General features: G+C 66.1%; 227 protein-coding genes, 6 tRNA genes, 1 pseudogene and 1 riboswitch (2 of these 235 only partly in view). Of the genes and pseudogenes, 92 read left to right on the top strand and 142 right to left on the bottom strand.

What is annotated here, in order from left to right:
* The 5 genes from prpB to ACP15H_RS09200 all read right to left on the bottom strand — a co-directional run.
* Positions 1-104, bottom strand: the 5' portion of a protein-coding gene (prpB, locus tag ACP15H_RS09220; protein WP_425065898.1) for a methylisocitrate lyase. 820 nt of this gene lie to the left of the window's left edge; the window shows 104 of its 924 coding nt (coding positions 1-104); it begins with the start codon at positions 102-104; its stop codon lies beyond the left edge, outside the window.
* Between the two features lie 11 nt (positions 105-115).
* Positions 116-1006, bottom strand: coding sequence for a DMT family transporter (locus ACP15H_RS09215; RefSeq protein WP_425065897.1), 891 nt, complete (start codon positions 1004-1006; stop codon positions 116-118).
* A gap of 9 nt (positions 1007-1015) precedes the next feature.
* The gene (locus ACP15H_RS09210; protein WP_425065896.1) at positions 1016-1912 is read right to left on the bottom strand and encodes a hypothetical protein; all 897 of its coding nucleotides are present in this window, start codon (positions 1910-1912) and stop codon (positions 1016-1018) included.
* 71 nt (positions 1913-1983) lie between these two features.
* A complete protein-coding gene (locus ACP15H_RS09205; protein WP_425065895.1) occupies positions 1984-2658 on the bottom strand; it encodes a DUF1007 family protein in 675 nt (224 codons plus the stop codon).
* Positions 2655-3041: an acyl-CoA thioesterase gene (locus ACP15H_RS09200; protein ID WP_298317830.1), complete on the bottom strand. Its 387-nt coding sequence runs from the start codon at positions 3039-3041 to the stop codon at positions 2655-2657. The genes ACP15H_RS09205 and ACP15H_RS09200 overlap by 4 nt, the downstream gene beginning before the upstream one ends.
* A gap of 109 nt (positions 3042-3150) precedes the next feature.
* Between ACP15H_RS09200 and parE the strand changes: the two genes are divergently transcribed.
* From parE to ACP15H_RS09160, 8 genes are all read left to right on the top strand, one after another.
* Positions 3151-5163, top strand: a complete 2013-nt coding sequence (parE, locus tag ACP15H_RS09195; protein WP_425065894.1) for a DNA topoisomerase IV subunit B — start codon at positions 3151-3153, stop codon at positions 5161-5163.
* A 103-nt stretch (positions 5164-5266) separates the two neighbouring features.
* A complete protein-coding gene (locus ACP15H_RS09190) occupies positions 5267-5836 on the top strand; it encodes a hypothetical protein (RefSeq protein WP_425065893.1) in 570 nt (189 codons plus the stop codon).
* Between the two features lie 54 nt (positions 5837-5890).
* Complete coding sequence (locus ACP15H_RS09185) at positions 5891-6940, top strand: quinone-dependent dihydroorotate dehydrogenase (protein ID WP_425065892.1); 1050 nt, start codon at positions 5891-5893, stop codon at positions 6938-6940.
* Positions 6941-7181: 241 nt separating this feature from the next.
* Positions 7182-8087: a DMT family transporter gene (locus ACP15H_RS09180; protein ID WP_425065891.1), complete on the top strand. Its 906-nt coding sequence runs from the start codon at positions 7182-7184 to the stop codon at positions 8085-8087.
* Positions 8088-8091: 4 nt separating this feature from the next.
* Positions 8092-9252 carry a CaiB/BaiF CoA transferase family protein gene (locus ACP15H_RS09175; protein WP_425065890.1) on the top strand — a complete coding sequence of 387 codons (1161 nt, stop codon included), beginning with the start codon at positions 8092-8094 and terminating at the stop codon, positions 9250-9252.
* Positions 9249-10796 (top strand): acetyl-CoA acetyltransferase, encoded by a 1548-nt coding sequence (locus ACP15H_RS09170; RefSeq protein WP_425065889.1) that lies wholly within the window; start codon positions 9249-9251, stop codon positions 10794-10796. The genes ACP15H_RS09175 and ACP15H_RS09170 overlap by 4 nt, the downstream gene beginning before the upstream one ends.
* Before the next feature lie 139 nt (positions 10797-10935).
* Entirely contained in the window at positions 10936-11769 is an 834-nt protein-coding gene (locus ACP15H_RS09165; RefSeq protein ID WP_425065888.1) for a phytanoyl-CoA dioxygenase family protein, read from the top strand.
* A gap of 3 nt (positions 11770-11772) precedes the next feature.
* The gene (locus ACP15H_RS09160; protein ID WP_425065887.1) at positions 11773-13200 is read left to right on the top strand and encodes a coniferyl aldehyde dehydrogenase; all 1428 of its coding nucleotides are present in this window, start codon (positions 11773-11775) and stop codon (positions 13198-13200) included.
* Positions 13201-13331: 131 nt separating this feature from the next.
* Here the strand turns inward: ACP15H_RS09160 and ACP15H_RS09155 are convergent, their stop codons facing one another.
* The 5 genes from ACP15H_RS09155 to ACP15H_RS09135 form a co-directional block, all read right to left on the bottom strand.
* A complete protein-coding gene (locus ACP15H_RS09155; protein ID WP_425065886.1) occupies positions 13332-13835 on the bottom strand; it encodes a hypothetical protein in 504 nt (167 codons plus the stop codon).
* Between the two features lie 89 nt (positions 13836-13924).
* Positions 13925-16606 (bottom strand): valine--tRNA ligase, encoded by a 2682-nt coding sequence (locus ACP15H_RS09150; RefSeq protein WP_425065885.1) that lies wholly within the window; start codon positions 16604-16606, stop codon positions 13925-13927.
* Positions 16607-16674: 68 nt separating this feature from the next.
* A complete protein-coding gene (locus tag ACP15H_RS09145; RefSeq protein ID WP_425065884.1) occupies positions 16675-17286 on the bottom strand; it encodes a DUF2497 domain-containing protein in 612 nt (203 codons plus the stop codon).
* On the bottom strand, positions 17283-18761 hold the full coding sequence (locus ACP15H_RS09140) for a TolC family outer membrane protein (RefSeq protein ID WP_425065883.1): 1479 nt from the start codon (positions 18759-18761) through the stop codon (positions 17283-17285). Before ACP15H_RS09140 ends, ACP15H_RS09145 begins: the two co-directional genes overlap by 4 nt.
* An 84-nt stretch (positions 18762-18845) precedes the next feature.
* Positions 18846-19505 carry a protein-L-isoaspartate O-methyltransferase family protein gene (locus ACP15H_RS09135; RefSeq protein WP_425065882.1) on the bottom strand — a complete coding sequence of 220 codons (660 nt, stop codon included), beginning with the start codon at positions 19503-19505 and terminating at the stop codon, positions 18846-18848.
* Positions 19506-19630: 125 nt separating this feature from the next.
* Between ACP15H_RS09135 and ACP15H_RS09130 the strand changes: the two genes are divergently transcribed.
* The 3 genes from ACP15H_RS09130 (at position 19631) to ACP15H_RS09120 (ending at position 20544) form a co-directional block, all read left to right on the top strand.
* Positions 19631-19704: transfer RNA gene (locus ACP15H_RS09130), tRNA-Cys, on the top strand.
* A 95-nt stretch (positions 19705-19799) separates the two neighbouring features.
* Positions 19800-19874: transfer RNA gene (locus ACP15H_RS09125), tRNA-Asn, on the top strand.
* Between the two features lie 55 nt (positions 19875-19929).
* Entirely contained in the window at positions 19930-20544 is a 615-nt protein-coding gene (locus ACP15H_RS09120) for an NUDIX domain-containing protein (RefSeq protein WP_425065881.1), read from the top strand.
* A gap of 10 nt (positions 20545-20554) precedes the next feature.
* Here ACP15H_RS09120 and ACP15H_RS09115 read toward each other — a convergent pair whose 3' ends face one another.
* A complete protein-coding gene (locus tag ACP15H_RS09115) occupies positions 20555-21694 on the bottom strand; it encodes a hypothetical protein (protein ID WP_425065880.1) in 1140 nt (379 codons plus the stop codon).
* A gap of 164 nt (positions 21695-21858) precedes the next feature.
* Here ACP15H_RS09115 and ACP15H_RS09110 point away from each other — a divergent pair, with 164 nt between their 5' ends.
* The 6 genes from ACP15H_RS09110 (at position 21859) to ACP15H_RS09085 (ending at position 27507) form a co-directional block, all read left to right on the top strand.
* Complete coding sequence (locus tag ACP15H_RS09110) at positions 21859-22860, top strand: cysteine synthase A (RefSeq protein ID WP_425065879.1); 1002 nt, start codon at positions 21859-21861, stop codon at positions 22858-22860.
* Positions 22861-22870: 10 nt separating this feature from the next.
* Positions 22871-23785 (top strand): ribokinase, encoded by a 915-nt coding sequence (locus ACP15H_RS09105; RefSeq protein WP_425065878.1) that lies wholly within the window; start codon positions 22871-22873, stop codon positions 23783-23785.
* Positions 23786-23794: 9 nt separating this feature from the next.
* Positions 23795-24499: an alanyl-tRNA editing protein gene (locus ACP15H_RS09100; protein WP_425065877.1), complete on the top strand. Its 705-nt coding sequence runs from the start codon at positions 23795-23797 to the stop codon at positions 24497-24499.
* 59 nt (positions 24500-24558) lie between these two features.
* The gene (gene sseA, locus ACP15H_RS09095; protein ID WP_425065876.1) at positions 24559-25416 is read left to right on the top strand and encodes a 3-mercaptopyruvate sulfurtransferase; all 858 of its coding nucleotides are present in this window, start codon (positions 24559-24561) and stop codon (positions 25414-25416) included.
* Between the two features lie 87 nt (positions 25417-25503).
* Complete coding sequence (gene metC / locus ACP15H_RS09090; RefSeq protein WP_425065875.1) at positions 25504-26700, top strand: cystathionine beta-lyase; 1197 nt, start codon at positions 25504-25506, stop codon at positions 26698-26700.
* A gap of 219 nt (positions 26701-26919) precedes the next feature.
* Positions 26920-27507 carry a cupin domain-containing protein gene (locus tag ACP15H_RS09085; RefSeq protein ID WP_425065874.1) on the top strand — a complete coding sequence of 196 codons (588 nt, stop codon included), beginning with the start codon at positions 26920-26922 and terminating at the stop codon, positions 27505-27507.
* A gap of 9 nt (positions 27508-27516) precedes the next feature.
* On the opposite strand, the gene ACP15H_RS09080 is transcribed toward ACP15H_RS09085, so the two are convergent.
* Positions 27517-28005 (bottom strand): Fur family transcriptional regulator, encoded by a 489-nt coding sequence (locus ACP15H_RS09080; RefSeq protein ID WP_425065873.1) that lies wholly within the window; start codon positions 28003-28005, stop codon positions 27517-27519.
* Positions 28006-28090: 85 nt separating this feature from the next.
* Here ACP15H_RS09080 and hisI point away from each other — a divergent pair, with 85 nt between their 5' ends.
* Genes hisI through ACP15H_RS09065 form a run of 3 tightly spaced genes read left to right on the top strand, consistent with a single transcriptional unit; the run spans position 28091 to position 30159 of the window.
* Complete coding sequence (hisI, locus tag ACP15H_RS09075; protein WP_425065872.1) at positions 28091-28501, top strand: phosphoribosyl-AMP cyclohydrolase; 411 nt, start codon at positions 28091-28093, stop codon at positions 28499-28501.
* Positions 28498-28971: a hypothetical protein gene (locus tag ACP15H_RS09070; protein ID WP_425065871.1), complete on the top strand. Its 474-nt coding sequence runs from the start codon at positions 28498-28500 to the stop codon at positions 28969-28971. The genes hisI and ACP15H_RS09070 overlap by 4 nt, the downstream gene beginning before the upstream one ends.
* A 15-nt stretch (positions 28972-28986) precedes the next feature.
* Positions 28987-30159 carry an MFS transporter gene (locus ACP15H_RS09065; RefSeq protein ID WP_425065870.1) on the top strand — a complete coding sequence of 391 codons (1173 nt, stop codon included), beginning with the start codon at positions 28987-28989 and terminating at the stop codon, positions 30157-30159.
* Positions 30160-30163: 4 nt separating this feature from the next.
* Here ACP15H_RS09065 and ACP15H_RS09060 read toward each other — a convergent pair whose 3' ends face one another.
* Positions 30164-31690 (bottom strand): M81 family metallopeptidase, encoded by a 1527-nt coding sequence (locus ACP15H_RS09060; protein ID WP_425065869.1) that lies wholly within the window; start codon positions 31688-31690, stop codon positions 30164-30166.
* 90 nt (positions 31691-31780) lie between these two features.
* On the opposite strand from ACP15H_RS09060, the gene ACP15H_RS09055 reads away from it, so the two are divergent.
* From ACP15H_RS09055 to ACP15H_RS09040, 4 genes are all read left to right on the top strand, one after another.
* Entirely contained in the window at positions 31781-32161 is a 381-nt protein-coding gene (locus tag ACP15H_RS09055; protein WP_425065868.1) for a hypothetical protein, read from the top strand.
* 98 nt (positions 32162-32259) lie between these two features.
* A complete protein-coding gene (locus ACP15H_RS09050) occupies positions 32260-33738 on the top strand; it encodes a sensor histidine kinase (protein ID WP_425065867.1) in 1479 nt (492 codons plus the stop codon).
* Positions 33739-33747: 9 nt separating this feature from the next.
* The gene (locus ACP15H_RS09045) at positions 33748-34188 is read left to right on the top strand and encodes a response regulator (RefSeq protein ID WP_425065866.1); all 441 of its coding nucleotides are present in this window, start codon (positions 33748-33750) and stop codon (positions 34186-34188) included.
* A 2-nt stretch (positions 34189-34190) separates the two neighbouring features.
* Positions 34191-35225 (top strand): sensor histidine kinase, encoded by a 1035-nt coding sequence (locus tag ACP15H_RS09040; RefSeq protein ID WP_425065865.1) that lies wholly within the window; start codon positions 34191-34193, stop codon positions 35223-35225.
* Positions 35226-35252: 27 nt separating this feature from the next.
* Here the strand turns inward: ACP15H_RS09040 and ACP15H_RS09035 are convergent, their stop codons facing one another.
* Positions 35253-36146 carry an NAD(P)-dependent oxidoreductase gene (locus ACP15H_RS09035; RefSeq protein WP_425065864.1) on the bottom strand — a complete coding sequence of 298 codons (894 nt, stop codon included), beginning with the start codon at positions 36144-36146 and terminating at the stop codon, positions 35253-35255.
* Between the two features lies 1 nt (position 36147).
* Complete coding sequence (locus ACP15H_RS09030) at positions 36148-36477, bottom strand: DHCW motif cupin fold protein (RefSeq protein ID WP_425065863.1); 330 nt, start codon at positions 36475-36477, stop codon at positions 36148-36150.
* Between the two features lie 51 nt (positions 36478-36528).
* Here ACP15H_RS09030 and mdcA point away from each other — a divergent pair, with 51 nt between their 5' ends.
* Genes mdcA through mdcB form a run of 6 tightly spaced genes read left to right on the top strand, consistent with a single transcriptional unit; the run spans position 36529 to position 41588 of the window.
* A complete protein-coding gene (mdcA, locus tag ACP15H_RS09025; protein ID WP_425065862.1) occupies positions 36529-38178 on the top strand; it encodes a malonate decarboxylase subunit alpha in 1650 nt (549 codons plus the stop codon).
* A gap of 11 nt (positions 38179-38189) precedes the next feature.
* Entirely contained in the window at positions 38190-38513 is a 324-nt protein-coding gene (gene mdcC / locus ACP15H_RS09020) for a malonate decarboxylase acyl carrier protein (RefSeq protein WP_425065861.1), read from the top strand.
* Positions 38510-39385 carry a biotin-independent malonate decarboxylase subunit beta gene (locus ACP15H_RS09015; RefSeq protein WP_425065860.1) on the top strand — a complete coding sequence of 292 codons (876 nt, stop codon included), beginning with the start codon at positions 38510-38512 and terminating at the stop codon, positions 39383-39385. Before mdcC ends, ACP15H_RS09015 begins: the two co-directional genes overlap by 4 nt.
* A gap of 3 nt (positions 39386-39388) precedes the next feature.
* Complete coding sequence (locus tag ACP15H_RS09010) at positions 39389-40129, top strand: biotin-independent malonate decarboxylase subunit gamma (protein ID WP_425065859.1); 741 nt, start codon at positions 39389-39391, stop codon at positions 40127-40129.
* Positions 40126-40761 carry a malonate decarboxylase holo-[acyl-carrier-protein] synthase gene (mdcG, locus tag ACP15H_RS09005; RefSeq protein WP_425065858.1) on the top strand — a complete coding sequence of 212 codons (636 nt, stop codon included), beginning with the start codon at positions 40126-40128 and terminating at the stop codon, positions 40759-40761. The genes ACP15H_RS09010 and mdcG overlap by 4 nt, the downstream gene beginning before the upstream one ends.
* Positions 40758-41588, top strand: a complete 831-nt coding sequence (gene mdcB / locus ACP15H_RS09000; protein ID WP_425065857.1) for a triphosphoribosyl-dephospho-CoA synthase MdcB — start codon at positions 40758-40760, stop codon at positions 41586-41588. Before mdcG ends, mdcB begins: the two co-directional genes overlap by 4 nt.
* A gap of 843 nt (positions 41589-42431) precedes the next feature.
* Here mdcB and ACP15H_RS08995 read toward each other — a convergent pair.
* Entirely contained in the window at positions 42432-43055 is a 624-nt protein-coding gene (locus tag ACP15H_RS08995) for an HAD-IA family hydrolase (RefSeq protein ID WP_425065856.1), read from the bottom strand.
* 44 nt (positions 43056-43099) lie between these two features.
* On the opposite strand from ACP15H_RS08995, the gene ACP15H_RS08990 reads away from it, so the two are divergent.
* Positions 43100-43654, top strand: coding sequence for a GNAT family N-acetyltransferase (locus ACP15H_RS08990; protein WP_425065855.1), 555 nt, complete (start codon positions 43100-43102; stop codon positions 43652-43654).
* A gap of 12 nt (positions 43655-43666) precedes the next feature.
* On the opposite strand, the gene ACP15H_RS08985 is transcribed toward ACP15H_RS08990, so the two are convergent.
* Entirely contained in the window at positions 43667-44287 is a 621-nt protein-coding gene (locus tag ACP15H_RS08985; RefSeq protein WP_425065854.1) for a TetR/AcrR family transcriptional regulator, read from the bottom strand.
* A gap of 111 nt (positions 44288-44398) precedes the next feature.
* On the opposite strand from ACP15H_RS08985, the gene ACP15H_RS08980 reads away from it, so the two are divergent.
* Entirely contained in the window at positions 44399-45025 is a 627-nt protein-coding gene (locus ACP15H_RS08980) for a LysE family translocator (protein ID WP_425065853.1), read from the top strand.
* A gap of 3 nt (positions 45026-45028) precedes the next feature.
* Here ACP15H_RS08980 and ACP15H_RS08975 read toward each other — a convergent pair whose 3' ends face one another.
* The 7 genes from ACP15H_RS08975 to ACP15H_RS08945 all read right to left on the bottom strand — a co-directional run bounded on the left by ACP15H_RS08975 (position 45029) and on the right by ACP15H_RS08945 (position 52055).
* Positions 45029-45445 carry an ExbD/TolR family protein gene (locus ACP15H_RS08975; protein ID WP_422012007.1) on the bottom strand — a complete coding sequence of 139 codons (417 nt, stop codon included), beginning with the start codon at positions 45443-45445 and terminating at the stop codon, positions 45029-45031.
* Positions 45446-45457: 12 nt separating this feature from the next.
* Positions 45458-46189, bottom strand: a complete 732-nt coding sequence (locus ACP15H_RS08970; protein ID WP_425065852.1) for a MotA/TolQ/ExbB proton channel family protein — start codon at positions 46187-46189, stop codon at positions 45458-45460.
* Between the two features lie 11 nt (positions 46190-46200).
* Complete coding sequence (locus ACP15H_RS08965) at positions 46201-46977, bottom strand: energy transducer TonB (RefSeq protein WP_425065851.1); 777 nt, start codon at positions 46975-46977, stop codon at positions 46201-46203.
* 43 nt (positions 46978-47020) lie between these two features.
* Positions 47021-47707, bottom strand: a complete 687-nt coding sequence (locus ACP15H_RS08960) for a PepSY-associated TM helix domain-containing protein (RefSeq protein ID WP_425065850.1) — start codon at positions 47705-47707, stop codon at positions 47021-47023.
* Positions 47707-48390, bottom strand: coding sequence for a Fe2+-dependent dioxygenase (locus ACP15H_RS08955; RefSeq protein ID WP_425065849.1), 684 nt, complete (start codon positions 48388-48390; stop codon positions 47707-47709). Before ACP15H_RS08955 ends, ACP15H_RS08960 begins: the two co-directional genes overlap by 1 nt.
* Before the next feature lie 21 nt (positions 48391-48411).
* Positions 48412-50703, bottom strand: coding sequence for a TonB-dependent receptor (locus ACP15H_RS08950; protein WP_425065848.1), 2292 nt, complete (start codon positions 50701-50703; stop codon positions 48412-48414).
* 362 nt (positions 50704-51065) lie between these two features.
* Positions 51066-52055, bottom strand: coding sequence for an NAD-dependent epimerase/dehydratase family protein (locus ACP15H_RS08945; protein WP_425065847.1), 990 nt, complete (start codon positions 52053-52055; stop codon positions 51066-51068).
* Between the two features lie 90 nt (positions 52056-52145).
* On the opposite strand from ACP15H_RS08945, the gene ACP15H_RS08940 reads away from it, so the two are divergent.
* The gene (locus ACP15H_RS08940) at positions 52146-53042 is read left to right on the top strand and encodes a LysR family transcriptional regulator (RefSeq protein WP_425065846.1); all 897 of its coding nucleotides are present in this window, start codon (positions 52146-52148) and stop codon (positions 53040-53042) included.
* 46 nt (positions 53043-53088) lie between these two features.
* Here the strand turns inward: ACP15H_RS08940 and ACP15H_RS08935 are convergent.
* From ACP15H_RS08935 to ACP15H_RS08895, 9 genes are all read right to left on the bottom strand, one after another.
* Positions 53089-53164: transfer RNA gene (locus tag ACP15H_RS08935), tRNA-Arg, on the bottom strand.
* 208 nt (positions 53165-53372) lie between these two features.
* Positions 53373-53780, bottom strand: coding sequence for a hypothetical protein (locus ACP15H_RS08930; RefSeq protein ID WP_425065845.1), 408 nt, complete (start codon positions 53778-53780; stop codon positions 53373-53375).
* Positions 53781-54293: 513 nt separating this feature from the next.
* The gene (locus ACP15H_RS08925) at positions 54294-55364 is read right to left on the bottom strand and encodes a hypothetical protein (protein ID WP_425065844.1); all 1071 of its coding nucleotides are present in this window, start codon (positions 55362-55364) and stop codon (positions 54294-54296) included.
* Between the two features lie 241 nt (positions 55365-55605).
* Positions 55606-57144 (bottom strand): PepSY-associated TM helix domain-containing protein, encoded by a 1539-nt coding sequence (locus tag ACP15H_RS08920; protein WP_425065843.1) that lies wholly within the window; start codon positions 57142-57144, stop codon positions 55606-55608.
* Positions 57145-57181: 37 nt separating this feature from the next.
* Complete coding sequence (locus tag ACP15H_RS08915) at positions 57182-59653, bottom strand: TonB-dependent siderophore receptor (RefSeq protein ID WP_425065842.1); 2472 nt, start codon at positions 59651-59653, stop codon at positions 57182-57184.
* Between the two features lie 141 nt (positions 59654-59794).
* Positions 59795-60766, bottom strand: a complete 972-nt coding sequence (locus tag ACP15H_RS08910) for a FecR family protein (protein ID WP_425065841.1) — start codon at positions 60764-60766, stop codon at positions 59795-59797.
* A 92-nt stretch (positions 60767-60858) separates the two neighbouring features.
* On the bottom strand, positions 60859-61392 hold the full coding sequence (locus ACP15H_RS08905; RefSeq protein WP_425065840.1) for a sigma-70 family RNA polymerase sigma factor: 534 nt from the start codon (positions 61390-61392) through the stop codon (positions 60859-60861).
* A 279-nt stretch (positions 61393-61671) separates the two neighbouring features.
* Positions 61672-61974 carry an ETC complex I subunit gene (locus tag ACP15H_RS08900; RefSeq protein ID WP_425065839.1) on the bottom strand — a complete coding sequence of 101 codons (303 nt, stop codon included), beginning with the start codon at positions 61972-61974 and terminating at the stop codon, positions 61672-61674.
* A 26-nt stretch (positions 61975-62000) separates the two neighbouring features.
* A tRNA-Pro gene (locus ACP15H_RS08895) sits at positions 62001-62077 on the bottom strand.
* A gap of 83 nt (positions 62078-62160) precedes the next feature.
* Between ACP15H_RS08895 and ACP15H_RS08890 the strand changes: the two genes are divergently transcribed.
* Complete coding sequence (locus ACP15H_RS08890; RefSeq protein WP_425065838.1) at positions 62161-62571, top strand: DUF2237 family protein; 411 nt, start codon at positions 62161-62163, stop codon at positions 62569-62571.
* 1 nt (position 62572) lies between these two features.
* On the opposite strand, the gene ACP15H_RS08885 is transcribed toward ACP15H_RS08890, so the two are convergent.
* A complete protein-coding gene (locus ACP15H_RS08885; protein ID WP_425065837.1) occupies positions 62573-63463 on the bottom strand; it encodes a PhzF family phenazine biosynthesis protein in 891 nt (296 codons plus the stop codon).
* 3 nt (positions 63464-63466) lie between these two features.
* Entirely contained in the window at positions 63467-65134 is a 1668-nt protein-coding gene (locus ACP15H_RS08880; RefSeq protein WP_425065836.1) for a formate--tetrahydrofolate ligase, read from the bottom strand.
* A 73-nt stretch (positions 65135-65207) separates the two neighbouring features.
* On the opposite strand from ACP15H_RS08880, the gene ACP15H_RS08875 reads away from it, so the two are divergent.
* Positions 65208-65867, top strand: coding sequence for an O-methyltransferase (locus ACP15H_RS08875; protein ID WP_425065835.1), 660 nt, complete (start codon positions 65208-65210; stop codon positions 65865-65867).
* Positions 65868-65879: 12 nt separating this feature from the next.
* Here ACP15H_RS08875 and ACP15H_RS08870 read toward each other — a convergent pair whose 3' ends face one another.
* On the bottom strand, positions 65880-66374 hold the full coding sequence (locus ACP15H_RS08870; RefSeq protein WP_425065834.1) for a DUF192 domain-containing protein: 495 nt from the start codon (positions 66372-66374) through the stop codon (positions 65880-65882).
* 80 nt (positions 66375-66454) lie between these two features.
* Positions 66455-66556, top strand: a riboswitch (TPP riboswitch).
* An 18-nt stretch (positions 66557-66574) separates the two neighbouring features.
* On the opposite strand from ACP15H_RS08870, the gene ACP15H_RS08865 reads away from it, so the two are divergent.
* From ACP15H_RS08865 to ACP15H_RS08855, 3 genes are read left to right on the top strand one after another with little or no spacing between them, the layout of a single operon-like run.
* Complete coding sequence (locus ACP15H_RS08865; protein WP_425065833.1) at positions 66575-67261, top strand: ABC transporter ATP-binding protein; 687 nt, start codon at positions 66575-66577, stop codon at positions 67259-67261.
* A complete protein-coding gene (locus ACP15H_RS08860) occupies positions 67258-67995 on the top strand; it encodes an ABC transporter permease (protein WP_425065832.1) in 738 nt (245 codons plus the stop codon). Before ACP15H_RS08865 ends, ACP15H_RS08860 begins: the two co-directional genes overlap by 4 nt.
* Before the next feature lies 1 nt (position 67996).
* Positions 67997-68938, top strand: a complete 942-nt coding sequence (locus ACP15H_RS08855) for an ABC transporter substrate-binding protein (RefSeq protein WP_425065831.1) — start codon at positions 67997-67999, stop codon at positions 68936-68938.
* Between the two features lie 8 nt (positions 68939-68946).
* On the opposite strand, the gene ACP15H_RS08850 is transcribed toward ACP15H_RS08855, so the two are convergent.
* Positions 68947-69465 carry a cold-shock protein gene (locus tag ACP15H_RS08850; protein ID WP_425065830.1) on the bottom strand — a complete coding sequence of 173 codons (519 nt, stop codon included), beginning with the start codon at positions 69463-69465 and terminating at the stop codon, positions 68947-68949.
* A gap of 126 nt (positions 69466-69591) precedes the next feature.
* On the opposite strand from ACP15H_RS08850, the gene ACP15H_RS08845 reads away from it, so the two are divergent.
* Both ACP15H_RS08845 and ACP15H_RS08840 read left to right on the top strand, forming a co-directional pair.
* On the top strand, positions 69592-70470 hold the full coding sequence (locus tag ACP15H_RS08845; RefSeq protein ID WP_425065829.1) for an SDR family oxidoreductase: 879 nt from the start codon (positions 69592-69594) through the stop codon (positions 70468-70470).
* Between the two features lie 192 nt (positions 70471-70662).
* The gene (locus ACP15H_RS08840; protein WP_425065828.1) at positions 70663-71292 is read left to right on the top strand and encodes a hypothetical protein; all 630 of its coding nucleotides are present in this window, start codon (positions 70663-70665) and stop codon (positions 71290-71292) included.
* A 13-nt stretch (positions 71293-71305) separates the two neighbouring features.
* Here the strand turns inward: ACP15H_RS08840 and ACP15H_RS08835 are convergent, their stop codons facing one another.
* Entirely contained in the window at positions 71306-73105 is a 1800-nt protein-coding gene (locus tag ACP15H_RS08835) for an IlvD/Edd family dehydratase (protein WP_425065827.1), read from the bottom strand.
* Between the two features lie 98 nt (positions 73106-73203).
* Here ACP15H_RS08835 and ACP15H_RS08830 point away from each other — a divergent pair, with 98 nt between their 5' ends.
* Entirely contained in the window at positions 73204-74136 is a 933-nt protein-coding gene (locus tag ACP15H_RS08830) for a sugar kinase (RefSeq protein WP_425065826.1), read from the top strand.
* Here the strand turns inward: ACP15H_RS08830 and ACP15H_RS08825 are convergent.
* The 6 genes from ACP15H_RS08825 to ACP15H_RS08800 form a co-directional block, all read right to left on the bottom strand.
* Complete coding sequence (locus ACP15H_RS08825) at positions 74111-75088, bottom strand: sterol desaturase family protein (RefSeq protein WP_425065825.1); 978 nt, start codon at positions 75086-75088, stop codon at positions 74111-74113. The genes ACP15H_RS08830 and ACP15H_RS08825 overlap by 26 nt on opposite strands.
* Positions 75089-75095: 7 nt before the next feature.
* A complete protein-coding gene (locus ACP15H_RS08820) occupies positions 75096-76103 on the bottom strand; it encodes a PQQ-binding-like beta-propeller repeat protein (RefSeq protein WP_425065824.1) in 1008 nt (335 codons plus the stop codon).
* Positions 76104-76158: 55 nt separating this feature from the next.
* A complete protein-coding gene (gene eda, locus ACP15H_RS08815; RefSeq protein ID WP_425065823.1) occupies positions 76159-76797 on the bottom strand; it encodes a bifunctional 4-hydroxy-2-oxoglutarate aldolase/2-dehydro-3-deoxy-phosphogluconate aldolase in 639 nt (212 codons plus the stop codon).
* Between the two features lie 2 nt (positions 76798-76799).
* Positions 76800-77534 (bottom strand): SDR family oxidoreductase, encoded by a 735-nt coding sequence (locus ACP15H_RS08810; RefSeq protein ID WP_425065822.1) that lies wholly within the window; start codon positions 77532-77534, stop codon positions 76800-76802.
* Between the two features lie 37 nt (positions 77535-77571).
* Positions 77572-78579, bottom strand: a complete 1008-nt coding sequence (locus ACP15H_RS08805) for a TAXI family TRAP transporter solute-binding subunit (RefSeq protein ID WP_425065821.1) — start codon at positions 78577-78579, stop codon at positions 77572-77574.
* Between the two features lie 62 nt (positions 78580-78641).
* Positions 78642-79388, bottom strand: coding sequence for an SIR2 family NAD-dependent protein deacylase (locus ACP15H_RS08800; RefSeq protein ID WP_425065820.1), 747 nt, complete (start codon positions 79386-79388; stop codon positions 78642-78644).
* A gap of 95 nt (positions 79389-79483) precedes the next feature.
* Between ACP15H_RS08800 and ACP15H_RS08795 the strand changes: the two genes are divergently transcribed.
* On the top strand, positions 79484-80341 hold the full coding sequence (locus ACP15H_RS08795) for a polysaccharide deacetylase family protein (RefSeq protein WP_425065819.1): 858 nt from the start codon (positions 79484-79486) through the stop codon (positions 80339-80341).
* A 36-nt stretch (positions 80342-80377) separates the two neighbouring features.
* Positions 80378-80977, top strand: a complete 600-nt coding sequence (locus ACP15H_RS08790; RefSeq protein WP_425065818.1) for an acyltransferase — start codon at positions 80378-80380, stop codon at positions 80975-80977.
* Between the two features lie 13 nt (positions 80978-80990).
* Here the strand turns inward: ACP15H_RS08790 and ACP15H_RS08785 are convergent, their stop codons facing one another.
* The 7 genes from ACP15H_RS08785 to ACP15H_RS08755 are packed head-to-tail and all read right to left on the bottom strand — an operon-like array spanning position 80991 to position 88474.
* The gene (locus ACP15H_RS08785) at positions 80991-81785 is read right to left on the bottom strand and encodes a hypothetical protein (RefSeq protein WP_425065817.1); all 795 of its coding nucleotides are present in this window, start codon (positions 81783-81785) and stop codon (positions 80991-80993) included.
* Positions 81782-82663 carry a phytanoyl-CoA dioxygenase family protein gene (locus ACP15H_RS08780; RefSeq protein ID WP_425065816.1) on the bottom strand — a complete coding sequence of 294 codons (882 nt, stop codon included), beginning with the start codon at positions 82661-82663 and terminating at the stop codon, positions 81782-81784. Before ACP15H_RS08780 ends, ACP15H_RS08785 begins: the two co-directional genes overlap by 4 nt.
* Positions 82664-82676: 13 nt before the next feature.
* On the bottom strand, positions 82677-83471 hold the full coding sequence (locus ACP15H_RS08775) for an enoyl-CoA hydratase (RefSeq protein ID WP_296329319.1): 795 nt from the start codon (positions 83469-83471) through the stop codon (positions 82677-82679).
* A gap of 2 nt (positions 83472-83473) precedes the next feature.
* Positions 83474-84652 carry a CaiB/BaiF CoA transferase family protein gene (locus ACP15H_RS08770; protein ID WP_425065815.1) on the bottom strand — a complete coding sequence of 393 codons (1179 nt, stop codon included), beginning with the start codon at positions 84650-84652 and terminating at the stop codon, positions 83474-83476.
* 21 nt (positions 84653-84673) lie between these two features.
* Positions 84674-85735, bottom strand: coding sequence for an ABC transporter ATP-binding protein (locus ACP15H_RS08765; RefSeq protein WP_425065814.1), 1062 nt, complete (start codon positions 85733-85735; stop codon positions 84674-84676).
* On the bottom strand, positions 85732-87465 hold the full coding sequence (locus ACP15H_RS08760) for an ABC transporter permease (RefSeq protein WP_425065813.1): 1734 nt from the start codon (positions 87463-87465) through the stop codon (positions 85732-85734). Before ACP15H_RS08760 ends, ACP15H_RS08765 begins: the two co-directional genes overlap by 4 nt.
* 13 nt (positions 87466-87478) lie before the next feature.
* Positions 87479-88474 (bottom strand): ABC transporter substrate-binding protein, encoded by a 996-nt coding sequence (locus ACP15H_RS08755; protein ID WP_425065812.1) that lies wholly within the window; start codon positions 88472-88474, stop codon positions 87479-87481.
* Between the two features lie 126 nt (positions 88475-88600).
* On the opposite strand from ACP15H_RS08755, the gene ACP15H_RS08750 reads away from it, so the two are divergent.
* The 8 genes from ACP15H_RS08750 to ACP15H_RS08715 all read left to right on the top strand — a co-directional run bounded on the left by ACP15H_RS08750 (position 88601) and on the right by ACP15H_RS08715 (position 96510).
* On the top strand, positions 88601-89206 hold the full coding sequence (locus ACP15H_RS08750; protein ID WP_425065811.1) for a class I SAM-dependent methyltransferase: 606 nt from the start codon (positions 88601-88603) through the stop codon (positions 89204-89206).
* Positions 89207-89498: 292 nt separating this feature from the next.
* Complete coding sequence (locus ACP15H_RS08745) at positions 89499-90851, top strand: MmgE/PrpD family protein (protein WP_425065810.1); 1353 nt, start codon at positions 89499-89501, stop codon at positions 90849-90851.
* Positions 90852-90898: 47 nt separating this feature from the next.
* On the top strand, positions 90899-91387 hold the full coding sequence (locus tag ACP15H_RS08740; protein WP_298305426.1) for a MaoC family dehydratase: 489 nt from the start codon (positions 90899-90901) through the stop codon (positions 91385-91387).
* The gene (locus tag ACP15H_RS08735) at positions 91387-92547 is read left to right on the top strand and encodes an acyl-CoA dehydrogenase family protein (RefSeq protein ID WP_298305424.1); all 1161 of its coding nucleotides are present in this window, start codon (positions 91387-91389) and stop codon (positions 92545-92547) included. Before ACP15H_RS08740 ends, ACP15H_RS08735 begins: the two co-directional genes overlap by 1 nt.
* Positions 92547-93041 (top strand): MaoC family dehydratase, encoded by a 495-nt coding sequence (locus tag ACP15H_RS08730; RefSeq protein WP_425065809.1) that lies wholly within the window; start codon positions 92547-92549, stop codon positions 93039-93041. Before ACP15H_RS08735 ends, ACP15H_RS08730 begins: the two co-directional genes overlap by 1 nt.
* Before the next feature lie 82 nt (positions 93042-93123).
* The gene (locus ACP15H_RS08725) at positions 93124-94350 is read left to right on the top strand and encodes a CaiB/BaiF CoA transferase family protein (protein WP_425065808.1); all 1227 of its coding nucleotides are present in this window, start codon (positions 93124-93126) and stop codon (positions 94348-94350) included.
* Between the two features lie 11 nt (positions 94351-94361).
* Positions 94362-95276, top strand: coding sequence for an HpcH/HpaI aldolase/citrate lyase family protein (locus ACP15H_RS08720; RefSeq protein WP_422014219.1), 915 nt, complete (start codon positions 94362-94364; stop codon positions 95274-95276).
* 1 nt (position 95277) lies between these two features.
* Positions 95278-96510 (top strand): MFS transporter, encoded by a 1233-nt coding sequence (locus ACP15H_RS08715; RefSeq protein WP_425065807.1) that lies wholly within the window; start codon positions 95278-95280, stop codon positions 96508-96510.
* A gap of 7 nt (positions 96511-96517) precedes the next feature.
* Here the strand turns inward: ACP15H_RS08715 and ACP15H_RS08710 are convergent, their stop codons facing one another.
* Positions 96518-97468: a Bug family tripartite tricarboxylate transporter substrate binding protein gene (locus tag ACP15H_RS08710; protein ID WP_425065806.1), complete on the bottom strand. Its 951-nt coding sequence runs from the start codon at positions 97466-97468 to the stop codon at positions 96518-96520.
* Between the two features lie 62 nt (positions 97469-97530).
* Between ACP15H_RS08710 and ACP15H_RS08705 the strand changes: the two genes are divergently transcribed.
* A complete protein-coding gene (locus tag ACP15H_RS08705; protein WP_425065805.1) occupies positions 97531-99117 on the top strand; it encodes an ABC transporter substrate-binding protein in 1587 nt (528 codons plus the stop codon).
* 42 nt (positions 99118-99159) lie between these two features.
* Positions 99160-99663, top strand: a complete 504-nt coding sequence (locus ACP15H_RS08700) for a VOC family protein (RefSeq protein ID WP_425065804.1) — start codon at positions 99160-99162, stop codon at positions 99661-99663.
* A gap of 17 nt (positions 99664-99680) precedes the next feature.
* Here the strand turns inward: ACP15H_RS08700 and ACP15H_RS08695 are convergent, their stop codons facing one another.
* On the bottom strand, positions 99681-100421 hold the full coding sequence (locus ACP15H_RS08695) for a dienelactone hydrolase family protein (protein ID WP_425065803.1): 741 nt from the start codon (positions 100419-100421) through the stop codon (positions 99681-99683).
* Between the two features lie 77 nt (positions 100422-100498).
* Here ACP15H_RS08695 and ACP15H_RS08690 point away from each other — a divergent pair, with 77 nt between their 5' ends.
* The 3 genes from ACP15H_RS08690 (at position 100499) to ACP15H_RS08680 (ending at position 104241) form a co-directional block, all read left to right on the top strand.
* Positions 100499-101713 (top strand): ABC transporter substrate-binding protein, encoded by a 1215-nt coding sequence (locus ACP15H_RS08690; protein ID WP_425065802.1) that lies wholly within the window; start codon positions 100499-100501, stop codon positions 101711-101713.
* Between the two features lie 14 nt (positions 101714-101727).
* Entirely contained in the window at positions 101728-102780 is a 1053-nt protein-coding gene (locus ACP15H_RS08685; RefSeq protein WP_425065801.1) for a WD40/YVTN/BNR-like repeat-containing protein, read from the top strand.
* A 429-nt stretch (positions 102781-103209) separates the two neighbouring features.
* Entirely contained in the window at positions 103210-104241 is a 1032-nt protein-coding gene (locus tag ACP15H_RS08680) for an OmpA family protein (protein WP_425065800.1), read from the top strand.
* A gap of 412 nt (positions 104242-104653) precedes the next feature.
* Here ACP15H_RS08680 and ACP15H_RS08675 read toward each other — a convergent pair whose 3' ends face one another.
* Both ACP15H_RS08675 and ACP15H_RS08670 read right to left on the bottom strand, forming a co-directional pair.
* On the bottom strand, positions 104654-105754 hold the full coding sequence (locus tag ACP15H_RS08675) for an HlyD family secretion protein (RefSeq protein WP_425065799.1): 1101 nt from the start codon (positions 105752-105754) through the stop codon (positions 104654-104656).
* Positions 105751-106200 carry a MarR family winged helix-turn-helix transcriptional regulator gene (locus ACP15H_RS08670; RefSeq protein WP_425065798.1) on the bottom strand — a complete coding sequence of 150 codons (450 nt, stop codon included), beginning with the start codon at positions 106198-106200 and terminating at the stop codon, positions 105751-105753. The genes ACP15H_RS08675 and ACP15H_RS08670 overlap by 4 nt, the downstream gene beginning before the upstream one ends.
* A gap of 45 nt (positions 106201-106245) precedes the next feature.
* Here ACP15H_RS08670 and ACP15H_RS08665 point away from each other — a divergent pair, with 45 nt between their 5' ends.
* The gene (locus tag ACP15H_RS08665) at positions 106246-107787 is read left to right on the top strand and encodes a DHA2 family efflux MFS transporter permease subunit (RefSeq protein ID WP_425065797.1); all 1542 of its coding nucleotides are present in this window, start codon (positions 106246-106248) and stop codon (positions 107785-107787) included.
* 175 nt (positions 107788-107962) lie between these two features.
* Here the strand turns inward: ACP15H_RS08665 and ACP15H_RS08660 are convergent, their stop codons facing one another.
* Together ACP15H_RS08660 and ACP15H_RS08655 are read right to left on the bottom strand one after the other, a co-directional pair.
* Positions 107963-108292 carry a hypothetical protein gene (locus ACP15H_RS08660; RefSeq protein WP_425065796.1) on the bottom strand — a complete coding sequence of 110 codons (330 nt, stop codon included), beginning with the start codon at positions 108290-108292 and terminating at the stop codon, positions 107963-107965.
* The gene (locus tag ACP15H_RS08655; RefSeq protein WP_425065795.1) at positions 108282-109559 is read right to left on the bottom strand and encodes an NAD(P)-binding protein; all 1278 of its coding nucleotides are present in this window, start codon (positions 109557-109559) and stop codon (positions 108282-108284) included. The genes ACP15H_RS08660 and ACP15H_RS08655 overlap by 11 nt, the downstream gene beginning before the upstream one ends.
* Positions 109560-109595: 36 nt before the next feature.
* On the opposite strand from ACP15H_RS08655, the gene ACP15H_RS08650 reads away from it, so the two are divergent.
* On the top strand, positions 109596-110573 hold the full coding sequence (locus ACP15H_RS08650) for a Bug family tripartite tricarboxylate transporter substrate binding protein (RefSeq protein ID WP_425065794.1): 978 nt from the start codon (positions 109596-109598) through the stop codon (positions 110571-110573).
* A 3-nt stretch (positions 110574-110576) separates the two neighbouring features.
* On the opposite strand, the gene oxlT is transcribed toward ACP15H_RS08650, so the two are convergent.
* Positions 110577-111812, bottom strand: a complete 1236-nt coding sequence (gene oxlT / locus ACP15H_RS08645; protein WP_425065793.1) for an oxalate/formate MFS antiporter — start codon at positions 111810-111812, stop codon at positions 110577-110579.
* Between the two features lie 124 nt (positions 111813-111936).
* Here oxlT and ACP15H_RS08640 point away from each other — a divergent pair, with 124 nt between their 5' ends.
* From ACP15H_RS08640 to msrA, 3 genes are all read left to right on the top strand, one after another.
* The gene (locus ACP15H_RS08640) at positions 111937-112347 is read left to right on the top strand and encodes an avidin/streptavidin family protein (RefSeq protein ID WP_425065792.1); all 411 of its coding nucleotides are present in this window, start codon (positions 111937-111939) and stop codon (positions 112345-112347) included.
* 77 nt (positions 112348-112424) lie between these two features.
* Positions 112425-112940 (top strand): peptide-methionine (R)-S-oxide reductase MsrB, encoded by a 516-nt coding sequence (gene msrB, locus ACP15H_RS08635; protein WP_425065791.1) that lies wholly within the window; start codon positions 112425-112427, stop codon positions 112938-112940.
* A 14-nt stretch (positions 112941-112954) separates the two neighbouring features.
* Entirely contained in the window at positions 112955-113683 is a 729-nt protein-coding gene (msrA, locus tag ACP15H_RS08630; RefSeq protein WP_425065790.1) for a peptide-methionine (S)-S-oxide reductase MsrA, read from the top strand.
* Positions 113684-113951: 268 nt separating this feature from the next.
* Here msrA and ACP15H_RS08625 read toward each other — a convergent pair.
* From ACP15H_RS08625 to ACP15H_RS08600, 6 genes are all read right to left on the bottom strand, one after another.
* Positions 113952-114027 (bottom strand) — tRNA-Glu (locus ACP15H_RS08625).
* Between the two features lie 42 nt (positions 114028-114069).
* Positions 114070-115890 (bottom strand): single-stranded-DNA-specific exonuclease RecJ, encoded by a 1821-nt coding sequence (gene recJ, locus ACP15H_RS08620; RefSeq protein WP_425065789.1) that lies wholly within the window; start codon positions 115888-115890, stop codon positions 114070-114072.
* 62 nt (positions 115891-115952) lie between these two features.
* Positions 115953-116951, bottom strand: a complete 999-nt coding sequence (glpX, locus tag ACP15H_RS08615) for a class II fructose-bisphosphatase (RefSeq protein WP_425065788.1) — start codon at positions 116949-116951, stop codon at positions 115953-115955.
* Between the two features lie 30 nt (positions 116952-116981).
* Entirely contained in the window at positions 116982-118274 is a 1293-nt protein-coding gene (locus ACP15H_RS08610; protein WP_425065787.1) for a homoserine dehydrogenase, read from the bottom strand.
* A 25-nt stretch (positions 118275-118299) separates the two neighbouring features.
* The gene (locus tag ACP15H_RS08605; RefSeq protein WP_425065786.1) at positions 118300-119556 is read right to left on the bottom strand and encodes an LL-diaminopimelate aminotransferase; all 1257 of its coding nucleotides are present in this window, start codon (positions 119554-119556) and stop codon (positions 118300-118302) included.
* A gap of 19 nt (positions 119557-119575) precedes the next feature.
* Complete coding sequence (locus ACP15H_RS08600; protein WP_425065785.1) at positions 119576-120343, bottom strand: hypothetical protein; 768 nt, start codon at positions 120341-120343, stop codon at positions 119576-119578.
* 195 nt (positions 120344-120538) lie between these two features.
* Between ACP15H_RS08600 and ACP15H_RS08595 the strand changes: the two genes are divergently transcribed.
* The gene (locus ACP15H_RS08595; RefSeq protein WP_425065784.1) at positions 120539-122353 is read left to right on the top strand and encodes a PHA/PHB synthase family protein; all 1815 of its coding nucleotides are present in this window, start codon (positions 120539-120541) and stop codon (positions 122351-122353) included.
* Here the strand turns inward: ACP15H_RS08595 and ACP15H_RS08590 are convergent.
* The 5 genes from ACP15H_RS08590 to ACP15H_RS08570 all read right to left on the bottom strand — a co-directional run bounded on the left by ACP15H_RS08590 (position 122350) and on the right by ACP15H_RS08570 (position 124818).
* Complete coding sequence (locus ACP15H_RS08590) at positions 122350-122646, bottom strand: hypothetical protein (protein ID WP_425065783.1); 297 nt, start codon at positions 122644-122646, stop codon at positions 122350-122352. The two genes, ACP15H_RS08595 and ACP15H_RS08590, sit on opposite strands and share 4 nt — an antisense overlap.
* 56 nt (positions 122647-122702) lie before the next feature.
* On the bottom strand, positions 122703-123239 hold the full coding sequence (locus tag ACP15H_RS08585; protein ID WP_425065782.1) for a gamma carbonic anhydrase family protein: 537 nt from the start codon (positions 123237-123239) through the stop codon (positions 122703-122705).
* 82 nt (positions 123240-123321) lie between these two features.
* Positions 123322-123801, bottom strand: coding sequence for a 30S ribosomal protein S9 (gene rpsI, locus ACP15H_RS08580; protein WP_425065781.1), 480 nt, complete (start codon positions 123799-123801; stop codon positions 123322-123324).
* Position 123802: 1 nt separating this feature from the next.
* Entirely contained in the window at positions 123803-124282 is a 480-nt protein-coding gene (rplM, locus tag ACP15H_RS08575) for a 50S ribosomal protein L13 (protein ID WP_425065780.1), read from the bottom strand.
* Positions 124283-124398: 116 nt separating this feature from the next.
* The gene (locus ACP15H_RS08570; RefSeq protein WP_425065779.1) at positions 124399-124818 is read right to left on the bottom strand and encodes a PaaI family thioesterase; all 420 of its coding nucleotides are present in this window, start codon (positions 124816-124818) and stop codon (positions 124399-124401) included.
* A 33-nt stretch (positions 124819-124851) separates the two neighbouring features.
* On the opposite strand from ACP15H_RS08570, the gene ACP15H_RS08565 reads away from it, so the two are divergent.
* Positions 124852-125649 (top strand): enoyl-CoA hydratase, encoded by a 798-nt coding sequence (locus ACP15H_RS08565; RefSeq protein ID WP_425065778.1) that lies wholly within the window; start codon positions 124852-124854, stop codon positions 125647-125649.
* Positions 125650-125722: 73 nt separating this feature from the next.
* Entirely contained in the window at positions 125723-126700 is a 978-nt protein-coding gene (locus tag ACP15H_RS08560; RefSeq protein ID WP_425065777.1) for a Bug family tripartite tricarboxylate transporter substrate binding protein, read from the top strand.
* Between the two features lie 79 nt (positions 126701-126779).
* On the opposite strand, the gene ACP15H_RS08555 is transcribed toward ACP15H_RS08560, so the two are convergent.
* Complete coding sequence (locus ACP15H_RS08555) at positions 126780-127568, bottom strand: class II aldolase/adducin family protein (RefSeq protein ID WP_425065776.1); 789 nt, start codon at positions 127566-127568, stop codon at positions 126780-126782.
* A 169-nt stretch (positions 127569-127737) separates the two neighbouring features.
* On the opposite strand from ACP15H_RS08555, the gene ACP15H_RS08550 reads away from it, so the two are divergent.
* The 5 genes from ACP15H_RS08550 to ACP15H_RS08530 are packed head-to-tail and all read left to right on the top strand — an operon-like array spanning position 127738 to position 132997.
* Complete coding sequence (locus tag ACP15H_RS08550) at positions 127738-129021, top strand: NtaA/DmoA family FMN-dependent monooxygenase (protein ID WP_425065775.1); 1284 nt, start codon at positions 127738-127740, stop codon at positions 129019-129021.
* A gap of 26 nt (positions 129022-129047) precedes the next feature.
* A complete protein-coding gene (locus ACP15H_RS08545) occupies positions 129048-130151 on the top strand; it encodes an ABC transporter substrate-binding protein (protein ID WP_425065774.1) in 1104 nt (367 codons plus the stop codon).
* Positions 130152-130170: 19 nt separating this feature from the next.
* Positions 130171-131286, top strand: coding sequence for an ABC transporter ATP-binding protein (locus ACP15H_RS08540; RefSeq protein ID WP_425069874.1), 1116 nt, complete (start codon positions 130171-130173; stop codon positions 131284-131286).
* Between the two features lie 8 nt (positions 131287-131294).
* Positions 131295-132191: an ABC transporter permease gene (locus ACP15H_RS08535; RefSeq protein WP_425065773.1), complete on the top strand. Its 897-nt coding sequence runs from the start codon at positions 131295-131297 to the stop codon at positions 132189-132191.
* Positions 132188-132997, top strand: a complete 810-nt coding sequence (locus ACP15H_RS08530; protein ID WP_425065772.1) for an ABC transporter permease — start codon at positions 132188-132190, stop codon at positions 132995-132997. The genes ACP15H_RS08535 and ACP15H_RS08530 overlap by 4 nt, the downstream gene beginning before the upstream one ends.
* Here ACP15H_RS08530 and ACP15H_RS08525 read toward each other — a convergent pair.
* Both ACP15H_RS08525 and ACP15H_RS08520 read right to left on the bottom strand, forming a co-directional pair.
* Complete coding sequence (locus ACP15H_RS08525) at positions 132975-133517, bottom strand: peroxiredoxin (RefSeq protein ID WP_425065771.1); 543 nt, start codon at positions 133515-133517, stop codon at positions 132975-132977. The genes ACP15H_RS08530 and ACP15H_RS08525 overlap by 23 nt on opposite strands.
* Positions 133518-133598: 81 nt before the next feature.
* The gene (locus ACP15H_RS08520) at positions 133599-134759 is read right to left on the bottom strand and encodes an NADH:flavin oxidoreductase/NADH oxidase (protein WP_425065770.1); all 1161 of its coding nucleotides are present in this window, start codon (positions 134757-134759) and stop codon (positions 133599-133601) included.
* 13 nt (positions 134760-134772) lie between these two features.
* Here ACP15H_RS08520 and ACP15H_RS08515 point away from each other — a divergent pair, with 13 nt between their 5' ends.
* Entirely contained in the window at positions 134773-135261 is a 489-nt protein-coding gene (locus ACP15H_RS08515) for a CoA-binding protein (RefSeq protein ID WP_425065769.1), read from the top strand.
* Positions 135262-135604: 343 nt separating this feature from the next.
* Here the strand turns inward: ACP15H_RS08515 and ACP15H_RS08510 are convergent, their stop codons facing one another.
* Positions 135605-137125 (bottom strand): DegQ family serine endoprotease, encoded by a 1521-nt coding sequence (locus ACP15H_RS08510; RefSeq protein WP_425065768.1) that lies wholly within the window; start codon positions 137123-137125, stop codon positions 135605-135607.
* Positions 137126-137258: 133 nt separating this feature from the next.
* On the opposite strand from ACP15H_RS08510, the gene ACP15H_RS08505 reads away from it, so the two are divergent.
* Entirely contained in the window at positions 137259-137933 is a 675-nt protein-coding gene (locus ACP15H_RS08505; protein WP_298313053.1) for a response regulator transcription factor, read from the top strand.
* Positions 137911-139293, top strand: coding sequence for a sensor histidine kinase (locus ACP15H_RS08500; RefSeq protein ID WP_425065767.1), 1383 nt, complete (start codon positions 137911-137913; stop codon positions 139291-139293). Before ACP15H_RS08505 ends, ACP15H_RS08500 begins: the two co-directional genes overlap by 23 nt.
* Here the strand turns inward: ACP15H_RS08500 and ACP15H_RS08495 are convergent.
* From ACP15H_RS08495 to ACP15H_RS08475, 5 genes are read right to left on the bottom strand one after another with little or no spacing between them, the layout of a single operon-like run.
* Positions 139278-139994, bottom strand: a complete 717-nt coding sequence (locus ACP15H_RS08495) for an ABC transporter ATP-binding protein (RefSeq protein ID WP_425065766.1) — start codon at positions 139992-139994, stop codon at positions 139278-139280. The genes ACP15H_RS08500 and ACP15H_RS08495 overlap by 16 nt on opposite strands.
* Positions 139991-140761: an ABC transporter ATP-binding protein gene (locus tag ACP15H_RS08490; RefSeq protein WP_425065765.1), complete on the bottom strand. Its 771-nt coding sequence runs from the start codon at positions 140759-140761 to the stop codon at positions 139991-139993. Before ACP15H_RS08490 ends, ACP15H_RS08495 begins: the two co-directional genes overlap by 4 nt.
* 1 nt (position 140762) lies before the next feature.
* Positions 140763-141770 (bottom strand): branched-chain amino acid ABC transporter permease, encoded by a 1008-nt coding sequence (locus tag ACP15H_RS08485; RefSeq protein ID WP_425065764.1) that lies wholly within the window; start codon positions 141768-141770, stop codon positions 140763-140765.
* Between the two features lie 6 nt (positions 141771-141776).
* Positions 141777-142679, bottom strand: a complete 903-nt coding sequence (locus ACP15H_RS08480; RefSeq protein WP_425065763.1) for a branched-chain amino acid ABC transporter permease — start codon at positions 142677-142679, stop codon at positions 141777-141779.
* Positions 142680-142708: 29 nt separating this feature from the next.
* The gene (locus tag ACP15H_RS08475) at positions 142709-143980 is read right to left on the bottom strand and encodes an ABC transporter substrate-binding protein (RefSeq protein WP_425065762.1); all 1272 of its coding nucleotides are present in this window, start codon (positions 143978-143980) and stop codon (positions 142709-142711) included.
* Between the two features lie 105 nt (positions 143981-144085).
* Between ACP15H_RS08475 and ACP15H_RS08470 the strand changes: the two genes are divergently transcribed.
* Positions 144086-145000: a DMT family transporter gene (locus tag ACP15H_RS08470; RefSeq protein WP_425065761.1), complete on the top strand. Its 915-nt coding sequence runs from the start codon at positions 144086-144088 to the stop codon at positions 144998-145000.
* A gap of 1 nt (position 145001) precedes the next feature.
* Here the strand turns inward: ACP15H_RS08470 and ACP15H_RS08465 are convergent, their stop codons facing one another.
* On the bottom strand, positions 145002-145850 hold the full coding sequence (locus ACP15H_RS08465) for an SDR family NAD(P)-dependent oxidoreductase (RefSeq protein ID WP_425065760.1): 849 nt from the start codon (positions 145848-145850) through the stop codon (positions 145002-145004).
* A 38-nt stretch (positions 145851-145888) separates the two neighbouring features.
* Here ACP15H_RS08465 and ACP15H_RS08460 point away from each other — a divergent pair, with 38 nt between their 5' ends.
* Positions 145889-146953 (top strand): lactonase family protein, encoded by a 1065-nt coding sequence (locus ACP15H_RS08460; RefSeq protein WP_425065759.1) that lies wholly within the window; start codon positions 145889-145891, stop codon positions 146951-146953.
* Positions 146954-146957: 4 nt separating this feature from the next.
* Here the strand turns inward: ACP15H_RS08460 and ACP15H_RS08455 are convergent, their stop codons facing one another.
* A complete protein-coding gene (locus ACP15H_RS08455) occupies positions 146958-148460 on the bottom strand; it encodes a tripartite tricarboxylate transporter permease (RefSeq protein ID WP_425065758.1) in 1503 nt (500 codons plus the stop codon).
* 1 nt (position 148461) lies between these two features.
* On the bottom strand, positions 148462-148911 hold the full coding sequence (locus ACP15H_RS08450) for a tripartite tricarboxylate transporter TctB family protein (protein WP_425065757.1): 450 nt from the start codon (positions 148909-148911) through the stop codon (positions 148462-148464).
* 270 nt (positions 148912-149181) lie between these two features.
* Between ACP15H_RS08450 and ACP15H_RS08445 the strand changes: the two genes are divergently transcribed.
* The 4 genes from ACP15H_RS08445 (at position 149182) to ACP15H_RS08430 (ending at position 153864) form a co-directional block, all read left to right on the top strand.
* A complete protein-coding gene (locus tag ACP15H_RS08445; protein ID WP_425065756.1) occupies positions 149182-150474 on the top strand; it encodes an O-acetylhomoserine aminocarboxypropyltransferase in 1293 nt (430 codons plus the stop codon).
* 47 nt (positions 150475-150521) lie between these two features.
* Positions 150522-151856 carry a Rieske 2Fe-2S domain-containing protein gene (locus tag ACP15H_RS08440; RefSeq protein WP_425065755.1) on the top strand — a complete coding sequence of 445 codons (1335 nt, stop codon included), beginning with the start codon at positions 150522-150524 and terminating at the stop codon, positions 151854-151856.
* Entirely contained in the window at positions 151856-153190 is a 1335-nt protein-coding gene (locus ACP15H_RS08435; protein ID WP_425065754.1) for a Rieske 2Fe-2S domain-containing protein, read from the top strand. The genes ACP15H_RS08440 and ACP15H_RS08435 overlap by 1 nt, the downstream gene beginning before the upstream one ends.
* Before the next feature lie 65 nt (positions 153191-153255).
* Positions 153256-153864 (top strand): glutathione S-transferase family protein, encoded by a 609-nt coding sequence (locus tag ACP15H_RS08430; protein ID WP_425065753.1) that lies wholly within the window; start codon positions 153256-153258, stop codon positions 153862-153864.
* Positions 153865-153867: 3 nt separating this feature from the next.
* On the opposite strand, the gene ACP15H_RS08425 is transcribed toward ACP15H_RS08430, so the two are convergent.
* Positions 153868-155124: an MFS transporter gene (locus ACP15H_RS08425; RefSeq protein WP_425065752.1), complete on the bottom strand. Its 1257-nt coding sequence runs from the start codon at positions 155122-155124 to the stop codon at positions 153868-153870.
* 108 nt (positions 155125-155232) lie between these two features.
* On the opposite strand from ACP15H_RS08425, the gene ACP15H_RS08420 reads away from it, so the two are divergent.
* Positions 155233-155309: transfer RNA gene (locus tag ACP15H_RS08420), tRNA-Pro, on the top strand.
* 25 nt (positions 155310-155334) lie between these two features.
* Complete coding sequence (locus ACP15H_RS08415) at positions 155335-156543, top strand: TCR/Tet family MFS transporter (protein WP_425065751.1); 1209 nt, start codon at positions 155335-155337, stop codon at positions 156541-156543.
* 459 nt (positions 156544-157002) lie between these two features.
* Here ACP15H_RS08415 and ACP15H_RS08410 read toward each other — a convergent pair whose 3' ends face one another.
* The 7 genes from ACP15H_RS08410 to ACP15H_RS08380 all read right to left on the bottom strand — a co-directional run bounded on the left by ACP15H_RS08410 (position 157003) and on the right by ACP15H_RS08380 (position 161462).
* Positions 157003-157530, bottom strand: coding sequence for a MerR family transcriptional regulator (locus ACP15H_RS08410; RefSeq protein WP_425065750.1), 528 nt, complete (start codon positions 157528-157530; stop codon positions 157003-157005).
* A 24-nt stretch (positions 157531-157554) separates the two neighbouring features.
* A complete protein-coding gene (locus tag ACP15H_RS08405; protein ID WP_295136311.1) occupies positions 157555-157866 on the bottom strand; it encodes an integration host factor subunit alpha in 312 nt (103 codons plus the stop codon).
* A 123-nt stretch (positions 157867-157989) separates the two neighbouring features.
* A complete protein-coding gene (locus ACP15H_RS08400; protein ID WP_425065749.1) occupies positions 157990-158961 on the bottom strand; it encodes a beta-ketoacyl-ACP synthase III in 972 nt (323 codons plus the stop codon).
* Positions 158958-160034: a phosphate acyltransferase PlsX gene (gene plsX, locus ACP15H_RS08395; protein WP_425065748.1), complete on the bottom strand. Its 1077-nt coding sequence runs from the start codon at positions 160032-160034 to the stop codon at positions 158958-158960. Before plsX ends, ACP15H_RS08400 begins: the two co-directional genes overlap by 4 nt.
* 52 nt (positions 160035-160086) lie before the next feature.
* Positions 160087-160281, bottom strand: a complete 195-nt coding sequence (gene rpmF / locus ACP15H_RS08390) for a 50S ribosomal protein L32 (RefSeq protein ID WP_425065747.1) — start codon at positions 160279-160281, stop codon at positions 160087-160089.
* Positions 160282-160409: 128 nt separating this feature from the next.
* Complete coding sequence (locus ACP15H_RS08385) at positions 160410-160949, bottom strand: YceD family protein (protein WP_425065746.1); 540 nt, start codon at positions 160947-160949, stop codon at positions 160410-160412.
* A gap of 54 nt (positions 160950-161003) precedes the next feature.
* Positions 161004-161462: a ubiquinol-cytochrome C chaperone family protein gene (locus ACP15H_RS08380; protein ID WP_425065745.1), complete on the bottom strand. Its 459-nt coding sequence runs from the start codon at positions 161460-161462 to the stop codon at positions 161004-161006.
* A 134-nt stretch (positions 161463-161596) separates the two neighbouring features.
* Between ACP15H_RS08380 and ACP15H_RS08375 the strand changes: the two genes are divergently transcribed.
* Positions 161597-162091, top strand: a complete 495-nt coding sequence (locus ACP15H_RS08375; RefSeq protein ID WP_425065744.1) for an outer membrane protein assembly factor BamE — start codon at positions 161597-161599, stop codon at positions 162089-162091.
* Positions 162092-162188: 97 nt separating this feature from the next.
* Here ACP15H_RS08375 and ACP15H_RS08370 read toward each other — a convergent pair whose 3' ends face one another.
* From ACP15H_RS08370 to ACP15H_RS08285, 18 genes are all read right to left on the bottom strand, one after another.
* A complete protein-coding gene (locus ACP15H_RS08370) occupies positions 162189-164294 on the bottom strand; it encodes a sodium-translocating pyrophosphatase (RefSeq protein WP_425065743.1) in 2106 nt (701 codons plus the stop codon).
* A 157-nt stretch (positions 164295-164451) separates the two neighbouring features.
* Entirely contained in the window at positions 164452-165684 is a 1233-nt protein-coding gene (locus ACP15H_RS08365; protein ID WP_425065742.1) for an MFS transporter, read from the bottom strand.
* Between the two features lie 77 nt (positions 165685-165761).
* A complete protein-coding gene (gene thiL / locus ACP15H_RS08360) occupies positions 165762-166748 on the bottom strand; it encodes a thiamine-phosphate kinase (RefSeq protein WP_425065741.1) in 987 nt (328 codons plus the stop codon).
* 6 nt (positions 166749-166754) lie between these two features.
* A complete protein-coding gene (gene nusB, locus ACP15H_RS08355) occupies positions 166755-167225 on the bottom strand; it encodes a transcription antitermination factor NusB (RefSeq protein ID WP_425065740.1) in 471 nt (156 codons plus the stop codon).
* Positions 167222-167710, bottom strand: a complete 489-nt coding sequence (locus tag ACP15H_RS08350; RefSeq protein WP_425065739.1) for a 6,7-dimethyl-8-ribityllumazine synthase — start codon at positions 167708-167710, stop codon at positions 167222-167224. The genes nusB and ACP15H_RS08350 overlap by 4 nt, the downstream gene beginning before the upstream one ends.
* A gap of 2 nt (positions 167711-167712) precedes the next feature.
* Entirely contained in the window at positions 167713-168864 is a 1152-nt protein-coding gene (ribB, locus tag ACP15H_RS08345) for a 3,4-dihydroxy-2-butanone-4-phosphate synthase (RefSeq protein ID WP_425065738.1), read from the bottom strand.
* Complete coding sequence (locus tag ACP15H_RS08340) at positions 168861-169463, bottom strand: riboflavin synthase (protein ID WP_425065737.1); 603 nt, start codon at positions 169461-169463, stop codon at positions 168861-168863. Before ACP15H_RS08340 ends, ribB begins: the two co-directional genes overlap by 4 nt.
* Positions 169464-169472: 9 nt before the next feature.
* A complete protein-coding gene (gene ribD / locus ACP15H_RS08335; protein ID WP_425069873.1) occupies positions 169473-170561 on the bottom strand; it encodes a bifunctional diaminohydroxyphosphoribosylaminopyrimidine deaminase/5-amino-6-(5-phosphoribosylamino)uracil reductase RibD in 1089 nt (362 codons plus the stop codon).
* An 8-nt stretch (positions 170562-170569) separates the two neighbouring features.
* Positions 170570-171037, bottom strand: a complete 468-nt coding sequence (nrdR, locus tag ACP15H_RS08330; protein ID WP_304850666.1) for a transcriptional regulator NrdR — start codon at positions 171035-171037, stop codon at positions 170570-170572.
* 34 nt (positions 171038-171071) lie between these two features.
* Positions 171072-172379 carry a serine hydroxymethyltransferase gene (gene glyA, locus ACP15H_RS08325; RefSeq protein WP_425065736.1) on the bottom strand — a complete coding sequence of 436 codons (1308 nt, stop codon included), beginning with the start codon at positions 172377-172379 and terminating at the stop codon, positions 171072-171074.
* Between the two features lie 5 nt (positions 172380-172384).
* Positions 172385-172825, bottom strand: coding sequence for a ribose 5-phosphate isomerase B (gene rpiB, locus ACP15H_RS08320; protein ID WP_425065735.1), 441 nt, complete (start codon positions 172823-172825; stop codon positions 172385-172387).
* A gap of 251 nt (positions 172826-173076) precedes the next feature.
* Positions 173077-173754: a GNAT family N-acetyltransferase gene (locus tag ACP15H_RS08315; RefSeq protein ID WP_425065734.1), complete on the bottom strand. Its 678-nt coding sequence runs from the start codon at positions 173752-173754 to the stop codon at positions 173077-173079.
* 239 nt (positions 173755-173993) lie between these two features.
* Positions 173994-175106 (bottom strand): branched-chain amino acid ABC transporter substrate-binding protein, encoded by a 1113-nt coding sequence (locus ACP15H_RS08310; RefSeq protein WP_425065733.1) that lies wholly within the window; start codon positions 175104-175106, stop codon positions 173994-173996.
* A 55-nt stretch (positions 175107-175161) separates the two neighbouring features.
* Entirely contained in the window at positions 175162-175524 is a 363-nt protein-coding gene (locus tag ACP15H_RS08305) for a DUF6867 family protein (RefSeq protein ID WP_425065732.1), read from the bottom strand.
* Positions 175521-176249: an ABC transporter ATP-binding protein gene (locus ACP15H_RS08300; RefSeq protein ID WP_425065731.1), complete on the bottom strand. Its 729-nt coding sequence runs from the start codon at positions 176247-176249 to the stop codon at positions 175521-175523. The genes ACP15H_RS08305 and ACP15H_RS08300 overlap by 4 nt, the downstream gene beginning before the upstream one ends.
* Positions 176242-177051, bottom strand: a complete 810-nt coding sequence (locus tag ACP15H_RS08295; RefSeq protein WP_425065730.1) for an ABC transporter ATP-binding protein — start codon at positions 177049-177051, stop codon at positions 176242-176244. Before ACP15H_RS08295 ends, ACP15H_RS08300 begins: the two co-directional genes overlap by 8 nt.
* Positions 177048-178469 carry a high-affinity branched-chain amino acid ABC transporter permease LivM gene (livM, locus tag ACP15H_RS08290; RefSeq protein ID WP_425065729.1) on the bottom strand — a complete coding sequence of 474 codons (1422 nt, stop codon included), beginning with the start codon at positions 178467-178469 and terminating at the stop codon, positions 177048-177050. Before livM ends, ACP15H_RS08295 begins: the two co-directional genes overlap by 4 nt.
* Positions 178470-178473: 4 nt before the next feature.
* Positions 178474-179388: an ABC transporter permease subunit gene (locus ACP15H_RS08285; RefSeq protein ID WP_422013503.1), complete on the bottom strand. Its 915-nt coding sequence runs from the start codon at positions 179386-179388 to the stop codon at positions 178474-178476.
* Positions 179389-179574: 186 nt separating this feature from the next.
* Here ACP15H_RS08285 and ACP15H_RS08280 point away from each other — a divergent pair, with 186 nt between their 5' ends.
* Genes ACP15H_RS08280 through ACP15H_RS08265 form a run of 4 tightly spaced genes read left to right on the top strand, consistent with a single transcriptional unit; the run spans position 179575 to position 182979 of the window.
* Positions 179575-180444, top strand: a complete 870-nt coding sequence (locus tag ACP15H_RS08280) for an NAD(P)/FAD-dependent oxidoreductase (RefSeq protein WP_425065728.1) — start codon at positions 179575-179577, stop codon at positions 180442-180444.
* 17 nt (positions 180445-180461) lie between these two features.
* Positions 180462-180980, top strand: a complete 519-nt coding sequence (locus ACP15H_RS08275) for a UGSC family (seleno)protein (RefSeq protein ID WP_422036204.1) — start codon at positions 180462-180464, stop codon at positions 180978-180980.
* Complete coding sequence (locus ACP15H_RS08270; RefSeq protein WP_425065727.1) at positions 180977-182014, top strand: hypothetical protein; 1038 nt, start codon at positions 180977-180979, stop codon at positions 182012-182014. The genes ACP15H_RS08275 and ACP15H_RS08270 overlap by 4 nt, the downstream gene beginning before the upstream one ends.
* Positions 182011-182979, top strand: coding sequence for a hypothetical protein (locus tag ACP15H_RS08265; RefSeq protein ID WP_425065726.1), 969 nt, complete (start codon positions 182011-182013; stop codon positions 182977-182979). Before ACP15H_RS08270 ends, ACP15H_RS08265 begins: the two co-directional genes overlap by 4 nt.
* Positions 182980-183007: 28 nt before the next feature.
* On the opposite strand, the gene ACP15H_RS08260 is transcribed toward ACP15H_RS08265, so the two are convergent.
* The 7 genes from ACP15H_RS08260 to ACP15H_RS08230 are packed head-to-tail and all read right to left on the bottom strand — an operon-like array spanning position 183008 to position 190111.
* On the bottom strand, positions 183008-183424 hold the full coding sequence (locus ACP15H_RS08260; protein ID WP_425065725.1) for a hypothetical protein: 417 nt from the start codon (positions 183422-183424) through the stop codon (positions 183008-183010).
* A 27-nt stretch (positions 183425-183451) separates the two neighbouring features.
* Positions 183452-184864 (bottom strand): amidase, encoded by a 1413-nt coding sequence (locus ACP15H_RS08255; protein WP_425065724.1) that lies wholly within the window; start codon positions 184862-184864, stop codon positions 183452-183454.
* Positions 184865-184868: 4 nt separating this feature from the next.
* On the bottom strand, positions 184869-185942 hold the full coding sequence (locus ACP15H_RS08250) for a dihydrodipicolinate synthase family protein (RefSeq protein ID WP_425065723.1): 1074 nt from the start codon (positions 185940-185942) through the stop codon (positions 184869-184871).
* Between the two features lie 9 nt (positions 185943-185951).
* Positions 185952-186836: a hypothetical protein gene (locus ACP15H_RS08245; RefSeq protein WP_425065722.1), complete on the bottom strand. Its 885-nt coding sequence runs from the start codon at positions 186834-186836 to the stop codon at positions 185952-185954.
* On the bottom strand, positions 186823-187854 hold the full coding sequence (locus ACP15H_RS08240) for an NAD-dependent epimerase/dehydratase family protein (protein WP_425065721.1): 1032 nt from the start codon (positions 187852-187854) through the stop codon (positions 186823-186825). The genes ACP15H_RS08245 and ACP15H_RS08240 overlap by 14 nt, the downstream gene beginning before the upstream one ends.
* Entirely contained in the window at positions 187851-189296 is a 1446-nt protein-coding gene (locus ACP15H_RS08235) for a mandelate racemase (protein WP_425065720.1), read from the bottom strand. Before ACP15H_RS08235 ends, ACP15H_RS08240 begins: the two co-directional genes overlap by 4 nt.
* A complete protein-coding gene (locus ACP15H_RS08230; RefSeq protein ID WP_425065719.1) occupies positions 189293-190111 on the bottom strand; it encodes a sugar phosphate isomerase/epimerase family protein in 819 nt (272 codons plus the stop codon). The genes ACP15H_RS08235 and ACP15H_RS08230 overlap by 4 nt, the downstream gene beginning before the upstream one ends.
* Before the next feature lie 108 nt (positions 190112-190219).
* Here ACP15H_RS08230 and ACP15H_RS08225 point away from each other — a divergent pair, with 108 nt between their 5' ends.
* The 5 genes from ACP15H_RS08225 to ACP15H_RS08205 are packed head-to-tail and all read left to right on the top strand — an operon-like array spanning position 190220 to position 194865.
* Complete coding sequence (locus tag ACP15H_RS08225) at positions 190220-190987, top strand: ABC transporter permease (protein WP_425065718.1); 768 nt, start codon at positions 190220-190222, stop codon at positions 190985-190987.
* 29 nt (positions 190988-191016) lie between these two features.
* The gene (locus ACP15H_RS08220) at positions 191017-192003 is read left to right on the top strand and encodes an ABC transporter substrate-binding protein (RefSeq protein ID WP_425065717.1); all 987 of its coding nucleotides are present in this window, start codon (positions 191017-191019) and stop codon (positions 192001-192003) included.
* A gap of 18 nt (positions 192004-192021) precedes the next feature.
* Positions 192022-192822 (top strand): ABC transporter ATP-binding protein, encoded by an 801-nt coding sequence (locus ACP15H_RS08215; protein ID WP_425065716.1) that lies wholly within the window; start codon positions 192022-192024, stop codon positions 192820-192822.
* 57 nt (positions 192823-192879) lie between these two features.
* The gene (locus tag ACP15H_RS08210) at positions 192880-194115 is read left to right on the top strand and encodes an acyl-CoA dehydrogenase (protein WP_425065715.1); all 1236 of its coding nucleotides are present in this window, start codon (positions 192880-192882) and stop codon (positions 194113-194115) included.
* A gap of 3 nt (positions 194116-194118) precedes the next feature.
* Positions 194119-194865, top strand: coding sequence for a sulfite exporter TauE/SafE family protein (locus tag ACP15H_RS08205; protein ID WP_425065714.1), 747 nt, complete (start codon positions 194119-194121; stop codon positions 194863-194865).
* A gap of 197 nt (positions 194866-195062) precedes the next feature.
* Here ACP15H_RS08205 and ACP15H_RS08200 read toward each other — a convergent pair whose 3' ends face one another.
* The 24 genes and pseudogenes from ACP15H_RS08200 to ACP15H_RS08085 form a co-directional block, all read right to left on the bottom strand.
* Positions 195063-195188, bottom strand: a complete 126-nt coding sequence (locus ACP15H_RS08200) for a hypothetical protein (protein WP_425065713.1) — start codon at positions 195186-195188, stop codon at positions 195063-195065.
* Positions 195189-195328: 140 nt separating this feature from the next.
* Positions 195329-196057: a hypothetical protein gene (locus ACP15H_RS08195; RefSeq protein ID WP_425065712.1), complete on the bottom strand. Its 729-nt coding sequence runs from the start codon at positions 196055-196057 to the stop codon at positions 195329-195331.
* 203 nt (positions 196058-196260) lie between these two features.
* Positions 196261-196647 (bottom strand): hypothetical protein, encoded by a 387-nt coding sequence (locus ACP15H_RS08190; protein ID WP_425065711.1) that lies wholly within the window; start codon positions 196645-196647, stop codon positions 196261-196263.
* On the bottom strand, positions 196647-196877 hold the full coding sequence (locus ACP15H_RS08185; RefSeq protein WP_425065710.1) for a hypothetical protein: 231 nt from the start codon (positions 196875-196877) through the stop codon (positions 196647-196649). The genes ACP15H_RS08190 and ACP15H_RS08185 overlap by 1 nt, the downstream gene beginning before the upstream one ends.
* Before the next feature lie 73 nt (positions 196878-196950).
* Positions 196951-197568 (bottom strand): transposase, encoded by a 618-nt coding sequence (locus ACP15H_RS08180; RefSeq protein WP_425065709.1) that lies wholly within the window; start codon positions 197566-197568, stop codon positions 196951-196953.
* Complete coding sequence (locus ACP15H_RS08175; RefSeq protein WP_425065708.1) at positions 197526-197795, bottom strand: transposase; 270 nt, start codon at positions 197793-197795, stop codon at positions 197526-197528. The genes ACP15H_RS08180 and ACP15H_RS08175 overlap by 43 nt, the downstream gene beginning before the upstream one ends.
* Positions 197796-198099: 304 nt before the next feature.
* Positions 198100-198591: a hypothetical protein gene (locus ACP15H_RS08170; RefSeq protein WP_425065707.1), complete on the bottom strand. Its 492-nt coding sequence runs from the start codon at positions 198589-198591 to the stop codon at positions 198100-198102.
* Positions 198592-198594: 3 nt separating this feature from the next.
* Positions 198595-201192 (bottom strand): hypothetical protein, encoded by a 2598-nt coding sequence (locus tag ACP15H_RS08165; protein WP_425065706.1) that lies wholly within the window; start codon positions 201190-201192, stop codon positions 198595-198597.
* A 437-nt stretch (positions 201193-201629) separates the two neighbouring features.
* Positions 201630-202269 (bottom strand): annotated as a pseudogene (locus tag ACP15H_RS08160) (IS481 family transposase); the annotation flags it as partial.
* Between the two features lie 182 nt (positions 202270-202451).
* Positions 202452-204686 (bottom strand): N,N-dimethylformamidase beta subunit family domain-containing protein, encoded by a 2235-nt coding sequence (locus ACP15H_RS08155; RefSeq protein ID WP_425065705.1) that lies wholly within the window; start codon positions 204684-204686, stop codon positions 202452-202454.
* The gene (locus ACP15H_RS08150; protein ID WP_422013470.1) at positions 204683-205042 is read right to left on the bottom strand and encodes a hypothetical protein; all 360 of its coding nucleotides are present in this window, start codon (positions 205040-205042) and stop codon (positions 204683-204685) included. The genes ACP15H_RS08155 and ACP15H_RS08150 overlap by 4 nt, the downstream gene beginning before the upstream one ends.
* Positions 205043-205049: 7 nt before the next feature.
* Positions 205050-206096: an extracellular solute-binding protein gene (locus ACP15H_RS08145; RefSeq protein WP_425065704.1), complete on the bottom strand. Its 1047-nt coding sequence runs from the start codon at positions 206094-206096 to the stop codon at positions 205050-205052.
* A gap of 13 nt (positions 206097-206109) precedes the next feature.
* Positions 206110-206940 (bottom strand): ABC transporter permease, encoded by an 831-nt coding sequence (locus ACP15H_RS08140; protein WP_425065703.1) that lies wholly within the window; start codon positions 206938-206940, stop codon positions 206110-206112.
* On the bottom strand, positions 206937-207806 hold the full coding sequence (locus ACP15H_RS08135; RefSeq protein ID WP_425065702.1) for an ABC transporter permease: 870 nt from the start codon (positions 207804-207806) through the stop codon (positions 206937-206939). The genes ACP15H_RS08140 and ACP15H_RS08135 overlap by 4 nt, the downstream gene beginning before the upstream one ends.
* Complete coding sequence (locus tag ACP15H_RS08130; RefSeq protein ID WP_425065701.1) at positions 207803-208888, bottom strand: ABC transporter ATP-binding protein; 1086 nt, start codon at positions 208886-208888, stop codon at positions 207803-207805. The genes ACP15H_RS08135 and ACP15H_RS08130 overlap by 4 nt, the downstream gene beginning before the upstream one ends.
* A gap of 158 nt (positions 208889-209046) precedes the next feature.
* Positions 209047-209934 carry a hypothetical protein gene (locus tag ACP15H_RS08125; protein ID WP_425065700.1) on the bottom strand — a complete coding sequence of 296 codons (888 nt, stop codon included), beginning with the start codon at positions 209932-209934 and terminating at the stop codon, positions 209047-209049.
* Positions 209931-210920 (bottom strand): glutathione S-transferase family protein, encoded by a 990-nt coding sequence (locus ACP15H_RS08120; RefSeq protein WP_425065699.1) that lies wholly within the window; start codon positions 210918-210920, stop codon positions 209931-209933. The genes ACP15H_RS08125 and ACP15H_RS08120 overlap by 4 nt, the downstream gene beginning before the upstream one ends.
* A 7-nt stretch (positions 210921-210927) precedes the next feature.
* The gene (gene corA / locus ACP15H_RS08115) at positions 210928-211995 is read right to left on the bottom strand and encodes a magnesium/cobalt transporter CorA (RefSeq protein WP_425065698.1); all 1068 of its coding nucleotides are present in this window, start codon (positions 211993-211995) and stop codon (positions 210928-210930) included.
* A gap of 24 nt (positions 211996-212019) precedes the next feature.
* Positions 212020-212304, bottom strand: coding sequence for a putative quinol monooxygenase (locus tag ACP15H_RS08110; RefSeq protein ID WP_422013456.1), 285 nt, complete (start codon positions 212302-212304; stop codon positions 212020-212022).
* Between the two features lie 20 nt (positions 212305-212324).
* Positions 212325-212816, bottom strand: a complete 492-nt coding sequence (locus ACP15H_RS08105; RefSeq protein ID WP_425065697.1) for a MaoC family dehydratase — start codon at positions 212814-212816, stop codon at positions 212325-212327.
* Complete coding sequence (locus ACP15H_RS08100) at positions 212816-213502, bottom strand: glutathione S-transferase N-terminal domain-containing protein (protein WP_425065696.1); 687 nt, start codon at positions 213500-213502, stop codon at positions 212816-212818. Before ACP15H_RS08100 ends, ACP15H_RS08105 begins: the two co-directional genes overlap by 1 nt.
* A gap of 7 nt (positions 213503-213509) precedes the next feature.
* The gene (gene mmsB, locus ACP15H_RS08095) at positions 213510-214391 is read right to left on the bottom strand and encodes a 3-hydroxyisobutyrate dehydrogenase (protein ID WP_425065695.1); all 882 of its coding nucleotides are present in this window, start codon (positions 214389-214391) and stop codon (positions 213510-213512) included.
* Positions 214392-214419: 28 nt separating this feature from the next.
* Entirely contained in the window at positions 214420-215487 is a 1068-nt protein-coding gene (locus ACP15H_RS08090; protein ID WP_425065694.1) for an enoyl-CoA hydratase/isomerase family protein, read from the bottom strand.
* Between the two features lie 3 nt (positions 215488-215490).
* A complete protein-coding gene (locus ACP15H_RS08085) occupies positions 215491-216630 on the bottom strand; it encodes an isobutyryl-CoA dehydrogenase (RefSeq protein WP_425065693.1) in 1140 nt (379 codons plus the stop codon).
* A gap of 91 nt (positions 216631-216721) precedes the next feature.
* Between ACP15H_RS08085 and hemB the strand changes: the two genes are divergently transcribed.
* Together hemB and ACP15H_RS08075 are read left to right on the top strand one after the other, a co-directional pair.
* Entirely contained in the window at positions 216722-217732 is a 1011-nt protein-coding gene (gene hemB / locus ACP15H_RS08080) for a porphobilinogen synthase (RefSeq protein WP_425065692.1), read from the top strand.
* A complete protein-coding gene (locus ACP15H_RS08075) occupies positions 217729-218217 on the top strand; it encodes an NUDIX hydrolase (protein WP_425065691.1) in 489 nt (162 codons plus the stop codon). The genes hemB and ACP15H_RS08075 overlap by 4 nt, the downstream gene beginning before the upstream one ends.
* Here the strand turns inward: ACP15H_RS08075 and ACP15H_RS08070 are convergent.
* The 4 genes in view from ACP15H_RS08070 to ACP15H_RS08055 are tightly spaced (at most 12 nt apart) and all read right to left on the bottom strand, a layout consistent with a single transcriptional unit that may run on beyond the window.
* A complete protein-coding gene (locus ACP15H_RS08070; RefSeq protein WP_425065690.1) occupies positions 218214-218357 on the bottom strand; it encodes a hypothetical protein in 144 nt (47 codons plus the stop codon). The two genes, ACP15H_RS08075 and ACP15H_RS08070, sit on opposite strands and share 4 nt — an antisense overlap.
* Positions 218358-218369: 12 nt before the next feature.
* Positions 218370-219608: an MFS transporter gene (locus tag ACP15H_RS08065; RefSeq protein WP_425065689.1), complete on the bottom strand. Its 1239-nt coding sequence runs from the start codon at positions 219606-219608 to the stop codon at positions 218370-218372.
* Entirely contained in the window at positions 219605-220588 is a 984-nt protein-coding gene (locus ACP15H_RS08060; protein ID WP_425065688.1) for a YheT family hydrolase, read from the bottom strand. Before ACP15H_RS08060 ends, ACP15H_RS08065 begins: the two co-directional genes overlap by 4 nt.
* On the bottom strand, positions 220585-221541 hold the 3' portion of the coding sequence (locus ACP15H_RS08055; protein ID WP_425065687.1) for a YheT family hydrolase. Its footprint extends 54 nt past the window's final position; the window shows 957 of its 1011 coding nt (coding positions 55-1011); its start codon lies beyond the right edge, outside the window; its stop codon occupies positions 220585-220587. Before ACP15H_RS08055 ends, ACP15H_RS08060 begins: the two co-directional genes overlap by 4 nt.

The raw sequence follows: 221541 nt of genomic DNA, 5'->3' as shown, positions 1-221541 counted from the left end.
TTATAGGCGCCGGGCATGCGCAGGATCTGCGGCCGCTCGAGCAGTTTCCGGAATCGGGCGCCGGCCGGCTCCGTCGGAAGATCGGCGGCAACGAGATAGGGCATGTTCCCTCCCCTCAGCTCTTCTGCGGCTTGCGGCCCTGGAGGCCGACCATGAGGCCGGCGGCGATGATCACGCCGGTTCCGAGCCATGTATAGAAGTCGGGCACCTCGGCGAACATGAGGTAGCCCACGACGACCGAGCCGATCATCTGCGTATAGTTGAACGGCGCCACGAAATTCGCCGAGGCATAGGTCATGGCCTTGGCGACGCAATAGTGTCCGAGCGCGCCCAACGCCCCCAGCGAGCAGAGCAATGCCCAGTCCATGCCGCTCACCGGCGTCTTCCAGTGGAAAGGCAGCCAGACCGACATGAGGATGGCGCCCAGCAGCACGCTGTAGAAGATCGAGGTGGCGGGCGCATCGATGCCCGCGAGCCGCCGGATCAGGATCTGGTACAGCGCGTAGCAGGCCGCGCTGCACAGCAGCAGCAGCGACTGCCACTGGAACACCGCGCTGCCCGGCCGGATCACGATGAGCACGCCGGCAAAGCCCACGATGACCGCGGCCATCCGGAAGAAGGTGATGCGCTCGCCGAGCAGCGGCCAGGCCAGCAGCACGACCGCGAGCGGTGCCACGAAAGTGACGGCGATCGCTTCCGCGACCGGAATCGATTTGACCGCCGAAAAGAAGAACAGCGTGGACAGCAGCATCGTCACCGAGCTGACGAACTGCGTGCCGATGCGCCGCGTGCGCAGCAGGCCGAGCCCCATGCGCGGCATGAACACCGCGGCCACCAGCACCAGGTGCAGGATGATGCGGAACCAGACGATCTCCTGCGGGTCGTAGGTGGCGGCCAGCAGCTTCACCAGCCCGTTCATGATCGGGAACAGGGCGCAGGCCGTGCACATGAAGAGCACGCCCAGCAGGGGTCGCGACGACCGGCTGGGCGCCTGGATTTCGGCCATCCGCAAGCCTCAGCGCAGGAAGCGCTCGAGCGAGCCCAGCAGCAGCGTTCCGCCGGTCGCGATCACGATCAGCGAGGCGGCGATGGCGGTGAAGCGCCCGATCTCCTGCGAGCGCCCCTCGGCGATGATCAGCCGGTGCGCCACCATCGAGGCCATGCCGATGGCGGCCAGGGTGATCGCCATGCCGAGCGCGATGGCGATCACACCGACCACGCCCGCCCACAGCACGTCGAGCGCGATCGAGAGCAGGATGATGATCAGGGCGCCGGCGCAGGGTGCAATGCCGGCCGCCGTCAGCAGCAGCCAGCCGGCGATCGTGCGCTGCGGCGCCTCTCGGCCGTGGTCGTGATGGTGGTGGCCGTGGTCATGATCGTGGTGATGATGGTCGTGACCATGGGCGTGCCCATGACCATGCCCATGCCCATGACCATGATCGTGATGGTCGTGGTCGTCGCCATGCCAATGTTCGTGTAGGCGGCCGGTGATGCCGGCCCACAGACGCCAGAATCCCACCAGCACGATCAGCGTATAGGAGACGATCTCGACGTTGCGCACCTCGCGCAGCGCCCCCAGCAGGCCGACGGTCGAGGAGAGTTTCAGCGCGCCGGCCAGCAGCAGCGCCGCCAGCGTGTGGGTGAAGGCGATCCAGCCGCCGGCGAAAACGCCCTCGATCCAGGCGCGCGGCCGGCTGCTGTCGAGGAAGTAGGCCACCACGACGGCCTTGCCGTGACCCGGCCCCAGCGTGTGCACGACGCCATAGCCGAAACAGACCGTCACGAGCGTCCACAGGGCCAGCGATCCGGTCCCCGACTGCACGTCGCGCAGCGAGGTCGAGAGGACCTGGTTGATGCGGCGCTGGTACTCGGCCGAATAGCGCGCCAGTTCGGCGACACCGTCGCTGAACACCAGGGCGCCTCCCAGGGCAACGAGCAGGAGGAGGCCCACCCACAGGAAGGGCGAGCGGAGAGCGGAAGTTCTCAGGGAAGTTGGCATGTCACCACGTCGGCAAAGAAGGGATAGCCGCGCACAAATTCCGACTTGTGTGTCGGATGCTTGCCCAGCGTGCAGCCGGCCGGAACCGAACCCTTGTCGACCTCGATGCGGATGAAATCCTCGGGATCGTAGGTGGCGATCGACACCAGCTTGGACGGCTGAGGCAGCGCGAAGCGCATGACGTAGACGAGATTGCGCGCCCCCTGCTTGCGCGGCACGCCCGGCGCATCGGCACGCTTGTTGGCCGGCATCGGCATGCCGGCATTGTCGCCGGCGTTGCGGTCCCATTCCGGCGGAACGAAGCTCGCCGGATCGTCGATGCGTGCAGAAAACTGCGGCGCCTTGGGCGGCCGGAAGTCCTTTCCGCCGGTGTTGATCCAGCTCAGGTACCCGTCCTTGCCGAGCTCGGGCATCATCTCGTCGGCGAGCAGCTTGGCTTCGCGGGCGGAGACCTTGCCGTTCTTGTCCTCGTCGATCAGCGGAATCTCGACTTCGCTGGAAAACGGGTCGAAGCGCCATTCGATCTCGACATGCGTGTATTTTCCGTCCTTGGCAATCATGCGCACGACCTGCTGGACGACGATGTGCGGATGGGCCAAGGCAAGCGACGGCGCCAGCAGCGCCAGGGCGGCCACGACCGGGGCGAGAAGCCGCCTCACGCGCCGTCCTGGTGCGGAACGGGGCGCGGCTTGCCCTCCTCGTCGATCGCCACGAACACGAAGGTGCCGTGGGTGACGCGCAGGTCGGTTTCCTCGTGGCGGCGCTGGACCACGGTTTCGAGCCCGATGGTGATCGACGTACGGCCGACCTTCACGACTTCTCCGTAGATCGACACCATGTCTCCCACCTTGATCGGCTGGACGAAGGTCATGGCCGTGATCGCCACCGTGGCCACCCGCCCCTTCGCCACCCGGGCCGCGAGCGACCCGCCCGCGATGTCCATCTGGCTCAGCACCCAGCCGCCGAAAATGTCGCCATTTCCGTTCATGTCGGCGGGCTGCGGGACGGTCCTTACGATGGGATCGCGGCGACTTTCGGACATCAATTCCTCACCGGATGTGGTTGCTTTCACGCGTTTTTGCTACCATACCCATGCCGGACCGGCCACCCAGCGATCCCCTCGCGCGGCCGCGGAAAGACAAGAAGCAGGCATGGCACGAAACGGCGATCTCTTCGATCGGTCTGGCGGCGGCAAGCGTGCCGCGGGGCCGAAGGAAAATTCCTACACGGCGAGCGACATCGAGGTGCTGGAGGGGCTGGAACCCGTCCGCAAGCGCCCCGGCATGTATATCGGCGGCACCGATGAACGGGCCATGCATCATCTCGTGGCCGAGATCCTCGACAATTCGATGGACGAGGCCGTCGCCGGCCATGCCGACACGATCTGGCTGGAGATGCTCCCGGGCAACTACGTCGCGGTGCGCGACAACGGCCGCGGCATGCCGGTCGATCCGCATCCGAAGTTCAAGAACAAGTCGGCGCTGGAAGTGATTCTCACGACGCTGCACGCCGGCGGCAAGTTCAACAGCAAGGTCTACGCCACCTCCGGCGGGCTGCATGGCGTCGGCGCCTCGGTCGTCAATGCGCTGTCGGACGACCTCGTCGTGGAGGTCGCGCGCGATCGCCAGGCCTGGACCCAGAGCTTCTCGCGCGGCCTTCCGGTCTCGAAGCTCAAGTCGGCCGGCCCGGCGCCCAACCGGCGCGGCACGACGGTCACCTTCCATCCCGATCCCGAGATCTTCGGCAAGCAGCAGTTCGTGCCCGAGCGCCTGTACCGCATGGTGCGCTCCAAGGCCTACCTGTTCCGCGGCGTCGAAATCCGCTGGAAATGCGACAAGTCCCTGCTCCCCAAGAGCGGCGAGATTCCCGAGGAAGAGACGTTCCGCTTCCCCAACGGCCTGAAGGACTATGTCACGTCCGAGATCGGCCAGCGGCCGACCGTCGTGCCCCAGCCCTTCGCCGGTGAGGCCAAGAGCGAGAGCAACGGCAAGGTCGAGTGGGCGGTCTGGTGGCCGAACGACGAGGAAGGCTTCGTCCGCTCCTACTGCAACACCGTGCCGACCGCCGAGGGCGGCACGCACGAATCGGGTTTCCGCAGCGCGCTGGTGCGCGGCCTCAAGCGCTATGCCGAGCTGACCGGCAACCGCAAGGGCTCGGTCATCACCGCCGACGACGTGATCGACGGTTCGGCGGCCCTCGTCTCGGTGTTCATCGAGCAGCCGCAGTTCCAGGGGCAGACCAAGGAAAAGCTGGTCAGCGTCGAGGCGACCAAGATCGTCGAGACGATCGTCGGCGACAATTTCGAGCACTGGCTGATCGGCGACAAGGAAGCCGGCAACGTCCTGCTGGAGCATGTCGTCGCCAAGGCCGAGGAGCGGCTGCGCCGCCGTCAGGACCGCGAACAGCAGCGCAAGACCGCGACGCGCAAGCTGCGCCTGCCGGGCAAGCTCGCCGACTGTTCGAGCTCGGCCTCGATCGGCACCGAGATCTTCCTGGTGGAGGGCGATTCCGCCGGCGGCTCGGCCAAGGCCGCGCGCAACCGCGAGACCCAGGCCATCCTGCCGCTGCGCGGCAAGATCCTGAACGTGGCCAGCGCCACGTCCGAGAAGATGCGTGAGAACCAGGAGATCCAGGATCTCATCCAGGCGCTGGGCTGCGGCGCCGGCGCCCACTACAACGACGACCGCCTGCGCTACGAGCGGGTCATCATCATGACCGACGCCGACGTCGACGGCGCCCATATCGCCTCGCTGCTGATGACGTTCTTCTATCGCGAGATGCCGAAGCTGATCGAGAACGGGCATCTGTTCCTGGCGCAGCCGCCGCTCTTTCGCATCAGCAAGGGCGGCCGCACCGAGTACGCCCAGGACGACGCCCAGAAGGACGAGCTGGTGCGGACGGTGTTCAACGGCAAGGCCGACATCACCCGCTTCAAGGGCCTGGGCGAGATGCAGTCCGTGCATCTGCGGGAAACCACCATGGATCCGAGCAAGCGGGTGCTGCTGAAGGTCGACGTGCCGCTGATCACGGGCACCGAGCCGGAGGGCCGGATCGAGGACATGCGCACCCGAACGCTCGTCGAGGACCTGATGGGGCGCAAGCCCGAGAAGCGCTATGCCTTCATCCAGGAGAACGCCCGCTTCGCCCGCGACCTCGACGTGTGAGGCTGCTTACGCGGGGCTTACGCGCCGCACGCAAAATTGTGACATCCCGGGAGCTGTATTCCGGGCGTATGATAGCCGGATAATCCGCGGAGGAGTTTGCCCAATGCGTTTCAGGTCCAAGATCGCCGCCGCCCTTCTGGCGGTCGCCGCCCTTCCGGCCGCGGCCTATGCAGCCGTGATCGGTGGCACCTACTACGCGGTGCAATATGACTATCGCGAATTCTTCGCCGCCACCGACGGCAAGAACTTCCAGGTCGTGCTCCAGGGCAATCCCTTCCCCGGCACCGATCCGGCAGTGGTTGCGCGTGACCTGCTGCCGATGATGCAGGCGGCCAAGCCGATGCCGCGGCTCACCTTCACCTACGAGACGCCGGCGGAGAAGCCGCGGCCCGACTACCGCCTCATGCTGGTCTTCGACCCGGCGAACGATCTCAACAGCGATTCGGTCTGCAAGGGCACCGTGCGCTTCAAGCCCGGCAAGCCCGGCATCTTCAACGTCTATGCCATCTACTGCCGCAACGACATGACGATGTCCGAGACGACGGCCTGGACGCCCGCGAACGGCCCGAACGATCCGCGCATCGGCGAGCTCTTCCGCGAACTGTTCATGGTCGTCTTCTCGGACTCGCCGTCTCTCCGCCCCAACCAGGGCGGCGGCATGGGCCGCTTCTAGCGGTCCCCGGCACAGGCAAGCGCTCCACAGGGAACTTCTGCTAACCAGACGGCAATGGCCGTCTGGTATTCCCTCCTCGATCTCGCCCTTTCCCGCCTCGATGCGGAGGCCGCCCATGGCCTCGCCATCCGTGCCCTCAAGACTGGCCTGCTGCCAGGCGATGGACGCGCCGATGCCGCCTCGCTGGCGACCACGGTGTGGGGCCGTTCGCTGCCCAACCCGATCGGGCTTGCCGCCGGCTTCGACAAGAATGCCGAGGTCGCCGATGCCATGCTGGCCCAGGGCTTCGGCCTGGTGGAGATCGGCAGCGTCACGCCGCGTCCGCAGGAGGGCAATCCGCGCCCCCGCCTGTTCCGCCTGTCCCAGGATCGCGGCGTCATCAACCGCATGGGCTTCCCCGGGCACGGGCTGGAGGCCGCCCGCGCCCGCTTGGCCGCCCGGCCGCGCTGCGGCTTCGTCGGTGTCAATGTCGGCGCCAACAAGGACAGTGTCGATCGCGCCGCCGACTACGTGACCGGCTGCGTGGCACTGGCACCCTATGCCGATTACCTCGTCTGCAATGTCTCCTCGCCCAATACGCCGGGCCTGCGCAACCTGCAGGGCCGGACCGAACTCGCGGGATTGCTGAAGCGCGTGCAGGACGCGATCGCCGCCAAGCCGGTCCCGCTGGTGGTCAAGATCGCCCCCGACGCGACCGACGAGGATCTCGACGACATCGTCTTCGTCTGCCGAGACCTCAAGCTGGACGGCATCATCATCGGCAACACGACCCTCTCCCGGCCGGCTTCTCTGAAGTCCGAGCGGCGCGCCGAGACCGGCGGCCTGTCCGGCGCCCCGCTCACGACCCTGTCGACCGAGGTACTGCGCAAGACCGCCCAGCGCGTCGAGCGGCAGTTCCCGCTGATCGGCTGCGGCGGGGTCGGCTCGGGAGCAGACGCCTATGCGAAGATCCGCGCCGGCGCCACGCTGGTGCAGCTCTATTCGGCCATGGTCTACGAAGGCCCGCCGCTGATCCGCCGCATCAAGGACGAGCTGGCAGCCTTGCTGGCCCGCGACGGCTTTCCTTCGGTCGCGCACGCCGTCGGTGTGGACGTTCGGGCCTAGCAAGCTGTCGAAATGGGTTTTTGCAGGTTCCGGCAAGAAAGATTGCGTCGCCAACGGTACCAAAATACCTCAACCGGCGGGTGCGACTCTCATTTCGTTTGATTCGTTTATTTCGGTTATTTCGTTTATTTACCGAGATCTGATTTTTCCAACGGCCGACCGGGCCTCGTCGCATCGCGAAAATCTAAACCGCAGACGCCGGGCTATCGAGCCCATACACTCCCGCTCAGGGAGATAAACCGTGCCGCTCTGGATACCGATCACCGTCGCTGCCGCTCTGTGTCAGAACATCCGCACGACGATGCAGCAGAAGATCCGCGGCATCCTGAGCGTCGATGGCGCCAACTTCGTCCGCTACCTCTACGGTGCCCCGCTGGCGCTCGGCATGCTGGCCTTCCTGGTCTTCGCGACCGGCCGGCACGTGCCGTCGATCTCGCTGTATTTCCTCCTGCTGGTGACGATCGCGGGCGTGGCCCAGATCATCGCGACCTCGCTGATGATCCACGCCTTCTCGCTCCGCAACTTCGCGGTCGGCACGGTCTATTCCAAGACCGAGACGGTGTTCGTCGCCCTGTTCGCCACCTTCATCGCGGGCGAACCGCTGAAGCTCGGCGCATGGGCCGGCATCCTCGTCTGCCTGGGGGGCGTGGCCATCCTGAGCGTGCGCGGGAAGTTCTCCGACGTGCGCGGCGTGCTGGCCGACCTCACGCACAAGGGGGCGATGTACGGCATCCTGTCGGGCGCGATCTTCGCCATCGCCGCCGGCACGATCCGCGAGGCCTCCAAGCTCCTGCCCGAAGGCGACTTCATGGTGCGCGGTATCACCGTGCTGGCCTGCATGAACACCATCCAGGTCATCCTGATGGCGCTGTACCTGTCGCGGCGCGACCGGCCGCAGCTTTCCAAAGTCTGGTTCAACTGGCGATCCTCGATCTGGGTCGGCATCTTCAGCGTGCTGGGATCGGCCGGCTGGGCGCTGGCCATGACGCTGGAGAATGCCGCCCTGGTGCGCGCGGTCGGCCAGATCGAGCTGGTCTTCACCTTCATCTCCTCCCGCCTCATCCTCAAGGAGCGGCCGTCCCTCGGCGAGTGGATCGGCAGCCTCCTGGTGGTCGGCGGGGTCGTTCTCATCCTCGCAACACGGTGACCCGATGACAGACATGACGAGGCCGCTCGACGGCCTGCGCATCCTCGACTTCTCGACCACGATTGCCGGCCCGCATTGCAGCCGCCTGCTCGCCGACATGGGTGCCGACGTCGTGAAGGTCGAATCGCCGGAGGGTGACCTGATGCGCTCGCGACCGGTGCAGCGCGACGGGTTCAGCACGATGTTCGGCCAGCTCAATGCCGGCAAGAAGTCGATCGTGCTCGATCTCAAGAAGCCGGAAGCGGTGGCCGCCATCAAGAAGCTGGCCGCCACGGTCGACATCCTGGTCGAGAACTATCGTCCCGGCGTCATGAAGCGGCTGGGCCTCGACTATGCCGAGCTGTCCAAGGTCAATCCGCGGCTGATCTACTGCGCCATCTCGGGCTACGGCCAGACCGGACCCGGCGCCGGGCGCCCCGCCTACGCCCCCGTCATCCATGCCTCGACCGGCTACGACATGGCGCACCTGTTCTACCAGCAGGGCCGCCAGCGCCCCGACAATTGCGGGATCTTCGTCGCCGACTATGCCAGCGGCGCCTATGCCATGGGCGCGATCCTCGCGGCGGTCCACCAGCGCCATGCCACCGGCAAGGGCCAGATGGTCGACGTGTCGATGTTCGAGACACTGGTCGGCATGCTGCTGGGCGAGGTCAACCGGGCGCAGTTCGACTTCGAGATGCCGTCGCGGCCGATGTATGGCCCGATCGAGGCCAGCGACGGTTACGTGATGCTGGCGACCGCCAGCGAGAAGACCTTCCAGGACATGGCGACCGCGGCCGGCCGCCGCGACTGGCTGACCGATCCGCGCTTCGAGAAATATCATGAGCGGCGGATGAACTGGGGAGTGCTGGTCGACGAGCTGGAGGAGTGGTCGAAGAAGATGAGCGTAAAGGAGGTCGTCGCGGCGCTGGAGAAGCACGGCGTGCCCTGCTCGCCCTACGTCACGGTCACCGAGGCTTTGCAGGACCCGCAGGTCGAGCATCGCGGCTCGCTGTGCACCATCGAGGACGGCGGCGGCACCTACAAATCGCCCGCGCCGCCCTTCCGCTTCTCCGGCTCGCCGCTGCAGAGCGGCCCCAAGGTTGCCGCACTTGGCGAAGACACCACGACCGTGCTGGCGCAAGCCGGCCTGACGCCCTCCGAAATCGAGGCCCTGGTAAAATGATCGATCCGCGTACCCCCATCCTGGTCGGCGCCGGCCAGATCACCGACACGGTCGGCGCGCCCTCGAGCGAACGTTCGAGGGTGGCCTTCTGCGCCGAGGCGGCCAACCTGGCGCTCGAAGACACGCAGGCCGCCATCGGCGGGCACGCGCTCGGCCATCTGGTCGATGCCATCGCCGTCATGGAATTCTTCAGCGACATCAGCCCGCGCTTCGCCTCGCCCTTCGGACGGTCGAGCAACCCGCCACAGAGCGTCGCCAACCGGCTGCACGCCGACCCCAAGCAGCTGCTGTACACGCACTCGGGCGGCAACATGCCCCAGTATCTGGTGAATAAGTTCGCCGAGCAGATCGCCAGGGGCGAGACCGAGCTTGCCCTGATCTGCGGCGCCGAGCTGCTGCGCAGCACGCAGAACGCCCGCCGCGCCAACATGAAGATCGACTGGAACGAGGATCCGGGCGGCGGCGAGCCGACGCGCATCGGCGATCCGCGCTTTGGGTTCAGCGAAGAGGAGGCGCGCCACGACCTGCGCGCCGCCATCCACTTCTATCCGCTGCTGGAGAACGCCATTCGCGGCGGGCTGAAGCGCGACGTGGACAGCCACATGAAGGCAATGGGGCGCCTGTTCGAACGCCTCGCCGCGGTGGCCAAGGACAATCCCCTGGCGACCCGCCGCGAGGGCTATAGCGCCGAAGCCCTGTCGACGATCTCCCCCGACAATCGCTGGATCTGCTTCCCCTATCCGCGCCTGATGAACGCCAATGCCATCATCGACCAGGCGGCCGCCGTGCTCGTCACTTCGGTGGAGAAGGCTCGCGAATGGGGTATCCCGCAGGACCGCTGGGTGTTCCTGCACGGCTGCGCCGACGGCACCGACACCTGGGTCGTGTCGGAGCGCGACAAGCTCGACGCCTCCCCGGCGATCCGAGGCTGTGCCCGCATCGCCCTCGACATGGCCGGCAAGAAGGTCGCCGATGTCGACGCCTTCGACCTCTACAGCTGCTTCCCCTCGGCCGTCGAAGTCGCGATGACCGAGATCGGCATCGCCCAGGACGATCCGCGCCCGATCAGCGTGACCGGCGGCCTGCCGTTCTTCGGCGGCCCCGGCAACAACTACGTCACCCACTCGATCGCCGAGATGATGAACGTGGTGCGGGCCAAGCCCGGCTCCTTCGGCATGGTGACCGCCAACGGCAACTATCTCACCAAGCACTCGGCCGGCCTCTATTCGACCGAGCCCACCAAGGGAGCCTGGAAGCGAGAGGATCCGAAGAAGTTCCAGGCCGAACTCGACGCCCTTCCCAGGCGCCGGGTCGAAACCAAGCCCACGGGCACCGGCACCATCGAGACCTACTGCGTCACCTACGGCAAGGATGCGCCCGAACGCGGCTACATCCTGGGTCGCCTCGACAGCAGCGGCGACCGCTTCGTCGCCATGACCCCGGACGATCCTGCTCTGGTCGCCGACATGCTGACCCGCGAGCAGCTCGGGCGTAAGGTCTCGGTCTCCGAAGCGGGCGGCCGCAACCTCTTCCGCCCCGTCTGAGGCGGTCGCATATGACTCGAGGGTCCTTCCCTTCGCTCAGGATGACAGCATTTTCTTGGTCAGCGCACTGCGTCGATCCCGCAATATCGTCATCCTGAGCGAAGCGAAGGACCTTTCTCTTCCTTGAAGTGAGGAATCCATGCCGAACGTCCTGAGTGCGGCACAGACTGCCGAGTTCAACGAGAAAGGCTTCACCTATGCGCGCGGCCTGTTCGCGCCGGACGAGGTGAAGCTGCTGACCCGCGCCATGGAGGAAGACCCTGCCGTGCGTGACAGCATCCTCGATCGTCGCGACGGCGAGGGCCGCTCGACGCGCATCGCGCTCTGGAACCGGGCCGGCGATAGCGTCTACGGGCTCGCCGCCCGGGTGCGGCGCATGGTCGACACATCGGCTTCGCTGCTGGGCGGGCCGGTCTATCACTACCAGTCGAAGCTGACGGCCAAGGAACCGGAGGTCGGCGGCGCCTGGGAATGGCACCAGGATTACGGCTACTGGTACTACAATGGCTGCCTGCGCCCCGACATGCTCTCGATCATGATCGGTCTGGACCGAACCAACCGCGAGAATGGCTGCCTGCAGATCGCCACCGGCTCTCACAAGCTCGGCCGCATCGACCACACGCCGCTGTCGCCGACACAGAACGAGGTCGATCCCAAGCGCTTGCCGCACATCCTCAAGAAGTGCCCGGTCGAGTATTGCGAGCTGGAGGCCGGCGACGCGCTGATCTTCCATTGCAACGCGATCCATCGCTCTGACGCCAACCGCTCGCCCAACCGGCGCTGGACCCTGCTGATCTGCTACAATCGCGTCGACAACGACACCTTCACCAGGGTCGACGACCGCTACTACGTGCCGCTCGAACCGGTCGACGACGACGCGATCCGCCGCGCCGGCCTGCGCTTCGCCCGCGGCGACGGACAGGAGCATTTCGCCAGCAAGCCCTACGTCCCGGACCTGCGGAAGGCGTCGTAGATCATGGCAGGGCCCCGGTTGATCGAAATCCTGCTCAAGCAGCGCGAAGCACAGCTCAAGGACGGGGCACCAACCGCCGAGCAGCGCATCGACCGGCTCGATCGCTGCATCGGCCTCCTGATCGACCGCCGGCGCGATATCGAAGCAGCCCTCACCGCCGATTTCGGCGCGCGCTCCCCCACGGTGACCGCCTTTGCCGACGTCGCCAGCTCGATCGGCCCGCTGAAGCATGCGCGCGACCATCTCAGGCGCTGGATGAAGACCGAGCGGCGCCGCACGACGCCGCGCATCCTGGGCTTCCTGGGCGCGAAGGCCGAGATCCGCCACCAGCCCAAGGGCGTGGTCGGCGTGATCAGCCCGTGGAACTTCCCCGTGAACCTCACCTTCGCCCCGCTGGCCGGCGTTCTCGCCGCCGGCAACCGTGCGATGATCAAGCCGTCGGAGACGACGCCGGCCACGTCCGAACTCTTGAAGCAGATGTTCGCCAGCGCCTTCGACGAGAGCGAGATCGCCGTGGTCACCGGCGGCCCGGAGGTCGGGCAGGCCTTCTCGGCCCTGCCCTTCGATCATCTGGTCTTCACGGGCGCGACGTCGATCGGCCGCCACGTCATGCGCGCAGCCGCCGAAAACCTCGTGCCGTTGACACTGGAATTGGGCGGCAAGAGCCCCGTCGTCGTCGGCCGCTCGGCCGACATGGGCGTGGCCGCTGCGCGGATCATGAACGGCAAGACGCTCAACGCCGGCCAGATCTGCCTGGCGCCCGACTATGTGCTGGCGCCGGCCGACCGCCTCCCCGACTTCGTCGCCGCGGCAAAGGCGTCCGTCGGACAGATGTTCCCGAGCATCCGCGAGAGCCCGGACTACACCGCGATCGTCACCGACCGGCACTATGCGAGGCTGATGGACTATCTCGACGATGCGCGGGCCAAGGGCGCGGAGATCGTCGAGATCAATCCCGGCGCCGAGGACCTGCGCCAGCAACCGCACAGGCGCATCGCGCCGACGCTGATCCTCAATCCGACCGACGACATGAAGGTCATGCAGGAGGAGATCTTCGGGCCGCTGCTTCCGGTGAAGGCCTATGGCGACGTGCAGCAGGCCATCGACTACATCAACGCCCACGACCGACCGCTCGGCCTGTATTATTTCGGCAGCGACGCGGCGGAACGCGACCGCGTGCTCGACGGCACGACGTCAGGCGGCGTGACGGTGAACGACGTGGTGATGCATGTCGCCCAGGAGGAGCTGCCGTTCGGCGGCATCGGCCCGGCCGGCATGGGCGTCTATCACGGCTATGACGGATTCCGTGAGTTCAGTCACCGCAAGTCGATCTATCACCAGATCAAGTGGGATCTGGCCCCGCTTCGCATGCTGCGGCCGCCCTATGGCGCGGGGCTCGCGAAGTATCTGGGGATGCAGATCAAGCGGTAACTGCCAGAACGACGGCGACGCTCACTGTCATCCTGAGCGCAGCGAAGGATCTCACGTCAGCCACGGAGTCGTGTGGCCGCCCCGTCGGGTCCTTCGCTACGCTCAGAACGACATCATGCTTGCCTAAGTGCTTAGGCCGCCTTGATGTTCGAACGCTTGATGTGGTCGAGGTTGGCTCCCTCGATGCGCACCAGCCTGGTGAAACCGTCGCGCTTCGGCGAGTGGACGACGCCTACATCGTAGAAGTGACTGTCGCCCGGCTTCAGGACGTAGGTGTTGGCGGGCTCGACCAGGGTGGGTTCGTCGCCCTCGCCCTTCTTGACGATCCGCCAGTCGGTCATTTCCGTGTCGCCGGTGGCCAGGCCGTAGATCGCCCAGCTGGAGCCGTGGTCATGCGGGCCGCCATGCGCGGCCGTCTCGTACACATGGCCGCAGATGCAGAAGCCCAGTTCCGGATCCTCGTACAGGACCTTGCGCGGGCGGCACTGCTCGGCGGTCAGGTGGGTGGCGACGAATTCATCGTCGAGCAGCACCTTCGACACCAGCTTGCAGACTTCCTGCTTACCCGCGATTCCGGAATCGGCCTTGAGGGCCTTGCGAATATCGGCGCTCAACTGCTCGAGACTGTAGGTCATTCCTTGCCTCCATCTGAATATCCATAATCGCACAGTGGATACTGGAGATCATCCCCCGGCAGCCGCTGGCATTCGCTCTGCGAGCCGCGCTAAACGCCCAACCTCTCCAGCGCCGCGCTGAGCCGCGCACCGGTCTGTTCGGCCTGCGCACGGCGCTCGCGCTGCTCCTCGACGACCTCTTCCGGCGCGCGGGCGACGAAGGCGGCGTTGGCGAGCTTGGCGTCGATCTTGCCGACCTCGTCGGCGAGCTTCTTGATCTCCTTCTGGAGGCGCGCGCTTTCGGCCTTGAGGTCGATCACGTCGCCGACCGGCAGGGCATAGGTCGCCTCGCCGACGACGATCTGCAGCGACGCCTTGGGCGCCGATGAAGCCGCCTCGACGCCCTCGATGCGGGCCAGCCGTTCGATGGCCGGGCGATGCGTCTCGAGGCGCGCCGCGGTCGTGTCGTTGCCACCGATCACCAGCAGCCTGAGCTTGGCGCCGGCCGGCACGTTCAGTTCGGCGCGGGCCGAGCGGATGTCCTGGATCAGCTTCACCAGCCAGCCCATCTCGGCATCGGCGGCCGGGTCGACGGCGGTCGGCGCCGGCCAGGGCTGGCCGATCAGCGGGCCGTGCTCGGCGCGGTGGCCGAGCTTGTCCCACAGCTCCTCCGTGATGAACGGCATCACCGGGTGCATCAGCTTCACCGTCTCGCGCAGCACGAACGCCGTGACGGCCCGCGTCTCGTCCTTCTCGGGACCATCCGCGCCCTGCACGATCGGCTTGGTAAGCTCGACGTACCAGTCGCAGACCACGCCCCACACGAACTCGTAGAGCGTGTTGGCGGCCTCGTTCAGGCGGAAGTCGGTCAAGGCCTTGTCGATCGCCTGGTTGGCGCGGGCGAGCTCGCCCAGCATCCACTTGTTGACCGTGAGGACTGCCGACGCCGGATCGAAACCCTTCGGTAGCGCCGCGCCATTCATCTCGGCGAAGCGCGTCGCGTTCCACAGCTTGGTCGCGAAGTTGCGCGCGCCCTCGACGCGGGCCGGCGCCAGCCGCAGCCGGCCGGCCTGGGACGCCGCCAGCGACGTCATGGTGAAGCGCAACGCGTCGGCGCCGTATTTGTCGATCAGCTCCAGGGGATCGATCACGTTCCCCTTGGACTTGGACATCTTCTGGCCCTTCTCGTCCGTCACCAGCCCGTGCAGGTAGACGGTGCGGAACGGCACCTCCTTCATGAAGTGCATGCCCATCATCATCATGCGGGCGACCCAGAAGAACAGGATGTCCCAGCCCGTGACGAGCGTGCTGGTCGGATAGTATTTCGCCACTTCCGGCGTCTGGTCCGGCCAGCCCAGGGTCGAGAACGGCCACAGGGCCGAGCTGAACCAGGTATCGAGCACGTCGGGATCGCGTTCGAGTTCGACGTCCTTGCCGTAATGCGCCCGCGCCTCGGCTTTCGCCTCCTCCTCGGAGAGCGCCACGAACACCTTCTTGTCCGGCCCGTACCAGGCCGGAATCTGGTGGCCCCACCAGAGCTGGCGCGACACGCACCACGGCTCGATGTTCTCCATCCAGCGAAAGAAATCCTCGCGGCCGCGTTCGGGCACGAACTTCACGCGCCCGTCGCGCGCGGCGGCCAGCGGCGCCTCCGCGAGCTTCTTGGCGTCGGCATACCACTGCTCGGTGAGATAGGGCTCGACCGGCACGCCGCCGCGATCGCCGTACGGCACCGCATGGGTGTGCGGCTCGATCTTCTCGACGAGACCCAGCTCTTCCATTTCCGCGACGACGACCTTGCGCGCCTCGAAGCGGTCGAGGCCGCGATACTTTTCGGGCGCCTTGTCGTTCACCCTCGCGAACTTGTCGAAGATGTTGATGGCTTCGAGATTGTGCCGGCGGCCGACCTCGAAATCGTTGAAGTCATGGGCCGGCGTGATCTTGACGGCGCCCGAGCCCTTCTCCGGGTCGGAATACTCGTCGCCCACGATGGCGATGCGGCGGCCGACCAGCGGCAGCACCGCATGCTTGCCGATCAGGTGCTTCCACTTCGGATCGTCGGGATGCACGGCGATGCCGGTATCGCCCAGCATCGTCTCGGGTCGCGTGGTGGCGACCACGATGAACTCGTCGGGGCTGCCCTCGATCGGGTACTTGAAGTACCAGAGATGGCCCTTCACCTCGCGCGATTCGACCTCGAGGTCGGAGATCGCGGTCAGCATCTTGGGGTCCCAGTTGACCAGCCGCAGGTCCTTATAGATCAGGCCTTCCCGGTAGAGTTCGACGAACACCTTGAGGACCGCCTTCGACAGGCCCTCGTCCATGGTGAAGCGCTCGCGGCTCCAGTCGCAGGAGGCGCCCAGGCGGCGAAGCTGGCTGGTGATCGTGCCGCCCGAATAGGCCTTCCACTCCCAGACCTTGGCCAGGAACTCCTCGCGGTTCAGCAGCTTCTTGTTGGCATCGTTGCGGGCGGCGCCCTCGACCGCGAGGCCGATCCCTTCCTGCTCGAGGTTGCGCACCACCACCATCTGCGTGGCGATGCCGGCATGGTCGGTGCCGGGCTGCCACAGCACGTCGTCGCCCTTCATGCGGCGCCAGCGGATCAGCACGTCCTGCAGCGTGTTGTCCAGCGCATGGCCCATGTGGAGGCTGCCGGTGACGTTGGGCGGCGGAATCACGATGCAATAGGGCTGCTTCGGCGACTCGGGATGGGCGCGGAAAGCCCCCGCGTTCTCCCATTCGGGGTAGCGCCGGGCCTCGATTTCCTTGGGGTCGTAGGTCTTGTCGAGCATCTTCTGGCCTTAAACGAAAAACGCCACGGTTGCGACACCGTGGCGATGAATGAGGGCGGCGCCTGGGGTCAGCGGCGGGTCAGCCGGGCAATCTCGCGTTCGACATAGCGCTCGACCATCGTCGGCAGATTGGTGTCGAGCCAGTCCTTGAGCATCGGGCGCAGCATTTCCTTGACCAGGTCCTCGATGGTCTGGCCGGAGCCGCCGACCCGGGGCCCCGGATCGGTCGCCGCCGGCGGCGGCACGCTGTCCTGCACGGCCTGATTGAGCCGGGCGAAGGCCGAAGTGGTGGCGCCGGCCACGCCCGCACCGACCAGCGTTTCCCCGGGACTCGTGCTGGTGACCGGCTTCCCGCTGGCGACGGGCTCGGTCGAGGGTTGCGGCATCTCGGCCGGGTTCACGGAATCTATCGCCTGCAGGGGCGTGGGCTGTTCGCTCGGCATTGACTTGGGTTCTTCCACGATCTCGGTAAGCAGGAGGACGTCGTCGCTCGCCACGGGCGGCGATGCAGACGGCAGGACGGGCGGTATCACGGACGGAGGCTCGCCGGACCCGGCGTTCGCGTTGCGCAAGCCCCCGACCTGGGCGCGGGCTTCGTCGTCCGAAATGATCTTGCGGATGGACGCCAGGATGTCGTCCATCGACGGGTCCTGAGCCGGCCCACCCTTGGCATCGCTCATCTGCCGCCGCTCCCGGTGGGGGCGCTTCCGGTGGGGGCACTCCCCGCGACGCCGGCCGAAGAGGTCGACGGCGGAATGTTGCCGGTCCCCGACTCGCCGCTGCTGCCCCAGCCGATCCAGCGGGAGCCGACATCCTTGTAGTAGCGCTCCTCGTCGTAATACTCGACGGGCAGCGCCAGCGTCCGCGCCGTCAGGCGCCCGATACCGGCCAGCACGCCATAGTAGGCGACCTGCACGTCGTGGCGCGCCTGGATCAGGTTGACCTGCGAATTGAGCAGTTCCTGCTCCGCGTTCAACACGTCCAGGGTGGTGCGAGAACCGACCAGCGCTTCCTGGCGCACGCCGTTCAAGGCGACTTCATTGGCGCGGACCTGCGATTCGAACGACGTGACCCGCGAGCGCGAGGAATCGAGCTGTCGCCACGCGCGGATGACGTTCTCGGCGACGGCGCGACGGGCGCTGTCGAGTTCGTTGCGACGCTGCCCGACCAGTTCGCGTGCCGAGCGGATTCGCGACCATTCGCTGCCGTTCTGGAAGATCGGGATCGTGGCCTGAAGACGGACCGCGTAGTTGTAGTATTTGTCGGTCGGAACCTGCAGGTCGAACTGCTGCTGCAGGGCGCCCACCAGGTTGACCTGCGGCAGCAGGTCGCCGACCGCTGAATTGACGCCGTAGTTTGCCGCCGAGATGCGGTGCGCGGCGGTGACGGCGCGCGGGCCGGCATCCATCGCCAGGCCGATCGCCTCCTCTTCCGAGGACGGCAGCCCGCCGATCAGGGGAATCTCGCCCAGCCGGCCCGGCTTCTTGCCGATCGTGCGCTGGAACGCGGCCTCGGAGATCCGGACGTTGGTCTCGGCCTGGACGAGATCGGCTTTGGCCAGTTCGAGACGCGCCTCGGACTGCGACACGTCGGTGATGGTCAGTTCGCCGACCCGGAAGCGTTCGCGGGTCGCATCGAGCTGCTGCACGAGGACGCGCACGTTGTTGCGGCGGGCATCGGCGATGCCGATGTTCTGGATCAGGTCGGCATAGGACGTCACCGCCGACAGCAGCACCGTCTGCTCGGTCTCCGCGAGCTGGGCGCGCTGTGCCTGGATATTGGATTGCGCCTGCTTGGTCTCGGCGATCGTCTTGCCGCCGCGGAACAGCGGCTGGACCATCTGCAGGGTCGTGAACTTGCCGTTCAGCGCATAGAAGGTGGGCGTCGAGCGCACCGAATAGGAGTCCGCCTCGACCTTGTTGTACTCGACGTTGAGCGTCACCCTCGGGCGCCAGTTGGCGACCGCCTGCGACAATGTCTCGTCGGTCTGGCGCAGGATTGCCCGGCTCGCCAGCAGGTCGGGGTTGCTGTTGTAGGTCGTCGACAGCGCCTCGATCAGGCTCTGCGACCACGCGCTGGGCGCTCCCCCGAGCCCGATCGCCAGGACGCACGCGGCCGCGGTGCGGGCATGCCTCAAACCGGGCCGGATACGCATTGCTCTACCCTCATCTTTGGATGGCACCCTAGCATCAGGCGGAACTCGATTGGTAGCCCTGAGCATGGGAAAGCCCCGACCTCGTCAGAAGGTAAAGCGCGCAGGCCGTGCAAAGCCCGGCAGCAACGGCGTACCGGCATCGAACAGCGGCCGCCCCGACATGACCCCGCCCTGCTTCACGAAGAGATGGGCGACGCCCAGCGCGCCGCTCGGATCGGCAATGACCGTGGCCAACCGGCCGCCCTCGGCGAGCTGGTCGGCAATGGCCTGCGGGACTTCCGGCACCGCTCCTTCGATCAGGACGATGTCATAGGGAGCGGATGTCGAGGCGCCCTGCTCGGCCGGACCGGTCACCAGCTCGACCCCGGACACGCCCAGTTCCTGCAGCGTCTTCGTCGCCGTGGCGGCGAGCGCCGCATCGGTCTCGACCGCCACGACGGACTTGGTCAGCCGCGCGAGGATGGCGGCCCCGTAGCCCAGGCCGGCCGCCACGACCAAGGCCTTGTCCCCGTTCTGCGGCTGCAGGACCTGGATCAGGCGCGCGTGCACCATCGGCTCCATCATGAAGCGCCCGTTGCCCAGCGGCACGTCGTCATCGGCATAGGCGACCGAGCGCAAGCCCTCCGGCAGGAAACGCTCCCGCGGAAGTTCTCCCAGCGCCGCCAGCAGCCCGGCGTCGTTGACCCGGTTGGGCCGGAGCTGCCCCTCCACCATGTTGCGTCGCGCGAGCGCGAAATCCGTCATAGGCTGCCCCCTAGATGTAGCGCCGTTATATAGGCGGCAGCGGACGACAGCGTCAAAGGTCTCTCCGTCGCGCCCGGCTTGACCGGTTCGTCACACCATGAGTATAGCACCGCGCGCTTTCGTGCGGCCCGGTAGCAAAGCGGCTATGCAGAGGACTGCAAATCCTTCCAGGCCGGTTCGACTCCGGCCCGGGCCTCCACGAATGCACAAGCGACAGGTCTTGCATGAGCCGACACGCTCTGTCACAAGACCGCGCCTTCGCGGCAGAGTTACCGCCGTCGCGACGAGTTTTATTCCGGAGTAGCTCAGCGGTAGAGCAGGCGACTGTTAATCGCCCGGCCGTAGGTTCGATTCCTACCTCCGGAGCCAATTGGGGGCCGTTCTCGAGAGGGAGCGGCCCCTTTTCGCTTGTGGAGTGCGCGTCATGCCCTCGGTGCCCCTGCCCGGTGAAAAAGCCGAACTCATCGAACGCACCGTGGCCTTCCAGGGTCACTTCCGCCTGGCGCGCTACCTCTTCCGCCAGAGCCTCTATCGGGGCGGCCAGAGCGGTGAGTTCAGCCGGGAGGTCTTCGAGCGCGGCGAGGCCGCGGCCGTGCTGCCCTACGATCCGGTCCGCGACGAGGTCGTCCTGATCCGCCAGTTCCGGGCCGGCACCTTTGCCGCCGGCCGCCATCCCTGGTGCTGGGAGATCGTGGCCGGGATGCTCGATGAAGGCGAAACGCCCGACGAGGTCGCGCGGCGCGAGGCGGTGGAGGAAGCCGCCGTGGAGATCCTCGACCTCGTTCCCCTCTACAGCCTGTTGCTGAGCCCCGGCGCCTGTTCGGAAGCCTGCAGCATCTTCCTCGGCCGCGTCGATTCCACCTCTGTCGGCGGCATTCATGGCCTCGATGCGGAAAACGAGGACATCCTCGTACGCGCCATGCCGTTCGCCGAGGCGCGCGCCCTGCTGGCCCGCGACGAGATCGACAACTCCGCGGCCGTGATCGCCCTGCAGTGGCTGGCGATCCACCACGACGAGATCCGCAGCCGCTGGCGCTGAACCCGCCTGCCTATTCGTAGAGGTAGCCGACCGGCTTGCCCTGGGTCCGCTGCGGCCGCGGGTCCTTGCGGGTGATGATCCGGCCGGCGAGCCCGTCGATCTCGTCGCGCTGGGCCGCCGTCCATCGGCAGAGATTGTCCATGCCCTTCAGGAGGCCGAGCCGCAGCAGTTGCGTGTTCTCGCCCAGGCCGATCAGGGTCGCGGATTTCTTGCCGGCGGTGACCGAATCGCCGGTCGCCAGTTCGAATACCCTGCCTGCCCCATCCTTGAATTCGGCGGTCCCGCGAATGACGCGGTAGACCACCACCTCGCCCTTCTCGAGCCCCGCGACATCCGCAACGGGCGATGCGCTCTTGGGCAGCAGCGACTGGCCGCGCGGATCGGTGGCGATGATGTGGCCGGTGACGAGGTGGCCACTCGGCGCCTCGATGCCGAGATCGCGGACATGGACGGGCATTGGCGAGTTGACGATCCCGGCCGGCAGCGGTCGGTAGAGGGCGTCGAGCGACAGCGGATCCTGGAACCAGAACCCGGCATCGTGCGGGCGGTCGTGGAACGGATGGCTCCAGGCCAGGCCCGGCGTCTCGGCCTCGTCGATCTCGTCCGAGGGCACCACCGTGGGATTGGGGAAGGTCGTCGGCTCGGTGATGAAGGCTTCGATGAACTTGCCCGAGTAGCCCATGGAAAGCGGATCGGGCACGACCGTCTGCGGCGTCTTGAGGTTCGCTTCCGTGGAAAGTCCCGACCAGCTGTATGAACTCTGCCGATGCACGATCGCGCTCTGCAGGATCAGCGCGCCGGGCCCGACATAGTGCATCAGCCCGTCGTAATCGAAGGTGAACAGGCCCGAGGTGACCAGCACGAGCTGGAAGCCGCCCGGGGGAAGATGGAGATGGAAATCGGTCGGCCCGGCATCCGGGCGGTAGATCGGCAGGTTCGTCGCGACCTCCTGCAACAGGAAGGCCTCGTTGTTCGCATGGAAGCCGTTGATCACCCGATTGTAGAGCGCCTGGGGCCGATAGATCGGGTCGTAGGTTGCGTCCCCGTCCCGGTCGATGGCCAGGAAATCCTGGTGATTGAGGCGGATGGGATCGCCGTTCGGATGAACGAGGCTCGCCCAGTTCGAATGGACAGCAGCAGGCGCACTCATGGGATCTTCCAATCTGGGCCATGCGGGGCGCACGAGCCCGGTCTGGCCCATGCGAATTCCGGGCCAATCATGCCGCCAACCGGTACGGTCCGGTTGCGATCCCCCCTGCTCCCTGTCTACCGTCCCGCCGGGAGCGTTGCAGGGTCAGCAGAGCGAGTACTTCAATGAACGTCCGGTCGGGTTTCATCGATAGCATCGGCAATACGCCGCTGATCAAGCTGCGCGCCGCCTCCGAGGCGACGGGCTGCAACATCTACGGCAAGGCCGAGTTCCTCAATCCGGGTGGCTCGGTGAAGGATCGCGCTGCCCTCGCCATCATCGAGGATGCGGAGAAGAGCGGGAAACTGCGGCCCGGCGGCGTGATCGTCGAGGGCACGGCCGGCAATACCGGAATCGGCATCGCGCTGGTCGCCAATGCGCGCGGCTACCGTTCGGTCATCGTGATGCCGGAGACGCAGAGCCAGGAAAAGAAAGACATGCTGCGCCTGTGCGGCGCCGACCTGCGCCTCGTTCCGGCCGCGCCCTATTCCAACCCGAACAACTATGTCCGCTTCTCCGGCACCCTCGCCGAGGAACTGGCGGCCAAGGAGCCCAACGGTGCGATCTGGGCCAACCAGTTCGACAATACGGCCAACCGGGACGGCCACTACCGGACGACGGGACCGGAAATCTATGACCAGACCGACGGCAAGGTCGACGGGTTCACCTGCTCGGTCGGCAGCGGCGGCACCCTGGCCGGCGTGGCCCGAGCCCTGAAGGAGCGCAATCCCGAGATCAAGATCGCGCTCAGCGATCCGATGGGCTCGGCGTTGTTCAACTGGTTCGCCAAGGGCGAGCTCAAGGCCGAGGGGAACTCTGTCACCGAAGGCATCGGCCAGGGCCGCGTCACCGCCAATCTGGAAGGCACGCCGATCGACATGGCCTACCAGATCACCGACGAGGAGGCCCTGCCCGTCCTGTTCGACCTGATCGAGCACGAGGGGCTGGTGCTGGGTGGCTCGAGCGCGATCAACGTCGTGGGCGCCATGCGCCTCGCGCGCGAGCTGGGACCGGGCAAGACCATCGTCACCATCCTCTGCGACGGCGGCAGTCGCTATCAGTCCAAACTCTTCAACCCGGCGTTCCTGCGCGAGAAGAACCTGCCGCTGCCGCGCTGGATGAAGTGAGCGCGCGCAGATGAGCCGTGTCGTCGTCTGCGGCAGCCTCAACATGGATGTCGTCGTGCAGAGCGCACGCCGCCCCGCGCCCGGCGAGACGATTCTGGGCGCCGAAGTTTCGTTCCTGCCGGGCGGCAAGGGTCTCAACCAGGCGATCGCCTCGGCGCGCCTGGGGATGCCCACCGCCATGGTCGGCGCCGTCGGCAACGACGCCTTCGCCAACAGCCTGCGCGGCTTCCTGGCCGACAACGACGTCGACAGCACCGGCGTGACCGAAGTCGAGGGTCCGGCGACCGGCGTGGCGCTGATCCAGGTGGCGGAGGGCGACAATTCGATCACCGTGGCCTCGGGCGCCAACATGCATTTCGATGCCTCGATGCTGCCCGACGAACCGCGGCGCGAGGAAGTTTGGGTGGCGCAGTTCGAGACGCCGCTGGCTGCCACGCGGGAGATCCTTGCGCGCGCCCATGCGGCGGGTGCGCGGACCGTCCTCAACCTGGCGCCGTATACGGAGCATCCGCCGGAAATGCTGCAGGCGGTCGACGTCGCCGTGCTGAACGAGATCGAACTATCCCAGGCGACCGGCACCGGGCTCGACGCCTCCAGCTCGACGGATGAAGTCGTCGCCGCCTGCAACGTGCTGCGCGAGCGCGGCGCGCGCGCCGTGATCGCAACGCTGGGCGCACGGGGCGCCGTCGTCGTGACCGCAACAAGCGTCGAGTCCATTCCCGCGTTCCAGACGCAGGTCGTCGACACGACGGGCGCGGGCGATTGCTTCGTAGGGGCCCTCGCCTCGCAACTGGCCGCGGGACGCACCCCGGCGGAAGCTGCGCGTTTTGCCAGTGCCGCCGCCTCCTGTTCGGTCGAACAGCTTGGGGCGGCGCCCGCCATGCCGACGGCTGAGGAAGTTGCGGCGCGTCTGGCGAAAGCCTAAATCCCGGTCATGGTCGAAGAACTCTTCAGGCAGGACGCCTACATCAAGGAAGCCGACGCCACCGTGACCGGCGTCGAGGAGCGCGGCGTGCGGCTGGACCGCTCGATCTTCTACCCGACCGGCGGCGGTCAGCCCGGCGACACCGGCCTGCTGCGTTGGGACGGCGGCGAGGCGCGGATCGTCGATTCGGTGAAGGCCGACGGCGGCGACGTGCTGCACGTGCTCGCCCCCGATGCGCCGCGACCCGAGGTCGGAACGAAGGTCCATACGGTGCTCGACTGGGAGCGCCGGCATCTGCACATGCGCATGCATACGGCGCTGCACGTGATGTCGGCGGTCATCAAGGGCAACGTCACCGGCGGCCAGGTCGGCGTCGACAAGAGCCGCCTCGACTTCAACCTCGAGGGTGAGATTCCGACCAAGGAATGGGTCACCGAGGAGGTCAACAAGCTGATCGCCCTCGACCGTCCGGTGACGCAGCAATGGGTCACCGACGAGGAACTGACGTCGCGCCCCGAACTTGTGAAGACGATGAGCGTGCGGCCGCCGATGGGCGCGGGCCGCGTCCGCCTCCTATCGATCGAAGGCGTCGACCTGCAGGCCTGCGGCGGCACGCACGTCGCCCGCAGCGGCGACATCGGCCGCGTCGAATGCATCAAGATCGAGAACAAGGGAAAGATGAACCGGCGCTTCATCATCGCGCTGGCTCAATAATCAAACTCCATCTCCCCCTGGCGGGGTGAGGAACATGAAAGCCTAAGAGGAAGAGTTCCATGGACTACGCAAGGCCCGACGCCCTGGTCAGCACCGATTGGCTCGCCGCCCGCCTCGATGCGCCGGACGTGCGCGTCGTCGACGGCTCGTTCTACCTGCCGGCCCAGAAGCGCGATCCAAAGACCGAGTTCGTCAATCAGCACATTCCGGGCGCGGTCTTCTTCGACATCGACGAAATCGCCGACACGACCAGCCCGCTGCCGCACATGCTGCCGCCGCCGGAGAAGTTCTCAGCCCGCGTCCGCAAGCTGGGCCTGGGCGACGGCAACAAGATCGTGATCTACGACACCACCCCGATGACCGGCGCCTGCCGCGTGTGGTGGATGTTCCGGGCCATGGGCTACAAGGACGTGTCGGTCCTCAACGGCGGCCTGCCGAAGTGGATGAGCGAGGGTCACCCCGTCACCGACGATCCGACGCCGCCGCGCGAGCGCCACTTCACGTCGCGCCTCGACAACTCTCTCGTGCGTTCCATCGATGACGTGTTCGGCCTGATCGACAGCAAGCGCGAACAGATCGTCGATGCGCGCGCCGCCAACCGCTTCCGCGGCGAGGTGCCCGAGCCGCGCGCCGGCCTGCGCAGCGGCCACATGCCGGGTGCCTTCAACCTCCCCTACAACGAGCTTCTCGATCCCGCGACCGGCACGATGCTGCCGGCCGACAAGCTGGCGGCCCGCATCGCCGCCTCCGGCATCGATCCGTCCAAGAAGGTGACGGCGAGCTGCGGCTCCGGCGTCACCGCCTGTGTCGTGGCGCTCGGCCTCTATCTCACCGGCGCGCCCGAAGCCGCGGTCTATGACGGCTCGTGGACCGAATGGGGCGGCCGCGCCGACACGCCGATCGTCACCGGAGCCTGATCCCTTCGCTCACCGGATACCGGTTGTGTGTTGCGCACGGAGGTCTAACGCTGGCCGCCGGCGCGAAGCCTGTGCCATAGTTGATTCATGACCTCTAAGAAAACTTATACTCGCCCCGACACCGTTTTGGCCGTCTCCGGCCGCGACCCGGACAACAATTTCGGCATCGTCAATCCGCCCGTCTATCACGCGTCGACGATCCTCTCGCCGACGATGGACAAGTTCGAGAACCGCATCCCGTTCGAGGGCTTCGGCTACGGCCGCAACGGCACGCCGACACAGAAGGCGCTGGAAGACGCGGTCGCCGCCATCGAGGGCGCGCATCGTTCCATCGCCGTGCAGTCGGGCCTGGCCGCCGTCACCGGCGCCATCGTGGGCTTCCTGAAGACCGGCGACCACATGCTGGTAACCGACAATGCCTACGGTCCGGCCCGCCGCTTCGCCAACACGACGCTGAAGGGCTTCGGCGTCGAGACCACCTACTTCGACCCGATGATCGGCGCCGAGGGCATCGCCAAGCTGATGCGGCCGAACACCAAGGTCCTCTATCTCGAGGCGCCGGGCTCGCAGACCTTCGAGGTCCAGGACGTCGACGGCATGGCCGCGGTCGCCAAGAAGGCCGGCGCGACCGTGATGATCGACAATACCTGGGCGACGCCGCTCTACTTCAAGCCGTTCGACCATGGCTGCGACATCTCCATCCACGCCGGCACCAAGTACATCGTCGGCCACTCGGACGCGATGATGGGCATCATCTCCTGCGCCACGCGCGAGATGTTCGAGATCGCCAAGACCGCCTGCCAGTCGTTCGGCTTCCACGCCGCGCCCGACGATTGCTATCTCGCGCTGCGTGGGCTGCGCACCATGGGCGTGCGACTGCGCCACCACGAGAAGAGCGGCCTCGCGATCGCGAACTGGCTGAAGACCCGGCCCGAGGTCGACAAAGTGCTGCACCCCGCCCTGCCCGACTGCCCCGGCCATGAGAACTGGAAGAAGCAGTTCCAGGGCTCGTCCGGCCTGTTCTCCTTCACGCTGCGCGACGGCATCAAGCGCCCCGCGGTGGCCGCGATGCTCGACGGCATGGACATCTTCGGCATGGGCGCCAGCTGGGGCGGCTACGAGAGCCTGATGATCCCCGCCCACCCCGACCAGTACCGCACCGCCGTGCCGTGGCCCGAAGGCAAGCAGCTGCTGCGCGTCCATATCGGGCTGGAAGACGTCGAGGATCTGAAGACCGACCTGGCCGAAGGCTTCGAACGTCTCAACCGGGCGCACAACGCCTAGCTGCTCCGACGAAGGTCGCTCTTCACGCGGCCCGTCGATCGGCTCCACTGTTTCGACAACAAAGAAGTCGAACAGTGGAGGACGCAGATGGGCAAGAGTTCCTGGCCTTGGTGGCCACGCAAAACGAACAAGTCGCCGGCCGAAGCGGAACTCTTGCCGGACCGGCGTCACCTGCTCGCGGCGCTTTCCGCGATGGCCGGAGGTGGCGCTTTGGCTGCGATGTCACAACCGGCCGCAGCACAGGCTCCCAGCGACCTGCCACCGCCCAAGCGCGTCGTTACCGGACGCGATGCCGCCGGCAAGTCGGTATTCAGGTCCTTCGACGTGACGCCCAGGATCGTGGAGATCGATTCCAATCCGGGGCTGGCGTTCCACGAGATGTACATCACCGAGGGCGTGCCTCAGCTCACCGGGCAGGAACCGGACCCGATGCTCAAGGGAACGATCGCCTTCCCCGGGCCGGGTGGCACGATGTTCCGCCTGATCTCCTATCCGGGCCGACGCCCGGAGGGCTACAAGCCGCCGGCCGGCGTCACGCTTGAAAGCGCGCTGAAGGAATTGAACGACAAGGTGCCCGGCATGGGCGATGTCATGGAGCGTGGTGCGCCGGGCATGCACACGTCCGATACGATCGACTATGGCATCGTGGTTCGGGGCGAGATGACGCTGGAACTGGATGACGGACAGAAGATTCACCTGCGCCAGGGAGACTGCATCGTGCAGAACGGCACAAGGCATCGCTGGCGCAATCCATTGACCGAGCCCTGCCTCATGGCCTTCGTCTCGATTGGCGGCAAGCGCGCCTGAGGCTTGCGCCTAGGCTTGCCGGCACTCGCCGCAGATGCCGGTCACTTCCAGGGTCATGTCGCGTGCGGTGAAGCCGCGGCGGGTGGCGCTGGCGGAGATGGCGTCGGACAGGCCGTCGCCCTCGATCTCCTCGGCGTTGCCGCACTCGCTGCAGATCAGGAAGAAGCCGCGATGGGCCTCGCCGGGATGGCTGCAGCCGACGAAGGCGTTCATGCGCTCGATGCGGTGGATCAGGCCGTTCTCGATCAGGAAGTCGAGCGCGCGATAGACCGTGGGCGGCGCCGAGCCGAGATCCTCGTTGCGCAGGCTGTCGAGCAGCGCGTAGGCCCCGACCGGCTTGTGGCTCGACCAGACGAGTTCGAGTACCCGGCGTCGCAGCGGGGTGAATCTGAGGTCCTTGGCGGCGCACAGTTTCTCGGCCGCGGCGATCGCGTCCTCTACACAGTGCTCATGATCGTGGGCGTGCCCGGCGGGCGCCGCTTTGGCGGGTTTCTTCACGTAACTCCCGATTTGCCAACCGAGTAGGCCGAGATTATACGCGCCGTTCCTTCCGGAGGCCAAGGCTCGCCCCATGAGCACATTGATGTCCCCAACGACCTACCAACAGCCCGAAATCGACGCCGCCCTCGCCGTCATCAAGTTCGATGCGCAGGGCCTGGTGCCGGCGATCGCCCAGCAGCACGACACGGGCGAGGTGCTGATGATGGCGTGGATGGACCGTGCCGCCGTGGCCGAGACGATGCGCACGGGCCGTGCATGCTACTGGTCGCGCTCCCGCAAGGGCCCGTGGCGCAAGGGCGACACGTCGGGGCATATCCAGACCCTGGTCGAGCTGCGGATCGATTGCGACGGCGACACGCTGCTGGCGCTGGTCGACCAGACGGGCGTCGCCTGCCACACCGGCCGTCACAACTGCTTCTTCCGCGCGATCCGCGACGGCGCCCTTGCGGAGATCGCTCCCATCGAGATCGACATGGAGAAGGACAAGGTTTGAGCAAGTTCGCATCGACGCGCCGCGGCTTCCTGCTCTCGGTCGCGCTCCTGCCGCTGGCCGCCTGTGCCACGACGCCCTCGCCCCGGTACACACTCTCGGAACGCGGCGACCGTCTGGTGGCGCTGATCCAGAGGACCGGCCGGGACAACATGACCGCCCCCGAGGCCCTGGCGCTCATGGGCATCACCAACGAAGGCCGCGACATTCCGGTGCGCCAGCTCGCCGCCGACGGCTCCGACGGCCGCTACGTCGTGAACCTGGTGAACATCCGCAAGTATCACGAGTTCGTCTTCCAGCGCCGCCAGGGCGACGTGCTGATCCTCCATTCCGCCGACACCGCCTTCAAGCGCCTGGTGAGCGTGCGCTACGCCCGCAACGGCAAGCCCACCGTCATCGCGGACACCGCCTTCGCCGAACGCGATTTTCAGCAGCAGACCGCCTTTTGGTTCGACCGGATACCGGGTCGCTAGTAATGTGACGGTGAGATGACAATCACCGTCTCGGCTCCCACCACGGCCCGCCGCACCCTTACCGTCTGCGGCGGCGCGCATGCCCTGCACGACGGCTTCACCGATCTGCTGAACGTGCTCTACCCGCTCCTGCAGTCGCAGTTCGGCTTGAGCTACGGCGCCATCGGCGCCCTGAAGACCTGCTATTCCGGCGCCATGGCCACCGGCCAGATCCCGTCGGGCCACCTGGCCGAACGCTTCGGCGGTGTCCGGATCCTGGCCATCGGCACGATGCTGATTGCCGCCGGCTACTGTCTCGCGGGCCTCAGCGGCTCGCTCTACGGTGTCATCGCCGGGCTGCTCCTCGCGGGGCTCGGCGCCAGCACGCAGCATCCCATCGGCTCCAGCCTGGTCGCGGCGGCCTATCACGGCCCGCGCTCCCGCACCGCGCTCGGCACCTACAATTTCACCGGCGACGTCGGCAAGGTGCTGCTGCCGTCCCTCTTCGCCCTGATCGCCGCCGCGCTGGGATGGCAGCAGGCACTGGTCGTCATGGCCGCCCTTGCCGTCCTGGGGGCCGGCGTCATCCTCGCTTCGCTGAAGCCGATCGTGACGCACGGCACGGCGGAACCGTCGAAGGCCGTCGCCGGACAGGACCGGCCCTGGGCCTACTGGCTGCTGTTCTCGATCCACATCGCCGACGACCTGGTGCGGACCGGCTTCCTGATCTTTCTGCCGTTCCTGCTACGCGACAAGGGAGCCGACCTGCCGACCATCGGCCTCGGCCTGTCGCTGATGTTCGCGGGCGGCGCTGCCGGCAAGCTGGTGATGGGCTGGGTCGGCCAGAAGCTGGGTGTCGTGCCGTCGGTGCTGCTGACGGAGATCGGCACGACCCTCCTCATCCTGGCGGCGCTGCCGCTCTCGCTCGACTTCGCGCTGCTGCTGCTGCCGGCGGTGGGCCTGATGCTGAACGGCACCTCGTCCGTCCTCTACGGCACGATCCCCGAATTCGTGAGCCCGGAACGACGCACCAAGGCCTTCGCGGTCTTCTACACCGGCGGCTCGGTCGCCGGCGCGACCGGCCCGCTGCTGTTCGGCCTGTTCGGGGACGTGGTCGGCCTCACCACGGCGCTCATCGCCGTTTCCTGCGTCGCGCTCACGACCGTGCCGATGGTCTGGGCGCTGCGACCGGCCTTCGCTGACGACTGACCGATCAGGCGCCCTGCCACACCGGTCCCATCGGCTTCAGCCTGATGCCTTTGCGCAGGTTCTTGTAGGGCATGTCCACCGGATCGGTGATGTGGGCGCCGCTCGACCGCACCACCAGGATCGTCTCGGCGATCGGCTGGAAATCGGCGCGGAAGTGGACCGTCGATTTCAGGGCCAGGATCGGCACTTGCGACGGCTCGACTCCGACGGCGCGGAACATCTCCTGGTCGGCGGCCTGTACGCGCTTGCAGGCGACGACCGCCGACACGCCCGACGCCTCGTCGGTCAGCAGCGCCATCGGCCCGATCTGGAACTTCGCGCCGCCATAGAACGGGCCGGTGCCGGTGAAGACCCCGTCGCTGAGCTTGACCACGCGCCAGTCGGCCTCGACCGGCTTCTCGCCGCCATAGCCCACCACGGCGCCGATGCCGCGGCGCATGACATTGCCCTCGCCGGTCTCGACGGCCGCCCGGGCCGCGCCCTCGTCGACGATCATGCCGATCACGGCGCCTTTGGCCTTGTGGCGCATCAGGGCTGCCAGCAGGCCGATCGTGTCGGAGGTGCCGCCGGCGCCGGGATTGTCCTGGACGTCGGCCAGCACGATCGGCTTGGTCGCGTTCCTCGACAATTCGATGGCGCGAAGTGCGGCCTGGTCGGGATCCAGCAGCTCGCCGTCGAACGCCTTCTCCTGCGCCTTGACCGTGGCGGCGAGCTTGTCGGCCGCCGCCTCGACGGCCTCCTTGTCATGTCCGTACACGACCAGGGCCGGGCCGCACTGGGCGATGTCGGCCGGCGGAAAGCCCGGCGTGTGGGTGACGCTGACGATGCCCTGATTGTGGCTCTTCTCCCCCGCCTCGAGCTCGCCCACCAGGTCGAAGATCGCCTTGGCCGGCTCGATGAAGGTGCACTGCCAGACCAGCGGGATCAGGAAGTCGAGCTGGCGATAGGCGCGATAGACCGGCCGCTTCTCGCGCAGCAGCTTGTCCAGCAGCTCGATCGCGCGGCTGCCGGTCACCGCCATGTCGATATGCGGATAGGTGCGATAGCCGACCAACGCCGTGGCGAGAGCCGCCATCTCGGGTGTCAGGTTGGCGTGATAATCGAGGCTGGCCACGATCGGCAGATCGTCGCCCACGAGGCCGCGGATCCGGCGCAGCAACTCGCCCTCGCCGTCCTCGGTGTTCTCGGCGACCATGGCGCCGTGCAGGTCGAGATAGATCGCGTCGAAGGGTCCGTGCTTCTTCAGGTCCTCGTCGAACAAGGCCCACATCTTCTCGAAGGCATCCTCTGTCACGTAGGAGGCCGGTGACGCGGCCGCCCAGGCCAGCGGCACGATCTCGTGGCCGAGCTCCGCCAGCTTGCTGACCGCACCTGCGATCGGGATGTTGAATCCTTCGACGCCGGCGATCATTTCCGGGCCGCGCAGCAGCGGCGGCCAGGCATCGGCGCGCACGAACTCCTCCCATGTCGCCTGCTGCGGCGCGAACGTGTTCGTCTCGTGCTGAAAGCCGCCAACCGCGATCCGCGCCATCCCTTGTCTCCCGAAAGCAATTCCATCCCGTCTGCGGACAGTATTACGCATGTGAGGCAGCGATTGCGAGGCACCTGCGTTGCGTGCGGCATGCGTAGTCTGTCCTGGCCCGCCTTTCTCAAGAATTTTCCGCAAGGTCACCTGGTGACCGCGGTCGCTGTCGACGTCGGGGCCGATGAGATCGGCAGCCGGCGTTTGCGTGAGCTGCGCGACCTCCTCCATCGCGTGATCGGGCGCAGGACATCGAGCGGAGCGTTTGCTTTGACGGTCTCGCGGGCGGCCGGATTCCCGGAAATTCTTTGTGGTTTCGAAGCGCAAGCCGATGCCGATGCCCTGGCCGCGGTGGCTCGGGCCGAACAGACGGACCGCTATCCCGGCTTCGCGAGCCAGCGCCTGTTCAGCCTCGATACCGCGATGGAGACCGCGCTCCGGGCGGGCCTGTTGAGCGAGGGCGACATCGACCAACGCTGACGCTTGCACATCGGCGGGCCGCAGCCTATCGGTAGTTCCTCGGCGATACCTGAAGGCCCGCGGGTGTCTATCGTTTCCCTGCGAGTCCGCTTCAGCCCATGTCTCTCTTCAGTTCCGCGTTCGCGCGCCGCACGATCGCCTTTCTGGTCGCCGGTGTTCTCGCCCTCCTGGCCATCGTGGGCGCTTCGGTATGGCTGTCCGCTCGCACGGCTCAACATGCCGAAGAAGCCGTCGTGGAGCGCGAGATACGCTCCCTCGCGACCAATCTCCTTGCCGCCGCCATCGACGCCGAAACCGGACAGCGAGGCTACCTGCTGACGGGCGAGGCTCGCTATCTCGCTCCGTTCGAGCGCGCCCAACCCCGTCTGCAGCGGGATATCGTCGAATTGCGCCGGCTCGTCGCCCGGGACGCCGCGCAACTGGCCGCCGTCAACGAGTTGGCCACGGTGATCGATGCCAAGATGGCGGAACTGACCGAGACCATCGAACAGGCAAAGGCCGGCCAGAGAGACGCGGCGATCCAGACCGTTCTGTCCGATCGTGGACGCCTGCTGATGGAAAAGGCGCGGTCTCAACTGGCCAGCCTGATCTCCAATGCGGAAAGGCGCGTTTCGGCGCGCCTGGAGGCCGTGACCGACGGCGCCGAACTCCTCACCTGGGTGACCGCGGCAGGCAGTCTGCTGATCGTGCTGTTCGCCGCCGGCGCGTCTTGGACCGTGGTGCAGTATACGCGAGAACTGGTAGCGGCCAGGTCCGAGCTGCAGACCCTGAATGTCGGGCTCGAGGAACGCGTGGCCGAGCGCACCGAAGCCCTGACGCGCGCCAACGACGAGATCCAGCGCTTCGCCTATATCGTGAGCCACGACCTGCGTTCGCCGCTGGTCAACATCATGGGCTTCACCAGCGAGTTGGAAGCCGCCATGAAGTCGGTCGGTCCCTACGTGGCAGGCGACGCCACCCTGGCCGACAAGGCGCGGCTGGCGACCGAGGAGGACATTCCCGAGGCCCTGCGATTCATCCGCGCGTCGACCGGCAAGATGGACGGGCTGATCAACGCCATCCTCAAGCTCTCGCGCGAAGGGCGCCGTGAGCTCAGGGCCGAGCCGATCGATCTGGTCAGCCTGTTCAAGAATGCCGCCGCCAGCGTTCGACACCAGACGGAAGAAGTCGGGGCCGAGATCGCCGTGCCGTCCTCGGCCCCTGCCCTGGTGAGCGACCGGCTGGCCATGGAGCAGGTCGTCGGCAACGTCGTGGACAATGCGGTGAAGTATCTGGCGCGCGACCGGCCGGGACGCATCGTCATCACCACCGGGGAAACGGCGCGGCGGGTGCACATAGACATCACGGACAACGGCCGCGGCATCGCCGAACAGGACCACGAGCGCATTTTCGAGTTGTTCCGGCGGGCAGGTGCACAGGACCGGCCCGGCGAAGGTATCGGTCTCGCGCATGTGCGCGCCCTGGTGCGCCGGCTGGGCGGCGACATTACGGTGCAGTCCGAACTTGGGCGCGGTACAACCTTTCGGATAGATTTGCCGCGAAGACTGAGACTCAACGAAAACTCAACGACAAGGTAGAGGCTGCGAATGAACGCGAAGCCCGTTTCCATCGTCATGGTCGAAGACGACGACGGCCATGCCCGGTTGATCGAGCGGAACATCCGCCGCGCCGGCGTCAACAACGAGATCGTCGCCTTCAGGGACGGCACCTCCGCCCTGGCCTATCTTTTCGGCGCCGACGGGACTGGCGAGGAAAGCAGCGCGCGCTCCCTCCTGATCCTGCTCGACCTCAACCTGCCCGACATGACCGGCGTCGACATCCTGGCGAAGGTAAAGTCGAACACGCATCTCAAGCGTTCGCCGGTGATCGTCCTCACGACGACCGACGACCAGCGCGAGATCAAGCGCTGCTACGATCTCGGCGCCAACGTCTACATCACCAAGCCGGTGAACTACGAAAGCTTCGCCAACGCCATCCAGCAGCTCGGCCTCTTTCTTTCCGTGATGCAGGTCCCGGCCACCGAGTGACGATGGATCAGGTCCGGGTCCTCTATATCGACGACGATGCGGGTATCGGCAGGCTGGTGGAGCGCGCTCTGGCGCCGCACGGCATCGGGATCCGCCACGTCGGGTCGGGCGACGAAGGGCTGGCGCTCCTGGCCACCGAAAAGTTCGACGCCATCGCCCTCGATCACAATCTGACCAATGAGACGGGCCTCGACGTGCTGGCCAAGATCCAGCGCGTCACCGTCGACCTGCCGGTGGTCTACGTGACCGGCTCCGAGGATGCGCGCGTCGCCGTGGCCGCGCTCAAGGCCGGCGCTGCCGACTATGTCTGGAAGGACGTGCAGGGCCACTTCCGCGAGCTGCTCGGCTCGGCCATCCGCTCCTCCCTGCAGCAGCAGCGGCTGAAGGCCGAGGCCGAGGAAGCCCAGCGCACGATCCGCGAGGCCCGCGATCGCGCCGAATTGCTGCTGCACGAGGTCAATCACCGTGTCGCCAACTCGCTGGCACTGGTCGCTTCGCTCGCCCGCCTTCAGGCCAACGCCGTCCAGGACGAATCGGCGCGCAGCGCCCTCTTGGAAATGCAGGCGCGCATCATGGCGGTCGCCGGCATCCACCGGCGCCTCTACACCTCGTCGGACGTCCGCATCGTCGAACTCGGCTCCTACCTGATGAGCCTGATCGACGAACTGAGCGCGGCCATCGACGCCGCCGACAAGAAGAACACCGTGGTCCTGCATGCCGATGCCGACATCCGCGTGCCCACCGACAAGGCCGTGTCGATCGGCGTGATCGTCACCGAACTGCTGACCAACGCCTACAAGTACGCCTATCCCGCCGCGATGCGCGGCGAGATCCGGGTGATTCTCCAGAAGATCGGCGAAGACACCGTCTCGCTCGCGGTGGAGGATGATGGCGTGGGCTGGAAAGGTTCCGGCGCAGCGCAGGGCACCGGCTTGGGAACGCGAGTCGTCACCGCGATGGCCGCCAACCTGCAGTCCAAGCTCGAGTACGACACCGGCGTCGAAGGCACGCGCGCCAGCCTGCGGTTCAGGCTTTAGGACGGCGCTTCGACGCGGCCTGGCGGCCTAGGCCCCCGACTTGCCGGTCGCGTCCTCGATGGCCTTGAGCAGGACGGGCCAGTATTCCTCGCCATGTCCCAGTTCGATGGCGCGCTCCATCACTTCACGCGCCACGTCGGCGCCCAGCGCCGGCACGCCCGCCTGCTCGGCCATGTCGATGGCATAGCTCAGGTCCTTCAGCGCGTATTTGGTCGAGAAGGCACGCTCGGGAAAGGCGCCCGTCAGCAGCGCCTTCATGCCGTGGTTGCGCAGCGCGAAGGAATCGGCCGAGCCCTTGGTCAGCGTCTCGAACAGGACCTTGCCGTCGACGCCGTTGGCACGGGCGATCGACAGGCCTTCGGCCAGCGCCACGACCGTCTGGAACAGGATCATGTTGTTCAGGATCTTGACCGTCTGGCCCGCGCCGACATCGCCGCAATGCGTGACCTCGCTGGCCATGTGGCGCAGCAGCGGGGCGATGCGCTCGAAGGTCGGCACCGTCGCGCCGACCATGATCGAGAGCGTGCCGTCGATCGCGGCCTGCCGCGTGCGCGCGACCGGCGCATCGGCGAAGGCCGAGGCCTTGCCCTGGAACTCCTCGTAGAGCCTGCGCGCCAGGATCGGCGGCGCAGTGCTGAGATCGACCACGGTCCAGCCGAGCTTGGCCTTCGAGGTCAGGCCGCCGGGGCCCATGCAGACTTCCTCGACCTCCTTGCCGCCCGGCAGGGACAGGAAGATCGTGCGGCAGCTTTCCCCGATCTCGTCGACCGACGCCGCCTTCACGCCGTCGGCCGCCAGCCTCTCGAGGGGTGCCTTGTCGCGATCGGCGGCAAGCACGGTCATGCCGCTCTTGCGTGCGAGATTGCGGCACATTGGTTCGCCCATCGTGCCGACGCCGATAAATCCGATCATGTCCGCCATGTCAGTCCACTATGAAGAGTTTGGCGCCGGTTTGCGTACTCGACCGGTGGCCGAGCGTGTTGTCGGCGACCTGGTAACTCTGGCCCTGTTTCAGCTCGACGGTGCTGCCGTCGGCCAGCTCGGTCGACAGCTGGCCCTCGAGCACCAGCAGGATGTGGCCCTTCTGGCACCAGTGATCGGCGAGATAGCCGGGCGTGTACTCGACGATCCGCACGCGGATGTTGTTGAAAGTCCTGGTGCGCCAGAACGCCTTGCCCGTCTCGCCCGGATGTTCGGTACGCTCGACGGATTCCCAATCGGTCTTCCCGAAAGGTATTTCAAACATAAGCATGGTTCGCTCTAGCACATTGACCGGCAACGACAGATAGACGAAAAACACAACATGATCACTGCAAAAACGGCGAAGCGCCGCCAGAACAAGGCCGAGCGCATCGCGCGTGTCGGCAAGCTGGCCCGCGGCAAGTTCATAAGTCCCGACAAGGTGCCCGAGGTGCTGCGCCGGATCATCGAACCTGGCGACATTCTTTGCCTCGAAGGCGACAACCAGAAGCAGGCGGACTTTCTTGCCAACCAGCTCGCCACCCTCGACAAGAAGGATATGCGCGACATCCACCTCGTGATGTCGTGCATCACGCTGCCGGCCCATATCGAGCTCTTCAAGAAGGGCATGATCAAGCAGGTCGACTTCTGTTACGCCGGGCCGCAGGGCACCGCCGTCGCCGATCTCGTGAAGGCGAAGAAGTTCCCGGTCGGCGCCATCCACACCTACAACGAGCTGTACGCGCGCTACTACATTGACCTGACTCCGCGCGTGGCGCTGATCGCCGCCGCCCAGGCCGACCGCAAGGGCAACCTGTTCCTCGCCGCCAACACCGAGGAGACGCCGGCGATCGTCGAGCCGACCGCCTTCTCCGACGGCATCGTCTTCGCGCAGGTCAACGAGATCGTCGACAAGCTGCCGCGCATCGACATTCCGGCCGACCAGGTCGACTTCGTCGTGCAGGCCCCCTACCCGATGCATCTGCAGGCGCTGTTCACGCGCGACCCGGCGGCCATCACCGACGTGCAGGTGCTGATGGCCATGGTGGCGCTGCGCGGCATCTACGAGAAGTACGAGGTACAATCGTTGAACCATGGCGTCGGCTTCAACACCGCCGCCATCGAGCTGCTGCTGCCGACCTATGGCGAGCGGCTCGGCCTCAAGGGCAAGATCTGCAAGTACTGGATGGTCAATCCGCTGCCGACCATGATCCCGGCCATCGAGTCCGGCTGGGTCGAGAGCGTCTTCGCCGTCGGAGGCGAGGTCGGCATGGAGCGCTACACCGCTGCGCGCTCGGACGTTTTCTTCACCGGCCGCGACGGCAGCTTCCACTCCAATCGCGCCATGGGGCAGCTCGCCGGCCACTACGCCATCGACATGTTCATCGGCGCCTCGCTGCAGATCGACATCAACGGCAATTCGTCGACCGTCTCCAAGAACCGCATCACCGGCTTCGGCGGCGCGCCCAACATGGGCTGCCAGCCGACCGGCCGCCGTCATCCCACGAAGGCCTGGCTCAAGGCCGGCGCCGAAGCCAATCCCGGCCCCGGTACCTCGCCCGGCCGCAAGCTCGTCGTGCAGATGGTCGAGACGTTCCAGGCCGGCCGCGTGCCGACCTTCGTCGAGGAACTCGACGCCACGGATCCAAGCATCCGCAAGGCCCTGCACGGCGTCACCCCCGTGATGATCTATGGCGATGACGTCACTCACATCGTCACCGAGGAAGGCATCGCCAACCTCGCGGCCTGCCGCTCGGTCGCCGAACGCCAGGCGGCCATCCGCGCGGTCGCCGGCTACACGCCGGTCGGCCTCAAGCGCAAGAAGCGCGAGACCGAGGAGCTGCGCGCCCGCGGCATCGTCCAACTGCCCGAGGATGTCGGCGTCCGCCCCTCGGAGGCAAGCCGCAGCCTGCTCGCGACCCAGGACATCAAGGGCCTCGTGCGCTGGTCCAACGGGCTCTACGACCCGCCCTCGCAATTCGTCGACTGGTAGGACCGATCAGCATGGAAAAGTTCACCAAGTCTTTCCCGTCCAAGCCACTCGGGACGAAGACCGCCAAGCCATGGTCGCTCGCGGGCGTCGTCGGCTCCGGCAATCTCGAAGTCCTGATGGAGCGTGGCGGCAAGCCCTCCGACGCGATGGAGTGCCACGTCGAGACCTCGATCCCCGGCTACAAGGCTTCATGGCTCGCGGCCCTCGCCGACTTCGCGCACCACTATCCGGCCGGCGGCACCAAGGTCACGATCAACGACCAGGGCGCCCCGCCCGTGCTCGTCACGCTGCGCCTCCGTCAGGCCTACGACCATCTCACCAAGGGCGACAAATGAGCGGCGCACTCTTCCACGAACAGACGGCGCGCCAGCGCATCGCGTCGCTGACGGATGCGGGCTCGTTCAAGGAGCTCCTCCCCCCGCCGGAGCGGCTCACCAGCCCCTACCTCGCCCAGCTCGGTATCCCGGTGTCGTTCGACGACGGCATCGTGATCGGCCATGCCAGGATCGACGGCAGGAAGGTGTACCTCGCCGCCCAGGTCGGCCAGTTCGTCGGCGGCGCCGTGGGCGAGATCCACGGCGCGAAGCTCACCGGCCTGTTCAAGGCGGCGGCGCGCGACAAGGTGCCGTGCATCCTGATCGTGGAGAGCGGCGGCGTGCGGCTGCACGAAGGCTCGTCCGGCGAGATCGCCATCGCCGAGACGATGCGTGCCATCTTCGAATGCCGCGCCCTGAAGGTCCCGACCATTGCCGTCATCGCCACCGATATCGGCGCCTATGGCGGCATCGGCATCCTGTCGACCTGCTGCGACTTCCGCGTCATGACCGAGCATGGCCGCCTCGGCATCTCCGGCCCGATCGTGATCGAGAAATGGATGGGCAAGAAGGCCTATGACTCGGCCAACCGCGCCCTGGTCTGGAAGACGAGCGGCGGCAAGACCAAGTACCTGCTGGGCGATGCCGATGCCCTCGTGCACGACACGTCCGATGCCGTGCGCGACGCCATCGCCAGGTTGCTCGGCAAGTCCAGTCCGGTCAGCCTCGCGTCCGTCAAGGCGCGCCAGAAGGAACTGGAGAAGCGCCTCAAGCGATTCGGAACCACCGAAGACCCGGAAGCCGTCTGGAAGGGCATGGGTGTGCGGAACGTCGAAGCCGCGTCGCTGGCCTCCGGGCCGGAGTTCGCTGCCCTCGCCAAGCGTGGGAAGTAGGTCATGAAGAAGCCGACACCGAAGAAGCCGTCCGCCCGCGCCGTCCTGGCGCGCCTGTTCGGCGCCTCCGCCACGGGCATCGCCATCGAGAAATCCGTTCTGACGGGCTACGCCATGGTCGACGGCCGCAAGGTCTGTGTCATCGGCACCTGCGACGGCACCTACATCGACAACGCAGCCGCGCTGCGCCTGGCCGCGCATGTGATCCAGTGCATCGAACGCCAGCCCAAGACGCCGATCGTCATGCTGGTCGACAGCGCCGGCCAGGAGCCGAACCGCGTCGCCGAGATGCTGGGCCTCGCCAGCTACTTCGGCCATCTCCTGTCGTGCCTCCAACTGGCACGGCGCAAGGGCCACAAGCTCATCACCGTCGCGACCGGCCAGGCCGTTGGCGGCGCCTTCCTCTGCTACGGCATGTTCGCGGACCGCATCTACGCCTTTGACTCGGCCAGCGTCGGCCTGATGCCGATCGCGGCGATGTCGGCGGTGACCAAGATCCCCGCGCCGGTGCTAGAGAAGCTGTCGAAGACCATGCCGTCGCTCGAATTCGGTGCTGCGCCCTTCGCTCTGCTGGGCGGCGTCGAGGAAGTCTGGTCGGAGAAGGATGACGTGCCGGCCAAGCTCGCCGCTGCCATTGCCGCCTCGTCGACCGAGGACAATCGCGCCGAACTCGGCAAGAAGCGCGGCGGCCGAAAGCTCGCCCTCGACATCCGAAAGAAGGTCCTCGCCGAATCGGCGCGATGACCGGGCTCCGGCGCCATACGCTGGTCTGGCTGTCGCAGCCGCCCGAGGCGGAGAGCATGGATGATCGCGCCCGGGCCGCGGCCTGGCACGTGTCTGACCGCCCCTTCATCGTGACGCGCCGCCGCGACGATGGCCGCGATATCGGACTGGGCTTCTGCACCACCGATCCCGCCCATCCCGAACTGCGGCCGCGCCGCGTGGCGGCCCGGACCGATCCCGCTCGTATCCTTCGCCACGCCCGCCCGCCCGGCCTCGCGGAGATCGCGCGCTGTCCCGCCGCGACGGCAAAGGCCGAGTCATTTTCCCGACTCGTCTCGGCGGCAACCCCCGCCGGCCTCGACATCCGCGTCTACGGAAGCTGGATGTGGCAGGCGCTGACCGGCGAGCGCCATGTTCACGAGGCCTCCGATCTCGACGTGGTGATCGACGTCGTCGACCTCAAGGCTGCCGGGCGCGCGGCCGCCTTCCTCGCAGCCGCGGAGCAGGACCTCGCCTTTCGCATCGACGGCGAACTGTCCTTCCCTGGCGCCGGTGAGGTTCAATGGCGCGAACTTCTCCAGGCCAAGGACGAAGTCCTCCTGAAGTCCGTCGACACGCTGAAGCTCGTGCCGCGCTCCCAGATCGGACGATGAGCTTGGACGACGAGGCGATTGCCCGCGCGGCCGTGACGGCGATGCGCGACGAGCTGCAGGCCTATCCCAAGCCCGGCCTCGTCAGTCCCGTCGATTCCGGCGCTCACGCCGACATGGATTTCGACCTGATGTGCCGGTCGGCCGATTCGCTGCTGTTCCCCTTCGTGGCGCTTGCCGCGGCGGGCCGCGCCGGGCGGTCGTTCGACCAGACGCTCGTACCACTCGGCATCGAGGCCGAGCGCGGGATGCTGGCCGTCACTGGCGGCATCAACACCCATCGCGGCGCCATCTTCTCGGTCGGCCTGATCGTCGCCGCCATCGCGCGGGCGCTGGCGCTCTCCGCCGCAATCTCTCCCGCCACCGTTCGCGCGGCGCTGAGAGAGACGTGGGGCGATGCGCTCGACGCTCACGCCGAACGCGACCACGAGGCGAGCCATGGCGGCCTCGTGCGCCGCCGGACCGGCCGCGACGGCGCCCGCCGCGAGGCCGCCCGTGCCTTTCCCAGCGTCTTCGAACTCGGCGTCCCCGCCTATTGCCGTGCCCGGGAGGCCGGCCTCGACGACAACGCCGCCGGCATCCAGACACTCTTTGCCCTGATGGCGTCGATCGACGACACCACGGTGCTCTATCGCGGCGGCCTCGGGGCGGGCTCGTTCGTGCGGCAGTCGGCGGCGGACTTCCTGGCCAACGGCGGCTGCCACCAGCCCGATTGGTTCGAAAAGGCCGAAGCGCTGCACCGCGCCTTCATCGCGCGCAACCTCTCGGCCGGCGGTTGCGCCGACCTGCTGGCCTGCACACTCCTCGTCTCACGCTGCTGCGGGGATTAACGCCGACTTGCCAGCACTTACGGGGCGCGGCGAAACTCTTGATCTTGGGCGGGAAGGCCCAACTCGGGGCGACCACTGTCCAAGCATACGGCATGTTCGTCACTTACACGACGACAAGTGAGCGTTCGACTATGCCACTTCGTCGACGCTCCCTCTTGGCAGATGACGTCGGGCTGCGTCGTTCGGAAGCTCCCCTCGGGACCGAACTGCGCTGTGATGGGGGCACGACAGAAGATCGTTCCAGCGCGAGGACAGCTGATCGTCTGCTCTCTTTCTCCAATGCCATTCTGGTCAAAGCAAATCCGGCCAACTTTGCTCGTGCAGGTCTCTCGAAACGGGTTGCCCTGGTCGCCACGGACAGACGGTGCGTCTTTTCCCAGCTGCCAACACCCCTCCAGAATCCCGAGGTCCTTGTTCGTCCAGCGGTCGGCGGGCAGCGCGGGTCGCGGACTTTCTGACTCCACCGCTTTGCATTGCTGGGACATGCGCTCCAGGTCGCGCTGAAGTGCGGACAACTGATTGATCAACCTGTCGCGGTCGGCCCGCAGCGCTTCAGATGAAGAGCGCAGTAGATTTGTCGGATCGCCGGACGGCGGAACCCTCGGAAGCGCAGCCTCAACCGTGCGGATGTGCATCGAGGCCACGCCCGGCGTCATTGCGCGCAGCAGCCAGGCGGAGATCAATATCGACAGGATGAGCAAGGCGCCAAAGAGCAAGGCTGCCAGCCAGAGACAGGAGACGCCCGGAGGAGGCCGGCGCTTGCTGTTTATCTCTCCTGGTCTCGCGAAGGCCCCCATCGCATACCATGAGCACAACCGGAGTTGCGCGCTCCCTTGTTCCCGCTCAGCCCCAGCCCGCCAGCGCCCGTTCGAGGCTCTCCGGCCCACGGTAGAGGATGGCGCGCCAGCCGGCCATGCGGGCGCCGTCGACGTTGCTGGTCTTGTCGTCGACGAACAGGATCGACTGGGCGACGGTGACGCCCATGCGGGCCTGTGCGTTGGTGTAGAAGACGCGCTCGGGCTTGCAGACGCCCAGGGCCGCCGAATAGACGATCTCGTCGAAATGCGCCCCGAGGCCCATCCGGTCGCGCAGGTAGGCGATGCGATGATGTTCCTGGTTGGTCGCCGCAAAGACCCGGCCGCCGGTGCGCCGACGCCAGGCGTCGGCCTGGGCCAGTACGCCGCGGTCGATGTCGGAATCCTTCTCGAACCAGTAGGCGACGAACTCCTCGAGCCGGTCGGCCAGGCCCTTGGTCTCGAAATACTCGTGCAACGCCACGTAGAGGTCGAGCCGGCCGCGCAGGACCTCCATGAATTCCGGCTTCAGGAAGAATTCGGGCGCCAGCTCCTCGTCATGGCTGAGCCCCCAGTCCTCCTTCAGGGTCGCGTACCAGGGATGAGGCGCGCCCGGCTGGGCGAGGGAAACGACGCCATCGATATCGAGGACGAGGACGGGGCTGGAACTCATGGACCGGCATGCTACAGCACCCGCCGCCCGAAAAGGAAAGTCCGTTGCAGCTCATCGTGCCCGATCTCGCCCATCTCGACGGCTATGCCGATGCGCTCCGCCGCGGTTGGTCGCCGGACAATGTGCGGGTCGACGAGGCGCCGCGCGAGGAACTGGCCCGCATCGAGGCCGATCCGGCGGCGTTCGCGGCCTCTCTCGACGATCCCGAGGCCAAAGCCGGCCCGATCGAGTTGCCCGACGGTACGATGGTCCCGCGGATGCCCGGCTATCGCCGCTGGATGTGGGACGGCGAGTTCTGCGGCTCGATCGGCTTTCGCTGGCAGCCCGGGACGGCTGCACTCCCCTCATACGTTCTCGGCCATATCGGCTACGCCGTGGCGCCGTGGAAGCGGCGGCGCGGCTACGCGACTCTGGCGCTCGGGATGCTCCTCACGGAGGTGCGGCAGCATGGGCTGCCGCATGTCGACCTGACGACGGATCCCGACAACCTGCCTTCTCAGAAGGTCATCACGGCGAACGGCGGTGTCCTCGTCGAGCGCTTCATCAAGGTCGCGGCCCACGGCGGCACCGAGGCGCTGCTCTTCCGCATTCCTCTCTGAGCGTCGGTCGCCTCAGGGTCGGGCGAGGCGCACGACCGTTTCGGCCATTGCAGCCAAGGTGGCCAGGCCCCGCGCCTTCAGCGCCTTGGAGGAATCGCCGCCTCCGATTTCGCCTTCGAGCACCAGGGTGATGAACCCGTGCATGGTCGACCAGGCGAAATCGGCAGCCTGCTGGCGCACCTCGTTCGATGCCTCCGCCAGCACGTCGTCCAGAACGACGGCCAGCAGGCGGCGGAGGCTCGCTGCGCCCTCATCGCCTTCCTTGGGCTCTATGTGATTCGCCTCCCGGCTGAACATCAGCTGGAAGAGCGTGGGATTGGCGGCGGCAAAGGCCATGTAGCCCACGCCCAGACCGACGAGTCGCGCCGCGGGTTCTTCGTCCGCCACCCGTTCCGCTTCGGTCGTCATGGCAGCCTTCAGTTCGGCGAAGCCGCGGCGAATCAGTTCGGCCAGGAGGTCGTCCATCGACGCAAAATGATGGGCGGGTGCCGCATGCGAGACTTCGGCCCGCCGGGCGCACTCGCGCAAGGTGAAGCCGCGAATGCCCTTTTCCTCGACGAGCTTGCGGCCTGACGCCACCAGCGCCTCGCGCAAGTCTCCGTGGTGATAGCCTCGCGCCTTGGAACGGGTCATTCAGCCTCCATCAAGATCGAATACCCCGCAATCTTGACGTTGGAAAGAGGCCAAATTTCGGCTGACGCCCGCTTTGCGGCATGGCTTGATCGCCGCCTGCATGGAGTTGTCATGACATTCGAAACGTGGGCCGCCTTCGCTGCGGCGTCGAGCGTTCTTCTGGTGATCCCCGGCCCGACCGTCCTGCTGGTCGTGTCCTATGCGCTGGGCCAGGGCTGGCGCACCGCGCTGCCCATGGCGATCGGCGTTGCGCTGGGGGACTTCACCGCCATGACGCTCTCGATGCTGGGGTTGGGTGCCCTGCTGGCAACCTCGGCGACGCTGTTCACGGTCCTGAAATGGGTCGGCGCCGCTTACCTGGTCTATCTCGGCATCAAGCTTTGGCGCGCCGGCGGCACGCTCGACGCCGCGCCACGGACCGACACGGTCTCGGCCGCGAAGATGCTGGGCCATGCCTGGCTGGTGACCGCGCTCAACCCGAAGAGCATCACCTTCTTCGTGGCCTTCCTGCCGGCGTTCCTCGATCCAAAGGCGGACTTCCTGACCCAGATGCTCGTGTTCGAGACGACGTTCCTAGTATTGGCCTTCGCCAATGCCTTCGGCTACGCGCTGGTCGCCTCGCGCGCCCGGCGGCTGGCCTCGAACCAGCGCGCCATCGGCGTCGTCAACAAGGTGGGCGGCGGCCTGCTGGTCAGCGCCGGCGTGGCAACCGTCAGCCTGGCCGGCACCCGCAGCTAGGCTTCAGCGCGCCGGTTCGCTGACGAAGGCGATCTTGGAGAGGCCGCCCTTGGAGGCGTCGGCCAGGGTCTCGGAGACGTAGCGGTAGGGCACGGTGGCGTCGGCGCGGAGATAGACTTCCGGCTGCGGCCGCTTGCGGCCGGCCTCGACGAACTTCTCCATCGCCTCCTCCCGCGTCACCCGCTCGCCGCCCCAGAACAGCGAGCCCTGCGCGTCGATCGCGAACTCGATCTTCTCGGGCTTCTGCAGGTCGGCGTTGGCCGTCGCCTTGGGCAGGTCGAGCTTCACCACGTTGGTGAGCAGCGGCGCCGTCACGATGAAGATCACCAGCAGCACCAGCACCACGTCGATCAGCGGCACCATGTTGATCTCGGCCATCGGCTGGGACGAGGTCTTGCGTTCGAAGCTTCCGAATGCCATTGCCCGTCTCCCTCAGGTCACGGCCGCGAGCGGAACGCTGCCCGGCTTGCGGCCGGCCTGCAGCGCACGGCCCATCGACAGGAAGGTCAGCAGCTCGAAGGCGAAGGCGTCGAGCTTGGCCGTCAGCACGCGGTTGGAGCGGGTCAGCCAGTTGTAGCCCATGACCGCCGGCAGGGCGACCGCGAGGCCGATGCCGGTCATGATCAGCGCCTCGCCCACCGGGCCCGCCACCTTGTCGAGCATGCCAGAGCCCGACATGCCGATGGCGACCAGCGCGTGATAGACGCCCCACACCGTGCCGAACAGGCCCACGAACGGCGCCGTGGCCCCGATCGTCGCCAGCATGGTGAGCCCGTTCTCCAGCGAGGTCGTCTCCTCGTCGAGCACCTTCTTGATGGTGCGCGTCAGGAACTCGGTCTCGCTGCCCGCCTCCTCGAGCTTGGCCGCGCCGAACTTCGCGTGATGCGCCTGGGCATGCAGCGAATGCGCCGTGAGATGGCCGAACGGCTCGCGCACGCCGTGGACGCTGAGTTCGTTCTGCACCTGCTCGAGCGAGGTGGCGCTCCAGAAGAAGTTCAGGAACCGGCGGCTGCGCCCCTGGCGGATGACCTGCCCGATCCCCTTGTAGATGATCAGGTACCAGGAGATCGCCGACATCACCGCCAGCACGCCCAGCAGGATCTTCGCGACGATGTCCGCCTGCGCGATGAAATGGCCGAAGCCCAGGGCCGATGTGTCGCCCATGCGATACTCTCCTACTGCAACACGAATTTGATCGGGACGTGGACCCAGACCGCCTGCGCCAGGCCGCCCTCCACATAGGGTCGGAACTGCGCCGCGCGGACGGCGCTCAGCGCCGCCTGGTCGAGATCGGCATGGCCCGAGGAGGACATCAGCGAGACCTGGGCCGGCCGGCCGGTCACGTCGACCAGCACGCGAATCGTCGCCGTGCCCTGCTCGCCCGCCCGCCGCGCCCGCGCCGGATAGGCCGGATTGGGCTGCACCAGCCAGCCGAGCTGCGCGGCCTGCACCGTGCGCGGGCCGGCCGGCGCCGCGGGCGCGGCCTGTTGCGGGCCGGCCTCGACCGGTGCCGCCGGACGCGCCGGCTGCGGCTTCTTCTGCACCGGCTTCGGCTCGGGCGGCTTGGGCTTGGGCTCGACCTTCTCCGGCGGTTTGAACTCGGGCGGCGGCGGCTCGTCCGGCGGCGGCAGCTCGACCTTGGCCAGCGGGAACTCCGGCGGCGGCAGGTCGGGCGGCGGCGGCTCGACGAGGGTCGCCAGCTCCGGCGGCGGCGGCTTCAGCTCGACCGGCGGCGGCGGTTCGGAGTCTTCGATCTCGGGCTGCGCCGGCTCCTCAGCCGACACCATGCGCACTTCCATCGGCGCGATGTCGCCCACCACCAGCTTCACCGGCTCGACCTGCGTCAGCGCCCAGCCTCCTCCCACATGGAAGAAGATCACCAGCGCAAGAATCCCCCGCCGCGCCGCCGTCGACAACGGCTCGCGTGACGGGCCCGGCGGACCGGGCTCCACGAAGGGTGGACTCGAGGACACGGGATTTACCACTGCTTCGCCCCTACAATTGGAGCGGACTGACGGCAAGCGCCACCGTGGTCGCCACGGCGACGGCGAAAATCGTGATACCGACCGCGCGCTTGCGGTGACTTTCCCACCACAGGATGACGCCGCTGATCGACAGGAAGATCATGCTGCCGGCCAGCGTATCGATCAACAGGATCCACGGCACCGGCATGGTCGTGCCCTTGTGCAGGTTGGTCAGGGTGGCGACGAACCCGTTCTGCGTCGTGCGCACCGAGAGCGACTTGTTGCCGACCCAGTATTCCGCCTGGACCACGTGGTTGGGGCCGCCGAAGTTCAGCATCCAGCGCTCGGGTTGTTGCAGGGGGCGGGCATTGCCATCCCCGCCCCTTTCGCCCCACGGCACCGGCCGGGCGCGCTCGACGCGGACGTTATTGGGGCCGCGATCCAGTTTGAGGGTCTGCTGCAGCCAGGCACCCATCGCCTCGACGTTCTGCGGCCGTGGGTCGGGCAGCTCGAGTTGGGCGTTGATCTGCTGCTGGTCGGGCAAGGAGAGCTTCATGGTGCTGCGGTGATTGAGCCAGATGCCGCTGAACCCGAACAGGAGACCGAGCAACGCACCCCACAGACCGAACCATCCATGCGTCTTGCGCACCCAGCGCACGAACGTCAGTCGACGATTGACCTTGCCGGCCTTCCCCGCCACGGCGGCTGTGACGGACATCAGGTCTCGCTCCATTGGCGCACGAGATTGTGGTAGCAGCCGATCAGCGACCGCCGCGCCGCCTCGTCCGCATTGGTTTCGTTCAGGCGCTGAATGGCGTTGTCCATGTCATGCAGAAGCGACCTCTGCATGTCGTCGCGGATCAGGCTCTGCGTCCAGAAGAAGCAGGCCATCCGCACGCCGCGGGTGATCGGCGCCACGGAGTGCAGGCTGGTCGCGGGATAGACGACCATGTCACCGGCCGCCAGCTTGACGCTGTGCTGGCCGTATGTGTCCTCGATCAGCAGTTCGCCGCCGTCATAGTCCTCCGGATTGGTGAGGAAAAGTGTCGCCGACACGTCGGTTCGCAGCTTGCGACCGTTGTGGGGGTTGATGCGCACGCTGCCGTCGACATGCGCACCGAACTTCATGCCTTCGCCGTAGCGGTTGAACATCGGCGGGTAGATCTCGTTCGGCAGGACGGCGCTGATGAAGATCGGATGGACCTCCAGCGCCGCGCCGACGATGCGCTGGCACGCGATCGCGGTTTCAGACCTCTCGTCGATCTGTTGGTTGAACTTCACGGGCGCCCCCTGGTAGCCGGCGGTCACGCGACCGTCGACCCAGGCGTTGGAGCGCTCGAGACGCTCGCGCAGGCTGACGAGCTGCGCGGCGTTGAGGACTTGGGGAACACAGACCAGCATGACGGGCGGCGGCTTCCGTCATCACAGGCGGTAGTTGAGCGTGATCATGCCGGTGGTACCGGCACCCATGACCGCGCGACCGCCGTCCGACGCGATGACACCGTCGTAGTAGATCGAGTTGAACAGGTTGTAGACGTTCAGCCGCACGTCATAGGTGGGCTGCTTGTAGGCGGCCGTGAGATCGAAGCGGGTATAGGCCGGCACGACCACCGTGTTTGTGTTGTTGGCGTAGCGCTGGCCGACGTAGAACAGGCCGCCGCCGATCTCGTACGTCTCCTTGATCGTGTAGGTCGTCCAGAGGTTCGCCGAGTCGGTCGGCGTGTTGAGCGGCACCTTGCCCGTCGTGTTGCCGATGCCGTTCTGGTAGCTCAATCCCTGCAGGATGACGCCGTTCAAGTAGGCGTAGCCGCCGAACACCTGCCATTCCGGCGTGATGCGGCCGGCGAAGCCGACGCGGCCGCCGCTCACCTGCACGTTGCCGCTCGGCGTATAGGTGCCGTCCGGGTTGGCCGTGCGCGCATTGTTCTTGACGATCGAGAATACGGCGGCGTTGAGCGACAGGTTGGCATTCAGCAGCTCGTATTTGACGCCCGCTTCCACGCCCTTGTTGTTCTCGGGCGGCAGGTACGATCCGCCGGTCGTCGAGGTGAGCTGCTCGAGCGACGGATTGAACGAGGTGCTGTAGGAGACGTAGTAGGATTGCGCCGGTGTCGGTTCGTAGATCACGCCGGCTCGAACGCTGAGGAAGCTGTCCGGCTGATACTGGTACGGGACCGCCGTGCTGCCGGCCGTGTTTCCGCTGTTGATCGAATTGCTGATCGACGCAGCGTAATAGTCCCAGCGCAGGCCGCCGACGAGCTTCACCTGCGGCAGCAGCTGGATCGTGTCGTTGAAGTAGAAACCGGCGCCCCAGGCTTGCGAGGAGGCATAGTTGCCAAGCGTTGTTGCAACGTTACCGGGCGTGCTGGCGCCGACCGTATAGCCTGCGGGGGTGCAGCCGACGGATCCGGTCGGGAGCGCCACGCCGTTGCACGTGCCGGTGCGGCTGAACGCCTGGTTGGTATAGGATTCGTAATTGATATCGATGCCCATCAGCAGCGTGTGTCCGACGCTTCCCGTGTTGAACTTGGCCGTGAGTTCGGTCTGGTTCTCGACCGTCATATCGTTGATGTTTCGGTCGCGGCTGAGCTGGCGGATCCAGAGATTTCCGAGCGGTGCCGCACTGTAGTAGACGTTGTTCGGCCCCTGCTGTGCGCCGACGAAGCCACCATTGGAACCGATGGTTCCAACGAAGCCGCCGGACGTTTCACGAACGGCGGTGTTCACCCACACGAACTCCGTCTGGTTTCGAAGGTTGAGGTCCGGCGAAAACTTGTGCTCGATCAAACTCTGGAGGTTGACCACGTCCTGTTCGGTGTAATCGTCGCTGAAGCCCCACGCCGTGTTGCGCGGCGCATTCAGGGGATAGCCGTTCAGATTGGGCACGCCGTAATTCACCTGATCCTTGCGGTGCATCAAGTAGGCACTCAGCGTGACCTCGGTCGGCGTGCCGATGCCGAGCTTGACCGTCGGCGCGAGGCCGAAATCGAGCACATTGGTCTGGTCGACCGTCGAGGCCTTGCCGACCTGGAACATCGCCGACACGCGGGCCGCGTTGTTCTCGCCGAACGGCGTGTTCACGTCGGCCGTGCTGCGCACGAGCCCATTCGTCGTCGCCTGGACACCGACTTCGGTCGCCTGCTTTAGCTGCGGCTTCTTGGTCACCTGGTTGATGACGCCGCCGGTCGAGCCGCGGCCGAACAGCATGGAGGACGGGCCCATCAGCACCTCGACCTGCTCCAGCGCGAACACGTCGCGATAGTACTGGCCGCGGTCGCGCATGCCGTCGAGATAGATGTCGGTGCGGGCGGAAAAGCCGTTGATGTTGATGTTGGTGCCGATGTTGCCGCCTTCGGCCGAACCGATGGTGACGCCCGGCGCGTTGCGGACGGCGTCCTCCAGCCGGGTGACGCCCTGCGACTGCATCAGGGCCCGGTTGATGACGACCACCGACTGCGGCACGTCCATCAGGTTGGCGGCGCCCAGCCGGTTGATCGAGGCGCGGGTCGTCTGGAAGTCCTCGCTGGGACGGCTCCCGGTGACCGTCACGGTCTGCATCGTCGCCGGGGCGGCGGACGGAGCGGCGGGCTGGTTCTCGGTGGAAGGGCTGGCTGGCGCGGGGGCTGGCGTCTGGGCGGGGTCCTGCTGGGCCATGGCGGACGGAGCCACGAGCAACCCAACCAATGCCGTCTTAACCGGTACGCGCTTTGCCATGACTTCTCCCCAGAAGCTTACTCGTCTCCCCTCAAGTGAGGAGAATGCGAGTTATTATCATGGAAGAAAAACGGCACTGAGAATGAATCGCACGCATTCGCGGGAAGCAGCCTTGCATAAACAAGACACCCGGGCTGCATTTCTCAGGAAGGACGCGTTGCCGGACCGTTGATCCCCCGCCCTTGCGGAGGCCTACCGCCTGCGAGTTCAAGCGCCACTGCCGAAAACGAAAGGTCCCTCACTCCGTTCGGGATGAAAATTTTCTGGGATTGGCGCGCTGCGTCGATGCAGAAAACGCTGTCATCCCAAACGCAGTGAGGGACCTTGCCTCGCATGCGATAGCTCTGCAGCCTGCCGGAGCCTCAGTCACCCGCCCTCCCGGCAGCCATATTGGCAGGCCGTTCGAGGCACCCGAGCGAGACCAGGGTCGATGCCACCGCCTCCTCCAGAACGGTCCGGGGCTCGGCGCCAAGGGTCGCTTCAAGCTTCGCATTGCACAGTCGGATTGGCTGCTCCCACAGGTATCTCATCTCCATGAGTTCTCTCAGGAAAGGCACGAAAGGCGCAGCGAGCCGCATCGGGAGCCATGCCAACCGCCGGACGGCAAGCTCGGGCCTTCCCAATGCACGGCGAATGGCATCCGTCATCCGCGTGCCATCAGGGTCCCAGTGTCCCTCCATGTGGAAGGTCGCAAAGGGATCGAGCCCGTCTTTCACGAGCAGCCGGAACATCGTCTCTGCAACGTCGGGCAGAAAGGCCCACTGATGGCCGACACCGAGCCGGCCAGGATAGGTGATCGTCCGCGGCCGCCGGCCAGGCTTGACCAGCCCCTGACTGAACCAGTTATTGGCGGCCCCGGGTCCGAAGAAATCCCCGGCGCGGACGATCAGCACCCTCGCCCTGCCCCGCTCGGCGGCTCGCCGCAGCCGCCGTTCCATCTCCACGCGGATCCGTCCCTTGCGGGTGTGCGCGTTCTGCGGCGCGTCCTCTGCAATGTTGGGAAAGGCGTCGGGGCCATAATTGTAAACGGTGCCCGGCAGCAGAATGAGCGCGCCGTTCGCCTCGGCGGCCGCAACGCTGTTGTCGAGCATCGGCAGCACCAGTTTGTCCCAGTCGCGGTAGCCAGGCGGATTGACCGCATGCACGATCAGCGACGCTCCCCGCGCGGCCGCCGCCACGTCGGCTGCGGCGAGGGCATCCCCTCTGATCCACTCAAATCGCGCGTCCGCGCCGGCGCGGGCCGGATCGCGGTGCAGCGCCCGGACACGCCAGCCACCGGCCAGGAGACGCGCGGCCATCTCGCTGCCGATACCGCCGGTCGCCCCCAGCACCAAGGCCGTCCTGCTTTCCATGTCAGCTCCTTCGTTCGACAGGGTGCAGGATCGGGCGTTCGACAGATCAACGAAATTGCCGAAATCCCTTCATGTGTTATACGAAAATAGATGAACTCTCTGCCCAGCTGGGACGTCTACCGGACCTTCGAGGCCGTCCTGCGGGAAGGGTCGCTCTCGGGCGCGGCGCGGGCGCTCCAACTGACCCAGCCCAGCGTCGCCCGCCATATCGATGCGCTCGAGAAGGCGATCGGCGTCGCGCTGTTCGTGCGAACGCCGCGCGGTCTGTCGCCCACCGATGCGGCGCTGGAATTGAAGCCGTTCGCCGAACTGCTCGCGTCGACGACGGCGGCGCTTCTGCGCACGGCGGAAGGCCGCCTGGGGGAGGTCCGTGGGACGGTGCGGATCAGCGCCAGCGAGGTCGTCGGAATCGAGCATCTGCCGGCGATCCTGGCACGGCTGCGCCGACAGCATCCCGCCCTCACGATCGAGTTGTCGCTCTCCAACGCGCTCGACGACCTCCTCCAGCGCAAGGCCGATATCGCGATCCGAATGGTCCGCCCCGAACAGAAGGCCCTGGTCGCCAAGCGCATCGGCTTCATCCCGGTGGGCCTCCACGCGCATCGTGACTATCTCACGCGGCGCGGCGTTCCCGCGAGCCTGGACGATCTGCGGCACCACGATCTGATCGGGTATGACGCAGAAACGCCGGCCATCCGGGCGGTCGCCCAGCACTATCCCGCGCTCGATCGCGCAGCCTTCGCCCTGCGGGTCGACAGCGATGTGGCGCAACTTGCGGCGATCCGGGCCGGCTTCGGGATCGGCATCTGCCAGGTGCCGATCGCCGCCTCCGAGAGCGATCTCGTGCGGGTCCTGCCTCGGGCATTCACCCTCAATCTCGAGACCTGGATCGCGATGCACGAAGATCTCCGCAGCAGCGCGCGCTGCCGCGCCGTATTCGATGCACTCGTCGAGGGACTGATGCCGCTCGTGCAGGGCAAGACCTGAAGCGGGCGCGATACAGGCTCGCGGACGGGGCGGAGCGGTCCTTGCTTGGCGCACCCGGCTGGATTCGAACCAGCGGCCTACCGCTTAGAAGGCGGTTGCTCTATCCACTGAGCTACGGGCGCAAGCCAATCAGTGCGGGGTTCCTGAGCCCTCTTCCCCCGCCGCTCCGTCCCGTTAGGGACTGCCGTTGGGGACTCGGCCTCAATCTGCCCTCTCTTGCCTCTCAACGACGATCGCCCGCAAGGTCGGAAATCTGCCCGCAGAGAGGCTGTGTCTTTTATGGCGCCGCGTTGGCGACGTCCAGCCAGCCTCTGTACTCCAGCACGACGCTTACCGCGAATTCGCTCTCACAACGGGCCGCCCCGGGATCTCGACCAGATTTTCGGCCAACCACCGCCGGGCTTCGTGGAGGCTCTCAAACAGGTTGATCGGGCGGTCGTTACGGGTGGCCTGGGCGAACAACTCCGCGAACCCCTCGCGTTCGGGATCGACCACGAAAGCAATAGGACCCCGCGGGCCGGCATCGGGCGCGCTGCGGAGAGCAGTGGCGATATCGCTCACCTTCTCCCGGGTCACCGACGACGTCGAGCCTGTGATGTCGACGATCTTCGCATAGCCCCGCAGCTCGGCCGGCTTCATCTTCTCTATGCTGGCGAGGATTTCCTTATCGCTGATGTGCCCCCGGGCAACGATCAAGATGGTCCGGTTCAGCGGACATACGTTCATGTGAATCGGCATCGCACCCACCCATAGCGACAGCCCGTGACGGGCCGCGTTCACTTCCGCCCATAGCGGACGATTCAGCGAACGCCCGACTGCCTTCCCACGGGCAGTCGAGCCTCGCGCCAACCCGGTCGACCTTCGCCAGCCGGGACCCCAAACATCAGGACCACTTCGTCCTGTGCGACCTAGAATAACTCTACCAGCTGTCGCGTAACTTACACGACGTCTGCGCAGGCGCCGTACGCCAAACAGAGACCGCCGTGGCCTGATGCTGGCCCGCCCTCAGCAACTCCGCTTCCAAAATCATGTCTGGCCTCGGCAAGGAACCCGGGCTTGCGTACAGCTAGGACGGCGAGTCTTTCGCGTCTGTCCCGAATTGCACACATCGGCTCAATCCGGGCCGTCTGCCGCCAGCTCGAACCGGGAAACCGATGGAGAGTTCAAGATGAAGCCGAAGACGTTCAGCCTGGCGCCGTTGGCCGTGGCGATCTGCGCACATCGCTGGACGTATTCGTGGAACGGCGAACCTCAATTGACCACTTCATCATGGCCGAACAGAAAAAGCTCCGGGCACTCTGAGGGCGCCGGCTGTCTCGGTCTGGCGAGACCATCATGCGTGATCAGGACAACCCCGTATCCGGCCGGGTCGTCCGGTGTCAGGGTCGCGAGGCATCCCATTCTGCGAATGCCGGGGACGGGCGTCTCGAAGTAGTAGGCCTTGGCGCGCATCACCGGCAACGGCAGGCCTGCGGCTGCCAGTTCGGCATAGAGTGCCTCGACACCCCTGCCCCCGCGCAACACCTGCTGCAAACGGGCGGCGATACCGGCGCGCACGTTCGCCCGGGCAGCGTGAAACGCCACCTCGCCGAGCAGGAGCCGCTGACCTTCGAGCGGTGTGTATTCGGTCACCAGGTCCGGCCAGACCGGCAGGTGCCCCTCGCTCGCATTGCTACAGATGTTCGAAGCGCGCTCGGGCAGCGTCGATCGAGGCAGCTTGAGCGCGACCGGGCAGATCCCCAGGTCGACGAACTCGCCTGCTGTTTCGATGTAAGTCATTTCCTCGGGCGGGCGCACCAGGGCACGAAGGATGGGACCAGGGTCGATCCCCATTTCGAGGACATAGGCAACGACGAGGGCGGAGGTCGCCCGCCCTTCCGTGACGCCCCGCGCGCGACTCGTCGCGGCGTCGCGGGCGTCACCGTCCTGCGGTGCATAGAAGGCATGGAAGCCCAGCCGGCCGCCGACCTCGAGTTGCCGGTCGGCCTCCGGACCGGCCGGCCTGGGTGTGCTGCCGCCGAGGAAGGCAATCGCACAGGAGGACAGGCAGCGCTTGCCGCTGCGCACGATGGTCGCAACGCCGAACTGCCGCAGGAGCCGGCCCACGCGCATCCCCTCCTCCAGGGCGCCCCCCTTGCTGTCCATCGACAGGACCGCCAGGGAGCCTCCGGGCTTGGTTCCTCCGCGTCCCTTGAGGTCCTCGAGAATCCTCTTGAGGTGATCGGAATCGCCGCGCTCGAACGGGCCGGTAAGTCGTATCTCGTGGTTGAGATACCCGCCGGATCCACCGGCAACGCGTTCCGTCGCGACGGTAAGGGTCATGGCATGGCTGGTCGCTGCAGCGAACAAGATCGCGGCGACCGCGACGATGAAGACCGCTGTATGGATCGGAGACCGCCACGCAACGGTACTCCCGTCAGCGGCCGCGGACATTTGCACGAATTGCTCCCGAGGAACGTAACACTCGCGAAACAATTTACTGGGGAAGCGGGAGGAATAACCAACCCAACCCGTGTTCCTTTGACGCGTTCCACTACAAAGTATCGTGAGCCGTACACGTCGATCATTCAGGAGAGCGGGCACGCTCCGGACCCAGTTTCGTCCATAGCGCGATCGCCGTCAGCCCGGCGACGAGAGCGGCCAGAAGGAGCGCGACATCCATGCCGGCAACGGGCCAGAGGCGTGTCTCCGAAAGAGCGCGCCACAGAGCATCGCCGGAAGTCACCCCGTTGAGGACCACCGCCGCCACCCCGAGCAGTGCGATTGCGATGCATTGCTCTCGCCAGGCCGCTCGGGAACGTGACCAGGCGTGCACGAACGATCCCAGCCAGACCAGATAGAAGGCGCAGACCTCGAGATCGGCGCGCTCCAGTCCCCCTGCCGCCGCCGCTGGCGGCAAGAGGCGGTTGACGACGAAGAAGGTGAAGGTGGCGGCCACGATCCCGCTGACGGACCCGACGGCCAGGCCCTCGACCACGCGCACGCCCGCAAGGCCCAGTTGCGCATGGCGTTTGCGCCGCGACTCCAGCCAGAACAGGAAGCCTGTCGCGATCAGCACGCAGCCGGTGAGACCCAGTGCGAAGTAGAGCCAGCGCAGCAGCCAGTGGTCGAACTGGATGAAGTGGAAGCCGGTGATGAAACGATGCGCGTTCATGACCGGCTGCGCCGAGTGTCTCGACAGCACGGCGCCGGTGCCCGCGTCGAAATAGAGGGCGTCGACCGGCATGGTCACGCGATCGTCGACGAACGACCGCCGCACCTCGACATAGGCGTTCGCATCGCCCGGATGGAACACGCGCAACAACTGCGGCGTGCCGCCGCCCCACTCACGTAAAGCCTGCTCGACCATGGCATCCAGCGATGCCATGGGAACCCCAGGCCGATTGAGACGCGGTCGCCCATAGATGCCGTAGGACTCCTGCACGAAGGCCTGACGGTCGCCCCGGTAGGGCATCTCCCAGGTGATCGGGAAATACACGGTGAAGAAGATCATCAGACCGGACAGGGTAATGGCAAAGTGGAAGGGCAAGCCGAGCACGCCGGTCACGTTGTGCAGGTCGAGGATCAGACGTCGCGGCTTGTTCCGGGCGCGAAAGGTGAAGAAGTCGGCGAAGATCTTGCGGTGGATGATCACGCCCGACACGCAGAGTGCCAGCATTGCCATTCCCGCGAGACCCACGATCCAGAGGCCAAGCGACCAGGCCTTGAGGTGCAGATTGTAGTGGAAGGGATAGAGGAAGCCGGACGCGCCGAGGGTCCCCGCCTCCGGCAGGAGCATCGAAGTCGCCGGATCGGCATGGCGCGATACGAACGAGGCGCGGTCCTTGCGATAGCCGATGCGCGCGACCGGCTCCCGCTCGCTCGGAAAGAGGACCAGCCATTGCGGCGAGGCACCGACCTCGGGAGGCAGTTCTCGGACGAGCCGGTCGACCGACTCGAGACTGGCCGGTGCCAGCCGCGTCGCGGGCATCATCCAGCGGTCGATCTCGCGATCGAAGACCGACAGGGTGCCCATCCAGAAGACCGCGAACAGCACCGTGCCGAGGCACAGCCCCGCCCATGTGTGCAGCCACTGCATGGAGTCGCGGAAGTCCTTCCCCATGTCAGACCGATCCGCGTACCAATCGCATCGTGTCGCTCTAGAAGTCGGCGGTCAGCGAGACGCGGAAGGTGCGCGGCGCTCCCAGGAACATGAACGTCGCGGTCTGGTTGCTGCCGGCCCAGTAGTTGGCGTCGAGGACATTGTCGACGTCGAAGCGCGCCACCAGCATCTTGCCTTTGGCGCCCGGATTCTCGAATGCGTAGCGGGCGCCGAGGTCGAAGCGGGTCCATTGCGGCATCATGCGCCGCGGATAGGTCGTGTCGATGTACTGCGCGCCGGTATAGATCGCGCGCCCCGTCACGGTCAGGCCCGGCACGAACGGCAGGTCGACCTCGCCCGACAGGTTCAGCGTGAACTGCGGCGTGAACGGCGCGATCCAGCCGTCGGTCGTCCCTCCCGCCGTCTTGGCGAGGACCGGATTGAGGAACATGGCGCCGCCGAGAACGCGGAAGCCCTTCATCGGTTCGCCGAATACGTTCAACTCAAGGCCCTGGTTGACCTGCTGCCCGTTGACGTTCTGCGTGTTGGTGGTCGTGTTGGTGATCAGGCTGGGCTGCGTGATCTGGAACAGTGCAGCGGTGGTCGTGAGCTTGCCCCAGTCGACCTTCACGCCGACCTCGATCTGGTTGGACACGTAGGGCGGCAGGATGGTGCCCGCATTGGCGAACGGGACCTGTACGACGGTGCCCTGTTGCAGGCCCTGGATGTAATTGCCGTAAAGCGAGACGTTCTCGAGCGGCTTCACGATCAGCGCCACGGCAGGGCTGACGACGGTCTGGTCGTAGTTCGAGGTCAGCGCACCAGTCACGGCATTGTAGTTGGCGGACTGCACGTTCTGCGCCCGCAGGCCGGCCGTCAGCTGCACGCGGTTGTTCAGCGAAGAGATCGTGTCGGCGATGCCGATGCTGTTGAAGCCCGAGGTGGATGTCTTGTTCGCCGCCGGCGTCGGGATGTTCGGCCGGGCGATCAGCGTCGGGGCGTAGATGTTGGTGGCAAAGGTGCCGCCCTGCGACAGGTTCACCTGGCCGTTGTCCTGCTGCAGGGTCGAGGCAGTGATCGCGAGCTCGTGGTTGAGGTCCGCCGTGGCGAACAAGGCGCGCAGGCCGCCCTGCGCCGTCAGGCTCGTCGTGTACTGGCTGAAGTTCAGCGGCGCCAGCGCCGTACCCGCGCCGTTGAAGTTCGTGATGGTCGTCGCCGCCGAATAGAGACCGCCCATGCGGTAATCATGCGCTCCGGCAGAGGCGTAGAGCGTGACATTGTCGGTGATGTCCATCTCGAGCCGCAACACGCCGAACGCATCCTTGCGGCCCTGGAAGCCCCAGGGCTGCGCGGTCGGGTTGGTGCGGACATTCGGGGCATACGGAAGTTGGACGCCCGGCGCGAGGGTCAGATAGGGCGTGATGCCGGAGATGTACTGGTTCTGATATCCCAGGTCGGCAGACACCCTCACGCGCTCGCCGCGGAAGTCGAAGCCGACGAGCGCAAGCTCCCGCTCATCCGCGTTGTACTGGAGATCGGTTTGGCCGGCCCTGAACACGCCGTTGAAGCGCACGCCGAATTCCTTGTCCGCGCCGAAGCGGCGCCCGAAATCGACGTGACCCCCGAACTGGCTGCCGGAAATGTAGCTCGCCGTCGCCTGGGTCAAATCCTCATTGGGCGCGCGCTTGGGAACGACATTGATGTTGCCGCCGATCGAGCCGAAGGGCGGGATGCCGTTGAGCAGCGCACTCGGCCCCTTCAGCACTTCGACCCGCTCGGCCATCTCCGCCATGATCGACGAGTTGGGCAGCATTCCATAGAGGCCGCCATACGAGGTGTCGGAGTTGTCGACGGGAAAGCCGCGGATCTTGACCTGATCGGTGCCGGGACTGCTGTCGCCGCGGGTGATTCGAACCGACGGATCATCGATCAGCACGTCGCGGACCGTCTTGGCCTGCTGGTCCTGTGCCTTCTTCGCCGTGTAATTGCTTTGGTTGAACGGCGTGTCCATCACGGCGCGATTGCCCAGAAGCCCGAGCTGGCCGCCGGTCGCGACCTGTCCGCCGGCATAGGCCGGCGGGGCGTTGTCGATCATCGCCGTCGGCGGCACCGTGAAGGCGCCCTGAACCTGGACCGGATCGAGCACCAGCGCGCCGCTCGCCTCGGGCGCCCCCGAAATCGTCACCGACGTGGGCGAGGTGAAGCGATAGCTGATGCCCGTGCCGGAGAGCATGAGCCGCAGCGCCTGCTCGGCGGTCATGGCGCCCGCCACGGGCGTGCTGGTCTTGCCGGCGACGACGGAGGCGGTCACCGCGAACTGGAGGCCGGCCTGCTGGCCGAGCGTCGTCAGCGCCTGAGCGAGCGGCTGCGCTGGAATGTCGAAGGTCCTGGCGGGCGCGGCCTGAGCCTGCTCCGTGATGCGCGGCGATTGGGCCAGGGCCGGTACCTGGAAGGCCGCGAGCGAGCCCGCGGCAACGACGACGACCGCAAGGCCGTGCGCGGCCTGCGCCGTCGAGCGCTTGAATGACACGAGAGTTCTCTCCCCAGAGTCCGTTGCCGGCGGGTCACGGAATGTTGCGTGTGCGGACCGCAATCGGTCGCGCTCTCGAATCCATGACTGCGCGGGCTGGCCCGATTTGTAGGGGTGTGGCGAAAAAAAGACCGGAGCGGATCAGCGGCGCGAGACGATGAGCAGATACGGCGTGACTTCTGTGACCGTTGCCTTCTGCGACGCGGCCAGAGTCCGCAGTGCGTCGACCGGCTGCGTGAGATCGAAGACACCGGTGATGGCCTGCCGGTTCAGCGAACGGTCGGCGACGACGAGAGCGCCCGGCAGGTGACGCCCCAGAGTCTCGACGATGTCGCCGAACGAACTGTCGACGACGACAAGGCGCCGCGAGCGCCAGGAGGCAATCGACTCCGGCGCCGTCCGCTCGGGGCGGACCGATTTGTCGTTTCGGTCCAACACCAACCGATCACCCATGGTGAGCGCGTCGCTCAGCCGCTTGCCGTTGCGCAGGACCTCGACGCTTCCCGACTGAACCGCGACATCGACGGTGCTCGCGGTCTTGCCCACCTCGAAGGACGTGCCGGTGACGACGACGGAGACATCTCCCGCCAGAACCGAGAACGGCCGCTGCGTATCGCGCGTGACGCGGAAGAAGGCCTGACCGGAAAGAAGCGTGATCCGCCGATCACCCTCCCCGTAGTCGACGGCAATCGCGCTCCCGGCGTCGAGGTCGACGACGCTGCCGTCCGGCAGAACCACTTCCCGCAGTTCCGCGACACCGGTCGTGTAGTCGGCCAGCAGGTGCTTCTGGAGCACCGGGAAGGCAACGAACAGCACGCAGGCGACCGCAACGGCGGCGGCGGCGAACCAGCGGCCCCTGTGCGGCTTCCGCACTGGCAAGGGAACGACACGGCCCGTCGTCTGCTCGCCGGCGGGCGACGCGGCGGGCAGCTTCCCCAGCTCGGCCCATGTGGCCAGGACGGACGCATAGGCGTCGCGGTTGGCTTCCGACTGCGCGAGCCAGCGTTGGAAATCGCGTTCGAGACTCGCGTTGCCGGGCTCGGTTTCCCGGCGGAGCAGCCACTCCATCGCCCGTTCGATCTCGTCGCCCTGCTCTCTTGCGGAAGCGCCCACGAAAGTTTCCATCCCCGCTGCGGTGCCCCCTGCAACGAGGTCCCATCCTATAGAGCGAATCCGATGCACCATTTTGAATGGCGCGATCCAGTTTATTTTTGAACCTCGCGCTCGTCGCGCTGGCCGATGAGACGTCGCGTTGCGTGGGCGCCGGCGTCGCGAACGAGCTGGAAGGTGCGGGCGACGGAAATCCCGAGGTGATCGGCGATCTGCTGGAGGGTCTTGTCTTCCAGGCGATACATACGGAAGGCGATCTGGGTCCGCGCCGGCAGCTCCGCGATCGCCTCGGCGAGAAGGCGCAGCCTGTCGCGATGGATGACGACCTCCTCGGCGGAGGGGGCCTCGTGCGGGATGGTGTCGTAGGGCGCCAGCGCGGTGTCGGCCACCGTTTCGCGGGTCGCGCGGTTCAGGATGTCGAACGCGAGATTGCGCACGATCGAGTACATGTAATGCAGCGGATTGACGATTTCGGCGCCCTGCCCGTGGCGGGCCGAAAGCCGGATCCAGGCTTCCTGGACGATGTCCTCGGCCTTGGAGCGGTCCTGATTCAGGAGCCTGCTCGCATACTCCACGAGATCGTCCCGATGCGCGACGTAGAGGCCGAGAGAAGGATCTGAGGGGGACACGAAGAATGCCTGCGAATGGTTCGCATTCTTATATCCTCTGGGCAGACAAAAGCAATCCGCCCAGCCGCCCCCTGACGTGCCCGGCTCGCCAGGGCTATCGCAGGTCGCCCCAAGGGCGTTGCCGTCCGCTTGTCCGCGGAAGAGACAGGTCCGTCATTTCGTTCGTGGTGACAATGTCGCTGAGATTTGCGCAGTGCGCCGATCGATCGAACGGTGTCATCCCGAACGAAGTGAGGGACCCTTGTCTCAGATGCGATTGCCCTGCCCCGATCGCGGGGGTCAGTGCGTCCAGCGACCGACGCGGTTGAAGGCAAAATTGTCAGCGTAAGCCTTGGCCCGGACCGGGCGGCTATGCGGCTGCTCGACGGTATATTGCCAGCCGTTCTTCTCGGCATGGGCCTTGGCTTCCTCGAGCGTCGGGAAGAACAGGCGGACCTGCTGCATCGTATTGCGGGAGCTCGTCCAGCCCATCAGCGGGTCGATCCCCTTGCGCGACGGCTCCGGCTCGAGCACCCACTCGTGCGTATTGCCCGTTCCGGACTGCATGGCCGTCTTGGCCGGCTTGAAGATGCGAACCTGCATGGATCCCGCTACTCCGTTTTCGGGCGTGGTCGGGGCGGCCGGATTCGAACCGACGACCTTCTGCGCCCAAGGCAGACGCGCTACCAGACTGCGCTACGCCCCGCCGATACACCTCTTTGACGCGAGGGTTTCTACCAGCGGCCCCGCCGCCTCGAAAGCTCAATTTCCAGGTGCTACGATAGGTCCATGTTCGATCAGACGCCCGAGGAAGGCCGCCACGGCCGACGCGCCCCGTCCATAAACGTGCTGGGCGGCGTGCTGGAGCCCTGTTCCACCCAGCCCGTCACCGGCTTCTATCGCGATGGCTGCTGCAACACCGGGGCCGAGGATATCGGCCTGCACACGGTTTGCGTCGTCCTGACCGCCGATTTTCTGCTGTTTTCCCGGTCGCGCGGCAACGATCTCAGCACGCCGATGCCGCAATATGGCTTCCCGGGCCTCAAGCCCGGCGATCGCTGGTGCCTGTGCGCCAGCCGCTGGAAGGAGGCCTTCGATGCAGACGTCGCACCGCAGGTCGTGCTCGAGGCGACGCATGCCGTCACCCTGCACGTCGTCTCGCTGGCCGACCTGAAGCAGCACGCTTTCCGGCCGCACTGACCTAGAGCTGGGCCTCGCCGCGCAGCACCGGCACGCACTGGCCGGCAATGGTGGCCCGAATACCGTCGGAGCCCCGCCGCGCCACCACGCGCAACAGGCTTGGCCTTCCCATGACGACGCCCTGATGGATGTCGAGACGGAGTTCAGGCGCGTCGGAAAGCGACAGCAGCAATGCGCCGAGCGGCCCTGCGGCACTGCCGGTGGCGGGGTCTTCGATCGTGCCCCCCAGGGGCGCGAACATGCGGGCCTGAACACTCCCCTGCCCGGCATGGGCATAGAGATACAATCCGAGGCGGCCGTTCAGCGCTGGCGTCTGTTCCACGGTCTGGCGGAATGACGGGAAATCCGGGGTCGCGCGCGTGAGCGCCGCCGGCTCGACTTCGGCGATGACGAAGGGATTGCCCAGAGAGGCGCCGACCGGCTTGTGGGCGCCGGCCCGAATGTCCGCGGGCGTCAGCGACGCGCAGGCGGCTACGGTCTCGACCGGCAGCTCCGGACCCAGCGAGAGCGGCTGCGGGGCCGCGATGGTCGCCCCGATCGGCGCGCCCGAGGGATCGCGCTCGACGTCGATTTCGACGAGGCCGGCCAGTTCCTCGAACAGGAGCTTGCCGTTCCGGTCCCTGCCCTGCTGCGCCAGCACATAGGCCGTGCCGACATTGGGATGGCCGGCGAACGGCATCTCGCGCGTGCGCGTGAAGATGCGGACCCGCGCCGTGTGCGCCGGATCGTCCGGCGGCAGCACGAAGGTCGTCTCGCTCAAGTTGAACTCGGCGGCGAGCGACTGCATCTCCGCATCGCTCATGCCCGCCGCGTCGGGAAAGACCGCCAGCGGATTGCCGCCGAACCGGGTGGTCGTGAACACGTCGACGGTGACGAACGAATAGGTGCGCATGGTTCAGAAGATCCCGTCCACCTGGCCATCCGCCGTCAGCCGGATATTCTCCGCCGCCGGAACGCGCGGCAGGCCCGGCATGCTCATGATCTCGCCGGCCATCGCCACGACGAAGCCGGCACCGGCCGACAGGCGCACTTCGCGGATCGGCAGCGTGTGGCCCGTCGGCGCACCGCGCAGTTCTGGATCGGCGGCGAAGCTGTACTGGGTCTTGGCGATGCAGACCGGCAGCTTGCCGTAGCCCGCCGCCTCCAGCGCCTTGAGGCGCCGCAGCGCCGGCCCGGCGATCGCCACGCCCGAGGCGCGATAGATCTCGCGGGCGATGGTCTCGATCTTTTCGGCGAGCGGCAGGTCGTCGGCATAGAGCGGCTTGAAGGCCGCCTTGCCCTCCTCGATGGTCGCGACCGCCGCCCGCGCCAGCGCTTCCGCGCCCGCACCGCCCTTGGCCCAGTGCTCGCAGAGATAGGCTTTGGCGCCGGCTGCCGCACACTTGGCTTCGATCAGTTCCAGTTCGGCCGGGGTATCTGTCAGGAAGCGATTGATGCCCACCAGCACCGGCAGACCGAACTTGCGCAGATTCTCGACATGACGCAGCAGGTTCGGCAGGCCGCGCTCGACCGCGCCGACATCTTCCTTCTCCAATGCTTTCTCGTCACCACCGCCATGCAGCTTGAGCGCCCGCACGGTGGCGACGACGACGGCAAGCTCGGGCTTCAACCCGGCCTGCCGGCACTTGATGTCGAGGAATTTCTCCGCGCCCAGGTCGGCGCCGAAACCGGCTTCCGTGACGACATAATCGCCAAGCGCCAGGGCGGCGCGGGTGGCGATCACCGAGTTGCAGCCGTGCGCGATGTTGGCGAAGGGGCCGCCGTGGATCAGCACGGGATTGTTCTCGAGCGTCTGTACGAGGTTCGGCTTGGCGGCGTCCTTCAACACGGCCGCCATCGCGCCGGCTGCCTTGAGATCGCCCGCCGTCACCGCCTTGCCCTCGCGCGTCTCGGCCACGACGATCCGCGCCAGTCGCTGCTCGAGATCCTCGAGATCGGCGGCGAGGCAGAGGATCGCCATGACCTCGGAGGCCGTCGTGATGTCGAAGCGCGTCTGCCGCGGAAAGCCGTTGGCGACCCCTCCCAGGCTCGCGACCATGTCGCGCAGCGCACGGTCGTTCATGTCGAGGACGCGCGGCCAGAACACGCGCCGGGCATCGATGCCCAGCGCATTGCCCCAGTAGATGTGATTGTCGAGCATGGCGGCCAGCAGGTTGTGTGCCGTCGTGATCGCGTGGAAGTCGCCGGTGAAATGCAGGTTGATGTCGGCCATCGGCACGATCTGCGCCTGGCCGCCGCCGGTGGCGCCGCCCTTCTGTCCGAAGCACGGCCCGAGGCTCGGCTCGCGCAACGCGATCGCGGTCTTCTTGCCGAGACGGTTGAGCGCGTCGCCCAAGCCGATCGTCGTGGTGGTCTTGCCCTCGCCCGCCTTGGTGGGATTGATCGCCGTGACGAGGATCAGGTGCCCCGGCTTGCGGCCGGCGAGCGACTTCACATAGTCGCCATCGAGCTTCGCCTTGTCGCGACCATAGGGCTCCAGCGCCTCTTCCGGGATGCCGAGGCGGGCTGCGACTTCCTTCATGGGCTTCTTGATTGCACGCCGCGCGATCTCGATATCCGACATACCCACTCCCAAAGCCACCATTTCAGGGACGCGACCCTAGCGAGGCAGGCGGGATGAGCCAACAGGAGAGAACATGAAGAGCTGGCCGAAATTCGACGGTGCGCTCAGCGACTATGTCGACGCCAACTGGCTGCGCGAGCCGCCGTTGCGCCGCCGGCTCCGCGAGGAGACGGCAACGCTGCCGCGCGCCGGCATGCAGATTTCCGCCCATCAGGGCCAGCAGATCGAACTGCTGGCGCGCGCCATTGGTGCACGACGGGCCGTCGAGGTGGGCACCTTCACCGGCTATTCCTCCCTGTGCATCGCTGCGGCGCTTCCCGAGAACGGCAAGCTGTGGTGCTGCGACGTCAGCCCCGACTATACGAAGGTCGCGCGCCGCTACTGGAAGCAGGCCGGCGTCGAGAGCCGCATCGAACTCACGATCGGACCCGCTCTCGGCACGCTCGACTGGCTGCTGGCGCAGGGATTGAGCGGCCAGCTCGATCTCGCCTTCATCGACGCCAACAAGGAAGACTACGACGCCTATTACGAGCGTTGCCTCAAGCTCGTGCGGCCAGGCGGCTTGGTGCTGATCGACAATGTGCTGTGGAGCGGCGCGGTCGCCGATCCCGCCGAAGTCGATAGCGACACGAAGGCGCTCCGTGCGCTCAATGCGAAGCTCGGGAACGACCAGCGCGTCGACCTCGCCCTTTTTGCCGTCGGCGACGGCATGACCTGCGCCCTGAAGCGCTAGGCGCTGAGGTCGCTAGGCGTTGCCGAAGATCGGGTGAAGGACTTTGTCCCCCGGCTTGATGCCCAACAGCTTGGCGCTGCCACCGTTGATCTCGAGGACGGCGCGCACCGGGAACTGGCTGGGAATCGTCTCGGTCGAATGCGGCACCGCGTTGGCATGGATCGACTTGATCGTGCCGTCGCCGGCGATGAACACCATGTCGAGCGGGATCAGCGTGTTCTTCATCCAGAAGCTGACCGGCGCATCCTTGTAGAAATCGAACAGCATGCCGTCGTAGGGGCCGAGCTTCTCGCGGAACATCAGCCCGCGCGCCCGCTGGGTGTCGTTCAACGCCAGCTCGACGTCGAACTTGATCTCGCGGCCGCCGGATACCACCACCAGTGACGAGCGCTCGAAGTGAAAATCGTTGGCGCCCTGCTGCGCCCAGGCGGCGCCGCCGGCCAGGACGAGAGGCGCTGCGAGGAAGAGGCGCCGGCCGAGCGGCGGCTTGGAGAGTGCTTGAACCATGGCCATGGATAGAGCGTGGACAGCGATTTCGTCAAACCGATGGCGCTTGCGTGAACTGTGTCACGTAACCATAGTGGCTGCCGGTCATCGGGGGGAGCCGCTTGGCGGCTGAGAGGTCCGGAAGGACGACCCCGAACCTGATCCGGTTAATGCCGGCGTAGGGACTGGTGGCTTCGTTGACGTCTTCGCCTGCTCTTTCGGTGCGTTCGGCACATATCGTCCTCGACGGCCACGTCGTGGCCGAGGACCTGTCCCTCGAGTTCCCCGGTGGCCGCACGACCTGCCTGCTGGGCCGCAGCGGCGTCGGCAAGACGTCCCTCCTGCGCCACCTCGCGGGCCTGCTGCCCGATACGAAAGCCGCCGGACCCGTCGCCTACATGGCCCAGCGCGACCTGCTGCTGCCGTGGCTCAGCGTGCTCGACAATGTGCTGTTGGGCTACCGGCTGCGCGGCGACGGAGCGGAGCGCCGCGCGGCCGAGCCCCGTGCGCGGTCTCTTCTCACGGAAGTCGGGCTCGGCGCCCGGATGCATGACCTGCCGCAGACCCTGTCCGGCGGCATGCGCCAGCGGGCGGCGCTCGCACGCACGCTCTGCGAGGACCGGCAGATCGTCCTGATGGACGAGCCGTTCGGCCATCTCGACGCGGTCACGCGGCTCGACCTTCAGGACCTGGCCGCGCGCCTGCTCCAGGGGCGGACGGTCGTGATGGTCACGCACGATCCGCTGGAGGCGTTGCGACTGGGCCATGGGATCCGCGTCCTGTCGGGCACGCCGTTTGCCGTGGGCCCGCTCATCGCCCCACCCGGCCCCGTGCCGCGCGATCCCGGCGACCCCGCGCTTCTCGCCCTTCAGGCGCGTCTGATCGGCGAACTGCGGAGCGGCGCGTGAGGCCGCTCATAACCGCGCTGGGCCTGATCGCCGCCTGGGAAGCGCTGGTCTGGCTGGCCGGCCTGCCGCCGTACATCCTGCCGCCGCCCTCGCGCGTCGCCGTGGTGCTGGCCCAACGGTTCGACCTCCTCGTCGAACAGGCCGCGTGGACGGCCGGCGAAATGGTCCTGGGGCTTGCGCTGGGGCTCGTGCTCGGCGCGACCCTCGCGGTGATCTTCGCCGCGTCGGCTGCCTGGCGCCGGTGGGCCTTGCCGCTCGTGATCGTCTCGCAAGCCATCCCGGTGATCGCGATCGCGCCCCTCCTCGTGCTGTGGCTGGGCTATGGCATGGCCTCCAAGGTCGCGATGGCGGCGCTGATCATTTTCTTCCCCGTGGTGAGCAGCCTCTATGACGGGCTGCGCCGGACCGATCCGGGCTGGCTCGAGCTTGCCCGCACGATGAATGCCCCACCGCGCGCCGTGCTGCTGCAGATCAGATTGCCCGCGGCCCTCCCCGCCTTCGCGTCGGGGGTGCGCATCGCCGCGGCCGTGGCGCCGATCGGGGCGGTGATCGGCGAATGGGTCGGCGCCAGCGCCGGGCTCGGCTTCCTGATGACCCAGTCGCTGGCCCGCGGGCAGACGCCTCTCGCCTTTGCGGCCCTCACCATCCTCTGCCTGCTCGGGCTCGCGCTCTACACCGCGGCAGACCGGCTCGCGCGGCGCCTCGTGCCCTGGCATCCCCCTCAAGGAGACTGACATGCAAACGATGACCCGCCTGATCGCCGTGCTGGCGCTCTGTTGCCTGGCCCATCCGGCCGCCGCGCAGGACAAGGTCCGCATCCTGCTCGACTGGTTCGTGAACCCCGATCACGCGGCGCTGGTCATCGCCAAGCAGCGCGGCCTGTTCGAAAAGCAGGGGCTCGACGTGGAGCTGATCGCGCCGGCCGATCCCAATGCGCCGCCCAAGCTGGTCGCGGCCGGCCAGGCCGACTATGCGCTGTCCTACCAGCCGACCTTGCAGATGCTGGCTGCCGAAGGCCTGCCGCTGGTGCGGGTCGGCGTGCTGGTGGCGCAGCCCCTGAACTCGCTGGTCGCGCTGGAAGACTCGTCCGTGAAGACCATTGCCGACTTCAAGGGCCGCAGGATCGGCTTCTCCGTCTCGGGCTTCGAAGAGGCGGTGCTGGGCGCCATGCTGGAGAGCGCCGGCCTGACGCTGAAGGACGTGACCCTGGTGAACGTGAACTTCGCGCTCACCACGGCGCTCATGAGCAAGCAGGTCGACGGCGTGATCGGCGCCTTCCGCAACTTCGAGCTGAACGACCTCGAGCTGAACAAGGCGAAGGGCCGGATCTGGCTGGTCGAGAAGCACGGCGTGCCGACCTACGACGAACTCGTCATCCTGGCCAAGCGCGAGACCGTCGACGCGGCCCGCACGAAGAAGCTGCTGGCCGCCCTTGCCGAAGCCACCGCCTGGCTGACGGCAAATCCGGCCGAGGCCTGGGCGAGCTTCTCGAAATACGGCAAGGACCTCGACAACGACCTCAACCGGCTGGCGTGGAGGGATACGGTCCCGCTGCTCGCCGCCGATCCGTCGGCGCTGGACCGGGCGCGCTATGCCACCTTCGCGGAGTTCCTCGTGATGCGCGGCTTGATCAAGCAGGCGCCGCCGCTCGACAGCTATCTGCGTGAGATCAAGTAGAGGCGTCCTCAGGCACTGCGGATCTCGACGACCTGCAGGCCCTTCTGGCCTTCGGCAATGCGGATCATCACCTTCTGGCCCGGCGCCAGCGCATCCAGGCCGTGCCGCCGCAATACCGCGGCGTGCACGAAGATGTCGCCGTCGGTCGTCTCGCGCGTGACGAAGCCGTAGCCGCGCTCGTTATTGTACCATTTCACCAGGGCGCTGATGTAGTCGCTCGTGGCGATCCCCTCGGGCACGGGCGGCGGTCTGGTCGTCTTGGCAATGGCCGTCGACTCGTCGACGCCGATCACCTTCATGACCTGCCACCCTTTCGGGCCCCGGACACCTGCGCAAATGACGGTTGTGCCGGGCTTGATATCCTCATGCCCAGCCTGTCGCAGTGTCGTCACATGCAGGAACGCGTCGCTATTATCGATGTCCAGGGCAAGAAATCCGTACCCTTTGACAGCGTTGAACCACTTTACTTTACCACGCAGCTCAACCGTACCGACGTCCCCGCTCGTCTCTCCCTGAAGGGTCGTCATTCAACGATCCCGTGTTGTTATGCATAAATCGTAAACATCCTGCGCGCCGGAAGCAACAGTCCTTGTCGACTATTGCAACCTCACGCTAGACGAATCGCCTGAAGCGTTCACGGGAGGACCGACAAGATGTTCAAGGCCGATCTGTTCAAGGGCAAGCGTTTCCTCGTCACCGGCGGCGGCACCGGTCTCGGCCGGATGATGATGGAGAAGTTCGTCGAGCTTGGCGCCGACTGTGTGATCTGCGGGCGCCGCGGCGGCGTTCTCGAAGAGACCGCGCGCCAGGTCATGGAGAAGCATCCCGGGCGCCGGGTCGACTTCCACACGGTCGACATTCGCGTCGCCAGTGCCGTCGAGGAGATGATCGAAACGATCTGGGCCACCGGACCGCTCGACGGACTGGTGAACAATGCCGCGGGCAACTTCATTTCACAGACCAAGGATCTCAGTCCCCGCGCCTTCGATGCGATCGCCAACATCGTGCTGCATGGCACCTTCTACATGACCAATGCCTGCGGCAAGCGCTGGATCGCCGAGAAGCGCAAGGCGAGCGTCCTCAGCATCCTCACGACCTGGGTGTGGACCGGCAGCCCCTTCGTCGTCCCCTCGGCCATGTCGAAGGCCGGCGTCGCCGTCATGACCCAGAGCCTCGCCGTCGAATGGGCCCGCCACGGCATCCGCCTCAACGCGATCGCGCCCGGCCCCTTCCCGACCGACGGTGCGTGGGCCCGGCTCAACCCGCTTCAGGAAGGCAACGACTCCCGCTACAACACGCGCAATCCGATGGGACGCGTCGGCCGTCCCAGCGAACTCGCCAACATGGCGGCCTTCCTGATGAGCGAGGAGGTCGAGTACATCAACGGCGAGGTGATCGCGATCGACGGCGCCATGGGAATCATGGGTAACGGCACCTTCTCCAACATGATGTCCTACAGCGAGGAGGACTGGGTTCGCATTCGCGAGCAGATCCAGTCGACCAATGCCGCCGACAAGGCCAAGCGCAGCTAGCGGCGGCTAGATGCGTGCCCCCTGCCGACCTGTGGCTTTCGTGCAACATGCTCGCACGAATGACACTGAGTAGGCTCCCGAGGGGCCAAAGTGGCCGTCCCTATTGGGTCTCCGGCCTCAATTGAGCCAAAGTGTCATGGTGTTTTGAGCCTACCAAAAACAAGCAATCACCGGGTCCCCGAGAGACCAATCGTGCAATCCAGTAACAAGCCGGTCGCCCCCATCATCGAGCATTTGCCCCGTCGGCAGTTGCTGCTCATGGGCACTGCCGTGACCGGCTTGTTGATGGTCCCTCCCGTCTTCGCGCAGAGCGTGGAGGCGCGGCACTGGCAGGGCTCGACCGCCGCCACTCGACAGCCCGAGCATGTGGTCGCCACGACCCTGGCCGAGTGGCGGAGTCTGTGGAGCCGGGTCGGCTCGCCCGCCCCCGACATGTTCGAAGCGGGCCGGATGAATGCCGTCGGGATTTTCCTCGGTCGCCGCGGCGGCGAGGGATACGCCGTCAACATCCTGTCGACGGCCCGCCGCCGGGATCGCATCGTCGTCGTCTTCGAGGAGCGCATGCCGGCGGAGATGATGATAGCGCAGCGCAGCGCCGCTCCCCGCCCCGTCGCCACGGCGCCGCCGGCCTCGGCCCTGCCGCAAGGTGCCACGGGCTTCGCGCCCGGGGCCCTCGGCTTCGCGGCGCCCGGGTCCGCCGCCGTCGCTCCGCCCCCGCCGCCGGCCGCGCGCCCCGCCGGACAGCCGACTTCGCCCTGGGCGATCATCCTGATCAACCGGGCCGATCTCCCGGTCTCGGTCGAGCAGCGCCTCTTCCGCTGAGGCGCACGCCCGATCAGTGGGAGTGCCGCGGCACGCCCTTGGTCTTGGCGATCTTCTGGTAGTTCACCGCAAAATCGAGGCAGGCACCGCTGGCCAGCTGGCCGACATACTTGCGCTGCAGTTCCTGCCACGGCGTCTGGCTGGGGACCACATTCGGCTTCCAGGCCTTCTTCCGCTTCGCCAGTTCCCTGGCCGTTATCAGGATGTTGGCGGTGCGCTTGCCGATGTCGACCCGGACCTTGTCGCCGGTCCTGAGCAGCGCGAGCCCGCCGCCCACCGCGGCTTCCGGCGAGGCATTCAGGATCGACGGGCTGGCCGAAGTGCCGCTCTGGCGGCCGTCGCCGATGCAGGGCAGCAGAAGCACGCCGCCCTTCACCAGCCGGTCGGGCGGCAGCATGTTCACCACCTCGGCAGCGCCCGGATAGCCCACGGGTCCGGCATTGCGGATGACCAGGATGCTGTTCTCGTCGATCGGCAGCTTGGGATCGTTGATGCGGTGGTGATAGTCCTCGGGCCCCTCGAACACGATGGCCGTGCCTTCGAAGGCGTCCCGGTCGTCCTTGCGCTCGAGATACTTCTCGCGGAATTCCTGCGAGATCACCGAGGTCTTCATGATGGCCGAGTCGAAGAGGTTGCCGCCGAGCACGGCGAAACCCGCCTGGTCGAGCATCGGCTTGTCATAGGTCTTGATCACCTCGCCATCGGCCTTGATCGCATGGCGCAGGTTCTGCGCCATGGTCTTGCCCGAGACGGTGAGCGCATCGCCATGGATCTTCTTGCGATCGAGAAGCTCCTTCATCACGGTCGGCACGCCGCCCGCGCGGTGGAAGGCCTCGCCGAGATACTTACCGGCCGGCATGCAGTTCACCAGCAGCGGGATGTCGTAGCCGATCCTGTCCCAGTCCTTGTTCTCGAGCTTCACGCCGATGTGGCGCGCGATGGCGTTCACGTGCGGCGGGCAGTTGGTCGAGGCGCCCAGCGCACTCGCCGCAACGATCGCATTCTCGAAGGCCTTGCGGGTCAGGATGTCGGAGGGCTTCAGGTCCTCCCAGACCATGTCGACGATGCGCTTGCCGGTCTCGTAGGCCATCTGTCCGCGCTCCTTGTAGGGGCCGGGAATGGCGGCGCAGCCGGGCAGCGACATGCCGAGCGCCTCGGCCATGCTGTTCATCGAAAGCGCGGTACCCATCGTGTTGCAATGGCCGACGCTGGGCGCACTCGACGCCACCATCTCGATGAACTTCTCCATGTCGATGCGGCCCGCGGCCAGTTCCTGGCGCGCGTACCAGACGATGGTGCCGGAGCCCGCGAGGCCGCCGGCGAAATGCCCGTCCAGCATCGGTCCGCCCGACAGGACGATGGCCGGAATGTCGACGGTGGCCGCGCCCATGATCATCGCCGGCGTGGTCTTGTCGCATCCCGTCGTCAGGACGACGCCGTCGAAGAAATAGCCGTATAGGCATTCGACGAGGCTGAGATAGGCGAGGTTGCGGTCGAGCGCCGCGGTCGGACGTTTGCCGGTCTCCTGGATGGGATGGACCGGAAATTCGATGGGAATGCCGCCGGCGTCGCGAATGCCGTCGCGCACGCGCGTGGCCAGGTCGAGATGATGGCGGTTGCAGGGCGAGAGGTCGCTGCCCGTCTGGGCGATGCCGATGATCGGCCGGCCACTGCGCAGCTCGGCCAGGGTGAGGCCGAAGTTCATGTATCGCTCGAGGTAGAGAGCGGCCATCGTCGGGTCGCCCTTGGCGTCGAACCATTCGCGGCTGCGCAGCTGGCGTTTGCCGCCGTTCCCGCTCTTCTTGCTGGCCATCCATTTCCTCCAGATTTGTTGCCGCAACCCTGAGAGAAGGTTTGCCGGAAGTCCAGCGCCTCGCTTGAGGTCCGACCGATGCCGTGGGACTTTCGGTCATGAGCAGCTCTCCGGACATCGTTTGCCTCGGCGAACCCCTGATCGAATTCAACCGGCCGAAGGAAGGTGACGGCCGCACCTGGCTGCAGGGCTTCGGCGGCGATTCCCAGAACGTGGCCATTGCGGCGGCCCGCCAGGGCGCCTCGACCGGCTACCTGACCGGCGTCGGCCAGGACTGGATGGGCGACGCCTTTCTCGATCTCTGGAAGAGCGAGGGCGTCGACGCGTCGAGGGTCACGCGGCATCCCACGGCGCCGACCGGCGTCAGCTTCGTCACCCACTCCGCGGCGGGTCACAAGTTCGACTATCTGCGCAAGAACTCCGCCGCCTCCCTGATGTCGCCCGACACGCTCGCGGCGGATTACATCGCGGGCGCCAAGGTCTTCCATCTCTCGGCGATCGGCCAAGCGATCAGCGAGAGTGCGCGCGAGACTTGCCATGCGGCCATCGACGTCGCGCGCAAGGCCGGCGTGAAGGTCTCCTACGATACCAATCTGCGCCTGCGGCTCTGGGAGCTCGACGTCGCGCGCAAGGTCATCGACGCCACCATCGCGCGCTGCGACATCGCCCTGCCCAGCCTCGACGATTCCCAGCAGCTCACGGGGCTGAAAGAGCCCGAGGCAATCGCCGACTACTATCTCGGTCTCGGTGCCCCGCTGGTCGCCCTCAAGATGGGCGCGGAGGGATCGCTGATCGCCACCCGCGAACGGAAAACCCGCATCGCCCCGTACAAGGTCGAGGCCGTGGACGCGACCGGCGCCGGCGACACGTTCGATGGAGCTTTCCTCACCCGCCTGCTGGCCGGCGACGATGCGGACACGGCGGCACGTTATGCCAATGTCGCAGCGGCGCTTTCCACCACCGGATACGGCGCGGTGACGCCCATGCCGCGCGCGGCGGACGTGCTTACCGCGCTGAAGCGCTCCGCCTGACCCTCGGCATCAAGGCTCGCACGAAGCGGCCGAATACCGTCGCCTGCTGCACGATCCAGCCGCGGCCATTGTCGGCATCGACGGCGGGATCGTCGACGCCGGTCGGCCGGATCCTGGCGTCATAGATCGCCGTCCCGAACAGGATGTCCCAGATCGGGAACACGGGGGCAAAGTTGTGGTCCTGGATGTGGCGCTCGCCCGGTGTCGACAGGGCGTGATGCAGGCGATGGAAGCGCGGGCCCACGAGCAGCCGCTCGACCAGCCAGCCGAAGGACATGTCGACGTTGGCATGCGACCAGCTTTCGATCAGGCGGCCCACCATGAGGATGGTGACATACTCGCCCGGCTGGACGCCGACGAACTGGGAGAACAGCACCAGCGCCAGGGTGATGAGCAGGTCGTCGATCACGTGATTGCGGTCGTCCGTCCACACCGTCATACGGCGCTGGCTGTGATGCAGGCTGTGCAGCGCCCACCACCATCCGAAGACATGCTGCCCCCGGTGCAGCCAGTAGGCGGCGAAATCGTAGAGCACGAAGTAGACGAGAAACGAGACCAGGGCGTTGTCACCGATCCAGGGCAGCAGTCGCTCCAGCCGCGGCGGCATGTAGCCCCAGCTCCGCACCGCCAGCTCGATCTCCTGAACCAGCGGATAGGTCAGGATGAAGATCGCGAGCGGTATGATTCCCAGCTTGTTCAGCACCGTGTAGATGCGGTCGACCATGATGAGGTCGTCGTCGGTCCCAGCCTTCTCCAGCGGCCAGCGGCGCTCGAAGAAGCGCATGCCGACCGCGATCACCGCGATCTGGACCACGCCCAGCATCACGAACTCGACCGCGCTATAGCCCGGCTCGTACCAGGCCATCAGGCCGAAATGGAAAAGGACGGGGCTGACCAGGGTCTCGAACAGCCAGGCCTGGACGCCGACCCAGATGTCGATCAGGTCGCGCATCGCGCGCCTACTTGGGGTCGGCCGCCGTCGATGCCGCTCGCACCGGCATGCCGGCGGTGACCGTCGCCGTGGACTTCAGCATGAAGACGCCATGCGGGGACTTGCCCACGGGCACGTTGCCGACGACCTTCATCGTCTCGATGTCGACGATCGCGACCTTCCGCAGGAAGCGCTGGGTCACCCAGAGTTCGCGCCCGTCGGGCGTGATATCCATGCAGTCGGGCCCGCCCGGGATGCGGACGCTCGCCACGACCTTGGGCTCGTCCTTGGTGTCGATCAGCGTAACCACGCCTTCGACGCGATTGCTCAGGAAGTAATGGCGGCCATCGCCCTTCGGAAAGAAATTATGGGCGCCCTTGCCGGTCTGGAGGCTGCCTTTCACCGAACCGTCCTTCGGATCGACGGTCACGATCCGGTCTTCGCCGGTCAGCGCCACCAGCAGGCGCTTGTCGTCCGGCAGCATCACGACGCCCGCCGGCGCGTTGCCGACGGGGACGTTCCACTTGAGCGTCTGCGTCGCCAGGTCGAAGGCGGCCAGCCGCCCACTCTGCTGCAAGGTGACGTAGACCGTCTTGGACTCGGTATCGAAGGCGATGTGGCTCGGCAGCCCGTCGATGAAGATGCGGCCGGCGAGACGAAACCCGTCGGCATGATAGATGTCGACATGGTCGAGGCGGTAGGCCGCCGTGACGAACCATTTGCCGTCGGGGCTGAAGCCCAGATGGTAGGGATCCAGGATGTCCTTGACGACCCGCTTGCGCTCGCCGGTCTTGATGTCGAGGGCGAGCAGTTCGTTGGTCGCCGTCGAGCCGATCAGCACTTCCTTGCCGTCCGGGGACAGGATCAGGTGGTGGGGCTCTCGCCCGACCGGAAGGCGCACGACCTCGGTGCGCGTGCTGCGGCTGAGGACGCTGTAGGACGCTTCCTCGGAATTCAGGATGAGGACGGAATCGGCTCGCGCGACCCCGCTCACCACAAGCGAAAACGCCAGCGCCGCGATCGACAACCTATTCATGGGGGTAGCCGCTGCTCCTTGAAGCTTTTCTTGAAGCACCTTTCACGGCCTTTCGCTAGCGGCGTTTGAGTGTCGAGGCCGTGGCAGCCAGCCGTTCGACGCTTTGCCAGTCACCTGTTGCCACGGCGACACGCGGAGCGACCCACGAACCGCCCACACAGGCCACGTTCGCGAGCGCGAGATAGGCCGGCGCCGTCTCCGCCGTGATTCCGCCGGTCGGGCAGAAGCGCAGATTGGCGAGGGGCGCACCGACCGCCTTGATCCATGTCAAACCGCCGGCCGCATCGGCGGGAAAGAACTTGAGGACCTGAAAACCCAGCTCCGCCAGCGCCATCGCCTCCGACACCGTCTGGACGCCCGGCAGGAACGGTATGCCGGATGACCGTGCCACCCGGGCGAGGGCTTCGGTGCAGCCTGGGCTTACGGCAAAGCGCGCACCGGCGCGCTGCACCAGGTCGAGCTGCGCCGGATTGAGCACGGTCCCTGCGCCCACGATCGCGTCCGGCACCTCGGCGACGATCGTCCGCAAGGCCTCGAGCGCCATCGCCGTGCGCAGCGTGATCTCGAGCACCGGCAGGCCGCCCCTGACGAGGGCCCGGGCCAGGGGTACGGCCGTTTCGGGCGTTTCGATGGTCAGGACCGGGATCACCGGCGCCCGTGCGGCGATGGCGGCGATGTCCCCCGCCCCGTCCATCGTCAGACGCTCCAGCCGCCGTCGATCACGTTGACCGTGCCGGTGGTGAAGGCCGATTCGTCGCTGGCGAGGTAGGTCGCGAGGGCGGCGATCTCCTCGGCCGCGCCGAACCGGCCGGTCGGCTGGCGCTGCAGGAAGAACTGCCGGGCCTCGCCGCCGCCGCCCAGGGCCGAGATGCGCTCGTCGAGGGACGGGGTCTGGACCGTGCCCGGGCAGATCGCGTTGCAGCGGATACCCTTGGAGACATAGTCGACCGCCACCGACTTGGTGAGGCCGATGACGGCGGCCTTGGTCGTTCCGTAGATGAAGCGCAGCGCCGCGCCCTTCACTGAGGAGGCCGCCGACGACATGTTGACGATGGAGCCGGAGCCCTTGCCCAGCATGCCCGGCAGGAAGGCCTGGATCGTCCAGAACATGCTGCGGACGTTCAGGTCGAAGGCGAACTGCCACTGCTCGTCCGTGGCCTCCAGGACCGTGCCATGATGGACGAAGCCTGCGCAGTTGAAGAGGACGTCGACCGCGCCCGTCTCCGCCGCCAGCCGGCCGATGGCGCCCTTGTCGAGCACGTCGAGTTCGCGCGTCGTCACGCCTTCAACGCCTTTCAGCGCCTCGAGCTTTCCGGCATCGACATCGGTCGCCCAGACCTTGCCCCCTTCGCGCGCAAACGCGCGCGCCGTGGCCGCGCCGATCCCCTGCCCGGCCGCCGTGACGACACAGGTCTTGTCCTTGAGACGCATTTCTTCCTCCCCCGGCCCGACCTTCTTCGATGAGGTCCTATTTGATCAGGCCCTTTTCGCTGTAGAATTTCTCTGCGCCCGGATGCAGCGGGATTGCGATGCCCTGCAGGGCGGTGTCGAGCTTGATCGTCTTGCCCTTGGCATGGCCCGAATCCAGCAGCCTGCGGGTATTGGCGTTCCAGAGTGCGGCCGTCACGGCATAGATCAGCGCCTCCGGCTGCTTGATCGAGGTCGCCCAGATCGCTGTGACGCTGACGGTCTTCACGCCCGCGACGTTCTTGTAGGCATCGTCCGGAATCTCGTCGGCCGCGAAGAAACTGAACTTCTTCAGCAATCCTTCGGCCTCCGGTCCGGCGATCGGCACCAGGTCGATGCCCGTCGTCGCCGCCAGTTCGGAGATCGCTCCGTTGGGCCAGCCGCTCACGCTGAAGAAGGCGTCGAGCGTCCCGTCCTTCAGCTTGTCGGCGGCCTGCTGTGTCTTCAGGTATTCCGCCTTCAGGTCCTTCTCGGTGAGCCCATAGGCCGACAGGATGAGCCGGGCGTCGACCAGGGTTCCCGAGCCGGGCTCGTCGAGCGACAGCCGCTTGCCCTTGAGGTCCGTCACCGCCTTGATGCCGGAGCCCTTGCGGGCCACCAGCTGGAAGCTCTCGGGATAGAGGCTGGCAATGGCGCGCAAGCCTTCGGCCTTGGGACGCCCCTCGTAGATGCCGCTGCCGTTGTACGCCCAGTAGGCCACGTCGGACTGAACGAACCCGGACTGCAGGGTGCCGGCGGCGATGGCGGTGGCGTTTGCCACCGAACCGTTGGAGGCGACCGAGGTGGCAACCAGACCGGGCACGCCGCACGACCCGCCGTCGGCGCAGGCGCGCGACCCCGGCGGGTTGGAGATGGCGTTGGCGATCAGGCCGCCGATCGGGAAGTAGGTGCCGGCGGTGGCGCCGGTGCCGATCCGGAAGAAGGTGATGTCCTGAGCCGCGGCAGGCAGCGCGCCCCCTGCGGCGGCGCCCAGGCCACCCAGCAGCGCAGTCCTGCGATTGATCAGCATTGGAGTCTCCTTGCTCTCCGGCGATTAAATAGCGTCCGACGCTACGCTGCAACGATCGCCGTTCAGTTCACGCCGATCGCACGGCTCAATGTCGAACCGATCTCCTTGTGAATGACCAGATCGGCATCGGCGTCCTGATCGGTCGGCTCGCGATTTACGATCACGAAGCTGGCGCCATTGCGGCGGGCGAGTTGCGGAAATCCGGCCGCCGGATAGACGACCAGGGAACTGCCGAGGACGATGAACAGGTCGCAGGCCAGCGTCTCCTCCTGGGCCCGCAACATGGGCACTTCGGGCATCGCCTGGCCGAACGAGATCGTCGCCGTCTTCACGATCCCTTCGCACTTTTCACAGATCGGGAGTGTGCCTTTTTCGAGGAAAGCCCTCCGGATCGGCGCGAGTTCATGACGATGACCGCAGTCCAGGCACGTGGCGTAGGTCGTATTGCCGTGCAGCTCGATCACCTTCGAGTCCGGCACGCCCGAACGCTGGTGCAGCCCGTCGACATTCTGCGTGATGATGGCGCTCATGCGTCCCTGCTCCACCAGCTTGGCGAGCGCGCGATGGCCGGCGTTGGGCTCGGCCTTCAGCATGGTCTCGTCGGTGGCGAACTTGCGATGCCAGGACTCGCGGCGCATCTCGTCGGAGGCCATGAAGTCGTCGAAGTAGATCGGCTTGTACTTGGTCCAGATTCCCCCCGGCGAGCGGAAATCAGGGATGCCGGACTCGGTCGAGATTCCGGCTCCCGTGAAGGCCACGATCCGCTGGGCCGCATCGATCATCTCACGCAGGCGTTCGGCTTCGTCCATCACTCACCTCCCTAGGCGGTCAGGATAGCATCCGGCGATGGGCGCGCGCGACAAACCGGCCTAAGCTCGGCGCAACCTTTGCCGGAGCCGCCGCCATGCCGCGCCATATCGTCTGCCTGACCTTCGATCACGACCATCTCTCGGGCTTCGTCGCCCGCGGCATGACCTCGCCGACGGCGATCTCGCGCGGCGAGTACGACATCGTGGTCATCCCGAGGCTCGTCGCCCTGCTGGAGCGCTATGGCATCAAGGGCACCTTCTTCACGCCCGGGCATACGATCGACAGCTCGCCGCACGCCGTGACGCCCTATGTCGAGGCCGGCCACGAACTCGCCCATCACGGCTGGACCCACCGCCTGCCGGTCACCCTCTCGCGCGAGGAGGAAGAGGAGGAGATCGTGCGCGGCAATGACTCGATCAAGCGCATCAGCGGCCGCACCGCGCGCGGCTACCGTTCCCCGGCCTGGGATCTCTCGCCCTACTCGATCGAGCTGCTGCTGAAGCACGGTATCCAGTACGACAGCTCGATGATGGGCCATGACTACGACTGTTACTTCGCCCGCCAGGGTGACGTCGCCGAACTGATGAAGCCGTTCGTGCGCGGTCGCGAAACGCCGCTGTTGGAGATGCCGATCAGCTGGTCGCTCGACGACTTCCCGCACTTCGAATACATGCGCCTGCCCAACGGCTCGGTGCAGCAGGGCCTGATGAACGCCACGAACGTCCTCGACAATTTCGTCGACGACTTCACCTACATGACCCGGGTCCAGCCCGATTTCGGGATCCTCACCTATACCTTCCACCCGCACGTCATCGGCCGCGGCCACCGCATGATGATGCTCGAACGGCTGATCCAGCGCCTGATCGAGGGCGGCGCCGTCTTCATGACGATGGAACAGGCGATGGCCGAATGGATGTCGCATCGCCAGGGCGGCGGCAAAGCTCCGTTGTAGTCGACGTACGAAGCCAGGCCGACGCGGGATCGCCAGATGAGTCTCAACATCGTCAACGAGGGCACCGCCAACCTCATCTCCTATTCCGCAAAGGACGATGGGCTCCTCAACGGCACGATCACGGTACGCGGAAATGGCAACCATCTCGCTATTGGGCCAGGCGTAACGGCGCGCGATCTGCGCATCACCCTCGGCTCGGACTGCACGGTCCTCATTGGAGCCCGGTGCGTTCTCGCGTCGCTCTTCGTTCATGCCGCGAAGAGAGCGCACGTCACCATTGGCCGCCACGCCGGATTCACCGGACGAGTGCGATTGATGCTTCACGAAGCTGGACGAATAGAGATTGGCCCCGACTGCCTGATTGCTGCCGAAACCGATGTCACCGTAAGCGACATGCATTCCATCGTTGATGTCGCCAGCGGAAAGCGCGTGAACCCGGCGCGGGATGTCGCCATCGGAGAGCATGTCTGGATAGGCCAACGGGCCATGATCCTGAAGGGCTCCCATATCGAGGCCGGGTCCATTGTTGGCGCGGGCAGTATCGTGACGGGTCACGTTCCGCCGAATTCACTGGCGGTCGGCAATCCCGCAAGAGTCATCCGGTCCGGCGTGACCTGGAATCACAAGCTGCTTTAGAACGGACGGCCCTTCATGGCTCGCCCCTCGTCCGTGCCACGCGGATCGCGCGGCAGATCGTGACCATCTTGCCGATGGCGTGGTCGACAAACAGACCGACGGCCTTCTCGATCTCGCTGGCGTGTGCCGGGCTCTCGGCCGAGATCGCCCGGGCGATGTCGGCCGAGAGAGCGGCGGCCGTCCGGCGGTTGTCGAGGATCGCCTTGCGCAGGGTGCCGTCGGCCGCGACCGGGGCCAGTGCGGCCTCGACGCGCTGAAGGAACGCCGGCGCATGCGCCAGATGGCGGTACATGCTGGCCAGGATCAACGGGGTCGGCTCGTCGCCGAATTTGTTGAGGCGCAGGACCAGCGCCCAGGTCTCGGGGGCGACGTCCTCCTCGGAGGCGAGCCTGGGCAGAGCGAGGTCGGGCGCCGCCTTGCGCGGGCCTGCCGCGATCGTGCCGGCGCGATCGACCCCGCCGTTCAGCCAGGCGCGCAGGGCACCCAGGGCAAACAGGTTGATCGTGTTGGAATGGTCGTAGCTGGCCAGCACGGCATCGACGCTGGCAGGCTCGTCGCCGGCCAGCGAGGCCAGCTTCGGGATGTCCATCGTCCGGTGGAAGGCCGCCATGGCGGCGTCCGGCAGCCCCTTCAGATAGAGCGGCTTCACGGCGGCCCAGGCCCAGGGCAGCGCGCCCTCCATGGTCGCGAGATGGCGCCACACGAGGTTGACCACGCGCACGCCCACGGTCGTCCGGATGTCGGCAAAGAGATCGGCGATCTCGCCGGTGGCAGCGGCCTCCGTAATCGCTGGAAGGGGATCGCTCACTCGGCCGCCTGCTTCGATTCCTGTCCGATGACGGTGAAGAAGGATGCCGTTTTCGGCTGCTTCGGCAATTCGACCAGACCTTCCTTGAGACGGGCAAAGCGCGCCTCGTTGCCCCGCACGATGCGGCCTTCGTTCAGGCTGGGCATCGGGTTGCGCGCGATCGGCACCGCGTCGGCGGCCGTATAGACGCAGATGTAGAGGCCGCGCGACGTGTCGGCCCCGTTGGCGGCCGAGCCGTGCAGCAGGCGCGTGTGCATCAGGCAGACGCTGCCGGCCTTGCCCAGGCAGGGGATCGACTGGCCAAGCGCCCTCTTCTCCTCGTCGGCAGCGACCGCGCCGATGAAGCGCTCGCCGTCGAACAGCGACAGGACCGGTCCCTTGTGCGAGCCGGGCACGACGGTGAGACAGCCGTTGCTCTCGTCGATGTCGTCGAGGAACAGCAGCGCCGTCACGATGTCGTCGTTGGTATGCGGCGTGTAGGCGAAATCCTGATGGTAGCTGACTTCGGTCCGCGCGCCGGGGAGCTTCAGGTTGATCTTGCAGTGGTGGAACTTCACGTCCGGCCCGATCAGCTCCGCCACCATGTCGACCGTGCGGGCGTCGAGCATGACCTCGCGATAGGCGTCGGAGATGTCGGACGGATTGTTGATCCGTCGCAGGGCCGGCTTTTCCGCACTGTGCTCGGCGCCCATGTCGAACCGTGGACGGCCGTCGACCGTCGGCGGCCCGAACGGCGCGGCGTGGGCCCGGCTCTGCTCGACCCAGCCCTCGATCTCGGCCTTCAGGGCGGCGAGCTGGGCCGGCGTGACGGCGTCCTCCACCATGAGATACCCGTCGCGCCAGAACGCGTCGCGTTGCTCCTGTGTCAGCGCCGTCATCGCCGTCTCCCGTTCAGCGTCCCTTGAACACCGGTTTACGCTTCTCCATGAAGGCCGTGCGGCCCTCGACATAGTCTTCCGAATCGAAGCACTGCTTCACCAGCCCGTTGAGGCGGGCGAAGTCCGGCTCGCCGTCGAGACGCGTCAGCTCCTCGATGGTGCGCTTGGCGGCATGCATGGTGAGCGGCGCATTCTCGCCGATCATGCGGCAGTAATTGTCGACGTAGGAATCGAGCTCGGCGTCGGGCACGACGCGCGTGACCAGCCCCATGCCGAAGGCTTCCTGGGCATTGAAGTGCCGGGCGGTGAAGAAGATCTCCTTGGCGTGGGACGGGCCCACGAGGTCGGTCAGGATCTTCAGCCCGCTGGCACGATAGCCGAGTCCGAGCCGGGCCGCCGGCACGCCGAAGCGGCTGTTCTCCGAGGCGATGCGGATGTCGCAGAGCAGCGACACCGCCAGCCCGCCGCCGATGCAATAGCCGCGGATGCGGGCGATCGTCGGCTTGGAGCACCGGTGAAGGCGCCGGTTGGCCTCCTCGCCGATCTTGTCGTAGTAGGCGACCTGCTCGGGCGTGTTGCGGGCCTTCTCGAACTCCGAGATGTCGGCGCCCGACACGAAGGCCTTGTCGCCCGCCCCTGTCACCACCACGACGCGGATCGCCGGGTCCTTCTCGAACTCGTCGAGAATCACCGGGATCGCCTCCCACATGTCGGTCGAGGTGGCGTTGTGTTTCTGTGGCTTGTTGAAGACGAGCCGGCCGACCGGTCCCACCTTCTCCGCGATCATGTTCGGCGTCGGGCTGATCATGCTCAGATCACGCCCCGCTTGCGGAAGTCGGCGATGGCCGCGTCGTCGAACCCGGCCTCCTTCAGCACGCCGTCGGTGTGCTCGCCCTGCTCCGGAGTCGCCGTCTTCATCTCGAAGGGCGTGCGGCTCATGGTGATCGCCTGGCCGATCAGCTCGATGTCGCCCAGCTTGGGCGAATGCACGGGATGGGCCATCTTCAGGTGCTTGACCTGCGGATCGGCGAACATCTCGTCCATCTTGTAGATCGGGCCGGCGGGGACGCCCGCCTTGTTCAGTTTCTCGACGAGGTCGGCGCTGCTGTATTGCGCAACCCGCTTGTTGATCTCGTCGTTCAGCGCGTCACGGTTCTTGGCGCGTCCCTTGTCGGTGCTGAAACGCTCGTCGGTGTAGAGTTCCGGCGAATTCACAGCCTCGCAGAACCGCCTGTAGATGTGACCGCCCGAGGCCGCGATGTTGATGTAGCCGTCCTTGGTCTTGAAGACGCCGGTCGGAATCGAGGTCGGGTGGTTGTTGCCGGCCTGGCCGGGCACTTCCTTGGACATGGTCCAGCGCGCGGCCTGGAAATCGCACATCGAAATCATGGCCTGCAGGAGCGAGCTCGACACCCACTGGCCCTGCCCCGAGGTCTCGCGCTCCAGCAGCGCGATCAGGATGCCGATGGCGCAGTGCAGCCCCGCGCCCACGTCGGCCACCGCGATGCCGGCGCGCATCGGGCCTTCGCCCGGATTGCCGGTCACCATCATCAGGCCGCCCATGCCCTGGGCGATCTGGTCGAAGCCGGCGCGCTCGGCATAGGGACCGTCCTGACCGAAGCCCGAGATCGATCCCAGGACGATTCGCGGGTTCACCTTCTTCAGGCTCTCATAGTCGATGCCGAGGCGGAATTTCACGTCGGCGCGATAGTTCTCGACCACCACGTCGGCCTGCTCGACCAGCTTCATGAAGACGGCCTTGCCGTCCGGCTCCTTGAGATTGAGGGTGATCGACCGCTTGTTGCGATGCAGGTTCTGGAAGTCGGGCCCGTGGCGCGGGCCGCCCATGTCCATCTCGCCGGCGGACGGCGGCATCTCGACCTTGATGCAATCGGCGCCCCAGTCGGCGAGGTAGCGCACGGCCGTCGGACCGGCGCGCACGCGCGTCAGGTCGAGGACTTTGAAACGGGCTAGCGGTCCTGCGGTCATGCTCTCACTCTACGTTTGGAACTACTCTACCCGTACCATGGCGGACGGCGCGATCTCCAGCCAGACGCGGCTGCCGACCTCGAAAACCGTGGTCGGTGCGGTCGAAACGCGCAACGGCTTCGTGCCGCCCTGCGGACGGACCTGATAGTCCCAGTATTCGCCGAGATAGGAGCGGTCGACGATCTCGGCCTCGATGGCAAGGCCCGGGCCACCCGGCTTCTCGCTGGAAAGGCCGATCGCCTGCGGGCGCAACGAATAGAGGAGCTTCCCGCCGCCGGTCGCGCCCTCCAGCGCCGCGGCCGGCGCGCCGAAGCCGTCGAAGCGCACCTCGGCGCCCTGCAAGGTGCCCTCGACGAAGTTCGTGCGACCGATGAACCCGGCCACGAAACGGCTCCTGGGACGCCCGTAGAGCACATGCGGCGCATCGATCTGCTCGACCTTGCCCTTGTTCATCACGACGATGCGGTCCGACGTCACCATCGCCTCCGACTGGTCGTGGGTGACGTAGACCGTCGTGATCTTGAACTCGTCGTGGAGGCGGCGGATCTCGAAGCGCATCTCCTCGCGCAGGTTGGCGTCGAGGTTGGACAGCGGCTCGTCGAGCAGCAGCACTTCGGGCTCCACGACGATGGCGCGGGCCAATGCGACCCTCTGCTGCTGGCCACCCGACAGTTCGGCGGGATAGCGGCCCTTGAGGTTCCGCATCTGGACCACGTCCAGGATCTTGTCGACCCGCCGGTCGATCTCGGCGCGCGGCAGCTTCCGGACCTGCAGGCCGAAGCCGACATTCTCGCCCACCGTCATGTTCGGCCAGATGGCGTAGCTCTGGAAGATCATCGACATGCGTCGATGCTCGGGCGGCACGACGCCCGAGGCGGAGGAAATCTGCTTGCCGTCCATCTCGATGCTGCCGCCGCTCGGCGGCATGAAGCCCGCGATCATGCGCAAGGTGGTGGTCTTGCCGCAGCCCGACGGACCGAGCAGCGACACGAATTCTCCCTTCGCGAGCTCCAGGGAGAAATCGGCCACCGCCTCGAACGCGCCGTAGCGCTTGGCGACATTCTTCAAAACAAGCTTGCTCATGTCGCGGTACGCCTCAGCATGAAATCGCGGCCCAGGGCCTTCTGGCCGACCCAGAGGAGCGGCAGGGTGAGGATCTGCAGGACCAGAGCGAGCGCGGCAAGGCGTTCGAAGTTCCCCTCCTCGCTCATATCGAAGATCATGACCGATGCCACCTTGGTGTTCGGCCCGTACAGGAAGATCGCCGCCGACAGCTCGCGCGTCGCCGGGATGAAGATCAGCAGCCACGCGCCCATCATGTTGCGCTTGAGCAACGGCGCCACAACGCGACGTAATGCCGTCAGACGGCTGCCACCCAGCACACGGACCGCCTCCTCCATCTCGGGGTTGAGGCTGTTGATGGCGGCGCTGGCATTGACGTAGCCCACTGGCAGGAAGCGCGTGGTGAAGGCCAGGATCATGATCAGCGCCGTGCCGTAGAGCGCCAGCGGCGGCGGCGCGTAGGCCGCATAGAAGCCGATCGCCAGGACGACACCGGGGATCACGAACGGAGCCACGCACAGGAAGCCCAGCACGCCGCCGAACGGGATCAGCCGCCGGGCCACGATGTAGGCGACGCCCAGGGTCAGGAACACCGCGACCGTGGCGCTGATGCCGGCATAGACGAAGCTGTTGATGATCGACTGCGCGGCCGTCGCGTGCTCGAACAGGATGAAGCGGAAGTTCGCGATGGTGATGTTGTCGAGCAGGAAACCGCGGCCCCAGGCCTTGGCGAAGGCCGACTGGATCAGGAAGATGTAGGGCAGGAATACCGCCAGGGTGGCCACGAACATGGCGTAGCCGAACACCACCCAGCGCCAGCGTCCCAGCAGGATCGGCCGGCGCTCGCCGCCCTTGCCGGTCAACGCCACGAAGCCCTTGCGGCGCACGATCAGGCGCTGGACCAGCACCAGCAGGATCGTGACCCCGAGCAGCGGCATGGCATAGGCCGCCGCGACCTCCACCCGGACCGGGTTGCCGAAGAACTGGAAGAGCTGGGTCGTGACGACGTTGAAGCGTGCCGGGATCGCAATCAAGGCCGGCGAGCCGAACAGCGCGATCGCTTCCAGGAAGCAGATGATCAGGCCACCCAGGATCGCCGGGAGCGCCAGGGGCAGCGTGACCTTGCGCATGGTCCGCCACGGTCCCGCGCCCAGGATGTTGGCGGCGTCCTCCATCTCGGACGATACGAGTTCGAGCGCGGCGGTGGTGAAGATGAAGATGTAGGGGAACGAATAGAGCGCGATGACGACGGCGAGGCCGGTGAAACTGTAGATGTTGAACGGCCCCGCCTCGGCGCCCGTGGCCATCATGTAGAAGCGGTTCAGCCAGCCTGCGTTCGGGCCGGCCAGCAGAATCCAGGCGACGGCGCCGGTGTAGGGCGGCGTGATAAAGGTCGCCAGCACCAGCATGCGCGTGAGGCCGCGGCCCGGCATGTTGGTGCGCGCGACCGCCCAGGCCAGCGGCACGGCGAAGACACCGGCCAGCAGCGCGGAGACGGCGCCGAGCTTCAGCGAATTGACCAGCGCTTCGACGTAGCGCGCCCGGCCGTAGGCCGTCGCGTAGTTCGCGAAGGTGAACTCGCCGGTGCGCTCCGCCTGGAAACTGGTGATGACCAGATAGACGAACGGGCTCACCACCAGGAACAGGAGGACCGCGATGATCGCGATCCACAGAAGCCAGGACGAATCGAACCGGCTGGTGCGCACGGGGCGCACCGGCATCGTATCGATCGCCGGAGCCGTTACCGACATGCTCAGGCGCGGGTCAGTTGCCGAACGTGTCGCGCCACTGCTCGATCACTTCCGGAATGCCCTTGTCGACTTCCTGGACGGTCGGGCGGATCACCTTGATCTCGCTGATCGGCTTGGCGCCCGGAGGCGACGGCACTTCGGGACGCAGCGGGATCAGGAAGTGCTTGGCGCTGATCTTCGCCGCCTCGATCGTGTAGAGATACTCCATGAAGAGCTTGGCGGCGTTCGGATGCTTGGTTCCCTTCATGATCGCCGAGGGCGAGATGATCAGGACCGATCCGTCGGAGGGATAGACCACCGCCAGCGGATTGCCGCGCGACGCGCTGAACAGGGTCGAGCCGTCCGAGCCCGCCGCAACCTGGCGTTCGCCCGAATTCAACGCCGTCACCGTGTCGTTGATCGAGCGGCCGATCTGCGGCTTGTTCTTCTCGAGCTTGTCGAAATACTGCCAGCCGTAGAGCTTCTTCATCGAGAGCACCCAGGTGCCGACATAGCCGGAGAAGCCCGGATGTCCGGTCGAGACCTTGCCCTTCCACTTGATGTCGAGCAGGTCCTCCCACTTCTGCGGGGCGTCCTCGGCTTTCACCTTGCTGGTGTTGTAGGTGATGACGACCATGCCGGCCGCCGTCGTCTGAAAGAAGCCGTCGGGATCGAAATTCTGGAAGACCGGAGAGATCTTCGACATGTTCTCCGGCACGTACTTGTCGAAACGGCCTTCCGACTTCAGCCGGGCATAGTGACCGAGGTCGGTCGACGAGAAGACATCGCAATTGGTCTGGTTGTTCTTGATGTCCTGCAGCAGTCGCTGATAGGCGACCTGCGCCGTCGTGCGCACGACGTTGACCTTGATGCCATACATCTCGGTGAATCCGCGACCCAGATCCTCCGCCCCTTCGGACGTGTAGTGGGCCACGTACCAGGTGAGCTCGCCTTCCTTCTTGGCCGCTTCGGTCAGCGCGTTCAGGTCCGCGCGTGCGGCGAGTGGCAGAAACGCAAGGGCCACGGCCATGGCCAAGACAAGGCTTCCCAACCTCTTCATGAATTCCCTCCCGGAACATTGATTCATTAATTATTGAGTTGCGATACGATCACACGACGCGCCACACGACAAGCGCGGGAGGCCAAGAGAACGCGCATGACGGAAAGCGATCGGTCGGCCGGCTGGGCCGCGTACTATCAGCAACTTCGCGACCGCCCGCCGCGCAAGACACTGCTCGCCGCGCTCGATGCGTTCGGCGATCCACCTTCTGACGCCCTCGTCATCGATCTCGGCTGCGGCGATGGTCGCGACGTGATCGAGGAGCTGCGCCGCGGCTGGCGCGTCGTTGCCGTCGATGCAGAGCCCGAGGCGCTGCGCCAGTTGCAGGCGCGTCCCCTGCCCGACGGCAGCGACCTCACGCCCGTCAACGCGCGGCTCGAAGAAGTGCCGATCCCGCTCGGCGTCCATCTCGTCAATTCGAGCTTTGCCATGCCCCTCTGCGAGCCCGAGGCCTTTCACCGAACCTGGGAGCGCATTCGCGAAGCCCTTCCCGCCGGCGGGCGCTTCTCGGGCCAGTGGTACGGCCCGCGCGACAGCTGGGTCGAACGACCTGGCATGACCTTCCTTTCGCGCGACGAGGCGCTCGCCTTGCTCCAGGGACTGGACCTCGAGCTGTTCGAGGAAGAGGAAGCCGACGGGGTCACGCCGCGTGGCAATGCCAAGCACTGGCACATCTTCCATATCGTCGCGAGGAAACCATAGGCGGCTTTACGGCTCGCCCGCCCCGTGCGACGCTCGACCTCCCATCAACATCGAAAGGAGGTGATCCTGTGAACTACACCATCACGACGCCGGCGATCTCAGCAGTTGCCGCCACCAGGATCGTTCCTGCAATGGCTTGGTGCTGCCGGTAACGGGGTCACCGATAGTCGGCACAAAGCCGCCTCCGGGCGGCTTTGTTGTGTCTGGGCCATATCGATGAGCGAAAGCCCGAATGGTGGACAAGATGGCGGCTGGTGGCCGACACTTGCGCCATAAAATTCAGGAGGAAAACATGGCAGCCGTCGTTGCGGTCACGGCCGAAATCGCCAAGCGCGCCGCCGCCCTTGCCTGGCAGGACCTGCCGGACGATCTGGTCGAGCGCACCAAGCAGTGCCTGCTCGACTGGTTCGCCGTCACCGTGGCCGGTGCACAGGAGGAGCTGACCAGCATCTTGATCGCCGAGGCGCTGGAGGATGGCGCCAAGGGTCCCGCGACTCTCGTCGGCCGCTCCGAGACCGTGCTGCCCTCGACCGCCGCCCTGATCAACGGCGCGGCCAGTCACGCCCTCGACTATGACGACGTGAACTTCTCGATGGGCGGCCATCCCACCGTCACCGTCGTCCCCGCCCTGCTGGCACTCGGCGAACAGACGAAGGCCTCGGGCCGACTGTTCATCGAAAGCTTCGTCGCGGGCTACGAGACCTCCGGCCGCGTCGGCCGGCTCGTTTCGCCCAGCCATTACCAGAAGGGTTTCCACGTCACCGGCACCGTCGGCTCCTTCTCGGCCGCCGCCGCCGCCGGCCGCATGCTCGGTCTGAACGACGAGCAACTTGCCGTGGCCTTCGGCATCGCCGCCACCCAGGCCGCCGGCCTCAAGTCGAACTTCGGCACCATGTGCAAGCCGCTGCATGCCGGCACCGCTTCCGAGCACGGGCTGCGCGCCGCGCGCCTGGCGGCCAGGCGCTTCACCGCCCGCGGCGACTCGCTGGAGTGCGACCAGGGCTTTGCCTCCTCGCAGAGCGACCACCTGAACGCCGAAGCCGCGCTCGGCGAGCCGCCCTCGGGCTGGCATCTGCGCAACAATCTCTTCAAGTACCACGCCGCCTGTTACCTGACGCACGCACCCATCGAATGCGCCAAGGAAATCCGGCAAAAGAACAATTTCCCGCCCGAGCGGGTGCAGAAGATCCTGCTCAGGATCGACTCAGGCGCCGACAAGGTCTGCAACATCCCCAACCCGACGACCGGGCTCGAAGCCAAGTTCTCGCTGCGCCAGACCGTGGCGATGGCCCTGACCGGCGTCGATACCGCCAACCTCGATTCCTACAACGAGGCCGTGACCCAGGAGCCGCGCATCAAGGCGTTGCGCGACAAGATGGCGATCGAGTTCCAGCCGCACTGGGCGCATTCGCTGGCCGAAATGGCGATCCAGCTCGACGATGGGACGACCATCGAGGTGACGCACGATTCCGGCATTCCCTGGGCCAATCTCGAGAAGCAGCGCCAAGCGATCGAAACCAAATTCGACAGCCTCGTGACGCCGTTGCTCGGCGCGGCGGGAGCGCGTCGACTGCACGATGCGATCGAGCGCATCGACAGCCTCACCGACGTGGGTGAACTGGTGCGTGCGTCGGCGAAGAATTAGTCATATTGCTCTCCCCGTCAGGGCGAGAGGCGTAAACAGGAGTAGGAATGACAGAGGATTTCAGGGCCCGCGCCCGGCTGGTGCCCAAGGGTAACCGCTATGAGGATTTCGAAGTCGGCCGCGTGTTCCGGCACCATTGGGGCCGCACGATCACCGAGTCGGAGAGCACGCTGTTCACGACGCTGACCTTGCACTTCAATCCGCACTACTACAACGCCGCCTACGCCCAGGCCCACGGCCATCCCGGCATCGTGGCCAATCCCCTGCTCGTCTTCACGACGGTGTTCGGCCTCACGGTCGAGGATCTCAGCGAGGGCGGTGGCCCGTTCCTCGGCGTCAACGAACTCACCTATCACCAGCCCGTCTATCCCAGCGATTCGCTGCGCGCGGAATCGGTCGTGCTCGACCGCCGTGTCTCGGACTCCCACAAGGGGTTCGGCATCGTCACGTGGCACAGCAAGGGCTTCAACCAGCGCGAAGAGCTCGTCATCGACTTCAAGCGCACCAACCTCGTCCGTCTCAGGAATTCCAACTAATGCCTTTCCTCACCGAAGAGCGCCGCATGATCCAGGAGCAGGCGCGCGAGTTCACGCTGAACGAAGTGCTGCCGGTCGCCAACAAGCTCGACCCCGAAAAGGGCGACATCCCGATGGACCTGCGGGACAAGATGGCCGAGCTCGGCTATTTCGGCATCCTGATCCCCGAGGAATACGGCGGCCTGGGCCTCGGCTGCTCGGAATACTGCCTCGTCACCGAAGAACTCTCGCGCGGCTGGATGAGCGTCGCCTCGATCATCGCCCGCGGCAACCTGCTGATCGGCTCGCACAAGATGAGCGAGGAACAGCGCCGGCGTTACCTGCCGCGCATGGCCAAGGGTGAGTTCCTCGGCGCCTTCTCGATGTCGGAACCCAACGCGGGGTCGGACATCTCCAACATCTCCTGCCGCGCCAAGAAGGACGGCGACAGCTATCTGATCAGCGGCAACAAGTACTGGTGCACCTTCGCCGACGGCGCCGACTTCATGATCATCATCGCGCGCACGTCCGAAGCGCCTCCGGGCAAGCGGCATCTCGGCCTGTCGATGTTCTTCGTCGAGAAGAAGCGCGGCGAGCTGATGCCGGGCTGCAGCGGCTCGCCCATTCCCAAGATCGGCTATTTCGGCTGGAAGACCTGGGAACTCGCGTTCGACAATTGCCGGGTCAAGGCCGAGGACATGATCGGCGACGAAGGCCAGGCCTTCTACTATGCGACGGCCGGTCTCGAGACCGCCCGCGCCCACACCGCCGCCCGCGCCATCGGTTTGGCCCAGGGCGCCCTCGACGATTCGATCCGCTACGCCGGCGAGCGCCGCCAGTTCGGCCAGTCGATCTCGGAGTTCCAGGCGATCCGCTTCAAGATCGCCGACATGGCCACGCAGATCGAGGCGGCGCGTCAGCTCAACAACTTCGTCTGCGAGCAGATCGACACCGGCCAGCGCTGCGACAAGGAAGCGTCGATGGCCAAGCTGTTTGCCTCGGAGATGGCCGAACGGGTCTGCAGCGAAGGCCTGCAGATCCATGGCGGCGCGGGCTACACCACGCTCCATGCGGTCGAGCGGCACTGGCGCGATGCGCGCCTCACCAAGATCTTCGAGGGCACCTCGGAAATCCAGAAGCGCATCATCTCCGACCGCCTGCTCGGCCGCGGGAGGAACTGATGCCAGCTTCAAGTCTCAAAGTCTCCGCACTCACCGGCACGCACAATTACTTCGAGGACTTCACCGTCGGCGACGTGATGAAGCATGCCCGCGGCAAGACCGTGGAGCCGATGGAACAGGTCTGGATCACCAACGTGACCATGAACACGGCCGAGGCCCACTTCAACGAGCACCTGACCCAGTCGACGCCCTACGGCCAGCGGCTGGGCTTCGGCGGCGTCACGATCTCCATGTGCATCGGCCTCGCGGCCGAGGACACGGCGGAGAACGCGCTGATGGAGCTCGGCATGGACAAGATCCGTCTCAAGGGCCCGCTCCATCACGGCGATACGCTCTATTGCTATACCGAGGTGCTCGAGAAGAAGGACGCCAAGCAGGACGACGCCGGCATCGTCCGCTTCAAGCACTACGGCGTGAACCAGGACGACAAGCACATCTTCGAGGGCGAGCGCACCGTCCTGATCAAGCGCCGCAGTCACTGGGGAGACAAGTGATGCCGGGGGCGCGTCCCTCCAGTGGCGCGATCTTCGCTGGTGTCACTGAAAGACGCGCGACTGGAGTCGCGCGCCCCCAGCCATGAGCGATTCGTCCGTTCTGGGCGCACTCGACGGTGTCCGCATCGTCGACCTCACGCAGATGCTGGCAGGCCCCTACTGCACGATGCTGCTGGCCGACCAGGGCGCGGAGGTGATCAAGGTCGAGCCGCTCGACGGCGATCACACCCGCATCATCGGGCCCTATCACGCGGACGACAGGCTGAAGGCGTTCGGCGGCTACTTCGCCTCGGTGAACCGCAACAAGAAGTCGATCGCCATCGACCTCAAGACGGAGGCCGGCCGCGATCTGGTCCTGAAGCTCTGCGACAATGCCGATGCGGTGGTCGAGAACTACCGCGGCGGCGTCATGGATCGCCTGGGCCTCAGCTACGAGACCCTGCACGCGCGCAACCCCAAGCTGGTCTATGCCACCATTCGCGGCTTCGGCGACGTCCGTACCGGCAAGAGCCCCTACTCCGACTTCCCGGCCTACGACGTGATCAGCCAGGCGATGGGTGGCATCATGGCCATCACCGGCCCCGACAAGGACACGCCGATGAAGGTCGGGCCGGGGGTCGGCGACATCGTTCCGGCGATCACCTGCGCCTTCGGCATCGTCTCGGCGATCCTGCGCGCCTACAAGACCGGCAGGGGCCAGTTCGTCGATGTCGGCATGGTCGACGCGATCCTCGCGGTCTGCGAGCGCATCATGCACCAGCATTCGTACGCGCAGACGCTGCCGCATCCCGAGGGCAATCATCATCCCCTGCTCTGCCCGTTCGGCATGTTCCCGGCCAAGGACGGGTTCGTGACGATCGCCGCCCATGCCGACGCGCACTTCCCGATCCTGTGCCGGCTGATCGACCGGCCGGAATTCGCCAACGATCCGCGGTTCATCACCGTTCAGGACCGCCGCGCCAACCAGGACGTGCTGATTGCCACCGTCTCCGACTTCACCCGCCAGCGCACCAAGCAGGAGCTGCTGAAGCATTTCGGCGGCAAGGTGCCCTTCTCGCCGGTCTACAACGTGCGGGACATCGTGGCCGATCCGCATTTCAAGGCGCGGGACATGCTGCCCTGGGTGCCGCATCCCGGCCTCGACCACGAAGTCCAGATCGCGGGCGTGGCCGTGAAGATGACCGAGACTCCCGGCAAGGTGCGCCATCGCGCGCCGTTGCTGGGCGAACATACCGACGAGTATCTGAAGACCATCGGGCTCGGCGCGGGCGACATCGCCCGGCTGCGCGCCGACAAGATCGTAGCTTAAGGAGAAGATAGATGACCGACCGTCCCAGGCGCGCCCGCCGCGTCCAGCTCTCGACCCCCGGCTCCAGCGAGAAGATGATCCAGAAGGCGTCGGAGTCGAAGGCCGATCACGTCTTCCTCGACCTCGAGGACGCCGTCGCCCCCAGCCAGAAGCGCGACGCCCGCAAGAAGATCATCGAGGGCCTGAAGACGCTCAACTGGAAGGGCAAGACGCGCTGCGTTCGCATCAACGACCTGACGACCGAGTACGCCTACGAGGACATCATCGAGATTGTCGAGGGCGCCGGCGAGCATCTCGACACGATCATGATGACCAAGGTGCAGACCGCCGCCGACGTGCTGTTCGCCGACAAGCTGCTCCATCAGATCGAGAAGAAGCTGAAGATGAAGCGCAAGATCGGCCTCGAGGCGCTGATCGAGGAAGTCGAGGGCATGCAGAACGTCGATTCGATCGCCGCCTGCACGCCGCGCCTCGAATGCCTGGTGTTCGGCATGGGCGATTTCTCGGCCTCGATGGGCGTCACCAACAGGAATGTCGGCGAGACCGACGGCTACCCGGGTGACATCTGGCACTATGCGCGCTTCCGGCTGATCATGGCCTGCCGCGCCGCCGGCATCGATCCGGTCGACGGCCCGTTCGCCGACTTCAAGAATCCCGATGCCTATCGTGAGGAGTGCAAGCGCTCGATGATCCTGGGCTGCGTCGGCAAGTGGGCCATCCATCCCTCGCAGATCGACATCGCGCTCGACGTCTACTCGCCCAAGCCCGACGACATCGCCCGCGCCCGCAAGCTCGAGAAGGCTTATGCCGAGGCGGAGGCCGCGGGCCTGGGTGCGATCAACGTCGACGGCATCATGGTCGACGTCGCCTCGATCCGCATCCTGCGCAATACGATCCTGAACAAGGCCGACCTCTACGGTCTGTAGGATGCAACCGGGCGCGGCGCCGAACACGGAAGGCCCGCGCCCCGGTCTGCGGCCGGCGCTCGTCCCGATCGGGGCGATGCTGGGTACGCAGATGCTGATCTCGCTGGCCGTCCTGTCGCTCAGCGTGTTGATGCCGGCGGTGGCCCGCGATCTCGGGATCGCCCCGAAGCTGGTCGGGGCCTTCACCGCCGTCACCTACGCCATCGCCTCCGGCGTCGCCCTGTGGAGCGCGGGGCCGATCTCGCGGCTGGGCGCGGTCCGCGTCTGCCAGTTCGCCATGTTGGCCGCCGCGATCGGCCTGGCGCTCAATGCCACGGCCTACGTGGCCGCGACCGTCGTCGCGGTCGCGTTCATCGGCTTCGCCCAGGGTCCGATCAATCCCGCCTCGGCGCACATACTGAGCCAGCGTGTCCCGCGCGCTTGGTTCAGCCTCGTCTTCTCGGTCAAGCAGACCGGCGTTCCCCTGGGCTTTGCCGCGGCGGGCATTTTCCTGCCCCTGCTGCTGCCGGCCCTCGGCTGGCGCGGCGCCTCGCTCTGCGCCGCGGCGCTCATGCTGGTCGGCGCCGGCGTCCTCGAAGTGCTGCGCGCCCGTCTCGATGCCTCGGTCGCTCCCTCCGCACCGTCGGACGGGATCTGGTCCTCGATCGTTCACGTGATGCGCCACCCGGAGATGCGTGTTCTCGGCTGGTCGGCGCTGCTCTACGTCGTGGCGCAGCACACCTTCACGTTCTTCCTCGTGACCTATCTCTACGAGCATTGCCGCCTCAGCATTGCCGAGGCGGGCTTCCTGCTCTTCCTGGCGCAGATCGGCGGCACCGTGCAGCGCCTGATCCTGGGTGCCCTGGGCGACCGGTTTCCGCGCATGATGCTGCTGGGCTGGACCGGAATCGGCATCGCCCTTGGCGCGGTCGCCACGAGCCTGATCTCGGCCGAGACGCCCTACTGGCTGATCGGCCTGATCGTCTTCGCCTACGGCACGGTCGTCATCAGCTGGAACGGCGTGTCGATCGCCGAGTTCGCGGCCCTCGCGCCGCCGGGACAGGTGGCCGCCGTCGCCGCGGTCCAGACCGCGCTGGCCTTCTCCGGCGCCGTCATCGGGCCGCCTCTGTTCGGCCTGATCGCCGCGGTCGCCGACTATCGTAGCGCCTTCCTGCTGGTCGCCGCCTGCGTCCTCGCGGCGGCCGTCTGGCAGATCGTGACGTCGGCCCGGCTGCGCCGCCTGCGTCCCTCCTGAAACCTCGTCAGGGTTCCTTCATGCCGGCGGTCGACACGATCTCGGCCCACTTCCTGGTTTCGACGGCCTGGAAGGCCGCCAGCTCCTCGGGCGATCCCACGAACGAGATTCCGTAGCTGGTCTTCAGCAGGTTGAGATAGGCCGGAGACTTGGCCGCCTGCCGCACGAGAGCGTTGAGCTTGTCGATGATCGGCCGCGGCGTGCCGGCCGGTGCGTAGAGCGCCGTCCAGGCCCACATCTCGAAGCCCGGAACGCCGCTCTCGTCGACGGTCGGGAACTGGTCGAGGCCCGGAATGCGCTGCTTGCTGGTGACGGCCAGACCGCGCGCCCGTCCGTCGAGGACCGGCGGCAGGCCCACCGTGAAGTCCGAGAAGATGATGTCGATGCGACCGCCCAACAGATCCGCAATCGCCTGAGGCTGGGTCTTGTACGGGACGCCCAGAAGGTCGGTCTTCGTCATGATGCGGAACAGCTCGGCGCCGCCGCGGCTCGACCCGTTGCCGCTGCCGAAGCTCAGCTTGCCGGGCTGCGCCTTCGCAAGCGCAACCAGTTCCTGGATGGTCTTGGCCGGCAGGTCGTTCCGCACCATCACGATCTGGGCGCCGAGCGTGATGCCGGCGATCGGCGCGAAGCTCTTCACCGGATCGTAGGCCAGCGACTTGTAGACGTGCGGATTGATCGCCTGCGTCGTCTGCGTCGTGAAGAACAGAGTGTAGCCGTCGGGCGCCGCCGCAGCCGCGGACTGGGCCGCAATCTGCCCTTCCGCGCCGGGCTTGTTCTCGATCACGACGGTCTGGCCGGTCTGCACGGCGATGTCCTGGCCGATCGCACGCGCGGCGATGTCGGTCGCCGTGCCGGGACCGAAGGCGGTGATGATCTTGATCGGCTTGGACGGATAGTCCTGGGCGAAGGCCGGCACCGCGAGCAGCATTCCGACAAGCAAATTTAGGATTTTCATGGACCGACTCTAGTCCGACCGAAGTGCTAGCGTCATCCCAAACAAAAGGAGGAAACGAAAGGATGAAAAATCCGTCGCTGCCGCTCGCCACGGTACTCATGATCCTGGCCGTCGCTCCGGCCGCCTGGGCACAAAAATCCGGCGGCACGCTCAAGATCGCTCACATGGACAATCCGCCGAGCGCGTCGATCCACGAGGAAGCGACGATCTCGACCGTCATGCCGTTCATGTCGGTCTACAACAACCTGGTGATGTTCGATCCCAAGACCAAGCAGAACACGCCGGGCAACATCATCCCCGAGCTGGCCACCGAGTGGAAATGGAGCGACGACGGCAAGCAGCTGACCTTCAAGCTGCGCGACGGCGTTAAGTGGCACGACGGCAAGCCCTTCACCAGCGCCGACGTGAAGTGCACCTGGGACATGGTGATCTCCGACGAATCGAAGCTGCGCAAGAACCCGCGCAAGACCTGGTACTTCAATCTCGAGAAGGTCACGGTCAATGGCGACCGCGAAGCGACTTTCCACCTCAAGCGGCCCCAGCCGTCGCTGCTCACCATGCTCGCCGCGGCCTTTTCGCCGGTCTATCCCTGCCACGTCTCGACGGCGCAGATGCGGCAGAAGCCGATTGGTACCGGCCCGTTCAAGTTCGTCGAGATGAAGCAGAACGAGTCGGTCAAGCTCGCGCGCAACCCGGACTACTGGAAGCCGGGCCGGCCCTATCTCGACGCAATCGAGTTCTCGATCATCCCCAACCGGGCGACCTCACTGCTGACCTTCGTCGCCGGCAAACTCGACATGACCTTCACCTCCGTCGTCACGCCGTCCATGGTCAACGATCTCAAGGTTCAGGCTCCGACCGCGATCTGCGAGGCGCAGCCGACAAACACCCAGGCCAACCTGCTGGTCAACCGCGAGAAGCCGCCTTTCGACGACGCAAAGATCCGCCGCGCCATGGCACTCTCCATCGACCGCAGCGCCTTCAACGAGATCCTGGGCCAGGGCAACTACCGTATCGGCGGCGCAATGCTGCCACCGCCGGAAGGCCTCTGGGGCATGCCGACCGAGTTCCTGACGACCGTGGCGGGTTACGGCCCCGACGTGGCCAAGTCGCGCGAGGAAGGCCGCAAGATCATGGCCGAGCTGGGCTACACGGCCGACAAGCCCCTGAAGATCAAGGTCTCGACCCGCAACATCCCGAGCTACCGCGATCCGGCCGTCATCCTGATCGACCATCTGAAGCAGGTGAACATCCAGGCCGAGCTGGAGCCGCTCGAAACCGCGGTCTGGTACAACAGGATGATGCGCCGCGACTTCGCCATCGGCATGAACGTCCAGGGCGTTGGCGTCGACGATCCGGACGTCGTCTTCTACGAGACTTTCCGATGCGGCTCGGAGCGCAACTACACCAACTACTGCAATCCGGAAGTCGAGAAGCTGTTCGACCAGCAGTCGATGATGACCGACCTAGAGGCCCGCCGGAAGCTGGTGTGGGAGATCGACAAGAAGCTGCAGGAGGACGGCGCCCGCCCGGTCATCCAGCATGGCTGGGGCGGCACCTGCTGGCGCCCCGAAGTGAAGGCCGTGAACCTGGCGGTCAACACCATCTACAATCACTGGCGTTTCGAGGATGTCTGGCTCGACCGTTAGGACGGCGCCAGGTTCGTAACGACGATCTGACCGGAGGTTTCGATGATCAAGGGTCTGCACCACAACGCCTATCGCTGCCGTGACTCGGAGGAGACGAGGAAGTTCTACGAGGACTTTCTCGGTCTCCCCCTCGTCCACACGCTCCTGATCGAGCAGACGAAGACCGGCCGCACGACCGGCGCCGGCGTGCTGCACACCTTCTTCCAGCTCGACGACGGCTCCTGCCTCGCCTTCTTCGAGGCGCCGGACATGCCGTTCGCCTTCAAGGACCAGCACGATTTCGACCTCCACATCGCCCTGGAGGTCGAACCCGAGCATCTCGAGCGAATGTTCGCCAAAGGAAAGTCGGAGGGCCGCGAGGTCCGCGGCGTCTCCGACCATCATTTCATCCGGTCGATCTACTTTCGCGATCCCAACGGCTACGTGATCGAACTCGCCGCCAAGGTCCCGGGACAGGAATCGGCGATGGACCCCACGAAGAATGGGGCGCGGGCCAAGCTCGCCGACTGGCAGGCACGCAAGCCCGCTTCATCGGCAACGGCCTGAGTGCATCTTCCGAGGCGTCAGCCGAGGTTGCGGCGGTAGAGCGCGATCAGACGCTCCCAGTGCCGCTCGGCGGCCGGCTTGTCGTAGCACCAGCGCTGCGGGAAGGCGAAGCCATGGTGCACGGTCGGCTGGATCTCGAGTTCCCCTCTCGCGCCGGATTTGTCGAACAGCGACTTCAGTTCCTTGACCATGTCGGGCGGCGCCAGCTCGTCATGCTCGGCGCAGGAAATGTAGAGTTCCCCCTTGGCCTTGCCCAGGGTCAGATGCGGACTCTCGACCGCATCGCTCACCAGCCAGGTTCCATAGAAGGACGCCGCCGCCGCAATCCGGTCCGGGAAGCGCGCGGCCGCTGCCAGCGAGTACGGGCCGCTCATGCAGTAACCATGGGTACCGACCGGCCCCTGCTTCGATTCCTTCTGGGCATCCGCAAAGGCGATCATCGCGGCCACGTCGTCCATGACCGGCGGGATCGTCATCTTGGTGCGGACCGAGCGCATGCGGGCGTGTTCGGCGCTGCCATGCTTCAGCACGTCCGGCCCGTACTTCGTGTCGGTGCCGGCGCGGTAGTAGAGGTTGGGCAGCATCACGTAGTAGCCGACCGTCGCCAGCCGGCGCGCCATGTCATAGAGCTCCTCGCGGATGCCCGGCGCATCCATCAGGAACAGCACCGGCGGATACGGTCCGCCCCGCTCCGGATGGCAGATGAAGGTCTCCATCGCCCCGTCCCGGGTTGGGATGTCCAGAATTTTCTCGATCATGGGATGTCTCCTCCGCCTTGCAGATTACCGGCGCCTTGATAGGCTTCGCTCAATAACAAAGCCTAGGGAGAGAGACGATGAGACGGAACCTGTTCAGCACGGCCGCATTCTGCCTTGCGGCCTGGGCGCTGCCGGCGGCGGCCCAGCTTTCCGACAATACGGTCAAGATCGGCGTCGCCACCGACCTGTCGAGCCTCTATGCCGACATCAACGGTCCCGGTGCGGTGCTCGCCACCCAGATGGCAATCGAAGACTTCGGCGGCTCCGTGCTCGGCCAGAAGATCGAGTTCGTCTCCGGCGATATCCAGAACAAGGCGGATGTCGCGGCGACCACGGTGGGCCGCTGGTTCGACAACGAAAAGGTCGACATGGTGATGGGCGCCGGCGCCTCCTCGTCGTCGATCGCGGCCGGCCGCGTCGCCGGCGACAAGAAGAAGATCTTCATCGCACCGGATCCGGCCTCGTCGGACCTCACCGGCAAGCTCTGCAATCCCTACATGATCCATTGGGTCTACGACACGACGGCTCTGGCGAACGGCACCGGCTCGGCGGTCGTCAAGGCCGGCGGCAAGACCTGGTTCTTCCTCACCGCCGACTATGCCTTCGGCTATGCGCTGGAGCGCGACGTCTCCGCCGTCGTCAAGAAGGCCGGCGGAACCGTGGTCGGCGGCGTCAAGCACCCGATCAACACCAACGATTTCTCGTCGTTCCTGCTGCAGGCACAGGCCTCGAAGGCGCAGATCATCGGCCTGGCCAATGCCGGCGGCGACACGATCAACTCGATCAAGCAGGCCTCCGAGTTCGGCATCGTCAAGGGCGGCCAGAAGCTCGCGGGCCTGCTGGTCTTCATCTCCGACATCCATTCGCTGGGACTCGAGCGGGCGCAGGGCCTGAACCTGACCGAGGCGTTCTACTGGGATCTCAACGACCAGACGCGGGCCTTCTCCAAGCGCTTTGCCGCCCGCTTCAACGGCAAGATGCCGACCAGCGCGCAGGCCGGCTTCTATTCGGCGACGCTTGCCTACCTGAACGCGGTCAAGTCGACCGGCACGGACGATGCCGACAAGGTGATGGCCGCGATGAAGGCCGCCAAGTGGGACGATCCCCTGTTCGGCGCCAGCTACGTCCGCCAGGACGGCCGCAAGATGCACAACATGTATCTGTTCGAGGTGAAGAAGCCCTCCGAGTCGAAGGGCCCGTGGGACTATTACAAGCTGCTGGCCACCATCTCCGGCGAGGAAGCGTTCCGGCCGCTGGCCGACAGCGAGTGCCCGCTGGTCAAGAAGAACTGAACCGGGAGTCCGAAATGGCCGAGCAGTCGAACCTCTATGTCGGCGTCGCCGGCTATTTCGGGAAACCGGACCACAAAGGCCGTGTCGGTATCTTCCGCCGCGGCACCGCGGGCGGCGACTGGCAGCATGTGCTGGGCGCCGTCCAGGCCTTCACCGTCTCCGTCCATCCCCAGAATCCGGAGATCGTCTTCGCCGGAACCAACGACGGCGTGTGGCGCAGCACCGATCGCGGCGCCACCTTCCGCCGGACCGCCTTCCCCGACGCCGGCCGGCAGGTCTGGTCCTTCCTGGTCGACTCCCGCGATCCGGACCGGGTATTCGCCGGCGCCTCGCCGATCGGCGTCTATCGCAGCGACGATGGCGGTGCGTCCTGGCGGGCCCTTCCCGATCCGTCCATCGATACCCACTGCACGGGACCGTTCGCGTCCCGGGTGATGCGGCTGGTGCAGCATCCCAGGCGCCACGACGAGCTCTACGCCGCGCTCGAAATCAACGGCGTCATGCGCAGCATCGATCTCGGCCAGACCTGGACCGATTGCAGCGCGGGCCTGCTGAAGCTCGCCGAGCAGGAGCATCTCAAGAGCCGGATCGTGAGCGACACGACGGCCGAAGGCATGCTTGACGGTCATGCCGTCACCATCAACCCGGCCGATCCCGACGGGCTGTGGCTGGCCGTGCGCATGGGCCTGTTTCGCAGCGGCGATCAGGGCCGCACCTGGAAGGACATGGAGGTCGGCCGCTTCTCGCCCACCACCTACGGCCGCGACATCCGCGTCTCGCCCGTCGAATCCAACACCCTCTACTCCGCCCTCTCGGTCGCCGCAGCGAGCCAGGATGGCGGCCTCTATCGCAGCGAGGATGGCGGTGAGAGCTGGACGCGCTTCGACAAGGTCGAGGTGCACGGCACCATCATGTCGATCGGCCTGCATCCCACCGATGCGGGACAGGTCTATATCGGCGCCCGCTACGACGGCGAGGTCTTCGGCACCCGCGATGCCGGCCGGACCTGGCAGGCCATGCCCCTCCCCGGCGAAGTCCAGCACATCTATTCGCTGGCGTGCGGGTGATCATCGGAGCACGCCACTCCAGTGGCGCAATCATGATCATGAGCGCCACGGGAGTGGCGCGCTCCCATGAGACTATTTCGACTGGGCCGTGACGTCGTGCGGCGGTGACGCGGATACCGGCGGCGCGTCCTTCGTGCCGCCACGCCGGCCGACCGATTTGCGGGTTCTCGGGTATGACATGAAGGCGGTCGCCGAATGCGTCGTCAGGCGAGACGAGCGGTCGGGCGAGTGGCTTGATGGTGCGTCAACGCGCTGAACCGTATCCATAAAACGGGGCAAGCCATTGTTACATGGTTGCCACAACATCTTCCAAAAGTCCGCTCGGGTTGTATTCAATCTGGCGCTGCATTTCCACTGAGGATAATCAGGAGTTGCTTAAGCACCGCACCAGACATTTTCCGGTAGCGGAAATTTGGGGAGATTAAAATTATGAAGAAGACTCTAGTCGTCGCTGCTGCAGTGTTCTCACTGCCGCTGGCCGCGCAGGCCCAGTCCTTGCAGCCCGGGGGTGTCTACATTGGTGCCGAAGGCGGTCTCAATTGGATGCTGAACAGCACCTTCACCGGAACTCTCACGGTTCCGCCGTTCGGATCGGCAAGCACGCAGCTCAACGCAAATTACAACACCGGTTGGCTTGCCGGCGGCGTTATCGGCTACGACTTTCTGGGGCCTCGTGTGGAGCTCGAAGGCGTTTACCGCAGCAACTACGGTACCGTAAGCATACCGGGGGCCGGCGGCGGCACTAACTCCAATGTCGATCAAATATCGGTCATGGCCAACGGCTACTATGATTTCATGGCCGGCCAGATGTTCGTTCCGTATGTGGGTGCTGGCGCTGGTGTCGCTTTCCTCACGGCTGGTGCCGCCGGGGGCACGGCCAACGCCACGGCGTTTGCGTATCAAGCAATGGCGGGCGTGGGCTGGAATATCGATCCTCAGATCCGGCTCAATCTGGAAGGCCGTTACTATGGTACGACCGCTCCCAACTACAACTACTCGGGCAGAGTGGCGGGTTTTCCGTTCCAATTGAACGGTACAGTGCCGAATAACAACTTCAGCTTGATGGTGGGCCTGCAGCTCAAGTTCGGCTCGGCACCGGCTGCTCCGCCGCCGCCGCCGCCGGTCGTTGCGCCGCCGTCTTTCATGGTGTTCTTCGACTGGGATCGCTCGAACCTGTCGGCTCAAGCCCTGACCACGATCAAGCAGGCTGCCGGTGCCTACAAGGCAAAGGGCAACGCCCGCATCACGGCAACCGGTCATACCGACACGTCGGGCACCGAGGCCTACAACATGGCGCTGTCGCTGCGTCGTGCGAACGCCGTCAAGGACGCCTTGGTTCGCGAAGGCGTGCCGGCGACCGCGATCGCGGTGGTTGGCCGTGGCGAGCAGGGTTTGCTGGTCCAGACCGGCCCGAACGTCCGCGAGCCGCAGAACCGCCGCGTCGAAATCGTCATCCAGTAACAACCTGCTGTTGACCCAGCACCAGACCGTCCAAAGCACTGGCCTGTCGTTGGAAAGTCGGGGGAGCGGCCGGGTAATTCCCGGCCGTTTCTTTTTTTGACGCCCCCTTCGCGCAACCAGTATTCCGAGTGAACTTCGTCGCGACGGGCCCGCTTGGATGTCGGCGGCTTGCCTCCTAAGCCGCGAAGAAGATTTCGTCGACTCGCGACATCGCAGGCTCGATTCGTTTCAATACCTGCGCCCCGGCTTACACGCGACAGCGACGCGAGCCATATCTTTGCGGCCGGTGCAGCATCCCCGGTGCCCCGAACTTTACGCCGCGCTCGTTGGCGTGCGGTGATCATCGGAGCGCGCCACTCCCGTGGCGCGATCATGATCATGAGCGCCGCTGCAGTGGCGCGCTCCCATGAGACTATTTCGACTGGGCCGTGACGTCGTGCGGCGGTGACGCGGATACCGGCGGCGCGTCCTTCGTGCCGACCAGAAGGCTCCCGAGATCGCGCTGGCGGCCGGTGTCGATCCTGACCGCCGCTGTCATGCCGGCACGCAGCGGCGGTTCACCGACATGGGGCAGCAGCCGCAGCTTCACCGGCAGGCGCTGCACGACTTTCACCCAGTTCCCGCTGGCATTCTGCGGCGGCAGGATCGCGAACTCCGCGCCGGTGGCCGGGCTCACGCTCTCGACCAGCGCTTCCCAGGTCACGTCGGGATAGGTGTCGAGCACCACGGTGGCCTTCTGCCCGACCTTCACGTGGGTCAGCTCGGTTTCCTTGAAGTTCGCCTCGACCCAGGGCCGACTCAGCACGACCAGCGAGAAGAGTGGCGTCGCCGCCCTGACCTGCTCGCCCTGCTGCAGCCGCATGTTGACCACCACGCCGTCGACCGGCGCGCGGATCGTCGTGCGGGCGAGATCGAGCGCCGCGCGCTCGCGGGCCGCCGTCTTCTCCCGCACCAGCGGATGGGCCTCGACCGCCAACTCGGGATCGCCGTTCAGCGCCGCCAGCACCCGCCGCAATTTCTCCCGCGCGGTCGACACGCGATCCGCCGCGGCCCGCGCGTCGTTCTGCGATTCGTCGCGCTTGCTGGCCGACGCCACGCCCTTCTGCGCGAGTTCCTCCTGGCGCTGGGCCTGGCGCTGGAAATAGTCGGCGCGCGCCTCGGCATCGGCCAGTTCGGCCACCGCCTCCCGCCAGATGCCGCGCAGGTTCTCGACATGGGCCCGCGCCGAATCGAGTTCGGCCTCGGCGCTGTCGAGCGCCAGACGAAACGGGCGGGACTCGATGGTGAACAGTTGGGCGCCGGCCTCGACGGACGCATGGTCGCGGGTCAGGACCCGGCGGACCTGGCCGGACACTTCGGGCGCGATCTGGACGATATGGGCCTTCACATAGGCATTGTCGGTCGAGACATAGCGTCCCCCCGACAGCCACCACCAGCCCGCGCCGCCGGCGGCCAGCAACGGCACCGCCAGCAGCAGCACCAATCGCAGGACGGGTACCGGGCGGCGGCTCATGTTCCGTGCGCCCCCGCCATGGTCTGGAGTCGGCCCTTCACCCGCGCCGCGAACCGCGTGAACTGCTCGCGTTCGATCGCGGAGAGCGGCGCCAGCGCATCGTCGACCGTGGCCTCGGCGATCGCCCACATATTCTTGTGCGCACGGCGGGCGTCGGCGGTGAGAAACAGGCGATTGATGCGGCGGTCGTCGCTGTCGGCGCGGCGCTCGACCCAGCCGTTCTTCTGCATGCGGTCGATCATGCGGCCGGCGCTGGCACGGTCGATCTCGAGCATGTCGGCGAGTTCGGTCTGGCTGGCGCCGGGCCGGCGATAGAGCCGGGTGAGCACCAGCCACTGGGCGCGGGTCAGGCCGATGTCACGCACGCGCCGGTCGAACACGGTGCGGATCAGGCGCGCAACGTCCGATAGCACGTAGCCGATATATTCGTCGTCGTCGGGACCCAAGGCGGCTCGCTCGAGATTGTTGTCTAGGCTACAATAGCCCAGGCCATGAGTTCAAGCGCCACCACCGCCGACGCCGCCCCGCCTGCTGCCGATGAGGTCGAGACCTCGCTCGGCAAGCGCATCCTGATTCTCGTCATGGTGGTCCTGGGCTCGACCCTCTACGCCACCACCCTGCTGATAGCCTCGACCCTGCTGCCGCAGATGCAGGGCACCATGTCGGCCACCCAGGACGAGATCGCCTGGGCCATGACCTTCAACATCCTGGCCACCGCCGTCGCGACGCCGATGACGGGCTGGCTGGCGGCGCGCTTCGGGCGGCGCGAGACCATGATCTGGTCGGTGCTGGCCTTCACACTGACGACCCTGATGTGCGGCCTGGCCGATTCGCTGGAGACGCTGATCCTGTGGCGGGTCCTGCAGGGCGCGCTGGGCGCCCCGGTCATCCCGCTGTCGCAGACCATCCTGCTCGACACCTTCCCGAAGCGGCAGCAGGGCCTCGTGACGTCGATCTTCGGCATGGCCGTCGTCATCGGCCCGGTGATCGGCCCCACCGTCGGCAGCATGCTCTCCGAAATCTATAGCTGGCGTTGGGCCTTCTACATGATCGTCCCCGTGGGCGTGATCTCGTTCATCGGGCTGCGTCTCACCCTGCCCTATGACCGGCCGACCGGCCGCACCCGCCTCGACTGGACGGGCTTCCTCTCGCTCTCCGTCGCCATCGCCTGCGTTCAGCTCGTCCTGTCGCGCGGCCAGCGGCTCGACTGGTTCGACTCGATCGAGATCCAGATCGAGGCCTTCATTGCCGTGGTCTCGTTCTGGATCTTCCTTGCCCATAGTCTCACGGCGGAACGGCCGTTCCTGAACCTGAAGCTCCTGCTCGACCGCAACTATGCGCTCGGCCTCGTCCTGGTGCTGATCTACGGCATGCTGAACTTCACGCCGATGGTGCTGCTGCCGCCGCTGCTGCAACAGCATGCCGGCTTCCCCGATTCGCTGATCGGCGAAGTCATCGCGGCGCGCGGCGTCGGTGCCACCATCGGCTTCTTCCTCGCCATTTTCGTGGGCCGCATGGATCCGCGCATCGGCCTGATCGCGGGGTTCCTGCTGCAGACCTTGTCCGGCGTTTGGCTGATGGCGATCGATCTCAATGTCGACATGAACACGCTGATGCTCAACAGCCTGCTGCAGGGTGTCGCTGTCGGCGTGATCTGGGTGCCGCTTACCCTGGTCACCTTCTCGAACATGAGCGGTGCCAACCTGGCCGAGGGCACGGCGGTCTATCACCTGCTGCGCAACATCGGCTCCAGCTTCTTCATCTCGATCTGCGTCGCCGAGATCGTGCGGGCGACCAGCACCAACTACAGCCGCATGGTCGAGCTGGTGAATCCCTACAACAAGGCACTGGCCCTGCCCTGGGTGACCGGCGGCTGGGACTACGAGACGGTGTCCGGCCTTGCGAAACTGTCGAAGGAGATCAGCCGACAGGCGGCCATGATCGGCTACATCAACGCCTTCGGCCTCTATACGGCCTGTTCGGCGATGGCGATTCCGCTGATCCTGCTGATCGGCCGGCGGGCCAGAAGATGACGGAGGCGCGCGCAATCGCCTGTGACCGCGCGCCGAACATCCGGGATCCGCGCCAATAAACAAAATAACCGAAATAAACGAAACAAACGAAGCCGATGTCGCACCCCTGGATCGGGCGTCGATGTCGCAACAATATTGCGCGTAGACGTCTCCCCAGAGACCCAATTGAAACGCCTCACCCCCGCGCCGCCGATCGCGCTTCCTGATAGGTCGCCCGCGCGATCCTCGCGGCCTTCAGCGCCGCCTCGCGCCGATCCGTGGCGCGGTCGTCGAGCACGTAGAGCAGGCCCGCGAAGAAGATGAAGGCGCCGCCCAGGATGTAATAGTGCCAGGCCTCGAGGTAGAGGCGGAACGTGACGACGATCAGCGGCACGGGGATGAACACCAGGGCGAACCGGATCCACGAGGCGCGATTGTAGGCCCGCACGGCCGCCCTCGCCTGGTTCTGGCGCGCCCACATCTGGCGTCGCAGGCTTTCGAGATCAGGCCGTCCCTCACCGCTCACGCGTGCGTCCTCCAGCCCGGGCCATCTCGCGCGCGACCAGCCGCGCCGCCGGTCCGCTGCGGGCGGCCGAATCCGGCTTCACCAGATTGCCGATCTCGAAGCGCAGGAGTTGGACCTCCGGATGCAGCACCGCGGCCCGTCGCATCGCCTCGGTACCCAGTACCATCTTGTCGAAGTTCGGTGGCCGCTCTCCCGCGGTGCGCGGATATTCGAGGTCGACCATGGCGGCGAGCGCCCAGGCCTGCCGGCTGACTTCCGCCGCCCGCGGCAGGTAGGCCGCAGCGACGCCATCGAGGATTCCCCGCCCGTTCGCCAACACATCGCGTAGGGCAACGGCATGACCGGCCGCGACCGACATGCCCTGGCCGAACGTCGGATTGAAGCTCGAGATGCAGTCGCCGATCGGCAGCACGCACGGCGGCAGCCCGTCGGCGCGCTCGAAGTGTCGCCATCGCGCCTCGGCGATGCGATAGCGGTGCACCGCCGTCAGCGGCACAGCCTCGCGAAGACGGTCGGCAATGTCGGGCACCGGTAGCGCCGCGGCGTAGGCGCGGAACCCGTCGAGATCGTCCGGCACCCGGTTGTCGAAGCGGCTGCACAAGGTGATCAGCCATTCGTCGTTCTCGACCGGACAGACGAGTCCGTAGCGATCGTCCGGCGGCTGTGGAATGCAGGCGATGAACCGGCGCTCGCCACGGAAGCCGGCCGGCTTGGCGAAGCGGGCCGAGCTGTAGCTCACCTCGATTCCGAGCACCGTCTCGGGGACCACCGTATGCGCCAGCAGCCTGTTGCCTCGGCCCGTCGCAATCACCGTCAGGTCGGCATCGGACGGAAGCGCCTCGACCGCCGTGCGATCGCGGATCACGATATTGCCGAGTCTGAGAACCTGACGTCGCAGCGCCTGCTCGAACGCCGGGCGACTCATCATGAGCTGGCTGTGCCCGAGGTCGCGCGCCGCGTGCCAAGCATCCCGCTCCCAGATCGAAACATCCTCGGTCTGCCGCACCTCGGTCGCGCCGGCCGCCAGAAGCGCCGAGCGCGTCCCCGGCATCAAACTCTCCAGGGCGAGTTCACCGCCCTTCAGCAGGGTATGCACCTGCAGGTCCTGCGGAACGCCCTTTCGCGGATGCGGCGCGTCCGGAAGGTCGTCCTTCTCGAAGACTTCGACCGTTTCGAAGAACGATGCGAGCGCCGCCGCCGCCGCGAGGCCTGCGATGCCGGCTCCGACGATGACGGCGCGTGCGCCCAGCCTGCCCCCGGTTATCATGCGGCAACACTAGACGGTAACGGGAGGTTTCACGACATGAAGTCGGTCACGCGACGCACGACGATCACGACCCTGCTGGCTGCCTTGCCTGCCGGCCACGCCTTCGCGCAGGCCGCCTATCCCGACAAGCCGATCCGCCTTGTCGTGCCCTTCGCCCCGGGCGGCAATGCCGACCTCACGGGCCGTCTCTTCGCCGAGGCGCTGGCCAGGCGGCTGGGTCAGCAGGTGATCGTCGAGAATCGCGGCGGTGCCGGTGGCGCGATCGGTGCCGAGGCGGTCGCGAAGTCGCCGCCCGACGGTTACTCGCTGGTCCTGGGCTCGACCGGCACGTTCCTCGTGAGCCCGCGCATGACCGGCGGCAAGCCGCCCTACACGCTGGCGAGTTTCGCACCGGTTGCCCTGCTCAGCACCTCGCCGATGGACATCGTGGTCAACGCCAACAACCCGATCCGCGATTGGCCCGCCCTGCTCGCCTACCTGCGCGCCAACCCGGGCAAGCCCACGATCGGCCACCCCGGCAACGGCAGCACCAACCATCTGGCGTTGCTGCAGCTCCAGAAGGCGCTCGACGTGCGCTTCAACATCATTCCCTACAAGAGCAACGGCCTGGCCCTGAACGACCTGCTGGCCGCCCAGATCGACGCCGTGATCGACCAGGTGCCGGCCTCGATCGGCCATGTCCGCGGCGGCCGGCTGCGCGCCATCGTCGTGACCACCGCGCGCCGTGCCGGCCAGCTACCCGATACGCCGACCCTTCAGGAGATGGGCGTCAAGGACTTCGCCAGCACCACGCCGATCGTCCTCATGGCGCCGGCGGATACGCCGCCCGACATCGTGAAGAAACTGAACGACGCCGTGGCCGGCGCGCTCGGCGATCCTGCCGTGAGGGAGAAGCTGAACGATCTCGGCGCCGAGACCGAATCGCTCTCGCCGCAGCAGCTCACCGCCTTCCTGCAGAAGGAAGACGCCGCGATCGAGGAACTGCAGAAGAGCGGCCTGCTGAAGCCCGAGTAATCGCTACTCGCGCCGCAGCCACGCCGCCCGCATCGGCCGCAGGACCGCGATGCCCAGCACGGCCGCGATGGCGTTTGCGCCCACGGCGAGGGCAAAGACGATCTGCCAGTCGCCCGTTGCCCGCACCAGCGGATCGGACAGCGGGACCAGCATGGCAGCGAAGCCCTTCGCGGTGTGCAGCATGCCGGCATTGGTGGTGGCGTAACCGGACCCGAAATAGTCGGTGCAGGTGGCCGGGAAGAGGCTGGCGACCTCGCCCCAGGCAAAGAAGACCAGGCTGACCAGCAGCACGAACATCACCGGCTCATCGCCCCATCGTGCAAAGGCCAGGATACTCAGTGCCCCGAGCGTGAAGGCGAAGAACATCGTGTTCTCGCGGCCGATATAGTCCGAGAGCCAGCCGCAGAGCGGCCGTGCGATGCCGTTGGTGACCCGGTCGAAGGTCAGCGCGAAAGTCAGTGCCGGGAGAGTCAGGCCCAGCATGCTGACCGGCACGTCGGCCACCCCGAAGTTGCGGGCGATGCCCGCGAGATTGGCGGTGAAGGTCAGCCCGGCCGCCGTCACCAGCAACGACATCACGAAGAGCACCCAGAAGAGCGGTGACCGCAGCACCTCGCCCGGCGTGTGGTCGTGCAGCGCATGCGGCAACCGCTCGGGGATCGCCAGGGCGCTGGCCTGTGGCTTGCGCAGCGCCAGCGCCGCGATGCAGACCAGCACGCCCTGCCCCAGGCCGAACCAGAGGAACGCCGCCTCGTAGCCGTGATGCTCGATCGTATGGTGTATGGGGATGATCGTGAGCGCCGAGCCGATGCCATATCCCGCCACCGTCAGGCCGGCTGCCAGGCCACGACGATCCGGAAACCACTTCAGCGCATTGCCGAGACAGGTGCCATAGACGCATCCCGCGCCGATGCCGCCCAGGGCGGCGCCGAGATAGAGCAGCGGCAGTGAATCGGCGACCGAATTCAGGCCCCAGGCGGCGGCCACGAACACGCCGCCCAGCAGCGCAACCGGCAACGGGCCGAACTTGTCGACGAACCAACCTTCGAAAGGCACGAGCCAGGTTTCACTCAGGATGAAGACCGTGAACGCGACCTGGATGGCCGCGCGCCCCCACTCGTATTTCGCGTTGATCGGGTGCACGAACAGGGTCCAGCCATGCTGAAGGCTGGAGATCATCACCATGCAGACGATGCCGGCCAGGAGCTGTGCCCAGCGATTGGTAAGAGGAGCCGTCATGTCCGCCGATGCACCGTGGTTGTCCCGAAGTGATACAGAATGGACATTGGCGCGGCTAGTTTTCACTGGAAAGATCGGACGAGTTGGGATGCACTGGCGTCCAACGAGCATCATCGGACCCTGAATGAGCCACCGTCTCTCGTCGATCCTGGGGCTTTCCCTGGCAGCCCTCGCCCTCACCCCTTATGGGGCAAACGCTCAATCGGCCTCCGTTACGGGCACCTGGGCCAACGACCATGGCTCGGTGCTGGTCATCCAGTCGATCGGCCCGGATGGCAAAGTCACCGGCACCTACTCCAACAACGCGGCGGGCTACAAATGTGCCGGCGTCGCGTTTCCTTTGGTCGGCTGGATGGACGGCCAGCGCATTTCCTACACGGTGCTCTGGAAGAACGCGTCGGTCGACTGCAACTCGATCACGTCATGGACCGGCTACTTCAATCAAGGCCGCCTCGGCGTCGAATGGGTCGTGACCTTCGACGAGTACGGCGCCCCAACGGTCCGAACCGGTTCCGATTCCTATACGAAGCAGTAACGGCGACCTCGCAAAATAGTCAGTTGGACGCAGCGTGTCGGGCGACCACATAGAGGGCGTTCCCTCGGAGGACGCTCATGGCAAACGCTGGCCGACCCCATAGAAGGCACGTCGTGAAACTGAGCGCCGGTGTCGCTGCCGTGGCTCTGCTCGCAGGAGCTCTGCCCTGGCGCAGCCGGCCCGCGACCGCGGAAGCGGTCTTCAAGGTCTCGCACACCGATGCCGAGTGGAAAAAGCTCCTCACGCCGGCCCAGTACACCGTGCTCCGTCGCTCGAGTACCGAGCGGCCCTATTCGAGTCCGCTGAACGACGAGCATCGCAAGGGCACGTTCGCCTGCGCCGGCTGTCAGCTTCCCTTGTTCTCCTCGGCCACCAAGTTCGACAGCGGCACCGGCTGGCCCAGTTTCTGGGCGCCGCTCGACCATGCGGTCGGCACGGAGACAGACACCTCGCTCTTCATGAAGCGCGTCTCCGTCCATTGCGCCCAGTGCGGCGGCCATCTCGGCCATGTCTTCGACGACGGGCCGAAGCCGACCGGACTGCGCTACTGCATGAACGGCGTGGCAATGGTTTTCGCGGTAACCTCGGCCTGAGCAAGGAGCGATCCATGACCGATATTCGAAATAATCGAAGCCGACGTCGCATCCTCCGTCTTTCCGGCTTTGCCGTGCTGGGAGCGGCTTTTCTCACCTCGGCGCCGTCCTGGTCACAGGAGGCGATGGTCGTGGTGCCGCCTCCCGCGCTGGACGAGCGCAAGGCCGACGCCACGTCGGAGACAGCCGTGCTCGCGGGCGGCTGCTTCTGGGGCGTGCAGGCGGTCTACCAGCACACCAAGGGGGTGAGCCGTGCCGTCTCCGGCTACGCTGGCGGGCCGAAGGACAAGGCCGTCTACGAGATGGTGACGTCGGGCCGGACCGGCCATGCCGAGAGCGTCGAAGTGACGTTCGATCCGAGGGTCATCAGCTACGGTCAGATCCTGCAGATCTTCTTTTCCGTGGCGCACGATCCCACGCAGCTCAACCGCCAGGGCCCGGACGTCGGCACGCAGTATCGCTCGGCCCTGTTCTTCTCCGATCCCCAGCAGCGGCGTATTGCCGAGGCGTACATCGCCCAGCTCGAGCAGGCACATGTCTTCCCGAAGAAGATCGTGACGCAGCTGAACGAGGCCGCGCCGTTCTACGCGGCCGAGGCCTATCACCAGGACTACGCGACCCTGCACCCGGCCAACCCGTATATCGCCCGTTTCGATCTCCCCAAGATCGAGGGACTGAAGCGCCTCTTCCCCGCCTCGTGGCGAAGCGAGCCCGTGCTCCTGCGCGTGGCGGCCGCGAAATAACGCCGTCACTCTCGCCGGCGTTCATGCTGTCGACTCTGTTGGTGGGCTCTTTTTCCGCCGGCGCCTAGGCGCAAAGCGCCGGCGTCCGCTGCCCTGTCGCGCGGACGGAGTTCACCTGCCGGACACACACTGATGGGCCCCCAGCCTCGGCGCGGCAGCCAAGGAGATCTTCCTGGAGTGGACCGATCGCTCAAAGCTCAAGGTCTGCGAACTTGTGGCAGTGAAGCCCGCCAAGCCGTGAGGCGGGTCCAACCCATCTGGAGAGGATTGGCGTTCCCTACGGGATTCGAACCCGTGTCGCCGCCGTGAAAGGGCAGTGTCCTAGGCCTCTAGACGAAGGGAACGAAGCCGAAGAGCGGCTGCAATACCGGCTTGAACGGGGAAAATCAAGCGAGCACAGAGCCGGTCGCGCTAGCGGCGTCGTCGATTTGCAGACGAACCGTTTCGCGGCCGCCGAAGCGGTCGAGTCGGAGGGCCCCGGCCACGTGCAGCACGGGGCGCGCAGAATCGAGCAGAGCCGGTCCCAGCGCGCTCTGGCCGGCCCGGAAGGCGATGGCATCAACCCGGCCGCGCTCGGCGCCGACCAGGGTGCAGCGGACATGGCCCTCGCCCACCGGCTGGGCGTAACTCACCCTCACCCCTGTCAGGGCGAAGCGCGGCTGCGCATTGCCGGCCCCGAACGGTCCGGCACGCTCGATCATCTCGACCAGTTCCCGGGTGGCGGCAGCCGGCGCGAGGGCCGCGTCGATTCCCAGCTCGCGAACCGGCGGTGCGACACCGAGTTGCGGGCCGATCCGCTCGTCCAGGAAGCGCGTCAGCTCGGGCAGCGAGTCGCGCGCCACCGTCAGGCCGGCCGCCATGGCATGACCGCCGCCGTTGACCAGCAGCCCCGCCTGGCGCGCCGCGATGACCGCCGCGCCGAGATCGACGCCGCGGACCGAGCGGCCCGACCCCTTGCCGATGGCGCCGTCCATACCGATCACGAAGACCGGCCGGCCGTACCGTTCGACCAGGCGGCTGGCCACGATGCCGATCACGCCGACATGCCAGCCCTCGCTCTCGACCAGAAGCGCCGACGGCAGGTCCTTGGCGCTCGGCCCGTAAAGTCCCTCGATCCGCGTGATCGCCTGGTCCAGCACGTCGCGCTCGATGGCGCGGCGCTCGGCGTTGAACTCGTCGAGCCGCACTGCCAGCGCGCCGACCTCATGCGGATCGTCGCTGGAGAGCAGACGCGCGCCGAGATCGGCCTGGCCGACCCGGCCGCCGGCATTGACCCGCGGCCCCAGCAGGAAGCCCAGATGGTAGGCCTCGGGCGCCTCCTTCATGCGGGCCACGTCGGCCAGGGCCGACAGCCCGGCATTGCCGCGCTTCGACATCACCTGGAGGCCGGCTTTGACCAGCGCACGGTTGATGCCCAGCAGCGGGACGACGTCGCACACGGTGCCCAGGGCTACGAGATCGAGCCATTGCCGCAAGTCGGGTTCGGGCCGCGACGTGCCGTACCAGCCCGCCCCGCGCAGCGCGCGATTGACGCCGACACACAGGAGAAAGGCGACCCCCACCGCGGCGAGGTGCTTATGCGGGCTTTCGTCGTCGAGGCGGTTGGGATCGACCACGGCCACCGCGTCCGGCAGCGCGATCTCCGCCATATGGTGGTCGATCACGATGAGGTCGAGCCCGACGCGCCGGGCTTCACTCAGCGGCTCGAAGGCGGTGATGCCGCAATCGACCGTGACGACCACGGAGGCGCCCTCCTCCCTGATCTTCAGCAGCGCCGGCGCGTTGGGACCGTAGCCTTCCTTGCGGCGGTCCGGGATGTAGACGCCGATATTGCCGCCGACGGCCCGGAAGAAGCGCAGCAGAAGCGCCGACGAGGTGGCGCCATCGACGTCATAGTCGCCGAACACGACGATGCGCTCGCCAGTCTGCACGGCGCGCACCAGACGCTCGACAGCGGCGTCCATGTCCTTGAGATGCGACGGGTCCGGCAGGAACCTGCGCAAGGTCGGCTCGAGAAAATCAGCGACCGAATCGAGGCCGACTTCCCGCGCCGCCAGCAGCCGGCAGATGGCATCGGGCAGGCCATGGCGCTGGGCAATGGCCAGCGCCTGGCGCTCGTCACCGAGCCGCGTGGCCCAGCGCTTTCCCGTCAGCGAGTGCTCGACGCCCAGAAAGGCCGGGCGCTCGATTCTTGATGAGTCGGACATGCGGCCACCCTAGCCCAAAGCGCGGCAGAAGCGCGCCAGGACGTCGGCCGACGGAGCGGGGCTTACGCCCAGCTCGGCAGGCCGTTCTTCACCGAGAAATTGTGATGCGCAGAGACCCAGCGCACCGTGCCGGTCTTGGAACGCATGACGATCGAATGCGTCTCGGCGCCGTTGTGGAAGCGACGCACGCCCTTCAGCATCGACCCCGAGGTGACGCCCGTGGCCGCGAACATCACGTCGCCCTTGGCCATGTCGGTCATCGAGTATTTGCGGTTGAGGTCGGTGATGCCCCACTTCTTGGCGCGGGCCTTCTCGTCGTCGTTGCGGAACAGCAGCCGGCCCTGGATCTGGCCGCCGATGGCGCGCAGGGCCGCCGCCGCCAGCACGCCTTCCGGCGCGCCGCCCGAGCCCATGTAGATGTCGATGCCGGAATCGCCGGTCGAGGTGGCGATCACGCCAGAGACATCGCCGTCGCCGATCAGCATGATGCGGGCGCCGGCGGCGCGCACCTTGGCGATGAGGTCGGAGTGGCGCGGCCGGTCGAGAATGCAGACGACGAGGTCGTTGACATCGACCTTCTTGGCCTTTGCCAGGTCCTTCAGGTTTTCTGACACGCTCTTGTCGAGATCGACGATACCCTCGGGCAAGCCACCGCCGACGGCGATCTTGTCCATGTAGACGTCGGGCGCGTTGAGGAAGCCGCCATGCTCGGCCATCGCCATGACGGCGAGCGAATTGGGGAGCCCCTTGGCGGTGATCGTCGTGCCCTCGAGCGGATCGAGGGCGATGTCGATCTTCGGACCGCCGCCCATGCCGACCTTCTCGCCGATGTAGAGCATGGGCGCCTCGTCGCGCTCGCCCTCACCGATCACCACGGTGCCCTCGATGGCCAGCGAATTGAGCGTGGTCCGCATGGCATCCACGGCAGCCTGGTCGGCCATCTTCTCGTCGCCGCGTCCCATCAGCTTGGAAGCCGCGAGGGCCGCCGCCTCCGTCACCCGCACCGCTTCCAGCGCGAGGTTGCGGTCCATCTTCCCGGTCTGCTCTTTCGTGTCGGCCATGATTCCCTCCGCGGCGCCTCCCGGCGCCCTCTAGAACTTCTCGATCCTGATTACGCAAGGCTCCTCGGCGACAGCACCGAGCTTCGCGATGCGCGCCAGGGCGCGCCGCATCGCAGCCTCTTCGGTCTCGTGTGTGGTCAGCACCACCGGCACCTCGCCCGACTCCGAACGGCCGCGCTGCAGCATCGATTCGAGAGAGATCCGTTCCTTGGCAAGCGCGCCGGACACGGCGGCAATCACGCCCGGCCGGTCCTGCACCATCAGGCGCATGTAATAAGCGCCGACATGACGATCGATGGGCGATGCCTTCTTGATCGCAAGCCGGTCGGCCGGCACGACGAAAGCCGGCATGTGCCGCCCGCGCGCCACGTCGACGAGGTCGGCCACAACGGCGGAAGCGGTCGGCCCCTGCCCGGCGCCCCGGCCCTGGAACATCGTCGTGCCGACGAAATCGCCCTCGACCACGACGGCGTTGAACACGCCCTCGATGTGGGCGATCGGGGTGTCGAGCGCGACCATGCAGGGATGCACGCGCTGTTCGATCCCATGGCGCGTCTCGCGCGCGAGCCCCAGCAGCTTGATGCGGTAGCCGAGTTCCTGGGCGAACTCGATGTCCATCGAGGTCACGTGCCGGATGCCCTCGACATGCACACCCGCGAAGTCGACGCGCGTGCCGAACGCCGCGCCGGTCAACACGGCGAGCTTGTGGGCTGCATCGATGCCGTCGACGTCGAAGGTGGGATCGGCCTCGGCGTAACCCGCGGCCTGCGCCTCGGCCAGCACGACATCGAAGTCGCGGCCGGTCTCGCGCATGGTCGTCAGGATGTAGTTGCAGGTGCCGTTGAGGATGCCATAGAGCCGCTTCACCCGGTTGCCGACCAGGCCCTCGCGCAAGGCCTTGATGATCGGAATGCCACCGGCCACCGCCGCCTCGAAAGCGAGGATGGATTGCTTCTTCTCGGCCGCCGCGGCGAGTTCCGCGCCGTGCATCGCCAGCAGCGCCTTGTTGGCGGTGACGACGTGCTTGCCCGAGGCCAGTGCCTTGTGCACCAGCCGGCGCGCCACGCCGCCCGAGCCACCGATGAGCTCGACCACGACGTCGATGTCGGGTGCGGTCGCGAGCGCCATCGGATCCTTCTCCCAGCGCAGGCCGGTGAGATCGATGTCACGCTTCTTCGCCTTGCTGCGCGCGCTGACGGCGACGATCTTGAGCGGACGTCCGCCACGCAACGCGAGAAGCCGGCCGTGCTCGGCCAGCAGCTTCACCACGCCTGCACCCACGGTGCCAAGCCCGGCGATGCCGATCCTGAGAGGAGATTTCATGGGCGCCTGATACGACAGGATAAGGTCAGGCGCGAGCCTTGATCGGTGTGATGTTGTCCCCAACACCGCGCAGATACAGGTCGATGGACCGGCCCGGGTCGGCCAGCACCTGCCTGATGTTGCGAACGGCCTGGCGGATTCGGTGCTTGTTCTCGACGAGCGCGATGCGGACATGCGCATCGCCATGCTCGCCGAAGCCGATGCCGGGCGACAGGGCCACGTTGGCCTGGGTCAGCAGCAGCTTGGAAAAGGCCAGGGAGCCCAGTTCGGCGAAGTCCTTGGGCAGCGGTGCCCAGGCGAACATGCTGGCCGACGGCGACGGCAGATCCCAGCCCGCGCCACGCAGGCCCTCGATCAGAACATCGCGGCGCTCCTTGTAGGTATTGCGCGCCTCTTCGATGCAGTCCTGCGGCCCGTTCAGGGCTGCCGTCGCGGCCACCTGGATCGGCGTGAAGGCGCCGTAGTCCAGGTAGGACTTGATGCGGGTCAGCGCCTGGATGAGCGTCTTGTTGCCGGCCGCGAAGCCCATGCGCCAGCCGGCCATCGAGTAGGTCTTGCTCATCGAGGTGAACTCGATGGCGATGTCGCGCGCGCCCGGAACCTGCAGGACCGACGGCGGCGGCACGCCGTCGAAGTAGATCTCGGCATAGGCGAGATCCGACAGGATCCAGATCCCCTGGCGTTTGCAGAAATCGACGATGGCCGCATAGAAATCGAGATCGACGACCTGTGCGGTCGGGTTCGACGGATAGTTCAGCACCAGCGCCAGCGGCTTGGGCACCGCATGCCGCACCGCGCGCTCGAGCGCCGGCAGGAACTCGTCGATCGAGGTCGAGCCCGGCACCGGAATGTGGCGGACCGAGCCGCCGGCGATGATGAAGCCGTAGGGATGGATCGGATAGCTGGGATTGGGCACCAGCACCGTGTCGCCGGGCGAGGTGATCGCCTGCGCGAGGTTGGCCAGACCCTCCTTCGATCCCAGGGTCACGATCACTTCCGTCTCGGGATCGAGATCGACCCCGAACCGGCGCGCATAATAGGCAGCCTGTGCCTTGCGCAGGCCCGGAATGCCACGCGAGGCAGAATAGCCATGGGCCCGCGGATTGGCCGCTGCCTCGGCGAGCTTGGCCACGATGTGCGGAGCGGTCGGCAGGTCGGGATTGCCCATGCCGAGATCGATGACGTCCTGACCGGCGCCGCGAGCTCGCGCCTTCATCGCGTTCACTTCCGCGAACACGTAGGGCGGCAGGCGCTTCAGCCGGTGAAATTCGGAGTCATCCATGTCGTTCTTCCTTGGGCACCTAGGAGGCGATGATACCGTCGGCGCGTCGGTGGGCGGTATTTGTCAGATAAATCGGCTCGCCACCACTCGGTGGCGCTTCCGCCTTGTTGGGGTCAGCCGGCGGCGTCGGTGCGGCCGGCGGTGTCCAGTCGGGCGGTGGCGTGAAGGCCTTGTTGGGATCCGCGGGAGCAGCCGGTGCGCTCGGGACCGGAGCCGTCGCGGGCGCTGCCGGTGGCGCCACGGAGTCCGGCGCGGCGGACGGGGGCGGACCGGAAGGCGGCGCGATGGGCGCTGCGGTCACGGGGCCCGGCGGCGAGGCCGGGGCGGAGACCGGCGGTTGATCGGACGTGATCGTCCCGGCACCGACCGGCGGCGCACCGACAGGAGCGGCCACCGGAGTCGGGCCCTGCGGGGTCTCCTTGTCCTTGGCGTCCTTGTCGGCGGCTTCGCGCTCGAGCCGCTCCTCGCGGGCCTTGCGGTCGCGCTCCGCCTGATCCTTCTCCATCGCCTCCTTTTGGGCCTTCTGTCCGCCCTTCCCGGCGACGATCGAGCCGATCGGGGGGGCGGCGCGCTCCTCGACGAGGACGCCCGCATCGTGTTGCTGGTTGGCCGGTGCCGGCGGAATGGCGGCCGAAGGCTGCACGTTTACTTCGACGCCGGGGCGCGGCGGCGGCCCGATGGGCGTGGAGCCACTGATCCAGTCGCAACCGGCCAGCAAGGCGAGCGCGGACACGCCAAGCAGGCCGAGCCAACGACCGCTGCCGTTCGTGTCCTGGTGTCGCTGCATCGTCATCACCTGCTGTGTACGCTTGACCCGATTTCCGCCTGTGTAGCGGAGACCGAGAGGAAATTTGACCCGTCAGTTGTCGCAGCCTACCTATGAGAGCCAGGTAGCGGTCGGGGTCGGTACTAGCTATGGTACCGGCGCCGTGAATTTACCGCAAGAAACGCCAAAAAGGCAATGATTCGGAAGGGGAAAAGCATGTCCGATACGCCCGCCCCCACAGCTCTCGGCGGCCTTTCTGCGGAGGAATCGGAGAAGCTCCAGGAGGCCTTCAAGGAAATCGCCACGCGCAGCCAGAAGCTGCTGCAGGAGTTTTCCCAGCGCTATCAGGGTGATGGGCAGCAGCCGACCGACCCGCTCCACCTCACCCAGACCTTCATGGATTTCACGGCCAAGATGCTGGCCGACCCGAACCGCCTGGTTCAGGCCCAGGTCGAGTTGTGGCAGCAGTACATGAAGCTGTGGCAGGTCACGGCCCAGCGCATGATGGGCCAGACGGTCGAGCCGGTGGCCGAGCCTGCCCGCGGCGACAAGCGCTTCAACGACCCGGCCTGGAAGGACGAGGTCGTCTTCGACTACCTCAAGCAGTCCTACCTGCTGACGGCGCGCTGGCTTCAGGGAACGATCAAGCAGGTCGAGGGGGTCGACGACAAGACGGCCCGCAAGGTCGACTTTTACACGCGCCAGTTCATCGACGCGGTCTCGCCCTCGAACTTCGCGATGACCAATCCCCAGGTGGTGAAGGCCACCGTGGAGTCCAAGGGAGAGAACCTCCTCAAGGGTCTCCAGAACCTCCTGGCCGACCTCGAGCGCGGCAAGGGCAACCTCCTCATCCGCCAGACCGACATGGATGCCTTCAAGGTCGGCGGCAACGTCGCCACCTCGCCCGGCAAGGTCGTCTACCAGAACGACATCATGCAGCTCATCCAGTACGCGCCGTCGACCGACGAGGTCTACGAAGTGCCGTTGCTGATCGTGCCGCCCTGGATCAACAAGTTCTACATCCTCGACCTCAAGCCCGAGAACTCGTTCATCAAGTGGGCCACCGAGCAGGGTTACACCGTGTTCGTGGTTTCCTGGGTCAATCCCGACGAGCGCCTCGCGAAGATGGTGTTCGAGGACTACATGAAGCTCGGCCCGCTGGCGGCCCTGGACGCCATCGAGAAGGCGACGGGGCAGCGCAAGGCGTCGGCGATCGGCTACTGCATCGGCGGCACGCTGATGGCCGCGACGCTTGCCTACATGGCCGCACGCGGCGACGACCGGATCGTGGCCTGCACTTTCTTCACGGCGCAGGTCGACTTCAGCGAGCCGGGCGAACTGGGCGTGTTCATCGACGAGGATCAGCTCGCGAGCGTCGAGGAGATGATGAGCAAGAAGGGCTATCTCGAGGGCAGCGAGATGGCGACGACCTTCAACATGCTGCGCGCCAACGACCTCATCTGGTCGTTCGTCGTGAACAACTACCTGATGGGCAAGGATCCCTTCCCCTTCGACCTGCTGTACTGGAATGCCGACGCCACGCGCATGCCGGCGGCGATGCACAGCTACTATCTGCGCAACATGTATCAGAAGAACCTGCTCAGCCAGCCGGGCGGCATCGTCCTCGACAACGTGCCGATCGACCTGCGCAAGATCAGCATTCCGGTCTACATCCAGGCCGGCAAGGAAGACCACATCGCGCCGTCGCGTTCGGTCTACAAGGCGACGCAAATCTACAGCGGCCCCGTGCGCTTCATGCTGGCCGGGTCAGGACACATTGCGGGCGTCGTCAATCCGCCGCGCAACAAGAAATACCAGCACTGGCTGAACGAGACCGACAGGAACCCGCCGACCCTGTCGGAATGGCAGGCCGGCGCCAAGGAATTCCCCGGATCGTGGTGGCACGACTGGGACAAGTGGCTGTCTGCCCTGTCCGGTCCAAAGGTCCCCGCGCGCGCGCCCGGCACCGCCGCGCTCCCGGCGATCGAGGACGCGCCTGGCAGCTACGTGAAGGTGCGGTCCGGTACCTAACGCGTCCAGTCCGGCCCGGGGATACCCATCTTCTTGTCGCGAAGAAGTTTTTCGATTAGGGCAATCCCCGTCTCGTAGTCGCCCTTGTCGCAATCACTGCGCGCGCCGATGCGGATCATGTTCCGGGCCCCGTCGGTCGATCCCTCGCCGCGGCTCTGACCGTAGTAGTCGAAGTACTTGATGAGCTGATCGCAGCGCGCCTTGCTGGGAGGAACCTGCGCAAATGCGACAGGCGCGGCAATTGCCGCGGCGACGAGCAGGAGGAAGATCGACGGGACGAGAAGTGAGTGCATGTGCAACGAACGCCCGGGATCGCGTCGAGTTGCGGAACGCGCGCTCCTGACGCGCCCTACTCTGCCGCTTTGGGACGCTCGCCCCTGTAGGCCTGTCCGAGCCGGACATACGCAGCCGCAGACCGGCGGAAGGACTCGATATCCTTTTCGGTGATGTCCCTCATCTTCACGGCAGGGTTGCCGGCCCAGAGTTCTCCCCTCCGGACGATCTTGCGCGGTGTCACCACGGCACCGGCCGCAACCATCGCGCCGGTCTCGACCACCGCCTCGTCGAGCACGGTGGAATGCATGCCGATGAAGGCATCGTCCTGCACCTCGCAGGCATGCAGCAGCGCCAGGTGCCCCACCGTGACGTTGCGGCCCACCACCGTGCCGACGCCGCGCGCGGCGATGTGGATCACCGTGCCGTCCTGGATATTGGAGTTCTCGCCGATCCTGATGCCCGGCCCGTCGCCGCGCAGAACGGCACCGAACCAGATGCTGCAATTGGCGGCGATCTCGACCTCACCGATCAATGTTGCGTTCGGCGCGATGAAGGCCGTGCTGTGGACCTGCGGCACGAAGCCGTTGAAGGGCACGATGAGACCGGACATCGGATCGCAACTCCACGAGACCAAGGGCCACAAAAACGAAGGGCGCCCTGAGGCGCCCTTCGAAGATATCGGAAACGCGAGTCTAGCGCTTCGAGAACTGGAAGCGGCGACGCGCACCGGCGCGGCCGTACTTCTTGCGCTCGACCACGCGGCTGTCGCGGGTGAGGAAGCCGGCAGCCTTGATGCCGCCGCGCAGGCCGGGCTCGAACTTGGTGAGCGCCTGCGAGATGCCGTGACGCACGGCACCCGCCTGGCCCGACAGACCGCCGCCCGAAACCGTGGCGACGACGTCGAACTGGCCATTGCGCTGGGACACGTCGAACGGCTGCTGGATCATCATGCGCTGCGTCGGACGCGCGAAGTAGATCGTCTGGTCGCGGCCGTTGATGGTGATCTTGCCGGTGCCCGGCTTGACCCAGACACGGGCGACCGCGTTCTTGCGGCGGCCGGTGGCATAGGCACGACCCTGCGCGTCGATTTCCTTCTCGCGCGGAGCGCCCGGCGCCTGGTCGACCGTCGGGGCCTTCTTCAGTTCGGCAAACGATGAAAGTTCGGTAGCCATGTTAGCCGATCCTCGAGTTCTTGCGGTTCATAGCGGCGATGTCGAGCTTCTCAGGCTGCTGGGCCTCCTGCTCGTGGTTCGGTCCGGTGTAGACGCGCAGGTTCTTCATCTGCGCGCGGCCGAGCGGCCCGCGCGTGATCATGCGCTCCACGGCCTTGATCAGGACGCGCTCCGGGAAGCGGCCTTCGAGGCGCTTCCCCAGGGTCTCGCCCTTGATGCCGCCGGGATGGCCGGTGTGCCAGTAGAAGACTTCGCGTTCGGCCTTGCGGCCCGTGAGACGCACCTTCTCGGCGTTGATCACGACGATGTTGTCGCCGCAGTCGATATGGGGGGTGAACATCGGCTTGTGCTTGCCGCGCAGGCGCATGGCGATGATCGTGGCGAGCCGGCCGAGAACGAGGCCGTCCGCATCGATCAGAAACCACTTCTTCTTGACGTCGGCAGTCTTGATGCTGGGAGTGGAGTGTGTGAGGGCGTGCATGAGTCTTTCTTCCAATGAGCGCGCGCTTATGGAGAGAGACCGGAGCCTTGTCAACTCGGCGAAAATTACGACGTCAAATCAATGACTTACACATGAGGTATTATATTACCTCCGAATTAAACCTTACGCGGTATGGCATATGTGACGGTGGCGTGCGCCACCGGCTCGGGCTTGCCGTCGCTCCAGATGGTGAAGTCGCCGACCGCCAGCGTCTTGCCGAGCTTCAGCAGCCGCCCTTCCCCGATCAGGTCGGCAGGCTCCGGCTTGCGCATGAAGTTGATGTTGAGGTTGGTCGTGACCGCCAGCGCCACCGGGCCGAGCTGGCCCAGGATCAGCAGGTAGAAGCCGCAATCGACCAGCCACATCAGCGTCGGCCCCGAGATCGTTCCGCCCGGCCGCAGGTGCCGCTCGTGCGTCGGCAGGCGCAGGCGGATGAGCCTGTCGTCGAGATGCTCGATGGCGAGGCCGAGATGGGCGGCCTGCGGGAAGTGCTCGTCGAGGAACGCCATCAACTCGGCTGGCGACATCACCGGCATGACGCACCTGCCCTCTTCCCATAGACTGCCGCCATGACCGCCGCCTCCAACCAACCCGTCCTTCTGCGCCGCGACGAGGGCCGCGTCGCCTTCCTCACGCTCAACCGACCGCACGCCATGAACGCCCTCTCCGGCGATCTTATAGACGCGCTGCAGGCGGAACTCGACAGGCTGGCCAAGGACAAGGACATCCGCTGCGTCGTGATCGAGGCGCAGGGCGACCGCGCCTTCTCGACCGGCCACGACCTGCGCGAGGTCGCCTCGACCCACGACTATGCCATCCATCACGATCTGATGACGCGCTGCTCGGCGATGATGCTGTCGATCGGCCGTCTCCCCCAGCCCGTCATCGCCAAGGTGAAAGCGGTTGCAACCGCCGCCGGCTGCCAGCTCGTCGCCGCCTGCGACCTCGCGGTCGCGTCGAGCACCGCGACCTTCGCCACCTCCGGCATCATCAACGGCCTGTTCTGTGGCACGCCCTCGGTCGCGGTCGGCCGCACCGTCGGACCCAAGCGCGCGCTCGACATGCTCCTCACCGGCCAGTTCGTCGATGCCGCGACGGCGCTGCGCGACGGCCTGATCAGCCGCGTCGTCCCGCCCGCCGACCTCGACCGCGAGACCAAGGCGCTGGCCGACCATATCGCGGCCCAGCCGCCGCAGCAGATCTCCTCCGGCAAGGCGATGTTCCGCAAGCACATGGAAATGACGGTCGAGCAGGCCTACGCCTACGCAACCGACTTCATGGCCGGCGCCCTGCAGCGCGAGGATCCACAGGCCGGCATCGATGCGTTCGTGAACAAGAAGCCGAAGCCGGAGTGGAAGGGCAAATAGCCAGCTACGTTGGCGCTCAACCAAAGCGGGCTCGCAAGAATGCACGCAGACAAGAATGTGAGGGAGGATACAGATGCGGGTATCGAGACTGTCCCGGCGTGCGGCCGTCGCGTCGGCCCTGGCGAGTATTGCGACCGCGGCTGGACCGGCACGCGCGCAGGATTTTCAGCCGGGCAAGCCCATCGTCATCGTCGCGCCGTTCGGGCCCGGCACCACCAACGACATCATCGCCCGCCTCCTCGCGCAGGACATGACCGCGACCCTGGGCCAGAGTGTCATCGTCGAGAACAGGCCCGGTGCCACCGGGAACATCGGTGTCGACTATACCGCCAAGGCTCGGCCGGATGGCCATACCGTGGTGATCTCCTCGCTGAGCAACATCATCAACCAGGCCACCGGCAACAACACGGTCAACCTGCTCAACGACCTGACGCCGGTCAGCTTCACCGGCGGCGTCTACTATTCGATGTTCGTGCCCAACGAGCTGCCAGCGAAGAGCGTCGCCGAACTCGTCGAGCTCGCCCGCCAGCAGCCGGGCAAGATCAACTTCTCGGGCTTCGCCGGCGGCGTGCCGCAATTCCTGGGCGAGATGCTCAATCGCGCCGCGAAGATCGACATGGTGATGGTGCCCTACAAGAGCACCACCGATGCGCTGAACGACCTGCTCACCAATCGCATCCAGGTCTGGTTCACGCCCGTCGCGTCGGGTGTGCCGGTCCATAATGCGAAGCAGGCCCGCCTGCTCGCCGTCACTGGCGAGAAGAGAGCGGCGGCGCTGCCCGACATCCCGACCTTCAAGGAGCTCGGCTATCCCGACATCGTGGCCGACGTGTCGTTCTACATGATGGCGCCGAAGGGAACGCCGCAGCCGATCGTCGACCGGCTCTACCGCGCCGTCGACAAGGCGCTCGAAAGCCCCAAGGTACGGGAGTCCTTCCGTGTCCAGGGAATCGAGGACAGGCGTGGCGGCCCTGCAGAGCTGGGCGCCTACATCGCCGGCGAACTCCGCCGCTGGACCGAGATCGTGAAGCTCTCGGCGCCCGCGAAGTAACGCCCTCTTCCCGAATCAGAAGAGCGCGCCTCGCGGCGCGCTCTTGTCGTGGGCAGGACCGACGATCGGTGCCTCGGGACTACTGCCGCCAGTCGGTGCCCTTGCCCTCGATCTGGCGCAGGGCCGCCTTCCAGTAGGTCATGCCGTATTCCGGGTTGGCGCGCTGCTGCTTGGCGCGCTCGCCATACTGGCGGATCACATCCTCCTCGATCGGCGCCGGCTCCTCGTCGAGGCTGCGGGCGATCACCTCGACCTCGCAGGCGCGCTCGAGCATGTACATGCGGCGCAACGCGCCCTGGATCGTCGAGCCGACCGTCAGAAGGCCGTGATTGCGCAGCACCACCGAGTTGCCGCCCTGGCAGGAAACGCCGAGCGCGTCGCACTCTTCCTGAGACGTCGGCATGCCGTACTCGTGATAGACGAGGTCGTCATAGACCGAGAGCGCATCCTGGCTGATCGGGCGGATGCCCTTCTTCAGGACGGAAACGCCTGTGCCGGCGCGGGTGTGCGTATGCATCACGCAGTTTGCATCCGGCCGTGCCTTGTAGACGCCCGAATGGATGGTGAAGCCGGCCGCGTTGAACTTGCCGTCCTTGGCGTAGACGTTGCCGTCGATGTCCATCTTCACGAGGCTGGACGCGGTGATCTCGTCGAACAGGTCGCCGTAATTGTTGATCAGGAAGCACTTGGGCTCGCCCGGGATACGCACCGTCATGTGAGTGTCGATCGTGTCGGTCCAGCCGAAATGATCGGTGATCCGGTAGAGCGCCGCGAGGTCGCAACGGGCCTGCCATTCGGCTTCGGTCATATCGAGCTTGTCGGATTGCATCACCGTATCCATCTCGCGCTCCTGCTGTGTTTCGGCCACGCCGCAGACCTCAGCGTAACGCAACTCGCGTTGCAGTGCGATCCGCTCTTTCCGTCCGGAACGCAAAGCCGCCCTGCGAACGGTCGGCACAGTATTTGCGTCTCGTGTGCCGAGCAGGCGGCATTGGAGGGCGTTCGTGGCGACCAACCCATTTCATCTCGCGTGGTTCTTGCAAGGCTCCAGTGTGCAGGCGTGGGGGGAGCCCTGGACGGGGCACATCGGGACGACGTGGGAGCAGCCGGAGCTGTTCCTCGACATGGCGCGCAGCCTCGAGCGGGCGTGCTTCGACTACATCCTTCTCGAAGACTCGTCTTATGTAGGAGAAAGTTTCGGCGGCTCGACCGAAATCTACCTGAAGAAGGCAATCGCGGTTCCGCGGCAGGACCCGTCCGTGGTCGCCGCGCTGATGACCCAGGTGACCTCCCGCATCGGGATCGTGCCGACCTTCGGCACCTTTGCCTACCACCCCTACCTGCTGGCCCGCCTCGTGGCGACGCTCGACCAGGTATCGGCCGGCCGCGCCGGCTGGAACGCCGTGACCGGCAGCTCCGACTTCGCGGCGATGAACTTCGGCATGCCCGGCATGCCCGAGCACGATCTGCGCTACGACATGGCCGACGAATACATGGAGGTCGTGCGCGGCCTCTGGGGCTCATGGGAACCAGGCGCCATGATCGCCGATCGCAAGAGCGGCAATCTCATCGATCACACCAAGGTTCACGCCGTCAACTACAGCGGCAAGTACTTCAAGACCCGCGGCCCTCTGAACTCCGGTCCCAGCCCGCAGGGCCGGCCGGTCATTGCCCAGGCCGGCGGATCGCCGCGCGGCCGGCGCTTCGCTGCCGCCCATGCCGATACGATCGTGGTCAATGCCAAGGGCATCGATGCCATGCGCGCCTATCGCGACGACGTGCGCAAGCACATGGTGGCGCTGGGCCGCAACCCGAGCGACTGCAAGGTCCTCTATCTGATCAATCCGATTCTCGGCGAGACCATGGAAGAGGCACTGGAGCGCAAGAAGAAGCGTGAGTGCATGGCGCAAGCCAACATCCAGGAGCGCCTCGCTCACTTCGGCAAGGTCACCAACATCGACTTCGGCAAGTTCGACCTAGACAAGCCGCTGCCCGACGACGTGACCACCAACGGTCACCAGCTCAACCTCGAACAGTTCCGTGCTCTGGCCAACGGCCGCTCGATCCGCCAGACGATGGCTTCGTTCAACGCCGTCGACCTGTCGATCGATCTGTGCGGCACCTGCGACGCGGTGGCCGCGCGCATGGGCGAGGTCATGCAGGAGGTCGGCGGCGACGGCTTCCTCTTCTCCATGCCCAACGTCAACCGCCGCACCCTGGCGGAGATCGAGGACGGGCTGGTCCCCGCCCTCCAGGATCGCGGCCTGGTGCGCAAGGCCTACGAGCACAAGCAGTTCAGGGAAAATCTCCTCGCTTACTGATCCAGCCAACGGGAAGGAAGGCATCCATGAGCAAGAAGACCATCGGCCGGCGCACCACCCTGGGACTCGTGGGAGCCGGCCTCGTCTCGGCCCCCTTCATCCGCCCGAGTTTCGGACAGGCCGCGTGGCCCGAGCAGACCACGGTGCCCGATGCGCTGAAGGGCAGCGGCGAGGTCCGCATCGCCACCTTCGGCGGCACCATGCAGGAGGTCCAGCAGAAGGCCTATTTCGAGCCGTTCGAGAAGATCACCGGGATCAAGGTGCGGGCGTTCCCGGGCTCCGACCCGACCAAGATCAAGGCCATGGTCGATACCGGCAATGTCGAATGGGACATGGCCCAGCTCAGCCGCGGCTCGATCATGAACCTCCAGAAGCGCGGCGACTATTTCGAGAAGATCGACTACGACATCGTCGATCCGGGCGTCGAGCCGCAGTACCGCTTCGAGTACGGTCTCGAAATGCTCGTCTGGGCGCAGGTCCTCGCCTACCGGACGGATGCCTTCAAGGGTGCCGTGCCTTCCGGCTGGGCCGACTTCTGGGACACCAAGAAGTTTCCCGGCGATCGCGCCATGTTCGGCACCAACAGCGGCGGCTGGCCCGAGATGGAGTTCGCGCTGATGGCCGCCGGCGTTCCGGCCGACAAGCTCTATCCGATCGATGTCGACAAGGCGCTGGCGAGCTACGCCAAGATCAAGAAGGACGTCTTCAAGTGGTGGGATACCGGCGCCGTGCCGATCCAGCTGCTCACCGACCGCGAAGTCACGATGACCACGGTGTGGAACGGCCGCATGGCCGCGCTGCAGGCGGCGGGTGTGCCAGCGGCCATCAACTGGAACCAGGGCCTGCTGAAGCGCGACGCCTGGGGCATTCCCAAGGGCGCCAAGAACAAGGTCAACGCCATGAAGTTCGTGGCCTATTCGACCATGGCCATCCCGCAGGCCCGTGTCTGTCTCGGCATCCCCTATGGTTCGGTCAACGCCAAGTCCAACGAGTACATTCCGCAGGAACGCATGGCCGTGCTGCCCAGCGCGCCGGACATCAAGAAGCAGCTCGTCAACTACAACTACGATTGGTGGATCGACAATCGCGAGACGGTCATTCCCAAGTTCAACAAGTGGCTGTTGAGCTGACGCCGTGACCGGCGCTGGCATGAACGGAGCCGGCTCCGCCTCGGGCAGCGGTGCATCGGTGACACTCTCCAACCTGGAGAAGACCTACGATCGCGCCAACGCCGCCAAAGCCGTGGACGGCGTATCCCTCGACATCCGCTCCGGCGAGTTCCTGACGATGCTGGGTCCCAGCGGCTCGGGCAAGACCACGACCCTGATGATGATCGCCGGCTTCGAGACGCCGACCGCCGGCGACATCTCGATCGACGGCAAGTCGGTCGTCGCCATGCCGCCCTACCGGCGCAACATCGGCATGGTCTTCCAGAACTATGCGTTGTTTCCCCACCTGACCGTCGAGGAGAATGTCGGCTTCCCGCTGAAGCAGCGCGGGGTCCCGAAGGCCGAGCGGGCCAGACTGGTCGCCGAGGCGCTGGAACTCGTCCACCTGCCGGGATACGGCGCGCGCTATCCGCGCCAGCTCTCGGGCGGACAGCAGCAGCGCGTCGCCGTCGCCAGGGCCGTCGTGTTCAAGCCGCGCCTGCTGCTGATGGATGAGCCGCTGGGGGCGCTCGACAAGCAGCTTCGTGAAAACCTGCAGCTCGAGATGCGGCGGCTCCATGCCGATCTCGGCATCACCTTCATCTACGTGACTCACGACCAGGAAGAAGCGCTCACCATGTCCGACCGCATCGCCGTCATGAACGACGGCAAGGTAGCGCAGGTCGGAAGCCCCGAGGATCTCTACGACCGGCCCGACAACCGCTTCGTCGCGGGGTTCATCGGCGAGTCGAACTTCCTGCCGGCGATCGTGCGCGGGCTGGAGGACGACGTCGTCGTCGCCGAGTGTGAAGGCACGCTGATTCGCGCCCTCTGTCCGGGGCGGCCGGCGAGCGGCCAAAAGGTGACACTGACCACGCGGCCTGAGCGCCTGCGCTTCGCCGACGGCGCCTGGGCTGGCGCAGAGGCACAACATAATCGCCTCAGCGTCACCGTCACCGAGGCCGTCTTCGCCGGCGAGCGCTGCCGCTACATGCTGCAGGCGGGCGACGGCACCTCGATCGTGCTCAAGGAACCATCCAGTGCCGCCATCCGCCGCCGCGCCGTGGGTGAGCGCGCGGAGATCGCCTGGTCCGTCGCGGACACGATTCTTGTCTGAGGTGCGCCTTGTCTGAGGTCGTGCAGCCCGCTTCCCTTGCCCTCGCGATCAGCCGGCCGCGGACGGCACCGTTCGACTGGCGCCGAGCGGTGCCTTTGCTGCTGGCGGCACCGCTCCTCCTCTACATGCTGGTCTTCTACGCATTGCCGGTGGTGGCGATGCTGCTGCGCAGCGTGAACGATCCGACCTGGACGATCGCCAACTATGCCACCCTGTTCGAAGACGTGGTGTTCCAGAAGACTTTCTGGATCACGCTCAACACCTCGATCATCGTCACCCTGGGCTGCCTGATCCTGGGCTACCCGGTCGCCATGGGCCTCGTGCGCTCGAAAACGATGGCGCCGTTCATTCTGGTGATCATCCTGCTGCCCTTCTGGACCAGCGTCCTGGTCCGCAGCTACGCCTGGATGGTGCTGCTCGGCCGCCATGGCCTGGTCAACGAAGCGCTGATGGCGCTCGGCCTGATCGACCGGCCGATCCGCATCCTGAACACGACGCTCGCGACGCAGATCGCGATGATCCACATCCTCCTGCCCTACATGATCCTGCCGATCGCCAATGCGCTGCGGCAGATCGATCCGTCGCTGATCCGCGCCGCCTCGGGGCTCGGCTCCACTCCGTTCATGACCTTCCGGCAGGTGATCCTGCCGCTGTCCATGTCGGGCGTCGCAGCGGGCACCCTCCTCACCTTCGTGCTGGCGCTGGGCTTCTACATCACGCCCGCGATGGTCGGTGGACCGCGCGACATCACGCTCTCCATGCTGATCGCCCAGCAGGTCGACCAGCTCAACTGGGCCTATGCCGCCACCCTCTCCGCGATCCTGCTGGCGACGGCGCTGGCCATTCTCGCGATTGCGCGCAAGCTGCCGGGCGTCGGCAACGCTTTCAGGACGAGCATGCGATGAGGGTGGCGAGCCTCCTGCCGGCCGCCATCGTCGGGCTGATCCTGTTCTTCCTGGCCTTCCCGATCGTCGTGGTGGCGATCGCATCCTTTTCCTCCGCGACCTATCTCACCTTTCCTCCGCCGGCTTTCGGGCTGCGCTGGTACGAGGCCTACTTCAGCAATCCCGACTGGCTGAAACCGACCTGGGTCAGCATCTGGGTGGCCTGCGCCGTCGTTGTGCTGGCGACCTTCCTCGGCACGCTGGCCGCACTCGGCATCGCGCGCCTGCCCAGGGGAATGCGCATTTTCGCGGCTGGCCTGATCCTGTCGCCACTGATCGTGCCCGGCATCGTCGTGGCGATCGGCATCTACTACGCCTATTCGCGCTACGGCCTGGTCGGCACACCCATCGCGATGGTGCTGGCGCACACCTGTCTCGCCGTCCCTTTCGTCGTGACGAGTGTGACGGCGAGCCTGTCGGGCATAGACCCGCGGCTCGAACAGGCAGCGCTCAGCCTCGGCGCGACGCCGGGCGCCACCTTCTTCCAGGTGACTCTGCCGCTGATCCGGCCGGGTGTGCTGGTGGGCGCCCTGTTCGCCTTCATCACCTCGTTCGACGAGCTGATCGTGGCGCTGTTCATTTCAGGCACCGGCGCGGTCACCCTGCCGCGCCGCATGTGGGACGATCTTCGCTTCCAGATCGATCCCACCATCGCGGCCGTGTCGACTCTTACGATCGTGCTGACGGCGGCTTTGATGGGGGCTGCCCATCTCCTGCGCAAGCGCGCCGAGCAGAACCGGATGGCTACTTCTTCTGCAGCGCCTTGACCGCCGCCAACGTGTTCTCGACATGCTTGTCGGGATTGCGGTCGGAGAAGGCGTAGACGATCTTTCCGTCAGGCGCGATGACGTAGGAAATGCGGTCGGCGATGCCGACGCTGCCGACACGGATCAGCGCCGAGTCGTAGGCCTTGATGACCTTGAGATCGGGATCGGCGGCGACCGGGAACTTGCCCGAGCAGGCCTGGGTCGAAAACTTGTGCAAGGTGCCGATATCGTCGGCCGACATGCCGATCAGGGTGGCGCCCATCGCGTTGAACTGCGCCGCGGCCTCGGCAAACTCGTGCGCCTCGGCGGTGCAGCCGGTCGTGAAGGCCTTCGGGAAGAAATAGAGGACAACCGGCCCCTTCTTAAGGGCATCGGCCATCGAGAATGTATAGTCCTTGCCGTCGAGCGCCGCCTGCGCCGTGAACACCGGCGCCGTGTCGCCGGGCTTCAGAGCCGCCCAAACCGGTGTCGTAAGGACACAGGCGAGCGCAAGGGCCGTTGCCGCAATCCGCTTCATCATCTTCTCCGCCGGAATTCAAGGTGACGGAGAACATAGCGCGCGACGCCCCTGCACGGTGTCACGTCCCGGTGACCGGCGCGGTCACTCGGCGTTTAGGCCCTTCATGTAGGTCGACGGCACCACCGACTTCACCGACTGTGCACGCTTGGCCAGCCAATAGGCCTGCGCCGGCGGCACGGACGCGAACTTCGGGTCGACGCCCAGTTTCTGCGCGGCATCCATCGGCCAGTTCGGATTGTAGAGAAGCTCACGTGCGAGGGCGATCAGGTCGGCGCGGCCCTCCTGCAGGATCTTCTCCGCCTGGTCGGCATGGACAATGAGGCCGACGGCCATGCTCAAAATGTCGGCATCGTTCTTCAGCCGGTCTGCATAGGGCACCTGGTAACCGTAGGTCACGGGACCGGTGCCTACCACCGGCGCGCCGCGCATGCCGCCCGAGCTGCAGTCGATCACGTCGACGCCCTTGGGTTTCAGGATCCTGGCCAGTGCCACGCTCTGGTCCGGGCCCCAGCCGGCATCGTCCTCGACCGAGAAGCGCACGAACAGCGGCTTCGAGGCCGGCCAGTGTGCGCGCACGCTCTCCACGACCTCGATGGCGAAGCGCATGCGATTGAGCTCGCTGCCGCCATACTCGTCGTTGCGCACGTTGGAGAACGGCGAAAGGAACTGATGGATCAGGTAGCCATGCGCCATGTGGATGTCGAGCACGTCGAACCCGGCCTCGTGCGCGCGCCGCGCCGCCTGCCCCCAGCGCTCGACCGCTTCAGGGATTTCCGCCAGCGTCAGCGCTCGCGGTGTCGGATCGGTGTCCGGCGAGTTGATGCCGCTCGAGGAGACGAGCTCCCATTGATCCCAGTCGTCGATCTCCGGCGACGGCTTCAGCGGACCGCCCCCTTCCCAGGGGCGGGAGCGCCGGGCCTTGCGGCCGGAATGGCCGAGCTGGATTCCCGGCACGGAATTGTGCAGCCGGATGAAGTCGACGCAGCGCTTGAGGCCGGGAATGAACGCATCGTCCCACAGGCCGAGGTCCCCGACCGTGCCGCAGCCACGCCGCTCGACTTTGGTGGACTCCATGATGACCAGTCCTGCGCCGCCGGCGGCATAGCGGCCGGCATTTACCAAGTGCCAGTCGGTCGCGAAGCCCTTCTCCGCCGCATATTGATGCATCGGCGCCACGACCACCCGGTTCTTCAGGGTGACGTCGCGGATGGAAATCGGCTCGAACAGCATCGGACCGGCCATGTATAATCCCCCCATGAAAGCCGCCTTCAGCGACCGTTACGACGATCTCTACCTGCGCAAGATCCTGCGCGACACCAAGACCATCGCCATGGTCGGCGCCTCGGCCAACTGGAATCGTCCCAGCTATTTCGCCATGAAATATCTGCTCGACCGCGGATACAAGGTCATCCCGGTCAATCCGGCGGCCGCCGGCCAGGAAATCATGGGCCAGAAGGTCTATTCGTCGCTCGACGAGCTGCCGGTCAAAGTCGACATGGTCGACATCTTCCGCAATTCCGAAGCCGCCGGCCCGATCACCGACGAGGCGATCAAACACGGCGCCAAGGTCGTCTGGATGCAGCTGGGCGTGGTGAACATGGAGGCGGCGGAGCGTGCCGAGAAAGCCGGCCTCAAGGTGGTGATGAATCGCTGCCCGAAGATCGAGCATTCCCGCCTCGCCGGCACCATCGAATGGCACGGCATCGCCAGCGGCGTCATCTCCTCGAAGAAGCGCGCGCTCTGAGGCTATCGCTGGGGGGCGCCCCCAGCAAAACAAAAGCCGGCCCGAGGGCCGGCGGCTGTCAAAGGGTTGGGAGGTCTGCAGTACCCACACCAGGCTGCAGACCTCCACTCCCCCTCATGATCGCGTCTTTCCGGTCTTCGCCTGAAAGGACGCGGCCCCCCTGAGAGATCCTGTCGGGTGCAGGAAAGCCGGCGATGGTGGGGCCACCGCCGGCTCCTTACTGAGGTCTTGCTAACCGCCCGGGGAGAGATAGCGGCTTCGCTTCAACCTCGAAAACTGAACTCAATGTCTGGAGCGAAGGCTTCGGTCGGAGCCCGAGGGCTCCGACCGATCGAGAGGTTTGCTAGGCCGCCCGGGGAGAGATAGCGACAAAGCGCGTCATCCCCTCTCGAAACACCTTCATCAGCACCGGCTTGCCGGTGGTCTTCGCTTCCTTGAGCTTCTCGGCAGCCGCCTTCGGGCTGTCGACGGCATCCTTGCCGACCTGCTGGAGGACGTCGCCGGCCTTCAGGCCCTGCTCATCGGCCGGGCTGCCCGGCTCGACCGTGGCGACGACCACACCCTTCATGTCACCGTCCAGGCCGAGCTGCTTGCGCGCCTCCGGAGAGAGCGGCGCCAGCGAGACGCCGTAGGCCATCGGCTCCGGCTTCGCGGTTGCGCCCTTGCCGTCGGCGCTGGCCTTGACGATCGCGTCGTCCTTCTGGCCACCGACCTTGGCGGTGAGGCTCATCTCCTTGCCGTCGCGCCACACACCCAGCTTGACCGAGGTGCCCGGCTTGACCGCGGAGATCGTGCGGGTCAGCTCCTTGATGCCGTCGACCTTGTTGCCGTCGACGCTCAGGATCACGTCACCCGACTGGACACCGGCTGCGAGGGCCGCGCTGTCCGGCTGGACCACCGCCACCAGGGCGCCCTTCTCGCTCTTCAGCGACAGGCTCTCTGCGATCTCCTTGGAGACCGGCTGGATCTGGACACCCAGCAGGCCACGCTCGACACGGCCGCTGTTCTTCAGCTCGGCGACCACCGGCTGCGCCAGAGAGGACGGGATGGCAAAGCCCAGGCCGATGCTGCCGCCGGTCGGCGAGTAGATGGCCGTGTTGATGCCGATCACGTTGCCGTCGATGTCGAACAGCGGGCCACCGGAGTTGCCGCGGTTGATGGCGGCGTCGGTCTGGATGTAGTCGTCGAACGGACCGGAGTGGATGTCACGGCCGCGCGCCGACACGATGCCCGTGGTCACGGTGCCACCGAGGCCGAACGGGTTGCCCACCGCCATCACCGGCTGGCCGACGCGCACCTTGGTGGCGTCGCCGAACGAGACGAACGGCAGCGGCTTGTCGCTCTCGACCTTCAGCACGGCCAGGTCGGTCTTCTCGTCGCCGCCCAGCATCTTGGCCGGCAGCTTGGTGCCGTCCGCCATGGTGACGGTGATCGAGTCGGCCTTGCCGACCACGTGGAAGTTGGTGACGATCACGCCCTTGGGATCGACGATGAAGCCCGTGCCGACGGCCTGGGCCTTCTCCTTCGACTGCGGGCGGCTCTTGCCATCCGGACGACCCGGCTGGTTCGGCTGCATCGGCTGGCCGAAGCGCTCCGCGAAGCGCTTCATGAATTCTTCCATCTGCTTCTGCTGCGAGTCCGACATGCGGGTCTCGTCTTCGTCGTCCGCGCCGGCCTTCATGGTCACGGCGACATTGACGACCGCAGGGGTCACCTTGGCAGCCAGGTCCGAGAAGTCCTGAACGGGCATGGTCTGGCCGGCGATAGCCGCGGGAGCGGTGAACATCGGGGCGATCAGGGCGGGCGCCGTCAGGGCAGTGGTAAGCGCCAGGGCAGTCAGGATACGGGACTTGGTCTTGGTCATGATCTACAGCCTCCTCCTTGGGGGGTGAGCGGAATATGGGGGAGGACCCGTAGCGCCCTGATGGCCGCCAGATTGAATGTTTGTATAGTTGGGGAACGTTGCGCCACAGGCCGGCGCCGGATAGACGGGCGACGTGAAAATCCTCCTGGTTGAAGACGACAAGCAAACCGCCGACTACATCGCCAAGGGCCTGCGCGAGCATGGCCACGTGGTCGACCATGCCGACAACGGACGCGACGGCCTCTACCTCGCCACCGGCGAGAAGTACGACGTGCTGATCGTCGACCGCATGCTGCCGCAGATGGACGGGCTGTCGCTCGTCAAGGCGGCCCGCGCCTCGGGCATGAAGGCGCCGGTCCTGTTCCTCACCACGATGGGCGGCGTCGACGACCGTGTCGCCGGACTGGAAGCCGGCGGCGACGACTACCTCACCAAGCCCTTCGCCTTCGCCGAACTCAGGGCTCGCATCGGCGCCCTCTCCCGCCGCCCGCCGATCGTGGCGGCGACCTCCCTCGTCGCCGGCGACCTCGAAATGGATCTGCTGGCGCGCACCGTGACGCGGGGCGGCAAGCGCATCGAGCTGCTCGCCCAGGAGTTCAAGGTCCTCGAATACCTTCTGCGCCATGCCGGCGAGGTGGTGACGCGCACCATGCTGCTCGAGAAGGTCTGGGACTTCCATTTCGATCCCAAGACCAACATCGTCGAGACGCATATCAGCCGGCTTCGCTCCAAGATCGACAAGGGATTCGACAAACCGCTGCTCCATACGATCAGGGGGGCAGGCTATGTCATTCGCGCGCCTGATTAGGATCCTGCGTTCGGCGAGCTTCCGCCTCCCGCTGCTCTACGCCGTCCTGTTCATCCTGTCGGCCGGCGTGTTGTTCGCGAGCGTCTACTGGACGGCAACCGCGGCGATGCAGAACGACATGGCTGCGGTCTTGCGCTCCGAGGCCTATCAGCTCGCCGAGGTTCACCGCCGCAGCGGCCTGGCGGGCCTGGCCGAGCAGATCACGCGACGCATCAACTTCCGCACCAAGGGACCGATCTTCTATCTGCTGCAGGCGCCCAGCCGTCGCGTCGTCGTGGGCAACCTGCCCGGCATGCCGCCGGTCAATGGCGCCATCGATTTCGAACCCGACCAGCCCCAGCCCGAGATCGATCCCGACCGTCCCGGCGAGCGCCCCAAGCTGACCGGCTTCGGCCTCACCCTCCCCGACGGCTCGTTCCTCCTGGTGGCCCAGGACGCCAACCGCCTGGTCGACATGCAGCGCGCCATCATCCGCGCCTTCGCCTGGTCGGGCGGCCTCACCCTCGTCCTGGCCATCGCCGGCGGCGCCCTGCTCGGGAGCAATTTCCTGCGCCGCATCGACACGATCACGCGCACCAGTCGCGCCATCATGGAAGGCGATCTCTCCGCCCGGATTCCTGTGCGCGGGACGCACGACGAGATCGACCAGCTCGTGGCCAGTCTCAACGCCATGCTGGCCCGCATCCAGCAGCTCATGGACGGGCTGCGCCAGGTGTCGAGCGACATCGCCCACGACCTGCGCACGCCGCTCGGTCGCCTGCGCCAGCGGCTCGAGGATGCCCGCGAGCGTGCCACGACGACCGCCGACTACGGCACCGCCACCGACGCCGCCATCGAGGAGGCGGATGCCCTGCTGGAAACCTTCTCGGCGCTGCTGCGCATCGCCCAGGTCGAGGCCGGCGCACAGAAGAGCGCCTTCGCTCCCTTCGACGTCTCGGCTCTGCTGAAGAGCCTGGGCGAGACCTACCAGCCCGTCGCCGAAGACCTGGATCGCGCCCTGGAAGTGCAGATCGAGCCCGGTGCAACGCTCACCGGTGACCGCCAGCTGATCGCCCAGCTCGTGTCCAACCTGCTGGAGAATGCGCTGCGCCATACGCCCGAAGGCACCAAGGTCCGCCTCGGCCTGCGCCGGCAGGGCGACGGGTTTGAAATCGAAGTCGCCGACAACGGGCCGGGTATCCCCACCTCGGAGCACGACAAAGTGTTCGATCGCTTCTACCGGCTCGACCGCAGCCGCTCGACCTCCGGCAGCGGCCTCGGCCTCGCGATGGTCAAGGCGATCGCCGGCCTGCACGGGCTCGCGATCCGGCTCGAAGATGCGAAACCCGGGCTGCGCGTCGTGCTTCAGACCGCCAGATAGCGCTTCTTCACGTCGTCGTTGGCCCGGAGCTCGTCGATCGAGCCGCGATAGACGATATGGCCCTTGTCGATCACGGCGACGTGGCTCGCGATATCGAGGCAGAAGTGCATGTTCTGCTCGGCCACGATCAGGGTCGTGCCCATGTCGCGCAGGCGCTGGATCAGCTCGCCGATCTTCTCGACGATGATCGGCGCCAGCCCCTCGCTGGGCTCGTCGAGCAGCACCACATCGGGATTGCCCATCAGGGTCCGGGCGATTGTGAGCATCTGCTGCTCCCCGCCCGACAGTCTTCCGCCCATGCGGCCACGCATCGACGCCAGGATCGGGAAGACGTCATAGATCTTCTCCAACGTCCAGTCGATCCTGCCGCCGACGCCCGGCTTGATCGCGATCTTCAGATTGTCTTCGACCGAGTGCTCCGGGAAGATCTGCCGGTCCTCGGGGACGAAGCCCACCCCCTCGCGCGCGATGCGGTCGGGGGTGAATTTCTGCACCGGCGTGCCGCGCACGGCGACCGTGCCGCGTTTGGCGGGCGCGATGCCGATGATGGATTTCATGGTCGTGCTCTTGCCGGCGCCGTTGCGGCCCAGCAGCGCCAGAGACTGCCCCTTCTCCACGGAGAACGAAACGCCGAACAGGATCTGGCTGGCGCCGTAGAAGACGTCGATACCCTCGACCCTCAGGATCTCCACGGCGCTCATGCCGCCGCTCCCTGTCCGGAAGTTCCATGGGCGGACTTGCCGAGATAGGCCTCGATCACCTTGGGGTTGGTCCGCACCTCGTCGGGCGTGCCTTCGGCCAGCACCGACCCGTAGGACAGGACGCGGACCGTCTGGGCAACCTTGAAGACGATATCCATGTCGTGCTCGATGAAGATCAAGGTCATGCGGCGCGCCCGCCACAGGCGCTGCACCGTCTCGATCATGCGCCAGCGCTCCTCGGGCCCCATGCCGGCGGTAGGCTCGTCGAGCAGCAGCACTTTCGGCTCGAGCGCCAGGGCCAGACCGATATCGAGCAGTTTCTGGTCACCGTGACTGAGGTTGCGGCTCAGGATGCCCGCGACACGAGTCAGGCCGAGCAACTCCATGATCTCGTCGGCGTGCTTGGTGGTGGTGCCGAGCGGGAACGGCGAACGCAGCACGGTCTCGCGGCGCTGATGGGCCTGGGCGGCCGCCGCCAGCGCTTCGGAAACGGTGAGCGTCGGGAACAGGCTGGCCACCTGGAAGGCGCGCCCGATGCCCAGCCGGACGATCCGGCGCTGCGAAAGGCCCGCGATGTTCTCGCCCGCCAGCAGGATGCGGCCGGTGTCGGGCGGGAAGCGACCGGTGATCAGGTTGAACAGGGTCGTCTTGCCCGCGCCGTTGGGCCCGATAATGGCGCTGAGCGATCCGTCGGCGAAGTCCAGCGACACGTCACGCGTGGCCGCCACGCCGCCGAACGACTTCTTGAGGTTTTCGAGCTTCAGCATGTCAGGCATCCCTGCCCGTCTGCGCGTCCTTGTCGGCCGCATCCCGGATCGCCTGGGCCTTGGCCTGCCGCCGGTTCTCCCAGCGTTCGGCCAGCAGGTCGAGCGGACCTTTGCGCAGGCCGAGCACCAGGACGAGGATCACGATGCCCAGCACCAGCTCGGTGTGGCTGGTGTAGGTAACCGTGACATCGTTCAGCAGGCGCAGGATCACCGTGCCGACCAATGGACCCAGGAAGACGTTCGACCCGCCCAGCAGGATCATGAAGATCGCCTCGCCCGAGGTCGTCCAGAAGCCAAAGTTGGGATAGGCCCCCGACACGAACAGTGTCAGCAGGATGCCGCCGACCGCGGCGATGCAGGCCGACATCACGAAGCAGGCCAGCTTGACCATGGTCACATTGATGCCGAGGAAGGCCGCACGCTCCTGGTTGTCTCGGATCATGCGCAGCGTGTAGCCGAACGGCGACGTCACGATCTGGCGCAGGAGGGCGATGCAGACGACGAACGCCACCGAACAGAAGACGTAGAGCTGCGTCCGGTCGGCGAGATCGATGCCGAGGAACTTCGGCCGCGGAATACCGCCCATCAACCCCTGGTCGCCGCCCGTGAACGACACCCACCCCAGGATGATGTTGTAGAACAGCATCTGGAAGGCGAGCGTCAGGAACGCGAAGTAGATCTCGTTCAACCGCACGCAGATGGCGCCGACGATCAGGGCCATCAGCGCCGTGAAGCCGATCGCCAGCGCGAAGGCCCCGGGAATCGAGAACTTGCCCGACTGCATCGCCAAGCCGAACGCATAGGCGCCGGCGGCGAAGAACATCGCGTGGCCGAACGACACCAGGCCGGTGTAGCCGATCAGCAGATTGAGCGACATGGCGAGCAGGCCGTAGGCCATGCCGAACATGATGAAATCGCGGATCGCCGGTGGCGCGCCGAACACGGGCACCAGCAGCAGCAGGACCAGCCCCAGCCCGGCCAGGCCCAGATCTCTCCAACGTGAGGTCATCGCCGCCTACCGGTGCGCACGGCCGAACAGGCCGCTGGGCTTGAAGATCAGGACCAGCGCCATGATCAGGAACATCACCCCGTCGACGAACAGAGGAAAGCCGATGCTGCCGAAGGACCGCGTGAGGCCGATGATGATCGAGGCCACGAAGGCTCCGACGATCGAACCCATGCCGCCGATCACCGTCACGATGAAGGACTCGATCAGGATCGAGAAGCCCATGCCCGGCGTCAGCGAGCGCACGGGCGCCGCCAGGGCTCCCGCCGCGCCCGCCAGCGCACTGCCGATGCCGAAAACGGCGGCGTAGTAGAGGTTCACGCGGATGCCGAGCGCCGACACCATCGGTCCGTTGATGGCCGCGGCCCGGACGATGCTGCCGAAGCGCGTACGGACGATCACAAGCCATAGCAGCAGTCCGATCGCCATCGCCGCCAGGATCATGAAAATATAGAACGGCGGGATGACGCCGCCCATGAACCGGACAGGCGGCAGCCGGAACTCCGGCGGCATGCCCATCGACAGCGGCACCGGCCCCCAGATGATCTTGATGAGATCGTCCGAGATCAGCACCACGGCATAGCAGACCAGGAGCTGCATCAGCACGTTGGAGCCGTAGACCTTGCTCATCAGCGCCCGCTCGAAGACGACGCCCAGGGCGCCTACAGCGATCGCCGCGCCCAACGCGGAGACGAAGTAGCTGCCGGTGAGCTGGTAGAAGGTCCAGGCCGCGTACGCCCCGATCATGTAGAGCGAGCCGTGGGCGAAGTTGATGACGTTCAGAACGCCGAAGATCAGCGTCACGCCCGACGCGATCAGGAAAAGCAGCATGCCGATGATCATGCCGCTGGTGAGCTGCGTCACGACACAGGAGGTCGTTCCGACGCAGCGCAACAACGCGTCAAGGTCCACGTGGATGTCCTATCCGAAGGTGAAGACGATCAGGTCGCGTATCCCTGCTTCTTCTTCCACTGCTTCTCGAGTTCGAGGATCGGCTCCCAGGGCGACATCTTGAAGTCCGAGATGTACGGCTCCTTCGACAGCGAGAGGCCGTACCCGATGATGTAGTTGATGGTGGTATTGTCCTCGGCGCGCATCGTGATGGAGCCACCGTCGCCGAACGGGGTCTTGATCGTGGCCCCCTTGATCGCCTCGGCGAGCTTCTTGCCGTTGGTATCGCCGTTGGTCTTCTTCAGCGCCTCGATGAGGAACTGTGCGCCGACGGCATTCTCCCACGACCAGTTGGTCGGCTTGCTCTTCTGCGTCTTGACGTATTCCAGGTACCAGGCCTCGTTCTCGGGCGTCGGCGGAACGGTGCGATTGTAGCGGCCACCCGAATAGACACCCTGCGGGAACTGCTTCACCTGGTCGACGACACCGTAGTCGCCCAGATTGACCATGAAGGACGCCTGCTTCTCGAACAGGGCGTAGAGGTTCGCCTGGTCGATGAAGGCCACCAGGTCGCCGCCCCACAGGGCCGAGTACATGGCGTCGGCCTTCGCGTTGAGCAGCTTGGTGACGACTTCGGTGTAGTCGGGCTGGAAGAGCTTGGGCCAGGTCTCCTCGACGACAGTGATATTGCCGTCGAAGTACTTGGCATATTCCATGAACTCGGCCGTGTTGGAGCGGCCATAGGCATAGTCGGGCGAGCAGGTCGCCCACTTCTTGAGGCCCTTGGCCTTGGCGACCTTGGCGGCATAGTCGCCGCCGCCGATCGCGTCGTGAATGCCCTGTCGGGCCGTGCGGAAGGCCGTCGGCACGTAGAGCTTGGGATCGGCGGTGAGCGAAGACGTCTCCGAGTTGGTGTGGATGCAGAGGACGCCGACCTCGCGGATCACCTCCTGCACCGCAAAAGCCGCGCTCGACGCCTCGGCATCGATGATGATCTGACAGCCGTCGTTGTTGATCAGGTCCCGCGTGACCTTGGCGGCTTCCTGCGGCGCACCCTTGGAGTCACGCACGATCATCTCGATCTTGCGGCCGTTGATGCCCCCCTCGGCATTGAGCTTGTCGAACGACATCTTGAGCGCGCCGACACTGCTCTGGCCAAGGATGGCGACACGACCCGACAGGATCGTCGGCACGCCGATCTTGATGGCGCCGGTCTGCGCCTTGCTGATGGCCGGAGCGCCGACCAGACCGGCGGCAGCCAGGGCGCCCGCCCCCTTCAAAACTTGACGACGGCTCGCGCGCCGCGACTCGGTGGACGTCATGCTGTTCACTCCCGGAATAGTTCTTGCGGTCTTTGACCGATTGCCGCGATCCTATGAGTAATTGTTCGGCATGGTCAAACGACAACCCGCTTGCGAGTCGGGAATATGATCCCCGTCTCCGGGCTCTGGATCCCCCTCACCGTCTTCGCCGCCGCCGCGCAGACCGTGCGCAACACCGCGCAACGGCATCTGACCGCCGAGTTGGGCACGCTCGGCGCCACGCTGGTCCGCTTCCTCTACGGCATGCCCGTCCTTGCCGTGTGGCTTTGCCTCGTGCTGCTGGTCGGGCGCGCAGCTCAACCGTCCCTCACCTGGGCCTTCGGTGGTTGGGTGGTGGTCGCGGCGCTGAGCCAGATGGCGGGCACGGCGCTGTTGTTGCGCGCGATGCAAGAACGCAGCTTCGCGATCGGGCTGGTCTATTCCAAGAGCGAGGTCATACAGGTCGCGCTCTTCTCGGTTCTGTTTCTCGGCGAGACGCTGTCGGCCGTGGCGGTCGGCGCCATCGTGGTCGCCACTCTGGGCGTCGTGCTGTTGACGCCGCGTCCTCCGTCACGCGAGGGCACCAGACGAAACTGGGCCGATCCGGCCGCCTTCTATGGCCTCGCCTCGGGCTCGGCCTTTGCCATCTCGGTCGTGGGCTATCGCGGCGCCAACCTCGCGCTTCATACCGACTCGCCCTTCCTGGCGGCGGCCGAGACGCTCTTCTGGAGCCAGCTCCTGCAGGCGATCCTGCTCTGTGCCTGGCTGCTGGCGCGCAAGCCCGCCATCGTTCTGGGCGCCCTGCGGCAATGGCGTGTCTCGATGTTCGCCGGGATCGCAGGCGCCTCGGCGTCGCTGGCCAACGTGACGGCCCTGGCCCTCGCCCCCGCCTCCCAGGTTCGAACGCTGATCCTGATCGAGGTCGTTTTCAGCTACTTCGTCTCGCGCCGCGTCTTCCACGAATCGATGAGCCGGCGGGAGCTCGCCGGCATCCTTCTCGTCATGGTGGGTGTCGTGCTGATCGTCTCCAACGCAAGGTGATCTACGTCCACGGGTGCGGCTTGCGGTGGCGCACGAGCACGCCATAGGGCTCCCGTGTTCCGGCCGGCAGAGTGGCCAGCCAGACCAGATCGTGCGCGGCCTCGTCCGGCGTTGCCGCCTTCGACATGTCCGCGAACCACGGTCGTGACGCGTCCGTATCCACCAGGCCGGGACAGGCCGCGTTCACGAGGATGCCGCGGCGCCGGAACTCGGCTTCATGGGCGCGCGCCAGTACGCGGACCGACGCGACCTGACCGATCTTGGACGGCACGTTGATCCAGTCCGGCCAACCTTCCTGCTGGGCCGTGCCGGCGCGTGTCGCTCTCGCGAACTCGTCCATCGCGGCCTCGACGTCGTACAGGGTAAGCCCCGGCGCATTGAACTTCGAATGCAGGCGCGGGTCGAGATTGCGCAGGGAGCCGAACGAGCTCGCCACCACGATGAAGCGTGCATCGTCCCGCAGCAGCGGGACGAAGGCCCCGACGACCCTCAGGGTGCCGTGATTGTTCGTGTCGACGAAACCGACGACCTGATCAGCCTGCGGTGTGTCCCTGGTGATCCGCGCCGCCGCGTTCTGGATCACGATGTCGATGCCGCCGTGCCGGGCACGAATCCTGTCGGCGGCCGCGGCCACGCTCGCAGCATCGGTGATGTCGAGCTGGATGAAGTCCGGCGCCAGCCCCTCGCGTTGCAACAGCGCGCAAGCCGCCTCGCCGCGATCGATGTCGCGGGCCGCGAGGTAGACGACACTCTCCTCGCCCAGGGCACGGCGCAAGCCGCGCACCAGCGCCAATCCCAAACCCTGGTTGGCGCCCGTGACGAGGGCGATCTTCCGCATGGTGTCCTGCATCGTTGACCTCGCTTCGCGACGGTGCCGAGAATGGCACTATGAAAACACATCCGTTCTTCGCCTATGTCGGTAGCTACACCTCGCCCGAGCGCAACGGTCGCGGCAACGGCATCAACGTCTATCGTGTCGATCCCCAGACCGGTGCCTTTCGGCACATCCAGCATCTTGGCGGATTGGAGAACCCGTCTTTCCTGGCGCTGAACGAAGCCGGCACCCGGCTCTATTCCGTGCACGGCGATCGCAGCGAGGCAACCTCCTATACGGTCGATCGCGAGACCGGACGACTTGCCGTCCTGAACCGCCAACCGACGGGCGGCTACAATCCGATCCATCTCGCCTTCGACGCCAGGCAGCGATTTCTGGTCGTGAGCAACTATGGCTCGGACTCAGTGGCAGCGCTGCCGATCGCGAATGACGGGGCACTTAGTCCCTATTCCACCCTCACGGCCGTCGCCGCGCCGCTCGGGCCGCATCGCTCCGAGCAGAAGAACGTGCGCCCGCATCACAATCCGGTCGATCGGGCCGGCCGCACCTTCTACCTGCCCTGCAAGGGCTCGGACTGCGTGATCGGCTACCGCCTCGATGAAAGGCGCGGCGTTCTGGTCGAGGCCAGCCGCGTCGCCGCCCGGCCGGGCGCCGGCCCCCGCCACATCGACTTCCACCCGCGCAAGCCGTTCGCCTACGTGATCAACGAACTCGATTCGACCATCACGACCTACCGGCAGGACGGTGCCAGCGGCGCGCTGACGCCGCTGCAGACCGTGCCCTCGACGCCTTCGGAATTCACCGGCTACAGCACCGGCGCGGAGATCTGGGTCGATGGCGCGGGCCGCAACGTCTACGTCTCGAACCGCGGCCACGACAGCATCGGCGTGTTCGGGATCGATGCCGCCAAAGGAACCTTGGCGCCGCGCCAGTGGGTGCCGACGAAGGGCGGCGTACCGCGCTTCTTCGCCTTCGATCCGGCGGAGCGATTTCTGTATGTCGCCAACCAGGGGGGCGATTCGATCATCGCCTACAAGGTTGGCCCCAACGGTCTCCTGGCGCCCACCAGGCTGCGAACCAAGGTGGGCAGCCCGGCGTGTATCGTCTTCTCCCGCTAGAGGGTCAGCCTTCCTCCTGGAAGGCCTCCTCGCGGGCTTTCTTGATGCTCGGCAGCGCCATCAGGATCAGCAGCAGCGCCGTCGTGATGAGCAGGCCCAGGCTGATCGGCCGCTCGATGAAGACCATGGCGTCGCCGCGCGAAAGAAGCATGGCGCGCCGGAAGTATTCCTCCATCTGCGGTCCGAGCACGAGGCCCAGAAGGAACGGAGCGCCTTCGCAGCCAAGCTTGACGAAGATGTAGCCCAGCACGCCGAAGATCCCGACCTGCAACACGTGGAACGTGCTGTTCTGGAGACTGTACGCGCCGATGCAGCAGAACAGCAGGATGGCCGGCGCCAGGTAGCGGTACGGCACGGTGAGCAGCTTCACCCACATGCCGATCATCGGCAGGTTGATGATGACCAGCATCGCGTTGCCGATCCACATCGAGACGATCATGCCCCAGAACAGGTCCGGCTTCTTGGTCATGACCTCAGGTCCCGGCTGGATGCCCTGGATGATCATGGCGCCGACCATCAGCGCCATGACGGCGTTGGACGGGATGCCCAGCGTGAGCATCGGGATGAACGAGGTCTGGGCGGCGGCGTTGTTGGCAGCCTCCGGTGCCGCAACACCTTCTACCGCGCCCTTGCCGAACTGGCCGGGGTTCTTCGACAGCTTCTTCTCGAGCGTGTAGGCCGAGAAGGCGCCCAGCGTCGGTCCACCGCCGGGCAGCACGCCGAGGATCGATCCCAGAAAGGTGCCGCGCAGGATGGCCGGGATGGAGCGCCTTATCTCCTCGCGCGTCGGCCACAGCGATCCCACTTTGATCGCCCCGCCGCGTTCGAGGTGTCGTTCCAGGTTGACCACGATCTCGGCGATGCCGAACAGGCCCATGGCGATCGGCGCGAAGTCGATGCCGTCGCTCAGCTCCGGAATGTCGAAGGTGAAGCGCTGGGCGCCGGTATTCACGTCGGTGCCGATCAGGCCGAACAACAGGCCGAGGAATACCATCGCAATGGCCTTGGTGACCGAACCACTGGCCAGGACCACCGCGGCGACGAGACCGAGGGCCATCAGGGAGCAGTAGTCGGCCGGGCCGAATTTCTGCGCCATGCGCGTCAGCGGCTCGGCAAAGATAACGATGATGATGGTGCCGATGGTGCCGGCGAAGAACGAGCCGACCGCGGAGATCGACAGCGCCGCACCGGCTCGCCCGTTGCGCGCCATCTGGTAGCCGTCGAGGCAGGTCACGACCGAGGAGGCCTCACCCGGCAGGTTGACCAGGATCGAGGTCGTCGAACCGCCGTACTGCGCGCCGTAATAAATGCCGGCCAGCATGATAAGCGAGGCCGTGGGCGGCAGGTGGAAGGTGATGGGCAGCAGCATGGCGATGGTCGCCACCGGACCGATGCCGGGCAGAACCCCGATCAGCGTACCGACCATGCAGCCCAACAGGGCGTAGGTCAGGTTCTGGAAGGTGAAGGCGACGCTGATGCCGAGAAGGAGATTGTCTAGGAGATCCATCTTACCAAATCCCCTGCACGACAGAGATGTTCATCCCCAGCCCGACCTTGAAGACGATCGTGCACAGGATGGAGAGAACGACGATGTTGCCGATCACTTCGGCGAGCTTGAATTCCTCGCCGGCCAGCGAAGAGATCATGACCAGTACGATCAGGGCCGGGATCAGGCCGGCACGCTCGAACAGCAGCGCGAAACAGACGATGCCGAGGGTCACCAGCGTGATCGGCTTCCACTTCGGCCGTTCGACCGGCTCGCTGCCGCTCACCACGGCGATGATGCAGACCAGGACGCCCAGCGCCAGCAGGATCAGGGAGAGCATCCGCGGGACGTAGCCTGGACCCATGCGAACGGGTGTCCCAACGGCGAGATGCTGCCCGAAATAGAGGGCTGCCAGCCCAAAGGCGACAAACATCAACCCGGACAGGAAGTCCTTGGTCAGAAACCGATTCACGGTGTTTCGCTCCCCAAACATTTACGCTGTGTTGCGACGCCCGTAATCGCGAGACACAGCGCGGGACCCTATCCTCCGATTCTTACGCCAAGCTGACGCGGAGCTTAGTGACCCCCCGCTTTCCGGAATGAAGGAACATTCAGGTCCGTATCCGACTGCTTAAATGTAATTCCTCTTAGCGAAATTAGATATTTCAGGTGCATGGGTTTGACGGGACGGACGTGTGATGTGCGGAATGGTGGTGTGAAATTGCCGGCCCAGGAGAACGTCGTGAGCGACAAGACTTATGGTTTCGAAACATTGGCACTGCATGCCGGCGCCGCCCCCGATCCGACGACCGGCGCCCGCGCCCTGCCGATCTACCAGACGACGGCCTATGTCTTCGAAGACGCCGACCATGCCGCCGCCCTCTTCAATTTGCAGACCGTGGGATTCATCTACTCACGGCTGACCAACCCCACGAATGCCGCGCTCGAAACACGGCTGGCGACGCTGGAAGGCGGCCGCGGTTGCACCATCGCCTCATCAGGACATGCGGCCCAGGTTCTCGCCCTGTTTCCCCTGATGGCGCCGGGCGCCGAGATCGTCGCGGCCTCGCGACTTTACGGCGGCTCGCTGCAGCAGATGAAGAACACCTATCCGAAGTTCGGCTGGACGGCGAACATTGTCGATGCCGACACGCCGGACAATTTCAAGCGCGCGGTCACAGACAGGACCAAGGCGTTCTTCATCGAGAGCCTTGCCAACCCGGGCGGCGTGATCAGCGACATCGAGGCGATCGCGCGCGTCGCCGAGGATGCCGGCGTACCGCTGCTGGTCGACAATACGCTGGCGACGCCCTGGCTCTGCAAGCCGATCGAGTACGGCGCGACGCTGGTCGTGCATTCCACCACCAAGTTCCTGAGCGGCACCGGCACGTCGATGGGCGGTGCGGTCGTCGATTCCGGCAAGTTCGACTGGTCGCGCGGTGGCAAATTCCCCAGCCTCGCCGGCCCGGAGCCCGCCTATCACGGCCTGAACTTCTACGAGACCTTCGGCGACATGGCCTACACGTTCCACAGCCATGCCGTCGGCCTGCGCGACCTCGGCCCCACTCAGGCGCCGTTCAACGCCTGGCTCACCATGCTCGGCATGGAGACGCTGGGCCTGCGCATGGAGCGTCACTGCGCCAATGCGCTGGCGGTCGCGCAGCATCTCGAGACGCATCCCGCGGTGGCCTGGGTCAATTACGCCGGCCTGCCCTCCAACAGGTACAACGCGCTTGCGAAGAAGTACCTGCCCAAGGGCGCGGGCTCGGTCTTCACCTTCGGCGTCAAGGGTGGCTACGACGTCGGCGTGAAGGTCGTCGACAGCGTCGAGCTCTTCTCCCACCTCGCCAATATCGGCGACGCCAAGAGCCTGATCATCCACCCCGCCTCGACCACGCATCGCCAGCTCTCCGAGGAGCAGCGCGTGGCCGCCGGCGCCGGGCCGGACGTGCTCCGCCTGTCGATCGGCATCGAAACGGTTGCAGACATCATCGCCGATCTGGATCAGGCTCTGGAAAAGGCGACGCGCCCCTAAGCCCGTCGCCCCCTACGCCGGAGAACACGGCGAGGCAGGAGGATGGAATGCTCAGCAAGGCGGACAACGAGTTCCTGACCCGTGCCGGCAAGGGCACGCCCATGGGCGAGATGTTGCGGCGGTTCTGGATGCCGGCACTGCTTTCGGAAGAATTGCCCGAACGCGACGGGCCGCCGAAGAAGATCCGCCTCTTGGGCGAGGACCTGCTGGCCTTCCGCCAGACCGACGGACGGGTCGGCATCGTCGAGCCGCACTGCCCGCATCGCGGCGCCAACCTCTATTATGGCCGCAACGAGAATTGCGGGCTGCGCTGCTCGTTCCACGGCTGGAAGTTCGACATCGACGGAAACTGCGTCGACCTGCCGACCTCGCCGCCGGAGTCGGCCTACAAGGACACAATCAAGCTTCTCGCCTATCCGACGCGCGAGTGGGCCGATCTGGTCTGGGTCTACATGGGCCCGCGCGAGCATATGCCGGAACTGCCGCAGCTCGAGATGGGGCTGGTCCCCGCCGCCTCACGTTTCGTCACCAAGAAATGGCAGGATTGCAACTGGGTGCAGAGTCTCGAGGGCGCGATCGACACCTCGCACTTCTCCTTCCTGCACAAGGTGCTGGCGACGGACGACGAGGCCGCGCGACGTGCCATGAGCCGCGCGGCGCTGAGCGACCAGGCCAAGCCCGACGATCGCGTGCGCTGGGTGCAGAATGACCCGCGCCCGCGCTTCAGCGTGCTGGGTCACGATACGGGCCTCGTGATCGCGGGCGGCCGCAAGACCGATGGGCCCGACCTCTACTGGCGCATCGCACAGTTCCTGATGCCCAGCCACGCCTACACGCCCGCCGCCTTCCCGGGCGAGATCTACTACGGGCAATCGTGGGTGCCGGTCGATGACGTGAACTGCTGGATATACACCTACTGCTGGCAGCCAGACCGGCCTCTGAGCAATTCCGAGCGGGCCAAGTTCCGCGGTGGCTTCAATGTCCATTCCGAGGTCGATGCCGACTACAAGCCGCTGCGCAACAAGGACAACGATTACCTGCGCGACCGCAGCGTTCAGCTCACCGAGAACTTCACCGGCATCACCGGCGTCTCCGAGCAGGACGCGGCCATCCAGGACAGCCAGGGCCCGATCCAGGACCGAACGAAGGAGCATCTCGGCCCGACCGACATCGGCATCGTCGAGTTCCGCAAGCTGGTGATGGGCACCGCCCGCCGCCTCGCATCTGGCGAGCCGCCGGCTGCCGCGCACAAGCCTCATCGCTATGCCGTCCGCTCCGGCGGCTGGATCGCGGCGCCGGACAAGGATCTCGCCACGGTCATGACCGAGCGGTTCGGCCATGATCGCGGCTATATCGGCAACCAGTACGGATTGGGTGACTGATGCTCGCAGCTGACAACGCGTTCCTGACGCAGAGCGGCCCCGGCACGCCGATGGGCGACCTGATGCGCCGCTTCTGGATGCCAGCCCTGCTCTCCGAGGAACTGCCCGAGCGCGACGGCCCGCCGAAGAAGATCCGCATCCTGGGCGAGGACCTGCTGGCCTTTCGCCAGACCGACGGACGGGTCGGCATCGTCGAGCCGCACTGCCCGCATCGCGGCGCCAACCTCTATTTCGGCCGCAACGAGGAATGCGGGCTGCGCTGCGCCTTCCACGGCTGGAAGTTCGATATCGATGGCAACTGCGTCGACCTGCCGACCTCGCCGCCGGAGTCGGCCTACAAGGACACGATCAAGCTGCTGTCCTATCCGACGCGCGAGTGGGCCGATCTGATCTGGGTCTACATGGGCCCGCGCGAAACGATGCCCGAGTTGCCGCAACTCGAACTGGGCCTCGTTCCCGCCGGCCATCGCTTCGTCTCCAAGAAATGGCAGGACTGCAACTGGGCCCAGAGCCTCGAGGGCGCCATCGACACGGCGCACTTCTCCTTCCTGCATGCCATCCCGACCAAGGATGAGGCGGCGCGTCTCGATATCCTGCGCAAAACCTCCGCCATCGGTCAGGAAGGCGGCCTGGCGGATCGCAGCCGCTGGGTCACCGACGATCCCCGGCCCAAGTTCAGGATCCAGGGCCACGAGGCCGGACTGGTGATCGCCGCCGGCCGCAAGACCGATACGACCGACGTCTATTGGCGCATCGCGCAGTATCTCGCGCCCAACCACGCGCTGGTGCCGGTCGCCTTCCCCGGCGAGGTCTACCACGGCCAGACCTGGGTGCCGGTCGATGATACGAGCTGCTGGATCTACACCTACAGCTGGGTGCCCGACCGGCCCCTCACCAACGCCGAGCGCACCAAGTACGCGTCGGGCCTGAGCCTCCACGCCGAGATCGACGAGCACTACGTGCCGAAGCGCAACGCGCGCAACGACTACATGATCGACCGCGAGCTGCAGAAGACGCTGAGCTACACCGGCATCAGTGGCGTATCCGACCAGGACGCGGCAATCCAGGACAGCCAGGGCGCCATCCAGGACAGGACCCGCGAGCATCTGGGGCCCACGGATGTCGGCATCGTCGAATTCCGTAAGCTGGTGATGGGCGCCGCCCGTGCGCTCCAGCAGGGTGAGCCGCCCCGTTCAGCGGCCGCGGCGACACGCTATGCCGTACGGGCAGGTGGATGGATCGCGGCGGCAGAGAAGGATCTCGAGACGGTGATGACCGAGCGCTTCGGTCACCGGCATGGCTATGTGGGCGACGAATACGGGCTCCCGGAATAGAGGGTTAGACCGCCGCGGAGCGCTGCACTATCGTCCCGACGATATCGGTATTGGGGAGATATTTCGTGACCATCAAGATTTACGGGCCGACGGCCTCGCGTGCCTCGCGCGCCCTCTGGATCGCGCATGAACTCGGCATTCCGTACGAGCACATCGCCGTCGAGATGAAGGATCTCAAGAATCCCGACTATCTCAAGGTCAATCCGAACGGCAAGGTGCCGACGCTGGTCGATGGCGAATTCAAGCTCTTCGAATCGATGGCGATCAATCTCTATCTCGCCGCCAAGCACGGCAAGGACGGCTTCATGCCGACCAGCCTCGAGGATCTGGCCTTGTGCAACCAGTGGAGTTTCTGGGGCATGACCGAGCTCGAGAAGCCGCTGCTGACGATCCTCATCGACATGTTCATGACCCCGCCCGACAAGCGCAAGCCGGAGGCCGTCGCCGACGCGCAGAAGGCCTTGCCGAAGCCGCTGGCGGTGCTGAACGGCGCGCTCGAGGGCCGCGAGTACCTGCTGGGTTCGACCTTCACGGTGGCCGACCTCAACCTGGCGTCCATCATGAGCTGGGCCAAGCCGATCAAGGTCGACTTCACCCCGTTCCCGAACGCCAGTGCGTGGCTCGATCGCTGCCTGTCGCGTCCGTCCTACAAGGCTGCACGCGGCGCGAAGTAGCCTCTACTCCGCGGGCGCGACCTGAGGCGCCGGCAACGACGCATCGCGCTCGTTGCCGGGCAGCAGCAGCGCCACCAGGGTGATCACGACCGAGGTGGCGGCGAGGCCGAGAAACAGCAATTCCAGGCTTCCCGTCGTCTCGCGTACCCAGGCAATCAGCAGGATCGCCAGCGGGCCGGCCCCGAAAGCCACCACGAACTTCGCGCCGAAGCCCAGCCCGTGATAGCGGCTGGGTGTGTAGCGGGCGATCAGGATGTTCTCGATCGGACCCGCCGCCGCGCTCAGCACCGCCGAGCCGATGGCGCCCAGCAGCGCCACGTAGCCGTTGCCCATGGCCAGCGCCAGCATGGCAATCACCTGCAGCGCCGAGGCCACCACATAGGTCGCCTTCAGCGGATAGCGGTCGACGATGCGCCGGCCCATCGCAAATTGCGCCACGCCCGAGACGACGTAGATCATCGAGGTGGCGAGGCCGACCCACAGCACGATCTGGGTCGCGATGCCCCACGAGGCCAGCCCGTCGCGCAGCGCCGAAATCTCGGGCGCGAGCTTCACCTCGAAGACCATCGCCGCACCGAACATCAGCGCCTGCCAGATGACGCCTTCCAGCGCCATGGTGACGGAGAGCACCGAGAAGACGCGCCAGAAGTCGCGGCGGCCGACCTGCGTGCTCCTGGCTTGCGGCATCGGCCGGTCGCCGACCTTGCCCTGGCGGATCTGGATCCAGAGGACGGTGCCGACGATCAGGCAGACGAGGCCGGGCACGATGAAGGCCGCGCGCCACGAGGCCAGCGTGATCAGCACGCCGGGGACGACCCCGTAGAGTGCGAGGCCCGCACTGCCCCACAGGCCGTTCACGCCCATGGCGTGGCCCTGCTCCCGGGCCGTGCGGATCACCCAGCCGATGCCGACGGAGTGGTAGAATGCCCCGAAGGCGCCGATGCCGCACAGGGCCAGCGACAGCGCCAGCGTGTCGCCGGTCGGAACCAGGCCGCAGGCGACCGACGACAGGCCGAGGCCGAGGAACATCACAACCATCATGGCCGGCGCACCGAACTTGTCCGATGCCCAGCCGGCCGGCAGCGACACGATGCCCAGGAGAATCGTGGCCGGCGCGTAGAGGCGCAGCAGGTCTTCGGCCGGCAGGTTCCAGGAAACCGCCAGAGTAAGCACGATCACGGCATAGAACGCCGTCATCATGTGCATCAGCGCGTGGCCGATGGAGGAGAAGAGCAGGACACGCCGGCCGGGGTCGATCATCCTGCCTGTATCCTTTGTCGCCCTATTCGCTGCAAGCGCAGCTTGCGGCAATGCTGCCATTCGCGCTAAAGCCCCCGTGCCGCGGGCTCACCGGCCGGCGGCACCGGTCGGGGCGTAGCGCAGCCTGGTAGCGCATCAGTCTGGGGGACTGGGGGTCGCAGGTTCAAATCCTGTCGCCCCGACCAATTTACTCCCCTGCCATATGTCGTCATGAACACGCGCCGGGCGCTCGCCTTCATTTTCTGCACGGTGGCGCTCGATGTGCTGGCGCTCGGGGTCATGATCCCGGTGCTGCCGAAGATCGTGCTGGGATTCATGGACGGCGACACCGCCGGCGCCGCCGAGATGTTCGGCCTGTTCGCGACGGTCTGGGCGTTGATGCAGTTCTTTTGCTCGCCCCTCCTCGGCGCCCTGTCGGACCGCTTCGGCCGCCGGCCGGTCATCCTGATCTCGTGCCTGGGGCTAGGCCTCGACTACATCTTCATGGCGCTGGCGCCCTCGCTCCTGCTGCTGTTCGTCGGCCGTGTGGTCTCGGGCATCACCTCGGCCACGATCGGTACCGCCTTCGCCTATATCGCCGACGTGACCAAGCCCGACGAACGGGCCAAGGCCTTCGGCCTGGTCGGCATGGCGTTCGGGCTGGGCTTCGTGGTCGGTCCGGCGATCGGCGGCCTGCTGGGCGGTCTCGATCCACGCCTGCCGTTCTGGGTCTCGGCGGCTGCCTGCCTCGCCAATGCGGCGTTCGGGTGGTTCGTGCTTCCCGAATCGTTGCCGCCGGAAAGGCGCATGGCGTTTTCGTGGAAACGCGCCAATCCGGTCGGATCGCTGAAACTCCTGGCCTCGCAGCGCCAGTTGCTCGGCCTCGCATCCGTCGATTTCCTGGGGAACTTCGCCCATCAGGTCCTGCCCTCGGTGTTCGTCCTGTACGCCGGGCATCGATATGGCTGGGGCGAGACGACGGTCGGCCTGACGCTCGCCTTCGTGGGCATTTGCACCGCCATCGTGCAGGGATTTCTGATCGGACCGATCGTGAGGCGCATCGGCGCCCCGCGGGCCGTGATTGCCGGATTGATTGCCGGCGCATCCGGCATGTCGATCTATGGGCTCGCCGCGACAGGCCCCTGGTTCTGGGCCGGCGTCCCGGTGATGGCATTCTGGGGCGTCGCCGGTCCGGCCCTGCAGGACATGATGACCCGCCGTGTCGGCGGCACCGAGCAGGGTCAACTGCAGGGCGCCGCCTCCGCGTCACGCAGCATCGCTGGCCTGATCGCGCCCGGCGTCTTTGCCGTCCTGTTCGCCTGGACGATCGACACCCTGCCGGGTGCCGCCTTCCTTGTGGCCGGGGCGCTACTAGCGGCAGCCGCCCTCGTCACGTGGTGCGTTACGGCTCGGACGCGACCTGTCGCCCGCGTTCCGTGAGCTTGCAGACGAGCCAGTCCGGCTTCAGCGGATTCTTGAACCAAGGCTGCGCCCAACCCGCCGTAAGGCACCGCTTGACGACGTCAATATCGATCTCCTGCCCGTCAAGATCGAATAAGGGCAACTTGCCGCCCGGCTGGCTGAGCCCGCGCCTCAAATAAATAAGCTCACTTATGGTAGGAAGAACGACTTCCAAACCATTGTCATTAAATGATATTAAGTCAAACGAGCGCGCGTGATGGCGCGCGAAATCGCGATTTACAAGCACGGTCACGTCCCCCTTTGACGATTCCGTTGAAGGCCCCTCGCCGGGCACGATACGCTTGCCCGGACAAAAACCAAATAAAATCAGTTACTTGATACACTTTCTTACAAAGGCCACCCGATCTGGTGGCCTTTGGACGCAGAACCTGCAAGCCCTAGAGCGCCGCCCCCCGGCGATGCTCCAGGCGCGTAGACCTAGTTTTGCGTCTTCAGCGTGCTGCGCAGCTGCGTCAGCGCCTGTTCGAGGTCTTCGAGCACGGATTCGATCTCACGGCGCTTGTGGAGGTCGAGGACCGCCGCGCGCGGCGTGGTGGTGGAGGGCTGTGGGCCGGTCCGCGGCAGCGGCTGGCGGTTGCCCCCTGCCATCGCCTCGGCGCGCGCCGACACGATACGCAGGCTCTCCAGGGCGCTCTCGGCCGCAAGGTCGAGACGCTGGGCCGGCAGCCGGCCGCGGCCTTCCTTCAGCAGGCGCTGCACGCCCTTGATCGTGTAACCGTCTTCGTAGAGCAGCGCGCGGATGCGGCGCAGCAGGTCGATGTCTTCCGGCCTGTAGTAGCGACGGCCCCCGCCCCGCTTCAGTGGCCGAACCTGGGAGAACTTGCTCTCCCAGAACCGCAGCACGTGCTGCGGGACGTCGAGCTCGGTCGCAACCTCGCTGATCGTTCGAAACGCCTGCGCCGACTTCTCGACCCGTCTTTCGACGGTCTGAACCGAAACGGCCATCCCTGATCCCCTCGTGTTCCCAAACTACCCCTTGTTCTCGCCGGGCGCCCCGTTGATCAGTGTTTTCAGGACATTCGACGCTCGAAAGACGAGGACTCGCCGCGGCAGGATGGGAACTTCCTGCCCGGTCTTTGGGTTGCGGCCGACCCTTTGCCCCTTGTCGCGAACCGTGAAACTCCCGAACGAGGAGATCTTCACCGACTCGCCGCGCGCCAACGCTTCCACCACCTCGGAGAGAATAGTCTCCACGAGATCGCTGGATTCATTGCGAGACAGTCCCACTTCTTGGAACACTGACTCGCTCAAATCGGCGCGCGTAATAGTCCGGCCGTCCACTCCGGTACCTCTTCTTCCCCCACTTAATCCTTACTCTAAGGTGGGAAAGCGGTCAATATCAGTGGGATAGCGGCTGGACTTGAATCGCTGCCTGTTCACGTTCCGTTGGCGTTTATTCTTGTCTTACCAGCGAACGAGGCTCGCGCCCCAGGACAGGCCGCCGCCGATGCCCTCGAGCAGCAGCAGATCGCCCTTCTTGATGCGGCCGTCCTTGACGGCGACGTCGAGCGCCAGCGGGATCGACGCGGCGGACGTGTTGGCATGCTTGTCGACCGTCATCACGACGCGCTCCGGGGGCAGGCCGAGCTTGCGGCCGGTGCCATCGATGATGCGCTTGTTGGCCTGGTGCGGGACCAGCCAGTCGATGTCCTTGGGCTCGAGCCCTGCCTTGGCCAGCACTTCGCCCACGACCGCCGCCATGTTGACAACGGCATGTTTGAAAACCTCCTTGCCTTCCATGCGGAGAAAGCCGGTGGTCCGGGTCGAGGATGGGCCGCCGTCGACATAGAGGATGTCGTGATGGCGCCCGTCGGAATGCAGCGCGTTGGCGAGAATGCCGCGATCGGCCGAAGTACCGGCGCCCTGCTCGCCCTTGAGCACGATCGCGCCGGCGCCGTCGCCGAACAGCACGCAGGTGCCGCGATCTTCCCAGTCGAGGATGCGCGAGAACGTCTCCGCGCCGATCACCAGGGCGGTCGAGGCGAGGCCGCTCTTGATCAGGCTGTCGGCAACCGAGACGCCGTAGACGAAGCCCGCGCACACCGCCTGGACATCGAAGGCCGCGCCCCTGGTCATGCCGAGGGCGGCCTGCACGCGCGTAGCCGTGGCGGGAAACGTCTGATCGGGCGTAGCCGTCGCGAGCACGATCAGGTCGAGGTCGGACGCCTTGAGGCCGGCATGGTCGAGCGCGCGCTGCGAGGCCTTGATCGCGAGGTGGGAGGTAAACTCACCCTCGGCCGCGATGTGGCGCTGGCAGATGCCGGTGCGCTGGCGGATCCACTCGTCGGTGGTCTCGACCGTCTTCGACAATTCTTCGTTGGTGACGACACGCTCGGGCAGATACGAACCGCAGCCCTGGACGACAGAACGAATCACGCAGTTCCTCCGGTGGCCTGCAGCGATGCGGCCGGCGTTTCGGTTGCCGAGGTGATCTCGTGCAGCCGGGCCAGGCCCTCGACAAGCTTGCTCTTGTATTCGTAGCGGACCAGGTCGACCGCCACGCCGATGGCGTAGGCGAAGCCCAGCGCGTCCGTGCCGCCATGGCTCTTCACGCAAACCCCGTCGAGGCCGAGGAACACGCCGCCATTGTAGCGGCGCGGATCGACGCGCACGCGCAGCTTCGACCAGGCGCCCGAGGCGAACAGATAGCCGAGCTTGGCGAAGGTGGAGGTCCGGAAAGCGTCGCGCACGAACTGGGTATAGAGCTTGGCCGTACCTTCGATCGCCTTCAGCGCGACGTTGCCCGTAAAACCGTCGGTGACCACGACATCGGCCACGCCCGCACCGATGTCGTTGCCCTCGACGAAACCGTGGAAGGAAACAGGCGAGCCTTCACGGCGCAGCAGGGCTGCTGCCTGGCGTAGCTCTTCATGGCCTTTCAGCTCCTCAGAGCCGACGTTCAGCAGGCCGACCCTGGGCTTGTCGAGGCCGAGCAGGATCTGCGCAAAGACGCTGCCCATGACGGCGAATTGCGTGAGATTGCTGGCGTCGCATTCGAGATTCGCGCCGAGGTCGAGCATGATGCTCTCGCCGCGCGAGGTCGGCAGGAACGAGGCCAGTGCCGGCCGGTCCACGCCCTCGAGCATGCGCATCGCGAACATCGATATGGCGAGAAGCGCACCGGTGTTGCCGGCCGAGACGATCGTATCGGCACGGCCCTGGGCCGCGGCTTCGACCGCCATCCACATGCTCGACTTGCGGCGGCGGCGCAGCGCAAACGACGGCTTGTCCCCGGCCAGCACGGCGTCTTCAGACGGCACGATCTCGAGCACCTGCGCGAGACCCTTGCGCTTGTCGACGAGCGCCTTCAGGCGCGCTTCGTCGCCGAACAGCAGGAAGGAGGTTCCGGGATAGCGCTCGCGGGCGATGTCGGCGCCGTTCACGATGACGTCGGGGGCATGATCGCCGCCCATGCCATCGAGGGCGAGTACGATCTTTTTCGTACCCACCGTCACGCTCCGACTGTCGACTGCCAGCGCATTGCCGGCGGCGTGCTTCTGACTACTTCTCGGCCGACGCGGCGTCGGCCAGGACGGGCATGTCCTCGCGATAGTAGCCGCAATGCGAGCAAACCATGTGCGGGCGCTTCAGCTCGCCACAGTTCTTGCACTCCACGAACGCCATGGTCGGCAGCGCGTGGTGCGAGCGACGCATGTTGCGACGGGACTTCGAAACCTTTTTCTTGGGAACTGCCATGACGATCTCCAGAACGAGGGCCGCACCCGCCAATACAAGCAGGGCATGCCCCCAGAAATGCTGCAGCCGCGCTCTACGGGCGCGGCGGGCGGCCTTCTCTAGCCAAAACGTCTCACCGCCGCAACAATTTACCGGCCGCGGGGTGGCTTGTCCTTCAACGCCGCCAATCCGGCGAAAGGATGCCGGCGCTGCTCGGGCGCCGAGCGGCGGGCGCCGCCCTTCGGCTTGGGCAGCACATCTTCGAGTTTGATCCCGGGCCGCCGCGGATAGGGATCGGCCGTCAGCGACAATTGCTCGGCGACGATTTCGCCGACATCCAGCATGTTTCCCTCCAAGGGCTCCGGTGCGTCTCCCTGGGCATTCAACAGGGCCTCTCCGCTCTCGGGATCGCGGTCTTCCGTCAGGTTCTCGGCGAAGACGAGGCGGAAGGCATCGTCCAGTTCCTGCGTCACCGGGTCGAGGCTCAAGATGCAGGCCTGCACGATCCGCCCCTTGAGACGGCCCTCGACGATGATCTGTCCGCCCGGTTTGCGGTCCACGGACACGCGCGCCGAAAACGCCGGGAGGTCCAGGAACCCGAAGCGCTTGGCCAGCGCCGCGCGCTCGCTCTCCGAGGTCGAAATGTCGAGGGCGGCGCCGCTATTGCCGAGCTTCTCGAGGTCGACCATTCTCTCGATCTCTGATTTGCTTTTATTTTCAATATTTTGCGGCATCTTCTTAATTCACTTTATCAAGCCGTTGCGGGGCGTCGCATCGAGGGATCGTACATAGGCCCTGATATGGGCTTCGAGCCGACCGACAAACTCGGAATCCTGAGGCGGCCTACCGCCATAGGCGTTGCGGCGCAAGACCTCGGCAAGCGGGGTGGGTCCATCGTTCAGCGCCTCGCGGTAGGCCAGCGCCCGACCATGAAACCCTTCGGCCATGATCTTGATACGCCGCCCTACTCCCAGATCCTGGATGCCGATCTCGCGCAAAGTGAGATCGAGATGTCGAAACATGGCGTCGAAGAAGGCCTGGGCCAGGGCCTCGCCATCGGGCTCCCGGCGCAGCCGGTCGATCATCAGCGCGGCATGGAGCGCCAGAGAGTCGAAACGACCGTCCAGAGTGTCGGGTATGCCGCAAGCTTCGAAGAGCTCAGGCGCGCGCGCCTGCTCGGCCACCTGGCGATAGATGGCCATGGCGAGTTCGTCCTCGGGCTTTCGGCGACGGAACACGAACGACTTCCTTCCCAATTCAGTGGGCAAGCGGTTGACCGGCGCCCCTCACCACGACATCTTGCATTCCCTCTTCCCCCAAAGCCAAGAAGCAGTCCATGCGTCGCACCGCCCCGCTCGCCCTTGCCAGCGTCCTCGCCGTCTCTGCCGTCGTCACCCTTGGCGGCTGTGAGAACACCGTCGACATGCGTGGCTTCGCCGCGACGCCGGGATCCGTCGAAAAGCTCGAAGTCGGCGCACAGAGCCGAGAGGACGTGGTCCGCCTGATTGGATCGCCTTCGGCTGTGGCGACCTTCAATCCGAACGTCTGGTACTACATCAGCGAGACGCAGGAATACTGGGCCTACACCAAGCCCCGGATCAGCTCTCAGAAGGTGATCCAGGTCACGTTCAACGAAGCAGGTCGCATCGACGCGATCAAGAATTACGACCTGAAGGACGCGCAGGACATTCAGATGGTCTCCCGCATCACCCCCACGTCGGGCAAGGAGCTCACGGTCCTCGAGCAGGTCCTGGGCAATGTCGGCCGCTTCAGCGGTCCGAAGGGCCAGGGTACCAACCCTGGCGCCCCGACCAGCGGCGGCGGCATCTGACGCCAGTTCGTCTCCTGGCCCGGCGCCAGCGAGGATCCTCAAAGAAAAAGCCCCGGTCCTTCGACCGGGGCTTTTCCGTTTGAGGTTCCGCGTCCGCTCAGTGCGCCAGGACGGCGAGGAGCAGCAGGGCCACGATGTTCGTGATCTTGATCATCGGATTGACGGCCGGGCCGGCCGTGTCCTTGTACGGGTCGCCGACGGTGTCACCGGTGACCGCCGCCTTGTGAGCGTCGGATCCCTTGCCGCCGAAATGGCCTTCCTCGATGTACTTCTTGGCGTTGTCCCAGGCACCGCCGCCCGCCGTCATCGAGATGGCGACGAAGATACCGGTGACGATCACGCCGAGCAGCATGGCGCCGACCGCCGCGAAGGCATCCGAGCGATTGGCGATGGCCGCGATCACGAAGAAGAGCACGATCGGCGACAGCACCGGCAGCAGCGACGGGATCATCATCTCCTTGATCGCCGACTTGGTGAGCATGTCGACGGCGCGGCCGTAATCCGGCCGGTCCGTGCCCGCCATGATGCCGGGCTTCTCCTTGAACTGGCGACGCACTTCCTCGACGACCGACTGGGCGGCGCGGCCGACGGCCAGCATCGACATGCCGCCGAACAGGTACGGCAGCAGGCCACCGACCAGCAGGCCGACCACGACGTACGGATTCTTCAGCGAGAAATCGACCGATTTGACGCCCAGTTTGCCGGCGGCGATGAAGTAGTCGAGGTCCGACGTGTAGGCCGCGAACAGCACCAGCGCACCGAGGCCGGCCGAAGCGATGGCGTAGCCCTTGGTGACGGCCTTGGTGGTGTTGCCGACTGCATCGAGCGCGTCGGTGTTCTTGCGCACTTCCTTCGGCAGGCCGGCCATTTCGGCAATGCCGCCGGCATTGTCGGTCACCGGGCCGTAGGCATCAAGGGCAACGATCATGCCCGCGAGCGCCAGCATGGCGGTCGTGGCGATGGCGATGCCGAAGAGGCCCGCGAGGATGTAGCAGGTCACGATGCCGGCGCAGATCAGCAGCGCCGGGCCCGCCGTGGCTTCCATCGACATCGCGAGACCCGCGATGACGTTGGTGCCATGGCCGGTGACCGAGGCCTGCGCCACGGCCTTCACGGGGCGATAGTCGGTGCCGGTGTAGTACTCGGTGACCCAGACGATCAGGCCGGTGATGGCGAGGCCGACCAGCGAACACCAGAACAACGACAGGCCGGTGAACGAGCGATCGCCCACCGTCAGGACCGTGCCCATGCCGACCAGGCGGTCGGTGGCAAAGTAGATGGCCGGGATCGACAGCACGGCGGCCACGATCACGCCCTTGTACATCGCCCACATGATGTTGCCGTCCGAGCCGAGACGGACGAAGTAGGTGCCGATGATCGAGGTGATGATGCAGGCGCCGCCGATGACCAGCGGATAGGCCATCAACTTGCCGACGAGGACCGGATCGGCCGCGAAGAAGATCGAGGCCAGGACCATGGTGGCGACGGTCGTCACCGCATAGGTCTCGAACAGGTCGGCCGCCATGCCGGCGCAATCGCCGACATTGTCGCCCACGTTGTCGGCGATGGTCGCCGGATTGCGGGGGTCATCCTCCGGAATGCCCGCTTCGACCTTGCCGACCATGTCGCCGCCGACGTCCGCCCCCTTGGTAAAGATGCCGCCGCCGAGACGGGCGAAGATCGAGATCAGCGAAGCGCCGAAGCCCAGCGAGACCAGCGCATCGATCATGTCGCGGCTGCCGCCGGGGATCCCCATGTTGAGCAGCACCGCGTAGTATCCGCCGACGCCGATCAGGGCGAGGCCGGCCACCAGCATGCCGGTCACCGCGCCAGCCTTGAAGGCGAGGTCGAGACCGGAGGCCAGGCTCTTCTGCGCCGCCACCGCGGTGCGCACGTTGGCGCGGACCGAGACGTTCATGCCGATGAAGCCCGTGGCGCCCGACAGAACGGCGCCGATCAGGAAGCCGATGGCGGCGAACTTGCCCAGCAGGAGAGCGAGAACGACCAGGACGACGATGCCCACGATGCCAATGGTGGTGTACTGGCGGCGCAGGTAGGCAGCCGCACCCTCCTGGATGGCTTGCGCAATTTCCTGCATGCGTGGCGTGCCGGCATCGGCCGCCATAACCCGTGACGCGGTAACGACGCCATACAGCACGGCTATCAAGCCGCAGCCGATGACGCCCCAAAGAACCGTGGACATGTTTCCCTAACCTATTGTTTTTTCGTCTCTTTTACGCACATCGCGACCTGAAGCACGCGAACTCCCCCTGGACGCGAGGTACCTGGAAAAATGACAGATGGCCCGTGGGCGCGCAACCGCAGACGAGGAAAAGCCTCGTTGCCTCAAGGGCTTGGCTTCAAACGCGTGACGGATTGCGCAGCCGGTAAATGCCGATGACCATCAGGGCGATCAGAACCAGGACCAGCGCCACGTAGTTCAGCGATGCCCAGCCCTTGAGTTCGAGCACGACACTGGCCATCAGGCTGGCCACCGTGGTGACGCCGAACACCATGAAGTCGTTGAAGGCCTGGGCCTTGCCGCGCTCCGCCGGACGGTAGGTCGTGGTCAGAAGCGTCGTCGCGCCGACGAACAGGAAGTTCCAGCCCACGCCGTTCAGGGTGAGTGCCCCACGGAAGTGCCATTCGGTGATGCCCGTCAGCGCGACCATCACCCCTGCCACCAGCAGCACGATGCCGGCGATCATGACGTTGAACACCCCGAAGCGCGCGATCAGGTGACCGGTGAAGAAGGACGGGATGAACATGCCCATGACGTGGACGAAGATCGTCACCGGAGCCTCGGTCGCCTTGAGCCCGCATTGCACGATGGCGAGCGGCGAGGCCGCCATCACGAAGGACATCACGCCGAAGGCGATCATGGCACCGGCGCAGGCCACCATGTAGGTCGGCTGGGTCACGATCTGGGAGAGCGGACGCTGCGGTCCGGCGGTGTCCTCGACCCTGACCTGGGGGAACTCGATGAATCCCAGCACGATGAAGACGAGGATATGAATGAAGATGACGGCGACGAAGCTCGCCTGGAAGAGCGGCTGCCAGAGATCGGGCGTGAAACGCGCCAGGCTGGGGCCCAGGATGCCGGCGAGCACGCCCCCCGCCGTGACATAGGAGATGGCCTGCGCGCGATGCGGCGCTGGCGCCAGTTCGACGGCGGCAAAGCGATAGAGCTGCATGTTGGCGATGCCGTAGCCCAGGAACAGGCCGCCCAGGCACATCACCGGGAAGCTGCCGAGCCCGAGCCCGATGGCCGCCAGCGACGACCCGACCATGCCCATCACGGAACCGCTGCGGAAACCGAACTTGCGGCCGCGCCGCATCATCAGCAGCGATGCCGGGAACACCGACAGCATGACGCCGAGATGCTGCATGGTCACCGGCAGGTTGGCCCACATGCGCATGTCCGGCGAGACGATGGTGAGCACCGCCAGCGCCGAGGAGGCGAACATGAGCGTGTTGCTGCTTTGAGTCAGCGCCTGGCACATTGCCAGCAAGGCGATGTTGCGCATCGACCGGCGCGGCATGCGCCCGTCGGAGTTTGCCGGCGCTTCCTGCACCTTCGATGATCCATCCATTGGGCCGGCACTCTAGTCAGGAGCCCTGCCCGCGCCATGGCGCGCCGCGCAGTGCAGCTATGAGGATGTGTGATTCGCTAGAAGTGAACGTATCCCTTGCGCAGGGCCGCGATCGACCGGCCGTTCGCCATTACGGCAACTCCGCTGCCGCGGCCAAAGCGGCCGATGCACGTGACCTGAATGCCGGCCGCGCGCGCGGCGGCCTGGAGCGCGGTCCGGCGGCGCATCGGCACCGCCATCACGAGCTCATAGTCGTCACCGCCGCCCAGGACGTTCGCCCACAGGCGGGAATCCGCCAACACCGCCGCACGGGCGGCGGGTGACAGGGGCACGTCGTCGCGTTCGATGCTCACGGCCAGGCGGGAGGCGTCGGCGACATGGCCGGCATCGGCCAAGAGACCGTCGGAAACGTCGGCCATCGCCGTCACGACACCCGTGAGACTCGGCCCCAGCGCACTGCGCGGCTGTGGCAGGCGATAGCGATCCTCGAGCACCGCGCGCTGCCGGTTCGTCAGCGCGGGAAGCCCCCCCTGTGCGGCGAGCAGCCCGAGCGCCCCGTCGCCGATCGTGCCGCTCACCCAGAGCTCGTCCCCTGCCCGCGCGCCGGCGCGGGTCACACCCTTGCCGCGAGCGACGCGCCCGAAGGCGGTAATCGTGATCGTGAGCGGCCCGGGCGTGACGACCGTGTCGCCGCCACAGAGAACGATCCCGAAGCGACGCTGGTCGGCGGCCAGGCCCTTGGCGAAGGCCGAGACCCAGGCCTCCCGCCAGGTCGATGGCAGAGCGAGCGAGAGCTGGTAGACGAAGGGGGTCGCGCCACCCGCGGCAAGATCGGACAGGCAGACCCGAAGCGCCTTGGCGGCAATGCGCCCGGGCAGATCGTCGGCCAGGAAATGGACACCCGCGACAACCGTGTCGGTCTTGACCACGAGGTCATGCCGCGCATCCGCAGGCAGGAAGGCATTGTCGCTCTGGAGCCCGCCCGCCCCGTCGAAGTCGCGGGCGAGCGGCGCGAAGTAGCGGGCGATCAGTTCGAATTCGCCGAGCCGACGCGCCCGCGCCATGACGCTCTACTTCTGGTCGGACGGCCGCGCCTGGCGCGCCACGCGGTCGAGAACGGAGTTGATGAAGCTCGGCTCACCCTTGTCGTAGAAGGCGTGGGCGATCTCGACATACTCGTTGATGACGACGCGCAGCGGGACATCGGGGCGGTGCGCGAGCTCGTAGGCCCCGGCGAGCAGAATGGCACGCACGAGACGGTCCACGCGCGCCCACGTCCAATCCTCAGCCAGCGACGCCGACACGAGCGTCTCCAGCTCGTCACGCTTGCTCGCGGTGCCCTCGACCACGTCCTTGAACAACGGCCGGTCGGCGTCGCGGCGCATGCCGCCCTCGCCGGCTTCGCCCGTGCGGACCTTCAGGAACTGCTCGACGATCTCGGCCGGGGCGTCCTGCCCCTCCTGCCATTGATAGAGCGCCTGCACCGCCGCCAGCCGTGCGGCCTGGCGACGGCTGGGGCCGGCCGGCTTGGCGTCGCTCACGATTTTTTCCAGCGTCGGCCGAGAGCCACCATGGCGAGGCAGGCATGGGCCGCATCGCCGCCCTTGTCGCCGCGGTCGGTATAGGCGCGTGCCCGGGCCTGCTCGACATTCTCGACCGTCACGATGCCGTAGCCGATCGCCAGCTTCTTCTGAACCGCGAGGTCCATCAGCCCGCGCGCGCTCTCGCCGCAGACATAGTCGTAATGCGTCGTCTCGCCCCGGATCACGCAGCCCAGGGCCACGTAGCCGTCGTAGCGCTTGCCCTTCTTGGCAGCCGCCAGCGCGATCGCACCGGGGATCTCGAAAGCACCAGGAACGACGACCCGTTCCGACTTGGCGCCATTCTTCGCGATCTCACGCTCGGCGCCTTCGATGAGAGCATCGGCGATGTCGGCGTAGTAGCGCGACTCGACGATCAGGATGCGCGCGCCCTTGACCCCGGCGACCGCCGGCCGGGCGGTCGGATTTTCCGTCCGTGTCGACATGGTCAGACCTTTGCGCGGCCGGGAACCGGCTTCTGGGCGACGATCTTGAGGCCGAAGCCCTCGAGAGCGACGACGCTCTTCTGCGAATTGCTGAGCAGCACCATTTCCTTCACGCCGAGATCGAGCAGGATCTGGGCGCCCACGCCGTAGTCGCGCAATTCCTGCCCCGACGGTTCGATCGGTTCGCCGGCGCGGCGGCGCTGCTCGGCCAGAACGACGGTGAGCGGCTCGCGGATCAGCACGATAACGCCGCGGCCTTCCTTGGCGATCTCGCGCATCGAAGCCTCGATTTCGCCGCCCCGGCCGCCGCTGCGCTGGCCCAGCGTGTCGGTGAAGAGGTTCACCGCATGCATACGGACCATGACGGGACCACCCGCCGCGGGGTCGCCCTTCACCAGCGCGACGTGCTGCGCCATCGTCACCTTGTTCACATAGACGACGCATCGGAAGTCGCCGCCCCAGGTGCTGTCGAGCGTGGTCTCGCTGATGCGCTTGACGATCGAATCGTAGCGACGGCGATAGGCGATCAGGTCGGCGATGGTGCCGATCTTGAGGCCATGACGCTGCGCGAAGGTGATCAGGTCGTTTCGACGGGCCATCGTGCCGTCGTCGTTCATGATCTCGCAGATCACGCCGGCCGGATTGAGCCCCGCCAGACGGGCGAGATCGACGGCAGCCTCGGTGTGGCCGGTGCGCTCCAGCGTGCCGCCGTCGCGGGCAACCAGCGGAAAGACGTGGCCCGGGGTCACGATGTCCTGCGGCCCGCAGGACGGGTCGATCGCGACAGAGACGGTGCGCGCGCGATCGGCGGCCGAGATGCCCGTCGTCACGCCCTCGCGGGCCTCGATGGAGACGGTGAACGCGGTCGAGTGACGGGTGCGGTTGTTCTGCGACATCAGCGGCAGGCCGAGTTGCTCGACCCGTTCGCGCGTGAGCGCCAGGCAGATCAGGCCGCGCGCATGCCTGGCCATGAAGTTGATCGCCTCGGGACTGGCCCACTGGGCGGGAATCACCAGGTCGCCCTCGTTCTCGCGATCCTCATCGTCGACGAGGATGAACATCCGGCCCTTGCGGGCTTCCTCGATGATGTCCTCGGCAGCGGCCTTCACTTCGCTGAAGGTGATCCGCCAAGCGTCCTTTTCGAGCGCACTCATGATTTCTGATGCTCCAACAATCGCGCAACGTAACGCGCGAGCATATCCACCTCAAGGTTGACCCTCTGGCCGACCCGGGCCTGGCCCAGCGTGGTGACGGACTGGGTGTGTGAAATCACGTTCACGCCGAAGCGATTGTCGTCCACTTCATTCACTGTGAGCGAGATCCCGTCGATCGCAATAGAGCCCTTCGCCGCAACGAAACGGGCCACTTCCGGCGGCGCCTCGAACACGAAGCGCACGCTGCCGCCTTCCGGCGTCAACGAGACGATCTTGCCCACACCGTCGACGTGACCGTAGACGAGATGCCCGCCCAGCTCGTCGCCGAGCTTCAACGACAATTCGAGGTTGAGGCGGCTGCCGACCGTCCAGTCTCCCAGATGCGTCTTGTCGAGACTCTCGGCCGAAACCTCGACGGCAAACCGGCCTGCGCTTTTTTCGATCACCGTCAGGCAGCAGCCCGAACAGGCGATCGAGGCGCCGATGGCGATCGGCGTCATGTCGTGCTTCGTGGCGATGACGAACCTGCGATCGCCTGCCTTGCCGCCGGGGTCGACCGAGACGATCTCGCCGATGTCAGTCACTATGCCTGTGAACATGGCCGCTACTTAGTCCTCCCGCCGCCAGGTTTCCAGCGTGTCGCCCTGCAGTTGCCGCGCCGAAACCAGCCGGAACCGGGGCGCGGAACCGAGCCGTGCAAAATCCAGTCCGCCGACCGCAGTGCGGCCGTCTCCGCCGAGCACGAGCCCTGCCCGGTAGCTTGAAATGCCGTCGACCAGCCCCGCCTTCAGGAACGACGCCGCGACCTGCCCGCCGCCCTCGACCAGGACCCGGGTGAGCCCCCGTGCGCCCAACGCCCGTGCGCCCGCCAGAACATCGATCCGGCCGTCGCTGCCACTATCGACCTCGACGATCTCCACGCCAAGCTCGCTCAGCGCATCCCGGCGATCGGCCGGAGCGGCCTTCGTACACAGCAGCCAAACCGGCGTAACCCGTGCCGACGCGGCCAGTTTCGACCGGGCCGACAGCCGCGCCTGCGAGTCGAGGACGATGCGGACGGGCGAGCGTGCCCCCAGGCCCGGCAGGCGGCAGGTCAGTTCCGGATCGTCGGCTTCAGCCGTTGCGGCGCCGACCAGGATCGCGTCGTGGATTGCCCGCAGCCGGTGGCCGTCCCGTCGTGCCGCCTCGCCGGTGATCCATTTGCTCTCGCCCGAGGCGGTCGCGATGCGGCCGTCGAGCGAGCCGGCCATCTTGAGATGGAAGAGCGGCCGGCCCTCCCGGACCCGTAACAGGAAGCCGGCGTTGATCTCGGCCGCCTGGGCGGCGCCCTCTCCGATCTGCACGGCAAGTCCGGCCGCCTTCAGCCGTGCATGCCCCTGCCCCTTGACCCTTGGATCGGGATCCTCGAGCGCCGACACGACGCGCTCGATGCCCGCCGCCACCAGCGCATCCGCACAGGGCGGCGTCCGGCCGTGGTGCGAGCAGGGTTCCAGGGTGACGTAGGCCGTGGCGCCCTTCAGCGACTGACCGGCCTGCGCAGCCTGCGCGATCGCATCGGCTTCGGCATGCGGGCGACCGCCCTCCCGCGTGCGGCCGCGCGCCAGCACCTGACCGTCGCGCACAATCACGCAGCCGACCGCAGGGTTGGGCCAGGTGGTCCCCAGAGACCGGCGCGCCAGCGCGAGCGCCGCGCGCATCATCGGCGTCAGTCCTTGAAGTGGGCGGTATCGGCGAGGTCGGAGATGAACTCCTCGAAGTCGCGGGCCTCGCGGAAGTTGCGATAGACCGACGCGAACCGGACGTAAGCCACCGGATCGAGCGCGCGCAGCGCGTCCATCACCAGTTCGCCGATCTGCGTCGACGGGATCTCGCTCTCGCCGGAGCTCTCGAGCCGGCGAACTATTCCGTTCACGACGCGCTCCATCCGCTCCGGATCGACCGGCCGCTTGCGGCACGCGACCTGGATGGAACGCGCCAGCTTGTCACGGTCGAACTGCACCCGCTGTCCGTTCTTCTTCACCACCGTCAGCTCGCGCAACTGCACCCGCTCGAAGGTCGTGAAGCGCGAGCCGCAGGACGGGCAGTAGCGCCGCCGGCGGATCGCCGAATTGTCGTCGGTCGGCCGCGAGTCCTTAACTTGTGTGTCCTCGTGACCGCAGAATGGACAGCGCATCTCGTTCTCCCGTTCGTTCCGGCTTGGCGCCTTGTCAGTCGCGGTAGATCGGGAAGCGCGCGCACAGGGCGTGGACCTTGGCGCGAACCTGGGCCTCGACCTGGGCGTCTCCGTCCGGACCGTTCTTGGCGATGCCGTCGAGCACGTCGGCGATGAGATGGCCGATCTGCTGGAACTCGGCGACGCCGAAGCCGCGCGTCGTTCCCGCCGGCGAGCCGAGCCGCACGCCCGACGTCACCGTGTACTTCTCCGGATCTCCCGGAATGCTGTTCTTGTTGGTCGTGATGCCGGCGCGATCGAGCACCTTCTCCGCCGACACGCCGGTCGCCTTCTTCGGTCGCAGGTCGACCAGCATGACGTGGCTGTCGGTCCCGCCCGAGACGATCTTCAGCCCGCGCTCCGTCAGCGCGGCGGCGAGCGCACGCGCATTGTCGATCACGTTCTGGGCGTAGACCTTGAAGTCCGGCTTCAGCGCCTCGCCGAACGCCACGGCCTTGGCGGCGATGATGTGCATCAGCGGGCCGCCCTGCAGGCCGGGGAACACGGCGGAGTTGATCTTCTTCCCGAGCTCGGCATCGTTCGACAGGATCATGCCGCCGCGGGGGCCGCGCAGCGTCTTGTGCGTCGTCGTCGTCACGACATGGGCATGCGGCAGCGGGCTCGGGTAGACGCCGGCCGCGACGAGACCGGCATAGTGCGCCATGTCGACCATGAAGTAGGCGCCGACCTCGTCGGCCACCTTGCGGAAGCGCGCCCAGTCGATGTGCCGCGAATAGGCCGAGGCGCCGGCGATGATCACCTTGGGCTTCTCGCGGCGGGCCGCCTCTTCCATCTGCTCGTAGTCGATCAGATGCGTGTCGGGCTTCAGCCCGTAGGACACGACCTTGAACCACTTGCCCGACTGGTTGGCCGGCGAGCCGTGCGTGAGATGCCCGCCCTGGTCGAGCGCCATGCCGAGGAACGTGTCGCCCGGCTGCAGCAGTGCCATGAAAACGGCCTGGTTGGCCTGCGCGCCGGAATGCGGCTGGACGTTGGCGAACGAGCAGTCGAACAGCTTCTTCGCGCGCTCGATGGCCAGATCCTCGGCCTTGTCGACTTCCTCGCAGCCGCCGTAATAGCGGCGACGCGGGTAGCCTTCCGCGTACTTGTTCGTCAGCACCGAGCCGGCCGCCTCGAGCACCGCCCGCGAGACGATGTTCTCCGAGGCGATCAGCTCGATCTGCTCACGCTGGCGATGCAGTTCGCCCTTCAGCACCGCGTCGATCGCGGGATCCGCTTCGGCGAGACTCGTGGTGAACATCGGCAACGGCGACTGTGCCGTGCTGGCAGCGGCTTGGCTCATGATACTCAACCCTTCGAAAGCTTGTCGACGCGGCCGGCATGGCGGCCGCCTTCGAACTTCGTCGCGAGAAAGACCTTCAACGCCTCGCGCGCAACCTCGATACCGGTCAGGCGCTGGCCGAAGGCGATGACGTTCGCATCGTTGTGCTCGCGCGACAGGCGCGCCGAGGTCACATCGTGCGCGAGGACTGCGCGAACCTTGGGATTGCGGTTTGCCGCAATCGAAATGCCGATCCCGCTGCCGCAGACGAGAACGCCGCGCTCGGCCTTGCCCGAGGCAATGGCGTCGCCCATCGCTCTTCCGAAGTCCGGATAGTCGACGGATGCGGTCGAATGCGTGCCGAGGTCCAGCACTTCGTGACCCGCTTCCTGCAGGTCCCGTTTCAGACTTTCCTTAAGGTCGAAGCCGGCATGATCCGACGCGACCGCGATGGTGCCACCCGGCATTTCGACGATCGACCCCCTCTAGCTATTGAGCCCCCCGATACCATATCCGGGGCCGCGATGTCACCGTTTCGCAAAATCGTGGAAGGTGACCCACAAGACCCTAAATTGGCTCGGAAATTCGTCGGCCCAGTGCGACAATCCTCCCCGCGAGGGTCTGTACGGCCGCCGCCAGCGGAAATGGCACGACATAGCCACGCGGTCGCCTGCGGCGGCCCAGACGACCGGCGCCCCGTGGCGGTCGGCGCCTTCACTCATCCAGGGCGGCGCCAAAGGACCATGAGTTCGCGGCGGATCTGGAAGCCCAAGTGATGATAGAGGTCGATCGCCGGCTGGTTGTCGGGCCGTACGTGCAGAAACGGTACTTCGTCGTTCTCAAAGGCCAAGCGCATCAGCCGCCGCACCAGTCTGCTCGCGTGTCCTTGTCCCCGCACTTCCGGCCGAACGCAAATCGCGCTCAACTCGACATGGCCCGGCACGCGCAGCCGCTCGCCTGCCATGGCCACAAGGCGATCTCCCTGCCAGACGCCGAGATAGCGGCCCAGCAGCGGCGTACGGCGCCCAAACGGACCGGGTTGGGCCAGCTCGACGAGGTCGAGCATTGCCGCGGCGTCGGCCGACGAGAGCGTCGAAACCGCCTCGCCGCCGCCCTCCGGAGTTCGTGTCGCCACCATCTGCAGCAGGGGAAAGTGACCAAGATCGTCCCAGCCGGCTGGAAGCGGCTCCTCTGCCGGCCGGAACAGGCGTGCCTCGGCGCCAACCGGAAGATCCGCGGCAAGGTCGGCATAGGCCTGATCGGACGGCTCGAGGATCGCGGAGAATGGCGCGATGTCGCGCGGATAGTGGCGGGCGGCTCCACGGCCGGTCGCGTGATTTCGGTGCGGCCCCACAAGAGCGTGCCAAACCGGATTGTCGAGAACGTTGATCGTCATGAGGCGGGCCGTAACATGGAGGCCGAAGGCTTACTCGCCGGAATCGGACTCCATCGTCATGCTTCTGGTTTGACGGCCTGAAGCCGCTGGGGCGATGGCGTCCTGGCTGCGCGCTGTGCAAACCGAACCGAGGTTCCAGGACGTCCATACGATCGCGTACGCCGGCCGAAGTATGCGGACGCACGCAAAAGAAAAGGCCCGGCTGACGTCGGGCCTTTCCGTTGCAAAGGTTGCTTACCTTACTTCTTCATCGGCGCCGACTTGCCGTCCTTCCAGACGTAGATGTCGTAGACGGCGTCCTTGATGTCGCCCTTGGCGTCGAATTCGAGCACGCCGACGGCGGAGTCGTACTTGCCGGTGCGAAGCTGCTTGGCGACGGTCGCGGCATCGACCGACTTCGCCTTGTTGGCGGCATCGGCCCAGGCCTTCACGGCGGCGTAGCTGAACAGCGTGTAGCCTTCCGGATTGTACTTGGCGTCGCGGAACTTCTTCACGAGGGCGGCATTCTTCGGGTCGTCCTCGGCCTTGGGCGGGAACGACATCATCACGCCGTTGGTGGCCGCGCCGCCCAGCTGGGCGAACTCGGCCGTCTCGAGCGCATCGAAGCCCATCATGTTCGCCGCCAGGCCCTGCTCACGCGCCTGCTTGATGATCAGGGCGCCCGCGGTGTGGTAGCCGCCGAGCACGATGATATCGATCTTCGCCTGCTTCATCTTGTTGATCAGCGCGGCGAAGTCCTTGTCGGTGTCGTTGTAGGCCTCGTACATCGCCTCGCGCAGGCCGCCCTTGTTCAGGGCCTTCTTGGTCTCGTCGGCCACGCCTTTGCCGTACGGCGACTTGTCGTGGAGGATCGCGACCTTGGCGGTCTTGTTGTTCTTCAGGATGTAGTTGCCGACCGTCGTGCCCTGCACGTCGTCACGGCCGCAGGTACGGAACACCGTCGTATTGCCCTTGGAAGCGGCGTCGTCCGTGAGCTTCGGGTTGGTCGAGGCCGGCGTGATCTGCAGGATCTTGCCTTCCTTGTAGATGTCCGAGGCCGGGATCGACGAGCCCGAGCAGAAGTGGCCGGCCACGAAGACGACCTTGTCCGAGACCATCTTGTTGGCGACCGCGGTCGCCTGCTTGGGATCGCAGGCATCGTCGCCGACCACGAGTTCGAGCTTCTGGCCGTTGACGCCGCCGGCGGCATTGATGTCCGCAACCGCCATCTCGGCGCCGCGCCGCAGCTGCTCGCCGAATGCCGCGTTCGAGCCGGTCATCGGACCGGCCGAGCCGATCTTGATCTGGGCAAACGCGGGCGTCGCCATCAGCGCGACGGCTGCGACGGCCAGTGTGCCGTACATCTTCTTCATCCGGGTCTCCCTTGTTGGTTGAGCCTCCTCCGCACGCGCGGAGCATGCCGATACATTAGGGCCGCTCGTCCCAGCCCAGCAAGCCTTTGCGCCGATAGAGCCAGGGATACTGGCGCACCATCTGGCGCGCTCGGGTGAGCCTGAAGGCAAAGGCCGCGATCGCCAGCTGGACCGCCCAGCCCAGCGCGAAGCCCGCCAGCGACAAGAGCTCGCCGCCGGCCAATGCGTAGTCCAGGAAGCGCAGAGTCGCCGACAGGAGCGCCGTGTAGAACACGATCTGCAGCCACGGTCGCCAGGTCAGCGCCACGGCATGTCCCGCCGCGAACGAGGCCGGCCCGATCAGGACGAGGTTGAACAGCACTACGTTCAACAGCGTGTCGCCGAACCAGTCGAACATGAAGGTATCGAGCGGGCTCACGCATGCCCCCCTTCGAGATAGGCCGCCCTGACCTCCCGGTTGGCCAGAAGCTCCTTGCCGCTGCCGCTGAGACGCACCCGACCGTTGGCCAGCACGTAGCCGCGGTCGGCCAGGCGCAGCGCATGGAAGGCGTTCTGCTCGACCAGGAAGATCGTCACCCCCTCCTCCCGCGCGATGCGGCCGATCGAGTCGAAGATCTGGCGCACGATCAGGGGCGCCAGGCCGAGCGACGGTTCGTCGAGCAGCAGGAGCCGCGGCCGGCTCATCAGGGCGCGGCCGATCGCCAGCATCTGCTGCTCGCCACCCGAGAGGGTGCCACCGCGCTGGTCGCGCCGCTCGGCCAGCCGCGGGAACATGGCGAAGACCCTGTCGATGTCCGACCTGAAGTTGGCCGGGTCGCCCAGGATCGCCCCCATCTGCAGGTTCTCGTAAACGCTCATGCGCGCGAAGATGCGCCGGCCCTCCGGCACCTGCGCCACGCCGCGCCGCACGATCTGGTGGGTCGGCAGCGCCGTGATGTCCTCGCCGTCGAAGGTGATCCTGCCGGCGCGCGCGCGGGGATTGCCGCAGATCGTCATCAGCAGCGTCGACTTGCCGGCCCCGTTGGCGCCGATCAGCGTCACGATCTCGCCGCGCGTCACCTCCAGGTCGACGCCGTGGAGGGCCTGGATCGCGCCGTAGAAGGTCTCGACGCCCTTGACCGAGAGGATCGAGGGTTCAGCCATCGATCGCCTCCTCGTCGGTACCGAGATAGGCGCGGATCACCGCCGGATCGTTGCGCACCGCGAGCGGCGCCCCCTCGGCGATCTTGCGGCCGTAATCCAGCACGACGATGTGGTCGGAGATGTTCATCACCACGCTCATGTCGTGCTCGATCAGCAGCACGCCGATCCCGTCACGATCGCGGATCGAGACCAGGAGCTGATTGAGTTCCGCCGATTCGCGCGGGTTGAGGCCGGCGGCCGGCTCGTCGAGGCAGAGCAGCACCGGCTCCGTACACATGGCGCGGGCGATCTCGAGCCGCCGCTGGGCGCCGTAGGGCAGCTCCCCGGCCGGCCGGTCGGCATCCGCCACCAGTCCGATGCGCTCCAGCCAGAGCCGGGCCAGCTCGATTGCGGCCGCCTCGGCGCGCTGGAAGCGACCGGCGCCCACCAGCCCCAGCAGGCTCCAGCCCGACGCGCGCATCAGCTTGTTGTGCTGTGCGACCATGAGATTCTCCAGCACCGTCATGCCGGAGAACAGACGGATGTTCTGGAAGGTGCGCGCCACCCTCGCCTTCTGACCGATCTCGTGGCCGCGCATCCGCTCGAGCAGGAATTCGCCGCCGGGGCTGCGCAGGGTCAGCCGCCCGATCGTCGGCTTGTAGAAGCCGGTGATGCAGTTGAAGACGGTGGTCTTGCCGGCGCCGTTGGGCCCGATGACGGCGGTGATGGAATGCGATCGGGCCGCGAACGAAACGTCGTCGATGGCGACCAACCCACCGAAACGCATGGTCAGATGCTCGACCTCGATCAGCGGCGTGCTCATCCACCGCCTCCTGAGCCCGCCGGATGCAGCCTTATCGACGGTTCGCGGCTGGAGACGAGGCCGCGCGGCCGGAACACCATGATCAGGACCATGGCGAGGCCGAAGGCCAGCATGCGGTAGTTACCGAGGTCGCGGAACCATTCGGGCAGGCCGATCAGCAGCACCGCCGCCAGCACGACGCCGATCTGGCTGCCCATGCCGCCCAGCACGACGATCGCCAGGATGATCGCCGATTCGATGAATACGAAGCTCTCGGGGCTGATGAAGCGCTGCTTGGCGGCGAAGAACGAGCCGGCAAAGCCCGCGAACATGGCGCCGATGGCGAAGGCCGTGAGCTTGGTGTTGGTCGGATTGATGCCCAGCGCCTGGCAGGCCGTCTCGTCCTCGCGCAACGCCTCCCAGGCGCGGCCGACCGGCAGGCGCCGCATGCGCTGGGTGAACAGGTTGGTGATCAGCGCCAGGCCGAGGATGATGTAGTAGAGGAAGATCAGCCGGTGATTGCCGTCGAAGGCAATGCCCAGCATCTCCGATACGGTCTGCTTGCCCGGTGGCGGCGTCTCGGCGAACACGGCGCCGAACAGGGTCGGTCCGGGAATGGAGCCGATGCCGGCCGGACCGTTCGTCAGGTCGAACCAGTTGAGCAGCACCAGGCGGATGATCTCGCCGAAGCCCAGGGTCACGATGGCGAGATAGTCGCCGCGCAGGCGCAGCACAGGAAAGCCCAGCATGATGCCGAACAGCGCCGCCATCATCCCGGCGAGCGGCAGGACCGTCCAGAAACCCAGCCCATACTGCGTGCTGAGCAGCGCATAGGCGTAGGCCCCGACGGCGTAGAAGGCCACGTACCCGAGATCGAGCAGGCCCGCGAGCCCGACCACGATGTTCAGCCCCCAGCCCAGCATCACGTAGGTCAGGATCAGCACGCCGAGATCCATCGTCTTCTGGTCGGCAAACGGCATGGCCGGCAGCAGGACCGCGCCGGCCAGCAGCAGCCAGCCGAACCATTTGGCGCCGGCCTTGCCCAGCGCCACGCCCGACGGCGTGCGCGCCGCCGCGCCCATGGCGTCGTTGGCCCACGGCCAGATCGCGCGGATCAACAGCACCACGCCGCCCAGCCCCACGAACCAGTGCAGGAAACCCGACGGCATTTTCATCGGCGAGGCGCCGGCCGCGATCATCGCGACACCCAATGCGATGGCAGGCCAGCGCAGGCCGTTCGCCGCCATCGAGAGGCCGAGGCGCCCGACGAAGATCGCAACGATCGCCACGGCGAGATCGACCAGCTGGTAGTCGAAGCCCAGCCCCTTCCCGCCGCCCTGGTCGACGGTGCGGAAGCCGACGACGAAGAAACCGAGGGCCGCGGCAACGAAAGCGGTGAGACCCGCATCCTTCAGCATGAGAGGGAGACGCGGGCCCATGCGTTCAGACCTTCTCGATCTCCGGTTTGCCGAGCAGGCCGCTCGGCCGGAAGATCAGCACCAGCACCAGGATCGCGAAGGCCGCGACGTCCTTGTACTCGCTCGAGAAGTAGCCGGCCCAGAAGACCTCGATCAGACCGATCAGCAGCCCGCCCAGCATGGCGCCCGGCAGCGAGCCGATACCGCCCAGCACAGCGGCCGTGAAGGCCTTGATCCCGGCCAGGAAGCCGATGAAGAAGTCGATGACGCCGTAGTACATCAGGAAGAGCATGCCGGCGACCGCGGCCAGCGCCGCGCCCAGCACGAAGGTGAGCGAGATGGTGCGGTCGACGTTGACGCCCAGCAGGGAGGCCATCTTCATGTCCTGCTCGCAGGCACGCTGCTGGCGCCCGAGCGAGGTCCTGGCGATCACCCAGGTGAAGCCCGCCATCAGCACGACCGTCACCAGCACGATGATGATCTGCAGCCAGGTGACGCGCACGTCGAACCCGTCGGCGGTGAACAGGTTGAAGCCACCCGACACGATCTGCCCGCCGGGCTTGGGCCGCGCCCCCTGTGCCAGCTGCACGTAGTTCTGCAGCGCTATGGAGACGCCGATCGCCGAGATCAGCGGCGCCAGCCGGAACGATCCGCGCAACGGTCGATAGGCCGTTCGTTCTATCGCCCAGCCGTAGACGGCGGAGAAGGACATGGCCAGCAGCAGGACCAGGACGATGGCGATGGGCGCCGAGCTGATGCCGAGACTGCCGCAGATGATGAAGCCGATCAGCGAGATGAACGCGCCGATCATGAAGACTTCGCCGTGTGCGAAGTTGATCATGCCGATGATGCCGTAGACCATCGTGTAACCGATGGCGATCAGCCCGTAGATGGCGCCCAGCGTGATTGCGTTGATCAGCTGTTGCGTGAAATACGCCATGCCTTGTTTCTGTCTCCCTGCCCTTGCGACCTACGATGCTTTCTCGGGCACTGGCAAGCTCAAGATGGGCCGCTTGCAAATAGCGGACCACCACACCCGCGGTTTCGGTCCCTGCCTGCCAGGCCCGGGCGAGGCGGCCGAAATGCCGCTTGCGCTCCGTCGCGCGAGCACGGATTAAATGCAGCCATGATTACCCCCTCCTACGACGTGATCGTCATCGGCGCCGGTCCGGCCGGACTGACCGCCGCCACTGAAATCGCCCGCGCCGGACTGAAGGCGCTCTGCCTCGACAAGCTCGCGCCCGGCGGCGAAATCATCAACCTGGGCGCCCTCCACGATTTCGAGGAGATGTTCGACGGCACGACGATGGCCGCGCGCCTCACCGACGACGCCGCCGTGGCCGGCGTCGAGCTCGGCTTCGGCGAGGTCTCGGCGATTGCCGGGACCGGCCCCTTCGAGGTCGAGACGACCGACGGCGAGCGCCACAGTGCGCGCTCGGTGGTCGTGGCGACCGGCCTGAACAAGGGCAAGCTCGGCATACCGGGCGAGGATGAATATGAAGGCCGCGGCCTTTCCCACTGCGCGAACTGCGACGGGCCGCTCTATGCCGGCCAGCCCGTGATCGTCGCCGGCGCGACCGGCTGGGCGCCTTACGAGGCCGCCGTCCTGGTCGGCATCGCAGGCGACATCACCATGCTCGGCACGCCGACCGGCCCGGTCCCCGAGGGCGTGACGGCCCAGCCGGGACGCATCGTCGGCCTCGAAGGCAGCAATGGTCTCGAGGCCGTCACGATCGAAAAGGACGGCCAGCGAAACCGCGTTTCGACGAATGCCGTGTTCGTTTACGAAGGCCGGTCTCCCGCTGCGGAATTTGTGCCGGATTCGCTTGCACGCGACGCCACGGGGCATATCGTTGTCGATGCACAGGGCCAGGCCGGCCAGCCGCTGGTGTTTGCCGCCGGCGACGTCCGGTCCGGTTCCAAGGAATACCTGGCCGACGCGATCGCGGACGGCCAGCGCGTCGCCAAGTCGGTCGTCGCGGCGTTGAACAAATAGCGTGGAGGAAAGCAGACATGCGTATCTTCAATCCCAGCTTCGGCATGGCCGCCGCCGGTCCCGCCAAGGTGACCTTGCAGCCCGTGAACTGGGCGACCGACGCCATTGCCCTGATCTCCAATTCCAAGCCCAATGCCCGTGAGCTCCTGGAAGGCGTCCGCGCCATGCTGGGCGCGCACCGTCCGGTGGACAACATCCACTTCCATGCCAAGAACAGCGCCAGCCAGCCGGCACCGAAGGAGCTGATCGAGAAGGTCGCCAAGAACTACAAGGCAGCACTTCTAGCCTTAGGTGATTGAGGAAGCTGTTCATCGTGGAGTTTCCACGACAGCCTCGAACTCGAGAAGCTCGGCATCACCGCTTTCGTGATCGCCACTGAGACTTTCAAACCGCTGGTCCTGGCCCAGGCGAAAGCCCGCAAGGTCGAAGCGCGCCTTATCGTAGTGAAGCACCCCGTCGGCGGCCTGAATGCCGAAGAGCTGCGGGAACGGATCGAAGCAGCGACCAAGGGACTGACCGAGGCGACGAGCAAATGAAGGACATCGCCGACCAGGAAGTGATCGACATCGGCGATATGGATGTCGAGGCCTTCAACGAGTACGCCAACGAACAGGGCTGGAGCGACGGCATGCCGCTCTTCGTGCCCACCGAGGCCAAGGTGGCGAAGTTCGTCGAAACCGTTCGCGGCGACAACCGTCCCTACCCGCCGGTGCCGCCGCGCCAGATCGTCCCGACGTTGCAGGCGCTGGCCGCCAATGCCGTCATGGCCGGCTGCAAACCGGAATACTTCCCCGTCGTGACCGCCGCCCTGCGCGGCGTGCTCGACCCGGAATACAATCTGCACGGCACGCTCGCGACCACGCACTCCTGCGCGCCGATGGTCATGGTGAGCGGCCCCATCCGGCACGAGCTCAACATCAACTGCGGAACCAACTGCTTCGGCCAGGGTCGCCAGGCCAACGCCACGATCGGCCGCGCGCTCGGCCTGATGCTGCTGAACGTGGCTGGCGCCAAGCCGGGCGAGATGGACCGCTCCACCCAGGGCAATCCCGCCAAGTTCACCTTCTGCTTCGGCGAGAACGAGGAAGAGAACCCCTGGACGCCCTATCACGTGCAGCGCGGCTTCGCGCCCACGGACTCGGTCGTGACGGTGATGTCGGGTGAAGGCCCGCACAATCTGAACGACCACGGCTCGACCACGGGCGACGGGCTGCTGACCACCTTCGCGGGCGGCATGTCCAACCCCGGTGCCAATACCGTGTACGGCAAGGGGCCGATGTTCCTCATCATCGGCCCGGAGCACGCCGCGACCCTGAAGCGCGATGGCTTCACGCTGGAGAGCATCCGCGAGGAACTCTGGAAGCGCTCACGCATCCACCTGTCGCGAATCTCCCGCGAGAACCTCGACACCTACGAGAGCACCGGCCACAAGCCGGACGGCGACTGGCTGACGATCGGCCGCGATCCTAACGACATCCACATCACCGTCGCGGGCGGTCCGGGCAAGCATTCGGCGTTCATTCCGTCGTTCGGCGGCACCACCGTGGCCTGCACGCGCATCGCCCGATGAGCGAGTGGTGCGGCTGGCCGGTCGTCGAATCGACGGCTTGGGAAAGCGCACAGCAGATCCTGGCGGAGGCCGAGCTTTCGGACGGCCTCCCTCTTGTGCCTCCTACGCGGAAGCGGCTCGACGCCATGATCGCCGGAGTCGCCAGCCGGGCAGACTCGCTTGGGATGATGCCGCCGATGTTCGGCGACATCACGCCCGAGTCCGTCGCCTATCAATGCGTGATCGCGGGCTGCGTGCCGGCGGAACTGCCGGTCGTGCTGGCGGCGGCACAGGCGCTGCTCGAGCCCGACTTCAATCTTCTCGGCATCGCCACCACCACCGGCAGCGCCGCCGTCGCGCTCTGCATCCATGGTCCGATCGCGCGCAGGCTCGGGGTCAACGCGCTGACCAACGCCATCGGCCCCGGCGCCCGCGCCAACGCCTGCATCGGTCGCGCCCTGCAGCTCTGCCTGCGCAACATAGGCGGCGCGCGCTCGGATACCGGCGACATGGCGACGATGGGGCAGCCGGCCAAGTTCACGCTGTGCTTCGCCGAACGCGAAGGCGGTCCCTTCCCCACCTTCACCGAACGCCATGGCCTCGGCAAAGACGAGAGCGCCATCACGGTGATGGGCATTTCAGGCACCGCCGAGGTGCTGCCGGGCGACGGCGAAGGGGCCACGCCCGAGGCCATCCTCGACCCGGTCGTCGCCGGCATGCGCGCCGAGATCGTGATGTCGGGACAGAGCCGCAAGAGCGAGCGCGGCGAACAGGTCCTTCTGCTGCCGCTCGAACTCGCCGAGAAGATCGCCCGCCACGAGGGCTGGGATATCAAGCGTGTCCAGCAATACCTGTTCGACAAGGGTGAGGACGTAGCCAGTTCTCCGGAGGCGATCCATCCGATCGTGACCGGCGGCGCGGGCTACAAGATGGCCTATCTCCCGATCTGGGGCGGCGGATCGCAGATCGTGATGCGCAAGCTCTGACCCGGGCCGCCGGGCCCTGCGGGCCCGGCTACTTCAGGAGCCTGCGCACGAGCCCGTAGAACAGCCACATCCCCAAACCCCACAGGGCATAGACGATCGGCACGACCGCCACGCCGGGCAGGCGCCAGCCGCCGCCGACCGGCGCGCCCTTGATCGGCAGGACGACGAACCAGTTCACCGCCAATACCAGCGTGATCGCGAAGAGGATCCACCCCAGGGCCCCATTCAGGATGCCGGGCAGTCGTGCGACCACGAAAGCGCCCAGGGCGCCCCAAAGACCGCCCCAGAAGGCCAGGGAGACGATGGCCGGAACGCCCCAGGGCGGCACCGGCCGCATGTTGTAGAGATTGGGCCGGCCGAACCCCAGTTCGGCGGCGATGTAGAAGCCCCACTGGTGGAACACCAGTACGCTCAACGCGCCGGCGAGAAAGCCAGCAACAACCATGCGCCAGAGATTGCCTGTCACCTCACGTCACCCCGGAGGACGCCGATCGCGCCACGGATGCGCCTGTTCGAGCTGGGCGGCCAGTGACAACAGCGTGGCCTCAGCGCCGTAGCGGGCGACGAAATGCATCCCGATCGGCAGACCGTCGTCCGTCCATTCGAGCGGCACCGACATGGCCGGTACGCCCGCGGCATTGCAGACGGAGGTGAAGGCCACCATCGGTGCGAGCCCCTCCTCGTACGTCTCGAGACTTCCATCCATGCGCACGGTGCCCAACGGCAACGAGGTCCGCGCGATGGTCGGCGACAGGAGAATGTCGAAGCCCTCGAAGAAGGCCCCGAGTTGCCGGCCGGTGCGGTGGAAGACCTGCACCGCGCGGATATAGTCGTGGGCACTTATCCTGCTGCCCTGCTCCGCATGGAGCTGCGTCACCGGTTCCAGATCGCGCGGTCCCGGCACGCGGCCATTGGCGCGCACCTGGATATTGGTGAGGGTGTTGGCGCACATCACCGTGCCGAAGGCTGTGCCCGCCGCCGCGGCATCGTAGTCGGGCGCGGCCTCCTCCACGTGATGGCCGAGTGCCTCCAGCCGTTTCGCCGTGCGCTCGACGGCCGCGATCAGCACGGGATCCATCGAGTCCCAGCCCACGGGCTTGCGCAGGAACGCGACACGGAGCCTGCCTGGCGCGCGCCTGGTCGCATCGAGGAACGAGCCCCGGGCTTCGGGCGCGCCATATGGATCGCCGGGTTCGCCGCCCGCCAGCGCATCGAGCAGGGCCGCACTGTCGCGCACCGAGATCGAGACGCAGAGCTGCGCGCCGGCGCCCGCCAGCGTCTCGCCGATCGGCGCCAGGCTGATGCGGCCACGCGAGGGCTTCAGACCGAACAGGCCGCATAGAGACGCCGGAATGCGGATCGAACCGCCGCCGTCGGTCGCATGCGCCATCGCCAGCGCCCGTGCCGCTACGATGGCCGCCGAACCTCCCGAGGAGCCGCCCGGCGACAGGTCGACCCGCCAGGGATTGACCGTTGCGCCGCCGAAGGCCGGCTCCGTCGTGGGTGCGAGGCCGAACTCGCTGGTGTTGCTGCGGCCGACGATCACGAGCCCGGCGCGGCGCATGCGCGCCACGGCCGCGCTGTCCTGTGCGGCCACCGGTTCTTTCGCGAAGAAGCGCGAGCCGACCGTGGTCGGCGCGCCGGCACAATCGGCCATGAGCTGCTTCACGACGAAGGGAATGCCCTGGAATTGCCCGTCGCCTGCCGCAGCGATGGATCTTTCGAGCAGGTCGCCTTCGTAGAAATCCGTGATCGCGTTCAGCCGGTCGTTGGCCTCGCGCAGCCGCACGAGGGTGGCATCGAGCAGTTCTTTGGCGCCGATCTGGCGGCTGCGGACCAGCTCCGCGACAGCCAGTGCGTCATTTGTCGCGAAAACGTCTTCCAACGGTTCAGTTCCGCCAGCGCTCGAGGTTCGCCGCTACGAAGGCGTCGTCATGAAGCTCGGGATAGGTGGCGTAGAGCCGGTCGATGCCTTCGCTCTGACCGGGGCTCAGCTTCTCGTGCGGATCGAGGCATTCGATGGACTGAAGCAGGCCCTGACGCCGCAGGATTTCGTGGCAGCCGGGAATGCAGCCGGCGAAATCATGGTCGACGTCGAACACGACGCTGTTGCAGTCCGTCACGAATGAATCGAGCGCCAGTATTTCAGGCGGGACCGCGCCGTTCGACACCGAGAGCTTCAGCCTTTCCAGCATCTTCGCCGCGCCGCGCGTCCAGACGCTCCAGTGGCCGAGCAGGCCACCCTGGAAGCGCAGCGTCACCTCGCGGTTGCCGGTGCGCACGACCATCGGCGTTACGAGATCGGCCACGATATGATCGTCGTTGCCGGTGTAGAGGGTGATGCGATCCTCGGCGTGGGCCGCGGCGATGCCGAAGCAGACATCGAGCGTGCGGTAGCGGTTGAACGGCGCCACCTTGATCGCCACGACATTGTCGATCGCGGCAAAGCGGGCCCAGAACTCGCGCGACAGCTTGATGCCGCCCACCGCGGTCTGCAGGTAGAAGCCGATCAGCGGCATTTCCTTCGCGACCGCAGCGCAATGCTCGATCAGTTCGTCCTCGCTCGAGCCCTTCAGCGCCGCCAGCGACAGCAAGACCGCGTGATAGCCGAGCGACCGCGCCGTGCGCGCTTCCTCCAGCGCCTGCGCCGTCTTGCCAACGGCGCCCGCGATCATGACCAGCGGTCGGTCGGTCCAGTCGCGCGCCGTCTCGATGGCGAGTTCGAGGACGGGGCGATAGAGCCCGACTTCGCGGATGGCGAACTGCGTGGTGTGGACGCCCACCGCCAGTCCGCCGGAACCGGCGTCGAGGTAATAGCGACTCAAGGCGCGTTGCGACTGCCTGTCGAAGTTCCGCTGGGCGTCGAGCGCCAGCGGGTGCGCGGGGATGACGGTGCCCTGCCGCAGCAGGGACAGGACCGGCGCCGGAAGATCGCGCCAGTGGAGGGCCTTGTCGGTGCTCATGCCTGCATCCTATCCCAGTTCCGGGCCTGCGAGGGCAAAGACATGCGAGGGATCGTCCAGCCTCTTCGCCGTCCCCAGGGTCATCCGCATGTAGCCGCGGGGCGAGGTCGCCCCCTGCTGCTGGAGCCAGGCGCGGACGGCCTGATGCGCCTCCGGCACGTCGATGATGAACGGCCCCGGCGCGGTGGCGGCCGCACGCGAGATCAGGGACAGGGCGATGGCCTCGCGGTCGGCCACGACCGGTCCGAGCGACGTTGCCACCCGGCCCTCGCGGCCCAGCACGAAGCCCACGATCTTGCCCCCCACGTCTTCGGCCAACCACGCGCGGCCGGGCTGCCGCAGGGCGAGGTGCATCAGGATCGAAGGCCGCTCCATGCCGGTGAGCGGCCGGTCGTAGACGGCAAGCCGCGGCAGGTCCGCCGGCGTGATCGGCCGGATCGTGACGCCGGCCGGCGGTGCGACCGCGGCGGCCTCCACCCCGTCGAAGTGCCAGCGCGCGATCGGGTAGAGGTCTCGAAAACCGAGCGTCAGATAGATCGGCCGCCCCTGCTCCGTCGCATCGAGGCCCGCGACCGCGTCGGCGGCCAGGACTTCCTCGATGCAGCGCTTGAGCAGGCCTGTCCCGAGGCCGCCACGGCGACGGTCCCTGGTCACCAGCACCATGCTGATCCAGGCGAGATTCTGGCCGAGCGGCAGGACCAATGAACTCGCCTTCCACGTTCCGTCCGGCGCCGTACAGCCGAAGCCGCGGCCGGCCCCCAGCATGAACCGCCAGTCGGCAACGTTCTGGTTCCATCCCGCCTCGATCGACAGCGGCCAGACCGCATCAGCCTGCTCCGGGTCGATCGGCTTGACGTCGACCCCATCAGACAGTGGCGCGTCAGTATTTGCCATCGCGCACCTCGTAGTGCGTGGGCTTGTTCAGCGTGACCATGTCCCTCTGCAGCCAGTCGGTCGTCCACTCGATCATCTTCGAGAGCGGCACGCTGGGCGGCCCGAACTCCTTCTCCATGCGGCTCGCATTGTTCAGCCAGCCGGTCGGCGCTTCCTTGCCGGTGAGGATGGGTGTCCTCTCCAGCAGCTTGCCGAATTCGGCGGCCAGCTTGCGGATCTCGATGGTCTCCAGGCCCGTCACGTTGATCGGTGTCGTGGGTGTGGTCGCGCGGGCGAGGCAACGCAGCGCGACGGAATTCGCATCGCCCTGCCAGATGACGTTCACATGCCCCATCGACAGGTCGATCGGCTCGCCGTCCCTCACCTTGCGGCCGACGTCGTGCAGGACGCCGTAGCGCATGTCGATCGCGTAGTTGAGGCGGAACAGCCGGCCGGGCGTGCCGTGGCGGGCCGAGAAATACTCGAACATGCGCTCGCGGCCGACGCAGGAATTCGCATAGTCTCCGGAGGGCGGCACCGGCGGCACTTCCTCCGTCGCGCCGCCACTGTCGACCGGCACGAACGGATAGACGCACCCCGTCGAGAAGGCGACGATGCGCGATTCCTTGAAGACCTCCGCGACCATCGCCGGGACCTGTACGTTCATCGCCCAGGTGAGCGGCACGTCGCCGGTCGCGCCGAACTTGCGCCCCGCCATGAAGACGACGTTGGCGGCCTTGGGCAGGTTTTCCAACGCCGCGCGATTCAGCAGGTCCGCGGAGACCGGCTCGACGCCGGCCTTCTCCAGCGCCTCCTTCACACCGGGCTCGCTGAAGCGCGCCACGCCCATCACCCGCTTGGTCGGCGCGGCGCGCTTGGCCATGCGCGCGAGGGTCGGGCCCATCTTGCCGCCGACGCCCAGGACGAGGATGTCACCCGGCGTCGCCGCCAGATCGGCCACCAGATCGGCCGACGGGGCGGTCATGAAATCCTCGACGGCCTCGACGCTGTCGAAGCGGGCCGGAAGGTTGGCGCTCATTTCTTGCCTCCAGGATGGGCCGGCGTCAGCCGTTCGTGTGGCGCGGCAGGCATCGAGCGCAGCGCCGCGAAGTCGAGATCGACGCCGACCGCGAAGCCCGGACACGCCAACGAACCCAATGCCAGCGCGCCGTCCCGCACCTTGAGCCGCGCCGGCCTGCCGGCCTGGCGCTCGTAGAGATCGGGATGGGCGGCCACGAAGGCATTCTGTTCGGCGTCGGAGGCCGACGACATGCCGTCGATGAAATGATGGGCGTTGCGCTCGACATGGGTGAGGCCCAGCAGTGAGACCAGTGCCAGGTCCTGCTGGACGCTGACGCCGGGCTGCGTCGTGAGATCCTCGGCCGACATGAAGTAGCCGGGCCCCAGCTTCGTGACCCGTGCCGCATTCAGGATCGACTTGTAGAAGCCCTTGCAGTTCTTGCTGGAGACTCCGGCATAGCCGAGCTTCAGCGCCTCCGGGAAGGTCGCGAGCTCGCCGTCCGATTCGTCGATGATGACGGGGCGATACTTGGCAAGCGCCGTCACCGGCCGGCTGAGCGCCGCCTGGCGCTTGATCGGCTGCTCGATGAACAGAGTGGCTCTGACCATCTTCGCGAGCGCCGGCGTCTCCTCGACCTTGCGCCACAGCTCCACGATGCCGTCGACATCGTCGTACTGTTCGTTGCCGTCGAACGTGACCTTGTAGTCGCCGGCTGCCGCATCGAGCACGGAAGCGATGCGCGTCAGCCGATCCAGGTCGGCCCGGATGTCGCCGCCGACCTTCAGCTTGTAATAGCGGCCGCGATAGTAGGAGACGACCTCTTCCAGCGTCTCCGGAAGCCCGTCGTTCACCCGCTCGGACTCCAGCCGCTCGGCCTTCGTCAGCGGATCGACCAGGCCCACCGTGTGACGCAAGTCGATCGACGGGCGCGGCTTCAGTCCCTTCAGGAAACCCGAGAGATCACCGGCGTCGATGTCCGGTGTCAGATCGGTCGCTGAGATGCCCGGCACATTGGCCGTGATCATCTGCGCAAAGGATTGGCCGGTCACCTTGCCAAGCGCATCGAGGATCGCCCTGTCGAGCAGCGCCGGTCCGTACGAGGCAACCAGAGGATTGAGCCCCAGCTCGCCGCCGCGCGAGATCTGCTGGCGATAGCTGCCGGCATAGAGCCCGAAGGGCGTGTCGAACCCTCGCTCGCCGTAGTGGTCGATGGCGAGCTGCAGGGCCTGCCGCAGCTGGTCGAGATTCTGTGCGTCGGAAAACTCCGGGCTCTTCTCGAACCACTTGGCGCCCAGCGCCTCGGCCGCGACTCCTTCGCTGGTACGACCGTCCTCCAGCGCGATGCGTACGCGGATGATCGCCTGGATGCCCTGCGTCACCGTGATGACGCCGAAGCGGAACGGCAGGCGCAGGCGGTGGTCGCGCTCGAAGCGGTCGACCGCCTCAACCTTCACTTTCATACCGTTTGCTCCAGCAGACCTTGAACATAGCCGATCATGCGCGCCGCGCAGGTCGAACCGTCGGGTTCGTAGATGAAGGGTTCCATGGCGACCCAGCCATCGTAACCCGTGTCGCGCAGCGCCTCGACCACGGGCGCGAATTTGTCCGTCCCCTCGCCCGGCCCGCGCTTGTTGCGGTCGTTGAACTGGACATGCGCCATCAACCCGGTCGGCATCCAGCGGCGGATGACATCGGCAACCGGCTCCTGCTCTTCCAGGCTGGAGGCCAGCGTGTCGACCATCAGCCGGAAGGCCGGGCTGCCGATACGACGGACGACGGCCTCGGCCTCGCTGAGCGTATTGACGAAGTTGCAATCGGGTCGCGCCAGCGGCTCCAGGCAATAGACCACGCCGGCCTTCTCCGCAGCGGCGGCGGCGACGGCCCAGGCTTCCTCGACGCGCCTGGCATCATCCGGGTGGGCTACACGGCGCTGGCCGGGCGAACCATGAACGAGATAGGCGCCGCCCAGGTCGGCGCAGAGTTCGATGGATGACAGCAGCACATCGACGCTGCGCTGCCACACCGCCCGATCTTCGGTCGCGATCGACAGTCCCGCCGGCGCCGCCAGCAGCCAGTGGAGGCCGCTGACCTCCACGCCGGCGTCGGCACAGGCCTTGCGGACGGAAGCACGCTGGGAGGCTGGCATGCGCCATGCATCGTCGCCCAGGGTGAACGGCGCGACTTCGAGTCCTTTGTAGCCGAGCGCCGCCGCCAGAGCGCATTGGCGCTCGAACGACAACTCGCGGATGACTTCGTTGCAGAGAGAAAGCTTCACGGACGAACCTCGCCTTGACGGGCAAATGCGCGTTCGCCAGTCTCATCGCATGGGGGCACATGATATCAGGGGCGCGAAAGCGATGAACAGTTTCATCGCTGCGCGCGCATGACGAAATTCGGCACCCTGGCCAACCGTTACTGGCCGACCCTCGTCCTCTTCGCCTTCCTGCTGGCGAGCTGGCAGGCCGCCGTCACCTTCGGCAACATCCGCGAGTATCTCCTGCCCGCCCCGCTCTCGGTCTGGAACGCGCTCTGGCACGGCGACACGGCCTGGTGGCCCCATCTGTGGACCACGACCTTCGAGATCATCGGCGCCTTCCTGATGGCCGCGGTGGTCGGCGTGGCGCTGGGCGTCGCCATCGCCTGGTCGCCCGTCCTCGCCAACGCGCTGGTGCCGTTCCTCGTGTTCGTGAACACCCTGCCGAAGGTGGCGATCGCGCCCCTGTTCCTGATCTGGATGGGCTACGGCATCTTCCCCAACATGCTGATGGGCGCGCTTATCGGCTTCTTCCCCGTGGTCATCAATACCGCCGTCGGCCTGTCCCAGGTCGAACCGGACATGCTCGACCTCGGCCGCGTCTTCAACGCACCGAAATGGAAGATCTTCGTCAAGATCCGCCTCCCCAACGCCCTTCCCTACATCCTGAGCGCGCTGAAGATCACGGCAACCGCGGCGGTGGTGGGCGCGATCGTCGGCGAGTTCGTCGCCTCCCAGCGCGGCCTGGGCTACGTCATCGTCACCACACAGAGCAGCATGAACACCTCCGTGGCGTTCGCCGCCCTGGTCTGGATTTCCGTCGTGGGCCTCGTGCTCTACGGCGCCGTCGTATTGCTGGCGCATCTCTGGGCCCCCTGGGCCGAGGGCGTCGACTGAGTTCGGGGATGGGGAAAAGGGAGACCGCTATGACTCGCACACTGTCGCTGGCGCTGGCCGCGCTGCTGGCCACCTCCGGCGCCGCCTCGGCGCAGGAGAAGTTCACCTTCGCGCTCAACTGGTTCGCAGTCGGCGACCACGCCGCCTACTGGGTCGCGCTCGACAAGGGCTACTACAAGGCCAAGGGCCTCGACGTCACCCTCGAGAACTCCAAGGGCTCCGGCGATTCGATCGCCAAGGTCGACACCGGCCGCGCCGATGCCGGCCTCGCCGACGCCGCCGTCGTCATCGCCTCGGTCGGCCGCAGCACGACCGTCAAGACGGTCGGCATGGTGTTCGACAAGACCCCCCTCAACATCTTCAGCCTCAAGGAAAAGCCGCTCGCCAAGCCCAAGGACCTGGAAGGCAAGACGCTCGCCGCGCCTCCGGGCGATTCGCAGCGCCAGATGTTCCCGGCCTTCGCCAAGGCCAACGGCATCGACCCGGCCAAGGTCTCGTGGGTGAACATCGAGCCCGCCGCCAAGATCGCGGCCCTGGCCGAGAAGCGCGTCGACGGCGTCGGCGACTACAGCACCGGCCTGCCGCTCTACGAGAAGGCCGCCGGTAAGGACACTGTCGTGATGATGCCGTGGGCCGATTTCGGCTTCGACATGTACTCGATGTCGATCATCGCCAGCGCCAAGACGATGAAGGACAAGCCCAAGGCTCTGAAGGACTTCCTCGAGGCCTCCTACATGGGCTGGCGCGACGTCATGGCCGACCCGAAGGCCGCCATGGAAATCCTGAAGAAGCGCGTGCCCGAGGTCGACGTCGAGGTGATGACGCCCAACATGATGATCGGCCTCGGGCTGATGAAGACCGACCGCTATGCCAAGAACGGCATCGGCTGGATCGACGAGAAGAAGATGTGCGACTCGGTCGATCTGGTGAACACCTACATGGGCCTGCCGAAGAAGGTCGAGTGCAAGGACGTCTACTCGACCGAGTTCTTCACCAAGGTCGCGATGCCGAACTGATCCAGGCAGTCGCGTCGCGTGGCAAAGGGACTGATCGACCTCGACCGGGTCGGCATGACGTATCAGGCGGCGAGCGGCCCGGTCGAGGCGCTCGCCGGCATTTCCGCGTCGATCGGGGCCGGTGAGTTCGTCTCGCTGGTCGGCCCGAGCGGCTGTGGGAAGTCGACCCTGCTGCGCATCCTGGCCGGGCTGCGTCCGGCCACGGCCGGCGCCATCACGGTCGCCGGCCGCACCGTGACGCAGCCGATCCCGGACGTCGGCATGGTGTTCCAGGCCCCGATCCTGCTGAAATGGCGATCCATCCTGGAAAACGTGCTGCTGCCGGCAGAACTCGCGGGCAAGGACCCGCGCGCGCTGCGGTCGCGCGCCGAGCAACTTCTCGAAATGGCGGGGCTCGGCGGCTTCGGCGCCAAGCTGCCGCGCGAACTGTCCGGCGGCATGCAGCAGCGCGCCGCCCTCTGCCGCGCCCTGCTGCTCGACCCGCCGCTCCTGCTGATGGACGAGCCGTTCGGCGCCCTCGACGCCATGACCCGGGACGACATGGCGCTCGAGCTGCTGCGGATCTGGGGAGAAAGCGACGTCGCCCGCGAGGCCCGCAAGACCGTGGTCTTCGTCACCCATTCGATCCCGGAGGCGGTCTTCCTCTCAGACCGCGTGATCGTCATGTCGGCCCGGCCGGGTCGCATCGCCGCGGACCTCCGGATCGACCTGCCGCGCCCCCGCACCGTGGAACTGCGGGCGTCGGAGGCCTTCGGCAAGCTCAACCTCGAGATTTTCCGCGCCCTGACGGGCAAGACCCTCGTGGGCGCGGCCCTTTAGGGCGTTGGCGCGGCCTGCCCTGCCTGATAAGACGCGGGCGAAATAGCAGGAGCAGACATGGCCAACGCCGCCACCCCGATCAAGAGCGCCGCCAAGGGCATCAGCGCAGACGCCAGGGCCTTCGACTGGGAAGACCCGTTCTTCCTCGATGACCAGCTGACCGAGGACGAGATCGCCATCCGCGACGTCGCGCGCGACTACTGCCAGGACAAGCTGATGCCGCGCGTCCTGATGGCCAACCGCAACGAGAAGTTCGATCGCGAGATCATGAACGAGTTCGGCGCGCTCGGCCTGCTGGGCTCGACGCTTCCGGAGAAGTACGGCTGCGCCGGCGCCAACTACACGACCTACGGCCTGGTCGCCCGCGAAGTGGAGCGCGTCGACTCGGGCTACCGCTCGGCGATGAGCGTGCAGTCCTCGCTGGTCATGCACCCGATCTATGCCTACGGCAGCGAAGAGCAGCGCATGAAGTACCTGCCCAAGCTCGCCACCGGCGAATGGGTCGGCTGCTTCGGCCTCACCGAGCCGGATCACGGCTCCGATCCCGGCGGCATGAAGACCCGCGCCACGACCGTCCCCGGCGGCTTCAGCCTGTCGGGCTCCAAGATGTGGATCACCAACTCGCCGATCGCCGACGTGCTGGTGATCTGGGCCAAGCTCGACGGCGGCGCGATCCGCGGCTTCATCCTGGAGCGCAGCTGGAAGGGCATCGAGACGCCGAAGATCGAGGGCAAGTTCAGCCTGCGCGCCTCGGTGACGGGCGCCATCATGCTCGAAGACGTCTTCGTGCCGGTCGAGAACCTGATGCCCAACGTCGCCGGCCTCGGCGGTCCGTTCGGCTGCCTGAACAACGCCCGCTACGGCATCGCCTGGGGCGCCATGGGCGCCGCCGAGTTCTGCTGGAAGCAGGCGCGCAACTACACGATGGAGCGCAAGCAGTTCGGCCGGCCGCTGGCCGCCACCCAGCTCATCCAGAAGAAGCTCGCCGACATGCAGACCGAGATCGCGCTCGGCCTCCAGGCCTGCCTGCGGGTCGGCCGCCTCAAGGACAAGGGCCATGCCCAGCCGGAGATGATCTCGCTGATCAAGCGCAACAATTGCGGCAAGGCGCTCGACATCGCCCGCGTCGCCCGCGACATGCACGGCGGCAACGGCGTGTCGGACGAGTATCACGTGATCCGTCACGCGATGAACCTCGAGGCCGTGAACACCTACGAAGGCACGCACGACGTGCACGCGCTGATCCTCGGCCGCGCCATGACCGGCATCCAGGCGTTCAGCTCCGGCGCCTGACGCGTGACCCTGCCACCCCCCGGCGACATCGCGATCGTCGTCGCCGGGGCACTGGCGGCTGGCTTCGTCAATGGATTGAGCGGCACCGGCTACGCGCTGGTGGCGCTGGGCTTCTGGCTGCAGGCCATGTCGCCGCTCACGGCCGCGCCCCTCACCGCCCTGTGCGGCGTCGCCGGCCACGTCCAGTCCCTTCCCCGCATCTGGAGCGGCGTGCGCTGGCAGCGCCTGTGGCCGATGCTCTCGGCCGGCATCGTCGGCGTGCCGTTGGGCACGCTCCTGCTCAACCATCTCGAACCTCGCCCCCTGAAGGCCGGCGTCGGCATCCTGTTGATCGTCTACAGCACCTGGATGGCCATCGTTCGCCGGCCGCCGATCGTCACCGGGGGCGGCCGGGCGGCCGACGCCGCGGTCGGCCTGATCGGCGGCGTGATGGGCGGGATGGCGAGCCTCAGCGGCCCGGTTCCGGCGATCTGGGCGCAGTTGCGCGGATTCGGCAAGGACGAGCAGCGCGGCGTTAACCAGCCGTTCAACATGAGCGTGCTATTCCTCGCCCTGGTGTCGGCGGGCGTCGCGGGCTTCCTCGACCGGACGTTCCTGATCTGGGCGGCGATCACCGTGCCGACGACGCTGATCGGTGCCCGCATCGGCCTGGCGTTGTACGGCCGCATCAACGATGTCCAGTTCCGCTACATCCTGCTCGGCCTGCTCTGCCTCTCAGGACTGACGCTGATCGCGACCTCCCTGAGATAGAGGGAGCCTGGAGTCTAACGTTTCATATCGAAGCGTAGCCGGCATTGTTGATGTTGGCGGCCGTCGAGCGTGGCGCTCAACGAATGCAGTACCGCGGCCTGGTCGAGCGCTCGGTAGGTTTCCATTCTGGCGGTCGGCGGCGGCATCGCCGCAATGATCCGGCGGAGGCTGCCCCGGCGTGGTAGAAACGGCTGCTATTAACGGGCGAACATCTCGTCGACATGGACGCCCAGCGGATTGTGGTCGCCGAGGTCGTTGAGCGGCCACGGTTCAGCGGCGGCCGCCGCTGCCGAAGGCAGCTCTTTTGTCTCGATGCTTGCCATGTTCGTCTCCGTTCAGCGGCCCATCGGGCCTGAAAGGCGTTCTTGTCGTCACCCCATCGATCGGCCGGGCGTCCTGGCACGCAGGAGCATTGCCTGGCTCGCCGGCCACAGCCTCTGCTGCTGCAACTGCTCGTTCAACATCAGATCTTTGCGAAGGCGGGCTTCTCGACACCGGTCATGGTATCGTAGGCCTTGAGGATCGTCTCCTCCGGCGTCCGCGTGACGCCGCTGTCGTGGTAGATCGCCTTCAGCCACATCGCCATCGTGATTTGGGACCCGTTCGGGATGAAACGCTCTATCGTCGTCTTGCGCAGCATCTCCTCGCCCTTGGCGACATAGGCCGCGTCGGGCTTGCCACCGTCGACGAGATGACGGCAGGCCCATTGGCCGTACATCAGTTCCGCTCGAACAATCGCCGGTGCTGACGAAGGCTTGGTGGTGAGTCCAGCCTCCTGACAGAGCTTAAGGCCGACGTCATAGCGTCGCGCCGCGAGGTTGAGCGGCAGGGCGAGTTCGAGCCCCTCCCGCATCAGCAGCTTGGCCCCGTTTGGTTCGAGGCGGTCGAACTTGTCCCACTGCCGCCAGTCGGCTTCGCTCGCGCGGCCGAACTCGGCCACCGCCGGATCACCGTCGATCAGCCACTTGCACAGACCCAGCGTCTCCCACCATTGGTAGGCGCGGAAGGATTCGTCAGTATCCTTGCCCTCCGGTGGTGATGTTTGTACTTCCATCCAGGCGACGAGCGCCTGCGCCGTCGGCAGTACCCGGTCGCGCAGACCTAGCAAGTGAGCCCGGATCAGGTAACCTAGCGTACTTGCCATATAGCCTGCTCGATTGAACGGTCCGGTCTTTTCGGGCTCGAACCTCATCGCAATAGCCAGAAGGAAATCGAGGTAGAACTGGCGACTTTTCTCGGGCTCAAAGATTTTAGACATCTGGGCCTCCGCTATGGGTGGGCGATAAAGCGCCCGCAGCCGACGATTTGTTCAATCACGCCGTTGCGTGCTTTACCAGTACCCACTGTGACGATGGTCGCGTTCCTGTTCCGCGCATTCTCCAGCGCCTTGCCGCCTCAGGCGATGCGCCCAATTTCCTCGGCTGCCTCGATACGGCCTATGTGTGCGTTCGGGCTTCCTTGAGTGAGTATCGATCGGGGTGTGCCCATCCACCGGGACCGATCACCGAGCCAAATCACTCCAGCCAGATCGAATTCATCCCAGAAACCTGGGGCGACCGGAACAGCACGAAATGTACGTTGGCACTCGTGAAGCTGTTCGAGAAGTGCATCGAACGCTTCTCCCGGCACAGTGCGCTTGTAGAGACGCTCCGTCACCAGAGCGAGCGGTTGTCCGGCCGATTTTGGCTTATGCCGGCCGATCAACTCGAAAAAGGCGGCAACTTCCCTTGAAGTTCCGATCTGCTTGCGAAGTAACCCCGCCGATAGTCCAACGTCGCTCATCAATGGAACTCCATGAATTCAATGTGTTCACGGCTGAGTAGCTCATTCGACTTTTCGACGATCCTTCTTGCGATGTCATCAAGGGGCCCAGAAGATACGCTTTGTCCACGCACATCGATCCTAATGTTCTGCTGCATACCCCGCGGCAGATGCCGGGCACGCTCGTGAACCTGTTTGACGACCTTGTTCACCAAGCCATTGGCATTGGTATTGATATTGTGATTCTTCACCTCGAACGATGCACTGCGTTTGTAGGCCGATACCCCGTCGGGACGGACCGAACCAGCCGTCCCTCAACTTACCTCATTGCCGTTCTTGAAAGAGACTTGCGGGACAAAGTCCGGCGGTTCCGTTTTTTGCAACGTCAAGCTCGCTCTGCCGCGAACTTGCTGCAGACTCATAATGCCTAAGCCAAAGTCGTACTGCAGCGAGCTTTGCCATGGCAAGGTAGTTTACGGTGCTGCGATCGAAGCGTGTGGAGACGTACCTGAACTGCTTGAGTTTTCCGATGTTTCGTTCGATGAGGTTGCGCTTCTTGTATGTCCGCTTCGAGTATGAGGCGGGCTCAGTGCGGTTGACCTTGGGCGGGATGCAGGCCTTGCATTCTTGGTCTTCGATGAACTCGCGGATCCAATCGGCATCATAGGCACGAACGGCGAGCACGACCGCCCCTCGGGGCAGGTCGTTAAGGAGAAGTTCCGCCATTGGCGCGTCGTTGGCCTGTCCGGCGGAGAGCTCGAGCTGTACCGCAGGCCGTTGCCAACGGCGCAGACATGAAGCTTGGTCGTCGGTCCTCCACGACTTCGACCGATACAAGCGTCTCCAGCTTGTTTTTTGGGCGGCCGCCTGCTGATGCGCGCGCACGACGATCGAATCGATCATCTGCACCTTGCCGTCATGAGCGGAGATGATGGCGTCCACAGCCGATCCCAGATCCCGGCCTTTCGCCCACGGTTGAAGCGGTTGTAGATCGTGGTCGGCGGGCCATAGCGCTCTGGCACATCTGCCCAGGGCGAGCCGGACCGAAGCACCCAGAAAATGCCGTTCAGAACACGCCGGTCATCGACTCGCGGCGCCCCGCGTGGCTTGTTCGGCAGCAGCGGTTGGATCGTTCGCCACTCAAACTCAGTCAGATCGTAGCGCGCCATCGCCAAGGCTCCCTTCAGAACCTTGAATCATTTTCTCCATGATTTGGAAATCGTTTATGAGTATGCGACCCAGCAGGCTGTTGAAAAAGGGTATCGCGGCGCTCATTGGAACATGATTCACTGATCTGAGAGTTCAGACGGGGCGATGATGCGCGGATCGGATGAGCGTTCAGCGGATGGAGTTCGACCTTCTGTTCCGATGATTCGTAGGGCTGTGGGATGGACGATCCGGCGTGCTGGGAACTCCTCCGAAGAGGTCCCGACAATTATCTGAGCGTCATCAAAGTCAGTAGACGGAGCCAAATCACTCCAGCCAGATTGGCCGCATGTCAGGCTTTTCAAAGTCCTCTAGCGGCATGAACTCATGTTCGTGAGACTTGGGTCCTTCCCATGCCATGAGACGCAAAGGACGGAAGTAGCCAATATTCTTTTTGTCGGCGCGAGCATAGTCGATCGCCTTGTAGAGCGACTTGAAAATCTTTTGAAACGCATCAGCCGCCGTCTTCGCCGACCGATCGATGGCTTTCGTACGATCACCCAGCTTAAACTCGTCCCAGAAGCCTTCAGTTATTTGAATCTTCTGAAGTAGCCGCCGACATTCCGCCAATTGGTCGACAAGTGCATCATACTGCTCGCCGGGCACGGTGCGCCTGTAAAGTCGGTCCGTGACGAGATCGAGCGTACCGCTGATCGACTCCGATTTATGACGTTCGATCAAAGCGAAGAATGCAGCGACTTCGGCTGGCGTACCCATATGCTGAAGGAGCATGCCTCCGGAGATCCCAACATCACTCATCGGCTAATCCTCCGCTCTAAATTTGATATGTTCGCGCCTGAGAAGGCCATTCGACCGCTCGACAATTCGCCTGGCTACTTTTTCCAATTGTTCCTGGGATGTATGCTGGCCACGAATGTCGATTCTGATGTGCTGCTGCATGCCCGGCGGCAAGTGTTGCGCCCGCTGCAATACCTGTCGAGTGACGTCGCTCACCAATCCGTGCTTGTTGGTATTGATGTTATAATTCTTCACCTCGAACGATGCACTGCGCTTGTCGGCCGATACCCCGTCGGGACGGACCGAACCAGCCGTCCCCCAACTGACCTCCTTGCCGTTCTTGAAAGAGACTTGCGGGACAAAGTCCGGCTGTTCCGCTTTTGCATCGTCAAGCTCGCTCTGCCGCGAACTAGGACGCTCCCCCGGCGGAATCAGCGGCACCCGAGGTCCGGAGGGCGGTGGCTTGTCGCCCTCGACCCGCCCCGGCGGGTCGTTGTCGTCGGGGGCCGGGTCCTTGCCGGGCGGACGGGCCATTTCACTGCCGCCCCGAACGCCGGCCGTGCTCTGGCGAGCGATCGTGTCGTCTATCGCTTTTCCGACAATCACGGCCCCGATCGCGGCCGCCGCGAGGTCCAGCAGGAAGGGGACGGCCAAGGCTGGCGCGACGACGTTCTGCATCGTCGGCACGGGACCATCCCGATCCCAGATGTCGGTCTGTGGCTGTCCGTCTATCGGCTCGACGGTCCGCGTCACGCGCTCACTGTCGAAAGTCGTGGTGATTACGCCCAGCGTCTTGCCCGAGGGGTCGCGTATGGTATCGACCTGCGACCAATGGCCCTCGGCGGGGTAGGACCACCGGCTTTCCACACGATGGCCGTCGGCGAAGATGGCATCGGTCGAGACGATGCGGTCCTGCTCGTCGTACGCTTCCGTGACGTCGGCCTTGCCGCGCTCCGTATCGACGCCGCGGCGCGTGACCCGCTTGGTTCCGTCATCGAACCGCGTGACGTCGGGCGCGGGAGGGATAGTAGATGCCGCTTCTATAGCCCTGGGGCCTGTCGATTCGACTACGACTTCGTCTCTGGGTGAGGGCGTCGATACGGCATCAACCGACGCAGCGTGGGGCTCTGCCACATCGAAAACGCCCTTCACCACAGCGTCTGGCGGCAGCGCTTCGACTGGCTCGCCGCCCGACGCCCGGACGGTATTCGGATCGCCTTCCCCGCGCGGCAGCACATCGCCGACGAGGCCGCGAATGTCCACCATCTTCGGCGGCTTGCCCTCGACGGATTCGAAGGCGCCCAAAAGCCTGTCGAGCTGTTGCCGTGCGGTCTTGGCCTCCTCACCCTCGGGATCGAGGTTGGCGGTGCGCAGTCCTTCGTCCAGGAACAGGCGACCGAGACGGTGGCGCTCGAAGGCCGGATCGGATTTGCCTTCGGCGAGAGCCTGCTGGAGTTTGGTCAGTCGGTTGTAGTCGCTGTCGCCGAGCGACAGCCGGTGTTGCGTGAGGTCGAGGCCGGCAAAGTCTTCCGGGGTGCGCACGGCCAGGTCATCGAGCCTGTCGTAAAGGTCGCGGTCCGTGACGACGCGGCCGTCGTTCATGGCGGTCCGGTCGAGCGCTTCCATCTGCTCCTGGCTCAACCCGTCGCGCAGCTCCGCAGGCATCGCCATCAGCGGTGCGGCGGGATTCTCTCCCAGCCAGTCGAGCGCGCTTGCGGCCGCGCGGCCCCGCGTCGCCTGCCACGCCCGGTCGGCGCGCGCCTGTTCGATCCGCGCCATCCGGGCGACCTGCGCCCACACCTCGGGCGAGGCGTCCGGCGGTGTCAGTTCGGCGGCACGCGCCTGGTAGTCGTCGAGGTCCGGGCGGCGCGTTGGATCGTCCGGCGTGTCGGCCAGACCGCCGACGATCTCCGTCACACGCCGCTCTTCGCGCGCCCGTTCGATCTTGCGCTCGACCGCGGCCTGCCGCTCCGGCTGGATCACGTCGCGCGCGTGGTCATAGAGCTTCGCCGCGCGCTCGGGATCCTGGCCGATCGCGGCTTCGACCGCGCCGGCATAGAGATCGCTCAGGCCGGTGCGCACCGCCGTGTCGGTCCGGCCCGCGTCCCAGCCCTTTCGTTCGCCCTGGTAACGCAGCTCGCCCACCGCGGCGCGGCCCAGCGTGCGCAGATGGGTCGGGTCCTGCCAGGACAGCGTCGCGTCACGCGCCAGGTCGGCGAGGCGCTCGGCAACGATGCGGTCGTCCAGCGCCGACGCAGCCTGCTCCACGATCCGCCCGAGGTCGCCGCCGGCGCGCTCGAGACGCCGGTCGATCACCGGTTCGAGCAGCGCCTTCTGGCGGGGCCCGATCACCTGCGTCAGATAGCGGTCCTTCAGCTCGCCCAGAAGCCGGGTGGTCTCGGCGATCCCGGCCAGCGCCTCCTCCGGGTCCTTGCCCGCGAGACCGGTCGTCGGGTCGGTCACCAGGCCGCGCACCTCGCCCGCGAACCGGGTGTCGAGCTGGCGCGCGAACATCTCGTCGGCCTGGAGGCCGAGTGCGCTGTCGTCGCCTAGCTCGTGACGCGGCCATGGGTCCGCGGCAGGCGCTGCCGAGAGCAGCCCATCTGTCATGATGCTTGCCATGTTCGTCTCCGTTCAGCGGCCCATCGGGGCCTGGAGGGCGTTCTTGCTGTCGCGTGGAAAGGAAAGCGGCTCCGGCGCCCGGACAGCTCCGGTCATCGCCTGCTCGTTGGCTGGTGATTTCGGCGCGTTCGACCCGGTCGATGCGACGGTCTGCAGTTACGCCGTGGGGTCAGCCCTCCGGCTGATCGGTGCTCAATGGCCGCGACAAGACATGCGGCAACAGCGGCGACGAAAACGAGGGATCGGCAGTGTCATCGCCAGGGGCGTCAAATGTTCCCAAAGACATCTCTCCTGTGAGAAGCGAGCCCTCGAGTTGCTGATGAGCCGGACTTTGAATATGCAAGCGGGCCGTTTGAAAGGGCCTTGAAAAGCATTCGGCGGTTTCGCTGTAGCCGCAGCGCGGCAGCACCTCGAACAGGCGGCTCGCGAAGGGCGCGCTAGATGTTTAGTCCCGGCATTTGCTGGAGCGGGCTGAGGGTGATCGGTCAGGCTCCTTCGTCCAGAGCTTGCAGATGTACTCGTAGGGCGTGAGGCCTTTGAGGGTCTTGAGGCGGTTGGCGAAGTTGTAGGCTGTGACGAAGTCGGCGAGATGGCTGCGACGCTGATCGTGGGTCTCGTAGCGGAAGGGCTCGTTGCGTGCGATCAGCTCCTTGATCGCCGCTGCCGTCCAACGCGTGCCCCGGGGATCGGTGAAGGCAAATTTTGAAGTTCGGCCGATGGCTACGAAGAGGTAGAGCCGTCCCTCCTGGGTGCGAACTTCGGTGATATCGATGTGGAAGTAACCGATGGGATAGGCCTTGAACTTGCGCTTCCTGGCCTTGCCGTCTTCGACGTCAGGCAACCGCAAGATATCGTGGCGCTGGAGACAAGGGCGAACGGGTGAAGTGCGGTATCGTGGCCTGAAGGGCATACAGGCAGTCGTCGAGGGGCAAGAGCGTGCTTGCGGAAGGCGACGATGATCGCCTCGTCCTCGACCGAAGCCACTGTCGACTTCGCGTCCTTCCGCCCCGTCTTCAGATCAGCGACGGAGTCGCGCTTTTTCCACTTGGCGACGGTCTTGGGATCGATGCTGTATCGTAACCAGCCGCCGGAATAGTTCCGAGGCGGAACCGGATGGCAAGTTTATTGCGCCATCGCTCGCTCCCGGCGCCGAATCCGGGGGTGCGACACTGGCTTCGCTTGTTTCGTTTATTGCGTTTATTTCGTTTATTCGCCGCGAGCCCGGCGTGTCGCATGCGTCCGCCCGGCTCCGCCCAAGGTCACAGCGGGGTCGGGTCGAGGAATCGCTTCAGGACGTTGCCGGTGAGCTGGCTCACGTTGTTCCTGTAGCCCGCGTGCGACAGGGCACAGACCCAGGCGATCGATCCGGTCGAGAAGACCGCCCCGCCGTTGGCCGTCGGGAAATAGACCAGATCGGCCCTCACCTGCGCGTTCTGGTCCCCCATCACGCCACGATGCAGGGTGCGGATCTCCTCCGGTGCGGGGGTGCCGCCATAGCCCAGCCGGTCGGCCGTCGCGAGCCATACCGTGCCGGGAGGCGACCCCAGCGACCAGTCCACGCGATCGATCTCGACGCCGGCGGCGCCGTTGCCGCGCAGGCCGAAGTCGCCCAGCGGCGCAGCGAGATCGATCCCGTCGGTCAGCCATGCCAGCGCCGGATCCTTTGCGCCATCGAGCCAGCGGTAGGGCGAGGAATGGGTGAAGACCTGGCCGTCGAAGCCGACACCGACCAGTCGCTGGGGCGGACGGCCATTGCTGCGCCAGGTCGAGGACGGCTCGCCCGTGAAGGCCAGCGCGGTCTCGCCCGCCTCTCCTTCCCAGGTGCGCAGGCCGGTCATGCCGCGGCGCATCTCGATCGTGTGCGGCACGGTCGGATGATAGGCGATGCGCCAGTAGAAGCCGTTGCCGCCCAGATACATGTGCCGCCCGCCGCCGCGCTGATAGGCGTCGAACGCCTCCCACACTTCGCGGCTGATATATTCCGGGTGCGACCCCGTGACGACGCAGGTGTAGGGCGCCAGCACCTGGACGCCGTGGCGGTGGATGTCGTCGTCCGTGATGACGTCGTAATCCTGACCCGTCTCCTCGAGCCAGTCGATGAAGTGGGTATCGTTGCCGTAATTGAACACGTTGCCGCGCGGCCGCATGTTGAGAATGGGCCGTCGCGCGCTGCTGATGCTCCAGCCGCTGCCGTCGGCATGCGTATCGTAGGTCGACAGGCCGACCTCGCGATGCTCCTGGATATAGACATCGTCCCGCGACAGCGTCAGCACGCCCTCGAGCATCGCCTCGGCGTGGACCTGGTCCAACCGTAGCGCGCTGTTGGCATAGGCGAGAAAGGTGCCGGTGCTAGCCACGAAGGCGAGCTTCGAACGGGGCCTGCCCAGTTCGGCGCGCACGAAGAACCCGACGAAACTCTCGACCGGCTCGTCGCCCGCCTCGGCCCGCAGTCGCAGCGCATAGAAACCGCTGCGCCATTCCGCCGGGACGGTGAAGCGCACGGTCGGCTCCCACTCCGCGTCGGCCATGTCGTCGCTGTGGAAGTGGATGGCGCCATACTGTTCGGGGCAGTCGGTCCAGCGGTCCGTGCTGCCGTCCCAGTTGGCGCCGGTCATGCCGCGCGTGGGCATCTGTCGCAGCCTGCCATGGAGGTGGTGGGCCGAAAGGTCGGTCACGCTTTCGCTCGCCATTTCCCGCGAGAAATCCCATGCCGCGATCAGTCGCGCGTCGGCCATCGGGAAGTTCACGCTTTCGCAAAGCCGGTGCAGCCCGTCGATCGGCTGCACGCTGGCATGGAGCCGAGGCCGGTCGATCTTGCCGTCGTAGAAGCCGTCGAACAGCTGGCCGCCGCCGTCGCTGGCCTGGGCCGCGATCACGATCGGTACCGAGGCCGGCCATTCAAGCTGGGTCGGGCCCGCGGCCTCGACACACTCGGAGCGATCCCGGCCGGCCTGCGCGTCGGCGCTGCGGACCATGACCGCAAGGCGACCGGCTTTGGCGTCCCAGCTTGCCCCCGCCAGCACCCACTCGCGCGACAACAGAGCCGCCCCCGTGGCAACCCGCCACGTCCGGCCGCCGGCCGCGACGACGAACTCCAGATGGCCTCCGGCGTCGAGGCCGAGCCGCCAGCCCTCCTGCGTATCTTCCCTCCAGCGCGACAGGATGGTCTGGGCGCGGTCTCCGGGCATGGTCGGCCAGATGAAAGCGCCGACGGTGAACGACTGGAACGACGTGAGCGCCGGCGCGTCGGCCACGATGGCGCACGAGCCCGGCCGGATGACCTGGTGCGCGAGAGATACCGTGCGCTCGAACGGTACTTCCATCTCGTGGACCCGGATTCCGGGCCCCGCGGGATCCGGATCGCCGCAACGCACGCGCACCAGGGCGGCCTCGGCCTTCGATACGGAAGGGCTGGAGAGATGGAAGGCCACTTCTTCGCCCGGCGAGACCACCATCGGCCACGCATATCCCAGAACGGAGGTCGTATCGGTCATGCCAGTTTTTCACTCAGATGCGGCGGCAGGGTGCGGCCGGTAACGGCTTCCCAGCGCAGTTTGAAGACCTCCCACTCCGCCTCGGCGATGGAGGTGAAGACGTGATTGCGCATGAGCTCGATCGGCTTGCCGCGCTGGCGCGGCAGGCGGCCCAGCATCCATTCCTTGCCGGGCTGCGTGACGATCAGGACATAGCGCCCGGGCTGGTCGGGATCGCCCGCCCACCGCAGACGATGCAGCAGCTTCTGCAGCTCATCGCCATGCGGCCCGCGGGGTTGACGCCGGAACTCCTCGACCAAGTCGAGCCGGTCGGGGTCGATCGGCCAGTGTGCGGCCTCGGGATAGGTGACGAGCACGGGCGGCCTACTTGGTGAGCCAGCTGATCCAGCGCTCGCGCAGCTTGGCGCGATCGGCGGCGATCCACGCATAGTCGGCGATGATCAGCTTGTCGTAGTTCTCGGGATAGCTCGGCCGGAAGCGCCGCTCCTCGGCCGGCACCTTGCCCGCCGCTTCCTTGTTGTTTGAATCGAAGCTCACCTCGTTGCTGAACGGCAGGTGCTCCGACGGGTCCTGGACGAAGAAATCGAGGAACTTGATGGCGTTCGCGGTATTCGGCCCGCCCTTCAGCACCGCCCAGTTGCCGGTATCGCGGATGGCGCCGTTCCAGGTGAAATCGAACTCGCCGCTCTTGGCCAGGGGAACGGCACGGCTCGAATAGAGCATGCTCATGACGGCGTCGCCGCCGCGCAGGATCTGCATGGAATTGTCGCCGCTCTTCCACCACGCCGCGACGTCCTTCTTGATCGTGTCGAGCTTGCGGTAGGCACGGTCCACGTCCATGGGGAACAGCTTGTCGCGCGGCACGCCGTCGGCCATCAGGGCGGCCAGCGGCACCCACCAGTCGCGGTCCCCGGTATCGGGCAGCGAGCGCGGGCCGGGAAACTTGGCCACGTCGAAGAAATCGGCCCACGATTGCGGTCCGCCCTTCGGGAAGGCTTTCTTGCTCCAGGTCAACGCCATCCCGCCCACCGTCCGGATGATTCCGGCCGGCGTGCAGCTCCCGGGCAAAGCATTGGCCACGATCCCGGGCATGGCGGCGCAATCGAGCGGCTGCAGAAGGCTCGCATGCTGGATCAGGTCGGGCGGCGTGGCGGTCACCACGTCGAACGGCACGCTGCCGCTGCGCGCCCCGGCGATCGCCCGCGCCCACTGGTCGGGAAGCTCGATGGCGATGGCGCGAACCTTGATGCCGGTCTGGGCTTCGAAGCGCTTGTAGAAGTGGGCCTGCAGGCTGTTGGTCATCAGCCCACCGGTGGTGGCGATGATCACCTCGCCGCCGGCGGCACGGGCCGTCGAGATGAAGGGAAAGGCGGCGGTGGCTCCGAGGATCGTGCGGCGGGTCAATTTCATGCTGCTCTCCTGTTCAGTTCCCGGAAGTCGGCCGGCGCGCACCGGGCGAGGCCTGCCGGCCGCGGCCGGCGAAGTGACCGGCGACCAGAGCCAGTACGGTAAGCCCGGTCAGGACCGTGGCCACGGCGGCCAGGGTCGGCGAGACATTGTAGTCGATATCCTCGAACATCTTGCGCGGCAGCGAGCGATGATCGAGGTCCGAAATGAAGAACGAGATCACCGGCTCGTCGAACGAGATGATGAAGGCGAAAAGCGCTGCCGAGACGATGCCCGGCATAATCTGAGGCAGCGTGACCCAGGTGAAGGCCTGCAGCGGACTGGCGCCGCACGACAGCGCCGCGCGCTCGAGATCGGCATCGAAGCGATGCAGCGACGCCAGGATCGTGAACACCACGAACGGCATCGCGAGCGCGGTATGGGCGGCAACGAAGCCGAGCGTCGTGCCGGTGAGCTTCAGCCCGTCGAACACCAGGTAGGTCGCGATGGCGATCGCTATGTTGGGTACGATCACCGGCCCCACCACCAGCAGCTCGAACACGGGCTTGCCGGGAAGCCGGCCGCGTACCAGAGCCAGCGAGACCAGCGCGCCGACGACGGTCGCGACGATCGATGTCAGCACCGCGGTGCGCAGGCTGAAGAAGGTCGCATCGAGCCAGTCCCGGTCGGAGAAATAGGCCGCGTACCATTCGAGCGTGAAGCCCGAGGGCGGAAACTTCAGGTAGCGATCGGGCCCGAACGACATCGGCACGATCAACGCCGTCGGCACGAGCAGGAAGATGGCGACACCGTAGGCAAAAGCGTTCGCCGCCAGCCGTCCCGCCGTCAGTTCCGACCGCCTCCTCACGACTGCCCCACGAACCGGTCGAGCCGGATGACACGGTGGAAGACGATCATCAGCCCGAGCACCGCGAGCAACAGAACACCGATGATGGCGCCGGCGAAGGGCCAGTTCAGCAGCTCGGTGACCTGCTGCTGAACGAGCGTGGCCAGCATCATCTGCTGCGGGCCACCGATCAGCGCGGGCGTGACGAAGAATCCCAGCGCCAGCAGGAACACCATCACGCATCCCGACGTGATCCCGGGCATCGACAGCGGCAGGGTGACGTGGCGGAACACCGCGAAGCCGTTGGCGCCCAGCATCCGGGCGGCCCGCGCATAGTCGTCCGGTATGGCGCGCAGCGTGGCATAGAGCGGCAGCACCACGAACGGCAGAAGCACATGGCTCATCGCCAGCACGACCGCGCCCTCGGTGCGCAGGAGCTGCATGGGCGCGTCCACCAGGCCGAGGCCGGTCAGCAGGTCGTTGACGACGCCGTTGCGCTGCAGCAGCACGAGCCAGGCGTAGGTGCGCACCAGCACCGACGTCCACAGCGGCAGCAGGACGGCGACCAGCAGCAGGTTCAGCATCAAGCCGCGCGTGCGCGCCATCAGGGCCGCCAGCGGATAGCCGAGCAGCAGGCTGATCAGCGTCACCAGCGCCGATATCCTGATCGTGCGGTACATCACCCGGAGATAGACGGGCTCATCGAACACCCGGCGATAGTGCTCGACCGTGAAGGACGGCACGAACAGGCTCTCGCGCAGGAGCATGCCGAGCGGCAGCAGGAACGCGAGCAACAGAACCAGCAGGAACGGCGTCGCGAGCAGCAGGCTTGCGGCCGGACTGTAGGTCCGGCCCCCCAGCATGAAGCGCGATGGCCGGGCGGTCATGCGGCGTAGGCGCGGGCGTGGCGCGTCTGCCAGCCCAAGGCGAAGGGAGTGCCGGGCGCCGGCTCGCCGAGCGAACCGTCGGGCCCGACCCGGACGCGCAGCGTCGGCCCCTTGCTCCGCAGCAGGAGCGTCGTGACGCTGCCGGCATAGATGGCCTCTTCGACCGTGGCCTGCAGACCGGCACCGTCGCCCGAGAGACGGATATTTTCCGGGCGGATCGCCACCCTGACCTTCTGTCCGCCCCGTATGGCATCCGCCGCCGTGACGCTCGCCCGCTCTCCTCCCTCGAGGGTGACACCGACTTCGCTTCCGGCTGCGGCGTCGCCCGAAGAGACGGCCGGCCAGAAATTGGTCTCGCCTATGAACCCTGCGACGAAGGCGGAGTTGGGCTGCTCGTAGAGGGCCTTGGGCGTATCGAGCTGCTGCAGCTTGCCGAGATCGAGCACGGCGATGCGGTCGGCCATGGTGAGAGCCTCGGTCTGATCGTGCGTGACGAAGATCACCGTCACGCCCAGCTCGCGCTGCAGATGCTTGATCTCGATCTGCATTTCCTCTCGCAGATTCTTGTCGAGCGCGGAGAGCGGTTCGTCCATCAGCAGGACTTCGGGATTGTAAACGACGGCCCTCGCCATCGCGACGCGCTGCTGCTGGCCTCCCGACAGCTGGGCCGGCTTGCGCTCGCCGTACCCATCCAATCGCACGGTCCTGAGGGCCGCGCGCGCCCGTTCCTCACGCTCGGCGCGGCCGATCTTCCGCATGCGGAGCGGAAAGGCGATGTTCTCCAGCACGGTCATGTGCGGGAACAGGGTGTAGCGCTGGAACACCATGCCGAGATTGCGCTTGTGGGACGGAGTCCAGGTCACGTCGTGCCCACCGATCTCGATGCGCCCGGAGTCGGGGAAGTCGAACCCCGCGATGTTCATCAGGACCGTCGTCTTGCCCGACCCGGAGGGTCCCAGCAGGGCAAGGAATTCTCCAGTACGCACACCGAACGTCACCCCGTCCACGGCGGCGACGTCGCCGTAGCGCTTTACCAGCTCGTGAACGCCGACATGCTCGCCATTTCCGGTGCCTGTACGCAACTCTGCCCCGCCTGCTACCGCACGCATCCTAATGAGCGGCCGACGCCGGACACAACCTCATATTTGCAGGGCAGAGCAAGCGGGGCTGCTTGAGCGCTCGAGATCCCGGCACGCTGCCTGCCTTGGTGTCGGCGGGCATCGCGTACTTCCTCCCCAGGTCAGCGTGAATTTCTTGGCAATCTCTCAAGCGCTCGCTCGACAATCTCGCGATCGAGCACCCGATCTTGCGGCCAAATAGTGGATGACACCGGCTCTGACGACCGCCTGAGTAGCAAATCGAGGACTTCGGAAGGCATTTCGTCGTAGTCGAAGGTAACCACGGGCCCGGGGGCCTGTTTGATGAATGGCGCCAAGATCTGAATCGCTTCGGCCCAGGGCAGATGACGCCGGGCTTTCGTCGAGTCAGGGCGGCGACGCAAGAGGTTTTCGCCGGTGAGGATGAACCTGTCCACGGGAGCCGCCACCAACGGAACACCTTCCGGCCAAACCATCGCGGAGGTCATCTGTCCCTCGACTTCGAGGAACTGAATAAGCGGTACGAACTTGGTGTCCCCTACGCTCTGTTGACGTGCATCCCTCTCGAAATTCCAGCGCCATGCCTGAAGAACCGTTGCACTGGGCAGAGTGCGAAGATGAGACCGTTGCTCAGGCGTCTCGAGGAAAATGTCGTAGGCCGATTCGTTTCCAGCATTCCATCCGGACATTAGTACTTCCGCGTCGTACTCACCCTTGCCCATCCCTTTCCACTGGGGATCGTCAACAACGAGATCGAATGCCCGTACGAGAGCCGACACTTCGATTTCCGCTTCCATAATGAAGTAGCTAGGTCGAAAGTAGTTTATGTTGAACGCGATGGGATAAAGTTCGCCCTCTTCGTCATCTCGCGCGTCGACCCATTCGAAGCTGAAATAAGCCTTGGTCTCTTCGTTGCTGTAAGCCGCATGCCCGGCCTCAGCGTCATAGAAGCGCCGATCCTGAAAATAGGCTTCAAAGTCCTTCTTGCCGATGGCAACCTTGCGCGGCCTCAAGAAAAGATCGTAGCTCAAGATAGAAAGTCCAAGCAGCCGCTTTCGCGTAGAATCGCCTCAAGGCCGAGCGTGTCCTTGGCCTCCATGTACTTGCGGCGGATCTCCGCCAGCGAGCGTGCGTGATACTTCTGCGGCTCCTGCGTCCATGCCGCGCCGCCGAGGCTCATGCTGAAGCTATTGTCGCCGCGTGCGATCGCGGCCGCGTTTGCCGCCGACCACGGCAGGAAGAGCGCGCCCACTTCTCGTGAAAGAAGCGGCGTCAGCGTCGGCGCGAGGTCGCCCAGTGTTTCGAAGTCGCCTTCGGTCCTGGGCGAGAGCATGCGCTGGACCCAGGCCATCACGTTCGGCGCCGCCTCCCGCATCATTGCGCCCGGCGTCGGGTCGGTCGCGGCCTCGTAGAGCTGTGCCCAGAGACCGAAATCGGCCATCGCGGGCCGGCCGCCCAGCAGGTAGGGCCGCGACGCAAGATGCGCCTCGATCAGGCCCAGCGCCTTGGCAAACGAGGCTTCGATCAGCGGCTCGGTCGCTGCATTCGAGCCGACGAAACCCAGCCGGCCCATCATGCGCTCGGCCACCGCCGCCCGGGCCTGCGCCACGGCAAGCGTGCCTTGCGCGCCCATCATCTGCTGGGCGATGCGCTCGGCTGTGGACCAGGCGTCGGGTTGGTAGCGCCAGCGATAGTGGAACATCCACTTGTTGCCCCACTCGTCGCCATATTCTTCGAGAAGCGCGGAGACGAAGGCGAGCGCGGGATCTGCAGGCGTCACGGACGGTTCGGGATGAGACGCCTCGAAGCGTTCGAGAATCGGCGTCGAATCCTGGATGCCCTCGCCTTCCGGCGTCACGACCAGCGGCACGAGCGGCAGCTTGGCGTATTTCTGGAACTCTGCCTGCACCGCCGGCGACCTCGGGATCCATTCGTGATCGAGGTTCTTGTAACGGAAGAAGGACCGCACCTTCACCGAATAGGGTGACAGTTCGGAGCCGTAGATCCGGTAGGTCATGGCAGTCTCAAATCCAGCGTTTGCGCTTCAGCCACAAGAAGATGGAACACACGATGACCACGACCATCACCCAGAAGAAATCGTAGCCGTACTTCCATCCCAGCTCGGGCATGTTGCCGGTGTCGCGGTCGAAGTTCATGCCGTAGATGCCGGCCAGGAAGCTGAGCGGCATGAAGAACACGGTGATGACTGCCATGGTCTTCATGACCTCGGACATCCGGTTGGACGAGTCCATGAGATAGACTTCCATCAGGCCATTGGCCATTTCACGGTAGCTCTCGACCAGGTCGAGCACGGCGACGGCATGGTCGAAACAGTCGCGCAGATAGGTCCGTGTCTCGGGCATGATGAAGGGCACATCGGGCCGCATCACCGCGAGCACGGTCTCGCGCTCCGCCCACTGGATGCGATGGAAGGCCACGAGTGCCCGCCGGGCCTGATGGATATGCGCCAGCGTGTCCTTTGTCGGATGGCCGAGCGCCTCCTCTTCCAGCTCCTCGAGATGGGTCGACAGGGCCTCGATCAGCGGGAACTTGCGGTCGACCACGAGATCGATCAGCGCATAGACGAGATAGTCGATCCCGAACATGCGCAGCCGCGAGCCCGCGGTCTGCAGGCGGTCGCGCACCGGCTTGAAGATATCGGCCTTCAGGTCGTGGAAGGAGATGACGTAGTTGTCGCCGAAGAAGATGCTGACCTGCTGGCCCTTCAGGACACAGTCTTCATAGGCCGGGTCGTTCAGGACGATGAAGCCCTGCCCCTCGTAGAGATCGAGCTTGCTGCGCTGGTTGGAGTGGAACACGTCCTCCAGGGCCAGCGGATGCAGGTTGAACGCCATGCCGAGGTTGCGCAGCATTTCCGAGCTGGGCCGCCCGCCGACATCGATCCAGGTATGGCCGGGCGTGCCGAGATGGAAGCGGCACTGGTCCACTTCCACCTCGTGCAGGACTTCGACTTCGTCCTGTGTGTATTCGACAAGGGTGAAATCGAGCGCTTCGTCGGGAACCGGCGCGCGCCCGGCCAGCGTGCCGGGAGCCGTACCGGGTTTGGTGTGGCGGCGAAAAAGCCCGTCCATGCGCTCACTCGCCCCCTATAGCGGTCAGACTTCTTCCATCGCCTGGACGTCGGGGCGGCCGGCGAGATAGTCGCCGAGCTTGCGGCCGAGTTCCTTGAAATGCGGCGCGGCCCGATGGGCCTCCAGCGCCGCCTGGTTCTCGTAGCGCTCCAGCATGACATAGACGTTAACGTCGGCCGTCTTGTGCAGCGCATAGAGCTTGTTGCCCGGCTCGTCGGCATGAACCTTGGCCTGAAGGGCCTTCATGGTCGCCTCGAAGTCTGCGTTGGTGCCGGGCTTGATGGTCAGTTTCGCGATGACGCCGATCATACTCTCTCCTCCTGCCGTCTCTATTGCGGCTTCTTCTTCAAAAGATACTTGTGCTCGCCATCGCACACCAGTTCGCCCTTCTGGTTGTGGATGGTCAGCTTCAACACGGCGACGCCCGTGGTGCGTCCGGGTTTCAGCTCAGTCACCTGAAGCATCGGATAGAGCGTGTCGCCGACATAGACCGGCTTCAGGAAGCGCGAGGACTGTTCGAGGAACCCGATCAGCGATTCGCCCACGAAATGCGGGAAGATCCCGCCGCCGGCCGCGCCCTGGATGGCGACCTGCAGCCCGTGGGCCAGCATGTCCCGGTGCCCGAGCGCCTTGCAGTATTCGCGATCGTAGTGGATCGGATGATTGTCGCCGCTGGCGAGCTGGAAGGCCGAGAACAGCGCCTCGGTCTGGGTGCGCGAGTTGATGTAGAATTTCTGGCCGACCTCGAGATCCTCGAACCAGTGGGCCGGTCCGAAACGATGCTCGGCGGGATCGAACGGCTTGGTATCGGTCTCCGGCATCAGGCAGCCTTCGCCTTGCGCGCCATGCCGTCGAACAGGTCGAGCATGCGCTCGCGCCACGAATACACCGGGTCATCCTTTTCCAGCAGTTCGAGCGGGCTGATGGTGCGCGGCCACATGAAGGTGCCCGCGAGGATGTAGTCAGGATAGGCCGCCTCGGCACCGGACAGGAACTTCTGCTCGCGCAAGGCCCGGCGCGCCGGTTCGAGCGACGCGCGAAAAGCCGCAAGCCCCTTCTCCCGCGCCTGTGTCTGGAAGGAGGCGAAGTCCGTTGTGCCCAGGCGCGCCCCGCGCGACTGGGCGATGTATTCCTTGTCCTCGGGTCGCACCCGGTCATAGAGATCGCCGATGATCAGCGGGAAGACGCCGGCGTTGACCACCGTATCCGTCCAGCCGTTGATGAAGCGCGCGTAGGAACGGCCCATCTCGCTCTTCAGCAGCAGCCTCTCGGGGTACATGTCGTCGAGATAGACCGCGATGGCCCAGCTGTCCTTGACCGGCTTTTCGCCGTCCTTGATCACCGGCACGGTTTTGGAATCGGCGAAGGCGATCTTTTCCTTCTCCGTGAAGCCCATCGGCACGTTGGTGTAGTCGAGGCCCTTGTGCGCCAGCGCGAACTTGGCCCGCCAGCAGAACGGGCTGGGACGACGATCGTCGTCGAAGGCCAGGTCGTAGAGCGTGATCATGCGGCCCTCACTTGCCGTCCAGCATCGTGATGATGCCGGAGAAATCCTTGGCACCGTTGCCGGAGTTCACGAACAGGCTGAAGAGCTGGGCGGCCTCGGCTCCCAGCGGCGTGCTGGCGCCGGCGGCATTGGCCGCCTGCTGGGCCAGCATGAGGTCCTTCAGCATCATCGCCGCCGTGAAGCCCGCCTGGTAGTCGCGGTTGGCCGGCGACGCCGGCACCGGGCCGGGGACCGGGCAGTAGTTGGTCAGCGACCAGCATTGGCCCGAGGCGGTGGAGGCCACGTCGAACAGCTTCTGGGCGTCGAGGCCCAGCCGCTTGGCCAGCATGAAGGCCTCGCTGACGGCGATCATCGAGATGCCCAGGATCATGTTGTTGCAGATCTTGGCGGCCTGGCCGCCGCCGCTCACGCCCGCCAGGACGATGTTCTTGCCCATCTTCTCCAGGATGGGCTTGGCCTTGGCGAAGGACGCCTCGCTGCCGCCGACCATGAAGGTCAGCGTGCCCGCGGTGGCGCCGCCGACGCCGCCCGAGACCGGCGCATCGACCATGTCGAGGCCGGCCTTCTCCGCCAGCGCCGCCACATGGCGCGCGCTCTCGACGTCGATGGTCGAGCAGTCGATCAGCAGCGTGCCCTTGGCGACGTTCGGCAGAACGTCCTTCTCGTAGACTTCACGCACATGCTTGCCCGCCGGCAGCATGGTGACGACGATCTCCGCGCCTTTCACCGCCTCGGCAGCAGAGGAGGCCTTGTGCGCCCCCTTCTCGACCGCGGTCGCCACGGCCGCGTCCGACAGGTCGAACGCCACGACGTGATGCTGCGCCTTTGCCAGGTTGGCGGCCATCGGGCCGCCCATGTTGCCGAGACCGATGAAGGCGATCTTCGCCATGGTTTCCTCCGTTTATGCTTGCTGCCGCCTAGTCGAAGAACAGATCGTTGGACACCGGCTGAAAGTGCTCCTCGACCAGGGCGCGGGTAACGCCGTCAATCGTCGGGGGATTCCATTGCGGCTTCTGGTCCTTGTCGATCAGCAGCGCGCGCACACCCTCGAAGAAGTCGTGGCCCTTCTGCATGCACCGCTGCGACATGCGGTACTCGATCGTCATCGTGTCCTCGAACGAGCGGTTGGCGCAGCGCTTGAGCTGCTCCAGCGTGATCGCCATCGACAGCGGCGAGAGCTTCATGAGCGCCGCCAGCTGCTTCTGGGCGAACTCGCTGTTCGACTTCTTCAGCTTGGCGACGATCTCCTGCAGCGTCTCGGCCGAGAAGCAGCGGTCGATCTCCTCCATGAGCGCCGGCAGCGTCTGCTCGCCGGCATCCACCTGGAATTGGGCGATGACCGCATCGACCTTCTCGTTGGCGCGCGGGCCCGAAAGGTCGGCAGCGCCGAGGGCGGCCTGCAGCTCGTCGATCCTGGCGCTCGGCACGAAAGCATGGGCGATGCCGGCCCACACGGCATCCGCCGCCTTGAGGCGGTAGCTGGTGAGCGCGAGGAAAGTCCCCAGAGCACCCGGCAGGCGTGTCAGGAAATAGCCGCCGCCGACATCGGGGAAGAGGCCGATGGTCGTCTCGGGCATGGCGAAGAGATACTTCTCCGTCACCACCGAGTGCGAGCCGTGCGCCGACAGGCCGACGCCGCCGCCCATGTTGATGCCGTCGATCAACGAGATCCACGGCTTGGCGTAGCGGTAGATGCGGCGGTTGACGATGTATTCGTCGCGGAAGAAGTCGCGGCGCAGGGTGCCCGACGGATTGTCGCGCATTTCGCGATAAAGGCCCGCCACGTCGCCGCCGGCGGAGAAGGCACGATCGCCGGCGCCGCGCAGGACCACCGCCTTGATGGAAGGATCCTTCTCCCACTCCGGCATCACGCGCTCCATCTCGAGGATGATGCCGTGCGACAGGGAGTTGAGGACCTTCGGACGGTTCAGCGTCATGACGCCCAGACCGTCCTTCACATCGAACAGAATTTCAGCTTCGGACATTCTTCATCCCATCAACAAACGGCGTGAAATGATCACGCGCATGATCTCGTTGGTGCCTTCGAGGATCTGGTGCACGCGCAGGTCGCGGAGATAGCGCTCCAGCGGGAAATCCTTCAAGTAGCCGTATCCGCCATGCAATTGCAGCGCTTCGTTGACCACGCGGAAGCCCATGTCGGTCGCAAAGCGCTTGCCCATGGCCGCGGCCTGGGTGGCCTCGGGCGACTTCTGGTCGAGCAGCGAGGCCGCCCGCCAGATCAGGAGGCGTGCCGCGTCGAGCTCCGTCGCCATGTCCGCCAGCTTGAACTGGGTCGCCTGGAAGTCGGCCAGCGGCTTGCCGAACTGCTTGCGCTCCAGGACGTAGCGCGACGCCGTCTCCAGGCAGGCACGCGCGCCGCCCAGCGAGCAGGCGCCGATATTGATGCGGCCGCCGTCGAGCCCCATCATCGCGATCTTGAAGCCGTGGCCTTCGGGCCCGAGACGGTTGGCCACCGGCACCCGGCAATTCTCGAAGATAACCGACGCCGTTGGCTGGCTGTTCCAGCCGAGCTTGTTCTCCTGCTTGCCGAACGAGAGGCCGGGCGTTCCCGCCTCGACCACCAGGGTCGAGACACCGCTGGCCCCCGGCCCGCCGGTGCGCAGCATCACGACATAGATGTCGCTGCGCCCGCCGCCCGAGATGAACGCCTTGCTGCCGTTCAGCACATAGTGGTCGCCCTGAAGCTCGGCCCGCGTGGCCAGCGCCGCCGCATCCGACCCGGCGCCGGGCTCGGTGAGGCAGTAGCTGGCGAAATGCTCCATCGAGCAGAGTTTCGGCAGGAAGCGCCGGCGCTGCTCGTCGTCGCCGAAGGCGTCGATCATCCAGGCGGCCATGTTGTGGATGGAGATATAGGCCGCCGTGCTGGGACAGGCCGCCGCCAGCTCCTCCATGATCAGGGCCGCGTCGAAGCGGCTGAGGCCGCTGCCGCCGACATCGTCGCGCACGTAGATGCCGCCGAAGCCCAGCGCCGCTGCCTCGCGCAGCACCTCTTCGGGAAAGATCTTCTCGGCGTCCCAACGCGCGGCGTGCGGCAGCATGCGGTCGGCCGCGAACTGCCGGGCCGTATCGCGGAAGGCCAGCTGGTCTTCTGAGAGATTGAAATCCATGCGGCCGAGACCGTATCAACTCTGGCGCCACGTTTCTGCAGGAAAAGGAGCCGCATTGCGGCCCCTACCCGTTCGCGCGATAAGGCCATTCATGTCCGCCCGTTTCACGACCCTCGGCCGCTATCCCACGACCCGCCTGCGCCGCAATCGCGGTGAGGAATGGTCCCGTCGCCTCGTCGCCGAGAACAAGCTCTCCGTCGACGACCTGATCTGGCCCGTCTTCGTGCAGGAGGGCCAGAACGCCCGCACGCCGGTTTCCTCGATGCCGGGGGTCGACCGCCTCTCGATCGACCTCTTCGCAGAGGCCGCAAAGGAAGCCCGCGATCTCGGCATTCCCGCCATCGCGATCTTCCCCGAGACCGACCCCAAGGCCAAGACGCCCGACGCGCGCGAGGCCTACAATCCGGGCAATCTCGTCTGCCGCGCCATCACCGCGGTGAAGAAAGCCGTCCCCGACATCGGCATCGTCTGCGACGTGGCGCTCGACCCGTTCAACAGCGACGGCCATGACGGCATCGTGCGCGACGGTCGCATCCTGAACGACGAATCGGTCGAGGCGCTGGTCAAGCAGGCGATCGTCCAGACCGAGGCCGGCGCCGACATCCAGGCTCCGTCGGACATGATGGACGGCCGCATCGGCGCCATCCGCGCGGCCCTCGACGCCAGGGGCTACCAGCACGAACAGATCATGTCGTATGCCGCCAAGTACGCCTCGGCCTTCTACAACCCGTTCCGCGACGCCATCGGCAGCTCCGGTGCCCTCAAGGGCGACAAGAAGACCTACCAGATTGATTACGCCAACTCCGACGAGGCGCTGCGCGAGGTCGGCTTCGACATCGAGGAAGGCGCCGACATGGTGATGGTGAAGCCGGGTCTGCCCTATCTCGACATCGTGCGGCGCGTGAAGGACACGTTCGGCGTGCCGACCTACGCCTACCAGGTGAGCGGCGAGTACGCGATGCTGAAGGGCGCGGCCGATCGCGGCTGGCTCGACTGGAACAAGGTGCTGATCGAGACGCTGACCGGCTTCAAGCGCGCCGGGTGCGACGGCATCCTGACCTATGGCGCAATCGACGCGGCGCGGCTGCTCAAATCCAAATGATCGAGCGCCCCTCGGCCCGCCTGATCCTGCTCGATCCGCAGGACCGGCTGTTCCTGTTCAACGTCCACGATCCCAAGGTCTTCGACCCGGCCCATCCGCACTTCGATCCCTTCTGGGTGATGATCGGCGGCATGGTGGATCCGGGCGAGGACTATGCGCAGGCCGCCGTCCGCGAGGCCGGCGAGGAAACCAAATTGCCGGTGATCGGCACGCCCCGCTGGGTCTGGAAGCGCGAGCGGGTTATGAGCTGGCGCGGCAGGGAGGTTCTGCACCGGGAGCGCTTCTTCCTGGCGCGCACCGACCGCAGCGAGATCGACACGTCGGGCCTCGACGAAACGGAACGGAGCTGGACGCTCGGCCATCGCTGGTGGACCGCCGACGAGATCGCGGCCTCGAGCGAGCGTTTCGAGCCCATGGACCTCGGCACCCGCCTCGCGGCCCTTCTCCGCGACGGGCCGCCCACCGAGCCGCTGGCCCTCAGCTAACGACGGTCGCGATCCTCGCGCTCGCGCCTGCGCCGCTCCTGCTCCTCCGACGCGCCGCGATAGGCGCGCCATGCCAGCACGAGCGCGACCAGGGAACAGGCTACGCCCACGATCATCGCCACTGGCTCCGCCTCACCCATCTCCGAAAATCCTCATGATGGCCTCGTCTGCCCGACGATCGATGCCGCATCCTGTCCTGAAACAGGCTTCGTCTCGGGCATGAAGGCGGCATAGATCAGCAGCCCGATCCCCGCGATCGCTGCCAGGGCCAGAAACGCCGCCGAATAGCCGGCCATGACCACGATCAGGCCGGCAAAAGTCGCGCTGAGCGCCGCCCCGAGGCCCAGCGCCGTCGCAATGGCGCCCAGACTGACGTTGAAGCGTCCCGTCCCCCGCGTGAGGTCGGCGACCACCACCGGGAACAGCGCGCCAAAAATCCCGGCACCGACGCCGTCCAGCGCCTGCACGCCCACCAGCCAGTAGGGATCGTCCGACAGCGGGTAGAGCGCCCCGCGCAGCGCGAGGATGAGGAAGCCGGCAAGGAACAGCGGCTTTCGCCCCCAATCATCCGCTTTGGCGCCGACGAGCAAGGCCGCCGGGATCATGACGAGCTGCGCAATCACGATGCAGGCCGCCATGAGCGTCGTTCCGAGCCCCTCATTCACGAGCGCGAGCTTCTGGCCAACGAGCGGAAGCATCGCGGCGTTGGCGAAGTGGAAGAGCACGACGCTTCCCGCAAAGACCAGCAGGGAGCGATGCTCGAACAGCGCTACGATCCCGGCCGGTCTCGCATTGCCATGATGGCTTCCGTCATCGAGGCCACGCGCCACGTCGTGGTCGATGGCTCCGGCGGGAATGATGAGGGTAGCCACGATGCTCGCGACCGCCATCGCCGCCATCAGATAGAAGACCGCGATCGGCCCCATGAAATAGGCCGCGCCGCCCGCCAGGAGGGCCGCAACCGCGTTGCCCGCATGGTTGAACGCCTCGTTGCGTCCCGTGCGGCGCGTAAAGGCTTTCGGTCCCATCATGCCGAGCGTGATGGCGGCGATGGCCGGCGCAAAGATCGAGCCGGCGATGCCGGCCATCGACTGGGCGATCGCCACGGGCAGGAAGCCGGGGGCGAGCGGCAGGATGAGACAACAGGCCGTCACCACGATCGCCGCGACGATGACGGCCGCGCGCTTGTAGCGTGTCACGTCGATGAAGTTGCCGGCCGGCGTCTGGGCCAGGATGCCGGCAATGCCGCCGATCGACATGACCACGCCGATGCTGGCCGCGTCCCATTTCTGGACCGTGAGCAGGTAGATTGCGAGATAGGGTCCCAGCCCGTCGCGCACATCGGCGAGGAAGAAGTTCAGCGCGTCCAGACTGCCGTCCTGCCTCGTCATGCCCGATCGATTCCAAAGAAGGTTGCCACGGCGAGATCACTCCAGGGCAGAGGGCTACCGGCGCCATGGAAGCCGACATGGCCGCCCTGCGCCGGCAGCAAGGGCGTGAGCGCCTCATTGCCAGCCCAATCGTAACCGCTGTAGAGCGCGCCGGGAATCCACGGATCGTCGAGCGCCCCCAGCACCAGGGTCGGCACGCGAATGCCGGCCATGAAGCGAACCGGCTTGCAGCGCTCGTAATAGTCTTCCGCGCCGGCGAAGCCGTGGCGAGGTGCGATGAAGACCTCGTCGTATTCCCAGACCGAGCGGGCCCCAAGGATGGCGGATCTCTCGGCCGGCTCGAGGCGGGCCCCTGCCGCCGTCGCCTCGACCTTCATCTGGCCGAGCAGATGGCGGTGGTAGATGAAATTGCGCCCTTGCAGCATCCGGCGGCAGGTCGCGGACAGGTCGATGGGGGCGCAGACCGTCGCCGCCGCGACAACGGGGGCCGTCTCGCCCGCCTCGCCCAGATATTTGAGCAGCATTGCGCCGCCCAACGAGTAGCCGACGGCCCGCACGCCATCGGACGTCAGCTCGACGGGCAGGTTCGCCAGCAAGGCGCGGAAGTCCTGGCTGCGGCCGGCGTAGTACTGACCGCCGCAGGTCGCGCGCGAGGGTCCCGCACCCCGGAGGTTCAGCCGCAGGACGCGTTCACCGCTGTCGAGCAGCCGTCGGGCCATGCTGAGCATGTAGGAACTTTCCTGCGAACCGGTCAGGCCGTGGATGAGGATCGTGAGGGGCGCGCCTTTTGCTGGTTTCAAGGGCCGGTCCAGAGTGCAGACCAGCCTGTCGCCCGTCCCATCGCGCAGATCGACCGTGAGTCGCTCCGACGTGTGCGGTGCGAGGTCGCGTCGCGGCGGCCTCAGGAAATTGGCGACGGTCTGGAGGTCGGCGCCCCACCAGGGGAAGCGCGAACGGAACGGCGGAAGATCGAGGGTCACCCCTCCATGGTAGCAAGACGGTCGAAGAATTTCTCGACGGCGAGGTCACACCACGGACGGGCACTGTCATGCGCGTGGAATCCGATGTGCCCACCGGCGGGCGGCATCAGCGGCACCAGCGACGGGTTATCCGCCCAGTTGAACTCGCGATAGTACTCGACGGGAATCCACGGATCGTCGCACGAGGCGATGACCATCGTCGGCACGCGGATCTCGGGCATGAAGGCGAGCGGCGAGCAGAGCTCGTAGTAGTCCTCGGCGCCGCGAAAGCCATAGCGCGGGGAAATGAAGCGGTCGTCATAGTCCCAGACGCTGCGCGCCGACTTGATGATCTCGCGTTCCTCGGGCGACGTCAGCGCGCCGGGCGCCAGCGCCTCGGCCTTCATGTCGTTCAGCAGATAGGTGTGATAGAGCCAGTTGCGCGCCCGCATCATATGCCTGCAGGTACGGGCCAGATCGATCGGCGCGCAGATGGTTGCAGCGCCCCGCAGGGGCGCGAACGATCCCTCCTCGCCCAGGTACTTGAGGAGCATCGCCCCGCCCAGCGAGTAGCCAATGGCGACGATTCCATTGGCAATCAGGTCGTCGGGAAGCTGCGAGAGGATGCGACGGAAGTCGGCGGTACGCCCCACATGATAGTGCTCACGGCAATGCGGTCGCGACGGCCCGCATCCGCGCAGATTGAGCCGAAGCACCCGGTAGCCGCCATCCAGCAGGTGACGGGCCGCGTTCAGCATGTAGGCGCTGTTCTCGCTGCCCGTCAGTCCATGGATAAGAACGGCCAGCGGTCGCTCCTCCACCAGTTCAACGGGATGGTCGAGCATGCCGAGCAGAATGTCGCCGGTTCGGTCCCCCATGGCGAAGGCCATGCGTTCGCTGGTGTGGGGCGCGAGGTCGCAGACGCGTGCCGACGTGAGCCGGATGGCGATCGTCTGCAGGTCCGGCCCCCACCA

This window comes from Reyranella sp. (assembly GCF_965249915.1).
Classification (GTDB): Bacteria; Pseudomonadota; Alphaproteobacteria; order Reyranellales; family Reyranellaceae; genus Reyranella.
This window is presented reverse-complemented; position numbering and strand designations above follow the sequence as displayed.

What these genes read in the sequence shown, in the direction of transcription:
- ACP15H_RS08310 (WP_425065733.1), bottom strand. Translation starts at nt 175,106, where the DNA reads ATGAAGAAGATGTACGGCACACTGGCCGTCGCAGCCGTCGCGCTGATG.
- ACP15H_RS08270 (WP_425065727.1), top strand. Translation starts at nt 180,977, where the DNA reads ATGAAGGACATCGCCGACCAGGAAGTGATCGACATCGGCGATATGGAT.
- ACP15H_RS08200 (WP_425065713.1), bottom strand. Translation starts at nt 195,188, where the DNA reads ATGGCAAGCATCGAGACAAAAGAGCTGCCTTCGGCAGCGGCGGCCGCC.
- ACP15H_RS09050 (WP_425065867.1), top strand. Translation starts at nt 32,260, where the DNA reads ATGTCTCTCTTCAGTTCCGCGTTCGCGCGCCGCACGATCGCCTTTCTG.
- ACP15H_RS09165 (WP_425065888.1), top strand. Translation starts at nt 10,936, where the DNA reads ATGCCGAACGTCCTGAGTGCGGCACAGACTGCCGAGTTCAACGAGAAA.
- ACP15H_RS08365 (WP_425065742.1), bottom strand. Translation starts at nt 165,684, where the DNA reads ATGGATGGATCATCGAAGGTGCAGGAAGCGCCGGCAAACTCCGACGGG.
- ACP15H_RS08810 (WP_425065822.1), bottom strand. Translation starts at nt 77,534, where the DNA reads ATGCGTCTCAAGGACAAGACCTGTGTCGTCACGGCGGCCGGGCAGGGG.
- glpX (WP_425065788.1), bottom strand. Translation starts at nt 116,951, where the DNA reads ATGGCCGACACGAAAGAGCAGACCGGGAAGATGGACCGCAACCTCGCG.
- ACP15H_RS09100 (WP_425065877.1), top strand. Translation starts at nt 23,795, where the DNA reads ATGGTCGAAGAACTCTTCAGGCAGGACGCCTACATCAAGGAAGCCGAC.
- ACP15H_RS08980 (WP_425065853.1), top strand. Translation starts at nt 44,399, where the DNA reads ATGACATTCGAAACGTGGGCCGCCTTCGCTGCGGCGTCGAGCGTTCTT.
- ACP15H_RS08520 (WP_425065770.1), bottom strand. Translation starts at nt 134,759, where the DNA reads ATGGCCGGTCCGATGCTGTTCGAGCCGATTTCCATCCGCGACGTCACC.
- ACP15H_RS08475 (WP_425065762.1), bottom strand. Translation starts at nt 143,980, where the DNA reads ATGACGTCCACCGAGTCGCGGCGCGCGAGCCGTCGTCAAGTTTTGAAG.
- ACP15H_RS08285 (WP_422013503.1), bottom strand. Translation starts at nt 179,388, where the DNA reads ATGGCGTATTTCACGCAACAGCTGATCAACGCAATCACGCTGGGCGCC.
- ACP15H_RS08740 (WP_298305426.1), top strand. Translation starts at nt 90,899, where the DNA reads ATGACAGAGGATTTCAGGGCCCGCGCCCGGCTGGTGCCCAAGGGTAAC.
- ribD (WP_425069873.1), bottom strand. Translation starts at nt 170,561, where the DNA reads ATGCGCGCGGCGCTCGCGCTGGCGCGCCGGTCTCTGGGGACCACCTGG.
- ACP15H_RS08715 (WP_425065807.1), top strand. Translation starts at nt 95,278, where the DNA reads ATGCAACCGGGCGCGGCGCCGAACACGGAAGGCCCGCGCCCCGGTCTG.
- ACP15H_RS08945 (WP_425065847.1), bottom strand. Translation starts at nt 52,055, where the DNA reads ATGGAAAGCAGGACGGCCTTGGTGCTGGGGGCGACCGGCGGTATCGGC.
- ACP15H_RS08920 (WP_425065843.1), bottom strand. Translation starts at nt 57,144, where the DNA reads ATGGGGAAGGACTTCCGCGACTCCATGCAGTGGCTGCACACATGGGCG.
- ACP15H_RS08440 (WP_425065755.1), top strand. Translation starts at nt 150,522, where the DNA reads ATGCTCAGCAAGGCGGACAACGAGTTCCTGACCCGTGCCGGCAAGGGC.
- ACP15H_RS08950 (WP_425065848.1), bottom strand. Translation starts at nt 50,703, where the DNA reads ATGGCAAAGCGCGTACCGGTTAAGACGGCATTGGTTGGGTTGCTCGTG.
- ACP15H_RS08295 (WP_425065730.1), bottom strand. Translation starts at nt 177,051, where the DNA reads ATGAGCACGCCGCTGATCGAGGTCGAGCATCTGACCATGCGTTTCGGT.
- ACP15H_RS08970 (WP_425065852.1), bottom strand. Translation starts at nt 46,189, where the DNA reads ATGGGCGACACATCGGCCCTGGGCTTCGGCCATTTCATCGCGCAGGCG.
- ACP15H_RS08830 (WP_425065826.1), top strand. Translation starts at nt 73,204, where the DNA reads ATGAGCAGCTCTCCGGACATCGTTTGCCTCGGCGAACCCCTGATCGAA.
- ACP15H_RS08300 (WP_425065731.1), bottom strand. Translation starts at nt 176,249, where the DNA reads ATGGCTGAACCCTCGATCCTCTCGGTCAAGGGCGTCGAGACCTTCTAC.
- ACP15H_RS09115 (WP_425065880.1), bottom strand. Translation starts at nt 21,694, where the DNA reads ATGAGTGCGCCTGCTGCTGTCCATTCGAACTGGGCGAGCCTCGTTCAT.
- ACP15H_RS08875 (WP_425065835.1), top strand. Translation starts at nt 65,208, where the DNA reads ATGAAGAGCTGGCCGAAATTCGACGGTGCGCTCAGCGACTATGTCGAC.
- ACP15H_RS09030 (WP_425065863.1), bottom strand. Translation starts at nt 36,477, where the DNA reads ATGCTTATGTTTGAAATACCTTTCGGGAAGACCGATTGGGAATCCGTC.
- ACP15H_RS08675 (WP_425065799.1), bottom strand. Translation starts at nt 105,754, where the DNA reads ATGAGCCGCCGCCCGGTACCCGTCCTGCGATTGGTGCTGCTGCTGGCG.
- ACP15H_RS08260 (WP_425065725.1), bottom strand. Translation starts at nt 183,424, where the DNA reads ATGGTTGTTGCTGGCTTTCTCGCCGGCGCGTTGAGCGTACTGGTGTTC.
- ACP15H_RS08545 (WP_425065774.1), top strand. Translation starts at nt 129,048, where the DNA reads ATGAGCAAGAAGACCATCGGCCGGCGCACCACCCTGGGACTCGTGGGA.
- ACP15H_RS08975 (WP_422012007.1), bottom strand. Translation starts at nt 45,445, where the DNA reads ATGGCATTCGGAAGCTTCGAACGCAAGACCTCGTCCCAGCCGATGGCC.
- mdcC (WP_425065861.1), top strand. Translation starts at nt 38,190, where the DNA reads ATGGAAAAGTTCACCAAGTCTTTCCCGTCCAAGCCACTCGGGACGAAG.
- ACP15H_RS08930 (WP_425065845.1), bottom strand. Translation starts at nt 53,780, where the DNA reads ATGCCGATTCACATGAACGTATGTCCGCTGAACCGGACCATCTTGATC.
- ACP15H_RS08085 (WP_425065693.1), bottom strand. Translation starts at nt 216,630, where the DNA reads ATGGATTTCAATCTCTCAGAAGACCAGCTGGCCTTCCGCGATACGGCC.
- ACP15H_RS08190 (WP_425065711.1), bottom strand. Translation starts at nt 196,647, where the DNA reads ATGAGCGACGTTGGACTATCGGCGGGGTTACTTCGCAAGCAGATCGGA.
- ACP15H_RS08795 (WP_425065819.1), top strand. Translation starts at nt 79,484, where the DNA reads ATGCCGCGCCATATCGTCTGCCTGACCTTCGATCACGACCATCTCTCG.
- ACP15H_RS08455 (WP_425065758.1), bottom strand. Translation starts at nt 148,460, where the DNA reads ATGGATCTCCTAGACAATCTCCTTCTCGGCATCAGCGTCGCCTTCACC.
- ACP15H_RS08770 (WP_425065815.1), bottom strand. Translation starts at nt 84,652, where the DNA reads ATGACCGCAGGACCGCTAGCCCGTTTCAAAGTCCTCGACCTGACGCGC.
- ACP15H_RS09140 (WP_425065883.1), bottom strand. Translation starts at nt 18,761, where the DNA reads ATGCGTATCCGGCCCGGTTTGAGGCATGCCCGCACCGCGGCCGCGTGC.
- ACP15H_RS08435 (WP_425065754.1), top strand. Translation starts at nt 151,856, where the DNA reads ATGCTCGCAGCTGACAACGCGTTCCTGACGCAGAGCGGCCCCGGCACG.
- ACP15H_RS08100 (WP_425065696.1), bottom strand. Translation starts at nt 213,502, where the DNA reads ATGATCACGCTCTACGACCTGGCCTTCGACGACGATCGTCGTCCCAGC.
- ACP15H_RS08695 (WP_425065803.1), bottom strand. Translation starts at nt 100,421, where the DNA reads ATGATCGAGAAAATTCTGGACATCCCAACCCGGGACGGGGCGATGGAG.
- rpsI (WP_425065781.1), bottom strand. Translation starts at nt 123,801, where the DNA reads ATGGCTACCGAACTTTCATCGTTTGCCGAACTGAAGAAGGCCCCGACG.
- ACP15H_RS08110 (WP_422013456.1), bottom strand. Translation starts at nt 212,304, where the DNA reads ATGATCGGCGTCATCGCGAAACTGACCATCAAGCCCGGCACCAACGCA.
- ACP15H_RS08735 (WP_298305424.1), top strand. Translation starts at nt 91,387, where the DNA reads ATGCCTTTCCTCACCGAAGAGCGCCGCATGATCCAGGAGCAGGCGCGC.
- ACP15H_RS08985 (WP_425065854.1), bottom strand. Translation starts at nt 44,287, where the DNA reads ATGACCCGTTCCAAGGCGCGAGGCTATCACCACGGAGACTTGCGCGAG.
- ACP15H_RS08685 (WP_425065801.1), top strand. Translation starts at nt 101,728, where the DNA reads ATGGCCGAGCAGTCGAACCTCTATGTCGGCGTCGCCGGCTATTTCGGG.
- ACP15H_RS08570 (WP_425065779.1), bottom strand. Translation starts at nt 124,818, where the DNA reads ATGCCGGTGATGTCGCCAGCCGAGTTGATGGCGTTCCTCGACGAGCAC.
- ACP15H_RS08940 (WP_425065846.1), top strand. Translation starts at nt 52,146, where the DNA reads ATGAACTCTCTGCCCAGCTGGGACGTCTACCGGACCTTCGAGGCCGTC.
- rplM (WP_425065780.1), bottom strand. Translation starts at nt 124,282, where the DNA reads ATGCACGCCCTCACACACTCCACTCCCAGCATCAAGACTGCCGACGTC.
- eda (WP_425065823.1), bottom strand. Translation starts at nt 76,797, where the DNA reads ATGGACGGGGCGGGGGACATCGCCGCCATCGCCGCACGGGCGCCGGTG.
- ACP15H_RS08280 (WP_425065728.1), top strand. Translation starts at nt 179,575, where the DNA reads ATGATTACCCCCTCCTACGACGTGATCGTCATCGGCGCCGGTCCGGCC.
- ACP15H_RS08495 (WP_425065766.1), bottom strand. Translation starts at nt 139,994, where the DNA reads ATGAGCGCCGTGGAGATCCTGAGGGTCGAGGGTATCGACGTCTTCTAC.
- ACP15H_RS09135 (WP_425065882.1), bottom strand. Translation starts at nt 19,505, where the DNA reads ATGACGGATTTCGCGCTCGCGCGACGCAACATGGTGGAGGGGCAGCTC.
- ACP15H_RS08605 (WP_425065786.1), bottom strand. Translation starts at nt 119,556, where the DNA reads ATGGATGACTCCGAATTTCACCGGCTGAAGCGCCTGCCGCCCTACGTG.
- ACP15H_RS08720 (WP_422014219.1), top strand. Translation starts at nt 94,362, where the DNA reads ATGACCGACCGTCCCAGGCGCGCCCGCCGCGTCCAGCTCTCGACCCCC.
- ACP15H_RS08470 (WP_425065761.1), top strand. Translation starts at nt 144,086, where the DNA reads ATGATCCCCGTCTCCGGGCTCTGGATCCCCCTCACCGTCTTCGCCGCC.
- rpmF (WP_425065747.1), bottom strand. Translation starts at nt 160,281, where the DNA reads ATGGCAGTTCCCAAGAAAAAGGTTTCGAAGTCCCGTCGCAACATGCGT.
- ACP15H_RS08690 (WP_425065802.1), top strand. Translation starts at nt 100,499, where the DNA reads ATGAGACGGAACCTGTTCAGCACGGCCGCATTCTGCCTTGCGGCCTGG.
- ACP15H_RS08680 (WP_425065800.1), top strand. Translation starts at nt 103,210, where the DNA reads ATGAAGAAGACTCTAGTCGTCGCTGCTGCAGTGTTCTCACTGCCGCTG.
- ACP15H_RS08760 (WP_425065813.1), bottom strand. Translation starts at nt 87,465, where the DNA reads ATGTCGGTAACGGCTCCGGCGATCGATACGATGCCGGTGCGCCCCGTG.
- ACP15H_RS08065 (WP_425065689.1), bottom strand. Translation starts at nt 219,608, where the DNA reads ATGACGAGGCAGGACGGCAGTCTGGACGCGCTGAACTTCTTCCTCGCC.
- ACP15H_RS08870 (WP_425065834.1), bottom strand. Translation starts at nt 66,374, where the DNA reads ATGGTTCAAGCACTCTCCAAGCCGCCGCTCGGCCGGCGCCTCTTCCTC.
- ACP15H_RS08075 (WP_425065691.1), top strand. Translation starts at nt 217,729, where the DNA reads ATGATCGAGCGCCCCTCGGCCCGCCTGATCCTGCTCGATCCGCAGGAC.
- ACP15H_RS08705 (WP_425065805.1), top strand. Translation starts at nt 97,531, where the DNA reads ATGAAAAATCCGTCGCTGCCGCTCGCCACGGTACTCATGATCCTGGCC.
- ACP15H_RS09060 (WP_425065869.1), bottom strand. Translation starts at nt 31,690, where the DNA reads ATGGCGCGGATCGCGGTTGGCGGCTTTCAGCACGAGACGAACACGTTC.
- ACP15H_RS08155 (WP_425065705.1), bottom strand. Translation starts at nt 204,686, where the DNA reads ATGACCGATACGACCTCCGTTCTGGGATATGCGTGGCCGATGGTGGTC.
- ACP15H_RS08375 (WP_425065744.1), top strand. Translation starts at nt 161,597, where the DNA reads ATGCGTCGCACCGCCCCGCTCGCCCTTGCCAGCGTCCTCGCCGTCTCT.
- ACP15H_RS08385 (WP_425065746.1), bottom strand. Translation starts at nt 160,949, where the DNA reads ATGGTCGACCTCGAGAAGCTCGGCAATAGCGGCGCCGCCCTCGACATT.
- recJ (WP_425065789.1), bottom strand. Translation starts at nt 115,890, where the DNA reads ATGTCCGACTCATCAAGAATCGAGCGCCCGGCCTTTCTGGGCGTCGAG.
- ACP15H_RS08750 (WP_425065811.1), top strand. Translation starts at nt 88,601, where the DNA reads ATGACGGAAAGCGATCGGTCGGCCGGCTGGGCCGCGTACTATCAGCAA.
- ACP15H_RS08825 (WP_425065825.1), bottom strand. Translation starts at nt 75,088, where the DNA reads ATGCGCGACCTGATCGACATCTGGGTCGGCGTCCAGGCCTGGCTGTTC.
- ACP15H_RS09055 (WP_425065868.1), top strand. Translation starts at nt 31,781, where the DNA reads ATGCGTAGTCTGTCCTGGCCCGCCTTTCTCAAGAATTTTCCGCAAGGT.
- ACP15H_RS08600 (WP_425065785.1), bottom strand. Translation starts at nt 120,343, where the DNA reads ATGCAGCGACACCAGGACACGAACGGCAGCGGTCGTTGGCTCGGCCTG.
- ACP15H_RS08195 (WP_425065712.1), bottom strand. Translation starts at nt 196,057, where the DNA reads ATGAGGTTCGAGCCCGAAAAGACCGGACCGTTCAATCGAGCAGGCTAT.
- ACP15H_RS08775 (WP_296329319.1), bottom strand. Translation starts at nt 83,471, where the DNA reads ATGATCAGCCCGACGCCGAACATGATCGCGGAGAAGGTGGGACCGGTC.
- ACP15H_RS09065 (WP_425065870.1), top strand. Translation starts at nt 28,987, where the DNA reads ATGACAATCACCGTCTCGGCTCCCACCACGGCCCGCCGCACCCTTACC.
- ACP15H_RS08955 (WP_425065849.1), bottom strand. Translation starts at nt 48,390, where the DNA reads ATGCTGGTCTGTGTTCCCCAAGTCCTCAACGCCGCGCAGCTCGTCAGC.
- ACP15H_RS08745 (WP_425065810.1), top strand. Translation starts at nt 89,499, where the DNA reads ATGGCAGCCGTCGTTGCGGTCACGGCCGAAATCGCCAAGCGCGCCGCC.
- ACP15H_RS08120 (WP_425065699.1), bottom strand. Translation starts at nt 210,920, where the DNA reads ATGACCTACCGGATCTACGGCTCCGAACTGTCACCCTATTCGGTGAAG.
- ACP15H_RS09040 (WP_425065865.1), top strand. Translation starts at nt 34,191, where the DNA reads ATGGATCAGGTCCGGGTCCTCTATATCGACGACGATGCGGGTATCGGC.
- ACP15H_RS08070 (WP_425065690.1), bottom strand. Translation starts at nt 218,357, where the DNA reads ATGGGTGAGGCGGAGCCAGTGGCGATGATCGTGGGCGTAGCCTGTTCC.
- ACP15H_RS08500 (WP_425065767.1), top strand. Translation starts at nt 137,911, where the DNA reads ATGTCATTCGCGCGCCTGATTAGGATCCTGCGTTCGGCGAGCTTCCGC.
- ACP15H_RS08835 (WP_425065827.1), bottom strand. Translation starts at nt 73,105, where the DNA reads ATGGCCAGCAAGAAGAGCGGGAACGGCGGCAAACGCCAGCTGCGCAGC.
- ACP15H_RS09200 (WP_298317830.1), bottom strand. Translation starts at nt 3,041, where the DNA reads ATGTCCGAAAGTCGCCGCGATCCCATCGTAAGGACCGTCCCGCAGCCC.
- ACP15H_RS08650 (WP_425065794.1), top strand. Translation starts at nt 109,596, where the DNA reads ATGAAGTCGGTCACGCGACGCACGACGATCACGACCCTGCTGGCTGCC.
- mdcG (WP_425065858.1), top strand. Translation starts at nt 40,126, where the DNA reads ATGACCGGGCTCCGGCGCCATACGCTGGTCTGGCTGTCGCAGCCGCCC.
- msrA (WP_425065790.1), top strand. Translation starts at nt 112,955, where the DNA reads ATGACCGATATTCGAAATAATCGAAGCCGACGTCGCATCCTCCGTCTT.
- ACP15H_RS08415 (WP_425065751.1), top strand. Translation starts at nt 155,335, where the DNA reads ATGAACACGCGCCGGGCGCTCGCCTTCATTTTCTGCACGGTGGCGCTC.
- ACP15H_RS08925 (WP_425065844.1), bottom strand. Translation starts at nt 55,364, where the DNA reads ATGACCCTTACCGTCGCGACGGAACGCGTTGCCGGTGGATCCGGCGGG.
- ACP15H_RS08805 (WP_425065821.1), bottom strand. Translation starts at nt 78,579, where the DNA reads ATGCTGATCAATCGCAGGACTGCGCTGCTGGGTGGCCTGGGCGCCGCC.
- ACP15H_RS08790 (WP_425065818.1), top strand. Translation starts at nt 80,378, where the DNA reads ATGAGTCTCAACATCGTCAACGAGGGCACCGCCAACCTCATCTCCTAT.
- ACP15H_RS08960 (WP_425065850.1), bottom strand. Translation starts at nt 47,707, where the DNA reads ATGTCCGTCACAGCCGCCGTGGCGGGGAAGGCCGGCAAGGTCAATCGT.
- ACP15H_RS08245 (WP_425065722.1), bottom strand. Translation starts at nt 186,836, where the DNA reads ATGGCAAATACTGACGCGCCACTGTCTGATGGGGTCGACGTCAAGCCG.
- ACP15H_RS08380 (WP_425065745.1), bottom strand. Translation starts at nt 161,462, where the DNA reads ATGGCCATCTATCGCCAGGTGGCCGAGCAGGCGCGCGCGCCTGAGCTC.
- ACP15H_RS09120 (WP_425065881.1), top strand. Translation starts at nt 19,930, where the DNA reads ATGCCCTCGGTGCCCCTGCCCGGTGAAAAAGCCGAACTCATCGAACGC.
- msrB (WP_425065791.1), top strand. Translation starts at nt 112,425, where the DNA reads ATGGCAAACGCTGGCCGACCCCATAGAAGGCACGTCGTGAAACTGAGC.
- ACP15H_RS08465 (WP_425065760.1), bottom strand. Translation starts at nt 145,850, where the DNA reads ATGCAGGACACCATGCGGAAGATCGCCCTCGTCACGGGCGCCAACCAG.
- hemB (WP_425065692.1), top strand. Translation starts at nt 216,722, where the DNA reads ATGTCCGCCCGTTTCACGACCCTCGGCCGCTATCCCACGACCCGCCTG.
- ribB (WP_425065738.1), bottom strand. Translation starts at nt 168,864, where the DNA reads ATGAGTGCGCTCGAAAAGGACGCTTGGCGGATCACCTTCAGCGAAGTG.
- ACP15H_RS08560 (WP_425065777.1), top strand. Translation starts at nt 125,723, where the DNA reads ATGCGGGTATCGAGACTGTCCCGGCGTGCGGCCGTCGCGTCGGCCCTG.
- ACP15H_RS09150 (WP_425065885.1), bottom strand. Translation starts at nt 16,606, where the DNA reads ATGCTCGACAAGACCTACGACCCCAAGGAAATCGAGGCCCGGCGCTAC.
- ACP15H_RS08220 (WP_425065717.1), top strand. Translation starts at nt 191,017, where the DNA reads ATGACTCGCACACTGTCGCTGGCGCTGGCCGCGCTGCTGGCCACCTCC.
- ACP15H_RS08530 (WP_425065772.1), top strand. Translation starts at nt 132,188, where the DNA reads ATGAGGGTGGCGAGCCTCCTGCCGGCCGCCATCGTCGGGCTGATCCTG.
- ACP15H_RS08145 (WP_425065704.1), bottom strand. Translation starts at nt 206,096, where the DNA reads ATGAAATTGACCCGCCGCACGATCCTCGGAGCCACCGCCGCCTTTCCC.
- ACP15H_RS08090 (WP_425065694.1), bottom strand. Translation starts at nt 215,487, where the DNA reads ATGTCCGAAGCTGAAATTCTGTTCGATGTGAAGGACGGTCTGGGCGTC.
- ACP15H_RS08175 (WP_425065708.1), bottom strand. Translation starts at nt 197,795, where the DNA reads ATGGCGCGCTACGATCTGACTGAGTTTGAGTGGCGAACGATCCAACCG.
- ACP15H_RS08170 (WP_425065707.1), bottom strand. Translation starts at nt 198,591, where the DNA reads ATGAGTGATGTTGGGATCTCCGGAGGCATGCTCCTTCAGCATATGGGT.
- ACP15H_RS09015 (WP_425065860.1), top strand. Translation starts at nt 38,510, where the DNA reads ATGAGCGGCGCACTCTTCCACGAACAGACGGCGCGCCAGCGCATCGCG.
- ACP15H_RS08765 (WP_425065814.1), bottom strand. Translation starts at nt 85,735, where the DNA reads ATGAGCAAGCTTGTTTTGAAGAATGTCGCCAAGCGCTACGGCGCGTTC.
- ACP15H_RS08135 (WP_425065702.1), bottom strand. Translation starts at nt 207,806, where the DNA reads ATGACCGCCCGGCCATCGCGCTTCATGCTGGGGGGCCGGACCTACAGT.
- livM (WP_425065729.1), bottom strand. Translation starts at nt 178,469, where the DNA reads ATGGGCCCGCGTCTCCCTCTCATGCTGAAGGATGCGGGTCTCACCGCT.
- ACP15H_RS09175 (WP_425065890.1), top strand. Translation starts at nt 8,092, where the DNA reads ATGACAGACATGACGAGGCCGCTCGACGGCCTGCGCATCCTCGACTTC.
- ACP15H_RS09045 (WP_425065866.1), top strand. Translation starts at nt 33,748, where the DNA reads ATGAACGCGAAGCCCGTTTCCATCGTCATGGTCGAAGACGACGACGGC.
- ACP15H_RS09085 (WP_425065874.1), top strand. Translation starts at nt 26,920, where the DNA reads ATGTCACAACCGGCCGCAGCACAGGCTCCCAGCGACCTGCCACCGCCC.
- thiL (WP_425065741.1), bottom strand. Translation starts at nt 166,748, where the DNA reads ATGGCGCGGGCGCGTCGGCTCGGCGAATTCGAACTGATCGCCCGCTAC.
- parE (WP_425065894.1), top strand. Translation starts at nt 3,151, where the DNA reads ATGGCACGAAACGGCGATCTCTTCGATCGGTCTGGCGGCGGCAAGCGT.
- ACP15H_RS08700 (WP_425065804.1), top strand. Translation starts at nt 99,160, where the DNA reads ATGATCAAGGGTCTGCACCACAACGCCTATCGCTGCCGTGACTCGGAG.
- ACP15H_RS08510 (WP_425065768.1), bottom strand. Translation starts at nt 137,125, where the DNA reads ATGACCAAGACCAAGTCCCGTATCCTGACTGCCCTGGCGCTTACCACT.
- ACP15H_RS09010 (WP_425065859.1), top strand. Translation starts at nt 39,389, where the DNA reads ATGAAGAAGCCGACACCGAAGAAGCCGTCCGCCCGCGCCGTCCTGGCG.
- ACP15H_RS08565 (WP_425065778.1), top strand. Translation starts at nt 124,852, where the DNA reads ATGACCGCCGCCTCCAACCAACCCGTCCTTCTGCGCCGCGACGAGGGC.
- ACP15H_RS08525 (WP_425065771.1), bottom strand. Translation starts at nt 133,517, where the DNA reads ATGATGAAGCGGATTGCGGCAACGGCCCTTGCGCTCGCCTGTGTCCTT.
- ACP15H_RS08590 (WP_425065783.1), bottom strand. Translation starts at nt 122,646, where the DNA reads ATGCACTCACTTCTCGTCCCGTCGATCTTCCTCCTGCTCGTCGCCGCG.
- ACP15H_RS08845 (WP_425065829.1), top strand. Translation starts at nt 69,592, where the DNA reads ATGTTCAAGGCCGATCTGTTCAAGGGCAAGCGTTTCCTCGTCACCGGC.
- ACP15H_RS08780 (WP_425065816.1), bottom strand. Translation starts at nt 82,663, where the DNA reads ATGACGGCGCTGACACAGGAGCAACGCGACGCGTTCTGGCGCGACGGG.
- ACP15H_RS08880 (WP_425065836.1), bottom strand. Translation starts at nt 65,134, where the DNA reads ATGTCGGATATCGAGATCGCGCGGCGTGCAATCAAGAAGCCCATGAAG.
- ACP15H_RS08820 (WP_425065824.1), bottom strand. Translation starts at nt 76,103, where the DNA reads ATGAATAGGTTGTCGATCGCGGCGCTGGCGTTTTCGCTTGTGGTGAGC.
- ACP15H_RS08755 (WP_425065812.1), bottom strand. Translation starts at nt 88,474, where the DNA reads ATGGCCGTGGCCCTTGCGTTTCTGCCACTCGCCGCACGCGCGGACCTG.
- ACP15H_RS09105 (WP_425065878.1), top strand. Translation starts at nt 22,871, where the DNA reads ATGAGCCGTGTCGTCGTCTGCGGCAGCCTCAACATGGATGTCGTCGTG.
- ACP15H_RS08515 (WP_425065769.1), top strand. Translation starts at nt 134,773, where the DNA reads ATGAAAGCCGCCTTCAGCGACCGTTACGACGATCTCTACCTGCGCAAG.
- ACP15H_RS08595 (WP_425065784.1), top strand. Translation starts at nt 120,539, where the DNA reads ATGTCCGATACGCCCGCCCCCACAGCTCTCGGCGGCCTTTCTGCGGAG.
- ACP15H_RS09155 (WP_425065886.1), bottom strand. Translation starts at nt 13,835, where the DNA reads ATGACCTACAGTCTCGAGCAGTTGAGCGCCGATATTCGCAAGGCCCTC.
- ACP15H_RS08855 (WP_425065831.1), top strand. Translation starts at nt 67,997, where the DNA reads ATGCAAACGATGACCCGCCTGATCGCCGTGCTGGCGCTCTGTTGCCTG.
- ACP15H_RS08490 (WP_425065765.1), bottom strand. Translation starts at nt 140,761, where the DNA reads ATGCTGAAGCTCGAAAACCTCAAGAAGTCGTTCGGCGGCGTGGCGGCC.
- ACP15H_RS08350 (WP_425065739.1), bottom strand. Translation starts at nt 167,710, where the DNA reads ATGTCGACACGGACGGAAAATCCGACCGCCCGGCCGGCGGTCGCCGGG.
- mdcA (WP_425065862.1), top strand. Translation starts at nt 36,529, where the DNA reads ATGATCACTGCAAAAACGGCGAAGCGCCGCCAGAACAAGGCCGAGCGC.
- mdcB (WP_425065857.1), top strand. Translation starts at nt 40,758, where the DNA reads ATGAGCTTGGACGACGAGGCGATTGCCCGCGCGGCCGTGACGGCGATG.
- ACP15H_RS08485 (WP_425065764.1), bottom strand. Translation starts at nt 141,770, where the DNA reads ATGACCTCACGTTGGAGAGATCTGGGCCTGGCCGGGCTGGGGCTGGTC.
- ACP15H_RS09110 (WP_425065879.1), top strand. Translation starts at nt 21,859, where the DNA reads ATGAACGTCCGGTCGGGTTTCATCGATAGCATCGGCAATACGCCGCTG.
- ACP15H_RS08340 (WP_425065737.1), bottom strand. Translation starts at nt 169,463, where the DNA reads ATGTTCACAGGCATAGTGACTGACATCGGCGAGATCGTCTCGGTCGAC.
- hisI (WP_425065872.1), top strand. Translation starts at nt 28,091, where the DNA reads ATGTCCCCAACGACCTACCAACAGCCCGAAATCGACGCCGCCCTCGCC.
- ACP15H_RS08900 (WP_425065839.1), bottom strand. Translation starts at nt 61,974, where the DNA reads ATGCAGGTTCGCATCTTCAAGCCGGCCAAGACGGCCATGCAGTCCGGA.
- ACP15H_RS08585 (WP_425065782.1), bottom strand. Translation starts at nt 123,239, where the DNA reads ATGTCCGGTCTCATCGTGCCCTTCAACGGCTTCGTGCCGCAGGTCCAC.
- corA (WP_425065698.1), bottom strand. Translation starts at nt 211,995, where the DNA reads ATGGACGGGCTTTTTCGCCGCCACACCAAACCCGGTACGGCTCCCGGC.
- ACP15H_RS08885 (WP_425065837.1), bottom strand. Translation starts at nt 63,463, where the DNA reads ATGCGCACCTATTCGTTCGTCACCGTCGACGTGTTCACGACCACCCGG.
- ACP15H_RS08890 (WP_425065838.1), top strand. Translation starts at nt 62,161, where the DNA reads ATGTTCGATCAGACGCCCGAGGAAGGCCGCCACGGCCGACGCGCCCCG.
- ACP15H_RS08315 (WP_425065734.1), bottom strand. Translation starts at nt 173,754, where the DNA reads ATGACGATCAACGTTCTCGACAATCCGGTTTGGCACGCTCTTGTGGGG.
- ACP15H_RS08370 (WP_425065743.1), bottom strand. Translation starts at nt 164,294, where the DNA reads ATGTCCACGGTTCTTTGGGGCGTCATCGGCTGCGGCTTGATAGCCGTG.
- ACP15H_RS08710 (WP_425065806.1), bottom strand. Translation starts at nt 97,468, where the DNA reads ATGAAAATCCTAAATTTGCTTGTCGGAATGCTGCTCGCGGTGCCGGCC.
- ACP15H_RS08235 (WP_425065720.1), bottom strand. Translation starts at nt 189,296, where the DNA reads ATGAAAGTGAAGGTTGAGGCGGTCGACCGCTTCGAGCGCGACCACCGC.
- ACP15H_RS08800 (WP_425065820.1), bottom strand. Translation starts at nt 79,388, where the DNA reads ATGGACGAAGCCGAACGCCTGCGTGAGATGATCGATGCGGCCCAGCGG.
- mmsB (WP_425065695.1), bottom strand. Translation starts at nt 214,391, where the DNA reads ATGGCGAAGATCGCCTTCATCGGTCTCGGCAACATGGGCGGCCCGATG.
- ACP15H_RS09170 (WP_425065889.1), top strand. Translation starts at nt 9,249, where the DNA reads ATGATCGATCCGCGTACCCCCATCCTGGTCGGCGCCGGCCAGATCACC.
- nrdR (WP_304850666.1), bottom strand. Translation starts at nt 171,037, where the DNA reads ATGCGCTGTCCATTCTGCGGTCACGAGGACACACAAGTTAAGGACTCG.
- oxlT (WP_425065793.1), bottom strand. Translation starts at nt 111,812, where the DNA reads ATGACGGCTCCTCTTACCAATCGCTGGGCACAGCTCCTGGCCGGCATC.
- ACP15H_RS09190 (WP_425065893.1), top strand. Translation starts at nt 5,267, where the DNA reads ATGCGTTTCAGGTCCAAGATCGCCGCCGCCCTTCTGGCGGTCGCCGCC.
- ACP15H_RS08610 (WP_425065787.1), bottom strand. Translation starts at nt 118,274, where the DNA reads ATGAAATCTCCTCTCAGGATCGGCATCGCCGGGCTTGGCACCGTGGGT.
- ACP15H_RS08850 (WP_425065830.1), bottom strand. Translation starts at nt 69,465, where the DNA reads ATGACGACCCTTCAGGGAGAGACGAGCGGGGACGTCGGTACGGTTGAG.
- ACP15H_RS08210 (WP_425065715.1), top strand. Translation starts at nt 192,880, where the DNA reads ATGGCCAACGCCGCCACCCCGATCAAGAGCGCCGCCAAGGGCATCAGC.
- ACP15H_RS09215 (WP_425065897.1), bottom strand. Translation starts at nt 1,006, where the DNA reads ATGGCCGAAATCCAGGCGCCCAGCCGGTCGTCGCGACCCCTGCTGGGC.
- ACP15H_RS08730 (WP_425065809.1), top strand. Translation starts at nt 92,547, where the DNA reads ATGCCAGCTTCAAGTCTCAAAGTCTCCGCACTCACCGGCACGCACAAT.
- ACP15H_RS08460 (WP_425065759.1), top strand. Translation starts at nt 145,889, where the DNA reads ATGAAAACACATCCGTTCTTCGCCTATGTCGGTAGCTACACCTCGCCC.
- ACP15H_RS09160 (WP_425065887.1), top strand. Translation starts at nt 11,773, where the DNA reads ATGGCAGGGCCCCGGTTGATCGAAATCCTGCTCAAGCAGCGCGAAGCA.
- ACP15H_RS09035 (WP_425065864.1), bottom strand. Translation starts at nt 36,146, where the DNA reads ATGGCGGACATGATCGGATTTATCGGCGTCGGCACGATGGGCGAACCA.
- ACP15H_RS08105 (WP_425065697.1), bottom strand. Translation starts at nt 212,816, where the DNA reads ATGCCGGAGACCGATACCAAGCCGTTCGATCCCGCCGAGCATCGTTTC.
- ACP15H_RS08640 (WP_425065792.1), top strand. Translation starts at nt 111,937, where the DNA reads ATGAGCCACCGTCTCTCGTCGATCCTGGGGCTTTCCCTGGCAGCCCTC.
- glyA (WP_425065736.1), bottom strand. Translation starts at nt 172,379, where the DNA reads ATGAGCCAAGCCGCTGCCAGCACGGCACAGTCGCCGTTGCCGATGTTC.
- ACP15H_RS08165 (WP_425065706.1), bottom strand. Translation starts at nt 201,192, where the DNA reads ATGGCAAGCATCATGACAGATGGGCTGCTCTCGGCAGCGCCTGCCGCG.
- ACP15H_RS09145 (WP_425065884.1), bottom strand. Translation starts at nt 17,286, where the DNA reads ATGAGCGATGCCAAGGGTGGGCCGGCTCAGGACCCGTCGATGGACGAC.
- ACP15H_RS08265 (WP_425065726.1), top strand. Translation starts at nt 182,011, where the DNA reads ATGAGCGAGTGGTGCGGCTGGCCGGTCGTCGAATCGACGGCTTGGGAA.
- ACP15H_RS08250 (WP_425065723.1), bottom strand. Translation starts at nt 185,942, where the DNA reads ATGAGCACCGACAAGGCCCTCCACTGGCGCGATCTTCCGGCGCCGGTC.
- ACP15H_RS08410 (WP_425065750.1), bottom strand. Translation starts at nt 157,530, where the DNA reads ATGGCCGTTTCGGTTCAGACCGTCGAAAGACGGGTCGAGAAGTCGGCG.
- ACP15H_RS09185 (WP_425065892.1), top strand. Translation starts at nt 5,891, where the DNA reads ATGGCCGTCTGGTATTCCCTCCTCGATCTCGCCCTTTCCCGCCTCGAT.
- ACP15H_RS08995 (WP_425065856.1), bottom strand. Translation starts at nt 43,055, where the DNA reads ATGAGTTCCAGCCCCGTCCTCGTCCTCGATATCGATGGCGTCGTTTCC.
- ACP15H_RS08425 (WP_425065752.1), bottom strand. Translation starts at nt 155,124, where the DNA reads ATGATCGACCCCGGCCGGCGTGTCCTGCTCTTCTCCTCCATCGGCCAC.
- sseA (WP_425065876.1), top strand. Translation starts at nt 24,559, where the DNA reads ATGGACTACGCAAGGCCCGACGCCCTGGTCAGCACCGATTGGCTCGCC.
- ACP15H_RS08655 (WP_425065795.1), bottom strand. Translation starts at nt 109,559, where the DNA reads ATGATAACCGGGGGCAGGCTGGGCGCACGCGCCGTCATCGTCGGAGCC.
- ACP15H_RS08540 (WP_425069874.1), top strand. Translation starts at nt 130,171, where the DNA reads ATGAACGGAGCCGGCTCCGCCTCGGGCAGCGGTGCATCGGTGACACTC.
- ACP15H_RS08240 (WP_425065721.1), bottom strand. Translation starts at nt 187,854, where the DNA reads ATGAGCGCCAACCTTCCGGCCCGCTTCGACAGCGTCGAGGCCGTCGAG.
- ACP15H_RS08665 (WP_425065797.1), top strand. Translation starts at nt 106,246, where the DNA reads ATGAGTTCAAGCGCCACCACCGCCGACGCCGCCCCGCCTGCTGCCGAT.
- metC (WP_425065875.1), top strand. Translation starts at nt 25,504, where the DNA reads ATGACCTCTAAGAAAACTTATACTCGCCCCGACACCGTTTTGGCCGTC.
- ACP15H_RS08225 (WP_425065718.1), top strand. Translation starts at nt 190,220, where the DNA reads ATGACGAAATTCGGCACCCTGGCCAACCGTTACTGGCCGACCCTCGTC.
- rpiB (WP_425065735.1), bottom strand. Translation starts at nt 172,825, where the DNA reads ATGCCGGGTGGCACCATCGCGGTCGCGTCGGATCATGCCGGCTTCGAC.
- ACP15H_RS08725 (WP_425065808.1), top strand. Translation starts at nt 93,124, where the DNA reads ATGAGCGATTCGTCCGTTCTGGGCGCACTCGACGGTGTCCGCATCGTC.